Source organism: Halomonas sp. A29 (assembly GCF_046723295.1).
Taxonomy (GTDB): Bacteria; Pseudomonadota; Gammaproteobacteria; order Pseudomonadales; family Halomonadaceae; genus Halomonas.
Genome location: NZ_JAXQPR010000005.1, coordinates 57,672 through 285,470, shown reverse-complemented (window position 1 = coordinate 285,470; position 227,799 = coordinate 57,672). Strand labels below are relative to the sequence as shown.

General features: G+C 63.4%; 213 protein-coding genes, 5 tRNA genes and 1 other RNA gene (1 of these 219 cut by a window edge). 140 read left to right on the top strand and 79 right to left on the bottom strand.

The annotated features are described in order from the left end of the window. Positions 1-24 precede the first annotated feature (24 nt). The 6 genes from SPH52_RS11725 to SPH52_RS11700 all read left to right on the top strand — a co-directional run bounded on the left by SPH52_RS11725 (position 25) and on the right by SPH52_RS11700 (position 6,313). Positions 25-1,128, top strand: a complete 1,104-nt coding sequence (locus tag SPH52_RS11725; RefSeq protein WP_411795202.1) for a polyamine ABC transporter substrate-binding protein — start codon at positions 25-27, stop codon at positions 1,126-1,128. Positions 1,129-1,271: 143 nt separating this feature from the next. Continuing rightward, positions 1,272-2,387 (top strand): polyamine ABC transporter ATP-binding protein, encoded by a 1,116-nt coding sequence (potA, locus tag SPH52_RS11720; protein WP_411795341.1) that lies wholly within the window; start codon positions 1,272-1,274, stop codon positions 2,385-2,387. Positions 2,388-2,454: 67 nt separating this feature from the next. After that, entirely contained in the window at positions 2,455-3,363 is a 909-nt protein-coding gene (locus tag SPH52_RS11715; protein WP_411795201.1) for an ABC transporter permease subunit, read from the top strand. A gap of 2 nt (positions 3,364-3,365) precedes the next feature. Further along, positions 3,366-4,202 (top strand): ABC transporter permease subunit, encoded by an 837-nt coding sequence (locus tag SPH52_RS11710; RefSeq protein WP_411795200.1) that lies wholly within the window; start codon positions 3,366-3,368, stop codon positions 4,200-4,202. Between the two features lie 38 nt (positions 4,203-4,240). Next, positions 4,241-5,533: an NAD(P)/FAD-dependent oxidoreductase gene (locus SPH52_RS11705; protein WP_411795199.1), complete on the top strand. Its 1,293-nt coding sequence runs from the start codon at positions 4,241-4,243 to the stop codon at positions 5,531-5,533. Between the two features lie 198 nt (positions 5,534-5,731). After that, complete coding sequence (locus tag SPH52_RS11700) at positions 5,732-6,313, top strand: glycine zipper 2TM domain-containing protein (protein WP_411795198.1); 582 nt, start codon at positions 5,732-5,734, stop codon at positions 6,311-6,313. 126 nt (positions 6,314-6,439) lie between these two features. Here SPH52_RS11700 and SPH52_RS11695 read toward each other — a convergent pair whose 3' ends face one another. Beyond that, on the bottom strand, positions 6,440-7,816 hold the full coding sequence (locus tag SPH52_RS11695) for a glutamine synthetase family protein (RefSeq protein ID WP_411795197.1): 1,377 nt from the start codon (positions 7,814-7,816) through the stop codon (positions 6,440-6,442). 235 nt (positions 7,817-8,051) lie between these two features. On the opposite strand from SPH52_RS11695, the gene SPH52_RS11690 reads away from it, so the two are divergent. Continuing rightward, on the top strand, positions 8,052-8,813 hold the full coding sequence (locus SPH52_RS11690) for a gamma-glutamyl-gamma-aminobutyrate hydrolase family protein (RefSeq protein WP_411795196.1): 762 nt from the start codon (positions 8,052-8,054) through the stop codon (positions 8,811-8,813). A 52-nt stretch (positions 8,814-8,865) separates the two neighbouring features. Then, the gene (locus tag SPH52_RS11685; RefSeq protein WP_411795195.1) at positions 8,866-10,365 is read left to right on the top strand and encodes an aldehyde dehydrogenase; all 1,500 of its coding nucleotides are present in this window, start codon (positions 8,866-8,868) and stop codon (positions 10,363-10,365) included. A gap of 82 nt (positions 10,366-10,447) precedes the next feature. On the opposite strand, the gene SPH52_RS11680 is transcribed toward SPH52_RS11685, so the two are convergent. From SPH52_RS11680 to SPH52_RS11665, 4 genes are all read right to left on the bottom strand, one after another. After that, a complete protein-coding gene (locus SPH52_RS11680; protein WP_411795194.1) occupies positions 10,448-10,825 on the bottom strand; it encodes a hypothetical protein in 378 nt (125 codons plus the stop codon). Positions 10,826-10,905: 80 nt separating this feature from the next. Beyond that, positions 10,906-12,069, bottom strand: a complete 1,164-nt coding sequence (aguA, locus tag SPH52_RS11675; protein WP_411795193.1) for an agmatine deiminase — start codon at positions 12,067-12,069, stop codon at positions 10,906-10,908. A 9-nt stretch (positions 12,070-12,078) separates the two neighbouring features. Then, on the bottom strand, positions 12,079-13,548 hold the full coding sequence (locus SPH52_RS11670; protein WP_411795192.1) for a Na+/H+ antiporter NhaC family protein: 1,470 nt from the start codon (positions 13,546-13,548) through the stop codon (positions 12,079-12,081). 86 nt (positions 13,549-13,634) lie between these two features. Beyond that, entirely contained in the window at positions 13,635-15,059 is a 1,425-nt protein-coding gene (locus SPH52_RS11665) for an aminotransferase (protein WP_411795191.1), read from the bottom strand. Positions 15,060-15,206: 147 nt separating this feature from the next. On the opposite strand from SPH52_RS11665, the gene SPH52_RS11660 reads away from it, so the two are divergent. After that, positions 15,207-16,454 (top strand): Zn-dependent hydrolase, encoded by a 1,248-nt coding sequence (locus SPH52_RS11660; protein WP_411795190.1) that lies wholly within the window; start codon positions 15,207-15,209, stop codon positions 16,452-16,454. Then, positions 16,451-17,956: an aldehyde dehydrogenase gene (locus tag SPH52_RS11655; protein ID WP_411795189.1), complete on the top strand. Its 1,506-nt coding sequence runs from the start codon at positions 16,451-16,453 to the stop codon at positions 17,954-17,956. Before SPH52_RS11660 ends, SPH52_RS11655 begins: the two co-directional genes overlap by 4 nt. Before the next feature lie 94 nt (positions 17,957-18,050). Here SPH52_RS11655 and SPH52_RS11650 read toward each other — a convergent pair whose 3' ends face one another. Continuing rightward, on the bottom strand, positions 18,051-18,869 hold the full coding sequence (locus tag SPH52_RS11650; RefSeq protein ID WP_411795188.1) for a response regulator transcription factor: 819 nt from the start codon (positions 18,867-18,869) through the stop codon (positions 18,051-18,053). Positions 18,870-19,071: 202 nt separating this feature from the next. Between SPH52_RS11650 and SPH52_RS11645 the strand changes: the two genes are divergently transcribed. Then, complete coding sequence (locus SPH52_RS11645) at positions 19,072-20,436, top strand: DNA recombination protein RmuC (RefSeq protein ID WP_411795187.1); 1,365 nt, start codon at positions 19,072-19,074, stop codon at positions 20,434-20,436. Positions 20,437-20,479: 43 nt separating this feature from the next. Here the strand turns inward: SPH52_RS11645 and SPH52_RS11640 are convergent, their stop codons facing one another. From SPH52_RS11640 to gatC, 4 genes are all read right to left on the bottom strand, one after another. After that, the gene (locus tag SPH52_RS11640) at positions 20,480-21,031 is read right to left on the bottom strand and encodes a cupin domain-containing protein (protein WP_411795186.1); all 552 of its coding nucleotides are present in this window, start codon (positions 21,029-21,031) and stop codon (positions 20,480-20,482) included. Positions 21,032-21,089: 58 nt separating this feature from the next. Continuing rightward, complete coding sequence (gene gatB / locus SPH52_RS11635; protein ID WP_411795185.1) at positions 21,090-22,544, bottom strand: Asp-tRNA(Asn)/Glu-tRNA(Gln) amidotransferase subunit GatB; 1,455 nt, start codon at positions 22,542-22,544, stop codon at positions 21,090-21,092. After that, positions 22,544-24,004, bottom strand: coding sequence for an Asp-tRNA(Asn)/Glu-tRNA(Gln) amidotransferase subunit GatA (gene gatA / locus SPH52_RS11630; RefSeq protein WP_411795184.1), 1,461 nt, complete (start codon positions 24,002-24,004; stop codon positions 22,544-22,546). The genes gatB and gatA overlap by 1 nt, the downstream gene beginning before the upstream one ends. Positions 24,005-24,085: 81 nt before the next feature. Continuing rightward, positions 24,086-24,373 (bottom strand): Asp-tRNA(Asn)/Glu-tRNA(Gln) amidotransferase subunit GatC, encoded by a 288-nt coding sequence (gene gatC, locus SPH52_RS11625; protein ID WP_411795183.1) that lies wholly within the window; start codon positions 24,371-24,373, stop codon positions 24,086-24,088. A 179-nt stretch (positions 24,374-24,552) separates the two neighbouring features. Here gatC and SPH52_RS11620 point away from each other — a divergent pair, with 179 nt between their 5' ends. The 7 genes from SPH52_RS11620 (at position 24,553) to tldD (ending at position 34,502) form a co-directional block, all read left to right on the top strand. Next, positions 24,553-25,590, top strand: a complete 1,038-nt coding sequence (locus SPH52_RS11620; RefSeq protein WP_104201758.1) for a rod shape-determining protein — start codon at positions 24,553-24,555, stop codon at positions 25,588-25,590. A gap of 131 nt (positions 25,591-25,721) precedes the next feature. After that, positions 25,722-26,597 carry a rod shape-determining protein MreC gene (mreC, locus tag SPH52_RS11615; RefSeq protein WP_411795182.1) on the top strand — a complete coding sequence of 292 codons (876 nt, stop codon included), beginning with the start codon at positions 25,722-25,724 and terminating at the stop codon, positions 26,595-26,597. Further along, positions 26,597-27,088 carry a rod shape-determining protein MreD gene (gene mreD, locus SPH52_RS11610; protein ID WP_411795181.1) on the top strand — a complete coding sequence of 164 codons (492 nt, stop codon included), beginning with the start codon at positions 26,597-26,599 and terminating at the stop codon, positions 27,086-27,088. Before mreC ends, mreD begins: the two co-directional genes overlap by 1 nt. Positions 27,089-27,102: 14 nt before the next feature. After that, a complete protein-coding gene (locus SPH52_RS11605) occupies positions 27,103-27,699 on the top strand; it encodes a Maf family protein (RefSeq protein ID WP_411795180.1) in 597 nt (198 codons plus the stop codon). 53 nt (positions 27,700-27,752) lie between these two features. Beyond that, on the top strand, positions 27,753-29,216 hold the full coding sequence (rng, locus tag SPH52_RS11600; protein WP_411795179.1) for a ribonuclease G: 1,464 nt from the start codon (positions 27,753-27,755) through the stop codon (positions 29,214-29,216). 7 nt (positions 29,217-29,223) lie between these two features. Continuing rightward, positions 29,224-33,054 (top strand): YhdP family protein, encoded by a 3,831-nt coding sequence (locus tag SPH52_RS11595; protein WP_411795178.1) that lies wholly within the window; start codon positions 29,224-29,226, stop codon positions 33,052-33,054. Beyond that, entirely contained in the window at positions 33,051-34,502 is a 1,452-nt protein-coding gene (gene tldD / locus SPH52_RS11590; protein ID WP_411795177.1) for a metalloprotease TldD, read from the top strand. The genes SPH52_RS11595 and tldD overlap by 4 nt, the downstream gene beginning before the upstream one ends. Positions 34,503-34,692: 190 nt before the next feature. Here the strand turns inward: tldD and yjgA are convergent, their stop codons facing one another. Continuing rightward, a complete protein-coding gene (gene yjgA / locus SPH52_RS11585) occupies positions 34,693-35,199 on the bottom strand; it encodes a ribosome biogenesis factor YjgA (RefSeq protein ID WP_411795176.1) in 507 nt (168 codons plus the stop codon). Between the two features lie 148 nt (positions 35,200-35,347). On the opposite strand from yjgA, the gene pmbA reads away from it, so the two are divergent. After that, complete coding sequence (gene pmbA / locus SPH52_RS11580; protein ID WP_411795175.1) at positions 35,348-36,688, top strand: metalloprotease PmbA; 1,341 nt, start codon at positions 35,348-35,350, stop codon at positions 36,686-36,688. Between the two features lie 5 nt (positions 36,689-36,693). Here the strand turns inward: pmbA and SPH52_RS11575 are convergent, their stop codons facing one another. From SPH52_RS11575 to SPH52_RS11525, 11 genes are all read right to left on the bottom strand, one after another. After that, complete coding sequence (locus SPH52_RS11575; protein WP_411795174.1) at positions 36,694-36,963, bottom strand: HPr family phosphocarrier protein; 270 nt, start codon at positions 36,961-36,963, stop codon at positions 36,694-36,696. A 2-nt stretch (positions 36,964-36,965) separates the two neighbouring features. Continuing rightward, positions 36,966-37,886 (bottom strand): RNase adapter RapZ, encoded by a 921-nt coding sequence (gene rapZ, locus SPH52_RS11570; RefSeq protein WP_411795173.1) that lies wholly within the window; start codon positions 37,884-37,886, stop codon positions 36,966-36,968. A gap of 46 nt (positions 37,887-37,932) precedes the next feature. Further along, a complete protein-coding gene (gene ptsN / locus SPH52_RS11565; protein ID WP_411795172.1) occupies positions 37,933-38,403 on the bottom strand; it encodes a PTS IIA-like nitrogen regulatory protein PtsN in 471 nt (156 codons plus the stop codon). Positions 38,404-38,409: 6 nt separating this feature from the next. Then, on the bottom strand, positions 38,410-38,718 hold the full coding sequence (hpf, locus tag SPH52_RS11560; protein WP_411795171.1) for a ribosome hibernation-promoting factor, HPF/YfiA family: 309 nt from the start codon (positions 38,716-38,718) through the stop codon (positions 38,410-38,412). A gap of 108 nt (positions 38,719-38,826) precedes the next feature. After that, positions 38,827-40,248 carry an RNA polymerase factor sigma-54 gene (locus tag SPH52_RS11555; RefSeq protein WP_411795170.1) on the bottom strand — a complete coding sequence of 474 codons (1,422 nt, stop codon included), beginning with the start codon at positions 40,246-40,248 and terminating at the stop codon, positions 38,827-38,829. Between the two features lie 158 nt (positions 40,249-40,406). Continuing rightward, a complete protein-coding gene (lptB, locus tag SPH52_RS11550; RefSeq protein ID WP_411795169.1) occupies positions 40,407-41,138 on the bottom strand; it encodes an LPS export ABC transporter ATP-binding protein in 732 nt (243 codons plus the stop codon). A gap of 1 nt (position 41,139) precedes the next feature. Beyond that, positions 41,140-41,679: a lipopolysaccharide transport periplasmic protein LptA gene (gene lptA, locus SPH52_RS11545; RefSeq protein ID WP_411795168.1), complete on the bottom strand. Its 540-nt coding sequence runs from the start codon at positions 41,677-41,679 to the stop codon at positions 41,140-41,142. Next, a complete protein-coding gene (gene lptC, locus SPH52_RS11540) occupies positions 41,676-42,296 on the bottom strand; it encodes an LPS export ABC transporter periplasmic protein LptC (RefSeq protein WP_411795167.1) in 621 nt (206 codons plus the stop codon). The genes lptA and lptC overlap by 4 nt, the downstream gene beginning before the upstream one ends. A gap of 12 nt (positions 42,297-42,308) precedes the next feature. After that, positions 42,309-42,866 carry a KdsC family phosphatase gene (locus SPH52_RS11535; RefSeq protein ID WP_411795166.1) on the bottom strand — a complete coding sequence of 186 codons (558 nt, stop codon included), beginning with the start codon at positions 42,864-42,866 and terminating at the stop codon, positions 42,309-42,311. 24 nt (positions 42,867-42,890) lie between these two features. Continuing rightward, the gene (locus SPH52_RS11530; RefSeq protein WP_411795165.1) at positions 42,891-43,892 is read right to left on the bottom strand and encodes a KpsF/GutQ family sugar-phosphate isomerase; all 1,002 of its coding nucleotides are present in this window, start codon (positions 43,890-43,892) and stop codon (positions 42,891-42,893) included. Positions 43,893-43,924: 32 nt separating this feature from the next. After that, complete coding sequence (locus tag SPH52_RS11525) at positions 43,925-44,872, bottom strand: calcium/sodium antiporter (protein ID WP_411795164.1); 948 nt, start codon at positions 44,870-44,872, stop codon at positions 43,925-43,927. A 141-nt stretch (positions 44,873-45,013) separates the two neighbouring features. Here SPH52_RS11525 and SPH52_RS11520 point away from each other — a divergent pair, with 141 nt between their 5' ends. From SPH52_RS11520 to hisD, 9 genes are all read left to right on the top strand, one after another. Further along, positions 45,014-45,826, top strand: coding sequence for an ABC transporter ATP-binding protein (locus SPH52_RS11520; protein ID WP_411795163.1), 813 nt, complete (start codon positions 45,014-45,016; stop codon positions 45,824-45,826). Then, positions 45,823-46,605: a lipid asymmetry maintenance ABC transporter permease subunit MlaE gene (gene mlaE / locus SPH52_RS11515; protein WP_411795162.1), complete on the top strand. Its 783-nt coding sequence runs from the start codon at positions 45,823-45,825 to the stop codon at positions 46,603-46,605. The genes SPH52_RS11520 and mlaE overlap by 4 nt, the downstream gene beginning before the upstream one ends. Before the next feature lie 37 nt (positions 46,606-46,642). After that, positions 46,643-47,107 (top strand): outer membrane lipid asymmetry maintenance protein MlaD, encoded by a 465-nt coding sequence (gene mlaD / locus SPH52_RS11510; RefSeq protein WP_411795161.1) that lies wholly within the window; start codon positions 46,643-46,645, stop codon positions 47,105-47,107. A 51-nt stretch (positions 47,108-47,158) separates the two neighbouring features. Further along, a complete protein-coding gene (locus SPH52_RS11505) occupies positions 47,159-47,821 on the top strand; it encodes a phospholipid-binding protein MlaC (RefSeq protein WP_411795160.1) in 663 nt (220 codons plus the stop codon). Then, complete coding sequence (locus tag SPH52_RS11500; RefSeq protein ID WP_411795159.1) at positions 47,818-48,150, top strand: lipid asymmetry maintenance protein MlaB; 333 nt, start codon at positions 47,818-47,820, stop codon at positions 48,148-48,150. Before SPH52_RS11505 ends, SPH52_RS11500 begins: the two co-directional genes overlap by 4 nt. Positions 48,151-48,286: 136 nt before the next feature. Then, positions 48,287-48,556: a BolA family protein gene (locus SPH52_RS11495; RefSeq protein WP_197447799.1), complete on the top strand. Its 270-nt coding sequence runs from the start codon at positions 48,287-48,289 to the stop codon at positions 48,554-48,556. A gap of 13 nt (positions 48,557-48,569) precedes the next feature. Continuing rightward, the gene (gene murA / locus SPH52_RS11490; RefSeq protein WP_411795158.1) at positions 48,570-49,832 is read left to right on the top strand and encodes a UDP-N-acetylglucosamine 1-carboxyvinyltransferase; all 1,263 of its coding nucleotides are present in this window, start codon (positions 48,570-48,572) and stop codon (positions 49,830-49,832) included. Between the two features lie 43 nt (positions 49,833-49,875). Beyond that, the gene (gene hisG / locus SPH52_RS11485) at positions 49,876-50,538 is read left to right on the top strand and encodes an ATP phosphoribosyltransferase (RefSeq protein ID WP_411795157.1); all 663 of its coding nucleotides are present in this window, start codon (positions 49,876-49,878) and stop codon (positions 50,536-50,538) included. A 67-nt stretch (positions 50,539-50,605) separates the two neighbouring features. After that, the gene (gene hisD / locus SPH52_RS11480; RefSeq protein ID WP_411795156.1) at positions 50,606-51,925 is read left to right on the top strand and encodes a histidinol dehydrogenase; all 1,320 of its coding nucleotides are present in this window, start codon (positions 50,606-50,608) and stop codon (positions 51,923-51,925) included. Between the two features lie 29 nt (positions 51,926-51,954). On the opposite strand, the gene SPH52_RS11475 is transcribed toward hisD, so the two are convergent. After that, complete coding sequence (locus tag SPH52_RS11475) at positions 51,955-53,163, bottom strand: Do family serine endopeptidase (RefSeq protein WP_411795155.1); 1,209 nt, start codon at positions 53,161-53,163, stop codon at positions 51,955-51,957. A gap of 101 nt (positions 53,164-53,264) precedes the next feature. On the opposite strand from SPH52_RS11475, the gene SPH52_RS11470 reads away from it, so the two are divergent. After that, complete coding sequence (locus SPH52_RS11470; RefSeq protein ID WP_411795154.1) at positions 53,265-54,026, top strand: Nif3-like dinuclear metal center hexameric protein; 762 nt, start codon at positions 53,265-53,267, stop codon at positions 54,024-54,026. A 27-nt stretch (positions 54,027-54,053) separates the two neighbouring features. On the opposite strand, the gene SPH52_RS11465 is transcribed toward SPH52_RS11470, so the two are convergent. Beyond that, positions 54,054-54,539, bottom strand: a complete 486-nt coding sequence (locus SPH52_RS11465; RefSeq protein WP_411795153.1) for a YhcB family protein — start codon at positions 54,537-54,539, stop codon at positions 54,054-54,056. 210 nt (positions 54,540-54,749) lie between these two features. Here SPH52_RS11465 and zapE point away from each other — a divergent pair, with 210 nt between their 5' ends. From zapE to SPH52_RS11425, 8 genes are all read left to right on the top strand, one after another. Next, the gene (gene zapE / locus SPH52_RS11460) at positions 54,750-55,934 is read left to right on the top strand and encodes a cell division protein ZapE (protein ID WP_411795152.1); all 1,185 of its coding nucleotides are present in this window, start codon (positions 54,750-54,752) and stop codon (positions 55,932-55,934) included. Between the two features lie 170 nt (positions 55,935-56,104). Then, positions 56,105-56,533 carry a 50S ribosomal protein L13 gene (rplM, locus tag SPH52_RS11455; protein WP_167111123.1) on the top strand — a complete coding sequence of 143 codons (429 nt, stop codon included), beginning with the start codon at positions 56,105-56,107 and terminating at the stop codon, positions 56,531-56,533. A gap of 13 nt (positions 56,534-56,546) precedes the next feature. Beyond that, entirely contained in the window at positions 56,547-56,936 is a 390-nt protein-coding gene (gene rpsI, locus SPH52_RS11450) for a 30S ribosomal protein S9 (protein ID WP_411795151.1), read from the top strand. A gap of 213 nt (positions 56,937-57,149) precedes the next feature. Further along, positions 57,150-57,743, top strand: coding sequence for a ubiquinol-cytochrome c reductase iron-sulfur subunit (gene petA / locus SPH52_RS11445; protein WP_411795150.1), 594 nt, complete (start codon positions 57,150-57,152; stop codon positions 57,741-57,743). Then, positions 57,743-59,002: a cytochrome b gene (locus SPH52_RS11440; RefSeq protein ID WP_411795149.1), complete on the top strand. Its 1,260-nt coding sequence runs from the start codon at positions 57,743-57,745 to the stop codon at positions 59,000-59,002. The genes petA and SPH52_RS11440 overlap by 1 nt, the downstream gene beginning before the upstream one ends. Further along, on the top strand, positions 59,002-59,769 hold the full coding sequence (locus SPH52_RS11435) for a cytochrome c1 (RefSeq protein WP_411795148.1): 768 nt from the start codon (positions 59,002-59,004) through the stop codon (positions 59,767-59,769). Before SPH52_RS11440 ends, SPH52_RS11435 begins: the two co-directional genes overlap by 1 nt. A 151-nt stretch (positions 59,770-59,920) precedes the next feature. Next, positions 59,921-60,547 carry a stringent starvation protein SspA gene (gene sspA / locus SPH52_RS11430; protein ID WP_411795147.1) on the top strand — a complete coding sequence of 209 codons (627 nt, stop codon included), beginning with the start codon at positions 59,921-59,923 and terminating at the stop codon, positions 60,545-60,547. 49 nt (positions 60,548-60,596) lie between these two features. Beyond that, positions 60,597-61,079 carry a ClpXP protease specificity-enhancing factor gene (locus tag SPH52_RS11425; protein ID WP_411795146.1) on the top strand — a complete coding sequence of 161 codons (483 nt, stop codon included), beginning with the start codon at positions 60,597-60,599 and terminating at the stop codon, positions 61,077-61,079. A gap of 99 nt (positions 61,080-61,178) precedes the next feature. On the opposite strand, the gene SPH52_RS11420 is transcribed toward SPH52_RS11425, so the two are convergent. Genes SPH52_RS11420 through SPH52_RS11405 form a run of 4 tightly spaced genes read right to left on the bottom strand, consistent with a single transcriptional unit; the run spans position 61,179 to position 64,502 of the window. Then, the gene (locus SPH52_RS11420; RefSeq protein WP_411795145.1) at positions 61,179-61,757 is read right to left on the bottom strand and encodes a BON domain-containing protein; all 579 of its coding nucleotides are present in this window, start codon (positions 61,755-61,757) and stop codon (positions 61,179-61,181) included. Positions 61,758-61,763: 6 nt separating this feature from the next. After that, entirely contained in the window at positions 61,764-62,357 is a 594-nt protein-coding gene (locus SPH52_RS11415) for a phosphoheptose isomerase (protein WP_411795144.1), read from the bottom strand. Positions 62,358-62,395: 38 nt separating this feature from the next. Then, entirely contained in the window at positions 62,396-62,764 is a 369-nt protein-coding gene (locus SPH52_RS11410) for a YraN family protein (protein WP_411795143.1), read from the bottom strand. Beyond that, positions 62,748-64,502, bottom strand: coding sequence for a penicillin-binding protein activator (locus SPH52_RS11405; RefSeq protein WP_411795142.1), 1,755 nt, complete (start codon positions 64,500-64,502; stop codon positions 62,748-62,750). The genes SPH52_RS11410 and SPH52_RS11405 overlap by 17 nt, the downstream gene beginning before the upstream one ends. A 102-nt stretch (positions 64,503-64,604) precedes the next feature. Between SPH52_RS11405 and rsmI the strand changes: the two genes are divergently transcribed. From rsmI to lpxC, 17 genes are all read left to right on the top strand, one after another. Next, a complete protein-coding gene (gene rsmI, locus SPH52_RS11400) occupies positions 64,605-65,462 on the top strand; it encodes a 16S rRNA (cytidine(1402)-2'-O)-methyltransferase (protein WP_411795141.1) in 858 nt (285 codons plus the stop codon). Between the two features lie 53 nt (positions 65,463-65,515). Then, positions 65,516-65,879: RNase P RNA component class A (rnpB, locus tag SPH52_RS11395), an RNA gene on the top strand. A gap of 65 nt (positions 65,880-65,944) precedes the next feature. Then, positions 65,945-66,901 carry a 16S rRNA (cytosine(1402)-N(4))-methyltransferase RsmH gene (rsmH, locus tag SPH52_RS11390; RefSeq protein WP_411795140.1) on the top strand — a complete coding sequence of 319 codons (957 nt, stop codon included), beginning with the start codon at positions 65,945-65,947 and terminating at the stop codon, positions 66,899-66,901. 35 nt (positions 66,902-66,936) lie between these two features. Then, positions 66,937-67,239, top strand: a complete 303-nt coding sequence (ftsL, locus tag SPH52_RS11385) for a cell division protein FtsL (RefSeq protein WP_411795139.1) — start codon at positions 66,937-66,939, stop codon at positions 67,237-67,239. Further along, complete coding sequence (locus SPH52_RS11380; RefSeq protein ID WP_411795138.1) at positions 67,236-68,945, top strand: peptidoglycan D,D-transpeptidase FtsI family protein; 1,710 nt, start codon at positions 67,236-67,238, stop codon at positions 68,943-68,945. Before ftsL ends, SPH52_RS11380 begins: the two co-directional genes overlap by 4 nt. Before the next feature lie 31 nt (positions 68,946-68,976). Then, positions 68,977-70,485: a UDP-N-acetylmuramoyl-L-alanyl-D-glutamate--2,6-diaminopimelate ligase gene (locus SPH52_RS11375; protein WP_411795137.1), complete on the top strand. Its 1,509-nt coding sequence runs from the start codon at positions 68,977-68,979 to the stop codon at positions 70,483-70,485. Further along, complete coding sequence (locus SPH52_RS11370; RefSeq protein ID WP_411795136.1) at positions 70,482-71,849, top strand: UDP-N-acetylmuramoyl-tripeptide--D-alanyl-D-alanine ligase; 1,368 nt, start codon at positions 70,482-70,484, stop codon at positions 71,847-71,849. Before SPH52_RS11375 ends, SPH52_RS11370 begins: the two co-directional genes overlap by 4 nt. 9 nt (positions 71,850-71,858) lie before the next feature. Next, on the top strand, positions 71,859-72,941 hold the full coding sequence (gene mraY / locus SPH52_RS11365; protein WP_411795135.1) for a phospho-N-acetylmuramoyl-pentapeptide-transferase: 1,083 nt from the start codon (positions 71,859-71,861) through the stop codon (positions 72,939-72,941). A gap of 38 nt (positions 72,942-72,979) precedes the next feature. Beyond that, positions 72,980-74,359 (top strand): UDP-N-acetylmuramoyl-L-alanine--D-glutamate ligase, encoded by a 1,380-nt coding sequence (gene murD / locus SPH52_RS11360; protein WP_411795134.1) that lies wholly within the window; start codon positions 72,980-72,982, stop codon positions 74,357-74,359. Then, positions 74,352-75,608: a putative lipid II flippase FtsW gene (gene ftsW / locus SPH52_RS11355; protein WP_411795133.1), complete on the top strand. Its 1,257-nt coding sequence runs from the start codon at positions 74,352-74,354 to the stop codon at positions 75,606-75,608. Before murD ends, ftsW begins: the two co-directional genes overlap by 8 nt. Before the next feature lie 29 nt (positions 75,609-75,637). Then, the gene (gene murG, locus SPH52_RS11350; RefSeq protein WP_411795340.1) at positions 75,638-76,693 is read left to right on the top strand and encodes an undecaprenyldiphospho-muramoylpentapeptide beta-N-acetylglucosaminyltransferase; all 1,056 of its coding nucleotides are present in this window, start codon (positions 75,638-75,640) and stop codon (positions 76,691-76,693) included. Positions 76,694-76,751: 58 nt separating this feature from the next. Further along, positions 76,752-78,164, top strand: coding sequence for a UDP-N-acetylmuramate--L-alanine ligase (murC, locus tag SPH52_RS11345; RefSeq protein WP_411795339.1), 1,413 nt, complete (start codon positions 76,752-76,754; stop codon positions 78,162-78,164). Next, complete coding sequence (locus SPH52_RS11340; protein WP_411795132.1) at positions 78,161-79,090, top strand: D-alanine--D-alanine ligase; 930 nt, start codon at positions 78,161-78,163, stop codon at positions 79,088-79,090. Before murC ends, SPH52_RS11340 begins: the two co-directional genes overlap by 4 nt. Further along, a complete protein-coding gene (locus SPH52_RS11335) occupies positions 79,087-79,809 on the top strand; it encodes a cell division protein FtsQ/DivIB (protein WP_411795131.1) in 723 nt (240 codons plus the stop codon). Before SPH52_RS11340 ends, SPH52_RS11335 begins: the two co-directional genes overlap by 4 nt. 195 nt (positions 79,810-80,004) lie before the next feature. Further along, a complete protein-coding gene (ftsA, locus tag SPH52_RS11330) occupies positions 80,005-81,288 on the top strand; it encodes a cell division protein FtsA (RefSeq protein ID WP_411795130.1) in 1,284 nt (427 codons plus the stop codon). A gap of 33 nt (positions 81,289-81,321) precedes the next feature. Then, positions 81,322-82,500 carry a cell division protein FtsZ gene (ftsZ, locus tag SPH52_RS11325; protein ID WP_411795129.1) on the top strand — a complete coding sequence of 393 codons (1,179 nt, stop codon included), beginning with the start codon at positions 81,322-81,324 and terminating at the stop codon, positions 82,498-82,500. A 111-nt stretch (positions 82,501-82,611) separates the two neighbouring features. Further along, on the top strand, positions 82,612-83,523 hold the full coding sequence (gene lpxC, locus SPH52_RS11320; RefSeq protein WP_411795128.1) for a UDP-3-O-acyl-N-acetylglucosamine deacetylase: 912 nt from the start codon (positions 82,612-82,614) through the stop codon (positions 83,521-83,523). An 87-nt stretch (positions 83,524-83,610) separates the two neighbouring features. Here the strand turns inward: lpxC and bioA are convergent, their stop codons facing one another. From bioA to bioB, 7 genes are all read right to left on the bottom strand, one after another. Then, complete coding sequence (gene bioA / locus SPH52_RS11315) at positions 83,611-84,876, bottom strand: adenosylmethionine--8-amino-7-oxononanoate transaminase (RefSeq protein WP_411795127.1); 1,266 nt, start codon at positions 84,874-84,876, stop codon at positions 83,611-83,613. Between the two features lie 144 nt (positions 84,877-85,020). Next, positions 85,021-85,105 (bottom strand) — tRNA-Leu (locus tag SPH52_RS11310). A 44-nt stretch (positions 85,106-85,149) separates the two neighbouring features. Next, positions 85,150-85,851: a dethiobiotin synthase gene (gene bioD / locus SPH52_RS11305; protein ID WP_411795126.1), complete on the bottom strand. Its 702-nt coding sequence runs from the start codon at positions 85,849-85,851 to the stop codon at positions 85,150-85,152. After that, the gene (locus SPH52_RS11300; protein ID WP_411795125.1) at positions 85,848-86,660 is read right to left on the bottom strand and encodes a methyltransferase domain-containing protein; all 813 of its coding nucleotides are present in this window, start codon (positions 86,658-86,660) and stop codon (positions 85,848-85,850) included. The genes bioD and SPH52_RS11300 overlap by 4 nt, the downstream gene beginning before the upstream one ends. Next, positions 86,657-87,394, bottom strand: coding sequence for an alpha/beta fold hydrolase (locus SPH52_RS11295; RefSeq protein ID WP_411795124.1), 738 nt, complete (start codon positions 87,392-87,394; stop codon positions 86,657-86,659). The genes SPH52_RS11300 and SPH52_RS11295 overlap by 4 nt, the downstream gene beginning before the upstream one ends. Continuing rightward, positions 87,391-88,545, bottom strand: a complete 1,155-nt coding sequence (gene bioF, locus SPH52_RS11290) for an 8-amino-7-oxononanoate synthase (RefSeq protein ID WP_411795123.1) — start codon at positions 88,543-88,545, stop codon at positions 87,391-87,393. Before bioF ends, SPH52_RS11295 begins: the two co-directional genes overlap by 4 nt. A gap of 5 nt (positions 88,546-88,550) precedes the next feature. Continuing rightward, positions 88,551-89,660, bottom strand: coding sequence for a biotin synthase BioB (bioB, locus tag SPH52_RS11285; protein ID WP_411795122.1), 1,110 nt, complete (start codon positions 89,658-89,660; stop codon positions 88,551-88,553). 216 nt (positions 89,661-89,876) lie between these two features. On the opposite strand from bioB, the gene SPH52_RS11280 reads away from it, so the two are divergent. Both SPH52_RS11280 and SPH52_RS11275 read left to right on the top strand, forming a co-directional pair. Continuing rightward, positions 89,877-90,635 (top strand): ComF family protein, encoded by a 759-nt coding sequence (locus SPH52_RS11280; RefSeq protein ID WP_411795121.1) that lies wholly within the window; start codon positions 89,877-89,879, stop codon positions 90,633-90,635. Positions 90,636-90,690: 55 nt separating this feature from the next. Continuing rightward, positions 90,691-91,677, top strand: coding sequence for a serine/threonine protein kinase (locus tag SPH52_RS11275; protein ID WP_411795120.1), 987 nt, complete (start codon positions 90,691-90,693; stop codon positions 91,675-91,677). Positions 91,678-91,738: 61 nt separating this feature from the next. Here SPH52_RS11275 and SPH52_RS11270 read toward each other — a convergent pair whose 3' ends face one another. Next, on the bottom strand, positions 91,739-92,302 hold the full coding sequence (locus SPH52_RS11270; RefSeq protein WP_411795119.1) for a hypothetical protein: 564 nt from the start codon (positions 92,300-92,302) through the stop codon (positions 91,739-91,741). 269 nt (positions 92,303-92,571) lie between these two features. Here SPH52_RS11270 and folE point away from each other — a divergent pair, with 269 nt between their 5' ends. The 4 genes from folE (at position 92,572) to SPH52_RS11250 (ending at position 95,526) form a co-directional block, all read left to right on the top strand. Further along, on the top strand, positions 92,572-93,129 hold the full coding sequence (gene folE, locus SPH52_RS11265; protein ID WP_411795118.1) for a GTP cyclohydrolase I FolE: 558 nt from the start codon (positions 92,572-92,574) through the stop codon (positions 93,127-93,129). Between the two features lie 48 nt (positions 93,130-93,177). Further along, positions 93,178-93,588 carry a dihydroneopterin triphosphate 2'-epimerase gene (gene folX / locus SPH52_RS11260; RefSeq protein WP_411795117.1) on the top strand — a complete coding sequence of 137 codons (411 nt, stop codon included), beginning with the start codon at positions 93,178-93,180 and terminating at the stop codon, positions 93,586-93,588. Positions 93,589-93,681: 93 nt separating this feature from the next. Continuing rightward, positions 93,682-93,999: a DUF4190 domain-containing protein gene (locus tag SPH52_RS11255; protein ID WP_411795116.1), complete on the top strand. Its 318-nt coding sequence runs from the start codon at positions 93,682-93,684 to the stop codon at positions 93,997-93,999. A gap of 69 nt (positions 94,000-94,068) precedes the next feature. Then, positions 94,069-95,526 (top strand): NAD-dependent succinate-semialdehyde dehydrogenase, encoded by a 1,458-nt coding sequence (locus SPH52_RS11250; protein ID WP_411795115.1) that lies wholly within the window; start codon positions 94,069-94,071, stop codon positions 95,524-95,526. A gap of 233 nt (positions 95,527-95,759) precedes the next feature. Here the strand turns inward: SPH52_RS11250 and purH are convergent, their stop codons facing one another. From purH to ppa, 8 genes are all read right to left on the bottom strand, one after another. Continuing rightward, positions 95,760-97,340 (bottom strand): bifunctional phosphoribosylaminoimidazolecarboxamide formyltransferase/IMP cyclohydrolase, encoded by a 1,581-nt coding sequence (gene purH / locus SPH52_RS11245; RefSeq protein WP_411795114.1) that lies wholly within the window; start codon positions 97,338-97,340, stop codon positions 95,760-95,762. Between the two features lie 74 nt (positions 97,341-97,414). Further along, positions 97,415-97,756, bottom strand: a complete 342-nt coding sequence (gene fis, locus SPH52_RS11240; protein WP_411795113.1) for a DNA-binding transcriptional regulator Fis — start codon at positions 97,754-97,756, stop codon at positions 97,415-97,417. Next, entirely contained in the window at positions 97,753-98,796 is a 1,044-nt protein-coding gene (gene dusB, locus SPH52_RS11235; RefSeq protein WP_411795112.1) for a tRNA dihydrouridine synthase DusB, read from the bottom strand. The genes fis and dusB overlap by 4 nt, the downstream gene beginning before the upstream one ends. A gap of 78 nt (positions 98,797-98,874) precedes the next feature. Continuing rightward, positions 98,875-99,789, bottom strand: a complete 915-nt coding sequence (gene prmA, locus SPH52_RS11230; RefSeq protein WP_411795111.1) for a 50S ribosomal protein L11 methyltransferase — start codon at positions 99,787-99,789, stop codon at positions 98,875-98,877. 76 nt (positions 99,790-99,865) lie between these two features. Beyond that, entirely contained in the window at positions 99,866-101,206 is a 1,341-nt protein-coding gene (gene accC, locus SPH52_RS11225; RefSeq protein ID WP_411795110.1) for an acetyl-CoA carboxylase biotin carboxylase subunit, read from the bottom strand. A 27-nt stretch (positions 101,207-101,233) separates the two neighbouring features. Continuing rightward, on the bottom strand, positions 101,234-101,698 hold the full coding sequence (gene accB, locus SPH52_RS11220; protein WP_411795109.1) for an acetyl-CoA carboxylase biotin carboxyl carrier protein: 465 nt from the start codon (positions 101,696-101,698) through the stop codon (positions 101,234-101,236). A 209-nt stretch (positions 101,699-101,907) separates the two neighbouring features. Next, positions 101,908-103,740, bottom strand: a complete 1,833-nt coding sequence (gene dsbD, locus SPH52_RS11215; protein ID WP_411795338.1) for a protein-disulfide reductase DsbD — start codon at positions 103,738-103,740, stop codon at positions 101,908-101,910. Between the two features lie 248 nt (positions 103,741-103,988). Continuing rightward, complete coding sequence (gene ppa / locus SPH52_RS11210) at positions 103,989-104,519, bottom strand: inorganic diphosphatase (protein WP_411795108.1); 531 nt, start codon at positions 104,517-104,519, stop codon at positions 103,989-103,991. Positions 104,520-104,738: 219 nt separating this feature from the next. Between ppa and SPH52_RS11205 the strand changes: the two genes are divergently transcribed. Beyond that, positions 104,739-106,484: a protein kinase domain-containing protein gene (locus tag SPH52_RS11205; protein ID WP_411795337.1), complete on the top strand. Its 1,746-nt coding sequence runs from the start codon at positions 104,739-104,741 to the stop codon at positions 106,482-106,484. Between the two features lie 89 nt (positions 106,485-106,573). Here SPH52_RS11205 and SPH52_RS11200 read toward each other — a convergent pair whose 3' ends face one another. Then, positions 106,574-107,833 carry a 6-phosphofructokinase gene (locus tag SPH52_RS11200; RefSeq protein WP_411795107.1) on the bottom strand — a complete coding sequence of 420 codons (1,260 nt, stop codon included), beginning with the start codon at positions 107,831-107,833 and terminating at the stop codon, positions 106,574-106,576. Positions 107,834-108,169: 336 nt separating this feature from the next. Between SPH52_RS11200 and mpl the strand changes: the two genes are divergently transcribed. The 3 genes from mpl to SPH52_RS11185 all read left to right on the top strand — a co-directional run bounded on the left by mpl (position 108,170) and on the right by SPH52_RS11185 (position 110,863). Continuing rightward, positions 108,170-109,549: a UDP-N-acetylmuramate:L-alanyl-gamma-D-glutamyl-meso-diaminopimelate ligase gene (gene mpl / locus SPH52_RS11195; protein ID WP_411795106.1), complete on the top strand. Its 1,380-nt coding sequence runs from the start codon at positions 108,170-108,172 to the stop codon at positions 109,547-109,549. Continuing rightward, positions 109,542-110,162: a flavin prenyltransferase UbiX gene (locus SPH52_RS11190; protein WP_411795105.1), complete on the top strand. Its 621-nt coding sequence runs from the start codon at positions 109,542-109,544 to the stop codon at positions 110,160-110,162. Before mpl ends, SPH52_RS11190 begins: the two co-directional genes overlap by 8 nt. Positions 110,163-110,239: 77 nt before the next feature. Next, positions 110,240-110,863 (top strand): LysE family translocator, encoded by a 624-nt coding sequence (locus tag SPH52_RS11185; protein ID WP_411795104.1) that lies wholly within the window; start codon positions 110,240-110,242, stop codon positions 110,861-110,863. Between the two features lie 20 nt (positions 110,864-110,883). On the opposite strand, the gene SPH52_RS11180 is transcribed toward SPH52_RS11185, so the two are convergent. From SPH52_RS11180 to SPH52_RS11170, 3 genes are read right to left on the bottom strand one after another with little or no spacing between them, the layout of a single operon-like run. Beyond that, positions 110,884-112,284 carry a bifunctional DedA family/phosphatase PAP2 family protein gene (locus SPH52_RS11180; RefSeq protein ID WP_411795103.1) on the bottom strand — a complete coding sequence of 467 codons (1,401 nt, stop codon included), beginning with the start codon at positions 112,282-112,284 and terminating at the stop codon, positions 110,884-110,886. Positions 112,285-112,328: 44 nt separating this feature from the next. Further along, positions 112,329-113,261: a diguanylate cyclase domain-containing protein gene (locus tag SPH52_RS11175; protein WP_411795102.1), complete on the bottom strand. Its 933-nt coding sequence runs from the start codon at positions 113,259-113,261 to the stop codon at positions 112,329-112,331. Then, positions 113,254-114,123: a hypothetical protein gene (locus SPH52_RS11170; protein ID WP_411795101.1), complete on the bottom strand. Its 870-nt coding sequence runs from the start codon at positions 114,121-114,123 to the stop codon at positions 113,254-113,256. Before SPH52_RS11170 ends, SPH52_RS11175 begins: the two co-directional genes overlap by 8 nt. 90 nt (positions 114,124-114,213) lie before the next feature. On the opposite strand from SPH52_RS11170, the gene SPH52_RS11165 reads away from it, so the two are divergent. The 11 genes from SPH52_RS11165 (at position 114,214) to lipB (ending at position 124,682) form a co-directional block, all read left to right on the top strand. Further along, entirely contained in the window at positions 114,214-115,515 is a 1,302-nt protein-coding gene (locus tag SPH52_RS11165; RefSeq protein WP_411795100.1) for a glutamate-5-semialdehyde dehydrogenase, read from the top strand. A gap of 68 nt (positions 115,516-115,583) precedes the next feature. Next, on the top strand, positions 115,584-116,213 hold the full coding sequence (gene nadD / locus SPH52_RS11160) for a nicotinate-nucleotide adenylyltransferase (RefSeq protein ID WP_411795336.1): 630 nt from the start codon (positions 115,584-115,586) through the stop codon (positions 116,211-116,213). A 65-nt stretch (positions 116,214-116,278) separates the two neighbouring features. Continuing rightward, positions 116,279-116,641, top strand: a complete 363-nt coding sequence (rsfS, locus tag SPH52_RS11155; RefSeq protein ID WP_411795099.1) for a ribosome silencing factor — start codon at positions 116,279-116,281, stop codon at positions 116,639-116,641. Beyond that, positions 116,638-117,105: a 23S rRNA (pseudouridine(1915)-N(3))-methyltransferase RlmH gene (rlmH, locus tag SPH52_RS11150; RefSeq protein WP_411795098.1), complete on the top strand. Its 468-nt coding sequence runs from the start codon at positions 116,638-116,640 to the stop codon at positions 117,103-117,105. The genes rsfS and rlmH overlap by 4 nt, the downstream gene beginning before the upstream one ends. Before the next feature lie 42 nt (positions 117,106-117,147). After that, complete coding sequence (mrdA, locus tag SPH52_RS11145; protein ID WP_411795097.1) at positions 117,148-119,055, top strand: penicillin-binding protein 2; 1,908 nt, start codon at positions 117,148-117,150, stop codon at positions 119,053-119,055. A gap of 3 nt (positions 119,056-119,058) precedes the next feature. Next, the gene (rodA, locus tag SPH52_RS11140) at positions 119,059-120,219 is read left to right on the top strand and encodes a rod shape-determining protein RodA (RefSeq protein ID WP_411795096.1); all 1,161 of its coding nucleotides are present in this window, start codon (positions 119,059-119,061) and stop codon (positions 120,217-120,219) included. A gap of 50 nt (positions 120,220-120,269) precedes the next feature. Continuing rightward, entirely contained in the window at positions 120,270-121,334 is a 1,065-nt protein-coding gene (gene mltB, locus SPH52_RS11135; protein WP_411795095.1) for a lytic murein transglycosylase B, read from the top strand. Further along, positions 121,331-122,320 (top strand): septal ring lytic transglycosylase RlpA family protein, encoded by a 990-nt coding sequence (locus SPH52_RS11130; RefSeq protein WP_411795094.1) that lies wholly within the window; start codon positions 121,331-121,333, stop codon positions 122,318-122,320. Before mltB ends, SPH52_RS11130 begins: the two co-directional genes overlap by 4 nt. Before the next feature lie 53 nt (positions 122,321-122,373). After that, on the top strand, positions 122,374-123,588 hold the full coding sequence (locus SPH52_RS11125) for a D-alanyl-D-alanine carboxypeptidase family protein (RefSeq protein WP_411795335.1): 1,215 nt from the start codon (positions 122,374-122,376) through the stop codon (positions 123,586-123,588). A gap of 85 nt (positions 123,589-123,673) precedes the next feature. Next, a complete protein-coding gene (locus SPH52_RS11120; RefSeq protein WP_411795093.1) occupies positions 123,674-123,982 on the top strand; it encodes a YbeD family protein in 309 nt (102 codons plus the stop codon). Position 123,983: 1 nt separating this feature from the next. Continuing rightward, positions 123,984-124,682: a lipoyl(octanoyl) transferase LipB gene (lipB, locus tag SPH52_RS11115; protein ID WP_411795092.1), complete on the top strand. Its 699-nt coding sequence runs from the start codon at positions 123,984-123,986 to the stop codon at positions 124,680-124,682. Positions 124,683-124,780: 98 nt separating this feature from the next. Here the strand turns inward: lipB and lipA are convergent, their stop codons facing one another. Both lipA and SPH52_RS11105 read right to left on the bottom strand, forming a co-directional pair. Further along, positions 124,781-125,833, bottom strand: coding sequence for a lipoyl synthase (gene lipA, locus SPH52_RS11110; protein WP_411795091.1), 1,053 nt, complete (start codon positions 125,831-125,833; stop codon positions 124,781-124,783). Between the two features lie 198 nt (positions 125,834-126,031). After that, positions 126,032-127,021: a LysR family transcriptional regulator gene (locus SPH52_RS11105; protein WP_411795090.1), complete on the bottom strand. Its 990-nt coding sequence runs from the start codon at positions 127,019-127,021 to the stop codon at positions 126,032-126,034. A gap of 32 nt (positions 127,022-127,053) precedes the next feature. Here SPH52_RS11105 and SPH52_RS11100 point away from each other — a divergent pair, with 32 nt between their 5' ends. The 9 genes from SPH52_RS11100 to SPH52_RS11060 all read left to right on the top strand — a co-directional run bounded on the left by SPH52_RS11100 (position 127,054) and on the right by SPH52_RS11060 (position 138,006). Further along, entirely contained in the window at positions 127,054-128,091 is a 1,038-nt protein-coding gene (locus SPH52_RS11100) for a biotin carboxylase N-terminal domain-containing protein (protein WP_411795089.1), read from the top strand. Between the two features lie 141 nt (positions 128,092-128,232). Then, positions 128,233-130,704 (top strand): DUF3141 domain-containing protein, encoded by a 2,472-nt coding sequence (locus tag SPH52_RS11095; RefSeq protein ID WP_411795088.1) that lies wholly within the window; start codon positions 128,233-128,235, stop codon positions 130,702-130,704. A 282-nt stretch (positions 130,705-130,986) separates the two neighbouring features. Then, entirely contained in the window at positions 130,987-133,614 is a 2,628-nt protein-coding gene (gene topA, locus SPH52_RS11090; RefSeq protein ID WP_411795087.1) for a type I DNA topoisomerase, read from the top strand. After that, positions 133,611-134,075, top strand: coding sequence for a DUF6586 family protein (locus SPH52_RS11085; protein WP_411795086.1), 465 nt, complete (start codon positions 133,611-133,613; stop codon positions 134,073-134,075). The genes topA and SPH52_RS11085 overlap by 4 nt, the downstream gene beginning before the upstream one ends. Positions 134,076-134,276: 201 nt before the next feature. Next, on the top strand, positions 134,277-134,741 hold the full coding sequence (locus SPH52_RS11080; RefSeq protein WP_411795085.1) for a 2-hydroxyacyl-CoA dehydratase: 465 nt from the start codon (positions 134,277-134,279) through the stop codon (positions 134,739-134,741). Positions 134,742-134,750: 9 nt separating this feature from the next. After that, the gene (locus SPH52_RS11075; RefSeq protein WP_411795084.1) at positions 134,751-135,182 is read left to right on the top strand and encodes a hypothetical protein; all 432 of its coding nucleotides are present in this window, start codon (positions 134,751-134,753) and stop codon (positions 135,180-135,182) included. Between the two features lie 173 nt (positions 135,183-135,355). Then, positions 135,356-136,600, top strand: coding sequence for a GspE/PulE family protein (locus tag SPH52_RS11070; protein ID WP_411795083.1), 1,245 nt, complete (start codon positions 135,356-135,358; stop codon positions 136,598-136,600). 336 nt (positions 136,601-136,936) lie between these two features. Further along, complete coding sequence (locus SPH52_RS11065) at positions 136,937-137,551, top strand: L,D-transpeptidase family protein (protein WP_411795082.1); 615 nt, start codon at positions 136,937-136,939, stop codon at positions 137,549-137,551. Between the two features lie 191 nt (positions 137,552-137,742). Further along, positions 137,743-138,006, top strand: a complete 264-nt coding sequence (locus SPH52_RS11060; protein WP_167110963.1) for an Lpp/OprI family alanine-zipper lipoprotein — start codon at positions 137,743-137,745, stop codon at positions 138,004-138,006. A gap of 111 nt (positions 138,007-138,117) precedes the next feature. On the opposite strand, the gene SPH52_RS11055 is transcribed toward SPH52_RS11060, so the two are convergent. Then, positions 138,118-139,203: a L,D-transpeptidase family protein gene (locus SPH52_RS11055; RefSeq protein WP_411795081.1), complete on the bottom strand. Its 1,086-nt coding sequence runs from the start codon at positions 139,201-139,203 to the stop codon at positions 138,118-138,120. A gap of 195 nt (positions 139,204-139,398) precedes the next feature. Then, positions 139,399-142,848 (bottom strand): transcription-repair coupling factor, encoded by a 3,450-nt coding sequence (gene mfd, locus SPH52_RS11050; protein ID WP_411795080.1) that lies wholly within the window; start codon positions 142,846-142,848, stop codon positions 139,399-139,401. A gap of 227 nt (positions 142,849-143,075) precedes the next feature. Here mfd and SPH52_RS11045 point away from each other — a divergent pair, with 227 nt between their 5' ends. The 19 genes from SPH52_RS11045 (at position 143,076) to SPH52_RS10955 (ending at position 162,443) form a co-directional block, all read left to right on the top strand. Beyond that, positions 143,076-144,539, top strand: coding sequence for a glyceraldehyde-3-phosphate dehydrogenase (locus SPH52_RS11045; RefSeq protein ID WP_411795079.1), 1,464 nt, complete (start codon positions 143,076-143,078; stop codon positions 144,537-144,539). A gap of 362 nt (positions 144,540-144,901) precedes the next feature. Further along, entirely contained in the window at positions 144,902-146,251 is a 1,350-nt protein-coding gene (locus SPH52_RS11040; protein WP_411795078.1) for a Na(+)-translocating NADH-quinone reductase subunit A, read from the top strand. Then, entirely contained in the window at positions 146,251-147,477 is a 1,227-nt protein-coding gene (locus SPH52_RS11035) for an NADH:ubiquinone reductase (Na(+)-transporting) subunit B (protein WP_411795077.1), read from the top strand. The genes SPH52_RS11040 and SPH52_RS11035 overlap by 1 nt, the downstream gene beginning before the upstream one ends. Continuing rightward, a complete protein-coding gene (locus tag SPH52_RS11030; protein ID WP_411795076.1) occupies positions 147,477-148,289 on the top strand; it encodes a Na(+)-translocating NADH-quinone reductase subunit C in 813 nt (270 codons plus the stop codon). Before SPH52_RS11035 ends, SPH52_RS11030 begins: the two co-directional genes overlap by 1 nt. Positions 148,290-148,300: 11 nt before the next feature. Next, positions 148,301-148,969: an NADH:ubiquinone reductase (Na(+)-transporting) subunit D gene (locus SPH52_RS11025; RefSeq protein WP_411795075.1), complete on the top strand. Its 669-nt coding sequence runs from the start codon at positions 148,301-148,303 to the stop codon at positions 148,967-148,969. A gap of 1 nt (position 148,970) precedes the next feature. Then, a complete protein-coding gene (gene nqrE / locus SPH52_RS11020; protein ID WP_411795074.1) occupies positions 148,971-149,588 on the top strand; it encodes an NADH:ubiquinone reductase (Na(+)-transporting) subunit E in 618 nt (205 codons plus the stop codon). A gap of 68 nt (positions 149,589-149,656) precedes the next feature. Next, positions 149,657-150,889, top strand: coding sequence for an NADH:ubiquinone reductase (Na(+)-transporting) subunit F (gene nqrF / locus SPH52_RS11015; RefSeq protein WP_411795073.1), 1,233 nt, complete (start codon positions 149,657-149,659; stop codon positions 150,887-150,889). A 71-nt stretch (positions 150,890-150,960) separates the two neighbouring features. Beyond that, a complete protein-coding gene (locus SPH52_RS11010) occupies positions 150,961-151,662 on the top strand; it encodes a hypothetical protein (RefSeq protein WP_411795072.1) in 702 nt (233 codons plus the stop codon). A gap of 19 nt (positions 151,663-151,681) precedes the next feature. Then, positions 151,682-151,948: a (Na+)-NQR maturation NqrM gene (nqrM, locus tag SPH52_RS11005; protein ID WP_411795071.1), complete on the top strand. Its 267-nt coding sequence runs from the start codon at positions 151,682-151,684 to the stop codon at positions 151,946-151,948. 51 nt (positions 151,949-151,999) lie between these two features. Further along, on the top strand, positions 152,000-153,391 hold the full coding sequence (gene sthA / locus SPH52_RS11000) for a Si-specific NAD(P)(+) transhydrogenase (RefSeq protein WP_411795070.1): 1,392 nt from the start codon (positions 152,000-152,002) through the stop codon (positions 153,389-153,391). Positions 153,392-153,825: 434 nt separating this feature from the next. Then, the gene (locus tag SPH52_RS10995) at positions 153,826-154,776 is read left to right on the top strand and encodes a glycosyltransferase family 2 protein (protein ID WP_411795069.1); all 951 of its coding nucleotides are present in this window, start codon (positions 153,826-153,828) and stop codon (positions 154,774-154,776) included. A 13-nt stretch (positions 154,777-154,789) separates the two neighbouring features. Then, positions 154,790-155,983 (top strand): CDP-glycerol glycerophosphotransferase family protein, encoded by a 1,194-nt coding sequence (locus SPH52_RS10990; RefSeq protein ID WP_411795068.1) that lies wholly within the window; start codon positions 154,790-154,792, stop codon positions 155,981-155,983. Between the two features lie 27 nt (positions 155,984-156,010). Further along, positions 156,011-156,721: a hypothetical protein gene (locus SPH52_RS10985; protein WP_411795067.1), complete on the top strand. Its 711-nt coding sequence runs from the start codon at positions 156,011-156,013 to the stop codon at positions 156,719-156,721. Beyond that, on the top strand, positions 156,721-157,491 hold the full coding sequence (locus tag SPH52_RS10980) for a hypothetical protein (protein WP_411795066.1): 771 nt from the start codon (positions 156,721-156,723) through the stop codon (positions 157,489-157,491). The genes SPH52_RS10985 and SPH52_RS10980 overlap by 1 nt, the downstream gene beginning before the upstream one ends. A 57-nt stretch (positions 157,492-157,548) precedes the next feature. Next, complete coding sequence (locus SPH52_RS10975) at positions 157,549-158,511, top strand: D-2-hydroxyacid dehydrogenase (protein ID WP_411795065.1); 963 nt, start codon at positions 157,549-157,551, stop codon at positions 158,509-158,511. 2 nt (positions 158,512-158,513) lie between these two features. After that, positions 158,514-159,686 (top strand): glycosyltransferase family 4 protein, encoded by a 1,173-nt coding sequence (locus tag SPH52_RS10970; protein ID WP_411795064.1) that lies wholly within the window; start codon positions 158,514-158,516, stop codon positions 159,684-159,686. Further along, positions 159,683-160,864 carry a hypothetical protein gene (locus SPH52_RS10965; protein ID WP_411795063.1) on the top strand — a complete coding sequence of 394 codons (1,182 nt, stop codon included), beginning with the start codon at positions 159,683-159,685 and terminating at the stop codon, positions 160,862-160,864. The genes SPH52_RS10970 and SPH52_RS10965 overlap by 4 nt, the downstream gene beginning before the upstream one ends. 92 nt (positions 160,865-160,956) lie before the next feature. Then, positions 160,957-161,604 carry a sugar transferase gene (locus SPH52_RS10960; RefSeq protein ID WP_411795062.1) on the top strand — a complete coding sequence of 216 codons (648 nt, stop codon included), beginning with the start codon at positions 160,957-160,959 and terminating at the stop codon, positions 161,602-161,604. Continuing rightward, complete coding sequence (locus SPH52_RS10955; protein WP_411795061.1) at positions 161,601-162,443, top strand: aldolase/citrate lyase family protein; 843 nt, start codon at positions 161,601-161,603, stop codon at positions 162,441-162,443. Before SPH52_RS10960 ends, SPH52_RS10955 begins: the two co-directional genes overlap by 4 nt. Before the next feature lie 73 nt (positions 162,444-162,516). Here SPH52_RS10955 and SPH52_RS10950 read toward each other — a convergent pair whose 3' ends face one another. The 6 genes from SPH52_RS10950 to leuS form a co-directional block, all read right to left on the bottom strand. Further along, positions 162,517-162,942 (bottom strand): DUF488 domain-containing protein, encoded by a 426-nt coding sequence (locus SPH52_RS10950; RefSeq protein ID WP_411795060.1) that lies wholly within the window; start codon positions 162,940-162,942, stop codon positions 162,517-162,519. Between the two features lie 60 nt (positions 162,943-163,002). After that, on the bottom strand, positions 163,003-163,953 hold the full coding sequence (locus tag SPH52_RS10945) for a PA2778 family cysteine peptidase (RefSeq protein WP_411795059.1): 951 nt from the start codon (positions 163,951-163,953) through the stop codon (positions 163,003-163,005). Between the two features lie 11 nt (positions 163,954-163,964). Further along, complete coding sequence (locus tag SPH52_RS10940; RefSeq protein WP_411795058.1) at positions 163,965-164,357, bottom strand: PA2779 family protein; 393 nt, start codon at positions 164,355-164,357, stop codon at positions 163,965-163,967. Between the two features lie 181 nt (positions 164,358-164,538). Further along, a complete protein-coding gene (gene holA / locus SPH52_RS10935) occupies positions 164,539-165,597 on the bottom strand; it encodes a DNA polymerase III subunit delta (RefSeq protein WP_411795057.1) in 1,059 nt (352 codons plus the stop codon). A 31-nt stretch (positions 165,598-165,628) separates the two neighbouring features. After that, positions 165,629-166,126, bottom strand: a complete 498-nt coding sequence (gene lptE / locus SPH52_RS10930; RefSeq protein ID WP_411795056.1) for an LPS assembly lipoprotein LptE — start codon at positions 166,124-166,126, stop codon at positions 165,629-165,631. Positions 166,127-166,149: 23 nt separating this feature from the next. Beyond that, positions 166,150-168,732 carry a leucine--tRNA ligase gene (leuS, locus tag SPH52_RS10925; protein ID WP_411795055.1) on the bottom strand — a complete coding sequence of 861 codons (2,583 nt, stop codon included), beginning with the start codon at positions 168,730-168,732 and terminating at the stop codon, positions 166,150-166,152. A 205-nt stretch (positions 168,733-168,937) separates the two neighbouring features. On the opposite strand from leuS, the gene SPH52_RS10920 reads away from it, so the two are divergent. Next, positions 168,938-169,453, top strand: a complete 516-nt coding sequence (locus SPH52_RS10920; protein WP_411795054.1) for a zinc ribbon-containing protein — start codon at positions 168,938-168,940, stop codon at positions 169,451-169,453. A 17-nt stretch (positions 169,454-169,470) separates the two neighbouring features. Here SPH52_RS10920 and SPH52_RS10915 read toward each other — a convergent pair whose 3' ends face one another. Together SPH52_RS10915 and SPH52_RS10910 are read right to left on the bottom strand one after the other, a co-directional pair. Then, positions 169,471-170,799, bottom strand: a complete 1,329-nt coding sequence (locus SPH52_RS10915; protein WP_411795053.1) for a hypothetical protein — start codon at positions 170,797-170,799, stop codon at positions 169,471-169,473. 61 nt (positions 170,800-170,860) lie between these two features. Continuing rightward, the gene (locus SPH52_RS10910; RefSeq protein ID WP_411795052.1) at positions 170,861-171,748 is read right to left on the bottom strand and encodes a LysR family transcriptional regulator; all 888 of its coding nucleotides are present in this window, start codon (positions 171,746-171,748) and stop codon (positions 170,861-170,863) included. Between the two features lie 321 nt (positions 171,749-172,069). On the opposite strand from SPH52_RS10910, the gene leuC reads away from it, so the two are divergent. The 5 genes from leuC to SPH52_RS10885 all read left to right on the top strand — a co-directional run bounded on the left by leuC (position 172,070) and on the right by SPH52_RS10885 (position 176,457). Further along, a complete protein-coding gene (gene leuC, locus SPH52_RS10905; protein ID WP_411795051.1) occupies positions 172,070-173,515 on the top strand; it encodes a 3-isopropylmalate dehydratase large subunit in 1,446 nt (481 codons plus the stop codon). 3 nt (positions 173,516-173,518) lie between these two features. After that, a complete protein-coding gene (gene leuD / locus SPH52_RS10900; protein WP_411795050.1) occupies positions 173,519-174,172 on the top strand; it encodes a 3-isopropylmalate dehydratase small subunit in 654 nt (217 codons plus the stop codon). Between the two features lie 175 nt (positions 174,173-174,347). Then, positions 174,348-175,427, top strand: a complete 1,080-nt coding sequence (gene leuB / locus SPH52_RS10895) for a 3-isopropylmalate dehydrogenase (RefSeq protein WP_411795049.1) — start codon at positions 174,348-174,350, stop codon at positions 175,425-175,427. A 112-nt stretch (positions 175,428-175,539) separates the two neighbouring features. After that, positions 175,540-176,016: a lasso peptide biosynthesis B2 protein gene (locus tag SPH52_RS10890; protein WP_411795048.1), complete on the top strand. Its 477-nt coding sequence runs from the start codon at positions 175,540-175,542 to the stop codon at positions 176,014-176,016. Positions 176,017-176,184: 168 nt separating this feature from the next. Continuing rightward, complete coding sequence (locus SPH52_RS10885; protein ID WP_411795047.1) at positions 176,185-176,457, top strand: PqqD family peptide modification chaperone; 273 nt, start codon at positions 176,185-176,187, stop codon at positions 176,455-176,457. Between the two features lie 30 nt (positions 176,458-176,487). Here SPH52_RS10885 and SPH52_RS10880 read toward each other — a convergent pair whose 3' ends face one another. Continuing rightward, on the bottom strand, positions 176,488-178,308 hold the full coding sequence (locus SPH52_RS10880; RefSeq protein ID WP_411795046.1) for an ABC transporter ATP-binding protein: 1,821 nt from the start codon (positions 178,306-178,308) through the stop codon (positions 176,488-176,490). 22 nt (positions 178,309-178,330) lie between these two features. Continuing rightward, complete coding sequence (locus SPH52_RS10875; protein ID WP_411795045.1) at positions 178,331-179,569, bottom strand: nucleotidyltransferase family protein; 1,239 nt, start codon at positions 179,567-179,569, stop codon at positions 178,331-178,333. A 388-nt stretch (positions 179,570-179,957) separates the two neighbouring features. Between SPH52_RS10875 and asd the strand changes: the two genes are divergently transcribed. The 19 genes from asd (at position 179,958) to SPH52_RS10780 (ending at position 200,545) form a co-directional block, all read left to right on the top strand. Next, a complete protein-coding gene (asd, locus tag SPH52_RS10870) occupies positions 179,958-181,070 on the top strand; it encodes an aspartate-semialdehyde dehydrogenase (protein ID WP_411795044.1) in 1,113 nt (370 codons plus the stop codon). Positions 181,071-181,273: 203 nt separating this feature from the next. Further along, positions 181,274-183,817: a FimV family protein gene (locus tag SPH52_RS10865; RefSeq protein ID WP_411795043.1), complete on the top strand. Its 2,544-nt coding sequence runs from the start codon at positions 181,274-181,276 to the stop codon at positions 183,815-183,817. Between the two features lie 7 nt (positions 183,818-183,824). Continuing rightward, positions 183,825-184,751: a tRNA pseudouridine(38-40) synthase TruA gene (gene truA / locus SPH52_RS10860; protein WP_411795042.1), complete on the top strand. Its 927-nt coding sequence runs from the start codon at positions 183,825-183,827 to the stop codon at positions 184,749-184,751. 227 nt (positions 184,752-184,978) lie between these two features. Further along, positions 184,979-185,149 (top strand): lasso RiPP family leader peptide-containing protein, encoded by a 171-nt coding sequence (locus SPH52_RS10855; RefSeq protein ID WP_411795041.1) that lies wholly within the window; start codon positions 184,979-184,981, stop codon positions 185,147-185,149. A gap of 154 nt (positions 185,150-185,303) precedes the next feature. Beyond that, positions 185,304-187,250: an asparagine synthetase B family protein gene (locus SPH52_RS10850; RefSeq protein WP_411795040.1), complete on the top strand. Its 1,947-nt coding sequence runs from the start codon at positions 185,304-185,306 to the stop codon at positions 187,248-187,250. A gap of 253 nt (positions 187,251-187,503) precedes the next feature. Next, the gene (locus SPH52_RS10845) at positions 187,504-187,695 is read left to right on the top strand and encodes a lasso RiPP family leader peptide-containing protein (protein ID WP_411795039.1); all 192 of its coding nucleotides are present in this window, start codon (positions 187,504-187,506) and stop codon (positions 187,693-187,695) included. A 38-nt stretch (positions 187,696-187,733) separates the two neighbouring features. Then, positions 187,734-188,969 (top strand): PqqD family protein, encoded by a 1,236-nt coding sequence (locus tag SPH52_RS10840; protein WP_411795038.1) that lies wholly within the window; start codon positions 187,734-187,736, stop codon positions 188,967-188,969. Positions 188,970-188,989: 20 nt separating this feature from the next. After that, a complete protein-coding gene (locus SPH52_RS10835; protein ID WP_411795037.1) occupies positions 188,990-190,000 on the top strand; it encodes a hypothetical protein in 1,011 nt (336 codons plus the stop codon). Between the two features lie 27 nt (positions 190,001-190,027). Then, positions 190,028-190,681: a phosphoribosylanthranilate isomerase gene (locus SPH52_RS10830; RefSeq protein ID WP_411795036.1), complete on the top strand. Its 654-nt coding sequence runs from the start codon at positions 190,028-190,030 to the stop codon at positions 190,679-190,681. Positions 190,682-190,741: 60 nt separating this feature from the next. Next, positions 190,742-191,956 carry a tryptophan synthase subunit beta gene (trpB, locus tag SPH52_RS10825; protein ID WP_411795035.1) on the top strand — a complete coding sequence of 405 codons (1,215 nt, stop codon included), beginning with the start codon at positions 190,742-190,744 and terminating at the stop codon, positions 191,954-191,956. Positions 191,957-191,958: 2 nt separating this feature from the next. Next, positions 191,959-192,774, top strand: coding sequence for a tryptophan synthase subunit alpha (trpA, locus tag SPH52_RS10820; protein ID WP_411795034.1), 816 nt, complete (start codon positions 191,959-191,961; stop codon positions 192,772-192,774). Positions 192,775-192,849: 75 nt separating this feature from the next. Continuing rightward, positions 192,850-193,866 (top strand): acetyl-CoA carboxylase, carboxyltransferase subunit beta, encoded by a 1,017-nt coding sequence (gene accD, locus SPH52_RS10815; protein ID WP_411795033.1) that lies wholly within the window; start codon positions 192,850-192,852, stop codon positions 193,864-193,866. 9 nt (positions 193,867-193,875) lie between these two features. Beyond that, on the top strand, positions 193,876-195,162 hold the full coding sequence (gene folC / locus SPH52_RS10810; protein WP_411795032.1) for a bifunctional tetrahydrofolate synthase/dihydrofolate synthase: 1,287 nt from the start codon (positions 193,876-193,878) through the stop codon (positions 195,160-195,162). Between the two features lie 18 nt (positions 195,163-195,180). After that, entirely contained in the window at positions 195,181-195,867 is a 687-nt protein-coding gene (locus SPH52_RS10805) for an SPOR domain-containing protein (protein WP_411795031.1), read from the top strand. Between the two features lie 4 nt (positions 195,868-195,871). After that, on the top strand, positions 195,872-196,435 hold the full coding sequence (locus tag SPH52_RS10800; RefSeq protein ID WP_411795030.1) for a CvpA family protein: 564 nt from the start codon (positions 195,872-195,874) through the stop codon (positions 196,433-196,435). Positions 196,436-196,496: 61 nt separating this feature from the next. After that, positions 196,497-198,020: an amidophosphoribosyltransferase gene (purF, locus tag SPH52_RS10795; RefSeq protein ID WP_411795029.1), complete on the top strand. Its 1,524-nt coding sequence runs from the start codon at positions 196,497-196,499 to the stop codon at positions 198,018-198,020. Between the two features lie 11 nt (positions 198,021-198,031). Continuing rightward, the gene (locus tag SPH52_RS10790) at positions 198,032-199,228 is read left to right on the top strand and encodes an O-succinylhomoserine sulfhydrylase (protein ID WP_411795028.1); all 1,197 of its coding nucleotides are present in this window, start codon (positions 198,032-198,034) and stop codon (positions 199,226-199,228) included. Between the two features lie 138 nt (positions 199,229-199,366). Continuing rightward, positions 199,367-199,921, top strand: coding sequence for a cytochrome b (locus SPH52_RS10785; RefSeq protein WP_411795027.1), 555 nt, complete (start codon positions 199,367-199,369; stop codon positions 199,919-199,921). A 39-nt stretch (positions 199,922-199,960) separates the two neighbouring features. Further along, the gene (locus tag SPH52_RS10780) at positions 199,961-200,545 is read left to right on the top strand and encodes a YceI family protein (RefSeq protein WP_411795026.1); all 585 of its coding nucleotides are present in this window, start codon (positions 199,961-199,963) and stop codon (positions 200,543-200,545) included. 101 nt (positions 200,546-200,646) lie between these two features. Here SPH52_RS10780 and SPH52_RS10775 read toward each other — a convergent pair whose 3' ends face one another. Beyond that, positions 200,647-201,441, bottom strand: coding sequence for a 2OG-Fe dioxygenase family protein (locus SPH52_RS10775; RefSeq protein WP_411795025.1), 795 nt, complete (start codon positions 201,439-201,441; stop codon positions 200,647-200,649). A gap of 282 nt (positions 201,442-201,723) precedes the next feature. Here SPH52_RS10775 and SPH52_RS10770 point away from each other — a divergent pair, with 282 nt between their 5' ends. The 4 genes from SPH52_RS10770 to SPH52_RS10755 all read left to right on the top strand — a co-directional run bounded on the left by SPH52_RS10770 (position 201,724) and on the right by SPH52_RS10755 (position 206,533). Continuing rightward, positions 201,724-203,544, top strand: a complete 1,821-nt coding sequence (locus SPH52_RS10770; RefSeq protein WP_411795024.1) for a putative bifunctional diguanylate cyclase/phosphodiesterase — start codon at positions 201,724-201,726, stop codon at positions 203,542-203,544. Between the two features lie 58 nt (positions 203,545-203,602). Next, entirely contained in the window at positions 203,603-204,973 is a 1,371-nt protein-coding gene (locus SPH52_RS10765) for an MATE family efflux transporter (protein ID WP_411795023.1), read from the top strand. Between the two features lie 83 nt (positions 204,974-205,056). Further along, positions 205,057-205,524 carry a Spy/CpxP family protein refolding chaperone gene (locus SPH52_RS10760; protein WP_411795022.1) on the top strand — a complete coding sequence of 156 codons (468 nt, stop codon included), beginning with the start codon at positions 205,057-205,059 and terminating at the stop codon, positions 205,522-205,524. A gap of 382 nt (positions 205,525-205,906) precedes the next feature. Further along, a complete protein-coding gene (locus SPH52_RS10755) occupies positions 205,907-206,533 on the top strand; it encodes a hypothetical protein (RefSeq protein ID WP_411795021.1) in 627 nt (208 codons plus the stop codon). A gap of 79 nt (positions 206,534-206,612) precedes the next feature. Here SPH52_RS10755 and SPH52_RS10750 read toward each other — a convergent pair whose 3' ends face one another. Next, on the bottom strand, positions 206,613-208,151 hold the full coding sequence (locus tag SPH52_RS10750; protein ID WP_411795020.1) for an NCS2 family permease: 1,539 nt from the start codon (positions 208,149-208,151) through the stop codon (positions 206,613-206,615). Positions 208,152-208,306: 155 nt separating this feature from the next. On the opposite strand from SPH52_RS10750, the gene SPH52_RS10745 reads away from it, so the two are divergent. Next, entirely contained in the window at positions 208,307-209,053 is a 747-nt protein-coding gene (locus SPH52_RS10745) for a Crp/Fnr family transcriptional regulator (protein WP_411795019.1), read from the top strand. 83 nt (positions 209,054-209,136) lie between these two features. On the opposite strand, the gene SPH52_RS10740 is transcribed toward SPH52_RS10745, so the two are convergent. After that, complete coding sequence (locus tag SPH52_RS10740; protein WP_411795018.1) at positions 209,137-210,324, bottom strand: aromatic amino acid transaminase; 1,188 nt, start codon at positions 210,322-210,324, stop codon at positions 209,137-209,139. Beyond that, the gene (locus tag SPH52_RS10735) at positions 210,325-210,663 is read right to left on the bottom strand and encodes a 4a-hydroxytetrahydrobiopterin dehydratase (protein WP_411795017.1); all 339 of its coding nucleotides are present in this window, start codon (positions 210,661-210,663) and stop codon (positions 210,325-210,327) included. It lies immediately after the preceding gene. A gap of 110 nt (positions 210,664-210,773) precedes the next feature. Here SPH52_RS10735 and SPH52_RS10730 point away from each other — a divergent pair, with 110 nt between their 5' ends. Next, positions 210,774-211,388, top strand: coding sequence for a hypothetical protein (locus tag SPH52_RS10730; RefSeq protein ID WP_411795016.1), 615 nt, complete (start codon positions 210,774-210,776; stop codon positions 211,386-211,388). Here the strand turns inward: SPH52_RS10730 and SPH52_RS10725 are convergent. Further along, the gene (locus tag SPH52_RS10725) at positions 211,380-212,306 is read right to left on the bottom strand and encodes a GGDEF domain-containing protein (protein ID WP_411795015.1); all 927 of its coding nucleotides are present in this window, start codon (positions 212,304-212,306) and stop codon (positions 211,380-211,382) included. The genes SPH52_RS10730 and SPH52_RS10725 overlap by 9 nt on opposite strands. A gap of 231 nt (positions 212,307-212,537) precedes the next feature. After that, positions 212,538-213,689 carry a cyclopropane fatty acyl phospholipid synthase gene (gene cfa / locus SPH52_RS10720; RefSeq protein ID WP_411795014.1) on the bottom strand — a complete coding sequence of 384 codons (1,152 nt, stop codon included), beginning with the start codon at positions 213,687-213,689 and terminating at the stop codon, positions 212,538-212,540. 199 nt (positions 213,690-213,888) lie between these two features. Here cfa and pyrF point away from each other — a divergent pair, with 199 nt between their 5' ends. Beyond that, a complete protein-coding gene (pyrF, locus tag SPH52_RS10715; protein WP_411795013.1) occupies positions 213,889-214,590 on the top strand; it encodes an orotidine-5'-phosphate decarboxylase in 702 nt (233 codons plus the stop codon). A gap of 6 nt (positions 214,591-214,596) precedes the next feature. Here pyrF and lapB read toward each other — a convergent pair whose 3' ends face one another. Genes lapB through SPH52_RS10700 form a run of 3 tightly spaced genes read right to left on the bottom strand, consistent with a single transcriptional unit; the run spans position 214,597 to position 216,416 of the window. Next, on the bottom strand, positions 214,597-215,784 hold the full coding sequence (gene lapB / locus SPH52_RS10710; protein ID WP_411795012.1) for a lipopolysaccharide assembly protein LapB: 1,188 nt from the start codon (positions 215,782-215,784) through the stop codon (positions 214,597-214,599). Next, a complete protein-coding gene (locus SPH52_RS10705) occupies positions 215,785-216,090 on the bottom strand; it encodes a lipopolysaccharide assembly LapA domain-containing protein (RefSeq protein WP_411795011.1) in 306 nt (101 codons plus the stop codon). A gap of 29 nt (positions 216,091-216,119) precedes the next feature. Beyond that, entirely contained in the window at positions 216,120-216,416 is a 297-nt protein-coding gene (locus SPH52_RS10700) for an integration host factor subunit beta (RefSeq protein WP_086508802.1), read from the bottom strand. Between the two features lie 201 nt (positions 216,417-216,617). Here SPH52_RS10700 and SPH52_RS10695 point away from each other — a divergent pair, with 201 nt between their 5' ends. Next, positions 216,618-216,911: a succinate dehydrogenase assembly factor 2 gene (locus SPH52_RS10695; RefSeq protein ID WP_411795010.1), complete on the top strand. Its 294-nt coding sequence runs from the start codon at positions 216,618-216,620 to the stop codon at positions 216,909-216,911. Beyond that, positions 216,871-217,263: a hypothetical protein gene (locus SPH52_RS10690; protein WP_411795009.1), complete on the top strand. Its 393-nt coding sequence runs from the start codon at positions 216,871-216,873 to the stop codon at positions 217,261-217,263. Before SPH52_RS10695 ends, SPH52_RS10690 begins: the two co-directional genes overlap by 41 nt. 56 nt (positions 217,264-217,319) lie before the next feature. Here SPH52_RS10690 and nadB read toward each other — a convergent pair whose 3' ends face one another. The 7 genes from nadB to uvrY all read right to left on the bottom strand — a co-directional run bounded on the left by nadB (position 217,320) and on the right by uvrY (position 222,488). Then, on the bottom strand, positions 217,320-218,915 hold the full coding sequence (gene nadB, locus SPH52_RS10685; protein ID WP_411795008.1) for an L-aspartate oxidase: 1,596 nt from the start codon (positions 218,913-218,915) through the stop codon (positions 217,320-217,322). An 82-nt stretch (positions 218,916-218,997) separates the two neighbouring features. After that, positions 218,998-219,084: transfer RNA gene (locus tag SPH52_RS10680), tRNA-Leu, on the bottom strand. Positions 219,085-219,125: 41 nt separating this feature from the next. Next, a tRNA-Cys gene (locus SPH52_RS10675) sits at positions 219,126-219,199 on the bottom strand. Positions 219,200-219,212: 13 nt separating this feature from the next. Beyond that, positions 219,213-219,287, bottom strand: a tRNA-Gly gene (locus tag SPH52_RS10670). 71 nt (positions 219,288-219,358) lie between these two features. Beyond that, positions 219,359-219,907 (bottom strand): CDP-diacylglycerol--glycerol-3-phosphate 3-phosphatidyltransferase, encoded by a 549-nt coding sequence (gene pgsA / locus SPH52_RS10665; protein WP_411795007.1) that lies wholly within the window; start codon positions 219,905-219,907, stop codon positions 219,359-219,361. A gap of 69 nt (positions 219,908-219,976) precedes the next feature. Continuing rightward, a complete protein-coding gene (uvrC, locus tag SPH52_RS10660) occupies positions 219,977-221,791 on the bottom strand; it encodes an excinuclease ABC subunit UvrC (protein WP_411795006.1) in 1,815 nt (604 codons plus the stop codon). Between the two features lie 46 nt (positions 221,792-221,837). Continuing rightward, entirely contained in the window at positions 221,838-222,488 is a 651-nt protein-coding gene (gene uvrY / locus SPH52_RS10655; RefSeq protein WP_411795005.1) for a UvrY/SirA/GacA family response regulator transcription factor, read from the bottom strand. Between the two features lie 262 nt (positions 222,489-222,750). Here uvrY and SPH52_RS10650 point away from each other — a divergent pair. Both SPH52_RS10650 and SPH52_RS10645 read left to right on the top strand, forming a co-directional pair. Then, positions 222,751-222,826, top strand: a tRNA-Ala gene (locus SPH52_RS10650). 319 nt (positions 222,827-223,145) lie between these two features. Continuing rightward, positions 223,146-224,567, top strand: a complete 1,422-nt coding sequence (locus SPH52_RS10645; protein ID WP_411795004.1) for an amidase — start codon at positions 223,146-223,148, stop codon at positions 224,565-224,567. Between the two features lie 25 nt (positions 224,568-224,592). On the opposite strand, the gene SPH52_RS10640 is transcribed toward SPH52_RS10645, so the two are convergent. Continuing rightward, complete coding sequence (locus SPH52_RS10640; protein ID WP_411795003.1) at positions 224,593-226,338, bottom strand: putative bifunctional diguanylate cyclase/phosphodiesterase; 1,746 nt, start codon at positions 226,336-226,338, stop codon at positions 224,593-224,595. Positions 226,339-226,614: 276 nt separating this feature from the next. On the opposite strand from SPH52_RS10640, the gene SPH52_RS10635 reads away from it, so the two are divergent. Then, positions 226,615-227,799: the 5' portion of a diguanylate cyclase gene (locus SPH52_RS10635; RefSeq protein ID WP_411795002.1), read on the top strand. It continues 813 nt past the right edge of the window; the window shows 1,185 of its 1,998 coding nt (coding positions 1-1,185); it begins with the start codon at positions 226,615-226,617; the stop codon falls past the right edge of the window.

The window sequence follows — 227,799 nt, the reverse complement described above, 5'->3', positions numbered from 1 at the left end:
ACAATGCAAACACGAGGTGTCATCATGTCATGTCAACGCAAGCTGTCGCAGGCCATTGCGCTGGGCTCGCTGGCCGTGGCCGTCAGCGCTGCCCAGGCCAACGAGGTGCGGGTCTACAACTGGTCGGACTATATCGCGCCGGATACCCTGGAGAAGTTCACCGAAGCCACCGGCATTCGCGTGATCTACGACGTCTACGACAGTAACGAGGTGCTCGACGCCGCGATGCTTTCGGGCCGCTCCGGTTATGACGTGGTGATGCCCTCCAACCACTACCTGACCCGACAGATCAGCGCAGGTGTCTACCAGGAGCTCGACCACGACAAGCTCCCCAACATGGAGAATCTCAACCCCGAGTTGATGGACGACCTGGAATCCGTCGATCCGGGCAGCCGCTATTCCATTCCCTACATGTGGGGCACCAATGGCATCGGCTACAACGTCGAGCGGGTCACGGAGATCCTCGGCGAGGATGCGCCTCTCGATTCCTGGGCGCTGATCTTCGATCCCGATATCACCAGCGCCCTGCGCGCGGGCGGCTGCGGTATCGCTATGCTCGACACCGGCGATGACATGCTTTCCGCCGGTATGGCCTACCTGGGTCTCTCGCCGCTGTCGAGCGAATCCGCGGACATCGAGGCGGCCGGTGACTTGATTGCCGCGGTGCGCGACAACATTACCTACTTCCACTCCTCGCGCTATATCTCGGATCTCGCCAACGGCGACATCTGCGTGGCGGCAGGCTATTCAGGCGATGTCTTCCAGGCTGCCGACAGGGCCGAGGAGGCCGGGCGCGATTTCACCATCGACTATATCATTCCCAAGGAGGGCGCGGCGCTGTGGTTCGACATGATGGCGATCCCTGCTGACGCACCGAACCCCGACAATGCCCATGCTTTCATCAACTTCATCCTCGAGCCCGAGATAGCCGCCGGCATCACCGAATACGTGGTCTATGCCAACCCCAACATCGCCGCCAACGAGTTTCTCGATCCAGACATTCTCAACAATCCGGCCATCTATCCCGATCAGGAAGTGATGGATAACCTGTTCGTGCAGGAAGAAAAGCCCTTGGCCGTACAGCGCGTGCGCACCCGGGTATGGAACCGGGTGAAGTCCGGCATCTGATTCTCCGAGCCGGCCTTGCGGGGCCGGCAGTGAACGCTGATGAGCTCTTGTTTGCCACAGGAGAAATTGAGATGCCGCAATCCTGGACACAAGCTGCCGATGCGTCGCGAAGAACCGTCGAGCGCCCGCCAGCTACCGACGGCATGGTGGGCAAGCCGCGGCCTGCCCACGGTGAGGCGCTGATGGAAATCCGTCGCGTCAGCAAGCGCTTCGACGGCGTACTGGCGGTGGACGATGTCAGCCTGTCGATTCGCCGCGGCGAGATCTTCGCGCTGCTGGGTGGTTCCGGTTCGGGCAAGTCGACCTTATTGCGCATGCTGGCCGGCTTCGAGAAGCCCAGCGAAGGGCAGATCGTGCTCGATGGCGAGGACATCACCACCATGCCGCCCTATGAGCGGCCGATCAACATGATGTTCCAGTCCTATGCGCTGTTTCCCCATATGACGGTGGCGCAGAACATTGCCTTCGGACTCAAGCAGGACAAGCTGCCGCGCCGGGAGATCGAAGAGCGCGTGGCGGAGATGCTCAAGCTGGTGCACATGGAAGCATACGCCAGGCGCAAGCCGCACCAGCTCTCCGGCGGTCAGCGCCAGCGTGTGGCCCTGGCGCGTTCGCTGGCCAAGCGGCCGAAGCTGCTGCTGCTCGACGAGCCGATGGGGGCACTGGACAAGAAGCTGCGCACGGAGATGCAGCTCGAGGTAGTGCAGATCCTCGAGCGGGTCGGGGTGACCTGCATCATGGTCACCCACGACCAGGAGGAGGCCATGACCATGGCCGACCGGGTGGCGATCATGGCCGACGGCTGGATCGTCCAGGTGGGCACTCCCATCGATGTCTACGAGAGCCCGGCCAACCGCATGGTGGCGGAATTCGTCGGTACGGTGAACCTGTTCGAGGGCGAGATCGTGGTCGACGAGACCGACCACTGCATCATCGACAGCCCCTCGCTTGGCCGCGCTATCCGTATCGGCCATGGGGTCAGTACCCAGGCCGACGAGCGCCGGGTGTGGGTTGCCGTGCGTCCGGAGAAGACCTGTCTGACCCGCGAGCCACCTCCCGTCGAGTTCAACTGGTCGGCCGGCATCGTCGAAGACATCGCCTATCTCGGAGGCTTCTCGGTCTATTACGTGAGACTCGAGAGTGGCCAACTGGTCAAGGCCAGCATGGCCAATACCGAGCGACGCGGCGATCGACCGCGCTGGGACGAGGCGGTCTTCGTTCACTGGGACGACCAGAGCGCGGTCATCCTGCACGACTGAGCGAGCCTGCACGACTGACAGAGCGCGGGCCAGCCAGCACACCCGGACGGCTCGCCGGGAGATCGATATGTCCAATGTTTCCGTTCGTCTGCGGCGTTTGTTCAAGCCTGGCCGTGGCTGGGTCATCGCCGTACCGCTGCTGTGGCTGATCCTGTTCTTCCTGCTGCCGTTCGGCATCGTGCTCAAGATCAGTCTCTCCGAGGCCGCCATCTCGATACCGCCCTACGGCGCCATCTTCGACTACGCCAACGAGACGCTGAACGTGGTCGTGACGTTCAGCAACTACCTGTTCCTGACCACCGACACGCTCTATGTCTCGGCCTACTGGGGTTCGGTGAAGATCGCCCTGCTGGCCACCGTGCTGTGCCTGGCGCTCGGCTATCCCATGGCCTATGCCATGGCTCGGGCGCCTTCCCACTGGCAGTTGGTGTTGCTGCTGCTGGTGATGCTGCCGTCGTGGACTTCGTTCCTCATTCGCGTCTACGCCTGGATGGGCATCCTCAGCAACAACGGCCTGGTCAACAATCTGCTGATCTGGGTGGGGCTGATCGATTCGCCGATCCGTATGCTCAATACCAACTTCGCCGTGACCCTCGGCATCGTCTATGCCTACTTGCCGTTCATGGTGCTGCCGCTCTACGCCAACCTGACCCGGCTCGATACCTCGCTGCTGGAAGCGGCTTCGGATCTTGGCTCGCGCAAGTTCAACACCTTTCTCCGCGTGACCTTGCCTCTATCGAAGGGCGGCATCATTGCTGGCTCGATGCTGGTGTTCATCCCGGCGGTGGGGGAGTACGTGATTCCCGAGCTGCTTGGCGGCCCCAATACCGTGATGATCGGCAAGGTGCTATGGGAGGAGTTCTTCCACAATCGTGACTGGCCGGTGGCCTCGGCGCTGGCGATGGTGATGCTGGCGATCCTCATCGTGCCCATTGCCCTGTTTCACCGCTATCAATCCCGTGAGCTGGAGGAGTGACCATGCGCAAGCCATCCTTCACCACGCTGATGCTGATTGCCGGGTTGGTGTTTCTCTACCTGCCGATGATCATCCTGGTGATCTACTCGTTCAATTCATCGCGCCTGGTGACGGTATGGGCGGGGTTCTCTGCACGCTGGTACGTGGAGCTGTTTCGCGACCAGCAGATTCTCTCGGCGGTATGGACCAGCCTGCGGATCGCCTTCTTTTCCGCTTCCATGGCGGTGTGCCTGGGCACGCTGGCCGCCTTCGTGATGGTGCGTTTCACCCGCTTCCGCGGCAAGACTGCGCTCTCGAGCATGGTCACCGCGCCGCTGGTGATGCCCGAGGTGATCACGGGGCTGTCGCTGTTGCTGCTGTTCGTGCACATGGCGCAGACCATCGGCTGGCCGACGGACCGCGGCATGGTCACCATCTGGATCGCCCACACCACCTTCTGCAGTGCCTACGTGGCGGTAGTGGTGGCTTCGCGCCTGCGTGAGGTGGACCTCTCCATCGAGGAGGCGGCCATGGACCTGGGTGCCAGGCCGGTGCGCACTTTCTTTCAGATCACCCTGCCGGTGATCGCACCGGCGCTGGCGGCGGGCTGGCTGCTGGCCTTCACCCTGTCGCTGGACGACCTGGTGATCGCCAGCTTCGTTTCGGGGCCGGGTGCTACCACGCTACCGATGGTGGTGTTCTCTTCGGTGCGCCTGGGGGTCTCGCCCAAGATCAACGCCTTGGCCACGTTGATCATCCTGGCGGTGTCGTTGGCCACGTTCCTGGCCTGGTATTTGATGCGGCGTAGCGAGGCGAGGCGACGGCAGGCGATGTTGCAAGATATGACGGCGGGCCGTTAACCCCTATTTTTCGTTCTTTTTGCGTGCGAGGTATCGCTATGTCGACCAGTGCCGCCACCGAGCATGTGGCGTCCTACTATGCCGCCACGGCCAACCCGTCGCCCGAGCGTGCCGCTCTGGAAGCTGACATCGAATGCGACGTGTGTGTGGTCGGAGCGGGTTTTACGGGGATTTCGTCGGCACTGCACCTTGCCGAACAGGGGCATGAAGTCGTGGTGCTGGAGGCCGCCCGGGTGGGTTTCGGCGCCTCGGGGCGCAACGGCGGGCAGATCGTCAACAGCTACAGCCGCGACATGGACGTGATCGAGGCCCGATACGGCGCCGACACTGCCCGGTCGCTGGGCGACATGGCCTTCGAGGGCAACCGCATCATACGCAGCCGCATCGCCCAGTACGATATCGCCTGCGACCTCAAGGAGGGCAATCTCTTCGCCGCCTGCAATCACAAGCAGCTCGAGGGGCTGCGCGAGCACAAGGCGCTATGGGAACGCTACGGACATCACGACTTGGAGCTGCTGGAGGGCGATGCTTTCAAGCGCGAGGTCGCAAGCGATCGCTATGTCGGTGCGCTGGTGGATCACTCCGGCGGGCATCTGCATCCGCTCAACCTGGTGCTCGGCCAGGCGGCGGCCTGCGAGTCGCTGGGTGGCGTCATCTACGAACAGACGCCGGTCACCGGTGTGCAACATGGTGAGACGGTCACGCTGCGTACGCCGCGTGGCAGCGTACGCGCTCGGCGCGTGGTCATGGCCGGCAACGCCTATCTGCAAGGGGTGCTGCCGGAGCTGGAAAGCAAGTCGATGCCCTGCGGTACCCAGATCATCACCACCGAACCGCTGCCGGAGACGCAGCGCCGCGAGCTGATACCCAACGACATGGCGGTGGAGGACTGCAATTATCTGCTCGACTACTACCGCTTTACCGCCGATGGCCGTCTGCTCTATGGCGGTGGGGTCAACTACGGGGGCCAGGATCCGGCCGATATCGCTGCGGTGATTCGCCCCAAGATGCTCAAGACCTTTCCGCAGTTGAGCGACGTGCGCATCGATTTTGCCTGGAGCGGTAATTTCCTGATGACGCTCAACCGACTGCCTCAGTTCGGCAGGCTCAACGATAACGTTTATTACGCCCAGGGCTACTCGGGCCATGGAGTGACCTGCTCGCACCTCGCCGGAAAATTGATTGCCGAGGTGATGCGCGGGGAGAGCGGGCGCTTCGATGCCTTCGCCGGTCTGCCGCACCTGCCGTTTCCCGGTGGACGGCTGCTGCGCGTGCCGCTTTCGGCGCTTGGCGCCTGGTACTATGCAATGCGGGATCGGCTCGGCTGGTAAATGTCGCCAATGGCGGACACCGGGTCAGAAAATGTGGAAACCGCTGCGCTGCGCTTAATCCAAGCCAGCCGCAGCGTATACTGAGATCATCTACCGGGTGGCACGGAATCGCCGCTCTTCACGTCTCTTCTCTTGCACATCGTATCGAGCCGAGTCTTATAAGCCCGGGGCGGCATATCGCCCTGCAGGAGGAGTGTCATGAACAAGTCGATCGTGATCGGAACGACATTGAGCGTGCTGGGCCTGGGTGGCTTGGCTTTCGGCGCCTGGCAGGTGCAGCAAGGTGCAGAGCCGGTCGAGAGCGGCCCTCAGTTCGCCGAAGTCGTGGCGGTGCAGCCGGTGACGCGCAGCGTCGAGACGCCTCGCGAGGTGTGCGAGGACGTGGTGGTGCATCAGCAAGTCCAGGCGCCCAGCCGCGACCCGCACCGTATCGCCGGTACCGCCGCGGGTGCCGTGGTAGGTGGCCTGCTAGGCAATCAGGTAGGTGGCGGCAGCGGCAAGACGCTTGCCACCGTGGCAGGGGCGGTTGGTGGTGGGTTCGCTGGGCGTGAGATCCAGGGGCGCGTCGAGGCCAACCAGACCCAGACCTATGCCACCACGCAGCGCCAGTGCCATACGGTTATGGACAGTTCCGAGGAAACCGTCGGCTATGACGTGACCTGGCGTCATGGCGAGGTGAGCGATGTGGCGCGCCTCGATCATCGGCCCCAGGGCAACCGAGTGCTGCTCGAGGAAGGCCAGCCACGCTGGGACCTGCCGCTGGCCAGCACCGACGGCTGACGGAACCCCGGTATACCACACGCCCCGGCCCAGGTCGGGGCGATGTCGTTCCAGTGAAGTAGTGATCAAGTCGTCAAAGAAGATGAAGCGTAGCGATTCGCCCGGGAAAGCGTAGCGCGGAGTTTTCTAGACGTGGCGCAGGTACCAACTGTACTCCAGCTGACTCACCGTCTGCATGGCCTGTTCACGTTCGGCCCGCCGGTTGGCGACGAAGACGTGGACGAAGTCACTGCCCAAGGCGTCCCGCAGCGGTTCGCTTGCTTCGAACAGCTCGAGAGCCTGATGCCAACTGTTGGCCAGCGTGGGCTCGAACTGCTCGTAGGCATTGCCTTCGACGGGCACGGGCGGTATCAACTGCTGGCCGACACCATGCTCGATGCTGGCCAGCAGTACGGCCAGCAAGAGGTAAGGGTTGACGTCGGCACCGGCGACCCGGTGCTCGATGCGGCGTGCCTCGTTGCTGCCCGAAGGTATGCGCAGGGCCACGGAGCGGTTGTCGAAACCCCAGGTGGGCGTCATCGGGACGTAGAGGCCTGGTTGGAAGCGCCTGAAGGAGTTGAGGTTGGGGGCACAGATCGCCATTGCGGCCGGCATCAGGTCGAGCATCCCGGCGACGGCCCGGTGCAAGGTCTCGCTGCCGAGCGGGTCGCCGTTCTCTGCGGCGAAGACGTTGCGGCCCCTGTCATCAAGCATGCTGAGATGCACGTGAGTGCCGTTGCCGGCCTCGAGACCATAAGGCTTGGCCATGAAGGTGGCTTCGAAACCGTGGTTCAAGGCCACACCCTTGATCAGGCGCTTAAGCAACACGGCATTGTCGCAGGCCTTGAGGACATCATCGCCGTGGCCTAGGGTGATCTCGAACTGGCCTGGGGCACACTCCTTGAGCGTCGTGTCCAGCGGCAGGTTCTGGCAGTGTGCCGAGCGCTGTACGTCCTCGAGAAAGTCGGCATATTCATCGAGTTCGCCGATGGAGTAGAGCTGGCTCTGGGTCGCGCGTTCGCCGCTGCGGGGTGAACGGGGTGGCTGAATCAGCCCCTCTGGGGTGCGTTCGCGGTCCAGCAGATAGAACTCCATCTCCACGGCTACGACGGGCGTCAGGCCGCGGCGACGTAGTCGCTCCAACTGTCGCGACAGTACCTGGCGAGGGTCGGCGAAGAAGGGGGACTCGTCGGGTTCGACCATGGTCATCAGCAACTGCGCCTGGCGCCCGCCGCGCAGCCATGGCGTCTGCATCAGGGTATCTGCGATAGGCCGACACACCCGGTCGCTGTCGCCGATGGCCAGCCCCAGCCCGGTGGTCTCAATGGTATGGCCGTTGATGTCCAGGGCGAAGACCGACGCCGGCAGGTTGACGCCGAGCTGGCAGACCTTGTCCAGGTTGCCGCGGGGAATGCGCTTGCCACGCATGACGCCGTTGAGGTCGCTGATCAACAAGTCGATGCTGTCGATATCGGGATGGCGCTCGAGAAACACCCGGGCCTGGTCAGCGCTGAGCGACGGCATGGTGGCACCTGTAGATTGTCGTTGGGTTTGACGTTGCTTCTATCTTTCGATGACATAACTTTGTTGTCAAATCCTTTACGTGTTCCTTTGGTCAAAAGTGCGTCTTTTTTCGCTTTCTTGTAGTATTGATAAGGAAAAGAGGTGATTTTTAGGCCTCGGGCAGGATTCTTGATTTTTCATAGTGGAAAGTTTAATCAACACGCTTGATTGAAAAATTCTCTATTCTGGAGGTGTCATGCAGAGCCGACCCCTGGTGGGTGTCATTGCCTGTCGACGTGAGGTGGAAAGACACCTCGCCCACGTAGTGACCGACAAGTACCTGAGTGCGTTACGTGCATACGGCCTGGCGTCGGTAGTGCTGCCGGTGTGGCAGGACGCCATGGATGGTGACCTGCTCGCGCATCTGGATGGCCTGCTGCTGACCGGCAGCTATTCCAACGTCGAGCCCTCCCGCTACGGCGCCGAGCGTGCGCCGGAGAACACCCGCGATGACCTGCACCGCGATGCTGCTGCGTTGGCCTGGATCCCCGCCGCCATTGCACGTGACCTGCCGTTGCTGGGTATTTGCCGGGGTTTCCAGGAACTCAACGTGGCCTATGGGGGCACACTGCACCAGGCGGTTCAGAACGTGCCTGGCTTCGGTGATCATCGTGAACCGGAAGCCGACTATGCGACTCGCTATGCACCCGCGCACGACATCGAGTTGCAGCCCGATGGTCGCCTGGCGGCGCTTTATCCCCAACCGTATGCCAAGGTCAACTCACTGCATCAGCAGGGCATAGAGCGGTTGGGCAACGGGCTTGCCGTGGAGGCGTTGGCGCCGGATGGGCTGATCGAGGCGGTCTCGGTGGCCGAAGCGCCGGGGTTTGCGCTGGCCGTGCAGTGGCACCCCGAGTGGCGCCCACAGGAGCATCCGCTTTATCACGCGATCTTTCAGGGCTTTGCTGCTGCCTGTCGAGTACATTCCGTCCGCCGGGAACCCGTGCTGGCCAAGTAATTGCCACGTAATAACATAGGGGTTAGCGAAACCCTCGTACAGGAGTCCGATCGTGAGCCAAACGCAATCCCCCCGTTCACTGGCCGACTGGCAAGCCAAGGCCGCGGAGCTCGCTTTCGAGTCGCGCGCCTTCATCGCCGACACCTTCGTCGCTGCCGAGAGCGGCGACATCTTCGAATCGCGTAACCCCGCCACCGGCGAGCTTCTGGCCCAGGTGGCCAGCTGCGACGAACCTGATGCTGCGCGTGCCGTGTCGGCGGCGCGAGAGGCCTTCGCCGGCGGCGCGTGGTCGCGCCTGGCGCCGGGCAAGCGCAAGAAAGTGCTGCTGCGCCTGGCTGATCTGATGGAGGCCAACAAGCACGAGCTGGCGCTGATCGACACCCTCGACATGGGCAAGCCGGTGTCCAGTTCGCTGGGCGACATGGCGGGCGCCATCGCCTGCATTCGCTACCAGGCCGAGTGCATCGACAAGCTCTACGGGGAAGTGGCGCCCACCGGCGAGGACTCCCTGGCACTGGTGCTGCGCGAGCCCATCGGCGTGGTGGCGGCCATCGTGCCGTGGAACTTCCCACTGATGATGACCGCCTGGAAGATCGCCCCGGCGCTGGCCGCCGGCAACAGCGTGATATTGAAGCCCTCGGAGAAATCACCGCTCTCGGCGCTGCGCCTGGCCCAGCTGGCCCAGGAGGCGGGCATCCCGCGCGGGGTGTTCCAGGTACTGCCGGGCTACGGCCACACCGTGGGCAAGGCGCTGGCGCTCTCCATGGAGGTGGACTGTCTGGCCTTCACCGGCTCCACCCAGGTGGGCAAGCAGCTGATGCAGTACGCCGGCCAGTCCAACCTCAAGCGGGTCTACCTGGAGTGCGGCGGCAAGTCTCCCAACATCGTCTTCGCCGACTGCAAGGATCTCGACCGGGTAGCGAGTCACGCCGCCGCGGCGATCTTCCACAACCAGGGCGAGGTATGCATCGCCGGATCGCGGCTGCTGGTGGAGAACACGATTCGCGAGGAGTTCGTCGAGCGCGTGTTGCAGGTGGCGGAGAACATGCAGCCAGGCGATCCGCTGGATCCGCAGAGCTTCATGGGCGCCATCGTCGACGAGACTCAGCATCGGCGTATCCTCGACTACATTCGCCAGGGCGTGGAGGAGGGCGCACGACTGCGCAGCGGTGGCAAGGCCATCGACGGCCCGGGGCTGTTCATCCCGCCCACGGTATTCGACAACGTGACGCCAGGCATGACCATCGGTCGCGAGGAGATCTTCGGCCCGGTACTGGCGGTGTTCGGCTTCGACAGCGAGGAAGAGGCCATCGCGATGGCCAACGACACGCCCTACGGCCTGGCGGCGGGGCTGTGGAGTCAGGACATCGACCGCATCATGCGCGTCACCCGGAGGCTGCAGTCGGGCCAGGTGTTCGTCAACAACTGGGCCGGAGGCGACCAGACCATGCCCTTCGGCGGGGTCAAGCAGTCGGGCAATGGCCGCGACAAGTCGCATCACAGCCTGGAGGAGTACTCCGAGCTCAAGAGCGTGTGGATTTCGCTTGCCTGACAGGCGTGCCGATGGCGACGACATGACAAGGCCGGCCCATGGGGCCGGCCTTGTCATAGTAGAGCAAGCACGAGTGACAGGCTCAGTTGCGGCCGCCGGCACCACCACCACTGCCAGCGGCACCGGCGTTGCCCATACCGCCCCCGGTAACGCCAGCAGCGGTTTCACTGCCGTGACCCGAAGCCGCGCGCCCATCACTGGCAGTCTCGCTGACCGCCTGGCCGTCGCCTTCGGTCACCGCCTCGCGGGCGCTTTCTAGGCCGAAGACAGCGGCCTCGGGGTTCTGCTCTATGGCCGCGTCGAGGTCGTCCCGTGCCTGTTCGCGGGAAACCGGCTCGCTCTCTTCCACGACGACCTCACCCACCACCTGTTCGTCCGTGGTGCCATCCTCCTGGGCAAGAACGCTCAACGGCAGGATGCCAGCCACGAAGGTCATGCCGATCAAGACTCTTGCAAACATCGTATCTTCTCCTTGGGGTCACGTTACACGCTTACCCTTCGGATTCCTGCGCTTGGCCTCTTGTCTGGACGGACCTTCCCCTAGCATGCCCCATGGACCGACGGCCGACAAGCTGGCCCCCATAGCTGCGGGACAGCACGAGGCTGTTGCTGGGTGATGCAGTGGATGTTACCGCCGCCGAGCAGGATCTCTCGGGCTGGCACGCCGATCACTCGCCTGCCAGGAAACAGTCCCTGGAGAATATCGCGGGCGTGCCCGTCGCGGGTCGGATCCAGTAGCGGCATGACCACCACCGAGTTGCCGATGTAGAAGTTGACGTAGGAGCCTGCCATGCGATCCCCGGGGCGACGCGGATGGGAGCTGCTCAGCCGGTCGATGCCGCTGGCCTCGTCCTCCTCGATAGACAGCGGACCCGGCTGGGGCAGCCTGTGCACGCGTAGTCTGCGGCCCCTGGCATCGGTGGCGGACTCCAGCACGGCCAGCGCCTCCTGGCTGATGGCGTGCTGGGGGTCGTTCTCGTCATCGCACCAGGTCAGCACCACCTCGCCGGGGGCGACGAAGCAGCACAGGTTGTCGATGTGGCCGTCGGTCTCGTCCAAGTGGCAGCCCCGCGGCAGCCAGATGACCTTGTCGATGCCCAGGGTGTCGTCCAGCACCCGCTCCATCCCGGCGCGGCTCAGATCCGGGTTGCGGTTGGGGTTGAGCAGGCACTCCTCGGTGGTCAGCAGGGTACCCTCACCATCCACGTGAATGGCGCCGCCTTCGAGTACCACCGGGACGGCGAAACGTGAAATACCGAGCATCTCGGCGATCTTGGTGCGAATGCGCCGATCCTTGTCCCAAGGGAAGTAGAGCCCGCCGTCCAGGCCTCCCCAAGCATTGAACTCCCAGTCCACGATGGCCAGACGACCGTCAGGGTGAGTCAGGAAGGTGGGTCCCACGTCACGCATCCAAGCGTCGTTGCTGGAGAGTTCCACCACCCGAATGTGGGCGGGCAACAGATGGCGGGCATTCTCGTACTGATCGTCGTTGACCCCGACGTAGACTGTCTCGCTCTCGGCGATGGCAGCGGCCACTTCGACAAAGGCTTGCTGGGCCGGCTTGGCGCCATAGCGCCAGGTGTCGGGCCGCTGGGGCCACAGCATCCAGCAGGCGTCGTGGGGGGCGAACTCCGCCGGCATGGTGAATCCCTGGGCCCGGGGGGAAGACCCAACAGTGGGAGAATCAATGAGTGGTTGGTTCATGATGATTTCTCACAGGTGGCCTGCGATCAAGAAGATTGCGGCGGCGATAGCAGCGGCGATCAGCACATAGGGAAGCTGGGTCAGGGCGTGAGCCATGGGCGTGCAGCCGGCCCCTTGTGCGGAGAGCACCGTGGAGTCGCCGTAGAAGCAGGCGTGACTGCCGAAGGCGCTGGCCGAGATCAGGGCGCCGACCACCAGCGGCATGTGGGCATCGAGGCTGGCCGCCAGCGGCAGCACGATGGGCATGGCCACGGCGAACAGACCCCAGAAGGAGGCGGTGGCGAAGGCCAGGAAGGCCATGGTGACGAAGACCACCGTCGGTAGCATTCCCGGTGTCATCAATGGCTGCACCGTGGTGATCACATAATCGGTGAGTCCCAGGGCGTCGTTGACCTCCTTGAGGGCGAAACCGGCCACCAGGGTGCCCAGCGGCATGATCATCGACTTGAAGCCTTCGAGTGCGGTGTCGAAGGTGTCGTGGAAGCTCAGCAGCCGTTGGCTGGCGATCAGTACCAGGGTCACGGCGAGCGCCACGATCACGCCGCGCAGGATGTCGATATCGTAGTACCAGGTGAAGAAAATCAGCGTGACGATGGGCAGCAGGAAGTTGAGCAGGTGCGGCCGCTTGCGTCCGTCGTCCGCCACTTCCAGGGCGCTGTCGTCGACCCCGCTCGGAATCGGCTGGCCGGCGGCGGCGCGGGCCTCGGCGGCCTTCATGGGGCCGAGATTGGGGATCCAGCCGAGGGCCACCAGGGGGACCAAGGCGGCAGCCACCCAGGCGTAGAACATGAAGGGAATCGCCTCGATGTAGAGGTTCATGCCGTTGCCGGCGATGTCGTTCTCCTCCAACAGGCCGGCGAAGAACACCGCCCAGGTGGAGAAGGGCACCAGGATGCAGATCGGCGCGGCGGTGGAGTCCACCACGTAGGCGAGCTTCTCGCGCGAAATATTGAAGCGATCAGTGATCTTCTTCATCGACGCGCTGATCGCCAGGGCGTTGAGATAGTCGTCGACGAAGATCACCAGGCCCAGCAGCCAGGTGGCCAGCAGGCTCTGGCGGCGGCTATGGATATGCTTGGTGACGGCATCGCCGAAGGTCAGTACGCCGCCGGTCTTGACCAGCAGGGCGATCAGGCTGCCGAACAGGCCGCAGACCAGGATGATCCAGGTCACGGTATCGTTGCCCAGCACCCCTAGCAGGATGTCGGAGCCCTGGGAGACCACGCTGGTGGGGTCGACCATCAGCAGGCCGACCAGGGCGCCGGCGAGCAGCGACTCGATGGTGCGTCGCGTGAGGATGGCCATGCCCAGCACCACTGCGGTGGGCAGCAGGCTGTAGATGCCATAGTCGTCGCCATCGAACAGTGCGAAGCTGCCGAGGCTGGCAATCAGCACGACACCGAGAAACAGCAGGCCACCCTTGGTGGCGCTGCCGAAGTGTTGGGGGTGGGCCGTCGGGCCCGAAGGGGAGTGTGACATGGTCGTTCACCTTTATTGTTGTACATAGCACGATGGCTGGACCCGCCGGGAAATGCCGGGTCATGCATGCGGCGGCGGCTGGCGGGTTACAGGTAACCGTCCTTGCGTAGCGATGTCGTGGTCGCGGCGAAGGCTTCGCCGAGGATCGCCACTACACGATCCACCACGTCACGATCCCAGATCAGCGGCGGCGAGATGATGTTGAGGTGGCCCACCGGGCGAATGATCAGGCCGCGCTTCTGGGCCTCGGCGGCGACCCGGTCGCCGACCCGTGCCTCTACCGGCAGCAGCTCCTTGCTGGCCTTGTCGGCGACGTTCTCGATGGCCAGCATGAAGTGGCTGCCCCTCACGTCGCCGACGGTTTCATGATGCGAGAGCGTCTTGAGCTGCCGCTCCAGGTAGGGGCCCACCTCACGCACGTTGGCGCAGATGCCCTCGCGCTCCATGATCTCGATGTTCTTGAGCGCCGCCGCGCAGCTCACTGGATGGCCGGAATAGGTGAAGCCGGTGCTCAGTACGCCGCCCTTGCGCTGGGGCGTGCCCAGCACCTCGTAGATCGCGTCGGAAATCAGGGTGGCACCCAGCGGGGCATAGCCCGACGACAGCCCCTTGGCGCAGTTGATGATGTCCGGCTGGGTATCGAACACCGCCTCGGAGGCGAAGAAATGGCCCAGGCGGCCGAAGCCGGTGACCACCTCGTCGGCGATATAGAGGATCTCGTGGGCGCGGCACACCGCCTGCATGCGGGCGTGGTAGCCTCGAGGCGCCATCAGCACGCCGCCGGCGCCCATGATCGGCTCGGCGATAAAGGCGGCGATATTGTCGGCGCCGATCTCGGCGATGCTCTCCTCCAGCTCGTCCACCAGGTGATCGCAGTACTCCGCGTCGCTCATCCCCTTTGGCCGGCGATAGAGGTTGGCTTCGCTCAGGTGGGTGACCAGATGGTCCAGGGTGTCGAAGCCCCAGTTGTTGCTCTCGATGCCGGTCAGGCTCGCTGCCAGGTAGGTGGTGCCGTGGTAGGCGTTGTTGCGCGACAGGATGCGCTTCTTGCTCGGCTTGCCCAGGCGGTTGAAATAGTAGTGCACCAGGCGAATGGTGGCGTCGTTGGCCGCCGAGCCGCCACAGCTGTAAAAGACGTGGTTGAGATGGGCCGGAGCCAGCTCGGCGAGCTTGGCGGCGAGCTCCGCCGCTGGCGCGTTGGAGAGGTTGTTGAAGGTGGAGAAGTAGGCCATGCGGGTGGCTTGCTCGGCCATGGCCTGACCGATCTCGGCGCGCCCGTGGCCGACGTTGACGCACCACAGGCCGGCAATGCCGTCGATGAAACGGTTGCCGTGGATATCCTCCACGTAGATACCGTCGCTGTCGGTGATCAGGTCGCAGCCCTTGTCGTGGAATAGGCTGAAATCGGTGAAGGGGTGGATGAAGTGGTCCCTGTCCTTCTGCCACAGCGACTGGGGGTCATAGCGCCGCATCGATTGGGCGGGGCGCGCGGAGGTCGTTGTCGTTGTCATGAGCTGGCTCCTCTCTCGGTGTCTCGGGATGATCTACACGGCCAGCCTAATCAGGGCGAGGGTGCCGCCGGTATATCCTGATTAGGGTATATCGCTGCTGCGACCTTCCCGCCTAGGGTGGCAGGGACAATCACAAGGGAGGCACCCATGACGGTTTCCATCGACGGCCAGCGGCTCTGGTCGAGCCTGATGGCCATGGCCGAGATCGGCCCCAGCCCCAACGGCGGTAGTCACCGCTTGGCATTGACCGAGGAGGACGCCGCCGGGCGTCGCCTGTTGATTGAATGGTGTCAGGCGCTGGGCTGTACGCTGCGCGTGGATCGGGTCGGCAATATGTTCCTGCGCCGCGCCGGCAAGCGCGACGATCTCGATCCGATTGGCGTTGGCAGCCATCTGGATACCCAGCCCAAGGGTGGGCGTTTCGACGGTGTGCTCGGCGTGTTGGCCGGCCTCGAGGCGTTCCGCACCCTCGACGATCACGGCATCGTCACCGAGCGGCCGCTGGAACTGGTGGTATGGACCAATGAAGAGGGCAGCCGCTTTGCCCCGGCCATGGTCGCCTCCGGTACCTATGCCGGGGCGTTCAGCTTCGAGTCGACCCTGGCGCGCCGCGACCGTGATGGCGTGACCCTGGGCGAGGCGCTCGCGGCCACCGGTTTCGCTGGCGAGATGGCGGTGGGCGAGCCTCGTCTGGCGGGCTTCCTCGAGCTGCATATCGAGCAGGGACCGGTACTGGAGGAGAGCCACGAAGCGGTTGGTGTGGTGACCGGGGTGCAGGGCATGCGCTGGTTCGACGTCACTCTGCGCGGGCAGTCCTCGCATGCCGGGCCCACCCCGATGCGCTATCGCCGCGACGCTCTGGCCGCCGCGGCGCGCCTGATCGATCGCCTGCAGGACCACGCCCTGGCGGATCCCAGCGGCGACACCAAGGTCACCTTCGGTACCCTGGAAATCGACGCGGCATCGCGCAACGTGGTTCCCGGCGAAGTGACTCTCTCCGTCGATCTTCGCCATGTCGATGAGGCTGAGCTGGACGCCCTTGAAGCGCGCTTCGAGCGTGAGCTGGCCGCTGCCGGTGAGGCCTTTGGCATCACGGCGCACAGCGAACGCATCTGGGCCTCGCCGGTGGTGAGCTTCGATAGCGGCTGCATCGACGCCGTGGAGAGAGCCGCCAAGGCCCGCGGCGTTGCTTACCGGCGCATGATGAGCGGCGCCGGCCACGACGCCGTCTATGTGGCCCGGGTCGCGCCGACTGCGATGATCTTCATTCCCTGCCGCGACGGGATCAGCCATAACGAGGCGGAGTATGCCTCCCCGGAGCATTGCGCTCTGGGAGCCCAGGTGCTCTGTGACGCCATGTTGGAACGGGCCAATACTCTGGAGGCGAGCCAATGAACGTCACGATTCCCGCCACCAAGGCTGACTGGCAGGCCCTGGCCGATACTTTGATCCCGAACCTGGAGAGCCGCGCCTTTATCGACAATACCTTCGACGCTGCCGCCAGCGGCGAGACCTTCGCCACCGTCAACCCGGCCACCGGTGAGACCCTGGCCTATGTCGCCAGTTGTGACGCTGCCGATGCCGAGCTTGCCGTGTCTTGTGCCCGGGCTGCCCACGCCCGGGGCGAGTGGGCGCGGCTGGCACCGGGGCGGCGTAAGCAGACGCTGCTCCAGCTGGCCGAGCTGATGGAGGCGCATCAACACGAACTGGCGCTGCTCGACACCCTGGACATGGGCAAGCCGATCTCCAGTTCGCTGGGCGATATCGCCGGCGCCATCGGCTGCCTGCGCTATACCGCCGAGGGCATCGACAAGGTCTACGGTGAGGTCGCCCCCACCGGAAACGATAGCCTGGGCCTGGTTCTGCGTGAGCCCTTGGGCGTGGTGGCGGCCATCGTACCGTGGAACTTCCCACTGATGATGACCGCTTGGAAGATCGCCCCAGCACTGGCCGCGGGCAACTGCGTAATTCTGAAGCCCTCGGAGAAGTCGCCACTCTCGGCGCTACGCCTGGCGAGCCTGGCCCGCGAGGCGGGCATTCCCCGCGGCGTCTTCCAGGTGCTGCCTGGCTTCGGCCACACCGTCGGCAAGGCTTTGGCGCTCTCCATGCAGGTCGATTGCCTGGCCTTCACCGGCTCCACTGCGGTAGGCAAGCAGTTGATGCAGTACGCCGGCCAGTCCAACCTCAAGCGGGTCTACCTGGAGTGTGGCGGCAAGTCTCCCAACATCGTCTTCGCCGACTGCAAGAACCTGGACCAGGTGGCGAGCCACGCCGCCGCGGCGATCTTCCACAACCAGGGCGAGGTGTGCATCGCCGGCTCGCGGCTGCTGGTGGAGAACACGATTCGCGAAGCCTTCATCGACAAGGTGGTGGAGGCTGCCAAGGACATGCAACCCGGTGATCCGCTCGACCCGCAGAGCTTCATGGGCGCCATGGTGGACGAGGCCCAATATCGTCGGGTGCTCGATTATATCGAGCAGGGGCGCGAGGAGGGCGCGCGGCTGCGTAGCGGCGGCCAGGTGCTGGAAGGCCCGGGGCTGTTCATTCCGCCGACGATATTCGACGGCGTGACCCCGGCCATGGCCATCGGTCGCGAGGAGATCTTCGGCCCGGTACTGGCGGTGTTCGGCTTCGACTGCGAGGAAGAGGCCGTGGCCATGGCCAACGACAGCGACTACGGCCTGGCGGCGGGGCTGTGGAGCCAGGACATTGATCGCATCATGCGAGTGTCGCGCAAGCTCCATTCCGGCCAGGTATTCGTCAACAACTGGGCGGGCCCCGACATGACGGTGCCCTTCGGCGGCGTCAAGCAGTCCGGCAATGGCCGCGACAAATCCCTGCACGCCCTGACGGAGTACACTGAGCTGAAGACTGTGTGGATGGCGCTAGCGCCCTGACGACGCATCCGAGGTCAACGCTTACGCATGAATTCAATCGCGCTGTCTTGCCGACTCCTTCTCGTCTCTGGGGTCGGCCTTACTACCCTATTCCTTACCCAGCCCGCTGTCTCGATACCAAGGCCACATGGTCGAGGAACTGCCGGAACAGTTGCGACTGGCTGGAAACCTCGAGCCGCTGGTAGATGTGCTTGCGATGCACCTTGACCGTGCCGTCGCTGATATCGAGCTCTCGGGCGGCCGATTTCGTCGAGTGGCCGGCCAGCAGTAGCCGCACGATCTCCTGCTCGCGTGCGGTCAGCACGCCGGCGCCGAAGCTGGCAAAGGCCGCTTCCACCGGCTCCTGTTCGGCCAGGCGCTGCTGGAACTGGCTTCCCTGCCATTTCCAGTACTCGACGAGCAGGGCTTCCACTATCGGCGAGAGGTGGCGCAGGGCCTGCAGGGTGCGGCGGGTCAGTGGCGGCGACTTGACGACGAAGCCGAGCGATACGGCAATCACGACATCCTCCTCGACTCGGCAGAAGAGACCCACTTCGTCCTGCAGGCCCAAGGCACGATAGTAGTGGGCGTAGTAATCGCTGGCCTCGAAGCGGTCCGGGGCCAGCTCACGCAGGCGATGGGCACCGTGATCGAGGCCGTCGCTCACGGCGGCAAAGAACGGGTCGAGCAGATACGCCTCGCTCAGGTAACGCTCGATGCCCTGCTCGCGACGATGCGGGGGGTAATCGTCATGGATCAATAGCGGTCGACGGCGTCCACGGTAGGCATTGATCAGTACCGTTTCGTGACCGACAAGTTCACGCAGGCAATGGTCGAGCCTACCAGGGAAGTCGGCCGCTCCCGCAGCGCGCTGCAGGCGAGCCAACTGCTGATGCCAGGTGAGGCTTTCGGGACGGGCAAGGAAGTCGAGCATGTCGGCATCGGGTCGGGAAATAGGGATTCCAACATATCATGTCCCAGCGTTAGCGCCCGTGTGCCGTCTCATCGGAATGCAGAGGACAGCGGCGTGACGAGCTGGAATCACATCAGGAGGTTTATCCGTAAGCCGTGACAAGCCGGCCCATTTTGAGGAGACTCTGGCTCGATCCCTTCATGCAGCCGTTGGAGTCCTCCTCTTGACCGATCTTTTGACGCTGCTGGCAGCTCTTCCCTTGGGATACGCCATGGCGCTCGCTGCGCTCCTGGCGTTCCTGTTCGCCTTCGGCTTGGCCGGCCTGCTCGCCGCCCGCCGCCAGCGCGCCGATACGCAGCATCATGAAGCGGCACTGGCGGAGCTACGTGAGCGACTCGCCGAACGCGAACGACGCCTCGATGAACTGCAGCGCACGCTTGGCGAGGTGCAGGTGCGCGAGGCGCGCCTGGCCACGACCCTGGAGCAGAAGCAGCAGCACTTCGACGCTCAACTGGCTCTGCTGGGCGACAGTCGCGACCAGCTCAAGCAGGAGTTCGAGAACCTCGCCAACGAGATCCTCGAACGCAAGGGGCGCACCTTCTCCGAGCTCTCCCAGCAGCGCATCAGCGGCCTGCTGCAGCCTATCCAGGCCGAGATGAAGGGCTTTCGCGAGAAGGTCGAGACGATTCACCGCCACGACACCGAGCAGCGCGCCGGGTTGCGCGCCGAGCTCAGGCACCTGCAGGCGCTCAACCGCGAGATCACCGACCAGGCCGAACGCCTGACCCAGGCGCTGCAGGGCCAGAAGAAGGTCCAGGGCAACTGGGGTGAGCTGATGCTTGAGAACGTACTCGAGGGCTCAGGACTGCGCCCGGGCAAGGACTACCAGCGCGAGGTGAGCTTCAACACCGCCGAGGGACGCCGGCGCCCCGATGCGCTGGTCTACCTACCCCAGGGACGCCACCTGGTGATCGATGCCAAGACCTCGCTCGCCGCCTACGTACGCTACGTCAATGCCGAGGACGAACGTGAGCGCGAGCTGGCCCTGGCGGCCCACGCCACGGCGGTGAGCGATCGCATCAACGAGCTTGCCGACAAGCACTACTACGACCTGCCGGGGCTCAACTCGCCAGACGTGGTAATCATGTTCGTGCCGGTGGAGTCGGCCTACGTCGAGGCGCTAAAGTACGACGAGACGCTCTATCAGCGCGCCATCGAGCACAACGTGCTGGTGGCCACCCCCACCACGCTGCTGACCAGTCTCAACATCGTGCGCCAGCTTTGGCGCTTCGAGGACCAGAGCCGCCACAGCGCGGAGCTGGCCAACCGCGCAGAGAAGTTCTACAACAAGCTACGGCTGTTCCTGGAGAGCATGCAGGAAGTGCAGGCCCGGCTCGACGGCGCGCGCGACAGCTACGACCGCGCCATGGGGCAACTGGTCAATGGCCGCGGCAACCTGATCAAGCAGGCTGCCGAGTTCCAGGAGCTGGGCGTGGCGGTGAAGAAAGAGCTACCCGCAGAGCTGGTCGAGCGGGCCGGGCTGGAGCTGGAGGCCGAGCGCCCCGTGCCTGGTGCGGGGAACGCATAGCGCTATCGGCCATTAGGAGTGGCGATTCGACTTGGAAACTGGTCTAGAACGTTCGCGCCGGCGTACAGCAGCTCACCAGACGGCAGGGCGTCTTGCCGGGGTTGCGAAAGCGGTGGGGCACGTTGGTATCGAAGTAATAAGCTTCACCGGGGCCGAGTACGCGGGTTTCGGCGCCAATGGTGATTTCGATCTCGCCTTCGAGTACCACGCCGGCTTCCTCACCTTGGTGGGCGATCATCTCGCGACCGGTGTCGGCGCCAGCAGGGTAGGTCTCGATCATGAAGGCCAGCGCACGGCTGGTACGATTGGCGCCCACCAGCTTGTAGATGACCTCGCCGCTGCCCACGTCGGCAAGCTCGTCGGCCGAGTAGAAGACCTGGTCGCGGCTCTCCATGTCCAGGGTGAAGAAATCGCCAACGCTGATGGGGATAGCGTCGAGGATCTTCTTCAATGAGCTGACCGAGGGGCTGACCTTGCCCTGTTCGATCAGCGACAGACTGGAGTGGGTGACACCGCAGCGCTTGGCCAGCTCGCGCTGGGAGATGCCTCGCAGGGTGCGCAGGGCACGCAGGCGTATGCCTACATCGTCCGACATGCCGGTTTCCTCGTCGTGGGAAGCCGGCGCTGTCGCTGACGCGACAGCGCCTTGTGACCTAGCAGAGCGCGTCCAGTTTTTCCTTCAGCAACTGATTGACCTGCTGAGGATTGGCGGTGCCGCGTGAGGCTTTCATCACCTGGCCGACGAAGTAGCCGATCATCTTGCCGCGCTTGTCCGGCTCGGCATCGCGGTACTGTGCCACCTGGGCCGGGCTGTCGCTGATCACCTGATCGATCATTGCCTCAATGGCGCCGGTGTCGGTGACCTGCTTGAGGCCCTGGGCCTCGATGATGGCGTCGGCACTCGCGCCCTGACCGTTCCACAGCGCCTGGAACACCTGTTTGGCGGCCTTGCCGTTGATGGTGTCGTCGATCACTCGGGCCACCAGCTCGCCGAGCTGGCGTGCCGAGACAGGGCTGTTGTCGATCGACAGGTTCTCACGGTTCAAGGCGCCGGAAAGTTCGCCCTGCACCCAGTTGGCGGCCTGCTTGGCATCGCCGCAGACATCCTTGACCTCTTCGAAGTAGTCGGCCATCTCGCGGGTGGCGGAGAGCACGCTGGCATCATAGGCGGAGAGCCCCAGCTCGTTCTCGAAACGGGTGCGCTTGTCGGCAGGCAGCTCCGGCAGATTGTCGCGCAGGTGATCGATATAGGCCTTGTCGAGTACTACCGGCAGCAGGTCGGGGCAGGGGAAGTAACGATAGTCGTTGGCCTCCTCCTTGGTGCGCATGCTGCGGGTCTCGTCGCGCTCGGGGTCGAACAGCCGTGTCTCCTGCACCACCTTGCCGCCCTCCTCGAGCAGCTCGATCTGGCGCTCCACCTCATAGGCGATGGCACGCTCGACGAAGCGGAAGGAGTTGACGTTCTTGATCTCGGCGCGGGTGCCGAGAGTCTCCTGGCCCATGGGGCGTACCGAGACGTTGACGTCGCAGCGCATCGAGCCTTCGGCCATGTTGCCGTCGGAGATGCCGAGGTAGGTGACGATGGAGTGGATCGCCTTGAGGTAGGCGGCGGCCTCTTTCGCCGAGCGCATGTCGGGCTCGGAGACGATCTCCAGCAACGGCGTGCCGGCACGGTTGAGATCGACCCCGGTCATGCCGTGGAAATCCTCGTGCAGCGACTTGCCGGCGTCTTCTTCCAGATGGGCGTGATGTACCCGAATCGTCTTGGTGGAGCCATCCTCCAGCGTGATCTCGACCTCACCGGCGCCGACGATGGGCTGATACATCTGGCTGGTCTGGTAGCCCTTGGGCAGGTCGGGGTAAAAGTAGTTCTTGCGATCGAACACCGAGACCTCGGGGATCTCGGCATGGATCGCCAGGCCGAACTTCACCGCCATGGCTACGGCGGCCTCGTTGAGTACCGGCAGCACGCCGGGCAGGCCCAGGTCGACGGCACAGGCCTGGGTGTTGGGCTCGGCGCCGAAGGCGGTGGATGCGCCGGAGAAGATCTTCGAGCGAGTGGCGAGCTGGACGTGCACCTCCAGCCCGATCACGGTTTCCCATTGCATCAGGCGTTCTCCTCGGCGAAGACAGGACGTTGACGATGCCAGTCGGTGGCCTGCTGGAACTGGTGGGCGACGTTGAGCAGGCGTGCCTCGGTGAAATGGCTGCCCAGTATCTGCAACCCGATCGGGCGGCTGCCCGCGAAGCCGGCCGGTACGCTCATGCCGGGGATGCCTGCCAGGTTGACCGCGATGGTGTAGATGTCCTGCAGGTACATCGATACCGGGTCCTTGTTGGCGCCGAGATCGAAGGCCGGCGTGGGCGAGGCCGGCCCCATCAGTACGTCGACCTCTTCGAAGGCATCGAGGAAGTCCTGGCGAATCAGGCGGCGCACCTGCTGGGCCTTCTTGTAGTAGGCGTCGAAGAAGCCTTCGGAGAGCGTGTGGGTGCCGATCAGAATGCGGCGCTTGACCTCATCGCCGAAGCCCTCGGCGCGGCTACGCTTGTAGAGGTCGATCAGGTCGGTCGGGTTGTCGCAGCGGTGGCCGAAACGCACGCCGTCAAAGCGTGACAGGTTCGACGAGGCCTCTGCCGGGGCGATGACGTAGTAGGCCGGAATCGCGTAGTGGGTATGCGGCAGGCTCACCTCGCGCACGCTGGCGCCAAGCGACTCGAATACCTTGATGGCGTCACGCACGGCGGCCTCGACCTGCGGGTCCAGGCCGTCACCGAAATACTCGCTGGGCAGGCCGATCTTGAGCCCGGAGAGCGAAGTGTCCAGCTCCTCGGTGTAGTCGGGTACGCCGCGCTGCACGCAGGTGGAGTCACGCAGGTCGTGGCCGGCCATGGCATTGAGCAGCAGGGCACAATCGGTGGCCGAGCGGGCCATGGGACCGGCCTGGTCGAGGCTAGAGGCGTAGGCGATCATTCCGTAGCGCGACACCCGCCCGTAGGTCGGCTTGAGTCCGGTGATACCGCAGAAGGCGGCAGGCTGGCGAATCGAGCCGCCGGTGTCGGTGCCGATGGCGGCCGGGACCAAGCCGGCGGCGACCGCCGCGGCACTGCCGCCCGAGGAGCCGCCAGGCACGGCGGAGAGGTCCCAGGGGTTCTTGACCGGGCCGTAGTGGCTGTTCTCGTTGGAGGAGCCCATGGCGAACTCATCCATATTGGTCTTGCCCAGGCTCACGCTGCCGGCGGCCTTGAGCTTCTCGACCACGGTGGCATCGTAGGGCGCGATGAAATTGTCGAGCATCTTCGAACCGGCGGTGGTCTTCACGTCACGGGTGCAGAAGATGTCCTTCAGCGCCAGGGGCAGGCCGGTGAGGGCGCCGGCCTTGCCCGCGGCGCGGGCGGCGTCGGCGGCATCGGCGGCAGCCAGGGCCTGGTCGTAGGTGACGGTGACGAAGCTGTTCAGCTGGCCATCGAGGCGGTCGATGCGGCCCAGCAGATGCTGAGTCAATTCGCGGCTGGAAAACTCGCCGGTTTCGAGCGAACGGGTCAGTTCGGCAAGGGTCTTGTCATGCATGCGGCATGGCTCCATGAAAGCGTGCCGTTGTAGTAAAGCGGATCCTGCGGTGGCTGATGGCCCCAGGGCGCTGGCCAGGGCTCACTCGACGACGCGGGGAACCAGATAGAGGCCATCTTCCACGGCCGGGGCGCAGCGCTGGAAGCGGCTGCGCTGATCGCCCTCAGTGACTTCGTCGGCGCGCAGGCGCTGGGTGACATCGAGGGGGTGGGCCAGCGGCGCGACTCCCTCGGTGTCGAGCGCCTGGAGCATGTCGACCATCTCGAGGATGCGGCCGAGGTCGTCCACGTAGCGGGCGGCTTCGTCGTCGGTCAGGCCGAGGCGGGCCAGGTGGGCGGCCCGCTGCACGTCTGCGTGTTCAAGCGCCATTAGCTGAGTGTCCTCGCACGGAATGAAGTGTTATGCACAGCGGGAAAAGGTACCATATCCGACGCGTGGCGGGCACTCTTCTCGCACCCATGGCGGCGCCATGCCGCTTGCTGCATGGGGGCCGCGATGATACCGTTTGCCTCCGCACTGGTCCCGGTCTGCACTAGGTAACGACGTCCATGTTCAAACGCTTGAGGGGGCTGTTCTCCAGCGATCTTTCCATCGATCTGGGTACGGCCAATACACTGATTTACGTTCGCGGTCGCGGTATCGTGCTCGATGAACCGTCGGTAGTCGCCATTCGCCAATCCGGCAATATGCGCAGCGTGGCCGCGGTTGGCGCCGATGCCAAGCGCATGCTGGGTCGAACGCCGGGCAACATTACCGCCATCCGCCCGATGAAGGATGGCGTGATTGCCGACTTCACCGTTACCGAGCAGATGCTGCAGCACTTCATCCGCAAGGTTCACCAGAGCACCTTCCTGACGCCGAGTCCACGGGTGCTGGTCTGCGTGCCCTGCATGTCGACCCAGGTCGAGCGCCGGGCGATCAAGGAGTCCGCCGAGGGCGCCGGTGCCCGCGAGGTGTTCCTGATCGAGGAACCCATGGCTGCCGCCATCGGTGCCGGGCTGCCGGTAGATGACGCCCAGGGCTCGATGGTGGTGGATATCGGTGGTGGTACCACCGAGATCGCCATCATCTCGCTCAACGGGGTGGTCTACTCCGAATCGATCCGTGTGGGTGGTGACCGCTTCGACGAAGCCATCTCTGCCTACGTGCGCCGCCACTACGGCAGCCTGATCGGCGAAGCCACTGCCGAGCGCATCAAAGAAGAGATCGGCTGCGCCTATCCGGGTGGGGAGCTGCGCGAGATCGACGTGCGCGGGCGCAACCTGGCCGAGGGCATTCCGCGCAGTTTCACCCTGAATTCCCACGAGATACTCGATGCGCTTCAGGAGACGCTCTCCTCGATCGTAGCCGCGGTCAAGAGTGCGCTGGAACAATCGCCGCCGGAGCTGGCATCGGATATCGCCGAGCGCGGGCTGGTGCTGACCGGTGGCGGCGCCTTGCTGCGCGATCTCGACAAGCTGATTGCCGAGGAGACCGGGCTGCCGGTCATCGTCGCCGAGGATCCGCTGACCTGTGTGGCGCGCGGGGGCGGCAAGGCGCTCGAGATGATCGACCGCCACACCTTCGAGCTGCTCTCGAGCGACTGACGTTGGCACAAGGCCGCTTGCCAGTGCGAATCAAGGTATGAACAAGCGCGGCCAACTGGCTTGCTGCGCCCGGTGCGGGGGGAACGTCTATTAAACCGCTGTTCTCGCACGGTTCTGTGCCCGGCTACCGCATGCTGATATGTGCGGTGGCCGCTTCCGCTCTGATGTTCGTCGATCACCGCTTTACCCGCATGGAAGAGGTGCGTGCACAGCTCACCACTGTCGTTGCGCCGATACAGTGGCTGGTTGCCATGCCTAGCGACGTGCTGGCCTGGGGGTCGCTGGCGCTCTCCGACCAGCGTGCCCTGGTGGAGGAGAATCGCCGCCTGCGCGAGCAGATCCTGCACCTGTCGCATCGGGTACAGCACATGTCGAGCCTGACGGCGGAAAACGTACGGCTGCGCGAACTGCTCGGTGCCGCTGCACGTCTCGATGCCCCGTACATCACCGCCGAGCTGCTCTCCCTGGATGCCGACCCGTTCACTCATCAGATGGTGATCGACCGTGGGCGTCGCAATGGCGTCTTCGTGGGGCAGCCGGTGCTGGATGCTTCGGGCCTGGTGGGGCAGGTGACGGCCGTTTCGGCCTATTCCAGCCGGGTGCTGATGGTGGCGGACGCCAGCCATGCGTTGCCGGTTCAGATCAATCGCAACGGGCTTCGCTTCGTGCTTCAGGGCAGCGGCCAGTACGACTCCCTGCGCGTCGTGCACGTTCCCGATACGGCCGACATCCGCGAAGGAGACCTGCTGGTGACTTCCGGTCTGGCGGACCGCTTCCCGGCAGGCTACCCGGTGGCCAGGGTGACCGAGGTGGTGCACGACCCGGGGCAGCCCTTCGCCCGGGTATCGGCCGAGCCCGTGGCGCGCCTGCAGCGTTCGCGCCACTTCCTGCTGGTCTTCCCGCCCGATCCGGCGCCGGTCCCCGACGACGAGATGTGGGATCGCGAGCTGCCCGATGAGGCTGATGTCGATGCCGCGCTGGTATCCGCTGAAGAGGAGTCGGACTGATGCCGAGCGCACCGCGAACGCCGCTGCCTTGGGTGTGGCTCACGCTGCTGCTGGCATTGAGCCTGCAGGTGATGCCCCTGGCCGAAGGCTGGCAGATCTGGCGCCCCGACTGGTTGGGGCTGATGCTGATCTACTGGTGCATGGCTGCCCCCGAGCGAGTGGGGGTCTTCCATGGCTTCGTGCTCGGCATCCTGCTCGATCTCATCGAGGGGGCGCCGCTGGGCCAGAATGCGCTGACGCTATCGCTACTGGCCTTTCTTGCGGCGCTGGTTTATCCCCGTTTTCGCACCTATTCCCTCGTGCAACAGGCGCTGTTGATCCTGGTGCTGCTGGGGTTGGTGCAGCTCGTCGAGCAGTGGCTGCGCACGCTGTTCGGTCCCTTCTCGATGCACCTCGCCTTTTTGCTGCCTTCGCTGATCGGAGCGGTGCTGTGGCCTTGGCTGGTCACCATGTTCCAGGCTTTCGAGCGCCGCTTGGCAAGTCACGATTGAATGGAGCGGCGGCTATGATCGAGACATCAACCTCTGCCATGCTATGCCTGGCGTCGGCCTCGCCGCGGCGACGCGAACTGTTGGCCAGTATCGGCGTAGTCGTGGAGGTCCGGTCGGTCGATGTCGATGAGACGCCTCTCCATGGCGAGAGCCCGGAAGCCTATGTCGTGCGTCTGGCTCGGGAAAAAGCTGTCGCGGGGTCGCGCCATTGCGTGCTGCCGACGCTGGGGTCGGATACCGCCGTGGTGTGCGATGGCCGGATCCTTGGCAAACCTGCCGACAAGATCGAGGCCGCAGACATGCTGCGCCTGCTGTCGGGCCGCGACCACGAGGTGCTCACCGCCGTGGCCGTGACGGGCCCTGTCGGGCTGCTCGAAGTGTGCGTGGCCACGCGGGTCACCATGCGCCAGATCGGCGAGGAGGAGATGACGGCCTATTGGGCCACCGGCGAGCCGAGCGACAAGGCGGGCGGCTATGCCATACAGGGATTGGCGGCGATCTTCGTCGAGCGCATCGAGGGCAGTCACTCGGCGGTGGTCGGGCTGCCGCTGTTCGAGACGGCTCAGCTGCTCGCACGCCAGGGCGTGCCGATCTGGAATGGTGCTGTCTAGCCGCATCACTATGTCATAATGCGGCGAAGACTGAATTGGACAAGGACTTCCGCATGAGCGGCGAAGTACTGATCAACCTGACGCCCATGGAAACCCGCGTGGCGGTGGTGGAAAACGGCGTGCTGCAGGAAGCGCTGATCGAGCGTACGCGTCGGCGTGGCATCGTCGGCAACATCTACAAGGGTCGCGTGGTTCGGGTGCTTCCCGGTATGCAGGCGGCCTTCGTCGACATCGGTCTCGACCGCGCGGCCTTCATCCATGCCCATGAAGTCATGCCTCCCGGCACCCCGCCGGAGGAGCAGGCTTCCATCGGCCAACTGCTCCACGAGGGGCAAGCCCTGGTCGTGCAGGTCACCAAGGATCCTATCGGGTCCAAGGGCGCGCGCCTGACTACCCACCTGTCCGTGCCGTCACGCTACCTGGTCTACATGCCTGACTCCCCTCATCATGGCGTTTCCCAGCGCATCGAGGACGAGCGTGAGCGCGAGCGTCTGCGCGAGCTGCTCGAACTTTGCCAGGGCGAGCAGGAGATCGAGATCACCGGTGGCTTCATCGTGCGCACGGCGGCCGAGAACGTGGGCAAGGAGGAACTCTTTGCCGACATGCACTTCCTGCTGCGGCTGTGGCGCAAGGTCAGCGAGCGCAAGGTGACCGCTCCGGCACCCAGCGTGATCTACGACGACCTGCCGCTGTTCATCCGTACCCTGCGCGACCTGATGCGCGACGAGATCGAGAAGGTACGCATCGACTCGCGGGAGAACTACGTCAAGCTGCTGGAGTTCGCCGAGGAGTTCATGCCCGACTCGGCGGCGCGTATCGAGTACTACCCCGGGGAACGGCCGATCTTCGATCTCTACAGCGTTGAGGACGAGATCCAGAAGGCGCTTGGGCGCAAGGTGCAGTTGAAGTCCGGCGGCTATCTGGTCATCGACCCCACCGAGGCGATGACCACCATCGACGTCAATACCGGCGGCTATGTGGGGCATCGCAATCTCGAGGAAACCATCTTCAAGACCAACCTCGAGGCGGCCAATGCCATCGCCCGCCAACTGCGCCTGCGCAACCTGGGCGGCATCGTCATCATCGACTTCATCGACATGGAGGATCCGGAGCACCAGCGTCAGGTGCTGCGAGTCCTCGAAAAGGCGCTGGAGCGCGATCATGCCAAGACCAAGTGTACCGGTGTCACCGAGCTAGGGCTGGTGCAGTTGACCCGCAAGCGGACCCGCGAAAGCCTTGAGCAGACCCTGTGCGAGTCGTGCCCTACCTGCGGAGGTCGCGGCACACTGAAAACCGCCGAGACGGTGTGCTACGAGATCTTTCGGGAAATCCTGCGCGAGGAGCGCGCATACAGCGCCGAGACCTACATGGTGCTTGCCTCTCAGCCAGTGGTGGATCGGCTGCTCGATGAGGAGTCAGCGGCAGTCGCCGATCTGGAGGCGTTCATCGGCAAGACCATTCGCTTCCAGGTCGAGGGGCATTACTCCCAGGAGCAGTACGACATCGTGCTGATGTGAGCGGCCGATGCATCCTCTTCGTCAGGTAGGACGTTGGACCCTCACCCTGCTGGCTGTACTGCTGACGCTGGTGGCCGTGCTGCTGCTGGCCTTGCGTCTGGCCCTGTCCCAGGTCGATCAACTGGCGCCGCGCGTCGAGCGGTTGCTCGAAGCGCGCACCGGCGCTGCGGTGCAGCTGCGTGAATTCGATGCCCGGCTCGCCCGGCTCGATCCCGTCGTGGAGGGCGGTGGGCTCACGCTCAGTACTCATGAGGGGGAGGGCGGCCTACCGCTGCTCGAGGTTGGGCATGCCCGCTTGAGACTCGATACCGCTGCGAGCCTGCGTACCGGTGTGCCCGTTGTCGAGGACGCGCGTCTGACCGGGCTGACGCTTCACCTCTATCAGGATGAGCAAGGCGGCTGGCACTGGCCGGACCCGGCCAGGATCCCTCCGGAACTGCTGGAGGGTGAATTCGATCTCGATCGACTCGATTTCTGGGTCGGATTGCTGCTGCGCCAACGGGCCTGGGTGGAGAACGTGCGGCTGGTGCTGCACGGGCGCGAGCGTCGGGTCGACATGCTGGCGCCGCGCCTGCTGCTGACTGGCGACGAACGACGCGCACACCTCGAGGGCGAGGTGCATCTGGCGGGGCAGGAAGAGGCCTCGTTGCAGGCCGCCCTGGAAATCTTTCCCGGCCCCTCCGGTTTTCGCGACTTCAGTGCTGCCCTTCAGGCCGAGATGAAGCTTGGTACGTTGGTCGACCTGGTCGAGATATTCACGGCTGACGACCCCCTGCGGCTGGAAGATGCCAGTGGTGACGTCACCCTCTGGGGGCGCTGGCATCGTGGAGCCCTGGCAGACGCGAGACTGGATCTCGACATATCCAGGTTGGCCCTGCGTCGTGGCGACGATCTCATCCTGCTCGAGCCGCTCCGCGCGCGCGGGCAATGGCTGCGTAACGACGAAGGCTGGGAAGCCTGGCTGCAAGGCGATGCCTCGGCAGCCGACTGGGCGGAACCGCACGAACTCGAGCGGGAGCGGGAGCCGGCACTGCCGCATTTCTGGTATGTGCGCCATGACAGCGAGGGCTGGTGGTTGACCACCAGCCGTTTCGAGCTGGCATCGCTTGCCGCATGGCGCGAGCGCATCCTGCTACCCGAAGGTCTGGTGCGTACCATCGATGCCCTGGAGCCTCGCGGCCTGGTGTCGGGGCTCGGGGTCGGGCGGCGCAACGGACATTGGATAGCGCAGGCCGCCGTACACCAGGTTGAGGTGGAGCCCTGGGATGAAGTCCCGGGGGGTGGTCCGCTCGATGCCTGGGTCGAGGCACGGGATCTTTCGGGGCGAGTCGAATTCATCGGTGTGGGCGAGCCCGCGCTCAAGATACCGCAGCTCTACGAGGCTCCCATGGCACTCTCCCATGCCAGCGGTGAGGTGCGCTGGACCTACGAGGGGCCGCGGACTTTCGTCAGCGGACGCCATCTCATGGCGGGCTGGCAGGATGCCGAGGTGGAAGGCAGCTTTGGTCTGGCGATCGGTGGGGGCGTGCATGGTGGCCTGGGGCTGGACCTGCGCTTCCGCGACGTCGACGCCCTGGAGCGGCCGCTGGTGGATTGGCTTCCGGCCGATGTGCTGGGCGACGAGCTCGATGCCTGGCTGGCCGCGGGCGTAGCTGGTCGGGTGCCCAACGGAGAACTCAAGCTGCACCTGCCATTGAAGCGCGGGGGCAGTGGCGTCGAGCCACGCCTGCAGCTCGACCTGGAGATCGAAGAGGGCCGGCTACCCTTCGATCCGCAGTGGCCCGTGATCGAGTCAGTCGAAGGGCATCTCACGGCGGGTATCGGTACCTTGGATGCCGAGGTGCGTCATGCCGAGAGCCTGGGCGTCGTAGGCAGCAACGGGCGCGTCGTCATCGAGGATGACGTGTTGCGCGTCACGGGAGATCTGGCCGCGGATGGCGAGGCCTTGCGCCGTTACCTGCGTGCCATACCCGTAGACGGCATGGAGCAGGTCGACGACTGGCGCGGCGAGGGGCGAGCGCTTGGCCGGATCGAGATGGCCACCAGGCTTGGCGAAGAGGGGGGCTTCCAGCTCGATCTCGAAACCGAAGTGAGCCTGGAGCGGCTCGCCTATCTGCCGCTCGAGGTGCCGTTGGAGGACGTTACTGGGCCGCTTGCCTGGCGCCAGCGCGACGAAGATGGGGGGCTCGAGGGGCGTCTGGAGGGTCGCCTGTTCGGCGGCCCGGTCAATGCCGACATCGATACCCTGGCCGGTCATATCGAGCTCGATGGGGCCGCCGAAGTGGCGAGGATACTACAGCGGTTCGATGCCGGCGCCCTGGGCGCCAGGGTGTCGGGGCGCCTGCCTTGGCGGGGACGTTTCACGCTCGGCGAAGCGAACAACAGCTTCCGCTTCGACAGCAACCTGCAGGGTGTCGCCATCGATCTGCCGCCGCCGCTGGGCAAGGCTGCCGGTGAGGTGCGGCCGCTGTGGGTCCAGGCCGATATCGACCAGCAGCGAGTGGAGGCCGAGCTGGGAGGCGATGCACGGCTGCGCTGGCGGGGCTTGCCGTGGTCCGACATGGGGCAAGGGCAGTTCTGGCTGGGGCGGCTGCCGGAATCTCCCACCTGGCCCGAGCAGGAGGGTTGGTCGGGAGCGATCTACCAGTCCCGGCTCGACCTGATGGAGTGGGGCGAAGCGTTGGCACCGCTGCTGGGTAACGGTGCAACTGACGCCGGCGGCGGCCCTTCGCCGCTGCGCCACCTGCGGGTGGAAACCGCCTGCCTCGTTGGCCCGCAGGATTGCCTGGGAGTCATGACTGCCGAGGCGCGCCCACACACTGGTGGCGGCTGGCGTATCGGGTTGCAAGGCGGCCTGCTCGAAGGTTATCTCGATTATCGACCCTCCCTTTCCGACCCGTTGGACATCGCGCTCGAACGCCTGACCCTCGATGGCTTGCTGCCCGCCCAGACGGAAGGCACCGGCAACCTGTTTCAAGAACTCGACGTACCGCCCGATCCGACGTCGCTACCCGAGTGGGTTGCCGAGTTGCCCGACGGCCGCCTGCGCATCGCCGACATTCTCTACCAAGGTCGTGTCATAGGCCCGCTGACCGCTCGCTGGGAGGGAGGGGCCCAGCGGCTCAGGGTGGCGCCTCTGGGATTGACCTTGGGGCAGATCTCGGCGCGGGGTGAGATCGTGTGGGAGTCTGCCGGCCCCGGCGATAGCCTGACCCGCTCGCGGCTCGATCTCGACGGGCGCGACCTGGGAACGGCGCTGGAGCGGCTCGGCCAGCCGGTATCGATTCGCAGCAACGAGACCCGCGTGCGCAGCCAGTTGGCCTGGCCTGGTCCGCCTTGGCAATTTGCCCTGGCGCGTTCGCGAGGCAGCGTCGAAGTCGAGTTGCGCAATGGCCGCTTCGTCAATCTCGAGTCGCCCACGGCGCGGCTGGTGGGTCTGCTCAACGTCGATAACCTGGTACGCCGGCTGCGCATGGACTTTTCCGACGTGACCGGCCAGGGCACGGCCTTCGATCATGTAAGAGGTGCTGCTACCCTGTATGGGGGAGTACTGGAAACCAACGGCCCGGTAACGATCGATGGCCCAGCAACTTCCTTTACCCTGGACGGCACCGTCAATCTTGCCCGAGGAGAACTGGATCAGCGCCTGGGCGTCACAGTGCCGGTCAGCAGCAGCCTGCCGCTGGCGGCAGTGATCGCCGGTGCACCGGTGGTGGGTGGAGCGCTATTCATCGCCGACCGTCTCTTTGGCAGCGCCATCGACCGGGTTACCCGAATTCACTATCGCGTGCGGGGTCCCTGGACCTCGCCCGACATCACACTGGAAACCGCCGAATGACATCTTCACCTACCCTGCTCGATACCGTCGCCGAGATCCTGTTACACCCCGGTGGGCTGGACATCGACGCCCTCGATGTCGGCCTTGGCCATGTGCTGACGCCCGGCGTCGACTATGCCGATCTTTATTTCCAGAGGAGCTGGCAGGAGAGCTGGGTGCTGGAGGATGGCGAAGTCAAGGAGGCCGGCTACAACATCGACGGCGGTGTCGGCGTGCGTGCCATGGCAGGCGAGAAGACCGGCTTTGCCTATTCTAACCAGATCACCGTCGAGGCCCTGGCGGAGACGGGGCGTACGGCCTCCGGCATCGTGCGCAGCGGCACCAGCCTGCCGATCGGCTCGCGTGTCGTGAGCCAGAGTGTACTGCGCTACGCTTCGGTCGATCCGCTGTCCGGCCTCTCGGCCGAGGACAAGATTGCCATGCTCAAGCAGGCCGATCGCGTGGCTCGGGCCGCGGATCCGGCCATCGCCCAGGTGAGTGCGTCACTCTCCGGTGTGCATGAGGTCGTTCTGGTACGCGCCAGCGACGGTACGCTGGCGGCAGACATTCGCCCGCTGGTGCGTTTCAACGTCAGCGTCATTGCGGTGAAGAACGGCCGGCGTGAGCGTGGCAGTGCCGGCGGCGGCGGTCGCTATGCCATGTCGCGGCTGCGTGACGACAACGTTGCCGAGCGCTTTGCCAAGGAAGCCGTGCGCCAGGCGCTGGTCAACCTGGAGGCGGTCGATGCCCCGGCTGGTCAGATGCCGGTGGTGCTCGGCCCCGGCTGGCCTGGCATCCTGTTGCACGAAGCGGTGGGGCATGGCCTCGAGGGCGACTTCAACCGCAAGGGCAGCTCGGCTTTCGCCGGACGCATGGGGAAGCGCGTAGCTGCGTCCGGCGTCACGGTGGTGGACGATGCCACCCTGGCCGATCGGCGCGGCTCCATGAGCGTGGACGACGAAGGCACGCCGGGTCAGTACACCCCGCTGATCGAGGATGGCATTCTCACCGGCTACATGCAGGACAAGCTCAATGCTCGTCTGATGGGTATGCAGCCCACCGGCAACGCCCGGCGCGAGTCGTTCGCCCATATGCCGATGCCACGCATGACCAATACCTACATGCTGGCTGGCCAGGATGATCCGGCCGACATCCTTTCAAGCGTCAAACGAGGCATCTACGCAGTCAGCTTCGGCGGCGGCCAGGTCGACATCACCTCGGGCAAGTTCGTGTTCTCGGCCAGCGAGGCCTACCTGATCGAGGATGGCAAGATCACCGTGCCGGTCAAGGGCGCCACGCTGATCGGCAATGGCCCGGAGGCGATGGGCCGGGTGTCGATGATCGGCCACGACCTGGAGCTGGATACCGGTATCGGCGTATGCGGCAAGGAGGGGCAGGGCGTGCCGGTGGGCGTAGGCCAGCCGACGCTCAAGCTGGATGAGCTCACCGTTGGAGGAACGCAATCCTGAGGAGGGGGCTCTCTCATTGCATCCGCGACGAGAGCAAGGGGCTCAGGGGGCAGGCTGGAGAGGAGGTCCTACGCCATGGATGGCGTAGGTAGCGCCCACGGAAGGGCTTGCAGCGCCTCCTCGGAAGCCTGCCGCCGCGGCCCCGTGAAGCCAGGCGGTCGGTCGCAGGCTGTGTCCTGCGCCTGTGCTTTCACAAACCGGCGGTATCGCGGATCAGCTTGAACAGCTTGCGCGCATTGGCGGGGGGCTTGCCGCGTTCGCGCTCGCTCTTGGCGTTGCGGACCAGTTGGCGCAGTGCCTGGCGGTCGACATCGGGATGCTCCTCGATGAAGGCCTCGATGGCCGAGTCGTCCTGTTCGATCAGGCGATCGCGCCATTTCTCGAGGCGGTGGAAGGCGAGGTCGCGGCGTCGGCTCTCCTGCTCGATCTCGTCGAACACGGCCTGGATGGCTTCCAGGTCCTCGCGGCGCATCAACTTGCCGACATACTGCATATGGCGCCGGCGCCCTTCATGGGAGCGGATGCGAGAGGTCTCCTCGACGGCGGCGAGCATGTCTTCCGACAGCGGAAAGCGTGAACGCTCGGCAGGACTCATGGCTATGATCTGCTCACCCAGGGTCTGCAAGGCGTGCATTTCCCGCTTGAGCTGGGACTTGCTGGGTCTTTCGTCGGAGGGGGAGGGAATATCCTGGGTCATGCCGCATCCAAGTAGTGAAAGGGTCAGTGCTAGCCTGGCCATCGGGAGATGAATAGGTTCGAATGTCAGCAGTATATCAGTCCGTCGTGCTACGGCGGGAACAGACACGTACGGAAACCGGCACGGCCGGTGAACGAGGGAGAGACACATGAGCAAGGCTTTCGATGCCGCCGCCCAGCAGGTGCTGCTTGAGTCGCGCGCCGAGCAGGCGCTGACCCTGGCGAAACACCTGGGAGCCGACGCCTGCGAGGTGGGCGCCAGCGTCGATCAGGGGATCGGCATCAGCGTGCGCGAGGGCGAGGTTGAGTCCGTCGAGCTTTCCCGCGATCAGGGTATCGCCGTGACGGTCTACCTGCGTGGTCACAAGGGGAGTGCTTCCTCCACCGATGCCAGCGATGCTTCGATCCGTGAGGTCGTGGAGAAGGCCATGGCCATCGCGCTCTACACCGGCGAAGACCCCGCCGCCGGGCTGGCCGATCCCGAGCTGATGGCTACCCATCTGCCCGACCTCGATGTGCATCATCCTTGGCCGCTGTCCACCGAACAGGCCATCGAGCTGGCACTGGCCTGCGAAGCGGCCGGCCGTGCTGAACCCGGCATCCGCCAATCGGAAGGGGCCTCGCTCTCCAGCGGCGAGGGGGTGCGGATTTATGCCAACAGCCACGGTTTTGTCGGCAGTCAGCGCGGCAGCCGCCACTCGCTCTCCTGCATGCTCATCGCCGATGACGAGAACGGCATGCAGCGCGACTACGACTACACCAGCGCACGCAATCCGCAAGATCTGCTGGCCGCGGACGTGGTGGGCAGGAAGGCGGCCGAGCGCACCCTTCAGCGCCTCGGGGCCCGACGCCCGGCCACCGGTCGTCTACCGGTGTTGTTCGATGCCACCATCGCCAGCGGCCTCATTGGCCACCTGATGAGTGCCATCGCCGGCGGCTCGCTCTATCGTCAGGCCTCGTTCCTGTGTGATCGACTGGGAGAGCCGCTGTTTCCCGACTGGTTTACCCTCGGCGAGCGGCCCATGGAGCGCGGAGCCATGGCCAGTTCACCCTTCGACAACGATGGCGTACAGACCCGCGACAACGTTTTCATCGAGGATGGCCGCCTGGCCAGCTACATGCTGTCGGCCTACAGTGCCCGACGGCTTGGTATGCAGACCACCGGTAACGCTGGCGGTGCGCGAAACCTGCGCATCACGGCGCCGCTCACTTCGCGCGAAGAGCTGCTCGCGCGCCTGGGTCGCGGAATCGTGGTGACCGAGCTGATGGGGCAGGGGGTCAACGGTGTGACCGGTGATTACTCACGCGGCGCGGCAGGCTTCTGGGTGGAGAACGGCGAGATCCAGTACCCGATCGAGGAGTTCACCATCGCCAGCAACCTCGAGGCGATGTTCAAGGGGCTGCTGGCCGTAGGCAGCGACATCGACTCCCGCGGCAGCATTCACACCGGCAGCTGGCTGGTCGACGAGATGACCGTGGCTGGCGGTTAATAAGTTTACGTATCCTCATCGAAGCGGGCCTCGAATAGGACCTCGATGGCTTCGAGTACCGCTTCGGCATCCACCCCCTCGGCGCTGATCTCGAGTTCTGTGCCGCAGGGGGCGCCCAGCATTAGCAGTGCCATGATGTTGTTGGCGTTGGCCTGCTGTTGTCCCCGGTTGACGAAGACACGGGCACGAAAGGGCTGGCAGCACTGGACCAGCTTGGTGGCCGCTCGGGCGTGGAGACCGCGTTTGTTGGTCAGGGTCAGCTTGCGGCAGGGCACGCTCAGGGTTCCTTGCGTTCAGATGTCTCTGCGGTCTCTTCCTGTGCGGCGGTGACCGGTGTGTGGATGCCGAGCTCGCGATGGCGCAGGCGTACGTCGGGCTGCTGTTGGGCCAGGTGCTTGGCGAGGCGTTCGGCCAGGTAAACCGAGCGATGCTGGCCGCCGGTACAGCCGATGGCAACGGTAAGGTAGCTGCGGTGGGTGTCGCGGTAGGCCGGTAGCCAGCGTTCGACCCAGGCGATGATGTCGTCGAGCATTTCCTGGACGAGGGGATATTGCTCCAGGAACTCGACGATACTGGGTTCCCTGCCGGTGGCGGAGCGCAGGCGCGGATCCCAGTAGGGGTTGGGCAGGCAGCGGGCGTCGAAAACGATATCGGCGTCGAGCGGAACGCCGCCCTTGAAGCCGAACGACTCCACGGTCAGGGTCAACTGCTCTGCGCGATGGCAGGCCACTTGCTCGGTGATGCGTCCACGCAGGTCATGAACCGACAGGCGTGAAGTATCGATGATCAGGTCCGCCAGGTTGCGAATGTCGCTCAGCGTCACGTCTTCCGACTCGATGGCCTCGCCCAGGGTCATGTCCCTGCCGCGGGTCAACGGATGACGACGCCGGGTGGCAGAGTAGCGTTCGAGGAGAATGCGAGCATCGGTGGTCAGATAGATGATCTGGCAGTCGACCTGCTTGGCACGCAGTTCCTCCAGCAGCCGTGGGAAGCGCTCCAGGGCATGGGGCAGGTTGCGCGCATCGATGCTGACAGCAATCGAAGTCTGGATCGTGGGGGAATTGCGCAGTTCATCCACAAGCGATCCGAGCAGCATCGCCGGAAGGTTGTCGATGGCATAGTAGCCGATGTCCTCGAGCGCTTGCAGTGCGATCGACTTGCCGGAGCCGGAACGGCCGCTAATGATCACAAGCTGCATGACATTTCTCCTGATCAGGGGCTGGCCGAACGGCGAATAGGCAGAGTCAGGCCGAGGACTGTCGTCGGATCGCCTCGATGAGGCGCTCGTGGAGTTCGCGCTGGCTCGTGCACTTGCGCAGCCGCGCGCGCGTCTCGGTGTCGTTCATCACGCCTGCCACTTGGCTCAGCAACGACAGGTGAGTGTCGTCGGCCTCCTCGGGTACCAGCAGTACGAAGACGAGATCGACCGGCTCACCGTCGATGGCGTCGAAATCGATGGGCTCGGCCAGTTTGAGAAAGGCGGCCACGGGGCTGTGGCAGTGGGGGCTGCGGGCATGAGGAATCGCCACGCCATTGCCGATCCCGGTGCTGCCCAGCCTCTCGCGACCGACCAACCTGCCGAAGACCTCCTGACTGTCGAGGCTCGGAGTGTTCTGCGCAATGAAGGTGCTGAAGAACTCCAGCACCCTCTTCTTGCTACCCCCGGGAACGTCGAACAGCGCGCGTTCAGGGGGCAGTATGGTTTCCAGTGTCATGGCAGCTCAGCGAATGCCGGCGCCCTGAGCGCGCGCCTGGGCCTTTTCCTTGTGTTTGACCAGTTGACGGTCGAGCTTGTCAGTCAGCGCATCGATAGCGGCGTACATGTCAGAATCAGAGGCTTCGGCATGAAGGTCGGCGCCGGCGGCGTGCAGCGTGCAGGCAGCCTGTTGACGCTCCTTCTCGATGGAGAGCGTCACTTGCACGTTGGTGATGTTGTCGTAATGGCGCTGGACGCGGCTAAGCTTTTCGCTCACGTAGTCACGCAGTGGATCGGTCAGTTCAACATGATGGCCGGTGATGTTGACTTGCATGACAAGCTCCTTCGTCCTTCGGGTGGTGGCTCGATTGTAACCCTTTTTACTGCCCTGCAAACCCCCTCGGGAGTCGTGATTGCCCCGCGTCAACATTGTGTCGAGACATCAGCGAAAACGCTTGCGCTCGCTCGAGGAAGGAATTCCCAGCGCTTCACGATACTTCGCTACCGTGCGGCGTGCCACCTCGATGCCGCTCTCGGCCAGCAGATCCACCAGGCGGCTGTCGGAAAGCGGCTTGCGAGGCGGCTCGTCGGCGATCAGTTTGCGGATACGGGCGCGTATCGCCGTACTGGAGTGGGCGTCCCCCTCACCATTGCCACCGACGTGGCTGGAGAAGAAGTACTTCAGCTCGAATACGCCACGCGGCGTGTGGATGAATTTCTGTGTAGTCACCCGTGAAATGGTCGATTCGTGCATCTCGACGGTCTGGGCGATATCGGCCAGCACCAAGGGCTTCATGGCCTCTTCGCCCTGCTCGAGAAAGTCGATCTGGCGTGCCATGATCTCCCGTCCCACGCGCAGCAGGGTGTCGTTGCGGCTGGCGAGGCTCTTCATCAGCCAGCGCGCCTCCTGCAGGTGATCCTTGAGGAACTGGTTGTCCTGGCTCTTGTCGGCGCGTCGTACGAGTGCGACATAGTCGGGCTGGATACGTAGCCGGGGCAAGGCCTCGGCGTTGAGTTCCACGCGCCAGCCCGCTTCGTCGTGGTAGGCAACCAGGTCCGGAGTGACGTAGCTGCTGCTCACTTCGGCATAGGCGCTGCCAGGGCGGGGGTCCAGCGAGCGAACCAGGGCGATGACCTCATCCAGGGCATCGTCGTCCAGCCCCAGGCGACGCTTGAGGAGACGGCGATCATCGGAGGCCAATGCCTCGAGGAACTGGCGTACCAGGCGTCGGGTCTGGGGGAGCAGCGGTGTGTCGTCGGGCAGCGCGGCCAATTGCAGCATCAGGCACTCGCGCAGGTCGCGGGCGAACACGCCGGTAGGCTCGAACTGTTGCAGGCGTAGCAGGACCTGCTCGACCTCCCGGGTGGGCAGGCCTTCGAGGCCTTGCTGGCGCAGGCCGTCGCGGATCTCTTCCAGCGTTTGCGACAGATAACCGGCACCATCGACGGCGTCGATTAGACTCTCGGCGATAATGTGTTGGCGATCGCTCAGGTCGGTCATCGCCAATTGCCAGATCAGGTGGCCGGCCAGCGTCTGCCCCGAAGCCTGGCGCTCGAAGTCCGGTCCTTCACCGGTAGCGCCGCCGGAGCTCGTGCCATGATCGGGGTAGGTATCCGTCCAGTCGCTGTCGGTGGAGAGCTCGCTGGGGATTTCACTGGCCCAGTCATCGCTCTGGGTTTCGCTGACGGCCTGTTCACCGAAGTCGTCGTCAAGCTCCAGCATGGGGTTGGATTCCAGTGCCTGCTGGATCTCCTGACGTAGATCGAGGGTGGACAGCTGCAGAAGGGCAATGGCCTGCTGCAGTTGGGGGGTCATGGTCAGCTGGGTGCCGACACGCAGTTGCAAGGATGCTTTCATGGCCATGAGGATAACGGGCTCATCTGCCGGAAAACTCTACCCTAGACCGGTAGGCAGTGACATGCAAGAGAATTGATTGCAATATGCATGCCAGCGGCAATATTTATGCCTGATTAGAATGTTTTAAACAAAGATCAATTACTTGCTTAATGTGCAAGATTGCGTTATAGGCGGAAATCCTCGCCAAGGTAGACTTCCCGCACCCGCTTGTTGGCCAGGATGGCCTCGGCGTCGCCTTCAGCAATGATCTGGCCATCGCCGACGATATAGGCCGAGTCACAGATGTCGAGGGTTTCGCGGACATTGTGGTCGGTGATCAGCACGCCGATGTCGCGCGCCTTGAGCTGGCGGATGATGCCCTTGATCTCGCCCACCGAAATCGGATCGACCCCGGCGAAGGGTTCGTCGAGCAGGATGAAGGCCGGTTCGGTGGCCAGCGCCCGGGCGATCTCGACTCGACGCCGTTCACCGCCTGAGAGGCTCATGCCGAGGTTGTCGCGGATGTGGGTGACGTGGAAGTCTTCCAGCAGTTGTTGAAGCCTTGCCTGGCGCCCGCGTCGGTCGAGATCCTTGCGCGTCTCGAGGATGGCCATGATGTTGTCGGCTACCGATAGCTTGCGGAAGATCGACGCCTCCTGGGGCAGGTAGCCGATCCCGGCCTGGGCTCGCTGGTGCATGGCGCTGTGTGAGAGATCCATGTCGTCGATGTGCACTTCGCCGGCATCCGCCTTGACCAGCCCCACGATCATGTAGAACGAGGTGGTCTTGCCGGCCCCGTTGGGTCCGAGCAGACCGACCACGCAGCCCTGCTCGATGGAGAGACTGATGTCATGCACCACGCGGCGACGCTTGTAGCTCTTGGCCAGATGCCGGGCATGCAGGGTCTTCTTCAGCATTTCAGCGCTCCGGCTGCAGGGTCATGCGGATCCGCTGGCGTCCTTCGACGCCCTCGCTCTCGGCGCGGGCCTGTACCACCCGACGGTCGAGGAAGTACTCCAGGTAGCCGCCGTCGAAGGTGTCGCCGCCCTGGTGCAGCTCGGCGCGGTCGATCAGTTCCACTCGGCGCTCGGCCACGTGATAGATGATCGTGCGGCCCCAGCCTCGCACCACGGGTTGGTCGGGGTCGGGCTGTTGCTCGATGTAGGCGCGTTCGCCGCGGGCCGTGGCACGGGAGAGTTCGCCGGCCGCATTGCGCTGGAACTCGACTCGGTCACCGGTGAGTCGCATGGTGCCTTGGCGAATGTCGACCTCGCCGGTATAGACGGCAGTGCCGGCGACATCGTCCAGATCGAGCCGGTCGGCCTCGACCTCGATGGGTTGCTCGGCGTCGCGTTGCTGCGCCGTAGCCGAACCGATACCTGCAAGACCGAACAACGCCATGCCAACCAGCGCTGGGGTGAGCAGCTTGCGGACGGTCGGGAGCTTGCATCGCTTCATGGCGTGAAATCCTCTAGGTTGACGGCGTCGGCCTGCCCCGGCTGAGCGCCTTCCGAGGGGTGGTGGCCGCGCACATTGTCGGTCAAACGTGCCCGGTTGTCATGGATCCAGGCGTCGAAGCGCTCGCCGCGCATGTGCTGCGGTGGCTGCTGTAGCAGGGCGGGTGTATCGCTCCAGGCATGTCCCACATCGGCATCGAAGTGCAGAGTCTCTGTATCGAGCTGCCAGTGCTCCTCGGGGGCGAACAGGCGGGCGTCACCTGAGAGGGTCAGCGGGTTGCCGCCAGGGCCGAGACGACCTTCCATGCCGCTTGCCATCCAAAGCCGGCCTTCGCGGTCGATCAGGTGGGCCAGCGGTGTGACGGCGCGGGTGACGTCGTCGTGGGGTGTATGCACCAGCCTAGGACTCTCCAGGCGCTGGTGGGCCCGACCCTCCGCATCGAAACGGGTCAACTGCGCCTGTTCCAGGAAATAGTCGGGCTCGCCGGCCTCGTCGGTGGGTACCGGGCCGGGGGCTGGCGCCTGCCAGGGATCCAGCCAGGCGATCAGGGCGCCCAGGCCGAGCAGCAGCAGGAACAGCCAGACACGGAACGAGGGGCGTGGCAGCCTACGCAGCATATCCGAACGGCCTCAACGCTTGCCGTGGAGATAGGTGTCGACCAGCGCATCGCGATGCCCTTGCGCTTCGAGCAGCATGTCGCAGATCTCGCGCACCGCGCCATGTCCACCTTTGCGTTGGGTGACGTAGTCTGCCAGCGCGCGCATGTAGGTGGGGGAGTCGGGTACGGTGATGCCGATGCCGGCGCGCTGAATGACTGCCAGGTCGGGCAGGTCGTCGCCGCAGTAGGCGACCTGCTCGAGTTCGAGCCCCTTGCGTGAGCACAGTTCGCGCAGAGTGGTGAGCTTGTCCTCGCAGGCCTGGAAGACATGGTCGATGCCCAGTGCGGCGGCACGGTGGCTGACCATGGGTGATTCGCGTCCGGTCAGGAAAGCCACCTGCAGGCCGGCACGCCGCAGCAGCTTGAGACCCAGGCCGTCCTGCGTGTGAAACGCCTTGATCTCTACGCCATCGGCCTGGAAATAGAGTCGGCCGTCGGTGAGTACACCGTCCACGTCCAGTGCCAGTAGGCGAATCTTGCGCAGACGGTCGACAAGGCGCGGATCGATGGTGGAGGTGGCCAGAGCCATGGGCTCTCCTTGGTCAGGGTGAGGTCAGATGACGCCGCTTCGCAGCAGGTCATGCATGTGTAGGGCGCCGATCGGATGCCCCGTTTCGTCAACGACGGCAAGCGCCGTTATCAGGTTGTCTTCCATGATGCGCACCGCTTCGGCGGCCAGCATGTCGGGAAAGATTCGCTTGCCGGGGCGGGTCATGACGTCGTCCACCGTCAGCTGGCTGAGATCCTGATGCTGGTCGAGTGTGCGACGCAGGTCGCCGTCGGTATAGACACCGATAAGCTGATTCTGCTCATCGACGACACAGGTGAAGCCGAGCCCTTGGCGGGTGATTTCAAGCAGGGCGTCGCGCAGGGGACTGCCGAGCGGCACCCGGGGCAGCCGGTCGCCCTGATGCATCAGGTCGCTGACGCGCAGCAGCAGGCGCTTGCCCAGGCTGCCACCGGGGTGTGAGAGGGCGAAATCCTCGGCGGTGAAGCCGCGCGCCTCGAGCAGGGCCACGGCCAAGGCGTCGCCCAGCACCAGGGCGGCGGTGGTCGAGGCCGTCGGTGCCAGGTCCAGTGGGCAGGCCTCACGCTCGACGCCGGCATCGAGATGGGCGTCGGCGTGGCGTGCCAGCGTCGAGTCGGGGCGCCCGGTCATGCTGATCAGCGGCGTGCCGATGCGCTTGAGCAGCGGCAGCAGGGCAGTGACTTCGGCCGTTTCACCGGAGTTCGACAGTGCCACTACCACGTCGCCCGGTGTGATCATGCCCAGATCACCGTGGCTGGCTTCGCCGGGGTGGACGAAGAACGCTGGCGTGCCGGTGCTGGCAAGCGTCGCGGCGATCTTGCCTGCGACATGGCCCGACTTGCCCATGCCGGTCACTATCACACGCCCCCGGCAGGCGAGCATCAGCTCACAGGCGCGGTCGAAGTGGCTGTCGAGGCGTTCGGCCAGAGCAGCGATGGCTTGCTCTTCGATTTTCAGGGTGCGACGAGCGCTGTCTCGCAGTGGCGAGGAATCGGCGCTCTGAGCTGGGGAATCGTCTGTGTTCATGGCGATGATTGTTGCCCTTTGTGGGGAATCGCTCAAGTGGCACCGCTGGCCGCGGTGGCCAGCCAGGTCAGGTAGACGAGATAGGCGCCAAGGAACAGGGCGCCGGGAAGCCTTCCCAGTCGGTCATGGCGATGCCAAAGCAACAGCATGCCCATGCCCAGCGTCAGCAGCAGCATGATCGGGAAATCACGTTGCGCGGCTGCTGGATCGACCGGTCCCGGTGCCAGCAGGCCGGGAATCGGCAGTACCGCCAGAAGGTTGAAGAGGTTGGAGCCGATCACGTTGCCTATGGCCAGGTCGTGATGACGCTTGATGGCGCTGGCCACGCAGGCGGCCAGCTCGGGCAGGCTGGTGCCGATGGCGACTATCGTCAGTCCGATCAGCAGATCGCTGATGCCGAGGCCGCGTGCGATTTCGCTGGCACCCCAGACCAATGCTCGGGAGCTCACTACCAGGAGCAGCAGGGTTCCTGCTAGCCAGCACAGTGCCTTGGGCAGGGAAAGATCGGGGATCTCGCCGGCGAGGTGTGGGTCGGGGGTGTCTGCGCGCATCAGCCACCACAGGCTGAAAATCAGCAACAAGCCGAGGAAGAGCGCATCGAAGCGTCCCAATATGCCGTTGGCCAGTGCATAGCCGGCCAGGCCAGTGGCGCCGAGCAGCAGCGGCAGCTCGCGCCGTACCAGCGAGAAGCGGATGGGAATAGGCCTGACCAGGGCCGTGACGCCCAGCACCAGCCCGATGTTGGCGATATTGGAGCCCAAGGCATTGCCGGTGGCCAGGTCGGGTATGCCATCCAGAGCGGCAAATACGGCGACCACCATCTCGGGAGCCGAAGTACCCAGGGCCACGATGGTCATGCCGATCAGCATCGCGCTCAGCCCGGTGCGGCTGGCCGTGGCGGCGGCGGCATTGACGAAGCGGTCGGCGCTCCAGGTGAGCACGGCAAGACCCAGGGCGACCGTAATGAGGGGAAGCAGCATGGCACCGATCAGGACGACGATAGAGGTCGCACATTAGACGTCTTCAGTGGTCCGGGTGCAAGCGGCGCTGCCGGTCGGGCTGGCGTCGGGCAAAGGTGTTAGGATACGATGTTCGATAATTTTTTCTCTGGACCTTGCGGCATGATCGATTCCCCCTTCGTGGAGGTGAAGAATCTACATTTCTCGCGCGGTGAGAAGACTATTTTCAGCGGCGTCGAGCTGCAGATTCCCCGTGGCCGGATCACGGCCATCATGGGCCCCAGTGGCACAGGCAAGACGACCCTGCTCAAGCTGATCGGCGGGCAGTTGGCACCCGATGTCGGCCGGGTATTGATCGACGGGCAGGACGTGCATGCCTTGTCGCGCAAGGCGCTGTTCACCCTGCGTCGACGCATGGGCATGCTGTTCCAGAGCGGTGCGTTGTTCTCCGACCTCAGCGTGTTCGAGAACGTGGCGTTCCCGCTGCGCGTGCACACCGAGCTACCGCAGTCGATGATTCGCGACCTGGTGCTGATGAAGCTGCAGGCGGTGGGGCTGCGTGGGGCGCGGGAGCTGATGCCGGCGGAGCTTTCCGGGGGCATGGCGAGGCGTGTCGCACTGGCCCGGGCGATCGCGCTGGACCCCGATCTGGTGCTCTACGACGAGCCGTTCGTCGGCCAGGACCCGATCTCGAAGGGTGTGCTGGTGCAATTGATCAAGAAGCTCAATGAAGCGCTGGGTCTGACCGCCATCGTGGTCTCGCACGATATCCAGGAGACGCTGTCGATTGCCGACTATGTCTACGTCATCGCCGATGGCCAGGTCATGGCTCATGGCACGCCCGACAGCCTCGACATCGACGACGACCCTCGTGTCAGCCAGTTCGTGCATGGTGAACCGGATGGGCCGGTGCCTTTTCACTATCCGGCGCCGGACTATTTCCGCGACATGCTCAATCTGGAGGGGCGGCCATGATCGGGCGCATCCTGAGTCTCGGTCGGCGCGGCTGCGACTTGCTAGAGGCCCTGGGACGGTCGGGTCTGTTCCTCGCCCAGTCTGCCGTCGGCATTCCATCGCGCGAAGGCTGGTACCTGTGGCTGCGGCAGATGCACTTCGTCGGCGTACTGTCGCTGGCCATCGTGCTGGTGTCGGGCCTGTTCATCGGCATGGTATTGGCGCTGCAGGGCTACACCATCCTGGTCGATTTCGGCGCCGAGCAGGCGCTGGGACAGATGGTGGCGCTGTCGCTGCTGCGCGAGCTGTCGCCGGTGGTGGCGGCACTGCTGTTTGCCGGACGTGCCGGCTCGGCATTGACCGCCGAGATCGGCCTGATGAAGGCCACCGAGCAGCTCACCAGCATGGAGATGATCGGTGTCGACCCGCTGCGCCGGGTGGTGGCTCCGAGGCTGTGGGCCGGTTTCGTGGCGCTGCCGCTGCTGACCGTTGGTTTCAGCGTGGTCGGTGTCTATGGCGGCTACCTGGTCGGAGTCGAGTGGCTGGGGGTGTTCGAGGGCTCCTATTGGGGCAATATGCAGGCCAGTGTCGATTTCATCGCTGATGTCGGCAATGGCATGGTCAAGAGCCTGGTGTTCGCCCTGGTAGTGACCTGGATTGCCGTGTTCCAGGGCTACGACCTGGTGCCGACTTCGGAAGGCATATCCCGCGCCACCACGCGCACGGTGGTTTACTCCTCGCTGGCGGTACTGGGCCTCGATTTCGTTCTTACCGCGCTGATGTTCGGAGGGTTTTCCTGATGCTTGGTGGGTTCCTATCGCTTAACGGAGAGGCAGGATGAAGCGCAGCAAGACAATGGAGCTGGGTGTCGGCCTGTTCATGTTGGCCGGCATCCTGGGGTTGCTGTTTCTGGGGCTGCGGGTCAGCGGGTTGACCTTTACGGTGCCGGGCGACAGCTTCCAGCTCGAGGCCAATTTTGCCAACATCGGTGGCCTCAAGCCGCGTGCACGAGTCACCATGTCGGGCGTCACGGTGGGGCGGGTCGCCGCCATCGAATTGGATACCGAGTGGTACGATGCCCGGGTCATTCTGGAGCTCGATGCCGAGCTGGAGGACCGCCTGCCGCGCGACACCACGGCTGCCATCCTGACATCGGGCCTGCTGGGTGAACAGTATGTCGGGCTCACGGTCGGGGGTGATCCCGAGACGCTGGGCGATGGCGATACGATTCGCGACACACAATCCGCCCTCGTGCTGGAAGAACTCATCCAGCAATTCGTGTCCAATATGGTCAGTGACTGAGTATTTGCTTAAGCCACTCCCCTTATTTACCGCATCATTCGAGGTCGACCCATGAGCCAGATGACACTCTCCCTTGTCCTGTTTCGCCGTTTGCTGCTCGGGCTATGCCTGGCCCTGACCAGTCTGTCGGTGTCGGCTGCCCCGGAGCGCAGCCCCGAGCAGGTCATTCGTGACAGCATCGACGAGCTGATGGGCGAGATCGATGGGCGCAAGGACTACTACGCTGACAACATCAACGAGCTCAAGGCGCTGGTGGATGGCAGCCTCGACGATATCGCCGACTTTCGCTATATCGGTGCCAGTGTGATGGGGCGCTACTTCCAGAATGCCACTCCCCAGCAGCGTTCCCGGTTCGTCAACGTCTTTCGTCAGACCCTGATCGATACCTATACCAAGGGGTTGGTGACCTTCGATTACCGTGAGTTGCGCGTGCTCGAGAGCCGGCACGAACCTCGCCACGAGGACCAGGCTTCCGTGGCCATGGAGGTGGTGGCGATGGACGGCACCGTCTATCCGGTCAGCTACACGCTGCGCCAGAGCGATGACCAGTGGAAGGTGGTCAATGTCATCGTCAACGGCATCAACCTGGGGCTGACGTTCCGCAACCAGTTCGACCAGTCCATGCGCGACCATGGGCGCGATTACGATGCGGTGATCGCTAACTGGTCGCCGGAGATTGCCGCCGAGGAGCTGGAGGAGGGCGGCGACGCATGAGCCGACTGCTCGAGCGTGGCGGCGTAATGCTGGAATCCGGCCCACAAGGGTTGGCCGTCAGTGGCGATGTCGATTTCGAGATCGCCACGCCGCTGGTCGAGGCAGGTACCGCCTGGCTGGTCGAGCAGCCCGCCGGGACGCGCGTGGCGCTCGACCTGCGCGGCGTCGATCGGATTAGCAGCGCCGCTCTCAGCGTGCTGCTCGAATGGACGCGTCAGGCCCGTGCGGCTGGCGTCAAGATTCGTGAAGTCAGACTCTCGGAGCCGCTCGCTCGACTGACACGGGTGGCAGAGCTCGACGACCTGCTACCGCTTGCCGGCGAGGCCTGATCCGCGCCGGCAAAGCCCGGTTCCGGCATCGCCAAGCGCGATGCTTTTCTTTACCATGTAGGAATTCTTGTTCCTGGCAGCGGCCCTTGGTTGGGTCGCGTGCCGCTTTATTCGTCCCACAGGAGTTCCGTCTTTCATGCAACCCAGTGACGTCAAGGCGCTGCTCGAGGCACGCCTCGAGGATTGCGATTTCTACATCCAGGGCGAAGGCTGCAACTTCCAGGTCATCGCCGTGGGCGATGTCTTCGATGGCCTGTCGCCCGTCAAGCGGCAACAGCTGATCTACGGCGCCCTTGCCGAGGAGATCGCCTCCGGTGCCGTGCATGCCGTGAGCCTCAAGACCTACACGCCGGCGCAGTGGGCTAGTGCGCCGGAAAATGCGGCTTCACCTGGCCAGGGCGCCTGACGGTCGAGCATTCATGGACAAGTTGATCATTACCGGCAACGGACCCGTCGATGGCGAGGTCTGGGCCAGCGGTGCCAAGAACGCAGCGCTGCCTATCCTGTGCGCTACCCTGCTGGCCGACGAGCCGGTCACCATCGGCAACCTGCCGCACCTGCAGGACATCACCACCACGCTCGAGCTGCTGGGGCGCATGGGTGTCGAGCCGGTGATGGGCGAGAAGATGACCATCCAGCTCGACGGTTCCCAGGTGCGCGACTGCCACGCTCCCTACGAGCTGGTCAAGAAGATGCGCGCCTCCATCCTGGTGCTCGGCCCCTTGCTGGCGCATTTCGGCCATGCCGACGTCTCTCTGCCTGGCGGCTGCGCCATCGGTTCGCGACCGGTGGACCTGCACATTCGCGGGCTCGAGGCCATGGGGGCCGAGATTCACGTCGAGGGCGGCTATATTCGTGCGCGTGTCGACGGGCGGCTCAAGGGAGCCACCATCTTCTTCGATACCGTCACCGTCACCGGTACCGAGAACCTGTTGATGGCAGCGACCCTGGCGGAAGGCACCACGGTGCTGGAGAACGCCGCGCGCGAGCCTGAGGTGGTGGATCTGGCCGAGTGCCTGATCAAGATGGGCGCGAAGATCCGTGGCCACGGCAGCAACAACATCATCATCGAAGGCGTCGAGCGGCTGCACGCGGCCTATCATGACGTCATGCCGGACCGTATCGAGACCGGGACCTTCCTGGTCGCCGCTGCGCTCTCGCGCGGCCGAGTGAGAGTCCGCAATACCCGTGCCGATATCCTCGAGGCGGTGTTGGCCAAGCTCGAGGAGGCCGGTGCCAAGGTGACCATCGGCGATGGCTGGATCGAGCTGGACATGGAGGGGCGGCGTCCGCGGCCGGTCAATATCCGCACCACCCCATACCCGGGCTTTCCTACCGACATGCAGGCCCAGTTCGTGGCGCTCAACGCCGTGGCTGATGGCACCTCTCGCGTGGTCGAGACCATCTTCGAGAATCGCTTCATGCACGTTCAGGAGCTGAACCGCATGGGGGCGCAGATCGCGCTCGAGGGCAACACCGCGATGATTACCGGGGTCGAGCGCCTCTCCGGGGCTCCGGTCATGGCTACCGACCTGCGCGCCTCGGCGTCGCTGGTGATCGCGGCGATGATGGCCGACGGCGAGACCCTGGTCGATCGTATCTATCACATCGATCGCGGCTACGAGTGCATCGAAGAAAAACTGCAGCTGCTGGGGGCTCGGATTCGCCGCATTCCTGGTTGAACGGGCGGCGTGGGCGCACAGCTTCCGACCATTAGGCGAGAGCATGAGCAAGCAACTGATACTGGCCCTGTCGAAGGGCCGCATCCTCGACGAAACCTTGCCGCTGCTGGCGGACGCCGGCATCGTTCCGGCCGAGGATCTGGGCAAGAGCCGCAAGCTGCTCTTCGATACCAACCTCGACGACGTCAAGTTGGTGGTCATTCGTGCCACTGACGTACCCACCTATGTCCAGTTGGGGGCTGCCGACCTGGGTGTGGCGGGCAAGGACGTGCTGCTCGAGCACGGCGCCGAAGGCCTGTATGAGCCGCTGGACCTCGAGATCGCCAAGTGCAAGCTGATGACGGCGGGTATCGATGGCGCCAAACCGGCGCGCGCGCGACGCCGGGTGGCCACCAAGTTTGTCGATGTGGCGCGTCGTTACTACGCCGAGCAGGGTATTCAGGCCGAAGTGATCAAGCTCTACGGGGCCATGGAACTGGCGCCGCTGATGAATCTGGCCGACGAGATCGTCGACATCGTCGACACCGGCAACACGCTGCGTGCCAACGGCATGTCGCCACGCGAGCTGATCGCGCAGATCAGCACGCGCCTGGTGGTCAACAAGGCGGCCATGACCATGAAGCACGAGCGCCTCAAGCCGCTGATCGCGCGCCTTGCCGTAGCGGTGGAGCGGCGGCGGGCCAATGCCGGGTCGACGGTTCGATAGCCATCCTGCTTGATCTCGGCAACGAGACTATTTCCATTGACCCTTTCAACTGGAGGCGTAGGCGACCATGAGCGAAACCCTTGGGTCCGTCGATATTGCCCGGCTGTCGACCGAGGACACCGATTTCGAAGTGCGTCTGGATGCGCTGCTGTCATGGGAGGGCGTGTCGGACGCCGAGGTCCAGGGGCGCGTAGCGGAGATCATCGCAGCGGTTCGTGAACGGGGCGATGCAGCCCTGATCGAGTATACCCAGCGCTTCGACCGGCTGGCGGTCGCAAGCATGAGCGAGCTGACGCTGGGAGCGGCTCGGCTCGAGCAGGCCTTCAGGGGCCTGCCCGATGCTCAGCGTGATGCCCTGGCCCAGGCCGCAGAGCGCATTCGCATCTATCACGAGCGACAGAAACCGACTTCCTGGTCCTATACCGAGGAGGATGGCAACGTGCTCGGTCAGCAGGTCACGCCGCTGGACCGGGCCGGCATCTATGTGCCGGGCGGCAAGGCGGCCTACCCTTCCTCGGTATTGATGAATGCCATTCCTGCCCATGTGGCGGGAGTGCGCGAGATCGTCATGGTCGTGCCCACGCCGGACGGCGTGCTCAACGAGCTAGTGCTGGCAGCGGCCCACCTGGCCGGGGTGGATCACGTCTTCACCATCGGCGGTGCCCAGGCGGTGGCCGCCATGGCTTATGGCACCGAAACGGTGCCGCAGGTCGACAAGATCGTGGGGCCCGGCAACATCTACGTGGCGACCGCCAAGCGTGCGGTGTTCGGCCAGGTAGGCATCGACATGATCGCTGGCCCCTCAGAGATTCTGGTGGTCTCCGATGGCGGTACCGAGCCCGACTGGCTGGCCATGGATCTGTTCTCCCAGGCCGAGCACGACGAAGATGCCCAGGCGCTGCTGGTCAGCTGGGACGAACGGCATCTGGTCGACGTCGAGGCGGCCATCGCTCGCTTGCTGCCGACGCTGGAGCGTGAGGAGATCGTGCGCCAGTCGCTGGCGCGTCGCGGGGCCTTGATCCACTGCCGCGACCGCGACGAGGCCGTGCGCCTGATCAACCGTATCGCCCCGGAGCACCTCGAGCTCTCCATGGCCGACCCGGAGGCGCTGCTGCCCGAGGTACGCCACGCAGGAGCGATTTTCATGGGGCGTTACACCGCAGAAGCTCTCGGCGACTACTGCGCCGGACCCAACCATGTGCTGCCTACCTCCGGCACGGCGCGCTTTTCTTCACCGCTGGGTGTCTACGACTTCCAGAAACGCTCTTCGATCATCCACTGCTCCGAAGCGGGGGCGTCGTCGCTGGGCAAGGTGGCCTCGGTGCTGGCGCGCGGGGAGTCCCTGACCGCACATGCCCGCTCCGCCGAGTACCGTATCAAGGAGTAATACCCAGCGTTTCTTGTGCCAGCCTCCCTTCAGCGCTCGAACTGTCGTCCGGGCGGCAGCGGGCGCTCGCCGACTTCCAGGTCGACGGTGAATTTCTCGCCGCTGCGTACCAGTGTCAGGGGGAGCGTGGCGCCGGGCTCGATGGCCGCGATATCGCTCATGGCGGCGCGGGCATCGAGGATCGGCCGCCCATCGACTTCCAGTAGTACATCACCCGGGCGCAGGCCGGCCAGTGCGGCCGGTCCCTCGGGCACCACGCCGGAGATGACCACGCCTCGCGGCGCCTGCAGGCCGAAAGAGGCCGCCAGGTCCTGAGTCATCTCCTGGGCCTCGATGCCCAGCCAGCCACGAATGACACGCCCCTGGGTCACCAGAGCTTCCAGAATGGAACGTGCCAGGCGCGTAGGAATGGCGAAGCCGACCCCTTGGGAACCTCCCGAACGGGAAAAGATGGCGGTATTGATTCCTACCAGCGAGCCCTCGGCGTTGATCAAGGCGCCGCCGGAGTTGCCAGGGTTGATAGCGGCATCGGTCTGGATGAAATCCTCGTAGGCGCTCAGGCCCAGGTGGCTGCGCCCCGTGGCGCTGATGATTCCCATGGTGACGGTCTGGCCTACGCCGAAGGGGTTGCCGATGGCCATGGCAATATCGCCCACCGCGACGTCCTCGGTATCGGCGAGCTGAATCACGGGCAGCTGGTCCAGGCCGATGCGCAGCACGGCCAGGTCGCTCTCGGGATCGGTGCCGATCACCTCTGCGAGCGTTTCCCTGCCGTCACGCAGGGCTACCTGGATCTCGTCGGCGCCGTCGATGACGTGATGGTTGGTCAGCACGTAACCATCTTCGCTGACGATGACGCCGGAACCCAGGCTCGACAGCAGGCGCTGCTGGGTTGGCAGGTCGTCGGCGAAGAATTGGCGGAAGAACGGATCCGACATCAAAGGATGTTCCTCGCGCGCCACGACCCGTGACGAGTAGATGTTGACGACAGCCGGTGCCGCCTTTTCGACAGCGGTCGAATAGCTGGCCGGTCCCTGCTGGCGTGCCAGGGGCGGAGCCTGCTGGAGTTCGGGGGAGGGGCGCGATACCTGCTGCACCTCGGTCGTCAGCGTTGGCTGGGCGGGCGCCCCTGGCGGTGATGGGCCGCGGAGCAGCTGCGGAAAGGTATTGAGCAAGACAATGGCCAACAGCACGCCGATGAGGACGGGCAGGGCATAGGCAATGAGAGAACGTCGCATGCGGCGTTTCCTGGTCGGCGGGCGGTCGATGGCTTTCCGCTCAGTCGTTACAATGGAGGCAATTGTAACATCGACTGCGAAGCGCTGTCCGGGAGGCGGGAATGATTTTGCGAGACGAGTTGGTGCGGGCCTGCGATACCTTGCTCGGGGCACCTGCCTTCAAGGATTACACCGTCAACGGCTTGCAGGTGGCCGGGCGCGCCGAGGTACAGCGCGTGATGAGCGGAGTGACCGCCTGCCAGGCGTTGCTCGACGAGGCGGTGGCGTGGGGGGCGGACCTGCTGCTCGTCCACCATGGCTACTTCTGGAAGAACGAACCGGTACCCATCACCGGAATCAAGCAGCGGCGCATTCGTACTCTGCTGCTCAACGACATCAACTTGCTGGCTTACCATCTACCGCTGGATGCCCATGCGGAGCTCGGCAACAATGCCATGCTCGCTCGGCGTCTCGGCCTACGAGTCGAGGGTTGCGCCGACGGCGAACTGGGCCAAGGGCTGGTCTGGCTCGGCAGTCTGGCCGAGGATACTGCACCCACTGCACTGGCACGTCATGTCGGCGAGCGCCTGGGGCGAGAGCCGCTGCTCGTCGAGGCGCCTGGCGTTGGACAGATTCGTCGCGTCGCCTGGTGCACCGGCGGCGCCCAGGACATGATAACCCAGGCTTGGGAAGCCGGTGCCGAGGCGTTCATCTCGGGCGAGATCTCCGAGCGCACCACGCACCTGGCCCGTGAACTCGGTATCCACTACCTGGCTGCGGGGCACCATGCCACCGAACGATACGGCGTTCAGGCGCTGGGGGCTTTGCTCGAACAGGAGTTTGGTGTCGAACATCGCTTCGTCGACATCGACAACCCGGCATGACGGACAGAGCGGGCGGGTCATGGGCGATCAGTAGCGCGGGGGCTGCGGGGTCTCGCTCTTGTCATCGCTGGGCTTGAGGCCGAAATCCTCCGACAGGGTACCGCCGGAACCATCGGCGTAATCGCGCGGTGCCGGTATGTCGTCATCGTTGCCTGTCAGGGCCGGTCGGTCGGCTGCCGCGAGCTGCTTGGCCGACTTGAGTTGCTCGGCCGACTTGAGCTGGCGGCCAGCGGGGAGGTCGCAGTGCAGCGTACTGGCATCCTCGGTGAGACGGTGTTCGAGGGTGCGCATCTCGCGCTGGATATTGCTCACCATCATGCCGACCTGGCTGAAATGCTCGTTCATGCCCTCCCGCAGCACGTTCAGCTCACGCTCGCGTTCGGCCGCCTGGCGGCGCAGTTCCTGCGTGCGCGTTGCCGACGCACCGAACATGCGATAGCCGATGGCGCCGATGCCAAGGCCGGCCAGCAGGCTGACGATAGCGACGATCCAGTTCACATTGCCGTAATCCACGAAGTTCTCCCTGATACAGGTACACGCCGATGCCAGTGCCGCTTCCCGGTTCGAGTCATAGGCTGGCCGGCCCATTATAGAAGCGTTGGCAGCCAGCGGGTCAACGGTCGGTGGCAACTGGCGGCGCGGCCATTATTCTGCGCACGGCGCCGGGGATGCGTATAATGCGGGCCTGTAACGACACGAGCCAAGATCAGCAAGGAATCTTCCATGTGCGCTACCGTGACGTCCGCGGGGTCCCATTCGGCAGATGCCGGCACGCCGCTGGCGCGCTACCGGGCCGACCTCGAGCGCGACGACTTTCACTACGATCCCGCCCAGGAGCAGGCCGTTGAGCACCTGCAGCGCCTCTACGACCAGCTCGTGGCATCGCCTCGGACCGAGCCGCGGGCCGTAACGACGGGGCGTGGCCTCAAGTCCAAGGTGGCGGGTCTGTTCGGCAAGCGCGACAAGGGGATTGGAGGTCCGGTCCTGCCTGCGATTCAGGGGCTCTACTTCTGGGGTGGGGTGGGGCGAGGCAAGACCTATCTGGTCGATACCTTCCACGAATCCCTGCCTTTTCCCGACAAGATGCGCACCCATTTTCATCGCTTCATGCAGCGGGTGCATAACGAGCTGGAGCATTACAAGGGTCAAAAGAACCCGCTCACGCTGATTGCCGGCAAGTTCGCCGCCGAGGCGCGGGTCATCTGCTTCGACGAGTTCTTCGTCAAGGACATCACCGATGCGATGATCCTGGCCAATCTGCTCGAAGCGCTGTTCGAGCGCGGCGTGGTGCTGGTGGCGACCTCCAATATCGTGCCGGACGAACTGTACAAGGATGGCCTGCAGCGAGCCCGTTTCCTGCCGGCCATCGACCTGATCAAGCGCCACTGTTGCGTGGTCAACGTGGACTCGGGCGTCGACTATCGTCTGCGTGCCCTGAAGCGCGCCGAGATATTCCATGCTCCGCTGGACGATGCGGCGGAGCGAGAGCTGGCGCGCAGTTTCCGTGAGATTGCCAGGCACGCGGGAGAACTCGACGTGCCGATCGAGATCAATCACCGCGTGCTGCGAGCGCGACGCCTGCATGACGATGTGGTGTGGTTCGAGTTTCGCGAGCTGTGCGACGGGCCGCGGAGCCAGAACGACTACATCGAGCTGGCCCGGGAATTCCACACCGTGCTGGTTTCCAACGTGACCCGGATGGGCGCGGCGACCGACGATCAGGCGCGTCGCTTCATCAACATGGTCGACGAGTTCTACGATCGCGGCGTCAAGCTGCTGATGTCGGCCGAAGCGCCTGCCGAGGCGCTCTATGCCGACGGCCGCCTCGGGTTCGAGTTCCAGCGTACTCTGTCGCGCCTGCAGGAGATGCAGTCCCACGAGTACCTTGCTCTGCCACACAAGCCGTGATGACGGGCTCGATAAGGCTTTAACCTGGGTGCGCAAATCATGTAGAATGCGCGCTTCTCGACCGTTGTCGCTGCTTGTTGGTGCGACAACCAAGAAAAATAGGGATGATCCCGATTGTGCCACGGCGCACGGGGTCCAATACACTTGATTGATTTTGTGGTGATTTCTCCATGAAAACGTTCACAGCTAAGCCGCAGAGCGTGCAGCGCGACTGGTATGTCGTCGACGCGGCGGACAAGACGCTCGGTCGCCTGGCCACCGAAATTGCTCGTCGCCTGCGCGGCAAGCACAAGCCCGAGTTTACCCCTCACGTGGATACCGGCGACTACATCGTCGTGATCAACGCCGAGAAGGTGCAGGTTACCGGCAACAAGGCCAAGGCCAAGACCTACTATCGCCATACCGGTTATCCGGGCGGTCTTCGCTCCATGAATTTCGAGAAGATGATCGCGCACGCACCCGAGCGCGTAATCGAATCTGCCGTGAAGGGCATGCTGCCGAAAGGACCGTTGGGGCGCGCCATGTACTCCAAGCTCAAGGTCTACGCCGGCGCCGAGCATCCGCACGCCGCCCAGCAGCCGCAAGAACTGAACATCTGAGGGGATCATCACCATGGCACAGCAGTATTACGGTACCGGGCGCCGCAAGACTTCCACAGCCCGTGTATTCCTCAAGCCGGGCACCGGCAAGATCACTGTCAACAACCGTGAGCTGGACCAGTATTTCGGTCGTGTTACCGGCCGCATGGTGGTTCGCCAGCCGCTCGAACTGACCGAGACCACCGGCCAGTTCGACGTTTATGTCACCGTCAAGGGTGGTGGTGGTTCTGCCCAGGCAGGCGCCATTCGTCACGGTATTACCCGTGCCCTGATGGAGTACAACGAGGACTTCCGTCCGGCGCTGCGCGCTGCTGGCTACGTCACTCGTGACGCGCGTCAGGTGGAGCGCAAGAAGGTCGGTCTGCGCAAGGCGCGTCGTCGCCCGCAGTTCTCCAAGCGCTGATTTTTCGCTCAGTCGCTGGCAAAAACCCGGGCGTTTGCCCGGGTTTTTTGGTTTTTATTTCAAGAAATTGCAAAAATAATTCCACCTTGGTCAGGGCCGCCTCGGCTTGTGCGTTGCGGCCCGATTCCTTAAGATATGGCGGATTTGGTATCCGTGGCCGCGGAACTCATTCCGTGCGGGATCAACGGGTAAGCTGATGGGAGAAACCATAAAATGGCAGACAACGGCGTGAACAAAGGGCGGCGCCGTCTCCTCCTTGGTGCCACCACCGTCGTAGGAGCGGTGGGTGCCGTGGGAGTGGCGGTTCCCTTTGTGGCTTCCTGGCAGCCGAGTGCCAGGGCAAGGGCGGCGGGCGCGCCAGTGAGTGCAGATGTCTCGAAGCTCGAGCCAGGACAGCGCATGACCGTCGAGTGGCGTGGCAGGCCGGTCTGGGTCGTCAGGCGCACGCCCGACATGATCGAGCGGACCGAGAACTTCGATCCTGCCCGTCTGGCCGACCCCGATTCCAACGAACCGCAGCAGCCTGACTACGTGACCGGTCCACTGCGCTCCGTGCGGCCCGAGTACTCCGTGCTGATCGGTATCTGCACGCACCTGGGCTGCTCGCCGCTGTTTCGCCCCGAGCCAGACGACGTCGACATGACGGCCTGGCCCGGTGGTTACTTCTGTCCGTGTCACGGCTCCTATTTCGACCTGTCGGGCCGTGTCTTCCGCAATGTGCCGGCGCCGCTCAACCTCGAGGTGCCGCCGTACCGCTTTGATGGCGACGACGTGATCGTCGTTGGCGAAGATGAGGAGGCCGCCTGATGGGTAACCCGAATCGTGCCAAGGCTGAAAGCGGCATCATGCGCTGGGTGGATGATCGCTTTCCCGCCACGCAGATGTGGCAGGACCATCTCTCCAAGTATTACGCACCCAAAAACTTCAACTTCTGGTATTTCTTCGGCTCGCTGGCGCTGCTGGTGCTGGTCAACCAGATCCTCACCGGCGTCTGGCTCACCATGAGCTACAATCCCTCGGCCGAGGGCGCCTTTGCCTCCGTCGAGTACATCATGCGCGACGTGGAGTGGGGCTGGTTGATCCGCTACCTGCACTCCACCGGTGCTTCCGCCTTCTTTGTAGTGGTCTACCTGCACATGTTCCGTGCCCTGCTGTACGGATCCTACAAGGCGCCGCGCGAGCTGGTGTGGATCTTCGGCATGGCCATCTACCTGCTGCTGATGGCCGAAGCCTTCATGGGCTACCTGCTGCCCTGGGGCCAGATGTCCTACTGGGGTGCCCAGGTCATCATCTCGCTGTTCTCGGCGATTCCGTTCGTCGGCCCTGATCTTGCTCAGTGGGTACGTGGTGACTACCTGATTTCCGGTATCACCCTGAATCGCTTCTTCGCCTTGCATGTGGTGGCGCTGCCCATCGTGATCCTGGCGCTGGTGGTGCTTCACCTGATCGCCCTGCACGAAGTAGGCTCCAACAACCCTGACGGTATCGACATCAAGGCCAAGAAGGACGAGACCGGCAAGCCGCTGGACGGCATTCCGTTCCATCCCTACTACACCGTCAAGGACGTGTTCGGTGTGGCGGTCTTCCTGTTCGTGTTCGCCGCGGTAGTGTTCTATTTCCCCGAGGGTGGCGGTTATTTCCTGGAGCGGCCCAACTTCGAGCCGGCCAACCCGATGGTAACGCCGGATCACATCGCGCCTGTGTGGTACTTCACACCCTTCTACGCCATCCTGCGGGCGATAACCTTCGACCTGTTCGGGCTCGACGCCAAGTTCCTCGGCGTGGTGTTCATGGGCGGTGCCATTGCCGTGCTGTTCGTGCTGCCCTGGCTCGATCGTAGCCCGGTCAACTCCATGCGCTACAAGGGCTGGATGTCCAAGGTGATGCTGGCACTGTTCGCCATCAGCTTCGTGATCCTGGGTGTGCTTGGGGCGCTGCCGGCCACGCCGATGCGTACCGTGGTGGCGCAGCTCTGCACCGTGGTCTATTTCGCCTTCTTCCTGCTGATGCCGTTCTACACCAGGATGGAGAAGACCAAACCGCTACCGGAAAGGGTGACTGGCTAATGAAAAAGCAACTGTTCGCACTGCTCTTCGCGCTGGTGCCCTTCACGGTGATGGCTGCGCCGGCCGCAGACGTGCCCTATTCGATGACGCCGGACCTGCGCGACGAGGAGTCGTTGCAGCGTGGCATGCAGCTTTTCGTCAACTATTGCATGGGCTGTCACTCGCTGGAGCACCAGCGCTTCGCGCGGGCTGCCGAGGATTTCGGCATGCCGCAGGACCTGGTCGAGGAGAATCTGATCTTCTCGTCCAGCCTTGCCTTCAACGACCAGATGCGTATCGCCATGGATCATGGCGATGCCGCCAACTGGTTCGGTTCGGCGGCACCCGACCTGACCTTGCATGGACGCCTGCGTGGCCCTGACTGGATCTACTCCTACCTGCTGACCTTCTATCGTGACCCGAGCCGTCCGAACGGGGTCAACAACGAGGTCTTCGAGATGGTCGCCATGCCCAACGTGCTCGAGCCGTTGCAGGGCGTGCAGGAGAAGGTCTGTGCGGAAACGGACCGTCCCGTCGACGGCGCTGAGCTCGATCCGCTGACCGGCAAGTACCAGTCTTGCGACGTGCTGCAGGTGACCCGGCCGGGGAGCATGGAGCCTGACGAGTTCGAGGAAGCAGTCTACGACCTGACCAACTTCCTGACCTACGTGGGTGAGCCGTCCAAGCTGCAGGCCCAGGTGCTGGGGCCGAAGGTGCTGATCTTCATCTTCATCTTCGGTGTGCTGGCGTACCTGCTCAAGCGTGAGTATTGGCGCGATATCCACTGATTCGATCGAATCGGTCCGTTGTGCCGCAGGGGGCGTATGGCCATCATGCCATGCGCCCCCTGCGTGTTGTTCCAAGTCCGAGAGCAGATGCCACCCCGTGACTCGGGGTGCGTGCTATCATGCTGGTTCGAATTGATGCGAGGATTGTTACATGGGTGTAGTGGCCAAGAGGTCGTCGATGATCTTCTACTCGGGAAGCGATGACCACCTCAGTCATCGTGTGCGCATCGTACTCGCCGAGAAGGGCGTGGCGGTCGACATCGTCGAGGTAAATGGCGATCAGCGCCCCGAGGAACTTGCCGACCTGAACCCCTACAATAGCGTGCCGACTCTGGTCGATCGCGACTTGGCGCTGTATGAATCCAAGGTGATGATGGAGTATCTGGACGAACGCTTTCCTCATCCTCCGTTGCTGCCGGTGTATCCGGTGGCGCGTGCCCAAAGCCGGCTGTGGATGCACCGCATCGAACGTGAGTGGTGCCCCCTCGTCGAGCAGATCGAGAGCGGCGGCAAGAAGGAGGTGGAGAAGGCGCGCAAGGAGCTGCGTGAGAGCCTGGTTGGTATCTCACCGATCTTCGAAGACGTGCCCTTCTTCATGAGCGAGGAGTTTTCGCTGGTGGATTGTTGCATCGCGCCGATCCTCTGGCGTCTTCCGGTGCTGGGCATCGAGCTTCCGGAGAAGCAGGTCAAGCCGCTCATTGCCTACATGGAGCGCCTGTTCGAGCGTGAATCCTTCGTGTCGGCGTTGAGCGAGAACGAGCGCGAAATGCGCACCTGAACCTGGCGTCGGGCCCATCCGACGCCAATAGACTGGAGGGCAGAGCGCCATGTTGTCGAGCCGCCCCTATCTAGCCAGAGGCCTCTATGAGTGGCTTCTGGATAACGACCACACTCCCTACATCGTGGTCGATGCCGAGCAGCCCGGCGTTACTGTGCCGCGGCAGTTCGTGCAGAATGGTCAGATCGTACTGAACGTGGGACCAACCGCGGTGAGGGACCTGCTGATCGAGAACGACGCCATCAGGTTTCATGCCCGCTTTGGCGGGCAGCCCATGCGGGTCGTCGTGCCGATGCCGGCCCTGGTAGCCATCTACGCACGAGAGAACGGGGTGGGCATGGTGTTCGGCCATGAACCGACCATGCCGGCGTCTCAGTCGGAAGAGCGCGCTGCGACGGACAAGCCCGAGCTGACTGGCGTCGACAGTGACGAGAGACGGGGTGACGATAGCGCGAAGCAGGAGCGCGGCAAGGCATCACCTTCTGGCAAGGCGCCGTCCAAGAAACGGCCTTCTCTACGGGTGATCAAGTAGCCGCTGATCCGGGTACCGCGTCGCCATTGTCGGCCACAAAGAATAACGGCAGGTCATTGACCTGCCGTTATGCTTTTTTTTGCGCTGTGCGATACAGGCTCAGTCGATATAGTCGAAAACCTTGACGATACGCTGTATGCCGCCAACGTCGGCAACCGCATTGACGATGCGATCGGCCTCGGCACGTCTGACCATGCCCATGATATAGACCGTGGCATTCTCGGTGACGAAACGCAGTCGGCCGGTGTCGATGCTCTGGTCGGCGGCCAGAGTCGTGCGGATGCGAGTATTGATCCAGGTATCGGAGAGACGCTGGCTTGCTGGCAGGTTGGCGGCGACGGACAGCTCGTTGTGCACGTCACGCACGTTGCGAACCTCCAGTGCCACTTCGCTGGCTTTCTGCTTCAGCTCTTCACTGGGCACCTGTCCGGTAAGGAGCACGATGCCGTTGTAGCTGTCGACGTTGATGCGCGCATCGCCGAGCCGTGCATCACTACGGCGCAGGTTGTGGGCGATCTTGGTCTCGATGCTCTCGTCTTCCACTTGGGCGCCGAGCGTGCGCCGGCCATAGTTTTCGTCGATGGTACCAGGGTTGGCGACACCGGTGACCGTGGTACAGCCGCCGAGGGCCAGAACCAGGGAGGTCAGAAGACAAGCGAACAGTCTGGTTGAGGTCATGTGGGGTTACTCGCTGCTGCCGAAGAGTTGTTCATCGATGAGGTCGCACAGGCAATGAATCACCAGCAGGTGCACCTCCTGAATGCGCGCAGTGGAAGTGGCCGGGACGCGAATTTCGCAGTCGTCCTGTCCAAGCAGGGAGGCCATGTCACCACCGTCACGACCAGTCAGGGCGACGACGGCCATGTCGCGGTCGTGGGCTGCCTGGATGGCCTGGATCACGTTGCCCGAGTTGCCGCTGGTCGAGATCGCCAGCAGGATGTCGCCGGGCTGGCCCAAGGCCCTGATCTGCTTGGAGAAGACCTCGTTGTAGCTGTAGTCGTTGGCAATCGAGGTGAGCGTCGAGGTATCGGTAGTCAACGCCAGGGCCGGAAGGCTGGGGCGTTCCCGCTCGAAGCGGTTGAGCAGCTCGGAGGAGAAGTGCTGGCTGTCGCCTGCACTGCCGCCATTGCCGCAGGCCAGAATCTTGCCTTCGTTGACCAGGCATTGAACCATCATCTGGCTGGCGACCTCGATGAAGGGAGGCAATACCTCGCTGGCATAGGTCTTGGTGTCGATGCTGGCGTTGAAGTGTCCGAGTATGCGTTGCTGAAAATCCATTCTGTCGAGTCCTGTCGCGGAACGAACGATAAGCCCGGTCAGAACGCTTCGAAGGCGCCCTGTACCCATTCGTAGTCGAGCGCGGGCGGGATGCCGGTCACGGCCAGCACGTCGAAACGGCAGGGACATGATAGCCGGTTGCGCGCCAGATAAAAACGCGCCGCATGTACCAGCCGGCGCTGCTTGGAGCCAGTCACGGTCTCCAGTGGATGGCCGTGGCGCACGTTGGCGCGATGGCGAACCTCCACGAAGACCAGGGTTTCACCCTCGCTCATCACCAGGTCGAGCTCACCGCCCTTGAATTGCTGATTGCTGGCGATGAGCCTGAGGCCTCGCGCCGAGAGCCACTCGGCGGCGAGGCGCTCGATGCGGGCGCCGCGGGCACGAGCGTCAGCGGAGCTGGCCATTGTCGAGCAGATCGAATGTCAGGATGGGGCGCGGTACGCCGCGCTCGAAGCGTGCCCAGGGCAGGCGCCGTTCGATGCGGCCGTCACGCCCGGACACAAGCAAGCCGGTGGCGCCGGACATCTCGCTCTCTGGCAGCAGTTGGAACTGCGGCAGCCGGCGTGCCAGCTCGTAGGCGTCGACGCCCATTGCCATCAGCCGGAAGGTGGACGGATCGGCATCCTCGTGCAGCTCGCGAAAGCTGGCGAGGTAGGGTAGCGCTTCCACGCCACCCACGGCGGCATCCGGGATCTGCCAGGGGATGTCGACGAAGTTGACCTCGTCGAGATCATGATCGAGCAGCGGCTGTGGGCGTCCCTCATACAGATGCGATGTCGCATAGATGGGCAGGTTGGCGGCATCGTAGTAGTCGAGTGTCGGCGGCACCTGGCGTGCATAGCTGGGTAGGGCCAGCAGGAACAGCATGTCGGGGCGGCCGCCGCTGAGCACGCGACGGGTGCTCTCGGTAGCGGAGCCGCGGGGGTCGTAGGAGACGGCGTTGGTGATGATGCCGTCGCGGCTGCGCCACTCCTCCTCGAAGGCACGGCCGACCCGTGCGCCCCATTCGTTGTTCGGTACCAGCAGGGCGCTGCGGCGATGACCATCCTCGCGGGCGCGCCTGGCGACCTGGCGGGCTTCGTCCTCGGCCGACAGGCCGTACTGGAACAGCCCCTCGGCCTGGTTTGTCTGGCCGGCACCGTAATTCAGCGCCAGTGTCGGCAGGGGGACGCTGTCGCGGGCCTCGAGTTCGCTGACCTGGTCCTTGTCGAGCGGACCGATGACCACCTGGGCACCGATGTTGCGCGCTTCGCTATAGAGGGCCTCGAGGTTGCCATGGCTGGCGTCGAGGAACGTGAGCCTTACGCCGCCATTGCGCTCGGCGCTGTGGCGGTGATGGATGCGGATGCCGGCACGAATCGATTCGGCGACGCCTGCCAGGGGACCGCTATCGGGCAGGAAGACGGCGATATGGCGTACTTCCTTGCCGCGCAGCTCACGCAGAGCCAGCAGCTCGGCGGGTACGCTGCGCGCTGCGGGGTGCTGAGCGTTGCGTTCGCGCCAGGTTTCCAGGCGTGCAAACAGGCGCTCGATGTCACCGTCGCTTTCACGTACCAGGCTGGCAAGCCCCAGCCAGCCGAGGGTCAGTTCATCGGCTCCCTCGCGCAGGCTGGCCAGCTCGCTGCCCTCGAGTCGGGAAAGCGAGGTCCAGATGGCGTCGTTGAGTGCTTCGCGGTCGGTGCGTGCCTGAACGTACATCAGCAGCTCGGCTGCGGCACGATGCTCGTCGATCTGTATCAGGGCACGCCCCATGCGCTCGCGCAGGATCAGGCCGGCATCGCGTGGCATATCGATTTCGCCAAGCAACTGCCCAGCCTGGACCACGGCCCAGGGCTCCTCGAGCTCCTCGCCGAGTTCCGACAGCAGCATGGCCCAATGCAAGCGGTACTCGGCAGGCAGGCGGGCATCGTCGATCTCGCTGGCAATCTCCAGCGCCTGGGTACGCTGGCCGCGGCGTGCTAGGATGTCGGCCGCCTCGAGCCGGCTGAGTGCGGCCTGCTCGGGGTCTTGCTGCTCGGCGCGCTCGAGAAGCTGGCCGGGATCGTCGTCGGGTACGCGCTCGACGATGCCGGGAGGGGCGCAGCCGGCCATGAGGAGAGCGAGGAGCACGGTGGCCAACAGGCCGCGGGGCATTTTCAGCATGTATCCTTCCTTGTCTGCAGGCTCAGAGAGGCGCAGGACTGTCTCTGGGCCCGACAATCAACCACATTCGGCCAAGCCCGACAGTCTCCCTGAGGAACCGCCATGTCTGACACTGATCTGGGTACATTGTACGTGGTCGCCACACCGATTGGGAATCTGGAGGACATGAGCCCCAGGGCGGCCAGGCTATTGGGCGAAGTGGCGCTGGTTGCCGCAGAAGATACCCGGCATACCTCTCGGCTGTTGCGTCATCTCGGTCTCTCGGTGCCCATGCTTTCGCTGCACGAGCACAACGAGGCGGCCAGGGTCGAGCAGCTCGACGAGCGGCTGCAGCGTGGTGAGAGCATCGCCCTGGTCAGCGACGCTGGCACGCCCTTGATCAGTGATCCGGGCTTCGTGCTGGTGCGGGAGTTACGCGCGCGCGGGCGCCACATCGTGCCCGTGCCGGGCCCTTGTGCCCTGGTAGCGGCCCTTTGCGCCGCGGGCCTGCCGACCGACCGCTTCCTGTTCCAGGGCTTTCTGCCGGCCAGGACGGGAGCGCGGCGCCAGCGGCTCGAGGGGCTCGTGACTCACCAGGAGACACTGGTTTTCTATGAATCTCCACACCGCATCCGCGACACCTTGGTGGACATCGGGGCGGTATTCGGTGAGCGGCGCCTGGTGCTGGCCAGGGAGCTGACCAAGTCCTTCGAGACATTTCTCGACGGCAGCGCCCCGGCGCTGCTGGTGCGCATGGAGGCCGATCCCGATCAGGCGCGCGGTGAGTTCGTGGTCATGGTGGCTGGCGCCGAGGCGCGGGAAAGCTCCGATTCCGCCAGCCTGGAGGCCGATGCCGTGATCGAGGCGCTGCTCGCCGAGGGCGTTGGGGTGAAGCAGGCTGCGGCGGTGGCGGCGCGACTTCTGGGCGGTGCCAAGAAAGTGTGGTACGGCCGGGCCCAGGCGCTGAAGGAGACGCGCTGATACGCTGCGGAAAGACATTGAGAGGCCTCGGGCACGCTGGTATTCTTGCGCTCGGAGTCGGCCAGACAGTCGCCGCCGAGCCGGCCTTGTGTCGGTGAGGGGGAGGAAAGTCCGGGCTCCATAGGGCAGGGTGCCAGGTAACGCCTGGGCGGCGCGAGCCGACGGAAAGTGCAGCAGAGAGCAGACCGCCTACGTCTCCTACGGGAGGCCGGTAAGGGTGAAAGGGTGCGGTAAGAGCGCACCGCGCGCCTGGTAACAGTGCGTGGCATGGTAAACCCCACCCGGAGCAAGACCAAATAGGAACCCAATGGCGTGGCCCGCGTCGGGTTCGGGTAGGTTGCTGGAGGGCCGCGGTGACGCGGCTCCTAGATGAATGGCTGTCCTCGACAGAACCCGGCTTATCGGCCGACTCCCCCAATCGATTCCCTCGCTACCGGCCGCGGCCGGTGCATTCATTCAGCATCGAGACATCAGGAAAGCGCATGCCGCCACCCGCAGCAGAACCGAGCCGACATGGCTTTCGTCATGCCAGCGTGCTGCTGGACGGAGCCGTGGATGCGCTCGTTCACGACGCTGACGGAGTCTACCTGGACGGCACCTTCGGTCGTGGCGGCCACTCGCGTGCCATCCTGGAGCGCTTGAGCCCCGCTGGACGCCTGCTGGCCATCGACCGCGATCCCCAGGCGATTGCCGAGGCGCGCAGCCTGGTCGACCCCCGCTTTACCATCGAGCAGAGCGACTTCGCCCAGTTGGGCGAGATTGCACGTCGGCATGGGTTGCATGGCCGCCTGGCCGGGGTGTTGCTGGACGTCGGAGTCTCCTCGCCGCAGCTGGACGATCCCGAACGGGGCTTCAGTTTCATGCGCGACGGTCCGCTCGACATGCGTATGGACCCCAGTCAGGGTGAGAGTGCCGCCGATTGGCTGGCCCGTGCCCGCGAGGCCGATATCGCCCATGTCTTCAAGGCCTATGGCGAGGAACGCTTCGCCAAGCGCCTGGCGCGAGCCATCGTGACCCGGCGCGCCGAGCGGCCCTTCCTGCGTACCGGCGACCTTGCCGAAGTGCTCAAGGTGGCCCATCCCGCCTGGGAGAAGGGCAAGCACCCGGCGACACGCGCCTTCCAGGCCCTGCGCATTCATGTCAACGCTGAGCTGGAGCAACTGGACCAGGCGCTGTCGGCGGCGTTGGAGGCACTGGCACCGGGTGGCCACCTGGTGGTGATAAGCTTTCATTCGCTGGAGGATCGCCGGGTCAAGCGCTTCATTCGTGAGCATGTGCGCGGCGACACCGACCTGCCGCGCGGCGTGCCGCTTCGAGATGAGCAGCTCGCCAAGCGCCTGGAGATGCTGGGCAAGGCTCAGCGGCCTACCCCGGCCGAGGTCGAGACCAATCCACGCGCGCGTAGCGCGGTGATGCGCGCAGCTCGCAAGTTGACTTGAGGAATGGCATGGCGCAAGGACGGTTGTCTCCCCAAATGCTGCGTGCAGCCTGGCGTCCTGCCCGGCTGCCGAGCTGGCGTCTGCTGCTGGTGCTCGGGCTGATGCTGGCTTGCCTGGCCAGTGCCACGGCGGTCATCAACGCCAGCCACCAGACCCGCACGCAGTACGTTCGCCTACAGCAGCTCGAGCGTGAGCGCGATCAGTTGCAGACGGAGTGGGGGCAACTGCTGCTCGAGGAGAGCGCCTGGTCGTCGCCGGCGCGCATCGAGCGCCTCGCCGTCGAGCGGCTCGACATGCGCCTGCCCCACGTCAATGAAGTCGAGGTCATCCGGCCATGAGTACGGACGTGCGTGGTGGTGTGACGCCGCGTCGACGGCCGCCCATGGCGCCAATGGGTGGGCTACGTTACGTGGTGGTGCTGAGCCTGGTGCTGGTGGCGATGCTGTTACTGGCTGGCCGCATCGTGACCTTGCATGTCTTCGACCGTACCTTCCTCCAGGGGCAGGGCGATGCGCGTACCCTGCGTACAGAATCGCTCACCGCCCATCGTGGCATGATCACCGACCGCAACGGCGAGCCGCTGGCCATTTCTACTCCCGTCGTGACACTGTGGGCCAATCCACAGGAACTACCGGAGGATCGTATCCAGCGGCTGATGTTGGCCCAGGCGCTGGGAGTGGGCCTGGACGATCTCGATGCCCGGCTGGAGCGTTTCGCCGAACGCGAGTTCATGTTCCTGCGCCGCCAATTGACGCCCGTTGCCGCCCAGCGTGTGCTCGACTTGCGTGTACCGGGTGTCTACGCCCAACACGAGTACAAGCGCTACTATCCGGCCGGCGAGGTAGTGGCCCAACTGCTGGGTGTGACGAACGTGGACGACACGGGGCAGGAAGGGGTGGAGCTCGCCTACCAGCCCTATCTGGCCGGCACGCCGGGCCAGCGTCGGGTGATCAAGGACCGCCGCGGGCGGCTGGTGCGCGACCTGGCGATCCTGCGCGAGGCGCAGCCGGGTGGTGAGCTTACCTTGTCGATCGACCAGCGGCTGCAGTACATGGCGTACCGTGAGTTGAAGGCGGCGGTCGCCGAGCACGATGCCGACGGCGGCGTGGTGGTGATGATGGACGCCCGTACCGGTGAGGTGTTGGCCATGGCCAACCAACCTTCCTACAACCCCAACAATCGCGCCGGCCTGGATCCGCGAGGCTTGCGCAACCAGGCGGTCGTCGATGTCTTCGAACCGGGGTCGGTCATGAAACCGCTGGCCATGGCGGCAATCATGGAGAGCGGCCGTTTCGACAGTGACGTGGTGGTCGACACGTCGCCGGGCTGGATGCGCATCGACCGCTTCACCATCCGCGACATACGCAACTACGGCAGGCTGGACCTGGCCGGGATCCTGGAAAAGTCGTCGAATATCGGCATGTCCAAGCTGGTGCTGGAGCTCGACGACCCGCTGGTCCCCGAACTCTACCGTCGGCTCGGCTTCGGCCAGAGCACCGAGACCGGCTTCCCTGGTGAAGCGGTAGGCCACATGCCGGCTCCGGTGCGTTGGTCGCGCAGCCAGTGGGCGGCGCTCTCGTATGGCTACGGTCTGTCGGTCTCGGCCCTGCAGCTGGCCAGTGCCTATACCGCGCTGGCCAATGGTGGGGTGCGCATGCCGCCTTCGCTGCTCAAACTGGATGAGGCGCCGCAGGGAACCCCGACCATCGATCCACAGGTGGCCCACGAGCTGCTGCGCATCATGGAGCAATCCGTGCAACCTACCACCGGTGGGCGACGTGCAGGGGTGCCGGGCTATCGAGTGGCCGGCAAGACCGGTACAGTACGCAAGACTTCGGCGCAAGGTTACGAGGAGAATGCCTATCGCAGCCTGTTTGCCGGCATCGCCCCCGTTTCCGACCCGCGCATCGTCACCATTGTCATGATCGATCACCCGAGGGCAGGCGACTACTTCGGCGGTGCCGTGGCGGCGCCGGTATTCTCGCGTGTCACGGGCAGCGCCCTTCGTTTGCTCGATGTGCCACCGGACCAGCGTGCAAGATGAATTCTGCCTTTCCCACGACAGGGGGGTGCCGATGCAGGTAAGTGCTTCTCGTCTCCAGGCGGCCCTGCGCCGCTGCTGGCCCGGTCTGACGGAGCCGGGTCTTGCCGGCGATGTGCCGGTCCGCCTGGTGCTCGACAGCCGGCGGATCGAACCGGGCGACGTCTTCGTGGCCGTGCCGGGGGTGGCCGGTGACGGCCGCTCCTATCTGGCCGAGGCCCTCCAGGCCGGGGCCATCCAGGTACTCTTCCATCTCGAACCGGACGAGGCGTTGCCCGACTCGGCGCAGGGCCGGCCGGTACTCGGCCTGCCGTTCCTGCGCCAGCGCCTGGGCGAACTGGGCCGCCTGCTGTTCGACGTGCCCGATTCGATGCAACTGATCGGTGTCACCGGGACCAACGGCAAGAGTTCCGTGACTCACTATATTGCCGAGCTGAGCACGGCCCTGGGGCGTGATGCCGGCCTCATCGGCACACTGGGTGTCGGACGTCCCGGGCAGCTCGAGGATGTCGGACTGACGACGCCGGGGCCATTGGCGCTGCAGGAGGCTCTTGGCGCGCTGGCAATGAACGGGATCGATCGAGTGGCCATGGAGGTTTCCTCCCATGCGCTGGAGCAGGGGCGCCTCGATGGTTGCCATGTCACTGCGGCAGCGTTCACCAACCTGAGCCGTGACCACCTGGACTATCACGGCAGCATGGCGGCCTATGCTGCCGCCAAGGCGCGTCTGTTCCGTCGTTCCGAGCTGGCCCTGGCAGTGGTCAACGCCGACGACCCCTTGGCCCGCCTGATGCTGGCGGGCCTGTCGGATGACGCGCGTGTGCTGGCGGTCGGAGACGACCCGGCGGCGACGCTGCGAGTGATCGATTGGCAGCCCGGCCGCAACGGTCAGTTGGCCCTGGTGGCGACCCCGCAGGGAGAGCGTTCGCTCGAGCTCTCGCTGATGGGTCGTTTCAATCTCGACAATGTCCTGCTGGCCATTGCCACACTGCATGGCCTGGGCGAATCGTTCGATGCCCTGTTCGATGCGGCAGCGCAGCTGACGCCGGTGCCGGGACGCATGCAGCGGGTGGGGCATGCGGGTGGTCCGGCAGTCATCGTCGACTATGCGCATACACCCGGAGCGCTGGAAAATGCCCTTGTCGCACTGCGTGACCATCTGCCCGGCGACGGTCGGTTGTGGTGTGTGTTTGGCTGTGGTGGAGACCGCGACAGCGGCAAGCGTCCGCTGATGGGGACGGCTGCCGCGCGCTATGCCGATCTCTTGGTGATCACCGACGACAACCCCCGGAGCGAGGATCCTGGCGAGATTCGTCAGCAGACCCTTGTCGGCGTGCCGGTCGAGTCCGCTCAGCGCTGCGAGGTTGTCGCCGGACGCAGCGAGGCCATTGCCCGTACCATCGCACAAGCCAATGATGAGGACGTGATACTGATCGCTGGCAAGGGCCATGAACCGTATCAGGAAATTGCCGGCGTGCGCCATGCCTTCAGCGATGTCGCCGAGGCTGAGGTCGCCCTGGCGCGACGCAAGGAGGGGCAATGAGCGGACCCGGCCTGCAGTCCCTGGCCGCCGTGGCCGAGGCGCTCGGCGTGGCGGTGCCCGATCGCGACCTCGCACTTGGCGACATTGTCACCGATACGCGTCGACTGACACCCGGCAGCCTGTTCGTGGCGCTGCGTGGAAAGCGCTTCGATGCCCATGACTTCATCGCCCAGGCCCGCGAGGCGGGTGCCACCGCGGCGCTGGTCGAACGGTCGGTCGACGACCCGTTGCCGCAGCTGGTGGTGCAGGACACCCGCCTGGCGCTGGGGCTGCTCGGTCGCGCGCGCCGCCGTGCCTGGGGCGGTCCGCTGGTGGCAGTGACGGGCAACAGTGGCAAGACCAGCGTCAAGGAGCTGCTGGCGCGGCTGCTGGGTCAGCGCGGCAAGACCCTGGCCACGCTGGGCAATCTCAACAACGATATCGGTGCGCCGCTGACGCTGCTTGGCCTCGACGGCGGGCATCGCCAGGCAGTAGTCGAGCTGGGGGCCAACCATCTCGGCGAGATCGCCTGGACCACGGCGCTGGCCGAGCCGCAGGTCGCCATCATCACCAATGTCACCGGTGCCCATGTCGGCGAGTTCGGCGGCATGGGCCAGATCGCCCAGGCCAAGGCCGAGATCCTCGCCGGTCTTGGTCCCGATGGGGTAGCGGTACTCAATCGCGACGACGTCTATTTTCCGTTCTGGGCGCGGCTGGCCGCACCGCGGGAGGTGCTGGACTTCGGCTTTGCCGAAGAGTGCCGTGTGCGGGCTATCGAGCTGGCCTGCGACGCCCTGGGGCGCTATGCTTTCACGCTTGTCGTGGATGGCCGTCGGGTCGGTCGGGTGCAGTTGGCCCTGCTGGGGCGGCACAGCGTCGCCAATGCCTTGGCGGCCGCGTCGGGAGCGTGGGCGTTAGGGCTGGGCGACGAGCAGGTGCTGGCTGGACTGGCAGCGGCAACGCCGATGCCGGGGCGGCTGAGTCCGCTGCAGGGCATCAGGGGATGCCGCCTGCTGGACGACAGCTACAATGCCAACCCGGGAGCGGTCAGGGCGGCGCTTGCACTGTTGACCGAGTTGCCCGGCCCCAGATGGTGCCTGCTGGGCGCCATGGGAGAACTGGGGGCGGACTCGGACCGGCTGCACGCGGAAGCCGGCCACTACGCACGGGAATTGGGAATCGACGCGCTGATGACCTGTGGCGATCCGGCGCTGGCCGCAAGCCAGGCCTTCGGCGACGGCGGGCATCATTTCAACGATCACGAGGCGCTGACGCGCCATGTCCTGAACCATCTACCCACCGGTGCCAGCGTGTTGATCAAGGGTTCGCGCAGCGCTGGCATGGAACGGGTTGTGGCGGCGCTACGAGCTGACGCATCAAGGTGAACGCAACACATGCTGCTTTTTCTGGCTAATTTCCTGGCGCAGTACCAGAGCGCCTTCAATGTCTTCAACTATCTGACCCTGCGCATGATCCTGGGCACCATGACGGCCCTGCTGCTGTGCCTGTGGCTGGGCCCGTGGATGATCCGTCGCCTGGTCGAGCGACAGATCGGCCAGGCGGTACGCGACGACGGCCCGCAGTCGCACCTGTCCAAGGCCGGTACGCCGACCATGGGCGGTGCCATGATCCTGATGGCGATCGCCGTCAGTACGCTGCTGTGGGCCGACCTGGCCAACCGCTTCGTGTGGGTCGTGCTGGTGGTCACGCTGGGTTTCGGCGCGATCGGTTGGGTCGACGATTATCGCAAGGTAGTGGAAAAGAATCCCCGCGGCCTGCCGGCGCGCTGGAAGTATTTCTGGCAGTCGGTGATCGGCCTGGGTACTGCCGTGATGCTCTACCTGACGGCAACGAGTGCGGTGGAAACCAGTCTGATCGTCCCGCTGTTCAAGGATATCGTGATCCCGCTGGGCGTGTTCTACGTGGTGCTCACTTATCTGGTGATCGTAGGCAGTTCCAACGCCGTGAACCTCACCGACGGTCTCGACGGCTTGGCCATCATGCCCACCGTCATGGTTGCGATGGGGCTGGCGATCTTCGCCTATGCCAGTGGCAATGCGGTATTCGCCAATTATCTGCAGATTCCCAACATCGTCGGTGCCGGCGAGTTGGCGGTGTTCTGCGCCACCATCGCCGGGGCCGGGCTCGGCTTCCTGTGGTTCAATACCTATCCGGCCCAGGTCTTCATGGGCGATGTGGGAGCCTTGGCGCTGGGGGCGGCGCTAGGCGTGGTGGCCGTCATCGTGCGTCAGGAGATCGTGCTCTTCATCATGGGCGGCATCTTCGTGCTGGAGACCATCTCGGTGATCCTCCAGGTCGGCTCCTACAAGCTGACCGGGCGCCGCATCTTCCGTATGGCGCCGCTGCATCACCATTATGAACTCAAGGGCTGGCCGGAGCCGCGTGTCATCGTGCGCTTCTGGATCATCACCGTGGTACTGGTGCTGGTCGGCCTGGCTACGCTGAAGGTTCGCTGAGCCAGGTGGCACCGATCCCACTGCGCGAGGAGGCTGCAATGCCCAAGGTGGCGAAGGGGGAGACACTGGTGATCGGGCTCGGCGTATCGGGCTGGGCCATCTGCCGCCATCTGGCTCGGCAAGGAGTGGCCTTCATGGTGGCTGATACCCGTGAGGTGCCGCCGAGGCTCGACGAATTTCGTGCCGCCCACCCAGGCGTGGCCTTGCATTGCGGGGCGCTCACGATGCTCGATATGAGCGAGGCGGCTGAGATCGTGGTGAGCCCAGGCGTCGACCCGCATACGCCGGGTCTGGCAGAGATGTGGGGGTGTCGTCGCGATAGCGGTGAGCCGCTGGTAGTGGGGGAGATGGCCCTGTTCGTGCGCGCAGCTCGTGCGCCGATCGCCGCCATCACCGGGTCCAATGCCAAGTCCACCGTGACCACCTTGCTCGGCGAGATGGCCGAAACGGCCGGTAGACGCGTGGCAGTCGGCGGCAATCTGGGCACACCGGCCCTGGACCTGCTGGTCGATGTGCCGGAAGCGGAACTCTACGTGCTAGAACTGTCGAGCTTCCAGCTCGAGACTACCCCCTGCCTGGGTGCCGAAACCGCCGCCTTTCTCAACCTTTCCGAGGATCACCTCGACCGGCACGGCGACCTGGCGGGGTATCGTGCCGCCAAGCTGGGCATCTTTCGCGGTGCCAGGCATGCCGTGGTCAACGCCGAGGATGCCATGACCTGGCCGCTCGAGCCGCTCCCGGCCATGGATCGCTTCACGACCTTGCCTCCCCAGGCGGGTGAATGGGGCATTGCCAGACAGGCCGACCGCGATTGGCTGATGCACGGCGACACTGCGCTGATGGCAACCGACGAGCTGGGGCTGGCGGGTCGGCACAACCAGGCCAATGCGCTGGCGGCGCTGGCCATGGGCCGCCAGCTCGGCTTTCCGCTCGATGCCATGTGCGAGGTACTGCGGCGTTTCAAGGGCCTCGTCCATCGCAGTGAGTTGATCGCCGAGCGCGACGGCATCCGCTGGATCAATGACTCGAAGGGGACCAACGTCGGTGCGACGCTGGCCGCGATCGCCGGGCTTGGCCCCACGCTGTCGGGGCGGGTCGTGCTGCTGGCGGGTGGGCTGGGCAAAGGGGCCGACTTCACGCCGCTGGCCGAACCGCTGGCCCGCTACGGGCGCGAGGCGATCCTGTTCGGTGCCGATGCCGCCCAGCTCGCCGCTGCTTTGCAGGACAGCGTTGCCGTGACCCGGGTCGCCGACCTTGGGGCCGCCATGCAGCGCGCGCGCGCAATTGCCGAGCCGGGCGACTGCGTGCTGCTCTCGCCGGCCTGCGCCAGTCTCGATCAGTTTCCCAATTACATGGCCCGTGGCGAGGCGTTTCGGCAGTGGGTCCAGCGACACGTCGAGGAGTGTGGACATGGCTAAGACCAAGGCGCCCTCCACGCGCCGATTCGCCCGTTTTCGTCGGCTGCGAGAGAGTCTCTCGACCCGCGGCCAACCGTTCGATGGCTGGCTGCTGTTTGCCGCGCTGGCCTTGATCCTGATCGGCTGGGTCATGGTCACCTCGGCTTCCACCGAGGTGGCTGCCAGTCTGACCGGCAACCCATGGTACTTCAGCCAGCGACATGCCCTGTTCGTGGCCATGGCGTTGCTAGCGGCGGTGGCGACGCTGCGCTCCCCCCTGGCTTGGTGGCGCGCCAATGGACCATTGCTGCTGCTGATCAGCATTGCGCTGCTGCTGTTGGTGCTGCTGGTCGGACGCGAGGTCAATGGTAGCCGGCGCTGGTTGTCGGTTCCGCTCTTGCCCTTCAACCTGCAGGTATCGGAAGTCGCCAAGCTGTGCCTGATCGTTTATCTCGCCGGTTATCTGGAACGCTTCCTGCCCGATGTGCGTCGCAGTTGGGGGGCTTTCTTGCGTCCGCTGCTGGTCATGGGCCTCATCGCCGTACTGCTGATTCTCGAGCCCGACTATGGTGCCGTAGTGGTCATGACCGGCTGTGTGATGGGCGTGCTGCTGATGGCGGGAGCGCCGTGGGGACGGTTCGTCTTCATCCTGGCCGCGGTGGGTCTGCTCGGTTTCTACGTGGCCATCGCGGAGCCCTACCGCTTGGCACGCCTGACCAGTTTTTCCGATCCCTGGGCCGACCAGTTCGCCAGCGGTTATCAGTTGACCCAGGCCCTGATCGCCTTCGGGCGCGGGCACTGGTTGGGCATGGGACTTGGCAACAGCGTGCAGAAACTCTTCTACCTGCCGGAGGCCCACACCGATTTCGTCTTCGCCGTTTTGGCGGAAGAGCTTGGCCTGTTCGGTGCCATCGGCGTGGTGGGCCTGTTCGCATTGTTGATCTGGCGGGCGATGGCGGTTGGGCGGCGTGCCGAACTGGCGGGACTGGCCTTTGCCGCCTATGTCAGCTACGGCATCGCCATGGTGATCGGCGCCCAGGCCTTCATCAACATCGCCGTAAGTACCGGTATGCTGCCGACCAAGGGGTTGACCTTGCCGCTGCTCAGCTATGGGGGGTCCAGCCTGCTGGTGAGTGCGGCGATGGTAGCGCTGCTGCTGCGCGCCGACATCGATACTCGCCAGGCTCTGCGACGTGCCAGCGCGACTGCGCCACGCGAGGCGCCAGGGCGGCGCGAACCCAGGATCAACGGGCAAGGAGTCATGAAGTGACGCAGGCCAGGACGCGGCGGGTGCTGATCATGGCGGGGGGCACAGGCGGGCACGTGATCCCGGCGCTGTCGCTGGCCCGTGGACTGCAGGCCGAGGCGCTCGAGGTGCACTGGTTGGGTAGTCCGCACGGCATCGAGAACCACCTGGTGCCGGCGGCCGAGCTGCCGCTTCATCGTATCTCGGTAGCCGGCCTGCGTGGCAACGGCCTGGCCGGCTGGCTCAAGGCACCGTTCAACCTCACGCGTGCCGTATGGCAGGCGGCGTGCATCATTCGCCAGTTGGATCCGGTGCTGGTGGTGGGGCTCGGCGGCTTTGCCAGTGGCCCCGGTGGACTGGCGGCCTGGCTCCTGCGTCGGCCGCTGGTGATTCATGAGCAGAACGCCGTGGCGGGCTTGACCAATCGTGCCCTGGCGCGGCTGGCCCGACGCGTCTATGCCGCCTTCCCGCAGGCGTTCGGCAACCGGGGCGAGGTAGTCGGCAACCCGGTGCGTGGCGAGATCGCCGCCTTGGGTGAATCGCCGCGGGAGGCGTTGTCGATGCGAGGGCGGCGGCTGAGGCTGCTGGTGGTGGGCGGCTCGCTGGGTGCACTGCCGCTCAATCAGCGCCTGCCCGAGGCGCTGGCGGCGCTGCCCGAGGCGAGCCGTCCCGAAGTGCGTCACCAGGCCGGCCGCGACAAGGACACGGCCACCCGTGAGGCCTATGCGGCACAGGGCGTCGCAGCCGAGGTGAGTGCCTTTATCGACGACATGGCGGCGGCCTACGACTGGGCCGACCTGGTAGTGTGCCGGGCCGGGGCTTTGACCGTTTCAGAAGTGGCCGCAGCGGGCAAGCCGGCGCTGTTCGTACCCTTGCCCCATGCGGTCGACGACCACCAGACCGCCAATGCCCGAGCCTTGGTGGCGGCGAACGCGGCCCAACTGATGCCGCAACACGACATGACCGCGGCGTCGCTGGCCGAGAGCCTGGCGATGCTGCTCGATCCCGACACTCTTGCCACCATGGCCAGGCAGGCGCGCCACTGTGCGCACCTCGATGCCGTCGAACGCCTGGTGGCCGGTTGCATGGAGACAGCGCTTGAGCGATAGCACCTTGAGGCCGGTTCCCGGTCAGGCAACGCTGCCCCGTCACGGACGGGGCCTGGGCATGCGCCGTATTCGGCACATTCATTTCGTAGGTATCGGCGGCGCCGGCATGTGCGGCATCGCCGAGGTCCTCGCCAACCAGGGGTATCAGGTCAGCGGCAGTGACCTGAAGGCCTCGACGGTAGTGACCCGGCTGCGCGAACACGGTATTCGCGTGATCATCGGTCATGCCGAGGAGAACGTGGCGGGTGCCGATGTCGTTGTGGTCTCCACCGCCGTGGACCCCTCGAACCCCGAGATTCGCTGGGCTCATGATCACCGTGTGCCGGTGGTTCGCCGCGCCGAAATGCTTGCCGAGCTGATGCGCTTTCGTCATGGCATCGCGGTGGCCGGTACCCACGGCAAGACGACCACCACCAGCCTCACGGCGACGCTGCTCGCCGAAGGTGGGCTCGACCCGACCTTCGTCATCGGTGGCAAGCTGACCAGCGCCGGAACCAATGCGCGATTGGGCGAGGGCGATTACCTGGTGGCCGAGGCCGACGAGTCCGATGCCTCGTTCCTTCACCTGCAGCCGATGGTGTCGATCGTCACCAATATCGATGCCGATCACATGAGCACCTACGGCGGTGATTTCGAGCGGCTCAAGGGAACCTTCATCGAGTTCCTGCACAATCTGCCTTTCTACGGCTTGGCCATCCTGTGCATCGACGACGAGCACGTGCGTGGTCTGCTCGACCGTGTCCATCGACAGTTCGTCACCTACGGCTTCAGCGAGGATGCCGACTACCGGGTCGTCGACTTCACCCAGCAGGCCGGCGAGGTTCACTTCACCGCCCTGCGCCCTGACGGCCTGGCGCCGCTGGAGGTACGCCTGGGCATGCCGGGGCGGCACAATGCGCTCAACGCCCTGGCGGCGATCGCCGTGGCAACCGACGCCGGCGTCGCCGATGCCGCCATCCTGCGTGGCCTGGCGGGCTTCGCCGGCGTGGGGCGCCGCTTCCAGGTGCATGGTCACTTCGCGCCGCCCGGCGGCAGCGGCGAGGTCATGCTGGTGGACGACTACGGTCACCATCCGCGCGAAGTGGAAATGGTGATCAAGGCAGTGCGGGCCGGCTGGCCCAGCAGGCGACTGGTGATGATCTATCAGCCGCACCGCTACACCCGTACACGCGATCTTTACGAAGACTTCGTGCGCGTGCTTGCCGGGGTCGATGTGCTGCTGTTGCTCGATGTGTACAGTGCGGGAGAGACGCCGATTCCAGGCGCCGATGGCAAGACCCTGGCGGGCTCTATCCGCCAGCGCGGTACTCTCGATCCGATTTTCGTACAGCACAAGTCCGAGTTGCCGGCATTGCTGGCCAAAGTGTTGCGTGCCGACGACATCCTGATCACCCAAGGAGCGGGGGACGTGGGCGGCATCGCCCTTGGGCTGGCCGAGAGCCGTTTGATTCTCGACGAGGTGGAGTTATGACACAGGCGAGCGAATTTGGGCGGGTCGTGGTGCTGTATGGCGGCAATTCCGCCGAGCGCGAGGTTTCCCTCAGAAGCGGGGCAGCGGTACTGGCGGCGCTGGAGCGCAGTGGCATCGACGTGATCGGCTACGATCCGGCAGATGGTGGACTGGTCGGGCTCGAGGCGCTCGCTCCCGATCGCGTCTTCATCGCCCTGCATGGTCGCGGAGGCGAGGATGGCACCCTACAGGGGGCCCTCGAGCTGCTGGGCATTCCGTATACAGGCAGTGGAGTGCTGGCTTCTGCGCTGGGCATGGACAAGCAGCGTACCAAGCTTGTCTGGCAAGCGCTGGGGCTGCCGACCCCGGAATCGCTGATGCTGACGGAAGATGCCGACTGGGATGGTATCGTCGCCCAGCTAGGGCTGCCGCTGATCGTCAAGCCGGTGCACGAGGGCTCGACCCTGGGCATCAGCATTGTCGAGAGCAAGGAAGCCTTGAGGTCGGCCTATCGGGAGGCGGCTCGCTTTGATGCGCGCGTCATGGCCGAGCGCTTCATCCACGGCGAGGAGTACACCGTGTCGCTGCTGGGCGCGTGCGTGCTGCCGGCCATTCGTGTCGAGGTGCCCAGCGGTTTCTACGACTACGAAGCCAAGTACAACTCCAACGACACGCGCTACCACCTGCCGTGTGGCCTGGATGCGGGGCAAGAGGCAACGCTGGGCGAGCTGTGCCGTCGAGCCTTCGAGGCTGTGGGCGGCGAAGGCTGGGGGCGCGTCGATGTGATGCGCGACGGCGAGGGGCGCTTCTGGCTGATCGAGGTCAATACCTCCCCGGGAATGACCGACCACAGCCTGGTGCCTCAGGCGGCCGCTCATGCCGGCATCGATTTCGATGAGCTGGTGCTGCGCATCCTCGGCACCACGCTGGAGCCGTGCCAGGCATGAGTACCCGCGGCTCGACGTTGGGCATATTGCTGCTGCTGATCCTGCTGGGGGCCGGCGGTCGTGCCCTGTGGACTTGGCTCGATCGGCCCATCGAGCGCGTTTCGATCCGCGGCGAGTTGCATCATGTCAGCGCCGACTATCTGCGCTCGCAGCTGGCGCCTCTGTTGCAGGGCCAGACCTGGCTATCGGCCGATCTCCCTGCGCTGCGTCGTCGCGCGCGCAACATCGACTGGCTCGATGAGGTTCGAGTGGCTCGCGAGTGGCCCTATACCCTGGCCTTCGAGCTGGTCGAGCAGGTACCGGTGGCGCGTTGGAACGACGACTACCTGCTCAACCCCGACGGCGAGCCGTTTGCCTTTGCCCCGGTGGAGCCGCCCGATGGCCTGCCGGACCTGGCCGGCCCGGTCGGCAGCGGCGCCGAAGTTCTGGCTTACCATAACCGGCTGGCCCCACGTTTCGAAGCGCTGGGGCTGACCATCACCCAACTGCGACTGGAGCCCCGTGGTGCCTGGCGCTTTCAGCTCGACGACGGCGTGTGGGTGATGCTGGGGCGCAGCGATCGTGAGGCGCGGCTGGCCAGGCTGACTGCCGCGTGGCAGCGACAGCTGGGCCCGCAAGCGACGCACATTCGCTACATCGACCTGCGTTATCCCAACGGCGTGGCCGTGGCCTGGCACGGTGAAACCGACATCGAGGAGGAGGATGACGGTACGGGTTGAAACCTTTTGTCACGTGCAGGTCTCATCTTGCAGTCATTGCGCTATTTTCTTTGTCCTCAATAACCCGTATCGTGAACCAGGTTTTTCGTAATGGACTGGTGGTTTAACGCCAGTTGTTTCTATAATGGGCGCAATGACCATTTATCAGAATAATGGGATTCCCAGCGGGTCAAGTTTCAGGAGACACTCCGGCACATGGCAGTCACTTCCAACTCATCCAATATGGTAGTCGGACTGGATATCGGAACGTCCAAGGTAGTGGCCATTGTCGGACAGCCTACCGATGACGGTGGCATCGAGATTGCCGGGATCGGATCGCACCCCTCTCGCGGTATGAAGAAAGGCGTGGTGATCAATATCGAGTCGACGGTCCAGTCGATCCAGCGTGCCGTGGAAGAGGCCGAGTTGATGGCCGGCTGCGATATCCATTCGGTGTATGTCGGCGTGGCGGGCAGCCATATCAGTTCGATGAATTCGGACGGCGTGGTTGCGATAAAAGAGCGTGAAGTGATGTCCACCGATATCGATCGTGTGATCGATTCGGCTCGAGCGCGTGCCATCTCCGAGGGGCAGCGCGTGTTGCACGTTTTGCCTCAGGAATTCGCCATTGACACCCAGGGTGGTATTCGTGAGCCACTCGGTATGTCCGGCGTACGTCTCGAAGCGCGTGTCCATCTGGTTACGGCCGCGCTCAATGCGGTGCAAAACATCGATAAATGCGTGCGGCGCTGTGGTCTGGAGGTCGATGCCATCATTCTCGAGCAGCTCGCTTCCAGCATGGCAGTGCTGACCGAGGACGAGCGCGAGCTCGGGGTCTGCATGGTCGACATCGGTGGCGGTACCACCGACATTGCCGTCTTCACCGAGGGGGCCATTCGCCACACCGCGGTGATCCCCATTGCCGGCGATCAGGTCACCAACGACATCGCCATGGCGCTGCGCACCCCGACTCAGTATGCCGAAGAGATCAAGGTCAAGTACGCCTGCGCCCTGACCCAACTGGCCGCCAGTGACGAAATGATCAAGGTGCCCAGCGTCGGTGATCGTCCCGCGCGCGATCTTTCGCGCCAAGCCTTGGCCGAAGTGGTAGAGCCGCGCTACGAGGAGCTGTTCACCTTGATTCGCGACGAACTTCGGCGCAGCGGCTACGAGGACCTGGTGGCAGCCGGCGTGGTACTCACCGGTGGCACCTCGCGCATGGAGGGGGTCGTTGAGCTGGCTGAGGAGATCTTCCACATGCCGGTGCGCATCGCCTGCCCCCATAACGTGCGCGGGCTGTCCGACGTGGTGCGCAACCCGATTTATTCAACGGGTGTAGGTTTGCTACATTACGCCATTCAGGAGGCTCGGCAAGGGCATGGCCGTGAGGGTAGGGTAGTGGCAGCGCCACCCAGGCGCGACGACGTCTCCCAGCGTGGTGGATGGGAAGGGATTCCGGCGCTGGCAAAACTCAAGGGCTGGTTGAAAGGAAATTTCTAATAGGGCCGCGGCGCGGTCCAGGAGACGGGGCTTATGTTCGAACTGGTAGATAGCGCACCCTCGAGCAGTGCGGTCATCAAGGTCGTCGGCGTAGGTGGCGGTGGTGGTAACGCCGTCAACCACATGGTCGAGAGCAATATCGAAGGCGTCGAGTTCATCTGCGCCAACACGGACGCCCAAGCGCTCAAACGGGTGGCCGCCAAGACCGTGCTCCAGCTCGGCAACGAGATCACCAAGGGGCTGGGTGCGGGCGCCAACCCCGAGGTGGGTCGCCAGGCCGCCATGGAGGACCGCGAGCGTATCGCGGAGCTGATCAGCGGTGCCGACATGGTCTTCATCACTGCCGGCATGGGTGGTGGCACCGGCACCGGCGGTGCGCCGGTCGTCGCCCAGGTGGCCAAGGAACTCGGCATCCTCACCGTGGCCGTGGTGACTCGACCGTTCCCCTTCGAAGGGCCGAAGCGCATGCGTGTGGCCGAGGAAGGCATGAGGGAACTGTCGGAACACGTCGACTCCCTGATCACCATTCCCAACGAGAAACTGCTCTCGGTGCTGGGCAAGAATGCCAGCCTGCTGACTGCCTTCAGTGCCGCCAATGATGTGCTGTTGGGTGCCGTGCAGGGGATCGCTGAACTGATCACCAGCCCAGGCATCATCAACGTCGACTTCGCCGACGTACGCACGGTGATGTCCGAGATGGGCATGGCGATGATGGGGACCGGCGGCGCCACCGGCGAGAACCGCGCCCGCGAAGCCGCCGAAAAGGCCATTCGCAGCCCGCTGCTGGAGGATATCGACCTGCACGGAGCACGCGGCATTCTGGTCAACATCACCGCTGGGCCGGACCTGTCGATCGGCGAATTCAACGATGTTGGTGCCACGGTCCAGGAGTTCGCTTCGCAGGATGCGACCATCGTCGTGGGCACTTCCATCGACATGGACATGACCGACGAGTTGCGGGTTACGGTAGTGGCTGCGGGCCTCGAAGGGCGTCAGGTCAAGGCCGCCGCCGCTGCGGGTCGTGAGACCGCCAAGCGCAACGAGGGCAGCGAGTATCGCCAGCGTGCGCAGCCGTCCATGCGGCAGCAGAGTGCCGTGGCCAAGGCCGAGCCCCAGGAAACGGTCAAGCCGCAGGTCGAGAAGCGTCGTACACCTCAGGAGCTGGACGACTATCTCGACATTCCGGCCTTCCTGCGTCGACAGGCTGATTGAAAAAAGCTATTGAATGCATAGGCAGGGCCAGGAGATGTTTTTTTGTTGAAACATCCGTTCGGTGTTATAGTGAACGGTGTTTGATAACCTACAACGGCCTGGCTACTGCCCATGATCAGACAACGCACCCTGCAAAACACCATCCGCGCCACCGGCGTTGGCCTCCATTCCGGCAAGAAGGTGTACTTGACCTTGCGTCCGGCTCCGGTGAACACGGGCATCGTGTTCGTGCGTACGGACTTGGATCCTGAGGTACAGGTGCCGGCCAGTGCTGCCTTGGTCACCGACACAACTCTGTGTACCGCGCTCTCTCGGGGCGACGTCAAGGTCGCGACCGTGGAACACCTCATGTCCGCCCTGGCGGGTCTGGGCATCGACAATGCCTATATCGATATCAGCGCGCCCGAAGTGCCGATCATGGATGGCAGTGCCGGCCCGTTCGTCTTCCTGATCCAGTCGGCAGGCATCGCCGAGCAGGAAGCGCCGAAGAAATTCATCCGCATCAAGCGTGAAGTGGTGGTGCAGGACGAAGGCAAGGAAGCACGCTTCCTGCCGCACCAGGGTTTCAAGGTCTCGTTTGCCATCGAATTCGACCACCCGGTATTCGAGGACCAGAAACAGACCGCGGTGGTGGACTTTTCCACGACCTCCTTCGTCAAGGAAGTCTCCCGCGCGAGAACCTTCGGTTTCATGCGTGACCTCGAGCACCTGCGCGCCAACAATCTGGCCTTGGGCGGCAGCCTCGACAATGCCATCGTGGTAGACGACTATCGCATCGTTAACGAAGGTGGGCTGCGCTACGAAGACGAGTTCGTCAAGCACAAGGTGCTCGACGCCATCGGCGATCTCTACCTGCTGGGCTACAGCCTGATCGGCGAGTTCCGCGGCGTGAAGTCGGGGCATGCGTTGAACAACCAGCTATGCCGGGCGCTGCTGGCCCAGCCCGACGCATATGAAATCGTCACCTTCGAGAACGAGCGCGAGCTGGCTCCGATCTCCTACGCCCAGCCTGCCATGGCCTGAGGCTTGGGCTGGCTGCCAGGGCTGCCCGTAGTGACGCGATGACGATGTGAAATGCGCCGCCCTCCATGAGGGCGGCGTTTTTTTACCTCAGGCGAACCATGCTTTCATCGTCCGGGTGATGCTGCGCATGTCTTCGGTGGAGGTGATATAGGCGGGCATGGTGTAGAGCCAGCGACCGAAGGGGCGCAGCCAGACACCGCGAGCACGTGCAAATGCTGCGGCTCCTTCGAGATCGGCTGCGTCGTCGGCTTCGATGACGGCGGTGGCGCCCAGTACCCTGACGTCACGCACCCGAGGGTGGCGGCGAAGCGCCGGGTCAGCGAGCAGCTCTTCGCGCAGCACTCGGTTGAGGATCGCAATCTTCTCCAGGTAGTTTTCCTCCTCGAACACGGCGAGACTCTCTAGCGCCACGCGGCAGGCCAAAGGGTTGCCCATGAAGGTGGGGCCGTGCATGAAGGCGTGTAGCGGTGTGTCGCCGATGAAGGCATCGTGCACCCGGTCGGTGGCTAGGGTCGCCGCATGGCCCAGGTAGCCACCGGTCAGCCCCTTGGAGAGCACCATGATGTCCGGGGTGATAGCGGCGTGGTCGGCAGCGAACAGCTTGCCGGTACGGCCAAAGCCGGTGGCCACCTCGTCGAACACCAGCAGCACGTCGAATTCGTCGCATAGCTCGCGCGCGCCCTTGAGATAGAGCGGCGAGGTCATGTTGAGGCCGCCGGCGGCCTGCAGCAGCGGCTCCATCAGTAGTGCGGCAATTTCATGGTGATGCGGCTCGAGTACCGCACGCAGGGCGGCGAGATCTTGCGCCACCGCTTCGGGCGCGGCGTCATACGGTGCCGTGGGGGCTGGGGCGAAGTGGTGGTTGGGCAGGTAGCCGGAGAACAGGCTGTGCATGCCCTCTTCAGGATCGCACACCGCCATGCAGCCGCTGGTATCGCCGTGGTAGGCCTTCATCAGCGACAGCATGCGATGCTTGCCGGGTTTGCCGCGCAGGTGGTGGTACTGCACCGCCATCTTCATGGCCACTTCCATGCCCACCGAACCGCTGTCGGAGAAGAACACGTGCTCGAGCCCGGGCGGCGTGATCCGTACCAGCTCGCGTGCCAGGCGATCGGCGGGCTCATGGGTAAGGCCGCCCAGCATCACGTGGCACAGAGCGTCGGCCTGATCCTTGATGGCACTCACCAGGCGAGGATGGGCATAGCCATGGATCATGCACCACCAGGAGCAGGTGGCATCGAGCAGTGTCTCGCCGCCCTCGAGGGTAAAGCGAGGGCCTTCACCGCCCACGACCTTGGGTGTGGCAGGTTGGGTGAGCAGGTGGGCATAGGGGTGCCAGACGGGGGATGCCATCATGCCTCCGTAAGTGGGAAGAGTGGGGTGTCGAACCTATGTTGCAGGCGCGCGCAGGCGCAGCGAAGAAAAGACGCAGTCGTAAGGAGAAGCGAAGACAAGCTTAATGGAAATTTCGTGCAGCTCGGTGGAATCGAGCTGTGATGGTGCGGATGGGGAGACTTGAACTCCCACGCCCGAAGGCACCAGAACCTAAATCTGGCGTGTCTACCAATTCCACCACATCCGCAGGGTTGGGCAGGCGTCCACATTGTACGGACCCGCGGACGCAAGTCAATCGCCTTCGGGTAGCTGGAGGTGTGCCACGGCTGCTTCTGGGCGCCTGGCTGGGGCAACCCGGCGCAGGCGTGGCACTACGCCGAGACAGGGGGCTGCGAGGGTGCGCTGCAGCGTGGCCAGGTTGTCGGCATAGAGAGAAGCGTCACGCGCAAAGTCGGCATCGAGCAGGTTGCCCACCCAGCCAGCCAGTTGGGCACCATCCGCGCGTATGGCTTCGGCAGTCAGTCGCGCGTGGTTGAGGCAGCCGAGCTTGAGGCCCACCACCAGGATCACCGGCAGGCGCAGGCGCAGGGCCAGGCCGGCAAGGTCTTCGCTGTCATTGAGGGGCACGCGCCAGCCCCCGGCGCCCTCGACGAGGATGAGATCACGGGGTTCTGCCAACAAAGGCGCGACATGCTCGCAGAGCTGGGCAAGGTCGACCTTCACATCGGCCTGGCCGGCGGCCAGGTGCGGCGCGATGGCGGGTTCGAAGGCGAAGGGATTGATCTGGTCGTAGGCCGCGGCCGGCACGCTGCGTGCCAGCAGAGCGAGGGCATCGTCATTGCGCAGTCCGGCCTCGGTGCGGCGGCACCCCGAAGCGATGGGCTTCAGGCCCAGGGTGGTCAGCCCTTGTGAGCGGGCCAATGCCAGCATAGCGGCAGTGACGAGGGTCTTGCCGGCATCGGTATCGGTGCCGGTCACGAAATAACGGGTCATGCTTCCGACTCCTTGTCGAGCACCAGGGTCAGTCGTTGATAGCTGACCGGCAGTCCCGCAGGCTCGCGCAGCGATTCGTAGCGGCGCTTGGCACCGGCCAGGTCGGAGCGGGTGAGGCGGGCGTCGGGGCGCGGGATCTGGGCGCCGACTCCCTTGATCGAGGCCATTACCGCCGCCAGATCGGGATAGAAGAAGCGCTCCGTAGTGGCATTGCACTGAACGTGCCGGAAGCCGGCCAGGCGTGCGCTGGCCACGTGACGCTCCCGTGAGCGGAAGTCGAGCAGGGCACCAGGCGACGACCAGGCATGGCTGACCTCGTGCAGGGTGCCGGGCCCCAGGGTATTGATCACTGCTCGGCCACCGGGGCGAAGCACCCGGTAGAGCTCCGCCATCACGGCGTCCAGATCCGGGCACCACTGGATGGCCAGATTGGAGAACACCAGTTCTACATGCTGGTTCGCCAGAGGCAGGGCGGCGGCATCTGCGCACAGCCAGTCGATGCCTCTCGGGGCTTCCCGACGAGCTTCGTCGAGCATCCCCGGGGCGAGGTCGAGCCCAAGCACCCGGCAATCTGGACCGAAACGCGCCGCCAGGCGGCGGCACCAGTGTCCCGGCCCACAGCCCAGGTCGAGCACATGAGCTGCCTGGTCGGGCAGGAGTGTCCAGAGCGCTTCGCCCATCTGCAGCTGAGCCTGGGCCAGGTAGGTGTACTGTGCCGACGCACGGGAAAAGGCCCGGGCGACGTGTCGACGCCAAGCGCTTGGCGCACTTGCCTCATGGCAGGTGGTGGGCAGCGGAGACGAGCTCACGAGACGGCCTCGCTTTGGGCGATGTGCTCGTGATCGATCTTGTGCGCCAACTCGACGAGATGCTTCGCCAGTGCATCCGGGCGTGACAGCATCGGGCAATGGCCGCTGTCGGCGAGAGTCAGATCGGCCGTTTGCCGTGCTGTCTTGCCCATCAGCTTGTCCTGTTGGCCGGTGAGACGATGGATCGGGCAGGGGGGTGCGGCCAGTACGTCGCTGAGGTCGATATGCGCCAACTGGTCCAGGCCCGTGGCCAGGGTCTGACTGGAAGCGCTGGGTTGCTTGCCGAGGAGGTCGAGCAGGCGGCGATGTGCCGCGCGCGGGGCGGGTTCCCCCTGCAGTTGCCAACGCAAGAAATGTTGCCAGGTCGCACGTGGGTCACGATCGAAGGCACGGCGGAAGGTGGCCAGCTCGGCAGGCCTGACGCCATCCTCACTGCAAAAGCGAGACCCAGTACCCATCAGCACCAGGGCCCGGGGAGGCGGCAGGTGGGCCAGCAGCGCGCCGGCCAGCAGTCCGCCGAGCGACCAGCCGACCCAGATGGCCTCTGTGGTCAGGTCGTCCACCATCTTGCCAGCCAGGGCCGAGAGACTCGTTGGGAGATTATCGTCGAGGCGTTCACCGTAGCCCGGCCAGTCGGGAGTGCTGACCTCGGTACCATCTGGCCAGTAAGAAGCGAGCGGCTGCCAGATGCGCGCATCGATACCCCAGCCTGAAAGTAGAACCAGCGTCGTCAACTCTCTTCCTCCCGGTGCAGGCGTGTCAGGTTCTCGAGCAGACGGTCCAGGGCATCGCGGCTGTGGGTGGCGCACAAAGTAATGCGCAACCGGGCCTCACCCTGCGGCACGGTCGGTGGGCGAATGGCGCCGACCAGCAAACCCGCCTCGCGTAGCCGAGCGGCCCAGTGCATCACGCTCCCGCTCTCTCCCAGAACCAGCGGTTGGATGGGCGTGAAGGAGTTGGTCAGCGGCAGGTTGAGCAGCGCGGCCTCGTGGCGGAAGTAGGCGATGGTTTCTCGCAGGCGTTCGCGGCGCTCGGGTTCGGCGGCCAGAATGTCGAGTGCCGCAAGGGTGGCTGCGGCCACACCGGGCGGCTGGGCGGTGGTATAGACGTAGGGGCGGGCAAACTGGATCAGGTGCTCGATCAGTGCTTCGCTGCCAGCGACGAAGGCGCCAGCGGTTCCCAGCGCCTTGCCCAGGGTACCGACCAGTATCGGCACGCGCTCGACCCCGTGGGCACGACCGACACAGCCGTCGCCATGGGCTCCGAGAACGCCCAGCCCATGAGCATCGTCGATCATCAGCCAGGCGCCATGCCGAGCGCTGATTTCCGCCAGGCCGGCGATATTGGCCACGTCGCCATCCATGCTGAACACGCCGTCGCTGACCACCAGCCTGGTCGAGTCCGCCGGTGCTCGGGCGAGCAGGCGATCGAGGTCATCGAGGTCACGATGGTGGAAGCGCCGCGAGCGCGCCCCGGCAAGGGCGGCCCCATCGAGCAGCGAAGCGTGGTTGAGGCGGTCCTGAAAGACATGAGTGTCGCTGTCGCACAGCGCCTGAAGCGTTCCCAGGTTGGCCATGTAGCCGGTGGAGAAGAGCAGCGCCCGGGGGCGTCCGACGAGTTCGGCCAGGCGTCTCTCGAGGGCTTCATGAACCTCCAGATGGCCACTGACCAAGTGCGAGGAGCCGGCGCCGGCACCGAACTGGCGTGCTCCCGCGGCCTGGGCTTCGGCCAGCCGTGAATCGCCGGCAAGACCAAGGTAATCGTTGCCGGCGAAGTCGATCAGTCCGGCCTGGAGCGTATGACGCTCGCGCCAAAGCCCCTGGGCGCGGCGCCAGGCCGCGGCTTCACTGAGGCGCTCAGGCCAGGCATGAGGGGCGGGCGACATCGCGTTCAGGCCTGGGTGGCATCATAGGCCAGGGCGGCGCTATGGGTCTGGCTCGTCTGGCGTGCCAGGGCGTCTGCGAGTTCAGCCTTCTGCCGCTCGTCGTCGTGGCAGGTATCGCGCCGTTCGGGGTGGAGCCCGAGCTTGTCGAACAGGGCTCGGTCGCGGGTGGCCTGAGGATTGCCGGTAGTCAGCAGCTTGTCGCCATAGAAGATGGAGTTGGCCCCGGCGAGGAAGGCCAGCGCCTGGGTCGACTCATCCATCTGTTCGCGACCGGCCGAGAGCCGCACATGGCTCGCCGGCATCAGGATGCGGGCCACGGCGATGGCACGCACGAACTCGATGGGATCGAGGTCCTCGACGTCTTCCAGCGGCGTACCGGGTACCTTGACCAGCATGTTGATCGGTACCGATTCGGGGTGCGGTTCGAGCCGGGCCAGTTGCTGCAGCAGGGCAGCGCGGTCGCGAGGGGCCTCGCCCATGCCGAGGATGCCGCCGGCGCAGACCTTCATTCCCGCCTCGCGTACGTTGGCCAGGGTCTCCAGGCGATCGGCGTAGGTGCGGGTGGTGATGATCTCGCCATAGTATTCCGGCGAGGTGTCGAGGTTGTGGTTGTAATAGTCGAGACCGGCCTCGGCCAGGCGGCTGGCCTGATCGCCATCGACCATGCCCAGCGTCATGCAGGTCTCGAGCCCCAGAGCCTTGACCTGGCGCACCATCTCAAGCACCACGGTGAGATCCTTCTCGCGTGGGCTGCGCCAGGCCGCGCCCATGCAGAAGCGGCTGGCGCCGGCCTCCTGGGCGGCCTTGGCCTGGGCTACCACCTTCTCGATCTCCAGCAGCTTCTCCTTGTCCAGCCCAGTGGCGTAGTGGCCCGACTGGGGGCAGTACTTGCAGTCCTCCGGGCAGGCACCGGTCTTGATCGACAGCAGGGTGGAGACCTGCACGGCATTGGCGTCGAAGTTGGCGCGATGTACCTGCTGGGCGCGGAACAGCAGGTCATTGAAGGGCAGGGAGAAGAGCGCCTCGATCTCGGCCAGTGACCAGTCATGGCGAATCTCGACGTCTACTGCTGGTTGGGCTGGGCCGTTCAGGCTGGCGTGCTGGACATTGGACATAGAGGGGGCTCGTCTTGGTCAACTTTGCGGTACTTCAAGATTGACTGTGAGCGTACGTGAATTTGACTTTCTGTCAACCAGACGAGTAGGCAAGGTTGACGGGGCGTGGTGCCGAGCTAGGAACACGTCGCATGGGAAATGATAAGCTTCTTCGCATGGAAGGGCGTGACAGGTACACCTCGAATGGCACCAGACCCGGAACGGAAGCGCGTTGCAATGGCAGGCGAGCTGCCACAGTTCACACGGCTGCGCGGCTGGCTGCGGCCGCTGTGGCATGGTATCGACCGCGGCCTGCGCCAGGCCCTGCCGGGGCGCTGCGGCTTCTGCCTGGCGCCGGCCGTGCAGGAGCGCCCATGGTGCCAGGCCTGCTTCGAGGCGCTGCCGTGGAACCTGCCAGCCTGTCCGAGCTGTGCCGAACCGCAGCCATCGGGCTCGCTGGCGGGCAGGCGCTGTGGCCACTGCCTGACCCGGCCGCCGGCTTTCATTCGTGCGCGGGTGCCGCTGCGCTACGAGGACGAGGTAGTAAGGCTGGTGCAGCGCTTCAAGTTCCATGCCTCGCCGCGTGCCGGCAACGTGCTGCTCGAGCTGCTCGAACTCGGGCTGCCACCGGAGGCCCTGACCTGGCCCGAGGCGCTGATCCCGGTACCATTGCACCCCAGGCGGGCGCGGGAGCGCGGCTTCGACCAGGCCGATTGGCTGGCCCGGCGCCTGGCGGCGCGCCATGGCCTGCGCTTGGCGTACGCGGTGCGACGCCAGCACACTCGCTCGCAGCGCGGCCTCGATCGCGCCGAGCGCTACCGCAATCTGCGCGACGGTTTCGAGGTGAGGGGCTCGCTGCCACCGCGCGTGGCGCTGCTAGATGACGTCATGACCACCGGCGCCACGCTGGACGCGCTGGCCCAAGCCTGTCTGGCGGCCGGTGCGAGTGAGGTGGAAGCCTGGGCGGTGGCCCGCACGCCGCTGCTGATCGAGTGATTCGCTGGCGCACCGAGGCTGTTACCATGGGGGCTTCCTTCAGCCGGTGAAACACATGCACAGCACGCCACATCCTTTTGCAGCACTTTCGCCGGCACGTGTCGTGGCGGCCATCGAGTCGCTAGGCTTCTGGTTGCCGGGCGAGCCGTTCGCCTTGAACAGCTACGAGAACCGCGTGTACCTGCTGCATGACGACGAGGGTCGGCGCTGGGTGGCTAAGTTCTATCGCCCCGCTCGCTGGAGCGATGCGCAGATCCAGGAGGAACACGATTTCCTCGATGAGCTGGCTGCGGAAGGCGTTGCCGTGGCGCCACCCTGGCGCGATGAGGCCGGTCGTAGCCTGCATCATGCCGAGGGTTTTCGGCTGGCGCTGTTTCCCCAGCTATCCGGACAGGCCCCGGAACTGGAGAACCCTTCCCACCTGTTTGCCCTTGGCGAGCTGATCGGCGCCGTGCATGCGGTTGGCGAGCGTGGCGAGTTCCAGCATCGGGTAAGACTCGATCTGGATGGTATGGTGCGTGAGGCCCGGCAGCGTGTGCTGGCAGCGCCTTGGCTGGACCGTCGCCAGCGCCAGGCCTATGAACGTATCTCCGAGGCGCTGCACAAAGAGCTGCAGGCTCATGCGTGGACACCGCAGCAGACGATCCGGGTGCAGGGTGATTGCCACATCGGCAACCTGCTCGGCCGTGACGATCTCTTTTCCCTGGTCGATTTCGACGATGCCATGATGGCACCTGCGGTGCAGGATCTATGGATGTTTCTCACCGCCGAGCACGAAGCGGAGTGGCACATGCAGCTTTCGGAGGTGCTGGAGGGCTACGAACAGCACCGTGAGTTCGACCGCCGCGAGCTGGCGCTGATCGAACCCTTGCGTACGCTGCGCCTGATGCGACACAGCGCCTGGCTGGTAGCGCGTTGGGATGACCCGGCCTTTCCCCCGGCCTTTCCCTGGGTCGCCGATGCTGGCTATTGGGACGCCCACATTCGCCAGTTGGAGCAGCAGCGCCTGGCGCTTGGCCGGTCGCCGCGCTGGCTGACCTGAACTCGGGAGGACGCGCACCCTCTACGGGTGCGCAAATACAAGGAGCTCCAAAACAGCAAGCTCAGTCGCTGTCGGGGTCAGGACGCTCGGCGGGGATGGGGTTGGCCACGCCGGCACCATCGGCCTGGCGGCGCTGCTCGTTGATACGGGCAGAGGGGTTGTCCTGCTCTTCGATCTCCAGGCGGCTGGCCAGCTTGAGATGAAAGACATGATCGCTCGGCAATTCGCAGCGGCCGGCATCGCACACTGCCAGACCGTAGCTGCCGTCCAATTCGTAGGCAGCTGCGGAGATATCGCCGCTGTAGATATCGCTGTCGCCGCCATCGGTCTCGATGCAGGTCAGTGCCTTGGCGGCGATGCGTAGCCGGTCGCCATCCTGGCGGGCATCGCCCACCACGACGCAGTATTCGGGCAGCTCATGGGTGGCATCGTCAAGGCCACTGACGGGGCGCAGCAGGATGTCGTCGCGGCGCCCGCTCTCCCCTTCGAGAACGAGGTCGTCGATGACCTGAGCCGCAATGACGGCATCCTTGGGCACATCAAGGGTGCCTGCCGAGGCGTGCAGGGGCATGAGGAGAAGGGCCAGTCCGCTGGCGGTCAGTATCGCGTCTGAAATCTTGCTCATATCGGGCTCTCGGGGGACCAGGCTGCGCGTATCGGCAGTTTTCAAGGCCGTTATTTTACCATAGCCATCCGGGCGTAGCAGTGGCGCGAATGTCGCAGGAGGTCGTTTTCAGGCATACCGCCTGCGGTGAATCTCGGGTTACGGTAGAATGTCGTCCAGAGGCGTAAAAAGCTGTACAAAGAAAATATTGCGCATAATATTTGTATGAAACCATGACGATGGCCAGGCCATCTCGATACGAACGGTACACGGAGTCGCAGAGCCTGACCATGAACGAAGAGCTTGCCAACTTCTACCGCCAGATCATTCTCGAACTGGGTGAGGATCCGGAGCGAGAGGGCCTGCGCGACACACCGAAACGGGCCGCCAAGGCGATGCAGTTTCTGACTCGTGGCTACTCGCAGACCCTCGAGGAGATCATCAACGGCGCCGTTTTCAAGAGCGAGACGGACGAGATGGTGCTGGTCAAGGACATCGAGCTCTATTCGATGTGCGAGCATCACCTGCTGCCCTTCATCGGCAAGTGCCATATTGCCTACCTGCCCAGTGGCAAGGTGCTGGGCCTCTCGAAGTTTGCGCGTATCGTCGATATGTATGCCCGCCGCATGCAGATCCAGGAAAACCTGACACGGCAGATCGCCGAGGCTGTGCTACGGGTCACCGGCGCACGCGGCGTGGCGGTGGTGGTCGAGGCGCGACACCTGTGCATGATGATGCGTGGCGTGGAAAAGCAGAACTCCAGTATGACGTCTTCGGTGATGCTGGGAGCCTTTCGCGAAAACCAGTCTACACGTCAGGAGTTCCTTACACTGGTCAATGGCCGCTGACCTGGGCATAGCCCATGGCAACGGCAGTTTCCGCCTGGAGCCAACGCCATGACGCTGCATGCCCTGGACGATCAGCATCTCGATCACGACCTGGCCACGATTCGCATCAAGAACCTGCGCCTGCGCACCTACATCGGCATCAAGGATGAAGAGATCCACAACCGCCAGGATGTGGTGATCAACGCCGTGATTCGCTATCGGGCCGACAAGGCGGTGGAGTTCAACCATATCGATCAGGCACTCAACTATCGCACGATCAGCAAGGAGGTGATCGTGCTGGTGGAAGAGCGTCCCTTCCTGCTGCTGGAGCGCATGACACGGGAGGTGCTCGACCTGATCATGAGCCACGAACAAGTGCTCACGGCGCAGGTCGAGATCGATAAGCCCAACGCTCTGCGTTTCGCCGACTCAGTTTCCATTACCCTCTCGGCAAGCCGGGAGCCGCGTCGAAACCTCTGAAAAACCTCGCTTCTTTCCGCCTGGGGTTGGTGGTGGCGGGCCTTTCCGCTTAGCATGGTCCATACTGCTGAGCCGATAGAGAGAGACGATTCGTTGGAACGCGACAGCACCTCCCCCGATTCGCCACGGCGCCGATATGCCCCCTGGGCCATGACGGCCATGGTCACGGCGCTCATTGCCTTGCTGTTCCAGGGCAGCCTTCCGCCTTTGAATATTGCCGCTGCCATTTTCGCTATCATGGGGCTGCGCCAGATCCGTCGCCATCCCGACCGCTACCTTGGCCGAGCTTTTTGCTGGCTGGCCATCGCACTGGTGCTGATACTTGCCATACTGACGGCGATGCTTCCGCCCCCGGAGCTGAACGATGCTCCCGCCAATGCTCCCGAGCCGCGCGCCATCGAGGCTGAATGACGAGACGGGGCGCGCACGAATTCATACACGATAAGTGAAGCAAGGCCCGTAGAGGCCAGGAGAGATGACATGGAAGCCCTGAAGGAAACGCAGCTCTACTGTCCATTCGCCTATATCGACGGCAGTTGGGTCGCTGCCGACAGCGGTGAGCAGATTGAAGTGATCAACCCGGCAACAGGAGAGATCTTCGGCACCGTGCCGAGGCTGGGTCGGGATGAGACCGAACGCGCCATTGCCGCCGCCGATGCGGCGCTCGTCGGCTGGCGAGCGCTCACCGCCCAGGAGCGTGCCGATATCCTGATGAAGTGGCACGACCTGATGTTCGAACACCAGGACGACCTGGCGAGAATCATGACCCACGAGCAGGGCAAACCGCTCAAGGAGGCCGCTGGCGAGATCGCCTATGCGGCGAGCTTCCTGCGCTGGTTTGCCGAGGAGGCCCGGCGGATCTATGGTGAGACCATTCCCGCAGCCAAGCCCAACCAGCGCATCGTGATCACCAAGCAGCCGGTTGGCGTGGTTGGCGCCATTACACCCTGGAACTTCCCTGCGGCCATGATCACACGCAAGGCCGGTGCGGCGCTGGCGGCGGGCTGCACCATAGTCATCAAACCGGCCAGCCAGACGCCGTTCTCGGCCACCGCCATGGCGCTGCTGGCCGAGCGTGCCGGTGTGCCACGTGGCGTGTTCAACGTGGTCCCCGGGCGTGCCAGCGAGATCGCGGCGGCGATGACCGAGTCACCCTTGGTGCGCAAGATCACCTTTACCGGTTCCACCGAAGTGGGGCGCGAGCTGATGTCGCGGGCCTCCCAGCATATCCAGAAGATCTCGCTGGAGCTGGGCGGCAACGCGCCGTTCATCGTCTTCGAGGATGCCGACCTGGATGCAGCGGTGGAGGGCGCCATGGCAGCCAAGTTCCGCAATGCCGGCCAGACCTGCATCTGTACCAATCGCTTCCTGGTGCAGTCGAGCGTCATCAACGCCTTCTGCGAGAAGCTGGCGGTAGCGATGAACAGCGAGTTGAAAGTGGGCAATGGTACCGAGCCGGACATCAACATCGGGCCGCTGATCGACGAGAACGCGGTGACCAAGGTCAGCGAGCACGTGCACGATGCCGTCGACAAGGGAGCCGAGCTGCTGCTCGGCGGCCACCCCCATCCGCTGGGCGGCAACTTCTTCTCGCCGACGCTGATCAGCTTCGCCACTGGTGACATGAAGGTCGCCCATGAGGAAACCTTTGGCCCGTTGGCGGCTGTGTTCCCCTTTGAGGACGAGGAGGATGCCGTGCAGATGGCCAACGACACCCAGTACGGCCTAGCCTCCTATTTCTACTCGCGTGATCTGGGACGTGTATGGCGCGTCGCCGATGCCTTGGAGTACGGCATGGTTGGCATCAACACCGGGCTGATCTCCAACACTGCGGCGCCGTTCGGTGGCGTCAAGGCCTCGGGTCTCGGCCGCGAAGGCGGCCACCAAGGCATCGAGGAGTTTCTCGAAACCAAGTACCTCTGCATCGATCTTGGTTAATAAACGGGCTGCGCTCGGTCATACGGCGTTGAAAACTGGCTTAGAATGCTCACTTACAACAGTAAGCTCCGCTTCGTTCGCCAGTTTTCGCCTTGTCTGACCGTCGCTCGCACCGTTTCTCGAGGTAGAGAAGCATAACGCGAAAACCCCACGCGGGCGTCTAGCCCAGGTGGGGTTTTGCGTGTGACTTGCTCCTTGCTCCTTGCTCCTTGCTCCTTGCGGCTCGGCGAGCGTCAGTGCCTGAAGTGGCGCATGCCGGTGAACACCATGGCGATTCCCGCTTCGTTGGCGGCGTCGATCACTTCCTGGTCGCGCATGGAGCCGCCGGGCTGGATCACCGCGGTGATACCGGCCGCGGCCGCGGCGTCGATGCCGTCACGGAAGGGGAAGAAGGCGTCGGAGGCCATCACCGAGCCGGGTACCGAGAGGCTTTCATCGGCGGCCTTGATGCCGGCGATCTTGGCCGAGTAAACGCGGCTCATCTGGCCGGCGCCGACACCGATGGTCTGGCCTTCCTTGGCGTAGACGATGGCGTTGGACTTGACGTACTTGGCCACCTTCCAGGCGAAGGCCAGGTCGCGCATCTCCTGCTCGCTGGGAACGCGATCGGTGACCACCGTGAGTTCGTCGCGGCCGACCATGCCCAGGTCGCGATCCTGCACCAGCAGCCCCCCAGTGACGCGCTTGAAGTCGTGGGCATGCTCGCGTTGGCCGGGCCAGTTGTCGCCCACGTCGAGCAGGCGCACGTTCTGCTTCTCGGCGACGATGGCGGCAGCCGCCTCATCGATCCCCGGGGCGATGATCACCTCGACGAACTGGCGGTCGATGATGGCACGGGCGGTATCGGCGTCCAGCGGCTGGTTGAAGGCAATGATACCGCCGAAGGCGCTGGTGGGGTCGGTGGCGAATGCCTTGTCGTAGGCCTCGCGAAGAGTGGCGCCGACCGCCACGCCGCAGGGGTTGGCATGCTTGACGATCACGCAGGCGGTGTCGGTGAAGCTCTTGACGCACTCGAAGGCGGCGTCGGTGTCGGCCACGTTGTTGAACGACAGTTCCTTGCCCTGCAGCTGGCGGGCGGTGGCCACGCTGGCTTCGCTGGCATCTGCCTCGACGTAGAATGCCGCGCTCTGGTGCGGGTTCTCGCCGTAGCGCATGGCCTGCTTCTTGACGAACTGTACGTTGTAGGTGCGCGGGAACCCGTCCTCGCCGCCCGGCACCCGCTGGCCCAGGTAGTCGGCAATGGCGGCATCGTAGCCGGCGGTATGCTCGAAGGCCTTCACCGCCAGGTCGAAGCGCGTGGCGTCGCCTACGGCCCCGCCGTTGGAGGCAATCTCGGTCAGTACCCGGTCATAGTCGCCGGCGTCCACCACGATGGTGGTGTGGGCATGGTTCTTGGCGCAGGCACGCACCATGGTCGGGCCGCCGATGTCGATGTTCTCGATCGCATCTTCGAGAGAGCAGTCCGGCTTGGCCACGGTCTGAGCAAAGGGATATAGGTTGACCACCACCATGTCGATGGGTGCGATGCTGTGCTCGGCCATCACGCTGTCGTCCTGGCCGCGACGTCCCAGGATACCGCCGTGGATCTTGGGATGCAGAGTCTTGACGCGGCCGTCCATGATCTCGGGGAAGCCGGTGTGCTCGGACACCTCGGTCACGGCAATGCCGTTCTCCTGCAGCAGGCGGAAGGTACCGCCTGTGGAGAGCAATTCGACACCGTGACCGGACAGGCTGCGGGCGAAATCGACGATGCCGGTCTTGTCGGAGACGCTGATCAGCGCGCGGCGTACCGGGATGGGGGAGGCTTGAGCCATGATGAGGAGCAACTCTATGTCGGAAAGTGTAGGTAAGCCGGCCGGGAGGCAGGGGAGCGCCAAGCCGGCCGGGATCAGATCAGGTCGTGCTGCTTGAGTTTCTTGCGTAGCGTGCCGCGATTGAGGCCAAGCATCTCGGCGGCGCGAGTCTGGTTGCCCTGGGTATATTCGAGCACGCTTGCCAGCAGCGGTGCCTCGACCTCCGCCATCACCATGGTGTAGAGGTCGGTCACGGTACCGCCATCGAGATGATCGAAATAGCGTCGCATGGCCGCATCTACGGCTTCGCGCAGCGGCTGTTCCGCCAGCGTGACCGATGGCAGCAGGGCGGGGCTGTCGAATTCCGGCAGGCCGGCACAGGAGCTGGCTTCCAGGCCTGACAGATCGGCGTTGCGATTGAAGGCTTCACGATTCATGCGGCACTGATTCCATTCGTTGCCCAGGAGTAGTCGGCTTCACTCTCTGGGCGGAAGAGGTCGTCGATGAATTCATACTGTTCGTCAGGCTGTTCCAGGGCATTGAAGGCTGCCCTCAATTCGCGCTGTCGACCGGCGTCGAAGCGACGGTCGCTGGCGAGATACCAACCGAGGTGCTTGCGCGCGATTCGCACACCCATGTAATCGCCATAGAACCCATGCAAGGCGTGCAGATGCCCCTGCAATACGCCGGCTCTCTCTTCTGGCTCGGGTGGCGGGCAACTGCGCCCATGGCGCAAGTAGTGGTCGATCTCACGAAATATCCAGGGGTTGCCCTGGGCGCCGCGACCGACCATCACCGCATCCGCACCAGTATAGTCCAGAACCTGGGCGGCCTTGCGTGGAGAGTCGATGTCACCGTTGGCGAATACCGGGATACGCACGGCCTGCTTGATGGCGGCGATGGTGTCGTACTCGGCCTCTCCCAGGTAGCGCTGCTGGCGATGGCGGCCATGTACCGCCAGCGCCTGGATGCCGGCGGCTTCGGCCAGTTGCGCCACGCGCACGCCGTTGTTGCTCTCGGCGCACCAGCCGGTGCGGATTTTCAACGTTACCGGGACCTCGACAGCCGCTACCACGGCTTCGAGGATCTCAGCCACGAGTGCCTCGTCGCGCAGCAGGGCCGAGCCAGCGGCCTTGTTGCAGACCTTCTTGGCCGGGCAGCCCATGTTGATGTCGATGATCTCGGCACCCTGGTCGGCATTCAGGCGGGCTGCCTCGGCCAGCATGGCGGCATCGCCGCCGGCGATCTGCACGGCCCGAGGGCCGGGTTCGCCGCTATGGTCCATGCGCTGGCGCGACTTGCGCGTATGCCACAGTGCCGGGTCCGAAGTGACCATCTCGCCTACCACCAGTCCCGCTCCCAGGCGGCGGCAGAGCTGGCGAAACGGGCGATCGGTCACTCCAGCCATGGGGGCCAGGATGACTCGGTTGGGCAGGCGGTGCCGGCCGATCTGTGGCAGCGGGCGACTATCGGGCATGAGGCGAATCAGTGAACTCGGGGTTGCATATCATACGCCCCCGAAGGGGCGGGGTGAAGGTGGCAAAGACGCCCAGGCTCAGGCTGGCCGGCGCCCGCTGAGCCGGACCCAGCCCTCACGTACCTGCGGCTCGTCCATGATCAATCCCTGGTCGCGGTAGGCATCCAGGACCTCGTCGGCCTGATTCTCGAGTATGCCCGACAGGGCCAGTCGACCGCCCGGGGCCACGTGGCCGGCAATCATCGGTGCCAGTTCCACCAGTGGGCCTGCCAGGATGTTGGCCACGACAAGGGGGAAGCGTCGTCCGGTATTCAACTGCTCGGGGTAGAGCAGCGTCAGTTCGTGCTCCGCGACATCGTTACGCTCGGCGTTGTCGCGGCTGGCCTGCAGCGCCTGGGGATCGATGTCCGTGCCGGTGGCGAGCGCGGCGCCGAGCTTGAGCGCGGCGATGGCCAGGATGCCGGAGCCGCAGCCCACGTCGAGCATCTCGACGCCGTCCAGGTCGTCCGTCAAGGCCAGCATATCGAGCCACTCGAGGCACAGCGCCGTGGTGGGGTGGGTGCCGGTACCGAAGGCCAGGCCCGGGTCCAGGTGCAGGTTGACGGCGTTGGGGTCCGGAGGCTGATGCCAACTGGGCACGATCCACAGCCGCTGGCCCATGCGCAGCGGCTGGAAGTCTTCCATCCACTCGCGCTCCCAGTCGCGATCGGCAAGCAGCTCGTGCTCGATGACCGGGCAGGCATCGTCAGGCAGGGTCTCGGCCCAGGCCGCCGCCAGGCGTTCGAGCATGGCCTCGAGTCCCTCGAGATCGTCATACAGGCCGGTCAGTACCGTCTCGTTCCAGAGCGGCGTAGTACCGCGCTCGGGTTCGAATACCGGATCGTCATGGGCATCCTGCAAGGTAATGGCAGTGGCACCTTCGGCCAGCAGCAGTTCCTCGAGCAGTTCGGCCTGCTCCGGGGCGATGCGAGCCTTGAGTTGCAGCCATGGCATGGCAATCTCCTGTGCATGACGCATGCGGGGTGGCCGTGGCCACCCCGCCGGGAGCGATTCTCGGTTCCGCAGCTTGCTAGGAGCCGAGTTTCTTCTCCAGATAGTGAATGTTGACGCCGCCCTGCTGGAAGTGGCCGTCGCGGACCAGATCCTTGTGCAGGTCGGTATTGGTCTTGATGCCCTCGACCAGCAGTTCGTCCAGGCCGTTGCGCATGCGTGTCAGTGCGATCTCGCGGCTGTCACCCCAGGTGATCAGCTTGCCGATCAGCGAGTCGTAGTGGGACGGCACCGTATAGCCGGTGTAGAGGTGCGAATCCATGCGTACGCCGAGCCCGCCTGGGGGATGGTAGAGGGTAACCTTGCCGGGCGAGGGCATGAAGGTTCGCGGGTCCTCGGCGTTGATGCGGCACTCGAAGGCATGGCCGTGAACCTTGACGTCTTCCTGGCGGATCGACAGCGGCAGCCCCGAAGCGATGCGCAGCTGTTCGCGCACGATGTCCACGCCGGTCACCATTTCGGTGACGGGGTGCTCGACCTGCACGCGAGTGTTCATCTCGATGAAGAAGAACTGGCCGTCCTCGTAGAGGAACTCGAAGGTGCCGGCGCCGCGATAGTCGATCTCGATGCAGGCCTCGCGACACGCCTCGAGCACCTTGGCGCGAGCCTCGGGGTCGATGCCGGGAGCAGGGGCTTCTTCGAGAACCTTCTGGTGACGCCGCTGCAGCGAACAGTCGCGGTCATAGAGATGGATGGCATTGCCCCGGCCATCGGCCAGTACCTGCACCTCGACGTGACGGGGCCGCTCGAGGAACTTCTCCATGTACACCGTGCCGTCGCCGAAGGCGGAGTGCGCCTCGGTGCGAGTCACGTTGATCGCCGACAGCAGGTGTCCTTCGGCGTGCACCACGCGCATGCCGCGCCCGCCACCGCCAGCGGCGGCCTTGATGATCACCGGATAGCCGATGCGCCGGGCGGTGGCGATGTTGTCGCCTTCGTCGTCGCCCAGCGGGCCGTCCGAGCCGGGAACCGTGGGCACGCCGGCTTTCTTCATGGCCTCGATGGCACTGACCTTGTCACCCATCAGACGAATGGTCTCTGCGCGCGGGCCGATAAACACGAACCCGGAGCGCTCCACCTGCTCGGCAAAATTGGCATTCTCGGAAAGAAAGCCATAGCCAGGATGAATGGCGCTGGAATCGGTGACTTCGGCCGCGCTGATCAGCGCCGGAATGTTGAGATAGGATTGTGCCGAGGGAGCCGGCCCGATGCACACGGCCTCGTCGGCCAGGCGCACGTGCATCAGTTCACGGTCGGCCTTGGAGTGCACCGCGACCGTCTTGATGCCCAGCTCCTTGCAGGCGCGCAGGATTCGCAGGGCGATCTCGCCGCGGTTGGCGATGAGTACCTTGTCCAGCATAGGGAGTCCGCCAGTGTCGGTGAAAGATCAGGAAATGATGAGCATCGGCTGGTCGAATTCGACCGGCTCGCCGTCCTCGACCAGGATCGCCTCGACCACGCCGTCACGATCGGCTTCGATCTGGTTCATCATCTTCATGGCTTCGACGATACACACGGTCTCGCCTTTCTTGACGCTCTGTCCCACTTCCACGAACGCCTTCGATCCCGGAGCCGGGCTACGATAGAAGGTGCCGACCATCGGTGAGGTCAGGGCATGGCCCTGGTAGGCAGTTGCCGGGGCTTCCTCGGCAGCCCCGGCGGCGGGAGCCGGCGCGGCCTGACTGGGTGCCGCCTGCGGGGCCGCGTACTGGGGCATGGGGGGCTGGGGCCAACTGACACCGTTGGGGTGGCGGCTGATACGCACCGATTCTTCGCCTTCCTGAATCTCGATTTCGCTGATGTTGGATTCTTCCAGCAGCTCGATCAGTTTCTTGACCTTACGGATATCCATATTGAGTCTCGACCGGTGGTGGATGGCGGTCGGCAAGGGCGCTGTCAACCCTAGCCAACTTACGATAGATCGCGACAAGATGACGAACATTGCCGACGCTATCGGCCTTGATAAGCGTTGTTGGCGGAGTGTGCCTAAAATCGCCGGGGATGTCCAGCCGGTAGGGAACGGTGTTCGACTGCCAGATTGCTGCTGGCAGCAGTGACGAATCAGCTGCGCTGCCTCTCCAGCCAGTCGAGCAGATCCTGCAGGTGGCCGGCGAGTTCCCCAGCCCTGACTTCGCCTTGGATACGGGCTTCGCGGATCTCGTCTTCCCCGCTGAAGAATAGCAGGCTCGGCGGGCCGAACAGGCCGAAGTAGTCGAGCAGTTCGCGGGTGGCGGCGTCACTGCGCGTCACGTCGACATTGATGCGGGCGAACTGCGACAGCGGTTCGGCGACCTGGGGGGCGGGATACACCTGGCGTTCCATCTGCTTGCACGAGATGCACCAGTCGGCGGTGAAGTGCACGAAGGCGGGCTGACCCTGATCTGAGCGATTGCGCAGTGCATTGCGCAGCGCCTCGAGATCCTCCACGGTGGTGATCTCGACGCTTTCGATGCTGCCCTGCCCGGTGGTAAACGATGCCAGGGGGCGCAGCGGGTCACTACCCCCCATGGCGGCGCCGAACACCAGGGCGATACCCCAGGCCAGCAGCAGCAGGCCAATGGCTTGGCGTGCCCGAGCCCAGCCCTGGGCCAGATTGAGCGACAGGGCGCCCAATGCCAGCGCGCTGCCGATTGCCAGCGCGGCCCACAGCAACAGACTGACGGCGGGTGGGAGCAGGCGCTCCACCAGCCATATCGCCACGCCGAGCAGCAGGATGCCGAAGGCGATCTTGACGCCGTTCATCCAGGCACCGCTGCGCGGCAGGGCGGTGGCGCCGAAAGTGCCGACCAGCAGCAGCGGCACCCCCATGCCCAGGCCCAGGGCCAGCAGGGCGGCGCCACCCATCAGGGCATCGCCGGTAGAAGAGATGAAGACCAGGGCGCCGGCCAGCGGTGCCGATACACAGGGTGAAACCACCAAGACCGACAGGGCACCGGCGCCGGCAAGACCCAGCGGCCCGCTGCGCTGGGCACGGGCCTGCCAGGCATCGACGCGCCCTGCCAGGCGCGGCGTCAGGCGCAGATTGAAGGCACCGAACATCGCCAGAGCGAAGAGTACGAAGAGCAGCGCAAAGGTGGCCAGCACGGGCGCGGATTGCAAGTGCGCCTGCAGATTGAGCCCGGCGCCGAACAGCCCCATCAGCACGCCGACCAGGGCGTAGGTAAGCGACATGCCGCCGACATAGCTGGCGGAGAGGGCGAAGGCTCGCAGCCGGGTTGGATTCTGGCCGACGATGATGGAGGAGAGGATCGGCACCATTGGCAGTACGCAAGGGGTAAAGGTCAGCCCCAGTCCTGCGAGGAAGAACAGGCCCAGGGCCAGCGGCAGGCTGGCTTCACCGATCAGGCTGCTGAAGCGGCCGTCCTGGCTCTGCAGGCCGGGTGGTGCCGCTTCGGCACTGCCTGCGCGAATGCCATTGCTGTCGCCGCCGTCCCGCCAGCTGGCGAAGGCTGCCGGCATGGCGCTGGCGGGAGCCTGCAGCTCGACCCGTTCGGGAGGGTAGCAGAGCCCGGCATCGGCACAGCCCTGGAAGCTGACCGTGATGTCCAGCGGCCCTTCCGCGGCACCCTGAAGCGGCGCCTCGAAAACCACTCGGTCGTAGAAGACGTAGACGTCGCCGAGAAACTCGTCACTCTTGAACTCGCCGGCCGGAATGGTGGGTTCGCCGACCTGGAGCGCATCGTCACGGCTCTCGACGCCGAGCTGGTGACGATAGAGATAGTAGCCTTCGGCATTTTCGAAGCCGATGTAGAGGGTCTCGCCGTCGTGCCAGGCGCTGGGCTGGAACGCCTCCATGACCGGCAGGAAATTACCCTGGCCGCTGGAAGAGGAGGAGAACCACTGGGCCTGGACGGCCAGTGGCAACCACAGCAGCAGGCAGCAGATCAGGCGCATGGCGAGATGACGGCTAGTCAACGCGGGGATCCCTCTGGCAAACGTAAGCGGTCGATGGTCGACGCTCATGAACGGTCGCGGTGCTCGTTCGGGTTGACCCGAAGCGCAGCTGCCGAGTTCCAGAATAACTCAGTCGATGGCAGCGTTATAACCTTACAAGTGCGCCTTGGTGTCGCAGGGGCTTGGTGTCACAGAAACGTGAACGGGCCGCCCCGAGGGGCGACCCGTCTCGACAGGTCTTGCCAGGCTCACGCCTTTTCGTAGGCGGCCAGGGATTTCTCGATGGCCTTGCGGGCAGCGTCGGCGCCTTCCCAGGACTCCACCTTCACCCATTTGCCCTTCTCGAGATCCTTGTAGTTCTCGAAGAAGTGGGCGATCTGCTGGCGCAGCAGCTCGGGCAGGTCGGTGACTTCCTGGACGTCGTCATAAAGCGTGGTCAGCTTGGCGTGGGGCACGCAGACCAGCTTGGCGTCCTCGCCGGCTTCGTCGGTCATGTTGAGGATGCCGACCGGGCGAGCGCGGATGATGCTGCCTGCCTGGACCGGGTAGGGCGTGACCACCAGGGCATCGAGCGGGTCGCCGTCGTCGGCCAGGGTGTGGGGGATGAAGCCGTAGTTTGCCGGATAGAACATCGGCGTGGCCATGAAGCGGTCAACCAGAAGAGCGCCCATCTCCTTGTCGATCTCGTACTTGATCGGAGCGTGGTTGGCAGGAATCTCGATCGCGACGTAGACGTCGTTGGGAAGATCCTTGCCGGCAGGGATGTGGTCGAAGTTCATCGTCGCTTCCTTCGTTGGCGAAAAGTGGAGATACCACAAAATGGGCAGAATTATACGGACCAGGCCTGGGGATTACCAATGCGACATAGGTGAGGGTAGGGCCACCGCTGCCGACTTGGGCTTTGGTTGACAGGTTGAGTCGGCTACAACCGTGTATGATGGCCGACGTCGGGCGGTTCGGCCAGCCATGCGGAGCGAGCGGTGATCAGTGGCGATATCATGAAGGAGCGCGTCTTGCCGGCCAATCGGCTCGCGTTGAGCGTCGGTCAGGCCTTCGTGGCGCCGGACCGGCGGCACCATCGCAGCTCCATGTCGGTACGCATTCCCAGCCAGGCCGCCCAGTCTGCTGCCAAGGGCGCCTGCGCGGTAATCAGCGATACCAGCTCGCGCAATGCCATCGCCAAGCAGGCCGGCGACCTCAGCGTGCGGGGATTTCTGGCCGATTATTTCTCCACGCCGGACCACTGGGACGTCAAGACCTCGGCCACCCGTGTACTGCGGGCGCTCAACGGCTGGTGCTACAGCCAGAGCACCTTCGTCGAAGGTGGCAGTTACGTCGCTTCACTGTCTGCCATGGTCTATCGCGGGCGTGACGCCCACCTGTTCCACATGGGCGATACTCTGGTCTTCCGCTTGCGCGGTGCCGAGTTCGAGCAGCTCACCCGCGACCACATAACCGATCTGGGCGGCTATCGCTACCCATCTCGCGCCTTGGGTCTGGATGGCAGCATCGACATCGATTACATACAGCTGCCCCTGAAGCAGGGCGATATTTTCCTGTTCACCACTCAGGCGGTGCGCGGCACCTTGATGCCATCCGATTACGTACGCTCGATCCGCGAGGGTGCCAGCGATCTCGATGCGGCCTGCGAGCGGCTGGCAGCCGCGGCGCGGGAGCGGGCCCAGGAGCGCGGCTACGGCGCCGACCAGTTCTGCTTCCAACTGGTGCGTATCGACCAGTTGCCCGAAGAGGAGCAGGATCACCCCAGTCGCATCTACGGCGACCTGCCGATTCCTCCCGAACTCTCGCCGGGAGAGCGGATCGACGGCCTGGAGGTACAGGAGGTGCTGTCGCGCACCGCCCAGTCACGTCTCTACCGGGTTCGTGACAGTCGCACCGAGCGTGAAATGGTAATGAAGGCGCCGAGCCCCGAGCTCTCCAATCGCAATGCCTACCTGGAACATTTCCTGCTCCAGCAGTGGGTGGTGGAGCGAGTCAAGTCGCCGTTCGTGGCCCGGGTCATGGAGTCCTCGCGGCCCCGGCGCTATCTGTATTACCTGATGGCCTACGTGGAGGGCACGACGCTGACCGAGTGGGCGCTGCGTCATCCCCAGGCCAGCCTGGCCCAGCGCCTGGATATCGCGGTGCAGCTGGGCAAGGCGGTCCAGGCGCTGCATCATCGCGAGGTGCTGCACCAGCGTATCCATCCCGACAATATCTTGATCGACCACCATGGCCAGGTGGTCTTGACCGACTTCAGTGCCTGCCACATGCGCGACCTGGACGGCCACCGGCGCTCACGCGAGCTTGCCCGCCAGACCGGCTTGTCCGAGCACAGTGCGCCGGAGTATGCGTTGGACGACAGCGTTGGGCGGCGCAGCGACCAGTTTTCGCTGGCCTCGACGATCTACTGGCTGCTGACCGGGGAGCTGCCCTATGAGCTGAGTCCGGATCGGTTGCGCAGCCATACCGACCTCGAGCAACTGAGCTACCGCAGCGCCAGGCTGTTCAATCCCGAGATCACTCCCCAGCTCGACGATACCTTGCGCCGTGCCCTGGATCCCCAGCGTTCCCTGCGCTTCCGCCGCATGTCCGAGTTGCTCTATGCGCTGCGGCATCAGGATGGTCGGAGCAGGCCGACACGTCGCGACCCGCGCCGCTTCCTGCGTGAGCCGGCCAACTTCTGGCAGGGGGTGGCAGGGCTGCTGCTGCTGCTGCTGGTGCTCTCGTGGTTGCTGCGGTGAGCGGTGGCGACCAGCGATCGCGATGAGTGGTGCCCGAAACGACGAAGCCCTCGCCATGGCGAGGGCTCCGTTGCAAGTTTGGCTACGGCTCAGAGCTTGAATTCGGGCAGCTTGCGCTCGACCTTGGCCAGCTTGAGATTCGCCACCTTGGGCAGCCCGTTCTCGAACGGCGGGTAATCTTCACCCTGGATCAGCGGAGACAGATAGCGGCGACAGGCCTGGGTGATGCCGAAACCGTCATCGCGGATGTATTCGCGCGGCATGAACTTCTCGCGATTGGCCACCTCGGCCAGGGGGGCGGGCTCGATGCGCCACTCGTAGGGATCGTCGCTGACCCGCTTGATCGCCGGCATCATGGCATTCTTGCCGGCGATGGCCAGTTCCACCGCCTGCTGGCCCACGGCATAGGCCTGTTCCACGTCGGTGCGTGAGGCCAGGTGGCGTGCTGCCCGCTGCAGGTAGTCAGCCACTGCCCAGTGGTACTTGTAGCCGAGATCCTGCTTGACCATGCCGGCCAGCGTCGGTGCCACGCCGCCCAACTGGCGGTGGCCGAAGGCGTCGGTATTGCCCGAGTCGGCCAGAAAGGTACCGTCTTCGTAGCGGGCTCCCTCTGACACCACGATCACGCAGTAACCGTACTTCACCACGCACTCCTCGACGCGGGCCATGACCTTGCTGCGCTCGAAGGGTACCTCGGGGAATATCACCAGGTGGGGCGGCTGACCCTCGCCCTCGCCGGCCAGTGCGCCGGCCGCGGCGATCCAGCCGGCGTGGCGGCCCATCACCTCGAGCACGAAGACCTTGGTCGAGGTGGCGCACATGGAGGCGATGTCCAGCGACGCTTCCAGGGTGGAGGTGGCGATGTACTTGGCCACGCTGCCGAAGCCCGGCGAGTTGTCGGTGATCGGAAGATCGTTGTCCACGGTCTTGGGTACGTGGATCGCGGTCAGCGGATAGCCCATCTTCTCGGAGAGCTGCGAGACCTTGAGGCAGGTGTCGGCACTGTCGCCACCGCCGTTATAGAAGAAGTAGCGGATGTCGTGGGCCTTGAAGACCTCGATCAAGCGCTCGTACTGGGCGCGATGGCTCTCGATATCCTTGAGCTTGTAGCGACAGGAGCCAAAGGCGCCACCGGGCGTGTGGCGCAGGGCGGCGATCGCCTCGTCCGACTCCTGGCTCACATCGATGAGGTCCTCGGTCAGGGCACCGATGATACCGTTGTGTCCGGCATAGACCTTGCCGATGCGATCGGAGTGTTGGCGGCAGGCTTCGATCACACCGCAGGCGCTGGCGTTGATCACGGCGGTGACACCGCCAGATTGGGCATAAAAGGCGTTATGCTGGGCCATGGGGCTTGCGTGCTCCTGGTCTTTGGAAACACTGCCCAAATGCCTGCGCGAGGGAATCGCTGCGTTGCGCGGTGCTCGAAATCCTCACATATACCCCATATGCTCCGGTTTCTGTGCTCCGTGCGCCTTGCGCTTCGTCTCGCTCGTCGACTTGTGCAGCGTTTCCCTATCGGGGAAGTGTCCGTTTCGTGCTTCACGACAAGGCGAGACATTTTAGACGAAAGGCGCCGAACCTGCACGCCGCTGGAGGGGTGCTGCCAGGCCGTGCTAGTCTGCCGGTTCCTTTCAGGCGGGCACTGCCCGCCAGCTCTACCTGGTGATAAAGGTCGGAACTCCATGCACCTCCATATTCTCGGTATCTGCGGCACCTTCATGGGGAGCCTGGCCCTGCTGGCGCGCGATCTGGGGCATACCGTCACTGGTTCGGATTCGGGTGTCTACCCGCCGATGAGTACCCAGCTCGAAGAGGCCGGCATCGGCCTGTATGAAGGCTATGGCGAGGCCAACCTGTCGCCGCGTCCGGACCTCGTGGTGGTCGGCAATGCGCTGTCGCGCGGCAATCCAGAAGTGGAAGCGCTGCTCGATCTGGGCATTCCTTATACTTCCGGCCCGCAGTGGCTGGCCGGCCACGTGTTGCCGGGCCGGCAAGTCATTGCCGTCGCCGGCACCCATGGCAAGACAACCACGGCGAGCCTCGCAGCCTGGCTGCTGGAGTCGGCCGGGCTCGAGCCGGGCTTCCTGATCGGCGGCGTTCCGCGCAACTTCGGCGTGTCGGCGCGGCTTGGTGCTTCCGACGCCCCCTTCGTGGTCGAGGCCGACGAATACGACACCGCCTTCTTCGACAAGCGCTCGAAGTTCGTACATTACCGTCCCGATATCGCGATCCTTGGCAATCTCGAGTTCGATCATGCCGATATCTTTGCCGATCTGGCCGCTATCGAACGGCAGTTCCACCATCTTGTGCGTACCGTGCCGGGGCGCGGCCTGCTGCTGGTGGCCGACGGCGAACCGGCTCTCGACCGGGTGCTGGAAATGGGCTGCTGGACGCCGGTCGAGCGCTTTGGCACCGATGCCTCGAGCCCATGGCAACTGGTGCTGGAGCGTGACGATGCTTCGCGCTTTCGGGTGATACACCAGCAGGGCGAAGTGAACGAGGACGCTGTCGTCGACTGGTCGCTGACCGGTACTCACAATGCGCACAATGCCTTGGCGGCATTGGCGGCAGCGCATGCCTGCGGTGTCGATCTTGCGCGAGGCTGTGCGGCACTCTCGCGCTTCGAGACGCCACGCCGTCGCCAGGAGGTGCGTGGTGAGGTGGCGGGCATTCAGGTCATCGACGATTTTGCGCACCACCCCACGGCTTTCGCTGCCACCCTCGAGGGGCTGCGTGCCGCCACGCCGCGCGGACGTCTGCTGGCGGTGATCGAGCCGCGCTCCAATACCATGCGTCTGGGCACCCTGCGCGAGCGCCTGGCGACCAGCGTCGCTGCGGCCGACATTGCCTTCTGGTATCAGCCGCCGGGCCTCGATTGGACGCTTGGCCCGGTGCTGGCTGCCAGCCCGGTGCCGTCACGACTCGAGGAAGACATCGACACCCTGGTCGCGGCGCTGGTGGCCGAGGCGCGCCCGCTCGATCGTATCGTGGTGATGTCCAACGGCGGCTTCGGCGGTATCCACGAGAAGCTGCTGGCGGCGCTCGAGGTGGCTCATGGCTGAGCAGACCCCTTTGCACCCCCCTGTCACGGTGGCCATCACCGGGGCTTCCGGTGCCCAGTACGGCCTGCGTCTGATCGAGGCGCTGATAGCGGCGCAACACGAGGTGTGGGTGATGGTTTCCAAGGCCGCTCACCTCGTCATCGAAACCGAAACCGATGCCAGCTTGCCGGCGCGCCCCGAGCGGCTGGCCCAGGCGTTCACCGAACGCTACGGGGCGGCGACGGGGCAGGTCCGCTGCTTCGGGCGAGAGGACTGGATGGCGCCGGTGGCGTCTGGCTCGGGTGCGCCCTCCGCCATGGTGATCTGCCCTTGCTCCACCGGCACCCTGTCGGCAGTGGCGACGGGAGCCAGCAATAACTTGATCGAGCGCGCCGCCGACGTGGCGCTCAAGGAGCGGCGTACGCTGATTCTGGTGCCGCGTGAGACGCCGTTGTCGACGGTTCATCTCGAACACATGTTGAGCCTGAGCCGCATGGGGGTTGTGATCCTGCCGGCGGCTCCGGGCTTCTACCATCGGCCCGCGACGGTGGATGACCTCGTCGACTTTATCGTGGCGCGCATCCTCAACCAGCTCGGCATCGAGCACCGGCTGATACCGCGCTGGGGAGAGTGAAGGCGCATGCATCCGCCAGCGTCATCAATGCGTCACCCACATCTGCCAGCCTGAGTGCACAAGGACGCAACGCCTCAATGATCAAGCTATCGCTGCTGTCGGTCTTCGTGCCGACCTTTCTGTTCGTCTCGCTGACGCCGGGCATGTGCATGACCCTGTCGATGGTGCTGGGCATGACCCAGGGGGTGAAGCGCACCCTGTGGATGATGGCGGGCGAGCTCGTCGGTGTCGGTCTGGTGGCGACTGCCGCAGGTGCCGGCGTGGCCGCGTTGATGCTGCGCCAGCCCGAGCTCTTCGCATTGTTCAAGTGGGTCGGTGGCGCCTATCTCGGCTACCTGGGGGTCATGATGTGGCGCTCCCGCGGGCGCATGGCCATTCCGCTCGAGAACATCGAGCTGGCGCCGGCCTCGCGTGGCCAATTGGTGCTGCAGGGTTTTGTCACGGCAGTCGCCAACCCCAAGGGCTGGGCTTTCTTCGTTGCCCTGTTGCCGCCTTTCCTCGATGCCGCGCGCCCGCTGGCGGGGCAGTTGAGCGTGCTGATCGCGGTGATCCTGACCATCGAGTTCCTGAGCCTGCTGCTGTATGCCGCCGGTGGGCGCGGCTTGCGCCGCGTACTCGGCGAGAGCGGCAACGTGAGGCTGCTCAACCGCATTGCCGGCACGCTGATGGTCGGTGTCGGGTTATGGCTGGCGTTTGGTTGAACCGAACCAAGCCGCTGCCGCTACACCGGGGGAAGTAAAGTCACCCGTGTGGCGAGCAGGATCAGCGAGGCGACGGTCAGGGCCAGCCAGGGACAGGGCGCGAGTGAAGCGCGTGGCTTGCGTTGCCAGGCCAGGCGCACCAGCGCGCAGACCACCAGCCCCAGCAGTCCACCACCAAGCAGATCGGTAAACCAGTGCACGCCAATGACCAGGCGCGACAGCGCCATGGGCAGGGTCAGGGCAATGGCCAGCCAGTAGGCCCAGAAGCGTCGCTGATGAGGAAGTTCCTGGGCGACGAAGGCCGCGGCCAGGCCATACAACACGACGGCGGAGGAGGCATGGGCGCTGGGATAGGCCAGCGAACCGGTGAGGTAGTCCGGCGTGTCCGGGCGTGGCCGGCCGATCAGCGCCTTGCCCAGGGTATTGAGCAGGGCGATACCGCCCAATCCAGCGGCAATATGGGCAAAGGCGCTCATGTGTCGCCTGGCCAGCAGCCACAGTCCCCACGGAATTACCAGCGCCAGGATGCCATACATGTCCCCGATGCGGGCCAGGAGCAGGCTCGCCTCGGGCAGGGCCGGCACGACCAGGTTGTCGAACAGGGCCTGGATCTGCAAGTCGATGGGGAAAGGGCCGCGCTGGCGAATGATGGCGATGGTCAGCCCCGAAAGCCCGCCCAGTGAAAAAATCAACAGCAGCCAGCTGGCCAGCGGCACTTCTCCGCGGCGCCAGCTTCGCTTCAGCCACGCGCGGCGCATCAGCGGATAGCGTCTCGCGGTTTGCGCCAACAGGCGATACACGCGACCGGATCGGCTTACCTGATAGCGCAGCCACGAAAAGGCCACCACCAGGACCACCAGCGCAATGCTCACTGCGATCAGCAACTGCTCAAGCCCGGCGGGAAACGTCAGCAGCTGCTGCCAGGTCTGCCCCAGCAAGTATCCCGGCAAGACGTAGGCCGGGGCCCAGAGTGCCGCCGACGCAAGGTTGGCCCAGAGGAAGGCCCGCGGCGACATGTGCAGCATGCCGGCGATAAGCGGAATCACGGGGCGCACCGGACCGACAAAGCGACCGAAAAACACCGACAGGCTGCCGTAGCGCTGGAAGAAGCGGGCGCCGCGTGCCAACCACTCCGGATGACGCGACAAGGGCCACAGCCGCGTGACCCGCTCACGCTGGGTGTAGCCCAGGGCAAAGCTGATGCCGTCGCCCAGGACTGCACCGATGAATGCCGCCATCAGCAAGGAGGTCACGGCCATGTCCTGATGGCCCGCCAACGAGGCCACCGCCGTGATCAGGACCACGCCGGGTAGCAGCAGACCCACCAGGGCCAGCGACTCGAGCAGGGCGATAGCGCCCACGATCAGGAGCAGCATCTCGGGGGGTGGAGCAAGTTGCAGCAGGGTCTCGGTCAGGCTCAAACATCAACTCCTTGTTTCCCAACTCCGGTTCTCAGCGGCCTTTTTCAGCTGTCGCTGAGGTGTCGCGCCATGGTCAGCAGACGCTGTTCGAAGCGCGGCCAGCTCTCGCCTGGGAGGCGCTGGCAATGGGCGATGGTCGCTCGCAGTGGGCCGGTATCCACCAAAACCGTGGTTTCCAGCGCCTGCTCGATGCGCTGCTGCACCATCTGTGCACCGCTCTGACTGGTGTCGGGCAACACCAGCCAGAAGGTGGAGGCGCTCTGCCGGCCGAGAAAATCATGGCGTCGTGAGCAGCGGTTGACGGCCAGGCATAGCGCGTCGAGCAGGGATTGGCGTGCGCGGTTGCCGAACTGCTCGCTGGCCATTTCCAACTGGGGCAGATGGAGCGTCAGCACGGCAAAGGGTTGGCCGAGAAACTGGGTGCGCTGATACTCGCTAGCCAACAGCTCGTGCAAGGATTCGCGCGCCAAGGCGTTACACTGGGGATCGCGCGGGTTGGTGGCGTCCAGCAGTGCCTGCTGGCGGCGTTGCTCCCACGGCACCAGGGCGGCCACCAGTGCCATTGCGACATAGCTCAATGCCAGATGCGCGTCCAACTGAGAGTCGTGGAGCAGGAGCCAGACAGGGGCCAGCAGCAGATTGAGCAGCATTGCGGAGGCGAGCGGCAGCAGCAATACCGTGAGCAGGGGGGCGAATCCGAGCCACATGATGCCCGACTCGTCGAGCCAGGGCAGCTCCAGGACCAACATCGTGTAGCCGACGATCAGCGCCAGGTAGGCCGACAGCCGCGCCTGGCTGGCGCGCGCGATGCACATGAGGCAGGCCACCAGCATGACCAGGGCGAGAGATGCCGGCAGCAGGATACGATTGTAGTCGCCCATCAGATAGCGCCAGATCGCATAGCCGCCTAGCAAGAAAATGGAGATGGCGTAGGCAACGATGATACGCGTCGTGTGGTTGCGATTGTCGTCAGCCATTGGCGCTCTCCGGCTCGACCAGCAAATCCTCGCGCTGACGTTCGAAACGTTGGACCGCCTCCTCGAGCGTACCGAGATCGTTCAGCGAGGCGAAGCGAACCTTGGCGTTGGGCCGCAGTCCTTTGAGTAGCGTATGGCGCCGTTCACTGGCTTGCTTGCTGTTTCGGCTGAGCAGCAGCGTGGCCAGGGTGCGGTGATCGAGGCGATAGCAGTTCTCGAACTCGTGGGTCAGGCGGCACAGATCCTGGGCCAGTGGCCAGAGCTGACGCCGCGACGTGCGCAGCAGCATCAGCTCGGCGTGCACGCCTTCGCGGCGGCAGCGGGCGCGCTCCCGGCGCAGGTCGGTGGCAAGCTGCTCCCCGCTCCACAGCGGAAGCCCCGGTACCAGACGCATGCGCTGGCGCGCGGCAGCGCGCGTCGGCAGCAGATGGCGATTGCGTGCCAGGCCGAGCAACATCAGTGGCAGCAGCACCAGCCCGGAGAACAGCGTCTGCTCGATCCCCAGCAGGTCCGCCAGCATCCACCAGGTCAGCGTCGCCAGGCCACAGGTGAGGGTCAGTACCCAGCCGGGCTGAGGCAGCATCAGCAGGGCGGGCCAGACCCACAGCCACAGCGCGTGGCGCTCCGGATCGGCGATGAGCAGGCCGGCCAGCAGCAGGCTGGGCAGCAACTGCCAGGGCACGGTGGCGGGGCGGCGATGGCTCATCTCGAGCAGGCTGGCCGTTACCATCAGCCAGACGCTGGCCAGGACCAGCAACAGGGCGCTGGAAAGCCGCTCCGAGAGGTAAGCCAGCAGGATCAGCAGTAGCGCTGCGGCCCACAGGTTCAGGCGCATCAGCCCGACTTTGTACTTGCTCTGCATGGTGCCTTACTATGGAGTTCGAAAAGGTATCGCGCCAGTATAACGCCCGTAGCGCCATGTGGCGCTCTGCCCAGGAGAACTTCATTCAGCATGTCCGCTCACGCCTCTCAAACCGAACGCACCGATGCTGCGGTGGGTGATGTGGTTGCCTACATGAACCGCCTCGGCCAGGCGGCACGAGCCGCTGCCACTCATATGCGGCGTGCCGTCACCGGCGACAAGAACCGCGCCCTGCTGGCAATGGCCGAAGAGCTCCAGCGCCGCCGCAGTGAAGTGTTGGCAGCCAACGCCGCCGATCTGGCACGCGGTCGTGACAATGGCCTGGAATCAGCTCTGCTGGATCGTCTGGCACTGGACGACAGCCGGCTCGACGCCATGGTTGAGGGCCTGCAGCAGGTGGCGGCACTGCCAGATCCCGTCGGTGAGATCGAAGGGCTGCGGTTCCGTCCCAGCGGTATTCAGGTGGGCCAGATGCGAGTGCCGCTCGGTGTGATCGGCATCATCTACGAGTCGCGGCCCAATGTGACCATGGAGGCTGCCAGCCTGTGCCTGAAGTCGGGCAATGCGAGCATTCTGCGTGGAGGCTCCGAGGCGCGCGACTCCAACGCCGCAATTGCCGCCTGCATCCGCGAGGGGCTGCGTGTGGCCGGGCTGCCGGAGAATGCCGTGCAGGTGGTGGCTACCACTGACCGTGCCGCAGTGGGGCAGCTGATCGCCATGCCGGAGTACGTTGATGTGATCATTCCCCGCGGTGGCAAGTCCCTGATCGAGCGTGTCTCGCGCGAAGCACGAGTACCGGTGATCAAGCACCTGGATGGAGTATGCCATGTCTATATCGATGCCACGGCGGACCCCGAGAAGGCATTGGCAATAGCCGTCAATGCCAAGACGCAGCGCTACGGTACCTGCAACACCATGGAAACGTTGCTCATCGATGCGCCCGTTGCCGCAGGGCTGCTGCCGCAACTGGCCGAGGCCTATGCCGAGCACGGCGTCGAGCTGCGCGGCTGCGAACGTGCCCGGGCCATTCTCGCCGACATCGCCATCGCGAACGAGGACGATTGGCATGCCGAATATCTGGCCCCGATACTGGCGGTGCGGGTGGTCGATGGCATCGACGATGCCATCGAGCACATCGAGCGCTACGGCTCCCACCACACCGATGCCATCGTCACCGACGACTACGGGCTGGCACGTCGCTTCATGGCCGAGGTCGATTCCAGCTCGGTGATCGTCAATGCCTCGACCCGCTTCGCCGATGGCTTCGAGTACGGCCTGGGCGCCGAAATCGGCATCTCCACCGACAAGCTGCACGCCCGGGGGCCGGTGGGGCTCGAGGGCCTGACGACTCGCAAGTACGTGGTGTTGGGCGACGGCCAGGTTCGCCGGTGACCTCGCATCAGACCAGTGCGCTGCCGGAGCGGCATGCCGTCGCACCGTTGCTGCCGCCGCGGGTGGCCATGCTGGGCGGCACCTTCGACCCCGTTCATCTGGGGCACCTGCGCAGCGCCGTGGAATTGCTCGAGGTCCTGGAGCTGGACCGGATTCACATGGTGCCGGCCAAGGTACCGCCTCTGCGCGGCACGCCTCAGGTCACGCCCGAAGAGCGTCTGGCGCTGTTGCGGCTGGGCATTGGCGACACGCCCGGGCTCATCGCCGACCCGCGCGAACTCGAGCGCGATGGACCCTCGTACAGTGCCGACACTCTTGCCAGCCTGCGCAGCGAATACGGCAGTCAGGCCAGGCTGGTCATGGCGCTGGGCCATGATGCCTTCCTGCGCCTGGCCGACTGGCACTTGCCGCAGCGCCTGTTCGAGTTGGCTCACCTGGTGGTGATCGATCGCCCCGACTTTGAAGCCCCATTGCCTGCAGCCCTGGCTGAACTGATCGAGGGGCGTGAGGTCGATAACCCTCGTGCCTTGATGCAGCGCCCGGCGGGCAGCCTGCTGCGCCTTGCGCTACCCACGCGGATGGCGATATCGGCAACCGAGATTCGCCAGCGCCTGGCGGCGGATCGCAGTGTCCGCTTTCTACTACCTGAAGCCGTTGAGGCGAGGATTCTCGCCAACTTGCTTTATCACTGTCGTTGAGCGCTGCCAGCGGCTGCCCAAGGCGGTACAATGGCGCGACCAAGACTTCCCGTTGATGAGGGGCTATGCAGAACGATTCGCTCAAGACTCTGGTAGTAGAGGCATTGGATGATCTCAAGGCCAAAGATGTCGCACTACTGGACGTATCCCGGCTGACCAGCGTGACCGACCTGATGGTCGTGGCCAGCGGCACCTCCACGCGTCACGTTGCCGCGCTTGCCGATCACGTGGTCCAGCAGGCCAAGGCCAAGGGCCTTCAGCCGCTGGGCGTGGAAGGGCAGGCCGGGTCCGATTGGGTCTTGGTGGACCTGGGCGATATCGTCGTCCATGTCATGCTCCCCGAGACCCGCCAGCTTTACGACCTGGAACGGCTGTGGGCCGATCTGCCGAGCGATTCGGAGCAACAGCAGGAGCACGGCGGCGCATGAGGATCCGCCTGCTGGCGGTTGGAACGCGCATGCCGGGCTGGGTCAATGAAGGTGTCGAGGAGTACCGCAAGCGTCTACCCCGCGACTTCGCGCTGGAGATCGAGGAGATCGTTCCCGGCCAGCGTGGCAAGAATGCCGATACGGCCAAGGCCGTGGCGCTCGAGGCCAAGCGTATTCGCGAGCGGCTGCGGGGCGATGAATTCACCGTCGCACTCGAGGTCGATGGCAAGGCCTGGAGTACCGAACGCCTGGCCCGTGAGGCCGAAGCCTGGCGCCTCGAGGGGCGCGACGTGGTGCTGCTGGTCGGTGGGCCGGAGGGGTTGGCCCCAGAGCTCTCGGCCGCGGCCGATCGGCGCTGGTCGCTGTCACCGCTGACCCTGCCACACCCGCTGGTCAGAGTGTTACTGGCCGAACAGCTCTATCGCGCCTGGACCCTGATGGTAGGGCACCCTTATCACCGCTGAATGGCGGCTTTACGACAACCTTGAGTCGAGACCCTTTCCGGCATGCGAGATCGCCGCGACACCTTGAAGAACCCCGAGCAGGAACTGCGCATCTTTCGTGTGCGTGTGTTTCTGGCGGTGCTGACGATCCTGCTCTTGACCGGGCTGCTGGCGGGGAGGCTGGTGTATCTGCAGGTGGTTCAACATGAGGTCTACAGCACTCGCTCCGAGAAGAATCGCGTGCGGGTGGAACCGCTGCCGCCCACCCGTGGGTTGATATACGATCGTAATGGCGTGCTGCTGGCCGAGAATCGGCCCACCTACAACCTGACCCTGACCCGTGAACGAGTCGATAACCTCGATGCTACCCTGGACCGGCTCGAGGAACTGCTCGAGCTGACTCCGGAAGAGGCCGAAGGTTTTCGTGTTCGCGCGCGCCAGCCCCAGCGGCCGTTCCAGCCGGCGCTGCTGATGAGCGATCTCGACGAGGTGCAGATCGCGCGGCTGGCGGTCAACCGTCATCGCCTGCCCGGGGTCGAGGTCGAGGCCCAGTTACTGCGCTATTACCCCGATGCTCGGATCATGGCTCATGCGCTGGGTTATGTGGGGCGCATCAACGCCGAGGAGGTCAAGACACTCGATCCGGGCCGCTACGCCGGCACCCATTTCATCGGCAAGACCGGCGTCGAGCGTTTCTATGAAGACGTGCTGCACGGCGAGGCCGGCCTGCGCCAGGTCGAGACCAACGCACGGGGGCGGGTGCTGCGCGAGCTTGGACGCACCGATCCGGTACCCGGCCAGAACCTGACCTTGACCATCGACAGGGAACTGCAGCACCTGGCCTATGAATTGCTCGACGGAAGGCGCGGTTCCATCGTCGCTATCGCGCCCAAGACCGGTGAAATCCTGGCCATGGTGTCGGCGCCCGGATTCGACAGCAATCAGTTCGTGACCGGCATCGACTTCGCTTCCTATCGTGCGCTGCAAGAGGATATCGACCTGCCGCTGTTCAATCGAGCGATTCGCGGCCAGTATCCGCCGGGTTCCACGATCAAGCCATTTCTCGCCCTGGCCGGCCTGGTCGAAGGGGTGATCACCCCTGACCGAACGATCAACGATCCTGGCTTCTATCAGCTGCCCAACGACAGCCGGCGTTATCGCAACTGGCTGCGCTGGGGACATGGTCGGGTCGACATGGAGCGTTCCATCGCCGTCTCCAATAACACCTACTACTATTCCCTCGCCCACGAGATGGGGATCGACCGTCTGCACGGACAGATGAGTGCCTTCGGTTTCGGTCAGCGTGTCGGCCATGACGTGTTCGGCGAGAGCGGGGCATTGATGCCCTCGCGGGACTGGAAGCGGGCTCGCTTCAATCAGCCCTGGTATCCCGGTGAAACGCTTTCGGTGGGTATCGGTCAGGGCTATTGGCAGGTCACCCCGCTGCAACTGGCAACGGCTACGGCCGTGCTTGCCAATCGAGGAAAATGGGTCAGGCCACGCCTGGCGAGCCGAATCGGTGACGACCCGGTGCCAACGCGGCTGCCGGACACGCCCGACGATATCGTCATCAGCAATGAGGGTTGGTGGGACCGGGTCTTCTCCGGCATGGAGAAGGTTCTCACCGGCAACGAAGGTACGGCCAGGCGTACTGGCGTGGGGCTCGAATATCGCATGGGCGGAAAGTCCGGTACCGCCCAGGTCTTCTCGCTGGGACAGGACCAGAAATACAACGCCGAAGAGCTGGCCGAGAGGCTGCGCGACCATGCGCTGTTCATGGCCTTCGCTCCGTTGGAGGATCCTCAGATCGCGGTTGCCGTGATTGTGGAGAATGCCGGCGGCGGGAGTACCCATGCGGCGCATCTGGCACGGGCCATGACCGATGCCTGGCTGCTGGAAGAGGATGCGCCCGATGCGGACGAAATACTCGAGGCGATGGAGAGCGACAACAGTACCGTGGCAGGGAACTGAGCGATGGCATTGATAGGGCTGACCAAAGGGCTGCGGGCCCGGCCAGTACGGGCGCCGGAAAGCGGCATTTCACGCCGCAAGAGCCTCTGGGAGCGAACGCATCTCGATCCCTGGTTGCTGCTGTTGCTGCTGGTGCTGCTGGTGGCGGGGCTCGGAGTGCTCTACAGCGCCAGCGGGCAGCGGCTCGAGGTCGTTCTGGCGCAGGGCACGAGATTCCTGGTGGCAGCCGTGGTGATGGTGGTGCTGGCCCAGCTTCCTCCCGCTACTCTGCTGCGCTGGGCGCCGCTGGTCTATGGGGTTGGCCTGCTGATGCTGGTGGCGGTGGAGCTCGTCGGCGACGTTGGCATGGGGGCACAACGTTGGCTGGTCATCCCCGGCGTGGTTCGATTCCAGCCTTCCGAGCTGATGAAGCTGGCCATGCCGCTGATGCTGGCTGCGTGGCTAAGCCGGCGCCAGTTACCACCGCGCTGGAGGGACCTGCTGGTATGCGCTGCGCTGCTCGGTTTGCCCGTCATGCTGATCGCCAAGCAGCCGGACCTGGGCACCTCGCTGCTGGTAGGGTGTGCCGGGGTCTTCGTCGTGCTGTTGGCAGGTCTTTCCTGGCGCTTCATCGTCTTTCTTTCGGTCGTTGCCGCTTCGGCACTGCCACTGCTGTGGATGAATCTGCACAACTATCAGCGCCAGCGTGTGCTCACCTTTCTCAACCCTGAAAGCGACCCGCTGGGTGCCGGCTGGAACATCATCCAGTCGACCACGGCCATCGGCAGTGGCGGCCTGTGGGGCAAGGGCTGGCTGGAGGGAACCCAGTCGCAGCTCGAATTCCTGCCCGAGCGGCACACCGACTTCATCGTGGCGGTACTCGGTGAAGAGTTCGGCCTGGTGGGCATGCTGCTCGTATTGCTGCTCTATCTCTTGATCGTGGTGCGCGGGCTGTGGCTTGCCGCCGCATCGCACGATACCTTTGGGCGGCTGCTGGGGGGCAGCATCATCCTCACCTTCTTCATTTACGTCTTCGTCAACGTGGGCATGGTCAGCGGGATTCTCCCGGTGGTCGGTGTGCCCCTCCCGCTGGTCAGCTACGGTGGGACCTCCAGCGTGACCTTGTTGGCGGGATTCGGTATTCTCATGTCCATTCATGGGCACCGTCGATTGCTGCCGCGCTAGTCGGCTGGCGGGCGGGGCCGAGCGATGTTGGCCGCAGTCAGGGAGTGAGCATGACGCCGTTGAAAACGTGGGGAAGGATCGGCGGGGCTGCGGCGGCAGCGGCCCTTTGGTTGCTGACGCCGACGCTGCATGCTGCGGATTTTTCGCCTGCTGAGCGCGAAGAAGTCAGGCAACTGGTCGATGAGCTTGCCGAGCGAGGCATCGAGCGCGATTGGCTGGAAACAGCCCTGCATGATGCCGCTTTCCAGCAGAGTGTGCTCGATGCCATGGAGGGAGCGGTAGAGCGCCGGCTGCGCTGGGACGAATACCGCGAGATATTCCTTCAGCCGGAGCGTATTGCCAGCGGTGTCGCCTTCATCGAGGCTCACGAGGACGCCTTCGCCCGTGCTCAGGCCGAGTACGGCGTGCCGCCGGAAATCATTGCCGCCATCATCGGGGTCGAAACCAGCTACGGTCGCTTTACTGGACGTCATCGCGTCATCGATTCCCTTGCCACCCTGGCTTTCCACCATCCGGTGCGCGGTAATTTCTTTCGCGGTGAATTGGCTGCCTTTCTCGAGATCACCCATGAACAGGAGGTAGAGCCCGGCAGTCTCAAGGGGTCCTATGCCGGAGCCATGGGCTATCCCCAGTTCATTCCCACCAGCTACCGTGCCTATGCGGTGGACTTCGACGGCGATGGGCAGCGTGACCTGTGGACCAACCCGGTCGATGCCATTGGCAGCGTGGGCAACTATTTCACCGAACATGGCTGGCGCCGCGGTGAACCCATCTATACCGAGGCCGATGGTCCTGACACCCCGCCCGGAGCGATCGACTTCAACCGTACCCAGCGGCCCTATCTCGAACTGACAGAGCTGGGGCAGGCCGGGATCGTGCCCCAGGAAGAACTCGATGCGTCGACCAAGGTCATCCCGCTGGCCCTGGAGATGGACGATACGGCCTGGCGCTATCGTCTGGGGTACGAGAATTTCTACGTCATTACCCGCTACAACCATAGCCATCTCTATGCCATGGCCGTGACCGAGCTGGCCGAAGCGATAGCGGACTCGCGCGAGCTGGAGCCTTTCCCGCTATCTGCCTCCGTGGCTGCCGAGCAGGAGGATTCTCTGTGAAAGTGCTGTGGATGGTTCTGGCCATATCGACGCTGATGGCAGGCTGTGCCGGTAACGGATCGAGTGCGCCGGCACAGCGGGACGGCGCTTCGAAGGCTCCGGCCGCGGCGTCGACGAGCGGTGGGCGCTACGCCATGAGCGGTGATGCCTACCCCGAGAACCCGCCCGACGTCAGTCAGATTCCCGATGCCGTGCCCCGCGTGGAGTCACCCTCGCGGGGCGGCAACCGCCCCGTTTATGAGGTATGGGGGAAGACCTACCAGGTGCTGCCGGATGCCCGCGGCTACGCGCGCCAGGGCACCGCCTCCTGGTACGGCGAGAAATTCCACGGATATGCCACATCCAATGGCGAGATCTACGACATGTACAAGATGAGCGCGGCACATCGTTCCTTGCCGCTGCCCACCTATGCTCGTGTCACCAGCCTGGACAATGGTCGCTCGGTGATCGTGCGCGTCAATGATCGCGGCCCCTTTCACAATGATCGTGAGATCGATCTCTCCTATGCGGCCGCCGCACGGCTCGACATTCTTGACCGCGGCACGGGTAGGGTGAAGGTCGAAGCGATCGATCCTGTGGTATGGCTGGCAGAAAATGGCGGCAACGGAGCGAACCGGACGACTTCGGCCGCTGTCCAACCGGGGGCGGGTTCCTCGGCGCAAGCCGCTGCGGCGCGTCAGGCCGATAGCTCACCGGCGCGCTCCGCAGCACCTGCTACCGGTGCTGCGCAAAGCAATGGCCAGCGTGAAAGCGACGGGACGCCGATCTATCTGCAGATCGCCGCGCTGGGGTCGGCCGACAACGCTCGGGCGCTCAAGGTTCGCCTCGAGCGCGAGCTTTCCCACCCCGTGCGCGTCTCGGATGCCACCGGCATGTACCGGGTCCAGGTTGGCCCCCTGGCGCATGCCGGACAAGTCGAGCCTGCCCGTGCTGAACTGAGACGTGCCGGTTTCGACCAAGCCTTTATCGTCAACGGCGCCGATTAATCGGTGCGCTTATTCCCTTGACCCTTCTCGACGTAGCGATGAGATCCATGCCCATGCGAGTGCTGTTTTCCCGTTTCCGCTCACGGCTTCTACCGTTGACGCTATTTGGCCTGCTGTTGGTCGTTTCCCATGCCCTGGCCCAGGTGCCGTCCCCCCAGCCTCAACCTCAACCCCAGACCATGATACCGGCGCCGCCACAGATCGCAGCGAAGTCCTGGATCCTCATGGATGCCGATAGCGGCAGGGTACTGGTGGAGCATAACGCCGACGAGCGCCTGCCGCCGGCGAGCCTGACCAAACTGATGACCGCCTATCTGGTCGAACGGGAACTGGACCGCGGCAACATCGGCCTGGACGACAGGGTGCGCATCAGCGAGAACGCCTGGCGTACAGGTGGTTCCAAGATGTTCATCGAGGTCAACACCGAGGTCGCCATCCGCGACCTGCTCTACGGCATCATCATCGCCTCGGGCAACGACGCCAGCGTGGCCGTGGCCGAGCACCTGGCCGGTGGCGAAGCCCCCTTCGCAGATCTGATGAATCAACATGCCACGCGGTTGGGGCTGCACAACACCAACTTCGCCAATGCCACCGGTCTGCCACATCCCGAGCAGTACTCCTCGGCGCGTGACATGGCGCTGCTTTCCCAGTACATCATCAACGATTATCCCGAGCACTACGCCGTTTACGCCGAGAAGTACTTCACCTACAACGATATTCGTCAGCCGAACCGTAACCGCTTGCTGTGGCGTGACCCCACCGTCGACGGGCTCAAGACCGGCTGGACCACGGAGGCCGGCTATGGCCTGGTGGCATCGGCCAAGCGCGACGACATGCGCCTGATCTCGGTGGTGATGGGTACCAGCTCGGAGGAGTCTCGTGCCCAGGAGACGCAGAAGCTGCTGAGCTATGGCTTCCGCTATTACGAGACACTGGCCCTCTACGAACAGGGGGCGGTACTGAATACGCCACGCATCTGGGGCGGCGAGAAGAACGAGCTGCGGGTCGGCGTCGACCGTAACGTTGCGATGACGTTGCCACGCGCGCGCAATCAGGAGCTCAGCGCACGCTTGGATATTCGCCAGGACCTGACCGCGCCGATCAGTCTCGGCGACCGTGTGGGTACGCTGGAGGTACGCCTGGGTGACGAGATCGTAGGCGAGCAACCACTGGTGGCCCTCGAGGCGATCGAGGAGGGGGGGCTGTTCAAGCGTCTCTTCGACCAGGTGCGGCGCTTCTTTGCCAACCTGCTCGGCGGCTGGTTCTAGAGACGGCTTGTCGCTGCGGGCTTGGTCGATGAGAAATAGTTGAGTAAAATGCTCGGGAATTGTCTTCGAGACCGTGTAGAGAGCCATGTCAGACAACGAACTGCGTGACCTGCGTCAGCCAACGGCGGCGAGTACGTCGCCGCCAACGATCACCTTCCCTTGCGATTACCCGATCAAGGTGGTGGGTGACGCTGCCGAGGACTTTACCGCCACCGTCTGTCAGGTGGTGCTGCGTCATGATGCCAGCTTCGATGCATCCAACATCGAGGTGGTGGAGAGCCGCAATGCCCGCTTTCAGTCGGTACGGCTGACCCTGCGCGCTACCGGAGAAGCCCAGCTCAAGGCGCTGTTCGCCGAGCTCAAGGCCACCGGGCGCGTGCATATGGTGGTGTAGGTTGGCCGGGCAGGGCGCCGGTGCGCCAATCGCGCTGCTGCGACTGGGACGGCGCCCCTACCTGCCTGTATGGCAAGCCATGCGCGAGCTGACCGACAGCCGTGGCGAGGAGACGCCGGATCAGTTCTGGCTGGTGGAGCACGACCCGGTTTTTACCCAGGGGCAGGCGGGCAAGCCCGAGCATCTGCTGATGCCGGGCGACATCCCGGTGGTGCAGACGGATCGCGGTGGGCAAGTGACCTATCACGGGCCCGGGCAAGTGGTGCTCTATCCGTTGCTCGACGTGCGCCGGGCCCGGCTGGGCGTTCGAGATCTGGTTTCGGCGCTGGAGAACGCCGTCGTTGCCGTACTGGCAGAGCATGGCGTCGAGGCGCATGCGCGTCCGAACGCGCCGGGTGTCTATGTCGGCGAAGCCAAGATCGCCTCGCTGGGCCTGCGCATCCGTCGTGGCGCCAGCTATCACGGCGTGGCCCTCAACGTCGACGCTGACCTGGCTCCGTTCCAGCGTATCAACCCCTGTGGCTATGCCGGCATGGCCATGACGCGCCTGGCCGACCTCATCTCCGGGCCGCCTTCCACCGAACAGGTCGGCATACGGCTTGCCGAATGCCTGGCGCAGCAGTTGGGGCTGGGCGTGGAGACTGCTGCAGAGGCGGAACTGTCGAAGCGGTTAGCCGTCATCGAGGTGGAAAACGATTGACCCGCTGCCCATCGTTCTCTGCGGTGAGCAGGCGACAACGAAGAAGGCGACCCTGGAGGTCGCCTTCTGCGTTCTTGGGCTCTTCGGCCGCATCCGTTTCAGCCGACGTTGAGCGCCTGGATACGATTGGGGTCGGGCGCCTGCCCCGGTACCTCGGCCGGCGCGGCCAGCCCCAGGTTGTTCTTCTCGAATACCCGGTCGGCACGGTAGCTGGAACGCACCAAGGGGCCGGACGCCACCTCCATGAAGCCCTTCTCCAGGCCCAACTGGCGATAGCGCTCGAATTCGTCCGGCGTCACCCAGCGCTCCACCGGCAGGTGGTTGCGGGTGGGGCGCAGGTACTGGCCGAGGGTGACGATATCCACGTCGATGGCGCGCAGGTCGTCGAAGGTGGCGAGTATTTCCTCATCCGTCTCGCCGAGCCCCAGCATCAGGCTGGTCTTGGTCAGCACGTCGGGGCGGTGGCGCTTGGCATGGGCCAGCACGTCGAGGGTCTTGCGGTAACCGGCACGTGGGTCACGTACGTAGTGAGTCAATCGCTCCACCGTTTCGACATTCTGGGCGAACACTTCGAGACCGGAGTCGACCACCTGCTCGATGGCGGACGGCTCACCGTCGAAGTCGGGTGTCAGTGCCTCGACCACTACCGCCGGGGTGTTGGTCTTGATCGCCCGGATGCACTCGGCATAGTGGGCAGCACCACCGTCGGGCAGATCGTCGCGGTCGACGGAGGTCAGCACCACGTAGCGCAGCCCCATCAGTTCTACCGACTTGGCGGTGTTGGCCGGCTCTTCGCTGTCCAGCCAGCCACCCGGATTGCCGGTATCGACGGCGCAGAATCGGCAGGCGCGGGTACATACCGAGCCCATCAGCATGATGGTAGCCGTACCGTTGCTCCAGCACTCACCCATGTTGGGGCAGTGGGACTCGGCGCATACGGTGCTCAGGCGGTGCTCGTTGACGTTACGCTTTACCGCCTCGAAGCGGCCGCCTCCGGGAATCTGGGCGCGCAGCCATTGCGGCTTGCGTCCCGGCTCCGGGCGCTCCTCGGCCTGGCTGCGCTGCTTGATGCCATCCTTGATGGCGGCAAAGCCATGCTCGGTGCGGAACTTCGCGCCGCTCGGCACGCGTTTTGAGGTGTTGTCGCTCATAGGGTGTGAGCCCCTCCACTCGGCGGCTGCCACAGCCATGCCATGGTGCTGTGGGACGTCGAGTTCCGGAGAGCACCAGCCCGCATGGACAGCAATTGATACGATGGTCGCAGGCCCGTAATCTATCATACCCATGCCTGCCTGGCACAGCGGAGGGAGCCGACACTGCGTGCGTTATGAATCCCGCTGTGGCCAGCCTCAGCCGGGAGGTATCGGCAGGCAGACTACGCCGTGATCGGGCATCGCCCGTGGTGGCGCCTTGAAATGCGCCTCTATCTCGCCCAGCCGCTCGCGTACGAAACGCAGGAACAGCTCGGTCACCGGGGTGGGAAAGCGGTCCCGGGGGTAGACCGTGCACCAGGAGCGACGCAGAGGGAAGCCCGGCAGAGCTAGCTCGGCCAGCAGCCCCGCGCTGATCTCCAGCCGCACGGCCAGCCTTGGCAGTACCGTTACGCCCAGGTGCGCCATTACGCCTTGTTTGATCGCCTCGTTGGTCCCCAGCTCCATGGTATGCTGAAGCGCAACGTCCTGTTCGGCGGCAAGCTGCTCGAAGGCGGTGCGTACCCCCGAGCCCGACTCACGCATCAGCAGATAATGCCGGGCCAGATCCTCCAGGGTAGGAGCATGGGCTGCGAGCAGGGGGTGACCGGGCCAGACGATGGGGATCAGCTCGTTTTCCAGAAACGGCATGAACACCAGGTTGTCGTCGTCCTCGGGAACCATCGCCATGATGACCAGATCGTCGCGGCGAGCCGCCAATCGCTCCAGTGCCTGGCTGCGGTTGCATACCTGCAGCCGCACCTGAACGTTGGGGTAGTGGGCTCGGAAGCGGGCGATCAGGTGCGGCACCACGTACTGGGCCGTCGAGACGGCCGCCAGGTTGAGTTCCCCGGAAATCGTGCCGTCCATCTCGGAGAGTACCATCTGCAGGCGTGAAACCTGGCTGAAGATGGCCTGGGTCGACGCCGCCAATGCATCGGCCGCAGGCAGCACGTGCAGGATCTTGCCGGTGTATTTGAACAGCGGTTGCCCCAGGGCCTGCTCGAGCTGACGAATCTGCGCGCTGACCGCCGGTTGGGTCAGGCCCAGCCGCTCGGCAGCCCGGGAATAGGACTGCTGGCCATGCACGGCCTGAAACACCTGCAACTGGCGAAAGGTCAGGCGGTTCAGCAAGCTAGGCGTCGTCATCGATCAATCCGCTAGAGGGGTCGGGAGGCCCATTGAAGAAGCCCTTTCATGCTATCACTGCCGACGGGCAGGGTCATGCCGACGGCCTCGCCAGGCAGCGTCAACCATCGCCCGCTCCCTTTCTCGATGCCCTGCGTCAGGGAGGTTGGCGTGGCGTCATGCTGGCCGGTAGCGGGCTGGCTGCACTGCGTGCAGGCCAGGCCTGCGCCGAGCTCGAGCTGGCCTGGTGCGCCAGCGCCGGCACGTCCGGCGATGCCTTGGTGGAGCGTGCCCTGCGGCTGGGCTGCGATGCCGTGCATCCAGGGGAAACGGCAGCCAAGGAACAGTGGCTCCTCGCCCGTGGCTGTGCGCGGGCCGGGCTGGCCTTCATCGGCCCCCGGGAGTCGCTCATCGCCGCCATGTGCGACGACGATGCCACTCGTCAGTTGATGCGCGAGGCGGGGCTGCCGTTGGGCGAGATGTCGGCACAGGCGCCGCGGGTGCACCTTCCGGTATTGGCCGACTGCCGTGGCCAGGCGTTGGCGCTGGTCGAGCACGAGCTCCTCGGCGATGACTTCGCCATGGCGCCAAGCGAGCGGTTGACCCCGGAGCAACGCGCCTACCTTGGCCAGCTTGCCGTGCGGGGAGCTCTCTCGCTCGGACTGGTTGGCCTGGCAACGCTGAGCTTCTCGCTGGCTGACAACCGGCTGGGTTTCGTCGGCATGCGCCCAGGCCTGACGGGCTACGAGGGCCTGCCCGAGGTCTTGACCGGCCTCGACCTGGCAGTGGAACAGATTCGCCTGGTGGCGGGTGAGCGGCTCAGGCGCCCCCGGGTCGGGCACATGGGGCATGGTCCGGGGCGGCCAGGCCAGGCGCGTTTGCATCTGCTCTCTTCGTTAGCCGGCCAGTTGGGTGGTGGGCCCGGAGTCAGGCTCGACCGGCCTTGCCAACCCACTGCCGAGACCAATGTGCGGCTGTTGATCTGGGGGCGGGATGGGGCAGAGGCTGGACGGCGTGAGCGTCGTGCGCTGGCCGAGTGGGAAGGCGGTGGTGGGGGCGCGGGTGGCGATGCTGGCGCAAAGAATGACTGAGCAAATCGACGATCCAGTCACAAAAAATCGACAAAACGGCTGCGTCGAGGCGCCGCAGGGCGTACTATGCTTGTTGCATTGCAGCATTTTTACTCCTCCCGATGTCGATGTATGTATCATCGGAGCAGACTGGAGCCGAACATGAACACACTCTTGCCGACACCCTCCAAAGAAGCCCTCGACTTCCTGGACCCATTCGGTTTCGGCCGTGCCGCCTTCGATTACTGGCGGGATGCCATCGAACGCAGCGTGCTGTACATGGACGTGATGCGCGAGCGAGGCAACCAGTACCTCGAGCACATCGAGAAGACCAAGCCCAACGTGCTTGGCTTCGACGCCGAGGTGGTAATGGACGGCCGTAGCCTGCCGCGGCCGGTCAACTATGAGCTGATGCGCATCCTGCCTCCGCCTGGCATCGAGGTGGATCTCAAGTCGCGCCCCTTCGTGGTCGTCGATCCAAGGGCTGGACATGGCCCCGGCATCGGCGGCTTCAAGCCCGACAGCGAAATCGGCGTCGCCCTGCGCGCCGGCCATCCCTGCTACTTCATCGGTTTTCTGCCTTATCCCGAGCCAGGCCAGACTGTCGAGGACGTGGTAGAGGCCGAGATCGCCTTCCTGCGCAGGGTGATCGAGAATCATCCCGAATCGTGCGAGAAGCCCATGGTGGTGGGGAACTGTCAGGCGGGCTGGCAGATCATGATGGCGGCCTCGCTCGAGCCAGACTGCTTCGGACCGATCCTGATTGCCGGAGCACCACTCTCCTACTGGGCCGGTGAGCGGGGCAAGGCCCCCATGCGCTATACCGGCGGCATGACCGGCGGTAGCTGGATGACGACCCTGGCCAGCGACCTGGGCGATGGCCTGTTCGACGGTGCCCTGCTGGTACAGAACTTCGAACGTCTCAATCCTGCCAACACCTGGTGGGGCAAGCAGTATCGCCTCTACGCCAATGTCGATACCGAAGCCGAGCGCTATCTCAATTTCGAACGCTGGTGGGGCGGCCATGTGGTACTGGGCGGCGAGGAGATCCAGTACATCGTCGATAATCTGTTCGTCGGCAACCGGCTCTCCACCGCGCAACTGGTGACTTCGGACGGTCGTCGCATCGACCTGCGCAACGTGCGCTCGCCGGTGGTGGTGTTCTGCTCCCAGGGCGACGACATCACGCCACCGCCGCAAGCGCTGGGCTGGGTGCGCGATCTGTATGGCGACACCGACGATATCATCGCCAGCGAGCAGACCATCGTCTATTGCGTGCATGACAGTACCGGGCACCTGGGCATCTTCGTGTCGAGCAGTGTGTCGCGCAAGGAGCACGCCGAGTTCACCGCCAACATCGACTATATCGATGTGCTGCCACCGGGGCTCTACGAGACCACGGTAACCAGTGCCAAGGAACGTGACGATGCCGAACTGCTCGAGCGCGACTACCTGCTCGAGTTCAAGCCGCGCTCCATCGAGGGGCTCAACCGGGACGTGCTGCACCATCGCGAGGACGACGACACGCGTTTTGCCACCGTGGCGCGCATCTCGGAAATCAACCTGGGGCTCTATCGCCAGTTCGTGCAGCCATGGATTCGTGCCACGATAACCCCCGAGGCAGCACGCCTGATGCGCCGCATGCACCCGATCCGCCTGGGCTACAAGCTGCTGTCGGATCGCAACCCCCTGTCGGTGCCGTTACCGGTTCTGGCCGAATGGATCCGCGAGGATCGCCACCCCGTCTCCGAAGACAATATCCTGCGTACCATGGAGAGGACTGTTTCCGAACAGATCTCCCGTGGCCTGGATACCTGGCGCGAGATACGCGACCAGAACACCGAGCAACTCTTCCTGGCGGTATATGGACAGCCACTCCTTCAGGCCCTGGTTGGCCTGGGCGGCGATGCCCACGTGCACCGTCGCCAGCCCGGCAGCGAGCCGGAGCATCGTCGCTTCCTCGAGCGGCGCCAGGACGAGCTGCGCCAGCGCGTAGCCGAAGGTGGCATACATGAAGCGGTGATGCGCTCGGTGATCCATGTGCTGGGCGGCTCCCCCACGACGGATGAGCGCAACTTCAAGCGCCTGAGAGCCTCGCGGGCCGAACTGGAGCCGGGCAGCAGTCTGTCGGACTTCAAGCATCTGGTGCGCGAGCAGTTCTTCATTCTCAAGCTGGATCGCGACGCGGCGCTGGCGGCAATACCCCAACTGCTGGCGCGTGAGCGGGCTGAAACGATCCACGCCTCTCTGGAGCATATCGACCATGTGCTGGCAGCCAGCGGAGAGCTTTCCGAGCACGCCCGCAAGCGCTACGAGCACATTCAGGAGCTTTTCGGCGAGGCGTTGGAGCGGGTCGATCCGGCGGAGCGCCGCCTGGCCCTGGCCGAGCTTCACGACGAGGTGGCGACCGGTGCCAAGGCGGAGGCCGTTGCGCGCAGTGAGGTAGCGAGCTTGTTCAAGACCGAAGCCGAGGCACCCAAGCCTGATCGGCCCAAGCGTTCTCCCGGACCAAAGGCGACAGCCGCGAAGGCGCGGAAGCCGGCGTCCAAGCCTCGGGCCGATAGCCAATCCGATGCTGCAGAGAGCGAGGCGAACAGCAAGCCGACCGCTTCGCGCAAGCCACGCAAGCGTTGAACTAGAGGTAGAGGTTTTGCAACCAAGCTCCAGCGCCCTTGCCGCTCCCGGCAGGGGCGCTGGTCGTTTGGCAGTGGCGATGTCGTAACGACGGTCTTGCCGACTTGATGCTACTTTCACATTGCTGCTTTACTGCCGCCATGGCGGAAGCGACTAGCGCGAAATGGGTTGCTGGGGTAGGGTAAGCGGATTTTTCACCCCGCGAGGAGCGCTCGCCGAGAAAAGCGAGCAGGAACCGTCAGGTGGGGCTAAAGAACCTCGCCGTGCAGAATATGGAGCACTATGGGCAAGTCATTGGTCATCGTCGAGTCGCCGGCCAAGGCCAAGACGATCAACAAGTATCTCGGCAACGACTTCATCGTGAAGTCGAGCGTGGGTCATATACGTGACCTGCCGACCAGCGGCTCAGGCAAGGCGGCCTCCGATCCCAAGGAGCGCGCACGCCAGGCGGCGGCAACGCGCAAGATGTCGCCCGCAGAGAAGGCCGAGTACCAGAAGCACAAGGCCAAGGACCAGCTCATCCGGCGCATGGGTATCGACCCGGAGCACGGCTGGAAGGCCCACTACGAGATTCTGCCCGGCAAGGAAAAGGTCGTGTCCGAGCTGCAGAAGCTTGCAGAGAAGGCCGATACCGTCTATCTCGCGACCGATCTCGATCGCGAGGGTGAGGCGATCGCATGGCACCTCAAGGAGACCATCGGCGGCGACGATGCACGCTATCGCCGCGTGGTGTTCAACGAGATCACCAAGAACGCCATCAAGGAGGCGTTCAAGGAGCCAGGCAGTCTCAACATTCCCCGCGTCGAGGCGCAGCAGGCACGACGCTTCCTCGATCGGGTAGTGGGGTTCATGCTCTCGCCGCTGCTGTGGGCCAAGATCGCCCGCGGGCTGTCGGCCGGCCGGGTGCAGTCGGTGGCGGTGCGCCTGATCGTCGAGCGCGAACGCGAGATCCGGGCCTTCGTACCGGAGGAGTTCTGGGACGTACACGCCGATCTGGTGTCGAGCGAGGGCGAGCCGGTACGCTTCGAGTTGGCGCGCCAGGACGGTAAGACGTTCCGCCCGACCTCCGAGGCAGAGACACTCGAACGTATCGAGCGTTTGCGCAAGGCATCTCTTGCCATCACCGCCAGGGAAGACAAGCCCACGCGCTCGAAACCGGGCGCTCCTTTTATCACCTCGACCCTGCAGCAGGCCGCCAGCGGCCGTCTCGGCTTCTCGGTGAAGAAGACCATGACCCTGGCCCAGCGCCTCTACGAGGCGGGCTACATCACCTACATGCGTACCGACTCCACCAATCTTTCCCAAGATGCGGTGGCCATGGCCCGCGAGCACATCGAGCAGGAGTACGGCAAGCGCTACCTGCCCGAGTCGCCCAACCGCTACTCGAGCAAGGAGGGCGCCCAGGAGGCTCACGAGGCGATCCGCCCATCCGACGTGAATCGCCGTGCCGTCGACCTGGCCGGCATGGAGCGCGATGCCGAACGCCTCTATGACTTGATCTGGCGCCAGTTCGTGGCCTGCCAGATGACGCCGGCCGAGTATCTGTCCAGTACCCTGACGGTGGAAGCCGACGGCTACGAACTCCGGGCCAAGGGGCGGGTGCTGAAGTTCGACGGTTATACCCGAGTGCTGAAGCCGGCCGGCAAGAACGAAGACCAGGTACTGCCGGATCTCGCCGAGGGCACGCCGATGCAGCTCGAGGCGCTCGACCCCCAGCAGCACTTCACCAAGCCGCCGGCCCGTTACACCGAGGCGAGCCTGGTCAAGGAGCTCGAGAAGCGCGGGATCGGTCGTCCGTCAACCTATGCCTCCATTATCTCCACCATCCAGGACCGCGGCTACGTCAAGCTGGAGAACCGGCGCTTCTACGCCGAGAAGCTGGGGGATATCGTCACCGAGCGGCTCAAGGAGTCCTTCCCCGATTTGATGGATTACTCGTTCACCGCACGCATGGAGGACAGCCTCGACGAAGTGGCTGAGGGCGAGCGCAACTGGCGCGAGCTGCTCGATGCCTTTTATGGCGAGTTCCGCGAGGAGCTGGAGGCCGCCGAGAGCGAAGAGGGCATGCGCCCCAACCAGCCGGTACCCACCGATATCGACTGTCCCACCTGTGGACGCAAGATGCAGATCCGCACTGCCTCCACCGGGGTGTTCCTGGGCTGTTCCGGCTATAACCTGCCGCCCAAGGAGCGTTGCAAGACCACCATCGACCTACTGCCCGGTGACGAGGCCGTGCCTGCCGACGCCGGCGAAGAAGCCGAGGCCCAGGCATTGCGTGCCAAGCACCGTTGCCACAAGTGCGGCACGGCGATGGACAGCTACCTGATCGATGAGCACCGCAAGCTGCATATCTGCGGCAACAGCCCCGACTGCGACGGCTATGAGGTCGAGCAGGGCAAGTTTCGTATCAAGGGCTACGAAGGTCCCACCATCGAGTGCGACAAGTGTGGCAGCGAGATGCAGCTCAAGTCCGGCCGTTTCGGCAAGTACTTCGGTTGTACCAACGAAGCGTGCAAGAATACACGCAAACTGCTGCGCAGCGGTGAGGTGGCACCGCCCAAGATGGACCCCATTCCCATGCCGGAGTTGGCATGCCAGAAGGTCGAGGACCATTACGTACTGCGTGACGGCGCCAGCGGCCTGTTCCTGGCTGCGAGCAAGTTCCCGCGCAACCGCGAGACGCGCCCGCCGTTGGTGCGCGAGTTGAAGGCCCACGCCGGCGAACTGCCCGACAAGTACCGCTACCTGCTCGATGCCCCCAGCGAAGACTCGGAAGGACGACCGGCTCAGATCCGCTACTCGCGCAAGAGCAAGGAGCAGTTCGTCATGACCGAGGAGGAGGGCAAGGCGACCGGCTGGCGGGCAACCTACGATAACGGTAGGTGGCAGGTAGAGGACAAGCAGAAGTGAGCCCACGAGCCCGTACCAATCAACTGCTCTACCAGGCCGAATTGATCCTGGATATCCCTCCGGGAGAGGACGAGCACGCCGAAGCACGGCGAATGGCCGCCGAGGAGTCCGCTCTGGCGCTAGCCGAGCTGGCGTTGGAGTCGCTGCTGCGTGAAGTAACCGAGCATGCCCGGCTCGAGCGCCACGACTGGCGCGAGCTGCTGGGCCCGGAGGGCGCCGGCGTTGCCGAACTCCATCGCCTGCGCGAGTTGGCAGTGCGTCCCGAGAGCTGGCTTGGCTGGCTGTTGCAGCGCCTCGAAGCGCTGCATGACAGTGGCGGCGTGGCGCGTCGCCGCAACCCTTCCCAGCCCGGGCTCATTGCGGTAGGCAGCGGTGCTGCTCTCGGCGATGAGTTGCGGGCCTGCCTGCATGAGGCCAAGCGGGAGATCGCCTCGCTGCGCGAGACCAGCGAGGAGTGGTAGCTCAGCGGCTCGGCCACCATAGCGCTGACGGCTGACGGCTGACGGCTGACGGCTGACGGCTGACGGCTGACGCCCCAGCCCGTTACTGTCTGGCCTATCGCCTTTGGGTGATATAGGTCAAGCGGTGACGGCTGGCTTTGGCTAGGATGAAAGTAAGGGCCGGTCATCAAGGCTGGCGGGGTCTGAGCAGGGGGGGCTCACATGCGCTTTCATCAAGTCAAGGAGCTGGTGAGTTGGGCGGCGGATTATCATGCCCGCCTGGCCGAACAGTATGCCCGAATGGCATCGGCGGGAAGTAATGAGCGGGTGCGAATGGCGCTGGAATACCTGGCGCAGCGTGAGCGCAAGCTGAAGGCCGACTTGCTGGGCTATCTCGACGATGGCAGCAGCCATCGCAATGTACTCGATACCTGGTTCGACGACCCCAACGACTTTCCTCATGCTCCAGTACTTGAACGATTACCAGGAGGCGTCGATGGTGAGAGTGTGCAGAGCGTGCTGGCCACGGCGCTGACAGCGCACAGGACCCTTCAGGACCTCTATGCGCATCGGGCCGACCTGGCCGGGGGCAGTGACGAGAGGGCCTTCTTCGAGGCTTTGTCGGCAGGCCATGAAGCCGAGGTGAGGCACATCGCTCGCGATATGCAACGACTGGAAGATTATTGAGGAGGTCCTATGTCGGAACAGCTACTCTCCCCCAAGATGCTGGGCTATTGGACATACGAGCAGTTGCACGACACTCCAGACGAGTCGGGTATTTTCTGTGTCTTCCGTGCTGCCCGCGATCCGGAAACCGAGCAGATGGAGGTCCAGGAGCTACTCTACGTCGGCGAGCATCGTAGTGCACGCTACGGCCTCGAGCATCACGCGGATCAGGACAAGTGGCAGGCTTTCCTGCAGTTAGGCGAGGAACTCTGGTATGCGGTTGGCCTGGCCGGACATGCCAACCGCGAACGCCTCGCCGCGGCCATGATCAACGCTCACAAGCCGCGTTTCAACAACAGCAGCCAATACCGCGATCACTTCCCCTACGACGAGACCACGGTGCATATCTACGGCAAGAAGGACAAGCTGCAGAGCATCTTCACCGTGGAGCGCACCGCCTAGTGCACTAGGGTCAAGCCCCGAAGCCCAAGGGCGACAAGCACCCCCGCAGGCCAGCCTGTCGGGGGTGCTATGCGTTAGGTGGCGTGACACTGAGCTGCGGTGAGCCGCCAATGGGCTAGACTGCCCCCATCGGCCGACATCAGCATCGAGGATCCATCAGGGAGGAGGAGACCGTGTCCGAGGAGTTCCTCAAGCGCCACTTGTTGTCTTCACTGCTGCCGCTATTGGCAGCGGAACAGTCGCCTGGCGGCACCGCACTCGAGGCTTTCGCGCTTCTCGGCGATGCCCAGCGGTCCAGGGCCACCGACGTGCACCTGGACCCCGAGCAGGATGGCTATCGAATCCGCCTGCGCATCGATGGACGTATCGTCGATGCGCTACGCATCGACGCGGCCCAGGGCGCACGCCTGGTGAACCAATTCAAGGTATTGTCCAAGCTCAATCCGGTGCCATCCCTCGCCACCGCCGAGGGTGGTTTCAACTGGTCGCCTGAGGAGAGCGGCATCCGGGAAATCTCCCTGCGCGTCACGGCGGTGCACTGCATGGCGGGAGAGAAGCTCGCGATTCGCTTCCTGGCGCCGCCACAGACCTTCGATGACGTGGTGGCGCTGGGTATCGGCGAGGAGGGGGCGCTGGGCATAAGGCGCTGGATGGATGCCACGGGCAGCATGCTGCTGGTGGCCGGGCCAACCGGTGCAGGCAAGACCACGACCCTCTACACGTTGCTTGGCCAACTGCAGTTGACCGACAGCCATGTGGTCACCCTGGAAAACCCCGTCGAGTACAGTATCCCGGGGATCAACCAGATCCAGGTGGACCTCGACCATGGACTGGACTTTGCCAATGGGACCCGCTCACTCCTGCGACTCGATCCCGACTATGTGCTCATCGGTGAAATTCGTGACCGCGAGTCTGCCCTTGCTGCACTGAGCGTGACCAGCAGCGGCCGTTCACTGCTGGGCACGCTGCACAGTCGCGATGCCGTAGGGGTCGTGACCTCGATGCGTCAGCTCGGTCTTGCCGACAGTGAGATCAGTGCCAACCTGGGGCTGATCATCGCCCAGCGGCTGGTACGCCGGCTGTGTCAGCATTGCCGCGAGCAGGTGCCGCCCGGTCGGCGTGACCGTGAATGGCTGGAGGCGATCGGCCAGGCTCCGCCTGAATCTACCTGGAGCGCCAAAGGTTGTGCGCAATGCGATGGCCTGGGTTTTCACGGCCGCATCGGGGTGTTCGAAATCTGGCAGCTCACCCCTGAGGACCACTCCCGGATCCTGCGCCATGCCGATGAATCCGAGCTGCGTCGCAGCCTGCTCGAGCGTGGTGCCAGGCTGATGCTGGTCGACGGGCTGGCCAAGGCCGAGGCGGGCATCACCAGCCTGCGGGAAGTATTCCGCATGGGCGCCATCCTCTCAGCCTGATGTTCGCGCTGCGCCGAACGACTCAGTGTCGCGCCTGCGTGGCAGTCCCTTGTGCTATCATGCCCATCGTCTTGGCCCCGGAGGCGAAGTCGGGGGCGCGTGCGACGGTCGCGTGCTGAGCGTGGCGCGGAGGGAACTTCCGGGCTGGGACACGTGTAAGCTTCTCGATCGACCCATGGTCGTAGCGGAAGGGTCGACTGTGGGGCTATGGCAAGCTTGTACAAAGGCCATTGACCGGCGTCATGAATGCAATGTTTGGTTACGTTAAGTGGACTGACAGTCGTGGCGGGATACGTTATAAAATGCTAACGAACCGACCTGGCCCGTGAGGTGTCGATGAAGCCCGTTTCCCGCCGTCGCTTTGGCCAGATGGCCTTGCTGGCTCCCTTCGCCCTGCTGACTGGCCGCGAAGCCCACTCGAGCCTGATCGAGACCATGCTGTCACGCGCTCATCTGCCACGTCACGACAGTGAGGTATGGATACTGGTCGACGATCGTGAGTCTTCACTGAGCCTCTATCGTGGCAATATGCTGCTCGAGCGCTTCGCTCCCGTCTCACTGGGACGGGGCGGTGCCGATACGATGCGCGTCTATGGTGGCAACGTCACGCCAAAGGGCGAGTTTCGCGTCAATCGCTTCAATTGGGAGAGTGACTGGCATATTTTCGTCGGTCTGGACTATCCTACGCCATCACATGCGCGCATGGCGTTGGAATCAGGGCTTTACACGGAGCAGGATTACGCAGATTATTTCGCCTACTACCGGCACCACGGTTACCCGCCCCAGCGAACCGTGCTGGGGGGCTTCATCGGTATTCATGGAGTCGGTAGAGGGGACCCTGAGGTTCATGCGAGCTATCACTGGACCCAAGGGTGCGTAGCGGTAACTGATGAGCAGATCGAAAGGCTTTCCGAGCTAATCGACATTGGCACTCGCGTCGTCATCCGCTAGGCTCAAGATACGCAAGGGACGTTTCGAGCTATGGACAAGCGCCGTCTGTTATTATAAAACAGCGTTTGACTCCTGTGCTTGGCAGCAGTCGCTGCAAGAATCCTGCACTGAGCAGGGGAGCCTGGATCACAGGCAACATTAACGCCGCTGTACTAACTGTGCAGTACCAAGGAAGACTCAAGGAGAACATCATGACTCTGAAGACCACCCTGAAGCTGACCGCCGCTGCTGCTTCTATGGCCATCCTGGCTGGTTGTGCCAGCAACGCTGCTCTGGACGAAGTTCGCCAGACTGCTGAAGCTGCTCAGGCCGACGCTGCAGAAGCTCGCAGCATCGCCACTCAGGCGCAAAACACTGCTAACCAGGCTCAGCGTGACGCCCAGGCGGCTCTGCAGATGTCCGAGCAGAACCGCGAAGAAATGAACCGTATGTTCCAGCGCTCCATGCAGAAGTAATTCTGCCGAGTGCCTCATCGCCCTCGGGCGATGGCGGTTCTGCAACGAGAAAACCCCGCTTCGGCGGGGTTTTCTTGTTATGGGCGATGCCCACTGTGTCGGTTGAAAGCGCTAGCGCTGGTAGGCTTCGAGTTCCAGGAACAGGCCGGAAACCTGGCTGATCTCGATTTCGGAGAACAACCCGTTGTTGAGCTCTTCGTCATGGGAGTCGGTCGCGGGGGCCGGCTCCTCTTCGGCGACCTGCAACAGCGAGACCAGGCGACCATCGGGGTTTTCCACCACGCGGCGCAGTTGGGCGTAGTCGATCGGCGGACGCTCTTCACCGAAGGCATTGGCGACTACTTCCATGGCGTTGAGGATCGGCTCGAAGGTGCCCACGTTCTCTTCCAGCAAGGGGAAGGATTGCGCATAGAGAATGCCGTCTACCGACCAGGCGACCTTGAACGGCTGGTCGATGATGTTGACCTGGGTGCCGCTGGGCACGCGCTCGTAGAGCGATTCGATGTCCTCGGGATACATGCGAATACAGCCGCGGCTGGCACGCATGCCGACGCCATCGGGTCTGTTGGTGCCATGGATCAGATAGCTGGGCAGGCCGAGCAGGATGGCGTGACGGCCCAGGGGGTTGTCGGGGCCCGGCGGTACTATGGCGGGAGCCGGCTCGCCACGGGCAGCTGCCTCTTCGCGCATGGAGCGCGGCGGCGACCAGTGGGGATCTTTCACCTTGACGGTGGTGCGGGTCACGCCCACGGGTGTGGCAAAGCCATCGCGACCGATGCTGATGGGGTAGGTTTCGACGATGCCGGGGCGCGAATAGTAGTACAGGCGCAGCTCCGAGAGGTTGACCACGATGCCTTCCCGTGGCGCATCCGGCAGGATGTGCTGTGCCGGGATCACCACTTCGGTGCCGGGGCGGGGTGCCCAGAGGCTCACCTCGGGGTTCGCCATGCGCATCTCTTCATAGCCGGCGTTGTGACGGCGACCGATGTCAATCAGAGTGTCGCCTTCCTCGACGACGACCGTATAGGCCTCGCCGATCACGTTACCCGCATCGGGAAGGTGAAAATGGCCTCGAGGCAGCTCCTGTGGTGGGCTGGAGCCGTTTTCCTCGGCAAGTGCCGCTGTCGCCAACAGGGCGGCAAGGCTTAGCAGGGCAGCGCCCAGGCCGATACGCCTGGCCAGTGTCGGGTTGTTCATTTTACGTCATGATCTCGTCATAAGGTCGCTTGGCGAGCGGATGTTGCTTGGCATCAGCCCTCGCTGGGCGACGGTCATACGCCCCGATTGATCTGGGGCGCCGGGTTCGTGTCGAGGCTGCGATAAGACACTTGTGTATAGTATAGCGTTCCCCGTCATTGCGGGAGCCCTGGCACTCTGTGGACCCCATTTTGCTCAGGCGGCCTGGGTCTTGCGGTTGAGCACATCGAGCAGTTGCTCCACGGCCTGGAAACGGGACTCTTCCTGGCCCATCTCCGCTTCGAAGCGCAGGGTGTCGGCGCCGTCGAGGCGATAGCACTGTGGCTGCGTCTGGATCAGCTTGACCAGGACCAGCGGATCGACCTGGGTCTGGCCGCCAAAGATCACCCGGCCGCGCGCCGCGCCGGCTTCCAGGCGCACGATACCGAGACGCTCAGCACGCTGGCGCAGGCGGGTCTGGCGCATCAGCGTCTTGACCGCCGCCGGCAGCAGGCCGAAGCGATCGATCATCTCCACCTGCAGCTCCTTGAGTTCGGCTTCGTCGGCGGCACTGGCGATGCGCTTGTACATCACCAGGCGCTGCTGCACGTCGGGCAGATAGTCGTCGGGAATCAAGGCCGGAAGGTTGAGGCTGACTTCGACGCCATCGCTCAGCGGGGCTTCGATATTGGGTGTCTTGCCGGCGCGGATGGCGGCCACCGCACGGTCGAGCATTTCCATGTAGAGGGTGTAGCCGATGGCTTCCATCTGGCCGCTCTGCTCTTCGCCGAGCAGTTCTCCAGCGCCGCGAATCTCCATGTCATGGCTGGCCAGGGTGAAACCGGCGCCGAGGTCCTCGGCGCCGGCAATGGCTTCCAGGCGCTTGACGGCATCCTTGGTGATGACCCGGGGCGGAGGGGCAAGCAGATAGGCGTAGGCCTGGTGGTGACTTCTGCCCACGCGACCGCGCAACTGGTGAAGCTGGGCCAGGCCGAACTTGTCGGCGCGTTCGATGACGATGGTGTTGGCGCTGGGCACGTCGATGCCGGTCTCGATGATGGTGGAGCAGACCAGCACGTTGTAGCGCTTGTGGTAGAAGTCCGACATGACCCGCTCCAGTGCTCGCTCGGGTAGCTGGCCGTGGGCCACCGCGACGCGTGCATCGGGCACCAGGGCGCGAATCGTCTCGGCGGCGGTCTCTATGGTCTTGACCTCGTTGTGCAGGTAGTAGACCTGGCCGCCACGCAGGATCTCGCGCAGAACCGCCTCCTTGATGATCGATTCGTCGCGCTGCTGGACGAAGGTCTTCACCGACAGCCGGCGCGCCGGCGGCGTGGCGATGATCGACAGGTCGCGAATGCCGCTCATGGCCATGTTGAGCGTGCGTGGGATCGGCGTGGCGGTGAGGGTGAGAATGTCGACCTCGGCACGCAGCTCCTTGAGGCGCTCCTTCTGGCCGACACCGAAGCGGTGCTCCTCGTCGATGATGAGAAGTCCCATGTTGGGTAGCTTCATCGACTTCGACAACAGCTTGTGCGTGCCGATGACGATGTCCGCCTGGCCGCTTTCGATGCGCTTGAGTGAAGCTGCCTGGCCCTTGCCGGCGGTGAAACGCGAGATCAGTTCGATCTGCACCGCGGTGTCGGCGAAGCGATCGCGGAAATTCTCATAGTGCTGGCGTGCGAGCAGGGTGGTGGGCACCAGGACTACCACCTGGCGCTCCGAGTGCACGGCGAGAAACGCCGCGCGCATGGCGACTTCGGTCTTGCCGAAGCCGACATCGCCGCATACCACGCGATCCATGGGGCGCGGAGCGGTCATGTCGCCGATCACCGCGGCAATGGCGGCGCGCTGATCGGGGGTCTCCTCGAACGGGAAGCTGGCGGCGAAGCGGGCGTATTCCGCGTCGGGCGGCGCGCAGGCAAAGCCTTCCCGGGCCTCGCGGCGGGCGTAGACGTCGAGCAGCTCGGCGGCGGTATCGCGGATCTTCTCCGCTGCCTTGCGCCGCGCCTTGTCCCACTGCTCGGAGCCGAGCCGATGCAGTGGGGCGAGCTCGTCATCGACACCGGCGTAACGCGAGATCAGATGCAGGTTGTCAACCGGCACGTAGAGCTTGGCGGCATCGGCATACTCCAGGGCAACGAACTCCGCCGCCTGGCCGCCAGCCTCGAGCCGCTCCAGGCCGCGGTAGCGCCCCACGCCGTGGGTCTGGTGCACTACCGGGGCGCCAGGGCGCAGCTCGGCGAGGTGCCGAATGGCCAGCTCATTGGTATCCGTGGCCTTCTCGCGCCGGCGGCTCTGGCGAACCACGTCGCCGAACAGCTCCGTTTCGCTGATCACGGCAAGGCTGGGTTGCTCCAGCCACAGTCCGGCGCTGATCTCACCCTCGGTAAGCGCCAAGCGAGAGCTGCCCTGGCGAAAGGCATTGAATCCTTCGGCATGGGGAAGCTCGAGGTGCAACGGGGCCAGCATTTCCTCCAGCGCCTCACGGCGACCACGCGATTCGGCGACGAACAGCACCCGGGTGTCGTCATGCTGCTCCAGGAAGCGCTCGAGCGCTGCCAGCGGCTGCTTGGCGCGGGCATTGATCGCTACTTCGGGCAGCTCCAGCGCGGCGACCTGGTGGGCATGCTGGTGTGCCGGGTCGGCGGTCAACTCCACTCGGGGGTGACGCTTGATGGCTCCAAACACCTCGGCGGGTGGAACGAAGGCGCGGTGGGGCGGCAACAGCGGTCGGGTAGGGTCGACGCCGAGGTTCTCGTAGCGGCTTTCGATGGCTTCCCAGTGGTGTTCGGCGGCTGCGTAGGCATTGGGTAGCAGCGCCACTCGGGTGCCTTCGGCCAGATGCTCGAACAGGGTAGCCGTCTCTTCGAAGAACAGCGGCAGATACTGCTCCAGTCCGGGGGAGGGGATGCCCTTGAGTGCATCGACATACAGCGGGCACTGGCGTGGGTCGACGTCGAACAGGGTCTCGAAGCCTTCGCGGAAGCAGGCGATGGCCGAGCGCGACAGCGAATACTCGTGCGCTGGCAGCAATTCCACACGCTCGACCTTGTCTTCGCTGCGCTGGGTGTCGGGGTTGAAGCGACGCAGGGTGTCGACCTCATCGTCGAACAGGTCGATGCGCAGTGGGCTTTCGCTGCCCATGGGGTAGAGATCGATCAGTGCCCCGCGCAGGGCGTACTCGCCCGGTTCGTAGACCGTTTCCACGGCGCGATAGCCGGCGCGAGACAGACTTTCGCGAAAGCCCTCGCGATCCAGTCGCATGCCTGTCTCGAGGGTGAGCACCCGTCCGGCGATGTACTCGACCGGAGGCAGTCGCTGCATCAAGGTGTTGATCGGCACCAATACGATACCGTGTTCGCCGTCCTGGAGCCGTCGCAGGGTGCGCAGCCGCTCCGAGACGATATCCTGATGCGGTGAGAAGCTGTCGTAGGGCAGCGTTTCCCAGTCGGGAAAAGGCAGTACCGGTACGCTGGCGAAGAAGCCCAGGTCGTTCTCCAACTGCTGTGAGCTGGCGGTATCCGGTGTGATCACCAGCAAAGGCGCGTCGCTGGCCAGGTGGGCCAGCGCCAGGGCAGCCGAACTACCCGGCGGCGTCTGCCAGTAGAGGGTGTCGCGAGTCCCCGTCGGGCGGGGCGGATCGAGCGGCGAGAATTTGGGCATGTTGTCGTCGAGCGTTTCTTCGGTCGTGAGTGCTGCCGTCAAGGCCGTTCGCAAAGCCTGGATAGAGGCGGCGGTAGGTGAGGGATCATACCAGCCCGATGCGACGCTTGTAGTCAACCCGCGTTTTCTGTAATCCCCCTACACCGCCTGCGACCATCCTGCGATTGCCCCGGCGAAGCGCGAACGGGATAATGACGACGAATTTACGACTACCAGAGAGGCTTCACGTGAGTCAGCAACCCCTCGAGACCGTCTTTCAGGAATGGCACGACAATCAGGCGCTTGCCGAGCAGATGATTCCGCTGATCGGCAGCCTTTATCGTCACAACAACGTGGTCACTACCCTCTATGGGCGCTCGCTGTTCAACCGCTCGGTGATCCGTATCTTGAAGGACCACCGTTTCGTCAGGAAGGTTGAGGGCACCGAACTCTCGGTGCGGGATACTCTGCCCCTGGTCCAGGCCATGATCGAGCTCAACCTGGGTCCGGCCCACGTCGACGTGGGCAAGCTGGGGGTGGCCTTCAAGAAGCGCGGCGGCGGCGACGCCAAGGCTTTCCTTCGCGATGAACTCGCCGAAATCGTCGATGCCCATGATCCGAATGGCAACAATGGCCACTCCAAGGACGTGGTGCTCTACGGCTTCGGCCGCATCGGCCGCCTGCTGGCGCGGGTGCTGGTGGAAAAGGCCGGCGGCGGTAACCTGCTGCGTCTGCGCGCCATCGTCGTGCGTGGCCGGGGCGATATCGCCAAGGACCTGGAGAAGCGGGCGAGCCTGTTGCGTCGCGACTCGGTCCACGGTCCGTTCGATGGCACCATCAGCGTCGACTACGAAGCGCGTACCATTTCCGCCAACGGTAACGTGATCCAGGTGATCTACGCCGACAAGCCGAGCGATATCGACTACACCGCCTACGGCATCGACAACGCCGTGGTGGTCGACAATACCGGCATCTGGCGCGACGAAGAGGGCCTTGGTCAGCACCTCGAGTGCAAGGGTGTATCCAAGGCGCTGCTCACCGCACCGGGCAAGGGCAGTATCAAGAACATCGTATTCGGCATCAACCACGGCGACATTGCCGAGGACGACTCCATCCTGTCGGCGGCATCCTGTACCACCAATGCCATCGTGCCGGTGCTCAAGGTGCTCAACGACGAATACGGCATCGAGTGCGGCCACGTCGAGACGGTGCATGCTTACACCAATGACCAGAACCTGATCGACAACTACCACAAGGGCGATCGCCGCGGGCGCAGTGCGCCGCTCAACATGGTATTGACCGAGACCGGTGCCGCCAAGGCGGTGGCCAAGGCGTTGCCGGAACTTTCCGGAAAGCTCACCGGCAATGCCATTCGCGTGCCGATCCCCAACGTCTCCATGGCGATCCTCAACCTGACCCTGGGGCGCGAGACCGACGCCGAGGCGCTCAACGACTACCTGCGCCGCATGTCGATCGACTCTTCCTACCAGAAGCAGATCGACTACGTCGATTCACCCGAGGTGGTGTCGTCAGACTTCGTCGGCAACCGGCATGCCGGCATCGTCGATGCCAAGGCGACTATCGCCAGCGGCAAGCAGGCGGTGCTCTACGTCTGGTATGACAATGAGTTCGGCTACAGCTGCCAGGTGGTGCGTATCCTGCAGCACATCTCAAACGTGCACTTCCTCAAGCTGCCGCGCGCCCAGGCCTGAGCCTTGGCCATATTCCCGACCTTCAGGGTCGGGAACCCCTGACCTGCATCACTTTCGTGTCACTCGGGCCGGTATCGCCATGATGCCGGCTCGATCCGTCCGGACTACCGGAAAGGCCTGCAGCGAGCGCCTTTCAACGCCAATTGGACCCAGTTGAAGCCAGGCGCAGAGCGGTTTTGTGCCCGCTTTTGCGACCTTAGGCCGTGTGGCCTTTGTTCGCGCTTGTCTTTATAATACTGGGGATTTTTTCGGGGTGGTCCGAAGTGCTTCGGGCCTGACTGGTAACGTACTGACCCAACAAGAATTCGAATCCATTCGAACCCCTTTCCTTCGCATTTCCGATCCATCAACTGGGCGAGACTATGATCGAAGTCAAGAAAGGCCTGGATCTCCCCATCATGGGGACGCCCGAGCCGCGCATCGAGAATGCGCGGCCCGTGCGTCACGTGGCTGTCCTGGGCACCGACTACGTTGGCATGAAGCCGACCATGGAGGTCCGGGAAGGGGACAAGGTGAAACTGGGCCAACTCCTCTTTACCGACAAGAAGAACGAGGGCGTACGCTTCACGGCACCGGCCGCCGGCGAAGTCGTCGCCATCAACCGTGGCGAGAAGCGCAAGCTGCTCTCCGTCGTCATCCAGGTTGACGAAAACGAAGAGGCCATCGAGTTCACGGCCCATGGGCGTGACAAGCTCGAATCCCTCGAGCGCCAGGTCGTCGTCGACCAACTGGTCGAGTCGGGGCTGTGGACGGCACTGCGTACGCGTCCCTTCTCGCGCAGCCCGGCCATCGACAGCGAACCGGCCGACATCTTCGTCACCGCCATCGACACGCACCCGCTGTGTGCCGATCCCGCCGAGATCATCAACGAGCAGGCCGAAGCCTTCGTGGATGGACTCAAGGTGCTGGCGAGTCTAACCCAGGGCAAGGTCTTCCTGTGTACTGCGCCCGACGCGCGGATTCCCGGCGGCGACGTGGCCGGCGTGCAGGTAGAGACCTTCGGCGGTCCTCATCCGGCCGGCCTCGTCGGCACTCACATCCACTACCTGTCGCCTGTCGCGTTGCACCGCAAGGTGTGGCACATCGGCTATCAGGACGTGATCGCCTTCGGCAAGCTGTTCGCCGAGGGCCGGATCGACGTCAGCCGGGTCGTGGCGGTAGGCGGGCCGCGTGCCGAGAAGCCGCGTCTGCTGCGCACGCGGATCGGAGCCAGCACCGAGGAACTGTTGGCCGGGGAAATCCTCCAACCCGAAGATACGCGCGTGATCTCCGGTTCGGTGTTCTCCGGGTTCACGGCAGAGGGCGGTCTGCGCTACCTGGGCCGTTTCCACAACCAGATCAGCCTGCTCGAGGAAGGCAACAAGCGCGCCTTCATGGGCTGGATGTCGCCGGGCAGCAATCGCCACTCCGTGCTGGGGATCTACCTGTCGAAGTTCAAGGGCCTCTCCAACTATGCGCCCAACACTTCCACCAACGGCTCCGAGCGGGCCATGGTGCCCGTGGGTGTCTACGAGGAGGTCATGCCATTGGATATCCTGCCGACCCAGCTGCTGCGCACGCTGATCGTCGGTGACATCGAGGTAGCCATGCAGCTTGGGTGCCTGGAGCTGGATGAAGAGGACCTGGCACTGTGCACCTACGTGTGCCCTGGCAAGTACGAGTACGGTCCCATCCTGCGTGACAACCTCACCATGATCGAGAAAGAGGCCTGATGATGGGTATCCGACAGACACTCGACAATCTCGAACCGCATTTCCACAAGGGTGGCAAGTACGAGAAGTGGTATCCGCTGTACGAGGCGGTGGACACCATTTTCTATTCACCCCCCAGCGTGACCAAGACCACGGCCCATGTGCGTGACGGTATCGACCTCAAGCGCATCATGATCACTGTTTGGCTGTGCACCTTCCCGGCGATGTTCTTCGGCATGTGGAACGCCGGCTGGATGGCGAACACAGCGATTGCCGACGGCTATGCTTCCCTGGGCGGCTGGCGCGAAGCCATCCTCATGACCCTGGCTTCCGGCCACAACCCGGACAGCCTGTGGGCCAACTTCGTGCTCGGTGCCACCTACTTCCTGCCCATCTACCTGGTGACCTTCGTCGTCGGCGGGTTCTGGGAAGTGGTCTTCGCCGTCAAGCGCGGCCATGAGGTCAACGAGGGCTTCTTCGTCACCTCGGTGCTCTACGCCTTGATTCTGCCGGCCACCATCCCGCTGTGGCAGGTGGCGCTGGGCATTACCTTCGGCGTGGTGATCGGCAAGGAGATCTTCGGCGGTACCGGCAAGAACTTCCTCAACCCGGCGCTGACAGGTCGTGCCTTCCTCTACTTCGCTTACCCGGCGCAGATCTCGGGTGATGCGGTGTGGGTGGCGGCCGATGGGTACACCGGTGCGACCCCGTTGTCCATCGCATTCCAGGAGAACATGGCCGAGCTCACCTCCCAGTACAGCTGGTGGGATGCCTTCATCGGCTTCGTTCCTGGCTCCGTCGGCGAGGTCTCGACACTGGCGATCTTCCTGGGGGCTGCGGTGTTGCTGTGGACCAAGATCGCATCGTGGCGAATCATGCTCGGTGTATTCCTTGGCATGGTGGCCACCAGTGCGCTGTTCAACCTGATCGGCTCCGAGACCAATCCGATGTTCGCCATGCCGTGGTACTGGCATTTGGTAATCGGCGGCTTCGCCTTCGGCATGGTGTTCATGGCCACCGACCCGGTGTCCGCCTCCATGACCAACCAAGGGCGGCTGATCTTCGGCGCCTTGATCGGTGTGATGACTGTGCTGATCCGTGTGGTGAACCCGGCGTTCCCTGAGGGCATCATGCTGGCGATCCTGTTCGCCAACCTGTTTGCGCCGCTGATCGATCACTTCTTTGTTCAGGCCAACATCAAGCGCCGCCTCAAGCGGACTGGTGTGCCGGCCGAGGAGACTGCCTGATGGCACAGAGCAATAACTCCATCAAGAAGATCCTCACGGTGGCGTTCGCACTTTGCATCGTGTGTTCGGTCATCGTGTCCACCGCCGCGGTGGCATTGCGGCCTATGCAGCAGCTCAACGAGGAGCTCGACCGCAAGACCAATATCCTGCGGGTAGCCAATCTCTACCAGCCAGGCATGGACATCGAAGCTGCCTTTGGCGAAATCACGCCGCGGGTAGTGGACATGCGCAGCGGTGAATATACCGACGAGTTCGATCCGGAGACCTTCGATCACTTCCAGGCGGCACGCGACCCGGCAACCGGGCGCACGCTGTCGGGAGATCGTGACATCGCCGGCCTGACTCGCGTCGAGAACTATGCCACCGTCTATCTGGTGGGCGATCCCGACGACCCCGAGCAGATCATCCTGCCGATCCGTGGCCAGGGCCTGTGGGGGCTGATGCGCGGCTACATGTCCATCGAAGGCAACGGTAATACCATCGTCGGTATCACCTACTACGAGCATAGCGAAACGCCGGGGCTCGGTGCGGAGGTCAACAATCCGCGCTGGCAAGCCCAGTGGGAAGGCAAGCAGATCTTCGCGGATGAGGAGAGCGTGACTCCCGCGATTCGCGTTGCTCGTGGTGCCGGCAGCGGTGAGCATCAGGTGGATGGCCTTTCCGGTGCTACCCTGACCTCCAACGGCGTCACCAACATGCTGCAGTTCTGGTTGAGCCCGGAAGGCTTCGGTGAGTACCTGGCGAGATTCCGTGCGGGCGTCGACCCGGAGGAAGTTCAGGAAGCCGACGTCGAACTCGAAGCTGAAGCTTAAGGAGCCTGACTATGTCCGCTGTGACTCCCAAGGGCGTCCTGACGACCCCGATCTTCAACAACAACCCCATCGCCCTGCAGGTGCTCGGCATCTGCTCGGCGCTGGCGGTGACGACCAGCATGAGCGTGTCGCTGGTCATGAGCCTGGCCGTAATTTTCGTGACGGCCTTCTCCAACCTGTTCGTATCGCTGATTCGGCATCACATTCCTTCGTCGATCCGCATCATCGTGCAGATGACCATCATCGCCTCACTGGTGATCGTGGTGGATCAGGTACTCAAGGCGTTCGCCTACGAGATGTCCAAGCAGCTCTCGGTGTTCGTCGGCCTGATCATCACCAACTGCATCGTGATGGGGCGTGCCGAAGGTTTTGCCATGCAGAACAGCCCCGGGCTCTCCTTCCTGGATGGTATCGGCAACGGCCTGGGCTACGGCTTCATCCTGATGGTCGTAGGGTTCTTCCGTGAGCTGTTCGGCTCGGGCAGCGTGTTCGGCTTCACCGTGCTGCATCCAGTGCAGGATGGTGGCTGGTACGTGCCCAACGGCTTGATGCTGCTGCCGCCGTCGGCATTCTTCATCATCGGCCTGATCATCTGGGCGCTGCGTTCGACGCACCCGGAGCAGGTCGAGGCGAACGAGTTCAAGATGAAGGAAAACACCAAGCCGAAGGAGGCCGTGTAACATGGAGCACTATATCAGCCTGTTCGTCGCCTCGGTTTTCGTCGAGAACCTGGCGCTGGCGTTCTTCCTGGGTATGTGTACCTTCCTGGCCGTATCCAAGAAGGTTTCGGCGGCCTTCGGCCTCGGTATCGCGGTCATCGTGGTGTTGACCATTTCGGTGCCGGTTAACAACGTGATCTTCAACGCGCTGCTGGCCGAGGGTGCGCTGACCTGGACCGGTATTGCCGGCGCCGAGAACATCGACCTGTCGTTCCTGGGGCTGCTCTCCTACATCGGCGTCATCGCGGCGCTGGTGCAGATCCTCGAGATGTTCCTCGACAAGTACGTGCCGGTTCTCTACAACGCGCTGGGCGTGTTCCTGCCGCTGATCACCGTGAACTGCGCCATCCTGGGTGGCGTGCTGTTCATGGTCGAGCGTAACTATGGCTTCGGCGAATCCGTGGTTTACGGCCTGGGTTCCGGCGTGGGCTGGGCGCTTGCGATCACCGCTCTGGCGGGCATCCGTGAGCGACTCAAGTACAGCGACGTGCCGGGTGGCCTGCAGGGCCTGGGCATCACCTTCATCACCGTGGGTCTGATGTCGCTGGGCTTCATGTCCTTCTCGGGCATCCAGCTCTGAGCCAAGGCGAGTTTCCGGCGGTGCCCGCACCGCCGGACAACAGGTTACACAGCAAATAGGAAACCGACATGGTTGGAACATCTGTCATCTTGCTCGGTGTGTTCATGTTCACCGTGGTCGTCATCGGCCTCGTGCTGGTGATCCTGGCCGCCCGCAGCAAGCTCGTCAGCACCGGCGACGTGACCATCGAGGTCAACGGCGACCCGGAGCACACCATCACCACCCAGGCCGGCGGCAAACTGCTCAATACCCTGGCGGCCAACGGTATCTTCCTCTCCTCCGCCTGCGGTGGCGGTGGTTCCTGCGCCCAGTGCAAGTGCCGGGTGGAAGAGGGCGGCGGGGCTATCCTGCCCACCGAGGAATCACACTTCACCATGCGCGAGAAAAAAGACGGCTGGCGTCTCTCTTGCCAGGTGCCGGTGAAGCAGGACATGAAGGTCGAGGTGCCCGAAGAGGTCTTCGGCGTCAAGAAGTGGGAGTGCGAGGTCATCGCCAACCCCAACGTGGCGACCTTCATCAAGGAACTCAACCTCAAGCTGCCTGAAGGCGAGAACGTCGATTTCCGCGCTGGCGGTTACGTGCAGCTGGTGGCGCCTCCCTACGATATCAAGTTCTCCGACTTCGACATCGAAGAGGACTACCGTGGCGACTGGGATAAGTTCGACCTGTTCAAGATCTCCCACAAGAACACCGAGGAAGTGATTCGCGCTTATTCCATGGCGAACTACCCGGAAGAAGTGGGTATCCTCAAGTTCAACATCCGTATCGCCACACCGCCTCCCGGCACCAACCATCCGCCTGGCTTGATGTCGACCTATGTCTTCAACCTGAAGCCGGGCGACAAGGTAACGGTGATGGGGCCCTTCGGCGAATTCTTCGCCAAGGAAACCGATGCCGAGATGGTCTTCGTTGGTGGCGGTGCCGGTATGGCGCCGATGCGCAGCCATATCTTCGACCAGCTCAAGCGCCTGCACTCCAAGCGCAAGATTTCGTTCTGGTACGGTGCGCGCTCCTGGCGCGAGACCTTCTACAACGATGAGTACGATCAGCTGGCCGAGGAGTTCCCCAACTTCAAATGGCACCTGGCACTGTCGGACCCGTTGCCAGAGGACAACTGGACCGGGCCGACCGGATTCATCCACAACGTGCTGTACGAAAACTACCTCAAGGACCATCCGGCCCCCGAGGACTGCGAGTACTACATGTGCGGGCCGCCCATGATGAACGCATCCGTCATCAAGATGCTGCTCGATATGGGTGTCGAACCCGAAAACATCCTGCTGGATGACTTTGGCGGATGATCCCCTTCGCCCTCGGGCGATTCTCCGGGCTGGCCCTCCATGGGCCGGCCCGGCTCCTTCTCCTGATATTAATGGCACTGGTGCTCAGCGCTTGCCGTGACCGAACCGATGAGCATCTCTACCAGGGCACCGCTCTGGGAACGGGCTACCACATCACCCTGTATGCCGATCTCGACCACAAGCAAGTCTCTGAGTTCGAAGCCGGCATACAAGGTGAACTGGCAAGTCTCGACCGACAGCGAAGCGGCTTCAATGCCGCGCTCGATGCGGCTCTTGGCTGGTTCTGGCTGTCCACGTCGGCGCTGCGGCATGAAGTGGACCGTGCATCGCATGCGCTTGCCGTCGATCGGCTGACGCTGTGGCTCGACGGCCAGCATGTCGCTCCTTCAGCCATGATGGTCGAAGTGGGTGGAGTCGTGCGCGCTCATGGCATGCCACCAGCGGGGGGCTGGCGCCTATCACTGGAACGGGCTGGGCTGCCCGGTCCGGAAGGTGCCCGGTACATACGCTTGCAGGATGCAGCTCTGGTGCATCGCTTTGCGCAGCAGGACGGAGTGCCACTGGTCACATTGACGACCCCATTGGCCGTTAGTGTCGTAGCATCGAGTGCCAACGAGGCCATGCGGCAGGCAAGTCGGCTGATGCATGTTACTCCTGAGGAAGCGTTGCGCCTGGCCGAAGCCATGGATAGTGCGGCCAGGGTTGTTGTCAAGACACCACAAGGTATCGAAATTCATCATACCGCGGCCCTCGAGTCCCGAATCGAACCGTAGCCGCAAGGAGTGTGACCACATGACTACTTTTCTCGTCGTTCTCGGCTTCATGCTGTTGATCATGGCTGCCATGGCTATTGGCGTAATCGCAGGTCGTAAGCCCATCGCCGGCTCCTGTGGCGGGCTCAACAAGCTTGGCCTCAAGGAAGGGTGCGACATTTGTGGTGGCAAGGACGAGGTCTGCGAGGAGGAGAACCGCAAGCGCAAGGACACACAAGTCAGTGCACGTCGCTCGAGCGACGAGAGTCGCGGTGCCGACCTGGGTTACGACGCTACCAGGCGCTGAGCACGGGAGCCGGACGACGTTAACGACAAGGGAAAGGAGACGCGAGAGCCCATGGCAGTACATAACTATGACGTGGTGGTAATTGGCACAGGCCCCGCGGGCGAGAGTGCTGCCATCAACGCCGCCAAGCATGGCAAGCGGGTTGCGGTAGTGGAGAAGCAGCCTGTCCTCGGAGGCAACTGCACCCACTGGGGCACCATTCCTTCCAAGGCGCTGCGTCATCAGGTCAAGCAGATCATGCAGTTCAATACCAACCGCATGTTCCGTGACATAGGTGAGCCGCGCTGGTTCTCCTTCCCCCGGGTGATGGAGCGTTCGCGTATCACCATCGACCAGCAGGTCGAGATGCGCACCAAGTTCTATGCCCGTAATCGCATCGATCTGTACAGCGGTGTAGCACGCTTCAAGGACGAGCATACTCTGCTGGTACGTGATCGTCAGGAAGCGCTGGAAGAGCTGGTCGCACAGAAGATCGTCATCGCCACTGGCTCGCGTCCTTACCGTCCTGCCGACATCAACTTCCGCCACCCGCGCATCTACGATTCCGATACCATTCTCAGCCTGTCGCATACGCCGCGTACGCTGGTTATCTTCGGTGCGGGTGTGATCGGCTGCGAGTATGCCTCGATTTTTTCTGGTCTCGGGGTCAAGGTCGATCTGATCAACAATCGGGATAGCTTGCTCTCCTTTCTCGACGACGAGATCTCCGACGCGCTCTCGTATCACTTGCGCAAGCACGGCGTGCTGATTCGCCACAACGAGGATTACGAGCGCGTTGAAGGTGATGAATCGGGTATTGTGGTCTATCTCAAGTCGGGCAAGAAACTGCGTGCCGATGCCTTCCTGTGGGCTAATGGCCGTACCGGCAATACCGACGAGCTGGGGCTGGAGAACATCGGGCTCGAAGCCAACAGCCGCGGCCAGCTGCAGGTCGACGATCATTATCGTACTGCCTTGCCCCACATCTATGCCGCTGGCGATGTGATCGGTTGGCCTAGCCTGGCAAGTGCTGCCTACGACCAAGGTCTGAATGCCTGTGATGAGTTGCTCGAGCGGGACTACCGCTTCGTCAATGAGGTACCGACGGGCATCTACACCATCCCCGAGATCAGCTCTTTCGGCCGGACCGAGCGCGAACTCACCGAAGCCAAGGTACCTTACGAGGTTGCCCAAGCCTTCTTCAAGGATACTGCCCGTGCCCAGATCACTGGCGATACGGTAGGCATGCTCAAGATCCTGTTCCATCAGGACACCTTGGAGATCTACGGCATTCACTGCTTCGGCGACCAAGCCTCGGAGATCGTTCATATCGGCCAGGCCATCATGCAGCAGAAGGGCGAGGCCAATACCCTCAAGTATTTCGTCAACACCACGTTCAATTATCCCACCATGGCCGAGGCCTACCGAGTCGCTGCCCAGAATGGGCTGAATCGGGTCTTCTGACTTAGCCTTATTTTTCTACTGTTCCAAACATTAGTTTTTTCATGCAGCGCCGGTCGAAAGACCGGCGTTTTCGTTAGGTTCGCCTGATTTGAATCTGCTCTTTCTTTCGCTTCTTCGTGCTCCCGCCATCTCATCCTGCTGCTGACTATCTCACTCCCCGATGTGGTTTTTCGGTAATCCTTTAATGTTGCAAGAAGATGACAAAAAGATATCAGAAAAATGATATACGCAGCCGTGGCCGTTATATGTGATCTTATGTAACTGTGATGACGGCTTTATTGCCGAAGCGGAATCCGGGATCGCAACATCGCGTAGTGTGAAGTAAAGACGGCAAAGGGTGCGGAGAAAGTCCCGAACTCCCGGGCGGTAGCGTGGTAGGGTTTGTATGTGTATCCTTTTGTATACATGGATATTCTGCCTTGGGAGTCAACCCCATGGAGTATGAAAGAACTCCCTTCTTCTCGGTTGTGGTACCCGTCTACAACAAGGCCGCGTATCTGGAAGAAGCGTTAGAGTCTCTCTATGCCCAACATTTCACGAATTTCGAGATCATTGCCGTTGATGATGGCTCGGTCGATGGCTCATGGGAACTGCTTGAGCTCCATCACAGACAGGGCAGGATCCGCCTGTATCGCCGGGATCGCCCAGGTCCCGGTGGATATGCGGCGAGGAATCATGGCGCGAGTTTGGCGCGAGGGCAATGGTTGGTCTTCCAAGATGCCGATGACTGGTGTTCGAAAGATCACCTGGCCGAGTTCAATGCCAATATTCGACGCAGCAAGGACAGTAGTATCAAGCTTTATGTCAATGCCTATGCAAAGCGGAGGGGCGATACCGTAAATTCGGCAATTGCTTTACCTCACAGTGGGAAATTGACGCGACAGCAAGGTCTTGAGCTTTTCTCTCGTTCTGACTACATACACATGAACGGAGCCTGTATAGAAAGAAAGTTCTTTCAAGAAAGCGGAGGATTTCCCGAGGGTGTCTATCGGCGAGGAGGTGACGTCTATTACTGGCTTCGAACATTGGCTTCCCTTCACAGTACTCATTATAGTCGTAAAATTACCAGTCATTGGAATATAGATAATTGTGGGATCAGTAATAACCTGAGCAATTTGGTTAATACGCACCCCGCAAGAGATTCCTTGGACAAAATGCCTCACGACTTGACTTGGAAAGAGGCTTATTACGCCAAGAAAGCCATCAACCGCAAGCTGATCTCCTGGGCGGTGGAAAAGAAGCGCCATGGCATGTCAATTGCCGAGGACATCAAGTCCCTGCATCCCGGAGCGCTATCGCTCAGGCAGGTGCTCCATTGTCTGACGCTTGTGCTGCCCGACAACCTGTTCGTTCACTGTCGGACTCTGGTGGGAAAGACTTTGTGAAAAGGCCGTGATAATGCTTGCCCAAGTACGACGTGGATTGATTACAGCGCTTTTCCTGCCCTTGGTGATGCTCTCTTTCCTGGTGAGAAAGAACGGTGCGATATGGGTCTTTGGAGCATGGAATGGTATTCAGTATTCCGATAATCCACGCTATCTCTTCGAATTGATGAATACCACTGAAACGACCATACGCCCTATATGGGTATCAAAATCCCATGTGGTGGTAGAAAGGGTAAGAGCGGCAGGTTATCGGGCTTACTATTGGATGTCATTGGAGGGTATTTTTTATTCACTCCGCGCCGGGGTGGCAGTGGTCAGTCACTCCGCGGATGACGTCAATCCTTATGCGTCCTACCGTGCCAAGATATTTAAGATCACGCATGGTACGCCAATGAAGAGAATGGGAAAGGATAATAGATTTCTCTACCCTGAACGCAGGTCGAGACGCTTGTATGAGTATGTAAGGTCGATTAGTCCGCAAAGAAAAACCCCCGTTGTAGCTTTCGTTTCTTCCGAACTTTCAAGATTTCGCTTCGAGAGTGCCTATCGGGGGAGCTCTATTTCAGTGGTTAATTCTGGGTATCCGCGTTGGATGGGGATAACCGAAAGCCGGGGAGTCCTGTGGAGATTCATACAGGAAAAGGTTGGCGCTCTTCGTGTCAGTGAGTTTGACAAGATTGTCATGTATGCCCCAACGCGGCGTGCCAATAGGTCATTTAAACTCGAGCTAGGAAAGGATCTCGTTGATTTCGTGATCGAGGCTAATGAGAAAAAATATTTCGTTGTGCTTAGACCTCATCCATCTCTGCAGATCAATATAAGTGACAAGGCAAGTCTGGAGCTTGTTGATCGTGGTTTTTTGGAAGTGACTTGTCATCAGATCGAGGATGTCAATTCCACCTTGCAAGATGTGGATGTTCTGTTGACCGATTATTCGAGCATCATTTACGACTATTGTATCCTGGGGCGTCCCTCTTTTCTCTATGCCCCCGATCTCGATGATTATATTGTCAGTGATACCGGGCTCTACGACGATTATGGGAAGGCAGAACCTGCCTTGAAGATAAACTCATTGTTAGAGGCACTGGATCCCACGCTGCTGAAGGAAGCCTCATCCAAGGCAGAGGCGTTCAAGGCGCTTCATTGTGGTGCTGATGCTGTAAAGGCGTGTGACACGATAGTCAAGACCATCAAGGAAAGAATCTAGACTTTGTCTGAGAAGGTCGAGGGCCAAATGAACACTGGAGTACTGCAGGATACCATGCCCCAGACGGGGAGAATTCTGGTTATTTCCGGCGTGGACGGTGCTGGCAAGTCGACGGTGGTGGAAAATCTTGCAGCTCGACTCGCTGCTGCGGAGCAGGTCGCGCGTGTCAGCGGTGGCAAACCACAAGCGGCTTGGATGGAAGCACTGCGTCTTCGATTGCGTAACGGCAAGGGCAATAACGAGGAAGGACGCTGCGCTGGAGGGCAGTCGAGGCGCAAGACGCGGATCTTCCGAGATGCGCTCCCCAGCCTCGTACTCGCCATTCTACGTTGGCGTTTGTCTCGCCATGCCCGCCGGCTTGCTCGCGCCGGCGTGACGGTCGTCGCGGACCGCTGGCCGACGCTTGAGCATGGCAAGATGGATGGTCCGAAAATCGACAGGGACCTGCCGGGATTCAAAGGCGCCGTGCTACGGCTCCTGGCCGGCTGGGAGAGTGCCATCTACCGGCATGTCGAGCCGGCGGACATTGCGTTTTATCTTGTCGTGGACGAGCAGACGGCCATTCGACGTAATACTCAACGCGTGAAGGTCGGCAAGGAGAGCACCCAGGACATCATTCGTCGCTATCGTGACAATCTCGACTTCCAGCCCATTGCCCACAGGGTCGAGCGTATCGACAATGCGGGCACGCTCCCGGAAGTCATCGCCGTCCTGGAGCGGCACCTGGAGCGACCCTGATGGTCGCACCCTACATCGAGGCATTCGGTTGCCCAGCAGTTGGCAAGACCTTCGTGACGGAGCAGCTGCTAAGGCTGCCGGAAACCCGTGATGCCGACATTCAGACCGAACTCTTCCCGACCGCGCGCGGGCAACGGCTATGGCGAGTGCCAAGGAAGCTATGGCTCGTTCTCAGCTTCCTGCCAACCTTGCGAGGCGAATGGCGCCAGGTTGTCTCGCTCGTAGGACGTACCCCCTGGACGGGAGTCCCGGCCGCTGGGCGGGCATTGCTGAATTGGGTACAGCTGCTCTCGATGCTGCAGCAGCTTCATCATCGGCAGGAAAGCCCCATCCTGCTTTGCCAGGGGGCCTTTCAGGCCATATGGTCGCTGCGCTTCCGCACGCGCTCGGCAGAGGGAGAGACCTTTCCGCTGCAGGAATGGATCGCACTTACGCTTTCCCTGCTACCACCGCGTCCGATCGTCGTGTTGCACGTCGTTGCCGAGAAGAATGTCATCCACGAAAGGCAGCGAGACAGGGCAGGTGGGCAGAGCGTAGTCGATAGACAGCCTGGGGGTACGTACGACTCCGCTCGCATCGTCCAGGAAATTCTCGAGGCGATCAACTTGCTGGAAGCACAGGGCAAGCTGCGAGTGGTCACATTCAACAACACTACCGCCAGCCTGTCTCAAGAGGCGCTCTCCGCGCTTGCCCAGACCTTGGGGCTTGGCTATCCGCCGCTTGCGACAGGATCCCCGCGACGCGCCGCCAGCCTCAGTGGCGCTCCATGAGCATGTCATCGTCGTAAAGTCGCTATTTCACCCGATACGACAATATCGAGGTATGCCATGAAAGTGGGCCTCTGCTTCCCTCCCGAGAGCCGAGTCTATTGGGAACAGAAAGTCAGCTCGGCTTTGGTTGAACTGGTTCCCGACCTGACCCTTCTCGACTGCAGTGAGCCGAACTCCCTCAATTGCCGGGTGCCCGAGGTCGTGGTCGGGCATGAGAGCGAAGCGCTGATCGACGGCTTGGCAGCTCCTCCTGCGTCCCTTCGCTGGGTGCAGATCATGAGTGCAGGAGCAGACCGACTCCTCGAAGCCATCGGTAGTGCTCCCGTGGCGTTTCGCATTACCAACGTTCGCGGCATTCATGCCCGTGCCATGGCGGAATACCTTTTGGCGGTGCTGCTGCACTTCGAAAAGCAGTTGGGACGCTTTGCCGAGAACATGGAGCACCGGCAATGGGAGAGACCGATCCTCGGTCAACTGACCGGTAAGCGCCTGCTGATCTGCGGAGCGGGGGGTATCGGGCAACCGGTGGGAGCCGTGCTTGATGGCCTTGGGGTCAGGGTCGAAGCCATTGCTCGCGATGCCCGCCCACGAGCCCCTTTCCAGCGTGTCCATCTTTTGGCAGAGCTGCCCGAAGTGGTCGGTGCTTTCGACTACGTCTTTTGTGCCTTGCCACTGACCAGGGAAACCCGCGATGTCTTCAATCGAGACGTTATCGATGCGATGAAGCCCGGGGCGATCTTCGTCAACGTGGCGAGGGGAGAACTCGTTGATGAAAGCGCCCTGATCGCCTCTCTCTGCACCGGGCGACTGGCTGGAGCGGCACTGGATGCGTTTCGTGAGGAGCCCCTGCCAAGCGATTCGCCGCTATGGTCCACGCCGAACCTGATGATCACTCCCCATGTGGCCGGCCGCTTTGCATCGGGACACGAGCTGGGGCTGGCAGTGTTCAGGGAAAACATGGCCGCCTATCTCACTGGGGCGCCGTTACTCACGGAAGTCTTCCCACAGCGAGGCTACTGAACATGCCCAAAGGCACCGACTTAGATCACAAGGACGTGCTGTTCATTGCCGCCAATACACGATCGCTGGCGGTAAACCGTGGGGCGCTCATCCGGGCATTGCAGGAGCGAGGGCTCAGCGTTGGTGCCTTGGTGCCGGATCAAGAGTTCCTGCAGGAAGTGCATGCACTGGGAGTGACGACCTGGCACTACCACCTCGAACGCCACAGCATGGGCGTGCGAGGAGAGGTGGCGCGCTTCCTGGAGCTACGCCGGATGATCCGGAAAATCGCCCCCAGGGCCGTTTTCGCCTACTCCGTCAAGCCTATCATTCTGGGAATTCCAGCAGCGAGGCTGGCTGGCGTGGGCGAGACATACTGCCTGGCGACCGGCCTCGGCTACCTGTATGGCCGTCATGACCGTCGCACGCGCTGTATTCGTGCCTTGGTCAGCTTCTGTTATGCCCTGTCTGGCAGCCTGAGCCAGGCGTTCTTCTTCCAGAACCCGGACGACTGCAACGAACTCCAGCAGAACTTCCTGTTTCGTCGCTTTACGCGCAGCGTGGTGGTCAATGGCTCTGGTGTGGATCCCGAGGAGTATCCATTCAGTGAACCTGCGGCCGTGCCGCTTCGCTTCCTGTTCATGGGGCGCTTTCTCGAAGAGAAAGGCATTCGCGAATTCGTCGATGCGGCGCGGCGGCTCGCGCCAGAGAACCCGGGGGTGGAGTTCGTCGCCCTGGGAGAAGTCGATGACTCGACGGTCAATGCCATCGGCGCTGCCGAGGTGGCGGCGTGGCGCGAGGAAGGCATCGTAACGCTACCCGGCAGGGTGCGCGATGTTCGTGGCCATCTCCAGGCTGCCTCGGTAATGGTCCTTCCCTCCTACTATCGCGAGGGAATTCCTCGCAGCCTGCTCGAAGCCATGAGCACGGGCAGGCCGCTGATTACCTGCGATTCACCGGGTTGTCGTGAGACCGTCCTCGAAGGTGTCAACGGCTGGTTGGTGCCCCCTGGCGATGCCGCAGCGCTTGCTGGCCGAATGCAGACCTTCATCCAGGATCCGGTTCTGGTCGGGCGGATGGGAAAAGCGGGGCGGGAGTTGGCCAAGGCGCGCTTCAGTACCGAGCTCGTCAATCAACAGATGCTCAAGGAAATGCCCATCGCCCATATCGAGCGTCCGCTGGAGGGAATGGCATGAACAGGTTCACGAATGTACCACGGTGTGGGCCAGCCGAAGGAAGTGGAGCGGCCAAGCTCTCCCTGCTCGAATATCTGCGAAATGCGGTACCCGATGGAGTTCGCTGGGCCTTGCGCGGTGGCAAAAGCGGTCTAGCCGCCTGGCTTGCTGCTGATGGGGTCAAGGATCTCGACCTTTGGGTCCACAGCGAGGATGTCTCTGCATTGGTAAACGCGTTGACCCCTGTCGCTGTCGGCACGGTTTCTCTGGAGTCCGATCCCCGTTGGCTGCGACACCTGGTGCTGGTGATGCCAAGGCGGTTCGATGGTCAACTCATCGATATCACCTACGGTGACCTCAAAGTCGGCGCAGCGCTGGCCTGTCGCGAGGAGCTGGTCTCCGTGCGTATGGGGCTTCACGGCCCGATGCTGACCGGGGTCGCAGCCGTGTCCGATCTGCTGATGCGCAAGCTGCTGCGAGGCAAGACGCTGGCCTCGAGCCGACTGGCCGAGGCCTCGCTGCAGTGGTATCTGGCTCCCGCCGAGCAGCGTGGGGCATGGCTTGCCGATTTAGCCGCCACCTTCAGCCCTGCCTTGGTGGACCATGTCCAGGCGATCATGTCCGGACGGCGAATCGCTGGCCGGGAGCGTGCCTTTTTCCTGCTGTCGGCGGTACGAGCTTCCCTGCGCCATGGCGGAGTGTCGCTTGCACTACGTCGCCGGCGTCGACTCGTACTCGGCCGCCGGCAGCGAGTGCCATTGAAGCGCCCGGTGGCCCCCGTACTTTTCCTGCTGAACGGTGAAGGCAGTGCAACGGTAGCTGCACGCATCGAAGAGGTGCTGAGCGGTGCAGGAGTGACCACGCAGCGCATTACTCCTGCGGCCGGCAGTGGCCCTGCAGCCTGGGCGAGAATGTTACGGCTCGCCGAGGCGGGGCTCTACGGCCATGCCGCCATTCTGCGCGGCGGCGATACTGCTACTCCCAGATTACCGCTGATCGCGAGACTGTGTGGTGAACCCATCCTCCTCGGTTCGAACGCCAGTCGCGACGAGATCCTGCAGCGTTACTACCAGGCCGCCCACCGCTGGTATATCGATGACCCCTTGCTGGCCGAGCAAATCGCCATCGGCGGGAACGTAGTAGCACAACGTCGGCTGGCTTCGATACCACCTTTGGTAAAGCCACAGCCACAGCCCTGAAGGTCGGCGTTGCGTCCTGATATCTCCCACTGACTACCCGCACCAGCTTCGCCCATACGGGCGAAGTCGTCTCTTCCTGCAGGTACCTATCCATGGCCGCCATGAAGCGCAGTATCGATATCGCCGTATCCGCGGTGGCATTGCTCGTATTGTCGCCGCTGCTGGTGTTGATTGCTCTACTGATTCGCTGCGAGACACCTGGGCCGGCGCTTTTCGTCCAACGCCGGGTAGGTCGCAACCTCGTGCCGTTTCGAATCTACAAGTTCCGAACCATGCAAGATCGCGATGCCACGGTGATCGATCCGCTGGCCGAAGGCGTGATCCGCTCGGGCGATGACCCGCGTATTACCCGAATCGGGCGCTTTCTACGAGCGACAAGCCTGGATGAGCTTCCCCAACTGCTCAACATCCTCAAGGGCGACATGAGCCTGGTTGGCCCCCGCCCCGTACTGATCGAACAGATCGAAGCCGTTCCCGACGAGTACATGCGGCGATTCACCGTGCGTCCTGGGCTGACGGGGCTGGCCCAGGTGCAGGGCCGCCGCAGCCTCGGCTGGCTTGAACAGCTGGCGCTGGATGTTCGCTATACCGAGCGTGCCGGTATCGGGTTCGATCTCTGGCTCATGCTGACCACGGTCTACGTCGTGCTGACCCTTAAGGACATCTATGGCAGCACTGAACAGAACTGGCGCCAATACCGGAAGAATCGGTGCCAGCATGACGTGAGGGAATCCAAGTGAAACGCTTGCATACCATGTTGATTACCGTGGTGCCGGAAATTGCCCAACATGCTCAGGACAGCGGAGTGGATACGCTGTTCATTGACATGGAGACTCGCGGCAAGGCAGAGCGGCAGGGGCATCTGGACACCCACAAGAGCGCGCATACCTATGTCGACGTTGCCCGCATTGCCGCCGTCCTCACCCGAGCCGAGTTGCTGGTCAGGATAAATCCCCCCTGGGAGGGCACGTCAGCGGAAGTCGATGCCGCCATTGACGCAGGTGCCCAGCGGTTGATGCTGCCGATGTTCCGCAGTGTGGCCGAAGTGATCGAGTTCAAACGCGCCGTGGCAGGCCGGATTCCGGTGACTCTGCTGGTGGAAACGGCAGCGAGCCTGGCACGCCTACCGCTGATCGTGCCTCTGCTCGAAACCGACGATCGCATCCATTTCGGCCTGAATGACCTCTGTATCGACATGCGGCTCGATTTCCTCTTCGAGGTCTTGGGCGGCCGCTTGCTCGACGGTCCGGCCGCCTTCTGCCGCGAAGCCGGCGTTCCATTTGGCATTGGCGGTGTCGGTTGCCTCGGCAATGGCATGGTGCCTGCAGAGTGGATCCTCAGTGAGCATGTCCGGCTCGGCTCGGAGTGGGTGATTCTGTCGCGGGCCTTCCACGGCGGGGCGGACACCTTGGCCGCACTCAAGGCTCGTCTGGACCTGGCCGTTGAGCTGGCGTCGTTACAGCGCTGCTACCAGGAGCTCGCCTTGACTGGCCCGAGCACTCTCGAGGCGAATCAGGCAAGCCTTGCCTTACGCGCCGCAGCGATCAACGTGCAGCATCAGCCGCAGAAAGTGGCATGAGTCATTCAGCATAGAATAAAGGACCGCCATTCAAGAACGCCTGGCAGACAAGCGCTGCCAGGCGTTTTTTTATTCACTCTTCGCGAAGTTGATGCCGATAGCACGGCGGCGAAGCGAGCTCGAGGTCTTCGATGTCCTCATGCTGCAGCGCCTCCAGCAGGGCCTGCTGAAGCAGAGGCAGATAGGAGTCTTCCAGGTTGCGCGCAGCGGAGAGAAGCGTCAATTTGCCCTGACGGGCGTGGCGCATCAGAGGTATCAAACTTTCCGGGTGGTCGCGCAGCTCGCCGCGATAGCGCACGGCAAAGACCGCGGGACTGATTTCTCCCTCATGGAGCTGGCGTCGTAGCAATGGAGACGGCGAGGCATCGCGGTACCATTCCGTCAGATCGAGACTTTCGCGGCGCTTGCCGCGAGGCCATAGGCGATCGACCAGAACCCGTGCGCCGTCCGATGGTTCGCTCGGGCTATAGATTCGCTTGAGTACGATTTCGTAGCTCACGCCTTCTCCCTTCAATGCTGTCGGCTCTCATTTACTTGGCCAGGCCACAACTAAACCAGGCTACAACCGCTGCAGTGCTTCCCTGGCGCGAGGCTGCCACTGGCCGGGCAGGTCGGCGGCACGACCCAAGGCCTGGCGGGCTTCGTCTGTTTCGCCCTGCGCACCTAGCAGCAGGCCCAGGTTCAACCATGCTACGCCCAAGTCGTCCCGCTGTGCTACCGATGCGCGAAATGCCGCGATGGCACCCGATGCATCTCCTGCGGCATGACGACTGTTGCCTAACGCAAAGTAGCCCATGGCGGACTCTGGAAAGCGCGTGACGAAAGCCTCCCAGGCAGGTAGCGTGGCATCGCTCCCCTGTACCTGTTCGAAGTCAGCAATCGCCTGCAAGGCGCTCTGTTCGCCTATCGCGCCAGGCAGCTCTCCCGGAGGCAAGGCTGCGAAAGCCCAGCGCCCGCTGCGTGCCCAAGTGGCATCGAAGCGACGAAAGGACTCGATGCGCTCTGCTTCCTCGCCGCTGTGCAGGATCATTTCCTTGGCATCCAGATCGTAGCCGATGGCCACGGCGTAATGCCACATCGGCCACGCCGGTAGCGAAAGGTTCTGCATGACGACCACAGGATGGCCGGCAGCGATTTCCGTCAGGAGTGCATCGAAGCTGTCATTCAGTACGAAGGGGATGTGGCCGTTGCGCCTCACCGTGGCAAGCATCTCGGGCTGAACGCTGCCTTCGCGACCGGGTATGAACACCTGCGGAATCAGGCTCTCCATGGCCACATTCACGCCGCCGTGGTTGAGTACCATGGCCAGCGAGGCGGGGCCGCACTGGTAATCACGCTGGGCATGGAAGGGCACGCCTTCGATCCATGCCTGGCGCGGCAGTGCCTGCTCGGTGCTCTCGGCCAGGCGCGGCGTGGTGGCACAGCCCGTCAGCATCAGCAGCCACAGGCCCAACAGCAGAACGCCCGCTAAGCGGGCGTTCTTGCATGCTGTCTTGATACGACCTTGCATGCCGTGTCTCATCAGCGCGTGAAGGGGAAGACGTTGGTCAGACCCAGGATGTCGGTGACCAGCAGCACGAGGAATACGAGCAGCAGGGCGCCGACGACACTGGCACCGGCAGGAAGTTGGTCGAGCTGCTCGGCCATCTGACGAGCTTCCTCGTCGGAGAGTGCGGCCACGCGGGCATCGACTTCGGCCAAGTCGACGCCTTGAGCAAGGAGTTGTTCCTGGACGTCCGCCCGGGACAGGATTTCGTTGATGCGTTCGCGGTCTGCATCGGCACGTTCAGCCGAGAGAGCGGCCTGGGTGGAGATCAGCTCGGTGGTGGGTAGTGGGGCGGCCGAAACCGAGACGCTACCGAGCACCAGGGCAAGGATCAGTAGAGGACTGAGAAAGCGGCGGAGGGTTTTCATGATCAGTGTTCCTTCTTCTTGGGGAAAGGCTTCCGGCTCTTGAATGATCCAGCGCTCTTGGTTCGGTGAGCGCAGTCGTCCTTTGTGCTCCAGCGATGCTTTATAAGTATAAGCAGAAAGCGCGTGAAATTTCATGCCCTTGCGTCTACGGATAGCGACGTTGGACGAAAGTGCTGTGAAATCACCCCACCCGGTAGGAAGAAGGTAGCTCCGCCAACAGGCCTCGGCCGCCGGCCAGCGTCAGGGCCAGGTCGTGGAGTCCTTCCCACAGCGGCAGATGAGCAGCGCCCTTGATCGAGAGATCCAGACGCTGGGCGAACAGCAGCAGCTTGTGCAGGCGCTTCCTGGGCAAGCGTGCAATCGCCTGTTGATAGGCGGGGCGGCGCTTGTCGAAGATGGCCGGTTTCTGCGCCTTGCAGGCGTGCTCGAAGCTCTGCCCCTGGTCGAGATGCTGATGCAGCGAGAGCAGGGTGCGCAACTCGCGGTTGAGCGCCCACAACACGATGGGAGCTTCGACGCCTTCGCCACGCAAACCGCGAATGATGCGTGAGACCCGTTCGCGTTCGCCCTTGAGGCAGGCATCGGCCAGGGTGAAGACGTCGTAGCGGGTGCTGTCCTCCACACCGCCGGCGATCTGGGCAGGACCGATGCGAGTGCCGGGAGGCAGCAGCAGGGCGAGCTTCTGCAGCTCCTGGTCAGCCGCCAGCAGATTGCCCTCGGTACGCTCGCCCAGCAGGCGGGCGGCATCGAGGTCGAGCGTGAGGCCGTGGCGCTCGGCACGATCGCGCAACCAGAAGCCCAGTCGCGAGACATCGACCGGCCACACGGGCACGAACAGACCGAGTTTATCGAGCGCCTGGAACCAGGCGCTCTTCTGCTGGCGAAAGTCGAGCTTGCCCATGCTGACGAGCAGGATATTGTCGCGATTGCCCGGTGCGTCGGCGTATTCCTTCAGCGCCTTTGCCCCCTCCTGGCCCAGGTTCTGGCTGCCCAAGCGCAATTCGATCAGCTTGCTCGAGGCAAACAGCGACAGACTGGCTGCGGCCTCGCGTAGCCGGCCCCAGGCGAAGTTGGCTTCCACATGAAGGATCTCGCGCTCCTCGATGCCTTGCTCGCGAGCCGCCATGCGCACGGCGTCGCAGGCTTCCATGTGCTGCAGCGGCTCTTCGCCGGCCACGAGCACGACGGGTGGCAGCTTCTTGGCCAGCGTTTCGGGCAACTTGTCGGCAAAGACCTTCACAGCAGTACCTTGGAGTGTACCTTCAACACCCTCATGACTGAACGTCATCCAGCGTGCGCAGGCTATCCAACAGACGGCGCAGGGCTTCCTCGCGCAACTCCTGGCGTGCTTCCTCGCGCAGCTCGTCCTGAGCCAGCAGGTTGTCGTCGCTGACGGTGAAGCGGGTCGATACTTCTAGGCGCCGTTCGGGCAGGCGGTAGGCCCCATCGCTGCGCCGCTGAACCGAGAAGGGTACCGAGAGCGTCATTTCAAGCTCCTGCGGGCCGCTGTCGAGCACGCTCAATTGACGCTCGCCGAACGCCTCGGAGCCGAGATTGAGGATTTGTGAGGCACCGTCGTGTACCCGGGTGCCGACCGAGGTCAGGCGCTCGGCCACCAGGCGGGCCAGTTCGCTGTCGGCTCCCGCCAGGGCGAGCTCGTCGACGGCCAGTCCCGGGGTATCGAAGCCGCGCAGGCGAAAGCCGCAGCCAGACAGTGCCATGACGGCAGCGGCCGTCATGGCGAGATTAAGAAATCCGCGTCGCTGCATGGGTGCTCCCCGTTCGATATGCGTCAGCTCACCACGATATTGACCAGCTTGCCCGGCACCACGATCACCTTGCGCACCGTCTTGTTCTCGGTATGGCGCTGGACGTTCTCGGCGGCGAAGGCCTCGGCTTCGATGGCCTCCTTGGCAGCGTCAGCGGCCACTTCGATGCGGGCTCGCAGCTTGCCATTGACCTGTACCACCAGTTCCAGGGTGTCACGCGTCAGAGCCGATTCGTCCACCTGCGGCCAGGGCGCATCGATGGCGGGCTCCGCATGGCCCAGCTCGCGCCACAGTGAATGGCAGGCGTGGGGTGTGATCGGTGCCAGCAGCAGTATGCAGGCTTCGACGGCCTCACGGGCCACGGCCAGGCCCAGCGGCGAGGTGTCGTTGAACTTACCAAGCGCGTTGGAAAGTTCCATCACCGCGGCGATGGCGGTATTGAAAGTCGTGCGTCGGCCGATGTCGTCGCTGGCTTTCTTGATCGTCTCATGAGTCTTGCGACGCAGTTCGCGCTGGGGCTCATCGAGCGCCGCGGTGTCGAGAGAGCCCGGTTCGCCGGCCTCGAGGTGTTCGGCGACCAGGCGCCACAGGCGCTTGAGGAAACGGCTGGCGCCCTCGACCCCGGAGTCGGACCACTCCAGCGACTGCTCGGGCGGGGCGGCGAACATCATGAACAGGCGCACGGTGTCGGCGCCGAAGCGGTCGATCATCGACTGCGGGTCGACGCCGTTGTTCTTCGACTTCGACATCTTCTCGATGCCGCCCATCTCCACCGGCAGGCCGTCCTTGATCAGCACCGCGCTGACCGGGCGGCCCTTGTCGTCGCGCTTGACCTCAACATCGGCGGGGTTGAACCACTCCTTGCCGCCGTTTGGCGTCGTGCGGTAGAAGGTCTCGGCGATCACCATGCCCTGTGTGAGCAGGCGCTGGAACGGTTCGTCGACCTTGACCAGGCCCAGGTCGCGCATCAGCTTGGTGAAGAAGCGCGCGTAGAGCAGGTGCAGGATGGCGTGCTCGATGCCGCCTATGTAGAGATCCACCGGCAGCCAGTAGTCGGCACGCTCGTCGAGCATCGCCTCCTGGTTGTCGGCACAGCAGAAGCGGGCGAAGTACCAGGACGACTCCATGAAGGTGTCGAAGGTATCGGTCTCGCGCACCCAGCCGTCGCCCAGCTCATAGAACTCGGGCATGCGCTTGAGCGGCGAGCCCGATGCGTCGACGGTGACCTCCATGGGCAGGGCGACGGGCAGCTCCTCGTCGGAGAGCGGCACGGTCTGGCCTTCGGGGCCGTACTTGACCGGGATCGGCGCGCCCCAGTAGCGCTGGCGGGCCACGCCCCAGTCGCGCAGACGATAGTTGGTCTTCACCTCGCCGCGACCCAGCTCGGCGAGCCTGCCGGCGATGGTCTCGAAGGCGGCATTGAAATCGAGGCCATCGAACTCGCCGGAGTTGATCAGCCGGCCATACTCCACGTAGGCGCCTTGCGAGAGATCCGGCGCCTGGCCGCTCTCGTCGGCAATGACCGCCTCGATGGGCAGGTCGTACTTGGTGGCGAACTCCCAGTCGCGCTGGTCGTGGCCGGGTACCGCCATGACCGCGCCGGTACCGAACTCCATCAGCACGAAGTTGGCCACATAGACGGGCACCTGGCGGCCGTTCAGCGGGTGCACGGCGAGGTGCCCGGTGGGCATGCCGCGCTTCTCCTTGGTGGCCAGCTCCGCTTCGGAGGTGCCGCCTTGGGCGCACTCCTCGCAGAAGGCGGCAAGCTCGGCGTTACCTTCTGCCGCAGCCTTGGCCAGCGGGTGGGCGGCCGCTACCGCGACGTAAGTCACGCCCAACAGGGTGTCGGGGCGAGTGGTATAGACAGACAGCGGTTCGGCCGCGCTGCCGTCGGCTGCCTTGATGTCGAAGCTGAGTTCCACGCCGCGTGACTTGCCGATCCAGTTGCGCTGCATGGTCTTGACCTGCTCCGGCCACTCGATCTTGTCGAGGTCGGCGAGCAGCTCATCGGCATAGTCGGTGATCTTGAGGAACCACAGCGGGATCTCCTTGCGCTCCACCAGCGCGCCGGAGCGCCAGCCACGCCCCTCGATGACCTGTTCGTTGGCCAGTACCGTCTGGTCGACCGGGTCCCAGTTGACGGTGGACATCTTCTTGTAGACCAGGCCCTTCTCGACAAGCTTGGCGAAGAACCACTGTTCCCAGCGGTAGTAGCTGGTGTCGCAGGTGGCGAATTCGCGGCTCCAGTCGTAGGCGAATCCCAGTGCCTTGAGCTGGTTGCGCATGTAGTCGATGTTGTCGTAGGTCCACTTGGCCGGCGGCACCCGGTTCTGGATCGCTGCGTTCTCGGCCGGCATGCCGAAGGCGTCCCAGCCCATGGGCTGCATCACGTTCTTGCCCTGCATGCGCTGGAAGCGCGAGACCACGTCGCCGATGGTGTAATTGCGCACGTGCCCCATGTGCAGCTTGCCGCTGGGGTAGGGGAACATCGACAGGCAGTAGAACTTCTCGCGGTTGGCATCCTCCACCGCCTTGAAGCACTGGTTCTGGTCCCAGAACTGCTGGGCGTCGCGTTCGATTTCAAAGGGCTTGTACTGTGCGTCCATCGGCTTTCGAAATGACCTTAGAGTGTTCGGGCGCAAGGCGCCGGGTAGTTGCGCAGGAAGTTGTCCGACGTCAGTCCTGACCTGCAGCGGTACGATAAAACGTTGAACTGACGGCAGGATGGCGTCTAAATGGTAACCAAGGATACCCCAGTAGGGCATGCCCGGCCATGCCCGGCCCATGCCGAACCGCTTCGAGGAGATGATCATGAGCGAACGCCCCGACCCCCATCGCGAACATCGACTGCGCGAAGGCTATGAGCGCATGCTGACCCGGCTGCGTGAGGGTGCGGATGACCTGACCTGGGAAAACCTGCAGCGGGAGCTGGACGAGGCGGTCGAATTCGAGGCCGATCTCGAAGAGTTCACCAAGGACGAGCTGGCTCTGCTGCGCGCTTGGGTCGAGCGCGACCTGATCGACATGCGCCGCTACCTGCGGGCGGGCGGCCGTGGCGTGGCTGCCTGGTTGGGGATCGACCTCGACCAGCTCTCACGCAAGGTGGTGGATTCTCTGTTCTCCATTGCAGACCGCAGCATCGTCGATAACGAACGCCTGAAGGAGGATCTGGAAGCGGCGCGTGCCGATTACTGCGAGGGAGAGATCGCCGCGCCAGGTCGCATGGCCTGCGTGCATTGCGATGCGGTGGTCGACCTCGAAGGCGTGACCCGTATCGAGCCGTGCCATCAGTGCGGCCACCGCTATTTCTATCGCGCCTCGCAATGAGGCTGTATCGAGGATCGCTATAGCCAGGCGTCGAGCCCCAAAAGAGCTCCTATCACGAGGCCGCTTAGTGCCAGGGCATAGCCCAGGTTGTAACGCATCATGCGGTAGCCGCTGACACCGTAGCGGCCCTGCAGCGACAGGTTGATGCCCGACAGCGGTCCTACCGAGGTGCCTACCGCCCAGGAAGCGAGGGCGGTGAAGGCGAACAGGGTCTGCTCGTTGCCGCTCAGGTCGAGTGTCGAAGCGAGTACCGAGACGCCGATGATCGGGTGCAGGCCCACCACGGCACTGGCCACGATCGCGAGAAAGCTGATGACGGCCTGAGCGGGGCCGAAGCGCGCGAACAGCGTCCATTCACTCCCCGTCGCTGCGGCAACCAGGGTCGATAATCCCAAGGTCAGTAGACCGGCGGAGAGAAACAGGGCGATTTCACCGCGCATGGCCGGCAGGCGTATCAGCACATGCTGGTGCAGGCGTCGCAGTGTCCAGCGCGGTCCAGCCGGCAAGTTGCTGGCCAGTGCTACCGCCGGCAGCAGAAAGGTGATGATACTGACGATGCCGAGCTCGGGAGTGAGCTGGTAATGGAACAACATGACCAGGGCAGCCATTGACACGGGCATCAGCAGGCTGCGCGGCGAAAGCGAAAAGCCCGCGACTTCGGCCAGGTCGAATCTGCGTGAAAGTTCCAGCGTGGTGATAACGCCGCTGACGATCGCCAGCGGCAGCCCCACGGCGAGAATGCGCGAGTACTCCATGTCCGGTGCCAGCGTCATTACCACACCCATGGAAGCGAAGAAGGGTGACCACAGCGCAGCGCTGGAAAGCCCGCGATTCAGTGCCAGCAGCTGAGGTGTCGTCAATGGGCCGCGCCTGGCCAGACGGTCGCCGATCATGAATACCGTCGATAGGTTGAGGATGGTGCCGAGCATGTGCACGCCGAGCCAGGTGCCCAAGGTGCCGCGACGACCGGTGATCGGGTGGCCGAGAGGGCGCGACGAACCGCTACGGTTGCCGATCAGTCCGACGAAGCTGACGCCAACCAGCATCGCTACCACATAGGTGTTGCCGCTGGTCGCTGCGGGCCAGGCGAACTGAGCTCCGTACTGCCAGCGTGCGATCATCAGCAGCACCAGGCCAATGACTGCCAGCGCCCCGGACTGCCAGCGGGTTCGCTGGGGAATGTCGCGCCACAGCAGCAGCGTGGCCAGCCACAGCGCATAACCGACGCCGTTTGGCAGCGGTGTCAGCCCGGCGAAACCGAGGATCTGCTGCACCAGCCCAAGCAGAATAAGCACGCCCGCCAAGGCATGGCGTGTCGATGTGGCGGGGGAGTTGGAAGAAGACACGGTGGCGTAGGGTCCAGGTGGCGTCGAATATTATTGTGAGCAGTCTAACAATTTCTTTCTATCACCCGCGACTTGCCGCGTCACGTGCCTCTTCCAGCAGCGCCAGCATGGCTCGTGCGGCGTTGGAAAGCGTGCGGCTGCGGTGCACCAAGTAGCCCAAGGAGCGATGGATGGAAGGATGATCCACCTCGAGCTCGTGCAGTTCGCCAGCTACCAGCCGCTCCGGCAGCAGGCTCCAGCCCAGGCCGATGGCAGTCATCATCTTGAGTGTTTCGAGATAGTTGGTGACAAGTGCCACGGGTAGCGTAAGGCCGGCAGCGGCGAAGCGTGACTCGATCAAGGTGCGAGTGAAGGTCATGGAGCCGGGCAGTACCGCATCGAAGGTACACAGCTCGTGCAACGATAGCCGCCCTCGCTCGGCCAGAGGGTGGTCGTGGGCGCACACGAAGCACATGCGGTCATCCCACACCGGTACCACCTCGAGCTGGGGGTCCGGGTGTGGCGCCAGCGTGACGACGGCGATTTCCAACTCGCCGTCAAGCACGCCTTGATAGGCCTGCTCCGAGTCGAGGAAGCGCAGGTCCATGCGCACCTCGGGATGGGTTCGGGTGTAAGCCTTGAGCAGCGGCGGCAGGCGATGCAAGCCGATATGGTGGCTGGTGGCGAGGGTCAGGCTGCCGCCAACATCACCCGTCAGGTTGACCAGCGCGCGGCGACTGTCATCCACCATGACCAGAATCTGCCGCGCCCGGGGCAGCAGTACCTGGCCGGCCTCGGTCAACGTGACGCGGCGACCGATGCGGTCGAACAAGCGGGCGCCGATCTGATCCTCGAGCGTGGCGATGCGCTTGGAGACCGCTGGCTGGGTCAGGTGCAGCTGCTCCGCGGCACGCGAGAAGCTGGCGCTGTCGGCCACGGCGAGGAAGGCTTGCAGGCTTTGGGTGTCCATCTCTCGTTTGTATTCCCTTATGGAATCCAATGAATAAATAACATGAATTGCTTTTATGGGCGAGTCGCGCAAGACTGCAATCACTTGGCCATGGCGATGCACTAAAGGCGCAGCCTTGGCAGATCGAGGCTTTGCCGGCGACAAGGTCTTCGAGGAGGCGCTGTGAATCCATCCCTGGACGCTACATTTGCCATCCATGGCAAATGACCTCCTCTCCGACCTGTCCCCGGCGCCCCTCGGCAAGCCCTGCTGCAATGGCCCTTTGAGGCAAAACGTACTAGACCGCATGAAGAAAAGGGCCATAGAGCCCGGGAGAACGATATGGCAGGCCAGACGCTTTACGACAAGCTGTGGTCGCAGCACTTGGTGAAGGAGCGCGACGACGGCACCGCACTGATCTACATCGACCGGCAACTGTTGCACGAAGTGACTTCGCCGCAGGCCTTCGAGGGGCTGCGCCTGGCCGGTCGCAAGCCCTGGCGGCTCGACGCCAACCTGGCCACGCCGGATCACAACGTGCCGACCACCGTGAAGGAACGTGCCGAGGGCAACGCCGGCATCAAGGACCCGGTGTCGCTGATCCAGGTGCAGACGCTCGACGACAACTGCGTCGAGTTCGGCATCGAGGAGTTCAAGATCAACGACCCGCGCCAGGGCATCGTCCACGTGGTGGGGCCGGAGCAGGGCGCCACCCTGCCGGGCATGACCGTGGTCTGCGGCGACTCCCACACCGCCACCCATGGCGCCTTCGCCGCCCTGGCCCACGGCATCGGTACCTCCGAGGTGGAGCACGTGCTCGCCACCCAGTGCCTGCTGGCGCAAAAGATGAAGAACATGCAGGTGCGCGTCGAAGGCAAGCTCGGTGTCGGTGTCACCGCCAAGGACGTGGTGCTGGCCATCATCGGCAAGATCGGCACTGCCGGCGGCACCGGCTACGCCATCGAGTTCGCCGGCAGCGCCATTCGCGACCTCTCCATGGAAGGCCGCATGACGGTCTGCAACATGGCCATCGAGGCCGGTGCACGGGTTGGCCTGATCGCCGTTGACGACACCACCATCGAGTATCTCGCCGAGCGCCCCTTCGCTCCCCGGGGCGAGCAGTGGCAGGCCGCCGTGACCGACTGGCGCAATCTGGTCTCCGATTCGGACGCCCAGTTCGACAAGGTGGTGACACTGGATGCCGCCGAGATCGAACCGCAGGTGAGCTGGGGCACCAGCCCCGAGATGGTCACCGGTATTACCGGCGAAGTACCCGACCCGGCCGAGCAAGGCGACGAAACGGTCAAGCGAGGCTACACCCGGGCGCTGGAGTACATGGGTCTGGCGCCGAAGCAGAAGATCACCGACATTCGCCTCGACAAGGTGTTCATCGGCTCTTGCACCAATTCACGCATCGAGGACCTGCGCGAGGCGGCCAAGGTGGCACGCGGCAAGAAGGTGGCCAATTCCATCAAGCTCGCCATGGTGGTGCCGGGCTCCGGCTTGGTGAAGCGTCAGGCCGAGGCCGAGGGGCTCGACAAGATCTTCATCGAAGCGGGCTTCGAGTGGCGCGAGCCGGGCTGCTCCATGTGTCTGGCGATGAACGCCGACAAGCTCGGTGCCGGCGAGCACTGTGCTTCCACTTCGAATCGCAACTTCGAAGGCCGTCAGGGTTACGGCGGGCGCACTCATCTGGTCAGCCCGGCGATGGCCGCCGCCGCTGCCATCGCCGGTCATTTCGTCGACGTACGTCGTTTCGACGCCCAGCCTGTCGCAGAGGAGGCCTGAGCCATGAGAAAGTTCGAACGCACCGAGGGTCTCGTCGCGCCGCTCGATCGGGCCAACGTCGACACCGACCTGATCATTCCCAAGCAGTTCTTGAAGTCGATCAAGCGTACCGGCTTCGGCGTCAACCTGTTCGACGAGCTGCGCTACCTCGACGAAGGGCAGCCGGGGCAGGACTGTTCGAAGCGTCCGCTCAATCCCGATTTCGTGCTCAACCAGCCACGCTACCAGGGCGCCAGTGTCCTGCTCGCACGGCGCAACTTCGGCTGCGGCAGCTCCCGCGAGCATGCGCCCTGGGCACTGGAAGATTTCGGCTTCCGCGTGGTGATTGCGCCGAGCTTTGCCGACATCTTCTACAACAACGCCTTCAAGAACGGCCTGCTGCTGATCACCCTGCCCGAGGAGGAGGTCGACCGGCTGTTCCGCGAGGTGGAAGCCAGCGAAGGCTACCGCCTGGACGTGGATCTGGAGAACCAGCGAGTGATCACCCCCGCAGGTGAGATCCTCGAGTTCGAGGTCGACGCTTTCCGCAAGCACTGTTTGCTCGAGGGGCTCGATGACATCGGCATCACGCTGCAGGACGAGGACGCCATTCGCGCCTTCGAGGTGAAGCATCGCCAGGCCCGGCCGTGGCTGTTCCGCGATACCGCTCAGGCCTGAACGCTCTTAACTTTGCATCCGTCGGTGGTGCGGGGCTGATCCGGCGGCAGGCCTGCGAGGAGGCGCTGTGAACCCATCCCTGGGCGCTACTTTTGCCATCCATGGCAAAAGGCCTCTTCTTCGGTCTGCCCCCGGCGCCCCGCTTGCGACGGCGTAGTCAACCAAGGAAGCAACGATGACACGCAAGATTCTGGTACTGCCGGGCGACGGCATCGGCCCCGAGATCACCGCTCAGGCGAGCCGCATCCTGGCTGCCTGCCAGGCCCGCGGCCTCGATATCGACATCGAGGAAGGGCTGGTCGGTGGCAGCGCCTATGACGAGCACGGCGAGCCGCTGCCCGGGGTGACCCTGGAGAAGGCCAAGGCCGCCGATGCCATCCTGCTCGGCGCCGTGGGCGGCCCCAAGTGGGATAAGCTCGAAGACCTCACCATGCGCCCTGAGAAGGGCCTGCTCGGCCTGCGCAAGAACCTCGGCCTGTTCGCCAACCTGCGCCCGGCCATCACTTACCCGCAACTGGCCAGCGCCTCCAGCCTCAAGCCCGAGCTGGTTGCGGGGCTCGACATCATGATCGTGCGCGAGCTCACCGGTGGCATCTACTTCGGCCAGCCGCGCGGTATCGAGGTGCGAGACGGCCAGCGGGTCGGCTTCAACACCTACGTATACTCCGAGAGCGAGATCGAGCGCATCGGCCGGGTCGCCTTCGAGCTGGCGCAGAAGCGCGGCAAGCGCCTGTGCAGCGTCGACAAGGCCAACGTGCTCGAGGTCACCATCCTGTGGCGCGAGGTGATGGAGCGGCTGGCGCCGGAGTATCCCGACGTCGAGCTCTCGCACATGTACGTCGACAACGCCGCCATGCAGCTGGTGCGAGCGCCCAAGCAGTTCGATGTGATGGTCACCGGCAACATGTTCGGCGACATCCTCTCCGATGCCGCCGCCATGCTTACCGGCTCCATCGGCATGCTGCCCTCGGCCTCGCTCAACGAGAGCGGCCAGGGCATGTACGAGCCGTGCCACGGCAGCGCGCCGGACATCGCCGGCAAGGGGGTCGCCAACCCGCTGGCCACCATTCTCTCGGTAGCCATGATGCTGCGCTACTCACTGGGTGAGTTCGAACTCGCCCAGCGCATCGAAGATGCCGTAGGTACGGTGTTGGACGATGGGCTGCGCACGGCTGATATTGCATCGGAAGGAACGCGCACCGTCTCCACCATCGAGATGGGCGACGCGGTGCTGGCGGCCTTCGAAGCTTCTTGAGGGCAGACATCAGGTTCAGGTAATGCTGTTTCCACGGCGGAGGGTTTTCGCTGGGCAGGGTTTCTCGACTACGCTTGTGGAAGGCTCGTCGATCTCCATGGAACCTGGCCTTGTGAAGACCCTCCGTCGTCTCGTTCGCCTGCCTTGGCAGCGCAAGGCCCTGTTGCTCGAGGGGTCGCTCTGGTTGGCCTTGGCCTGGGTGCTGGTTCGTGGCCTGCCGTTCCGTTGGTGGGCACGCTGGCTGGGCCAGCAGGCGGCGGGTGACGTCGAGCTGGATGCTGCCGGTCGCGACCCTCGGGCGCTCGAAATCTGCTGGTCGATAAGGGCCATCCATGCCCGGCTAGGAGAAAGGCTGACTTGCCTCATGCTGGCCATGGCGGCTCAGTGGATGATGCATCGGCGACGAATCTCCTCCTGCCTGGTGCTTGGTACCCTGACCGAGCTGGATGCGGAGCGGCGCCCTACCTTCAAGGCCCATGCCTGGGTGAGGGATGCCAATGGTGTGATCCTGGGCTACCAGGACGTGCCCTATGTAGCGCTCTCGAGCTTCGTGCGTTGCTACCCCGCTCGAGAGGGCTTGACCGAGTAATGGCGTGACCGAACTGCCTGTGTCATAGGTCAAGCCTCAACCTGACGATATGAGAGCTTCCACCTTTTCAGCCTAGTGCCAAAAGGTGGTGCATCCTGTCTTGATGCATCCTCGCGAAGATACAATTCTACACATATCGTCCGGCGCCATCAGGGGAGTAAGCGAAGAATGGATATGACCACGGTAGTGAAACGGCACCCGTCGTTGCTTGGTTCACAGATCAATGATGATCTGGTCCTGTTCAGTGCAGAACGGGGCATGTATTACGGTACCCAGGCAGTGGGGGGGCGTATCTGGAGCTTGATTCAGGCCGAGGCAAGCGTCTCGGGTATCTGCGACCAACTCCTGGCCGAGTTCTCGGTCGAACGTGAAACCTGCGAGCGCGACGTTCTGGAGTTTCTGGAGCATCTCGAGACGGAAGGCCTGGTGATGAGCCGCTGATCGGGCTCTGTCATTTACGGATTTCCATTTTCAGGCTCCCACTTCCCGATAGTGGTGAGCCTGCTGGTTGAACAGCCGGCAGTAGATACCCCCGCGCTTGATCAGGTCGTCATGGGTTCCGCTCTCGCTTATCACACCTTGATCCATGACGTAGATATGGTCGGCCATTCTCACGGTTGAAAGCCTGTGGCTGATTATGAGGGCGGCTCGGTGATCGATCCGTTCTCGAAAATTCTCGAACAATTGGAATTCTGCGCCCGGATCCAGCGCGCTGGTGGGTTCGTCGAGAATGATCACGCTGGACTTCTGCATGAAGGCCCGTGCCAGGGCAATTTTCTGCCATTGCCCGATGCTGATTTCCTGGCCCTCGTCGAACATGCGAGTCAAGGGCGTGTCGTAGCCAGCGGGCAGTTGCTGTATGAAGCCATCGGCACCGGCCTTGAGGGCTGCCGTTCGCACGACAGGGGTGTCGCAAGGCGCCTGAATATCGCCAAAACGGATGTTCTCCCCCGCCGATTCGGCGTAGTGCGAGTAATCCTGGAAGATCACGCTGAACAGGCGGCGATAGTCTTCCAGCCCGTAGTCGCGGATGTCCACACCATCCAGAGTGATCTTGCCCGCCGAGGGGTCGTAGAGGCGGCAGAGCAGCTTGATCAGTGACGTCTTGCCGGACCCGTTGGTGCCCACCAGCGCTACGATCTGGCCTGGGGCGATGCTGAGGTCGATATGGTTCAGGACGGGCGTGGTACAGCCGGGATAGTGAAAGCTGACGTCGTGAAAACGGATTCCCTCACTTATCGGGTCGGGCATCGGTGCGGGGGCGGCAGGGTCGGCGATGATCGGGCGAATGGCCAGGAACTCGAGCAGCAACCCCATGAAGAGATGGTCTTCGTAGAGATTGGAGAGCCCATGGACCAGTTCCTGCCCCATGGACTGGGCGCGTTGGAAGATCAGCAGGAACAGGACCAGGTCACCGACACTGTTGTGGCCCTCCGCCGTTTGCCATGCAAGGTAGGCCAGGGCGCCGAAGAAGGCGATAGTGGCAATGGCTCCCACGGCTACTTCGATCCGGGTACGCCGCTGGGTGATGTGCACGCGTTCGTGCCGTATCTGGCTTCGCAGTCTGCCATAGCTGCGTCTCAGATGATCGCCCAACTGGTAGAGGCGTAGCTCCTTGGCGTGGTGATCCGAGGTCATCAGCCAGTCGAGATAGCTAGCGCGCCGCTCCATTTGCGTACGCCGATGCTGCCAGTCGTAAAGATGCCTGGTGAAGTGCAGCCTTACCAGCAGCGCTGGAATGATGGCGATCGCCAATACCGGCAGTAGCAGCCAATTGAGCGACAGGATCAGCGCTGCTATGGCCGTGAGCATGATGGCGTTGCGGACCAGCATCATGAGATTGCTCACCACCTGGACGGGCCGATGGGTGCCCGCCTCCCGGGCGCGTTCGAGGGTGTCGAAGTAGCGCGGGCTTTCATAGAAAGCGAGATCAGCTGCCACCGCCCTGGCATGGATCTCCTGGTCGATGTGGTCTGCCACCAGCAGTGACTGTATCTCCTTGGCGAGGTTCGACAGGGCGCGTGCCACTATGAAGGCGAGCGTCGCTACGCCGGTCAGCGCGACGTACCACAGCACGGGCGTGAAGTTACCTGCCGAGGCGCCGTCGCCGAGCAGTTGAGTGACCACGTCGACCAACTGCTTCAGCAGGTAGAGTGTGGCGAGCCCCAGGCACGCCTCCATGGCCATGAACAGCGTGCTCAGCAGCGTCCATTTCCGGCTGCTCACCCACAGCAGGGGGAGGATGGCTCTCAGCGTATCTACGGGAGCCAACAGCTTGCGCAGGTTCAGCATCAGTGTCTGGCCACGGCGTGAGTCATGGGTGCGACCTCTTCGATGTGATCAGGCTGCGCAGTTTCCGGCAGGGGTGCGTGACGTAATAGAGCCATTGCCAGCTTGGCGGGAGAGGGCGGCTGGCATAGTCGAAGTAGCTGGGCCGAAAAGGCTGTGCCCAGCGCCGTAAACGACTCGTGATCCGATAGCCCAGGGTGGTTTGCCAGTCGAAGGCAAACTCCGGTGCGGGCCGCTTGCGTCGTAGTGCCAACTCGGCCTCGAGCCCGCCCTGGAGCGTGGCCAGGCAGGCCTGATACAGAGCGCGACCCCGTGGACTGAGCTCGCCAGCAGCGCCATCCAGGTCGGGGGTGGCCAACAGCCTGCTCAGTTCCAGGCTCGCGTCGACGGTAGCGGTCAGGCCGCGCTGCCTTGCGCACGCGTAGGCAGCCGCCAAATCAAAGTCGGGGTGGCGTTGCAGCGCATCCAGATCGACCAGCCAGTGCAGATGTGACCAATAGTGGCGTGTGTTATGCAGGCAGAGATAGACGAACAGTTCGTGGATTGGCATCACCCATAGGGTCGTATCGCCCACCTGCAATGGCTCTCGAGTGGCCAGCAGCGCCTCGGTATCGTAGAGCCCTGCCTGCTTGTCGAGCTGGCAATGTACTTCGACTTCGATATCCGCCGGAGTGAGGATGTTGATGACCGGCTGTCGACCGATGGCAAAATCCAGCGCGGTCCTGTCCGGGGTCAGCCATGGCGGATCGCTGGGCTGGTAACTGCTCTCGAGAGCTTTGGCCAGCAGGTCGCAAATTCGACTGCGGGGAATCAACAGGTCGATGTCGGCGCAGTATCGCAAACCAGGGTCATCGTAGTAGCGGGCGGCGAGTGCGGGACCCTTGAAGAAGAGGTAAGGAATTTTCAGGGGGTCGAGAAGGTCGTGCACGAGCCGTTTCTGCTCGGCAGCGACCCTCAGGTTGTGCGCCACGGTCAGCAGGCATTGGTCACGCAACTGGGTCATGTGCTTCGGGGACAGGGACGCTGGTGCGAGCCGGCTCAGGTGGCGATAAACGAGAGGCAGCACATAAGTTTCTCGGGCCAGGCGCATCAGTTCGGACCAGTCGTCGATGGACGAGCTGAGGACGAGTATCTGCCGCTCTTGAGCCTCCGAGAGCTCAAGCCTGGCGAGGAGAAACAGTAGGCGTAGCATCGGCGATGGAGAGCTGGGCCCGACCGCCATGTCATGCCCGGTGCTGCTGGAGCAGGAACTGTCGTGAAGCATCGCTGCGATCCTCCGGATAGTGGACCTTGGCTATGCAAGACGGTACGGACCAAGGGTATTGCGATGCCGGCCGCCTAGGAGATGTCTTGTTACTTAATATTACACTTTCGAGAACTTCGCCAGGTGCCTGCGTAGGTAGCGCCGAATTGGTGATCGAGGTCGCACCCCGGCTTGGCGCTCGAGTAGCCCTGGTGCCTTTCAAAATGCTGGACGGGTGGCCGTGGACCGCGGATATTGCCTTCGAGGGGGTGCATACCGCTTTCGCCCATGAAATGAAGCGATCAGGTGTTGACGCTACATTTGCTGTGACTCTTGCGCCCGGGCCCGCCTGTGAGGTGGGCCCGGGTCATGTATACTATTGGCCTCATTCTCTTCAGGAGGACTTCACATGTTGAAAGTCGGTTTCGTCGGTTGGCGCGGCATGGTGGGCTCGGTACTCATGCAGCGCATGCAGGAGGATGGAGATTTCGACGGCATCGAGCCGATCTTCTTCACCACCTCCCAGGTCGGCAAACCCGGCCCCGACATCGGCGTGGACGTACCTCCGCTCAAGGATGCCACCGACATCGACGAGCTCAAGGCGCTGGATGTCGTGATCACCTGTCAGGGCGGTGACTACACCAAGCAGGTTTACGGCGACCTGCGCGGCAGCGGCTGGAAGGGTTACTGGATCGATGCCGCCAGCACCCTGCGCATGGAAGACGAGGCGACCATCATCCTCGACCCGGTCAACCGCAAGGTGATCGACGAGCAGCTCGCTCGCGGGGCCAAGACCTTCGTCGGCGGCAACTGCACCGTCAGCCTGATGCTGATGGGCCTGGGCGGCCTGTTCGAGGCCGACCTGATCGAGTGGATGACCTCCATGACCTATCAGGCGGCTTCCGGTTCCGGTGCCAAGCACATGCGCGAGCTGCTGCTGCAGATGGGCGCGCTGCGCGATAGCGTCGCCGATGAGCTGAGCGACCCGGCCAGCGCCATCCTCGACATTGATCGCAAGGTCACCCAGGCCATGCGCAGCGGTGACTTCCCGACCGAGAATTTCACCGCGCCGCTGGCCGGCAGCCTGCTGCCCTGGATCGATACCAAGCTCGACAATGGTCAGAGTCGCGAGGAGTGGAAGGGCAGCGTAGAGACCAACAAGATCCTGGGGATCCAGAACAACCCGGTTCCCATCGATGGTCTCTGCGTGCGTATCGGCGCCATGCGCTCACACAGCCAAGCCTTCACCATCAAGTTGAAGAAAGATGTGCCGATAGATGAGATCGAGGAGCGCATCGCCAAGCACAACGAGTGGGTCAAGGTGATTCCCAACGACAAGGAGGCCACCGTTGCCGGCCTGACGCCTTCGGTCGTGACGGGCACCTTGAGCATCCCGGTGGGTCGTCTGCGCAAGTTGAACATGGGCGGTGAATATCTTTCTGCCTTTACTGCGGGCGACCAGTTGCTGTGGGGCGCGGCCGAACCGCTCAAGCGTATGTTGAAGATCCTGCGCGAGCAGTGATCGTCTCGCAGTGCCGATAACGGGGCATCTCCTGCGGGAGATGCCCCGTTTTGCATGAGAGTTCGTTGATTTGATGAAGTCCCGCCGCGCGTTGACAAGGGAGCAGGCAGTACGGGTATATGCTACATATTCCTGCATGATCTGAATTTTAGCATCATAAGAACCGAACGCTTTATGGCAAGCGAGCAGAACAAGGGAGCTCAATGAGACGCAAGTTGACATCAGCCATGCTGCTGGCACTGTCGGCCGCGAGCCCGCAAGCGCTGGCTCTGGGGGTAGGAGAGGTCGATGTGCGCTCTTCTCTCAATGCACCGTTGCGTGCCGTCATCCCGCTTACCGATACCACTGGGCTCGACCCTGAGCTGCTGCGTGTCAGTGTGGCCGAATCCCGTGAATTCGATTCGGCGGGGCTGGTACGTACGCCGCTGGCGGCCAGTGTCAGAGCCGATGTAGAGGTGCTGCAGGGCCGGTGGGTGGTGACGCTTGCCAGCGAGCGGCCAGTGCGTGAACCCTGGATGGACCTGCTGTTGCGATTCGACTGGCCATCCGGCCGTCAACTGCGGGAAGTGACATTGCTGCTCGACCCGCCCGACTACGACAGCATGCCGGTGCTGGTCAGCGGCTCGAGTCGCCAAACCGAGTCCACTGCACGGTCCTCGGCAGCGTCTGGCGCACCTGCATCCCAGGCCGCCTCCCGGCCAGCCGTCACGCGCTTGAGCGAGGCGTCAGCGGATGACCGCGCCTGGGTAGGCAACGGCGATACCCTGTGGTCGGTAGCCGGACGGCTCCGGCCCGACAGCAGTATCAGCATGAACCAGATGATGGTCGCGCTGGTAGAAGCCAACCCGGACGTTTTCCCCTCGGGCAACATCAATGCCATGCGTGCCGGGCATGCCTTGGCCGTGCCATCGCGAGCGGCCATCGGTGCCCGTTCGGGGGCCGAGGCCGACCGCATCGTCCAGGAGATGAACCAGGCCTGGGCCAGTCGTGGCAGAGGCGCTCCCGCCCGCGTTCCGCTGGGACCTTCCACCTCTGTCGGCGAGACTATCGAGGTGGCTGCGCTATCCGTCGCTGGCGAGGCGATCCAGCCAGCACCGTCCGGGGCAGAGCCGGCTGATCAAGCTGAGCCCCGGCCTGAGGTGCCGTCGGCCGATGATGTCGATGCGATACCAAGGCTCACGCTGCTCAGCGACGACGAACTCGCCGCCGAAGCCGCATTGGACGTTGCCGAGGCGAGTAGCCGGGCGGTCGCCTCGGCTGGGGACGAAACCGGCCCCGCTGGCGCAGCGCTCGATGCCGATGTGCTGGCAGCGCTTGGTGGCGGTGAGCTGGCACTGGGGGAGAGCGATCCGCGTTTTGCCTTGCTTGAGCGGCGCTGGCTGGAGAGTCAGGCAGCGCTGGGAGAGGTGCGGGCCGAGCGCGATGTGCTGCAACAGGAGCTTGGTGGCCTGCGCGATGAGGTCGACGCGATGCGTGAGCAACTGGCCGTATTGCTGGCAGGGGGAGGCGAAGAAGGTGTCGGGCCAGGCCGGGCGGTGGTGCAGACCGAGGCTGATACCCAGGAAGATGCGCCCTGGTGGGGTGCTGCCTACCCTGCGTCCATCGATCGCAATCTGATTCTGGGTGGTGCCGGCCTGGCGGCCTTACTGGGTCTCTGGTTGTGGATTCGCCGCCGGCAGCACCGCGATACGGCGGTCCCAGGACGCGGCATGCCCGGCATGGTCCATGGCAGGCCGCCCTCAAGTGATGTGGCGAAGCCCTCGAACCCGCCGGCTGCTCCGGCACCGCTCATGGTGGCGGGCATGAGTGTCGCTGAGGGAAGTCCTCGCGACAAGGAGATGCCCCGCGCCGTCATGCCGCAGGCCGAGGCCATCAGTGAGGCGGATATCTTCATCGCCTATGGGCGCTATGATCAGGCCAGGGAGCTGCTGGAGGCGGGGCTGGCCCGCGATCCGGGGCGGCATGACCTGCGTCTCAAGCTGCTCGGCATCTACGTGGAACAGGGCAACCGACAGGCTGCCGAGCAGGAGGCACAGCGATTGGCCGAGACTGGCGATTCCGCGCTGGTGGCAGAGGCGGGGCAGCTTCTGGCCAAGCATCGCCCCACGTCGCCCGGTATGGACTCCTTCCCGAGCGACGATGAGCCGACCCTGGCAGGTGTCGAGCCTGAGGAAAGCGAGGCAGTCGAGCCGGAAGAAAACGCGGCAGAACAGGATGAGTCGCCGCTTACGGAGGAGCCCCTGCACAAGGAGTCGTTACGTGCCGAGGAGCCGGATGCAGCTCATGTCGAGATGGACGAGGAGAAGCCAGCAGCCAACACGTCGGAGCAGGCGTCATCTGAGCGCAACGAGACAGTGGAGTGGGGAGTGATCGACTACCAGCCTCCGGTACTCGACCCCGAGCCGCCGTCTCGAGAGGAAACCCCCATGCAGCCCAGCGTCGAGTTTCCGGTGACGAACGACGGCCACGATGCGGAGAAGCGCGATGTGCCGTTGGAGCGCTCGACTCTTCCCCATGCGGAAGACGTCGAATGGGAGGTGGAGGAAGTAGCCTTCCCGCCGCTTGACCGCGATAATGCCGTTACCTTGGGTGATTCCGATCAGCGCGACGACCTGGAAGAAGCCCGCCGTCTGCTTGAAGACGGCGAGGTGGAGCGGGCGCGTCCGCTATTGCAGCGCCTGCTCGGTTCGGACGATCCGCAGCTGCGCGACAAGACCCGGGACTTGATCACTCACTACCGACTCTGATGGCTGCATGACCCTGTTTCGACTTCTCGATGATCGTCGCCCCCTGAGTGGCCGCCTGGCCCTGGGGGTGGAATATGACGGCAGCGCCTACTGCGGCTGGCAGCGGCTCAAGCACTCGCCTTCGGTTCAGGCTGAGCTGGAGCGGGCGCTCGCCAAAGTGGCGAGCCAGCCGATAACGGTGCACGCCAGCGGCCGAACCGATTCTGGTGTGCACGCCACGCGCCAGATCGTGCACTTCGACGCGCCTGTGCCCCGCTCGAACAAGGCCTGGGTGTTTGGCGTCAACGCCAACCTGGCGCGCGATGTCGCGGTGCGCTGGGTGCGTGAAGTGCCTGATGAATTCCATGCACGCTTCAAGGCTCTGGCGCGCCGCTATCGCTATATCATTCTCAACCAGTCGAGCCGCCCGGTGCTGGAGCGTGCAAATGTGACCTGGTGTCGCGATCCGCTGGATGCCGATGCCATGCATCGCGCTGCCCAGGCGCTGGTGGGCGAGCACGACTTTTCCAGCTTCCGGGCGGCGGGCTGTCAATCGAAGACCCCTTGGCGCCATCTGCATTTCATCGAAGTGCATCGGCACGGGCCGCTGGTGGTGGTCGACGTGCAGGGCAATGCCTTCCTACACCATATGATCCGCAACATTGTCGGTGCGTTGGTCAGCGTGGGGCGCGGCGAGCAGGGTGACGGCTACCTGGCCGAGCTGCTGGAGTTCAAGGATCGCAAACTCTCCGACGTCACCGCGCCGGCTTGTGGCCTGCACTTCGTTGATTCGCTCTATGATGATGCCTGGGGGCTACCCAAGGAGCCGCTGGGCCCGAATCTGCTTGCCTTCCTGGGCGAATGGACCGGCGAACGCGAACTGCCTGACTGCCCGATGGTCGAGTTTCGGCGAGGCCGCTCCCTGGGCGCTGTCGGTGACGATTCCGTGTCGTAAGGAAGAGGCACCAAGCCCTGCGTTCCGACCCGAGAGCGGTGGCGTGACCGAACCGCTCACGAGTGAAGAAAGTCACCCATTAGTTCCTTGTAAACCAGTCTTTTTTCGCATGGTTGGCCCGTCAGGGCTCGCCTAGCTTGTCTGTGTAAGAAAATGTTGGAGTTAGATGGAAGCTGATAGCTGAGTGGCATTCGCCCTTCAGCAATGAATGATCGGAGAATCAAATTATGGAAAATACACAGGAAGTGAAGGGTGATGTCCGGCGTGAATATAACAGCCCCCAACTGATAAAGTGGGGAACTGTCGCCGATCTCACGCTGATGGGAAGGGGACGGGGGCGTGATGGTGGTAGTGTCAGCAAGCCTGGTTTCCGCAAACCATGGTCTCGCAGGCGCTAGTGAGGTAGTCGGCATCGGATCGCCAAGCTATGAAGAAAGGTGATCGATGCCGTCCTGCTGCTCGACGGCCATTGGCTCGTCGGGCAGCTTCTTTTACCCGGCACGCCCATCAACCACGGTGCCTTGGCACTCAAGGCTTGGGGGATCCAGTCCGGTGAGCGGCATTTGCGGGATCATCAATCTCGATGGTGTTTTGGTCAGGCGTGCCGAGCTGGAGCTCATGGCCAACAAGGCCGCCTGCCGAGGCCTCGATGGTATCGCCTATCACTGCGACGGGCCGGTTGGAATTGCTTGCCTGTCGCTGGACACCACTCCTGACGGAACCGGGGCCTGTCGCCCGGTGGTCGAGCCGCGGTATGGCTTGGTGTTCGCCGCCGATGCTCGTCTCGATAATCGTGACGCCTGCGCCTGCGCCGGCGTAAGCCCGCACTTGCATGCCGCAACAGCGACGGATGCCGAGCTTATGCTGGGCATGTTGCTCCATGCTGGTGAAGAGGGACCTGGGCGACTGCTCGGGGACTTCTCCTATGTACTTTGGGATGCCAGCCGTTCAAAGCTGCACTTGGCCAGGGACGCCATGGGGATGCGTACCCTGTACTACCGCCTCGAGCCAGGTCGGCTGCTGTTCGCCAGCGAGGCACGGCAGATCCTGGCGCTGAAAGACGTCCCGCGTCGCTTGAACAGCGAGGCCGTCGGCTGGCACCTTTGTGGCATGCAGACGCCGCCGGGGCAGGTTTTCTATGAGGGAATCGAAGAGCTCAAGCCCGCCGAGGAGGTAGTAATAGACCTGGCGGGGCGAAAGCGCAGTCGATGCTTCTGGACTCCCGATCCCGAGCGCCGCCTGCGTTATCCCGACGAGAGGGACTACGCCGATCAGTTGCGTGAGCTGTTGACGGAGGCGGTGCGCTGTCGCTTGCGCGCCCGTGATCCGGTGGGCGTGAGCCTGAGTGGAGGCGTCGATTCCACCAGCGTGGCGTCGGTGGCGGGCTGGCTTCGCCAGCAAGGGGAGGCTGTTCCCTCGATGCGAGCCTACAGCTGGGTTTTCTCTGAGCTGACTGAATGCGACGAACGCGAGAACATCTACCGCATCGCGGACCATTTCGGCATGCCGGTTCACGAGGTGCCAGCGGAGGAGACCTATCCCCTGGTCGAGGATTCCCTCAACCAGCCCCACGAGGACGATCCCTTCTTCTCGATGTTCCTGCCATTCTTGGATAAGTCCCTGTCAGCGGCTGCAGCTGACCGAGTCAGCGTCATGTTCTATGGCTTTCGCGGCGACGTGATGTGCGGTGGCAACGTCAACGATGTGCCCGGCATGCTGCTTGCTGGCCATCTTCGCGAAGGATGCCGCGAGCTGTCGGCACTGTCGGAGGTGTTCTCCTTGTCCTGGCCCTCGACCCTGTCGCGCTACCTGATGCGCCCCATACTGGCAGATGCCCTGGGAAACGGAGCCCTTGCCCAAGGCTGGCGCACCGCGCGACGCGGCTACCGATCGGGCAGGGGGAAGGGAGGGGCGGTCGCGTACCCGTTGCCACGCGGGCCAGTGAGGCGAGCGGCCGAGCATATCTCACCGGCATTCCTGCAGCAGGTCGGCCTGCCGCCGATCGAACCCGTGCGTGCGGCGGCAGCAACGTGGCAGCGCAGCGCACCACGGGACCGCTACATCCATATTTTTTCGCCGCTGGTCACTCGGGGGATAACCTATGCAGAGCGCGTCGCGGCCATGCATGGCGTGGGGTTGGCTGACCCCTGGAGCGACAGGCGCATCGCCGAGTTCATTCTTGCCTGTCCCCAGTACTGCGTCGATACCGCCATCGAGGGAAAGCGGCTGGCGAGGCGGGCCATGGAGGGTGTCATGCCGGCAGATGCCATCCGGTCAATTGGCAAGGTTTCCCCTGAACCTCTGTATCTCGGTGCGCTACGCAACAAGGCCTACCACAAGGTCATCGACCTGATGACCCATAGCCGCTGTGCCGAGCTGGGATTCGTCGATGAAGCGATGCTGCGCGAGCGCTTCGAGCGTTTCGTGCGTGGGGAGGCACCTAGCTTCGACCTCTGGCCGACCCTGTCGCTTGAAATCTGGCTGAGGCGATTTTGGTAGTGGTGCCAGCCGTTTGGCAAGACGGTGCATGACGAAGCCACTACTTACCGAGCGATGAAAGCCAGACATTAACAGTTTGTAAACCACGCTTTTTTTGCATGGTTGTTCAATATGGACTGGCCTAGCCTTACTGAGCAAAAGTAGTTTGTCAGCGTAAGGAAAAGTTAGAAAATGTTAGCAAGTCATGGATCTGGGTGGCGGGGTGCATTCGCTACCCGGCACCCAACAATGGAACTGATCGGAGGATCAGGTAATGAACAACAGTCAAGAAGTGAAGCGCAATGTTCGACGTGAGTACAGCCGCCCCCAGCTGACAAGATGGGGAACGGTTGCCGACCTCACGCTGGTGGGGCAGACCAGGCCTGGCGGTGACGTGCTGCCCGGTCAGGCCCAGGGCCGTCAGGGTGGAAGCGTCAATCGGCCCAGAAGGCGTAGGTGGTGGTGAGCGGCCGGGTATCGGACCGGCTTGGCGCTGGCTAGCCTATGAGTACCGGAGTCGATGCCGTCCTGTTGTTCGACGGCCGTCGGCTCGTCGAGCAGCTTCTTGCCTTTACCCGGCAGACCGACCGGGAGGCTGCCCTCAAAGCGCTTGCCGAGGGCATCCAGGCCAACCCCCTGTGGTACCAGCTGCATGGGGCCAGGCTCGTGACACGAGCCTGGCCCGATCCTCTCGTCGTCGTTTTCGGCCAATTCTCCCCGGAGCAGCATGCTCGCCTTGCCGATCTGGCGGCACAGCTCAATGAGGTACTCGCGCATCACCGCTATGTCGATTATCCTGCTGCCGAGCAGGCGGCGGAGCGGCTGGCGACAGCTCTCAGGCTGCGTTTCGGCCAGGAGGCCCTGGCGCGCTTTCGCTATACCGCGATCCCCCGGGGTGGGTGGATCGTACTCGGCATGCTTTCCTATCTGCTGAATCTGCGCCCTGACCAGATCGGTATACCAGGTGAATCGGGGCTCGAAGGTTCCGCGTCATGGGTGGTGGTGGACGACTGTGCCCTTTCCGGGGTGCGTTTCCAGCAGTTCCTGCAGTACTGGGATGTACCTGCCGTCATCTTCTGTCCGCTGTTCGCCCCCCGGGAGCTGTGTCGAGCCATCGAGCGAATCGAGCCGAGGGTTGAGGCCTGTATCAACGCCGAGGATCTCAAGGACGTCGCCCCGCAGCGATTCGGTGAGGCCTACCCCCAATGGCTAGACGAGAGAGAGCGGCAAATGGGTGGCGATGGCTACTGGAGCGGAATAGCCGAGTACATTGCCTTCGCTTGGTGCGAGCCCGAGACGAAGTACTGGAATGCCGAGGCGGGGCGCTTTGAAGCCGGCTGGAATATCCTGCCGCCAGCGCTGTGCCTGAAGCGTCGCATGTTGGCCTTGTCGCAGCGTCGCAGGCGGAACGGGCGGGCGAGAGGGAAGGCGTCGGAAGTGATCGAGCGGCAGGCGATGGGGCTTGGTTCCCTCAAGATCGATGACCGTGTGCTGTGGACATCGTATGACGCCTCGCTTGCGGTGGCGCGCTTCCCGACAGAAGGCGCCGAGCGAGCAACCTGCTTCCAGCTGGATCCAACGGCGGCCGACATGTGGCGTGCCCTGTTGACTACCGGCAGCCTGAAAGGAGCCTTGTCGATGCTGCTGGATAGCTACGCCGTCGCTCCGGATATATTGCGTCGTGACCTGGCCTTGCTGGTGGCGGATCTCGAGGAGAACGGCATCATGACCCACCACTGAAAGCCGTACAGGGGGCATTTGTGGCAAATCGATACTGGGTTTACGGCCTCTGCCTGGAAACCACTTTTCGCTTCCGCGCTCCCTTGACCGTGGCGCCCGCCACGGCGGCGTGCGACCTCTATTTCCTTTGTGTGCAGGCTGGTGACGACACTGTTCCGTCGGCTGATGATGTTCTCTACCTGAGCCGGGAAAAAAACTGGTGTGGGGAGCATGTCCTGGAGATCTACGTCACGGCCGAAGGCAGCCTGATGCGCTTTCCCGGCGTGGCGGATTTCCTGGTGAGCCCAGGGCGTATCGTCTGTCGGCTGCATGACGCCGAGCTGGGCTTCATGGTCGATCTCTGTCTGCTGGGACACGTGCTGTCCTATTACCTCGAGATGACCGGCGTGAGTGCCCTGCATGCCGGGGTCGTGGCGCACGATGGACAGGCAGTGCTGTTCGCCGCAGATCGCCAAGGTGGCAAGAGTACTCTGGTGGCCTCCCTGGTCGCGGCGGGCTTCCCCCTCCTCGCCGATGACATTGCAGCACTCGAGCCTTGTGAGGCGGGGGTGCTTTGTCGGCACGCCTTCCCCCAGCTCAAGCTGACGCCGCAGCAGGCCCGGCGCTTCGTCGGTGCCGACGAGGGCTTCGATCTGGTGCATCCCGACTTCCCCAAGCTCAGCGTGCCGGCGGACAGGGTCGGGAGTATCGCCAGGGAGTCGCTGCAGGTGGCGAGGATCTACCTGCTGGAGCGCCGTGCGCCTGAAGACTCCGATGTCACTATCCGCATGGAACCGCTCGGAGCGGGAGAGTCGCTGATTCAGCTCGTGCGGCATTCATTCCTTGCCGAGGTGCTGGGGGAGTGCAAGGCGGCGGCTGGAGGAAATGGCGGCGAGCAGGAGGAGGTGATTCGGATGCGCTTCAATCGCCTCGCGGCCATCGCACGTGCCGTCGTGGTCAAGCGCCTGTGTTATCCTAGCGGCTACCAATATCTTCCCGAGGTGCACCGTGCGGTGCTCGCCGATCTTGGTGGTGCGACGGTCGCTGACTGACAGCAGGCAGGTTAGGCAAGAATGGGCATGACTGATGTACAAGCGGTGAGAAGACGTACCCGGATCAAGTTCTGTGGCCTTGCGCGTGAACAGGACGTGGCCGTTGCCGTGGCCGCCGGGGCCGACGCGCTCGGCTTCGTGCTCTGGCCCGGCAGCAAGCGGGCCATTGACGAGGAGCGCTTGGTGGAACTCGCCGCTCGGGTGCCGGCCTTCGTTACCCGGGTAGGACTCTTCGTCGATCAGGTGCCTGACCTGATTGCGCGCTGCGCCGAGCATCTCGATCTGTTGCAGTTCCATGGCGATGAGACGCCGACCTTCTGCGCACAGTTCGACCGTCCATGGATCAAGGCGCTGCGCATGCGTGACGACCTCGACCTGCACGCTGCGGCAGAGGTCTACGCCGGCGCCCAGGCGCTGCTGCTGGATGCCTATCGCCCGGGTGTACCAGGCGGTACCGGCGAGACTTTCGACTGGTCGCGAATCCCCGCAAGCCTGGAAAAACCTGTTATTCTCGCGGGTGGGCTGAGCGCGGACAACGTGGCCGATGCCATCGAGCGTGTGCGCCCCTTTGCGGTGGACGTCTCCGGTGGCGTGGAAGCCGAGCCCGGTTGCAAGGATCCCCGCCTGCTGTCGGCTTTCGCCGCGGCGGTGGCCCAGGCCGATCGCAAGCGCCTTGGCTGATTGCTTCTGCACAAGCCCCTATTCAATTCTCCCTTATGGCGACCCTATGAGGTGTCTTTAGTGAGCAAGTTCAGTGACCTGACCCGACTGCCGGACGCCCGTGGCCACTTCGGCCCCTATGGCGGTCGGTTCGTCTCGGAGACCCTGAGCTTCGCCCTGGACGATCTGGAGAAGACGTACATGCGTCTTCGCGATGATCCGGACTTTCAGGCCGAATTCGACTATGACCTGGCCCATTACGTGGGTCGTCCTTCTCCGCTCTACCATGCGGAACGATGGTCGAACAAGCTCGGCGGGGCACGGATCTGGCTCAAGCGCGAAGATCTCAACCATACCGGCGCGCACAAGGTGAACAACACCATCGGCCAGGCGCTGCTGGCCAAGATGAGCGGCAAGCCGCGGGTGATCGCCGAGACCGGCGCGGGTCAGCACGGCGTGGCCACGGCCACCGTGGCGGCGCGTCTGGGCCTCAAGTGCGAGGTCTACATGGGTGCCGAGGACGTCCAGCGCCAGAAGCTCAACGTCTATCGTATGCGTCTGCTCGGGGCCAACGTCATTCCGGTGGAGTCGGGGACGCGTACCCTCAAGGACGCCATGAACGAGGCACTGCGCGACTGGGTGACCAACGTCGACGATACCTTCTACATCATCGGTACCGTGGCCGGTCCGCATCCGTACCCCATGCTGGTGCGCGACTTCAACGCCGTGGTCGGCCGCGAGGCGCGACGCCAGTCGCTGGAAGAGTTCGGCAAGCTGCCCGATGCGCTGATTGCCTGTGTCGGTGGCGGCTCCAATGCCATGGGGCTGTTTTATCCCTTCGTCGAGGACGACGAGGTTGCCATGTACGGCGTCGAGGCCGGTGGCGACGGTGTAGATACCGGACGTCATGCGGCACCGCTGACGTCCAACGCGCCCCGCGGCGTATTGCATGGCAACCGCACCTACCTGATGTCCGATGAGGGTGGCCAGGTTTCGGATACCCATTCGATCTCTGCGGGTCTCGATTACCCTGGCGTGGGTCCCGAGCATGCGCTGTGGAAGGACGTGGGGCGGGTGCAGTACGTCGCCGCCAACGACCATGAGGTACTCGAAGCATTCCGCGAGCTGACGCGTATCGAAGGCATCATGCCTGCGCTTGAATCTGCCCATGCCCTGGCCCACGCCAAGGTGCTGGCGCCGACCATGCGGCCCGACCAGAACATCGTGGTCAACCTTTCCGGCCGCGGCGACAAGGACATCATGACGGTCGCCAAGATCGACGGCCTGGAGTTCTGACGATGAACCGAATCGACCAACGCTTCGCAGACCTGAAGGCTCAGGGCCGTCGGGCGCTGATTCCCTTCATCACCGCTGGCGATCCGGACCCGCGCTATACCGTCGGGTTCATGCATGCCCTGGTGGAAGCGGGCGCCGACGTGATCGAGCTGGGAGTGCCGTTCTCCGACCCCATGGCCGACGGGCCGGTCATCCAGAAAGCCTGCGAGCGCGCGCTCAAGCACAACGTTCGACTGGCCCACCTGTTCGAGATGGTGCGCGAGTTTCGTCAGGCGGACAACGACACTCCGGTGGTGCTGATGGGCTACCTCAATCCCGTCGAGCGCATCGGTCTTGTCGCGTTCGCCGAGCAGGCCGCGGCGGCCGGAGTCGATGGCGTCTTGACCGTCGACATGCCTCCCGAGGAAGCCGATGAGTTCGGCCCGTTGCTCAAGCAGCATGGCCTGGCCTCGATCTTTCTCGTCGCCCCTACCACTTCGCGGGAGCGGGCCGCTACAATATGCGCCCATGGCGAGGGCTATCTCTACTATGTCGCGCTCAAGGGCGTGACCGGGGCTGCCACGCTCAATGCCGACGACGTGGCCGAACATCTGGCACCGCTGCGCGGCCTGACCGATCTGCCGCTATGCGTTGGCTTCGGCATCCGTGACGGCGCCTCGGCAGCCGAGGTCGGCAAGGTCGCCGATGGTGTCATCGTCGGTAGTGCGCTGGTCAGTCGTATCGCCGACAACGCCGAGCGGCCCGAAGTGATTGCCGGTGAGCTCAAGACGGTTCTCGGGGAGATGCGCCAGGCTCTGGATGCACTGCCCGCACGCTGAGCTCGCCCTTGCTCAAGATTCGACTCATGACGCCCGGTACAGCCGGGCGCAACAGCATACGGAAGCCTTTCTGACATGAGCTGGCTCGACAAGATTGTTCCCTCCATGGGGCGGATTCAGCGCAAGGATCGGCGGGCCAGCGTGCCCGACGGCCTGTGGCGCAAGTGCCCGAAGTGCGAGGCGGTACTCTATCTGCCCGAACTGGAAAAGCATCACAACGTTTGCCCCAAGTGCGACCATCATCTGCGCCTGACCGCACGCAAGCGGCTCGACTGGTTCCTCGACAAGGAGGGTCGGGAGGAGATCTCGGCCGACCTCGAGCCGCAGGACCGCCTCAAGTTCCGCGACTCCAAGAAGTACAAGGACCGCCTCAACGCGGCCCAGAAGGAGACCGGCGAGAAAGATGCCCTGGTGGCCATGCGTGGTACCCTTGAGGGTCTGCCTGTGGTCGTGGTTGCCTTCGAGTTCACCTTCATGGGTGGCTCCATGGGCGCCGTGGTAGGTGAGAAGTTCGTGCGCGCGGCCAGCCTTGCTCTCGAAGAGCGTATCCCCTTCATCTGCTTCTCCGCTTCGGGTGGGGCACGCATGCAGGAGGCACTGTTCTCGTTGATGCAGATGGCCAAGACCTCAGCTGCGCTGGAGCGTCTGCGCGTAGCCGGTGTGCCCTACATCTCGGTGCTCACCGATCCTGTGTTCGGTGGCGTGTCGGCGTCGCTGGCCATGCTGGGCGATCTCAACGTGGCCGAGCCCAATGCACTGATTGGCTTCGCCGGCCCGCGGGTCATCGAGCAGACCGTACGCGAGAAATTGCCGGAAGGATTCCAGCGTAGCGAGTTCCTGCTCGAGCATGGCACGGTTGACATGATCCTGCCCCGTGGCGAAATGCGTGACCGCCTGGGTGCCGTGCTGCGCAAGCTGACCCATCAGCCGCCTATCGGCCTCGGTGAGGGCATGATCCACGAGCCGGACCTGGTCGACGAGGCCGAGCGTGCGGCAGCGGAGGAGGGCGAGTTCATCGATGCCGCCGAGTCTGAGGCAGTGGAAGACTCGGTGCCGCCCGAGGACACCGACCGCTTTGACCCGACGCGCTGATCTCTCGTGATGCCTTCGACGTCATCACGAACGCTGGACGGCTGGCTCAGCTACCTGGAGCAGGTCCACCCGGTGGGCATCGACCTCGGCCTCGAGCGAGTGGCCGAGGTCGCTCGCCGCATGGGGTTAATGGAGCATCAGCTGGCACCGTGTGTCATCACAGTGGCTGGCACCAACGGCAAGGGCTCGACGGTGGCCATGATCGACGCGCTGGCACGCGCGCATGGTCTCGCCACCGCGGCCTACACCTCGCCCCATCTGCTGCGCTACAACGAAAGACTGCGTTTCGACGGCAACGAAGCGGATGATGCCACGCTCATCGCCGGCTTCGAAGCCGTGGAAGCAGCGCGACTGGCCGACGAGCCCGTGAGTCTGACCTACTTCGAGGCCGGTACTCTGGCGGCACTTTGGGCCATCGCCCGTCGCCGGCCGGACCTCGCCGTGCTCGAGGTCGGGTTGGGAGGAAGGCTCGATGCCGTCAACGTCATCGATGCCGATGTCGCCGTCATCACCACCATCGCGCTTGATCATGCCGCCTTCCTCGGCACCGACCTCGCGGGAATCGGTCGTGAGAAGGCCGGTATCATGCGTGACGGCCGTCCCGCCATACTGGGCAGCAGCGAGTTACCCGCGAGCGTGCGTCAGTGCGCCGATGAACGGGGGGCTCCGGCCCTGACCCTGGGGCAGGAGTTTCGTTGGCAACCCAGTGCTGCCGGTCGCTTCAACTGGCAGGGAACCGACACCGACGGGACTTTTCCAAGCCTCGAAGACTTGCCCGATCCGGGGCTGCCGCTGGACAATGCCGCTACGGCGCTGCAAGCCCTGACGGCGGCCGGTATCGTGCTCGATGGAGTGAGTTGCCGGCTGGCCCTGCGCGGGCTGCAGGTGCCTGGGCGCATGCAGTGGCTGGGGCAATGGTGTCTGGATGTGGGCCACAACCCACATGCCGCGACTTACCTGGCGGGTAGACTGTCGGTACAGCCATGCCGTGGGCGTACCTGGGTGCTGCTCGGTATGCTGGGCGACAAGGATGCCGATGGTGTCATCGACGCCTTGTCTGCCGCAGCGGATGGCTGGGTGAGCGTGACCCTGGACGGTGAGCGGGCACGCACAGCCGCGGATCTGGCAGGGCGCATCGAGGCCCGCGGGGGACATGTCGCTTACCAGGCCCAGTCGCCCGAGGCGGGTGCGGAATGGCTTTCCGGGCGCTTGGCGCCCGACGATCGCGTGCTGGTATGTGGCTCCTTCTTCACGGTGGCGGCCATACTGGCATGGAAGCAGGCGCAGGCAGCCTAGCGGGGGCAGGAGGGCATGATGAAGTACGGAATGCGCGAACGAATCAGCGGAGCGGTCATTTTGATCGCCTTGGCGGTGATTTTTGTGCCGATGCTGTTCGATGAACCGGCACCTCGCGACGAGCGCCCCCAGCCGATGCTGACCATCGAGCAGCCGGTGCCCGTCGAGCGCCGCAGCGTGCCCGATCCGCAGCCACCCGAAAGCCTGGGCCAGATTCGCTCGCCCGAGACGAGCCCCGCGCTGGTGGAACCGCAGCCGCCGTTGGAAGATGTCGAGCCCTCACCCGATGAGACGGCCCGAGTGGAAGCCGCGCCAGCCGTGGCAGTGCAACAGGGCGAGACAGGTAGCGCCGCGCCCCGGCAGGACCCCATTGCGGATCTGGCCCAGGCGGCTTCCGAGCGGACCGAGAGCAGCCCGCCCACGACGCCGAGCCCCGAGCCCGAGCGCCCGGCCGCTTCGGTGAACGCTTCGCCGGGGGGCGAGTGGGCCGTACAAGTGGGCAGCTTTGGCGAGCCGGGCAATGCCGAACGGCTCCAGGCACAGCTCCGGGAGCATGGTTTTCCCGTCTATAGCCGGAGGCGCGACAACAACATGACGACGGTCTACGTTGGGCCCTTCGATTCCTCGGAGGCCGGCGAGCGCGCCATGAGTACCGTAAAAGAGCGGGCCAACCTGCAGGGCCTGCTGGTTCGGGTGAGAGAATGACGGTATGACATTGACCTGGCTTGACTGGGGCTTTCTCGCCGTGCTGGCCATCTCGACCCTGGCGGGGTTCATGCGTGGACTGGTCCGCGAAGGGCTGGGATTGGCGGCCTGGATCATCGCGCTGCTGGCGGCGCGGCTCCTCGCCGAACCGGTAGCCGATCTGCTTTCCGGGCTGATCGACAGTCCCGACGGCCGGCTGGTGCTGGCCTTCGTGCTGGTGATCCTAGGTGTCGTACTGCTCTGCGGCATCATCATTCGCATGGTGCATGCCGCCGTGGAGTGGGTCGGCATGGGTTTTTTCAACCGCGTGGCCGGTGCCTGCTTCGGCGTCGCGCGCGGTGCAGTGGTGCTGGTGGTGGCGACTATCCTGATCAGCCTGACGCCGCTGGCCCAGCTGCAGGCGTGGCAGGATGCGGAGCTCAGGCCCACCTTCGAGCATCTACGCGACTGGGCCGTGAATCAACTCGAAGCCTGGGAGGGCCGAGTGCCCGAGGCACCCGAGGCATGGCGGAATCTCCCATTGCCCGAGCGTCGTGACGGTGGTTCTCCGGAGCCCGGTGCGTTGTAGTCCCTAATTGCCATTATCAAGCCGACCGCGGTCGGCACCCCTGCAAGCGAGGTAAGGTGGAATGTGCGGTATCGTCGGCCTTGTGGCCAAGCAGACCGTGAACCAGGCGATCTATGACGCCCTGACAGTGCTTCAGCATCGCGGCCAGGATGCCGCTGGCATGATGACATGGAGCGAAGGGCGCTTTCTGCTGCGCAAGAGCAACGGCCTGGTACGCGATGTGTTCCACACTCGCCACATGGCGCGCCTGCAGGGCAATTTGGGTATCGGCCATGTGCGCTACCCGACCGCGGGCTCGTCCAGCGAAGCGGAGTCGCAACCGTTCTACGTCAACTCCCCCTATGGTATTGCGCTGGCGCACAACGGCAACCTGACCAACTCGGACCAGCTCAAGCAGGAGCTGTTCTCTTCTGATCTGCGCCATATCAATACCAGTTCGGATTCCGAAGTGCTGCTCAACGTGTTTGCCCATGAACTGGGCAAGCAGGGGCTGCACCTCTCTCCTGGCGACATCTTCGATGCGGTGCGGCGGGTGCACCGTCGTTGCCGCGGCGGCTATGCTGCGGTCGCGATCATCAACGGCGTCGGCCTGGTCGCGTTCCGCGATCCCAACGGCATCCGCCCGGTGGTGTTCGGCACCCGCGACGAGGGCAATGGGCAGGAGGTGATGATCGCCTCGGAGTCCGTGGCACTTGACGTGGGTGGTTTCGAGTTGCATCGCGACCTGGCGCCGGGCGAGGCGATCTTCATCGACATGGAGGGGGAGTTCCATACCCAGCAGTGTGCCGACATGCCGACTCTGTCGCCCTGCATCTTCGAGCACGTCTACCTGGCGCGGCCCGATTCCATTCTCGATGGCGCCTATGTCTACGGCACGCGCATGCAGATGGGACGCAAGCTCGGCGACCGTATCCGCAGCGAGTGGCCGGAACACGATATCGACGTGGTGATTCCGATCCCCGATACCTCGCGTACTTCGGCGCTGGAACTCGCCCAGCATCTGGGCGTGACCTATCGCGAAGGCTTCATGAAGAATCGCTATATCGGGCGGACCTTCATCATGCCGGGCCAGACCCAGCGCAAGAAGTCGGTACGCCAGAAACTCAATGCCATCGGTGTCGAGTTCAAGGGCAAGAACGTGCTGCTGGTGGACGACTCCATCGTGCGTGGCACCACCTGCAAGCAGATCATCCAGATGGCTCGCGAGGCTGGCGCCAACAAGGTCTACTTTGCCTCGGCTGCGCCGCCGGTGCGCTATCCTAACGTCTATGGTATCGACATGCCGGCGGCAGCGGAGTTGATCGCTCATGGCCGCAGCGAAGCCGAAGTAGGCGAGCTGATCGGCGCCGACCGCATCTTCTACCAGGATCTGGACGATCTGAAGGACGCTTGTCGCGAAGTCAATCCCGGGCTCGAGCAGTTCGATTGTTCGGTGTTCGACGGTCGCTACGTGACCGGCGACATCGATGCCGGCTACCTGTCAGCGTTGGAAGCTTCACGCAACGATGCCGCCAAGCAGCAGCTGAGTTCCGGAGCCCACGCCCTGGTGGGTATGCATAATCAGGAAGACGACATCGACGACTGAGGTGGCCAAGCATGCATGACGAAATGACTCCCGACGACAGTTGGGCATTGGAAACCCTGGCGATTCGCTGTGGCCACCAGCGTACCCATGAACAGGAGCATGGCGAGCCGATCTTTCCCACCTCGAGCTTCGTCTATGGCAGCGCCGCCGAAGCGGCGCGCAAGTTCGGCGGCGAAGAGGCCGGCAACGTCTACTCGCGCTTCACCAATCCTACAGTGCATACGTTCGAGCGTCGCTTGGCGGCGCTCGAAGGCGGGGAGCGTTGCGTGGCGACGAGTTCCGGAATGGCAGCCATCCTCTCGACGGTGCTCGCCCTGCTACAGGCCGGTGACGAGATCGTCGCTTCTCGCTCGCTGTTCGGCTCGACCGTCAGCCTGTTCGACAAGTACTTCGGCAAGCTGGGAATCACCACGCGCTATGTGGAACTCTCTGATCTGGTGGCCTGGGAGGCGGCAATCACGCCCCGTACGCGCCTATTGTTCGCCGAGACCCCCTCCAACCCGCTTTCCGAAGTGGTCGATATCGCGGCGCTTGCCGAAATTGCCCAGCGCCATGGCGCGCTGCTCGCCATCGACAACTGTTTCCTGACCCCGGCGCTGCAGAAGCCTCTCGCTCTGGGGGCGGATCTGGTCATCCATTCCGCCACCAAGTACCTGGATGGGCAGGGGCGTGCGGTCGGCGGCGCTGTGGTCGGTCGCAGCCGGGAGCTCGAGGAGGTGTTCGGTGTTGTCCGCACTTGTGGGCCGTGTCTGAGCCCGTTCAACGCCTGGATCTTCACCAAGGGGTTGGAAACACTCAGCCTGCGCATGCGCGCGCACTGCGAGAATGCCCAGGCCTTGGCCGAATGGCTGCAGGTGCACCCGGCGGTGGCGCGGGTCCACTATAGTGGCCTGTCGGATCATCCGCAGCATGAACTGGCCAGCCGTCAGCAGGGCGGTTTCGGCGCGGTATTAGGCTTCGAGGTGAAAGGGGGGCGCGAGGCTGCCTGGTCGGTCATCGATGCCACTCGTATGCTGTCGATCACCGGCAACCTGGGGGACGTCAAGACCACCATCACTCACCCTGCCACCACCACTCACGGGCGGCTCTCGCAGCCGCAGAAGGAAGCGGCGGGTATCGGTGAGGGGCTGGTCCGTGTAGCGGTAGGGCTCGAGGCGCTCGATGACATTCGTGCCGACCTGGCGCGCGGGCTCGATGCGCTGAGCTGATTTCAACCCGGGTGGCGCGCCTCCCGGGTTGAACAGGGAATTTTTACGAATGTAACGTTCGGTTTTTTCAGCGCATCCTGATAATGCGTTGCGGTATGCTGCCCTCCATCGACGACGAAGCTCAACGGGAGCGACGAGATGTGGCGCAACACCCGATCAGGCTGGGGCCTGGTCAGCATCACCTTCCATTGGGTCAGTGCCCTGGCGATCGTGGGGCTATTCCTGCTTGGCTGGTGGATGACGGACTTGGGATATTTCGATCCTTGGTACAACCGTGCCCCATGGTGGCACCGTTCCATTGGCATGCTGCTGCTCTTCGCCACGCTGCTGCGTATCCTCTGGCGATTTTTCCAGCCCACCCCGGTGGCTCAGGGGAGCCGCATCGAACGTGTTGCGGCCCACCTCGGCCACATCGCCCTCTACGTCCTCATGCTGACGGTAATGATCAGCGGCTACCTGATTTCCACCGCTCGCGGGCGTGGCATCAGCGTTTTCAACTGGTTCGAAGTACCGGCATTGGTCAGCCATTTGCCCAACCAGGCGAGCATAGCCGGTGAGATCCACTGGTACAGCGCCCTGGCTTTGCTGCTGCTGGCGGCAGGGCACGCCCTGGCGGCTCTCAAGCATCATTTCTTCGATCGTCACGATACCTTCACTCGCATGTTGAACCCGGCACGTACGCGTCGCCGTTGAACGCCAGCGCCTCCGTGCGCTTCAATCAAGGAGAGACTCATGTTCAAGAAAGCCGCACTCGCTACTGCCCTTGGCGCCGTTTCCCTGGCCACTGTCGGTCAGGCCCTGGCCGACGACTACGTGGTGGATACCGAGGGGCAGCACGCCTTCATTCAGTTCAAGATCAATCATCTCGGCTACTCTTATATTCTGGGTAACTTCGAGGAGTTCGAGGGTCGCTTCCACTATGATCCGGACGATCTCGAAGCCTCCAGTGTCGAGATGGAAGTCCAGGTGGGCAGCCTCAACTCCAACCACGCGGAGCGCGACCGTCACTTCCTGAGCGACGACTTCCTCAGCGCCGACGACTACCCCACCGCGACCTTCGTTTCCACCGGCTTCGAGCCGACCGGAGACGATGAAGGCGTGCTCACCGGTGATTTCACCCTTAAGGGCGAGACTCGCGAGATCGAGATGCCGGTGACCCTGATGGGTGAAGGGGAAGATCCCTGGGGCAACTACCGCGCCGGGTTCGAGGGTTCGACGACGCTGACGCTTGCCGACTTCGGCATCGACATGAGCGATTTCCCCGAAGTGATGCACGAGCTCGAGCTCTACGTCACCTTCGAGGGTATCCGCCAGTAGGACCAACTGGCGAACGACTCGCCCAGGCGGCACGTACGGCACCCCCGGCCATGGGCCGGGGGTGTTCGTTTATTGGGACGCAGGCGGGAGGCGGGACGGTCTCAGCGGGTTTCGTTGAGCACGGCATCGGGGAAATGCCGCCTGAGAATACGGTTCTGGAACTCATCCACGAACCGGCTGTTGATGATGATGATGAAGCGTTCGAAAGCGGCATCCGGTACCTGCTGGGCGATACCGTCGATACTGTGATACAGGCGGTCGTCGTGCAGGTGGAGGATGTCTCCTTCCTGTAGCGTGGCTTCCATCAGCGGCTGCGTACCGGCCTGATCGGCGTACAGGTGGTTGTTGCCACCGCTGACGTTCTCACGCTGGAGTACCATGATGCTCAAGGCCTTGCAGCCGTCGGCATGGATGCCCTGACCCTGCAAGGGGTCGACATGGCCTTTGCCGCGCACACCGGTAATCTGCATCAGGATCGGTTCGTTGGGCCCCAGGTCCCACAGCATCGCCCAGGCGCGTACGAAAGCCTTGACGTCGGCGCGGGCCAGGAACTCGGGTGTGAGGGGCTCATAGTACCGCAGCCGATCTGCCATGCTTTCCGCGGCATTGAAGGCTCCGCCCTGGGCCATGGGGCAGTGTCCCATGTCCCTGACCTCGCCGGTTTCGTCCAGTGCCAGCCAGGACATGCGTTTCCAGCGTCTGTTGACGTAGGGATCGCGGGGCAGGTCGGCGGTGAAGGATTGCCAGGCCGAGAGATCCACGCGTGAGCGAATGTCGGTCAAGGCCCAATGACGGCTGGCCAGGTCACGGCTGACACTTGGTGACCAATAGTGCACCAGCGGATCGATTGGCATGCCGGTGTAATCGTAGCCATGCTTGAGTGTGTCGAGTTTCATGTCGCTATCTCCAGGTGGGGCGGGCGGGATTGCCCGCTGTTGTCGGGGATGCCCCGCTCAACAATGAAAAATGAAAAGAAATGCAATCATATGTCAAATATTGTATCTGGAAATGTTAGACCGTTCGGCTGAAGGCGGAAGGTCGGGAGAAGGAAAAAAAGAGGATGCAAGACAAAGGACGTAGGAGAATTCTTACAATGCTGTGTAGGATGTAACGAAAAACGGTGAAACTGTTCCATTATGCGAACATGAACGCCGTCATACCCCTTGCGAGGATGTCGTATGTTCCGCGAACAGCGCTTCAGGCGGTGGTTGCGCCGATGGCTGACAAGACTATCGGCCGCGGTGGCTGCAGGTCCCGTGGAAAGCGACGATGCCGTCGAGCGCGTACGCCGCCAGTACCTTGAGAGCGAGCAACGCTTCCGCGCCTTGCTCGAGAGCCTGCCCAAGGTGGCGGTGCAGGGTTATGACCGCGATCGCCGTGTCATCTACTGGAACGAGGCCAGTACGCGGCTCTATGGTTACCAACCGGAAGAAGCCTATGGTGGCCTGCTCGAGGATCTGATCATTCCCGATTTCATGCGGGAGGGGGTGATACAGGCGCACCGGGCCTGGATTCGGCAGGGGATCGAGATTCCGGCGGAGGAGCTGGAGCTAAGGCACAAGAGCGGCGAACTGGTACCGGTCTTCTCGCATCACGTGATGCTCAAGGAGCATACCGACGATCCGCTCATGTTCTGTGTCGATGTCGATTTGTCCGACCAGAAGCAGGCTCATCGCGACCTCGAATTCGCCACACGCTATGACAGCTTGACCAAGCTACCCAACCGGCAGACCTTCGAGACCGATCTCGACCATGTTCTCAATGGGATTCGCCACCGCGGTATCGGCCTGGCCTTGGTCTATCTCGATATCGATCGCTTCGTCGAGATCAATGACGCCCTGGGTTATGAACAGGGTGATCAGTTGCTGGTGGAGTTGACGCGCCGCCTGCGCGATGAGCTGCGCTCTACCGATCTGTTGTCCCGTGTATCGAGCGATGAGTTCGTGTTGGCCTTTCCCGGCCTGCGTTGCGAGGAGGATGTGCTGCAGGTCGTGAACAAGATCCAGGGGCTGTTCAAGCATCCTTTCGGTCTGGAGGGGCGTGAGCGTCGCATCACGGCCAGCATCGGTGTCTGCCTCTTTCCCGATAATGGCAGTGGAGCACGTGAGTTGATTCGCAATGCCGACGTGGCCAAGAACCGTGCCAAGCTGGAGGGTCGCGGAAGCGTGCGCTTCTTCCACCAGCACCTGCACGACGAGCTGGTACGCGAGCACCGCATGGCCGAGAACCTGGAGCGTGCTCTCGACGCCCATGAACTCACGCTACATTACCAGCCTCAAGTAGCGGCGATCAGCGGGCGAATCGAGAACCTGGAGGCTCTGCTGCGCTGGGAGCCACGCGAGGGGCCAGCGATATCCCCACATGAGTTCATTAGCGTGGCCGAGCGCTCTGGACTGATCCATCGCCTGGGCGATTGGGTCATGGAAGAGGCCTGCCGGCAGCGGGCGCAGTGGCGTGACGCCGGTGTGTCGCTGGAGCGAATCGACATCAATGTCTCGGGGCGGCAACTGTCGAGCCCGGATGTGTTCGAGCGCCTGTACCAGTGTCTGGCCCGTCACGGGCTCGGTCCGCGGGAAATCGGTATCGAATTGACCGAGAACGTGCTGATCGAAGCCGATGGCCGGATCCTGGAGGGTCTTTGGGAGCTCTACCATCGCGGCTTTCGTATCGCCATCGACGATTTCGGTACCGGCTACTCCTCGCTGAGCTACCTGAAGCGATTCCCGGTAACGGCATTGAAGATCGATCGCAGCTTCGTACGTGATGCCCCGGGGGAGCCCAAGGACCGAGCCATCATGGAGGCGGCGGTGTTCATCGGCCACCGCCTCGGGCTCGAGGTCGTGGCCGAGGGAGTCGAAGATCAGCAGCAGTTGGAGCTGATCCGCGAAATGAAGTGCGATCTCGTACAAGGTTATTACTTCTACCGTCCGATGCCTGCAGCGGCTATCGAGCGCATCCTTCTGGGGCTGGTGAGCAGCCCCGAAGATTTGCGGGGCTGAACCTGGGGGCGTACTTTCGCGTAGAATGCGCCTCCCCCGCATGTCGATGGAGTTCCCCATGCCGCCTCTCTCAACCGATGCCTCCCTGGGTTCGACGCTCTGGCGGCAGACCTGGCCGATGGCCATCGGGGTATTGGCACTGCTCGGCTTCCAACTGGTAGACAGTGCCTTCGTCGCTCGTCTGGGCACTGCGCCGCTAGCGGCCCAGTCGTTCACCTTTCCGTTGACCTTCCTCATCATCGGTATGCAGGTGGGGCTCGGCATCGCGATCGCGGCGCTGATCTCGCGCGCACTGGGTGCCGGCGAGACCGCCAGGGCAAGGCGGCTCGGTTCGCTGGTGCTGATGGTGGGCAGCGTGACCATCGCTCTGCTCGCGTTCGTGTTGTGGTGGGTCCAGGCACCTATTTTCTCGCGCCTGGGGGCCGACGCAGCAACGCGAGTACTGATCCGTGACTACTGGGCACCGCAGCTGTTCGCGGCCTGGCTAGGAGCGGTTCTCTACTTCATCTATAGCCTGTTCCGCGCCCACGGCGATACGCGGTTGCCCGGCAAGATGATGGTGATGACCAGCCTCGTCAACCTGGTCCTCGATCCTCTATTGATTTTCGGTTTGGGCCCCTGGTCGGGGCTGGGGCTCCCCGGGGCAGCCTGGGCCACGGCGATTGCCTTTGCCAGCGGCCTGTTTCTGGTAGTCAAGCGGCTGCGGCAGAACGACTGGCTGGCACGTCGCGGCCTCAGGCGAGAGCTGGTTGGCTCGGCAGGACCCTTTGCCAGCATTGCCGGGCCGGCGATGGTCAGTCAGCTGATGCCGCCATTGGCGGCGATGCTTGCCGTTTCCGTAGTCGCGAGCCTGGGCGAGTCGTCGGTGGCCGCATGGGGCCTTGCGAGTCGGCTCGAGACACTGGCGCTGGTCGTGGTGCTGGCCATGACCATGTCGCTCCCCCCCTGGCTGGGTCGCTGCTACGGCGCTGGCGACTGGGTACAGGTCAGGCAACTGGTGCGTCTGGCGCTGAAGATTGTGGTGGCATGGCAACTCGCTTTGGGAGTTGGGTTGGCTCTACTCGCACCGTGGGCCGCCCAGTTGTTGGCGGGCAGTCCTGACGTGCGTGACGATCTGACGCTACTGATCCGTTTTCTACTGCCGAGTTATGCCGCCCTTGGTGCTTGTATGCTGGTGGTTTCCGCTGGCAACGCGCTGGGTTGGCCGCTGCGTGCCATGTTGATGTCCACTGCGCGGCTGTTCGTGTGCTATCTCCCTTTCCTCTGGCTGGGGACTGCGCTTGGTGGCCTGCAGGGGCTTGCCATGGGAGCGGCGTTCGGCAACGTGCTGGCGGGGGCGGCAGCCTGGCAACTGATGCGCGTCATGTTGGCACGAAGAGAGGCCAGTGACCGCTACGCGTCGAAACTTTTTCCTCGCGGGCGAACCTGAGGCTTATTCTGCTGTCAGGGTTAGGACGTAGTGGCTCGACCGGCTCGGGTCATGAAAGCAACTCTGATGGAATGGAGTAAGTAATGAAGCTCACCAAGTTTCTGGCAACGATCGCGCTCACCCTGGGTATTGCCGGCGTAGCGGCAGCACAGCAGATGGAGGCCCCGTCTCAGGGGGATCAGGTGGATCAGCTCAATCAGTTGCTCGACCTGGACGAGAACCAGCAGCAGGAGATTCGTGGCCTGCTGGAAGAGGCCGAGAGTCAGCTGGCGCCCAAGGAGCAGGAAGCCCAGGCTCTCCAAGCACGCCTCGGCGATTATGTCGGGCCCGATTTCGATGAAAACCTCATTCGTGAGGATGCCGCACGGCTTGGCGACCTGACTGGTGAGATCACCGCCGAGTCGGTATTGCTGCAGTCTCGTATCGAGGCGGTGTTCACGGAAGAGCAACGTCAGCAGTTGGATGAGGCGATTGCCCAGCAGCAGCAGCAGATGCAAGACATGCAGAACCAGATGCAGCAGGAGGGCCAGCCGGCCCAGCCCGTACAGTAAGTTCGGTCCCGTCAGCGGCTTCCTTTCGGGAAGCCGCTGTATTTCTCTCTCCCTCGCTGTCTTCGAACGTCGAGAACTCAACCTGATGATCTTCTGCGGTGCTCCTGTAGCGAAATGAGGACAGTAGTTAACACCTCGCCAGGCCAGCATTCTTTCCGCTTTCCCTTCCTCCACTGTTGCTTCGCTGCGACAGATCATGGTGCTTTGATGCGCTATGTGGGCTTTTAATAGAACGGTGTTCTACTATAATTTATTGTTTTTTAAACCTATTTTTGCATCATGGCATGCCTCTCGCTAGGTGTGGTATGAGCGGCTGAAACAATGAGCCGCTCGCGAGGACTCTCACAGAAATAGCCCCAAGGAAACGGGGCGAGGAGGCACTATGAAGCTCAAGACATTGACTGCCAGTATGGCCTTGATTCTTGCCGGTCTGGCCGGAACAACCGTACATGCCGAGACGGAAGAGTGGCAGAACGGCAATCTTGCCACCATGTCGACGATGACCAGTGGGTCTACCGTACTGTTGGCACAGGCCGGCGATGCCGAGGGCGGCGCCGAAGGCGGAGTTGATGGTGGCGTTGATGGCGGAGTCGGTGGCGATGCCGAGGGCGGCGTCGAAGGCGGAGTTGATGGAGGCCTTGATGGCGGAGTCGATGGCGATGCCAACGCTGAAGGTGGCCTCGACGGAGATGCCGACGCTGAAGGTGGCCTCGATGGGGATGCCGAAGGCGGCCTCGACGCCGATGCCGAAGGCGATGTCGATGGGAATGTCGATGTCGAGAGCGATGTGGAAGCGGAGTCCACGGAGGACATCGGCGTGGAATCAGAGGCCGACGCCGAGGCGGAGACCGAGGTCGACGCCGACGATCGTACGAAAGCCCCGGGGCTGGATCGCGCAATGGAACGGGCCGCCGAGCCTGCCCAGGATCGGATCGAAGCGAATCGCGATCGTATCAGGGGAACTGCCGAGAGTGAGGCTGAGGCCGAAAGCGCCATCGACGCCAACTGAGCCACCAGCAATCCGTATCATGCTGGAGAGATCAAGGGAACCCGGGGGGCGCCGCTGCGCCCCCCGGTGCTTGTTCGCATCAGTCGACAGTGGGCGGTGGTGTAGCCGTAGTGGCTCTCGATGACGGTACGTGCGGTGCCGCCAGCTTCTCCTGCTGCCAGGCAAAATAGAGAAACAGGGCGCCCATCACCAGGTAGCCGAGGGTGAAGTCCCAGGCGGCGTTCAAGGCCAGTTCTGGGGCGTGCATCAGGCCGACGAATGAGAAGGCGGCCGCTACCGCGGCAAAGATGGCTGCTCGGCGGAACTGGTGATCGATGACCGAGACGGTCATGGCACCGATGAAGATGGCCATGAACATGGCGCCCTGACCCATGGCGACGATGCCGCTCGAGATGTCGGCCACCACCTCGCCGGCGCCCCGATTGAAACGGGTCATCACGTAGTTGGCGAAGTAGGGCAGCATGGCCAGCGCCACGGCGGGGTAGTAGCGCGTGTCGTTGCTCTGGAAGGCAGTGGCAATCATCGACATGCCGACGAAGACCAGTATGGGGGCAACCACCGAGACCGGGATGATGGCTGCCAGGGCGGCGATCAGGCCAAACATGGTGGCCAAGGCATAGACCGCACCGTTGAGGATGCTGTAACCACGGCCCGCGCCCATCCATTTCGCGCCCACGGTGGCGATGTATACGGTGGTGGGGAAGACGCCGCCGAACAAGGCGCCGATCATGGTGCCGGCGCCATCCACGGCCTGGCATTCGCGCACGTCGTACTTGTCTCCAGCAGCTTCCATTGCTTCGACGTTGTTCATGGTTTCGATGGCGTTGTACAGCGTAATGGGCAGCACCACGGTGAGCACTGCCAGCATGCCGGTGAACAGCAGTCCCAGGCCTTCGAACCAGGCGAGGTTGGGCAACAGCGGGTAGAAGCCGAGGTGGGTGAAGGCATCGCTGAAACGCTCGCCACTGGCATCGCCGATCAGATATGCCATGGCCGTGCCGATGACGATGGCGAACAGCGAGGTGGGCAGGCGGAAAGGCATGCTGACCCGTGCCACCAGACCGACGATGATGATCGCTAGCACCAGCAGGCCGATGACCGGCATCTCAAGGGTCTTGAACAGCATCTCGCCGGCAATGAAGGTCAGTGCGACTCCGGCTACGGCACCGAGCATGGCGGCACGTGGCAGATGATACTGGACCCAGCGGCCGATGAGGCTGACGGCGGCCTCGATGGCGCCGCTGATGAAACAGGCGGCAACGGCCACCTTCCAGGCCAGCTCGGCATCCCCGGTAAGTTGCTTCGCGGGTAGCAAAACGCCGAACAGGAAGACGAACATGACCGGGGTGGAAATGCCGTAAGAAAGGGCGGTGACGTCGGCGCGGTTCTCCTTGCGTGCCAGGCGGGCTGCCGTCCATGCGTAATAGAAGTTGCCCACCATGACCGCCACCGCTGCCCCCGGCAGTACCTGGCCGAATACGATGGAAGCGGGGAAGCCCATGCCCAGCATGCTGATGGCAATGATGACGAAGTTCGCGATATTGTTTTGAAAGAGAGCGAAGAAGGCATCGGTGTCCTCCTTCTTGTACCAGGGATAGTGCACAGGGGAAGCCGCCATGATGAGCCTCTTGTGTGTTGGGGTTGTAGTCAAGGCAGGCTCAGTGTGGCCATCTCCTGACTGATTGGTCAAGTCTGCCTTTGTCGTATACTGGCACTGTCAATTTAAGTGTCGCCGTGTACATGGGGATTGCATTCCGCGAGAGGAGAGCATCGATGAGCTCAGAGGAGAGCTGTATTGTCCGTCACTTCAACTATTTTCATTCGGTATCGAATGAGGACAAGGAGCTGTTGGCGCGACTGGAGGACAGCGCCACGCGGGCACGGGCGGGCACCATCCTGTGGGAAGAGCAGGATGAAGCTGATGAGTTCTGTACCCTCAGGCACGGCTGGGCATTTTCGTATCGCGAACTGGAAAACGGCACTCGCCAGATTCTGGAAATCTATCTGCCTGGCGACATCATTGGCCTGCGGGAGTTCGCCTTCTCGCAGCGCCTGGCCGGGGTGCAGATGGTCGAGGATGGTGAGATCTGCTTCTTTCCCCATCGCAATCTCGTCGATATCTTCCGGCGTTCGTTCACCCTTACCTCGATCCTGTTCGCCGTCGCCAGCCGACAGCAGGTACTGTTGACCGAGCGTCTGGTCAACCTGGCGCGACGCAACGCGCGCCAGAAACTGGCCCATTTTCTGCTAGAGATGTGTCAGCGTATCAAGCAGACCAACAGCGATGGCTGCGAACGCTTCCGCCTTCCGCTATCCCAGGAGATACTCGCAGACCTGCTCGGGCTCAGCACGGTGCATATCAGCCGAACCTTCACTGCTCTGAGCGATGACGGGTTGGTCTTCCGTGATCGCTACAACGTGACGATACCGGACCTGGAAGCCCTGAAGCAGGAGGCTGGATTCGATGATCGCTATCTCATCGAGAACATGCGTCCGCTTTTCAATGGCGCGAAAGCTTGAGACGAACGAAGAGCCGGCGAGCTGGCCATATATGCAATGCCCCGGCCATGGCCGGGGCATTGTACTGTTGACGACCAGCGAGATCAGTTGACCGCGGCAATGGCCTTGGCCAGGTAGGGCAGGTTCTCATGGGAGAAGCCGGCCACATTGGCCCGGCCAGAACGCACCATGTAGATACCGAACTCGTCGCGCAGGCGATCGACCTGCTCCGGCTGCAGGCCGGTATAGGAGAACATGCCGCGCTGCTCGGCCACGCAGGCATACTTCTGATCGAGGCCGTAGGGTTTCAAGGCCTCTACGAAATCACGACGCAGGGTGTTGATGCGGTCGCGCATTTCGGTGAGTTCCTCGCGCCAGAGGGCGGCCAGCTCGGCGGAGCGGAGGATCTCGCTGACGATGGCACCGCCATGCGCCGGCGGATTGGAGTAATTCTCACGCGCCACGATGGCTACCTGTGAGCGAATGTTCTCCATCTGCTCCTTGTTCTTAGCCACCATGATCAGACAGCCGGTACGCTCGCAATAAATGCCAAAGTTCTTCGAGCAGGAACTGGTGATGATCACTTCGTCGAGGTTCTCGGCCAGCAGGCGTACGCCATAGGCGTCCTCGTCGAGACCTTCGCCGAAGCCCTGGTAGGCAAAGTCGATCAGGGGCAGTAGGCCGCGCTCACGGACCACTTCCAGAATCTGTTGCCATTGCTCGCGGGAGAGATCGAAGCCGGTAGGGTTGTGGCAGCATGCATGCAGGACGATGACGTCGCCGGCGGGGATCTGTTTGACCGCTGCCAGCATGCCGTCGAAGTCGAGGCGATTTTCGGCGTCGACATAGGGATACTTGTGCAGCTCGATGCCGGCGGCAGTGAAGATGCCGTGGTGGTTCGGCCAGGTGGGGTTACTGACCCAGATGCCCTTGCCGGGGAGCTGGCTACTGATGAAGTCGGCAGCCAGACGCAGTGCGCCGGTGCCACCCGGTGACTGGGTCGCGCTGGCGCGGCCGGCTTCGAGCACCGGGGAACCTTCGCCCAGTACCATCGGCAGGACCACCTGGCCGTACTCGGGCGCCCCATGGGAGCCAATGTAGGTCTTGGTGGTTTCGTTCTTGAGCAGCAGGGCCTCGGCTTCCTTGACGGCGCGCATCACCGGGGTGTTGCCATGGGCGTCCTTGTAAACGCCAACGCCGAGATCGACCTTCTCGGGATTGGTATCCTTTTTGAAGGCCTCGATCAGGCCGAGGATGGCATCCCCGGGAACCCGCTCAATATGTTCGAACATTTATTTCGCTACCTCGTCGGTTCTAGCGGCAAGAATGAAGTCGTTGCGATGCAGGCCCTTGATCTTGTGTGTCCACCAGTTCACGGTGACCCTGCCCCATTCGGTCAGTAGCGCCGGGTGGTGGCCAGCGGCCTCGGCGATTTCACCTACGCGATTGGTAAAGGCCAGGGCCTGCCGAAAATCAGGAAAGGTAAAGACCCGCTCAAGCTGCATGATGCCATCGCGCTCGACAATCTGCCACTCGGGGACTTCGGGCTTGAACAGCCTGATCTCGGCTTCCGTGACGGTGGGAGACTCCCGCTGACAGGCTTCGCAGGGCTGGCGTGAGAGTGGTGACATAGGGCTTCCTGGTACGTGTGGCACGAATATGGCTACGCTGACGACAGATGTCTTTCGAATCCCGAACCGCGCTGGCGCTTCAAGATGCGTGCTATGCATGGGGGAGTCCGATGCTTCATCAGGATAGCGCCTTGCCACTCTGGCTCAAGTTGCTGTTCACAGGATGGATCCTGTTCTGGGCACCCTCCTTTGCCTTGATGCTTGGGACGCAGAACTATTTCTGGCTATGCAACGTGGCGAGTTTTCTGATCCTGGCCGGCCTGTGGCTTGAGAGTCGTGTGCTGCTCTCGATGCAGTGGCTGTCCGTGGCAGTGGTAGGTATCTTCTGGACCCTGGATGTCGGTACGGCCTGGGTGAGCGGAGTGCATCCCATCGGCGGCACGGAATACATGTTCGACCCGGAGCACCCCTGGTTGGCACGGGTTTTGTCGTTCTATCACCTCGTTCTGCCCCTGGTGGCGGGCTTTGCCATGGTGAGACTGGGTTACGACCGGCGTGCCCTGTGGTGGCAAGCAGGCCTGACCTGGTTGCTGCTGCCGCTGACGTATCTGTTCACCGAGCCCGAGCGCAACATCAACTGGGTGCATGGCCCCTTCGGGAGCGAACAGACGCTGCTAGACCCGCTGACTTACCTGGCCATGTTGACTGTGGCCTGGCCGTTCGTACTTTACCTGCCAGTGCATGGGGCGATGTGCTGGCTTCAGGGGCGCCGTCTACTACGCTGAGCCCTTGCTGCAGGTAACGACCCGGTTGCGTCCCCGGCGCTTTGCCGCATACAGGCTGCGGTCGGCTCTGTCGATCAGGGTGTCTCGCGGTTCACCCAGGCGGTATTCGGCCAGGCCGATGCTGGCCGTGACCTGGCCGGGCTCGATACCGAAATCATGTTCGGCGATGGCGCGGCGCAGCCGTTCGGCCAGGGGAAGGCTGGCGACCAGGGGAGTCAAGGGCAGCACTACGGCGAACTCTTCGCCTCCGAGTCGGCCCACGACATCCTCCTCACGCAGCAATTGATGGCATTGATTGGCGAATTCGGCAAGCACCTGATCGCCTTGCAGGTGCCCCCAGGTATCGTTGATGCGCTTGAAGTGGTCCAGGTCGATCAACATCAGGGAGAGCGGGCTCCCGTGTCGATTGCTCTTGGCGATTTCCTCGTCCAGCCGGGCCATCAGCCTGCGGCGATTGGCCAGTCCGGTCAGGTCGTCCGTGTCCGATAACCGGCGCAACCTGGCTTCCTCAGCCATCTGCTCGGTAATGTCGATCATCAGGCCATGCCAGAGCACGCCGTTCGTCGAGTCCTCGGGTTGGGCGCGAAGTGCGACCCAGCGGCAGCGCAGGCTCGACAGGCGCAAGCGGAACTTGGTGGCGATGGGTATGCGCCAGCGAGCCGAACGCTCGATGGCGGCCATCACACGTGGGTAGTCTTCCTCATCCAGGCGGTCGAGCATATGGCGAGCGTCCTGGTTCAAGGCGTCGCGGTCTATCCCCGGCAGGCTGGTGCCGCTTCCGGCCAGGTAGGGGAAATGCATGTGGCCATGATGGTCACGATGAAACTGAAAGACGACGCCGGGCAGGCGTTCCGTGAAGTCACGCATGCTGATCGGCTCATTCAGCCCCCCTCCCGTCATGGCATTCTTTTCAGGCATGCGGGTGTCCCTTGTGGCCTGCTGCGTACAGGCATATATCCTGATGTTGTTATGTTAACGGCCCAGCGCCTGATGGCGAAGGCGCAGCTTCCGCGAGAAGCCACCTGCCTTCAGGAGGGAGCCGTTGAGAGAATGCCTAATATACGATGTAACAGTGAGTAAATCATCTGGTAGAGGTTGTAAGAGATTGGCTACATCGCTTGTAAGAATAAGCCTCATCCGGGAGAGGGCTCAACGCGCTGCGTCGTATCGTGCTCTTCTGCCCCGGGTGAAAACGACCTGCCAGAGCTGGAGGTCACGGGCGCGGAAGGCGCCGGCGCACACCGACAGGTAATAGCGGAACATGCGCTCGATGCGCTGACTGTAGCGGTCGGCGATCTCGTCCCAATGGGCATCGAAATTGTCGCGCCAAGCCATCAGCGTCCTGTCGTAGTCGGGGCCGAAGTTGTGCCAGTCCTCCAATAGCAGCAGGCCCTCGCTGGCGTCGGCGATGTGGCATGCCGACGGCAGGACCCCATTGGGAAAGATGTAGCGGTCGATCCAAGGGTCGACGCTGATCTCTGAATTGTTCGAGCCAATGGTATGGAGCAGGAACAGGCCGTTCTCGGCCAACAGGCGCTCGACGGTCTGGAAGTAGACAAGGTAGTTGCGATGTCCTACGTGCTCGAACATACCGATGGAGACGATGCGATCGTAGCAACCGGTCAGTTCGCGATAGTCCTTGAGTTCGATCGTAACGGGCAGTCCGGCACAGCGTTCGCTGGCCAGTGCCGCCTGCTCGCGGGAGATGGTGATTCCAGTGACCGAGACGCCGTGATGACGGCTGGCATACTCGGCAAAGCTGCCCCAGCCACAGCCGATGTCCAGCACGTGCATGCCGGGGCGCAACTCGAGCTTGCGACAGGCCAGTTCGAGTTTGGCGAGCTGGGCTTCGTGAAGGGTTTCCGCTTCTTTCCAGTAGCCGCAGGAGTAGCACATGGTAGGGTCGAGCATGCGCTCGAACAGATCGTTGCCCAGGTCGTAGTGCGCTTCGCCGACGATATAGGCGCGGGCCTTGCTCTGCAGGTTGAGGAGTCCCGCCTGGAGGCGATACATGATGCGATCCGAAGGGGGGCGGGCACGCTCTCCTAGGCCGTGCTGGAGTAGGCGGCAGGCCATCTCGTCGATCTGCTCGCACTCCCACCAGCCGTCCATGTAGGATTCACCCAGCCCCAGGGAGCCCTGGCGCAGGATCCGCGAACAGAAGTCGGGATGATAGATCTGCGGGTCCCATGGGGCCTCGCCGTTGAGGGTGATACCGGAGCCCTCCAGCAAGGAGTTCAGCACTCGCTGGGCTCGACTGTCAGTCAGGGCGATGGGGCCAATGCGTTGTTCGCTTGTCATGGAGTCCTCCCGGTCCATCGGTTCAAGGCTTGGCGGTAGCCGTTGTCATTGTCTTTGTCGCCTTGGAAACCGTGTAACGTCGTTCGGGCGCAATGGCTTGCTCATATTAGGTAAGAGCATAGTTCAGGCTGCGGAGAACGGTTAATGGTCCGTGACTGGTATAATCGAGCTATCTATCACGCAGCCGGAGCCCTTCAACGTGTCTAGTGATTCACCACTGATCATCGCCCTTGACCACCCCTCGCTCGATGCTGCCCTGTGCCTGGCCGACCGCCTCGACCCTATGCGCTGCCGGGTCAAGGTGGGCAAGGAGTTGTTCACCCGCAGCGGTCCGGAGGTGATCGATGCGTTGCATGGGCGCGGCTTCGAGATCTTCCTCGACCTCAAGTTCCACGACATTCCCAATACCGTGGCGGGGGCTGTGCAGGCAGCCGCCGAGCAGGGTGTGTGGATGGTCAACGTGCATGCCAGCGGTGGCAGACGCATGATGGAAGCGGCACGTGAGCGACTCGATCGTCACGGACTGGCCACTCATCTCATCGCCGTGACGGTGCTGACCAGCATGACGGAGAGCGATCTTGCCGACGTGGGTATCGATGCCTCCCCGGCAATGCATGTCGAGCGACTTGCCGTGCTGGCGCGTCAATGCGGTATGGACGGGGTGGTGTGTTCGGCGCAGGAGGCGGCGCGGCTAGGTGAGCTATGTGGCGACGGCTTCCTGAAGGTGACGCCGGGGATCAGGCCGCGTAGCACCGAGCACGGTGACCAGCGCCGCGTAATGACGCCGGCCGAGGCGATGGCGGCGGGGAGTACGCATCTGGTGATCGGCCGGCCGGTGAGCCAGGCGGACGATCCCATGGCGGCCCTGACCGCCATCGAGCAGGAACTGGTTTCAGGTTGAGCCTGCTTATTCCCCTTCAATGCCTGTGATGGGACGGGTGGTGCCCCAACTGCGACAGCTGGGGCACTGCCAGTGGAGGGGTTGTCCGGCGAAGCCACAGCGCTGGCAACGATGCTTGGGACGTACCGTCAGCAGGGTATGGGTATGCTGCTTGAGCAGTTGCAACCGGTTGTCAGGGGCGCCTTGCTCCTGCTGCTGGTGCTGGTAAAGATCCAGCAGGTAGTCGAGTGCCCCCAGGCTCGGCGCACGGTTGAGCTGCTCGCTGACCAGTTCGATGGCCATCCGTAACCCATGGCGCTTGCGTTGGGTTTCCGCCAGCAGGATGATCAGGCTAGTGACATGGGCACGCTCGAGCAACTGCTCCAGACAATTCACCAGCCCCGCTTCGTCATCCAGCATCACATAGGCATGATGTAGCGGCTCCAGCACGATTGGCATCATGTCCAGGTCCTGGTCAGGGATGCGCATGAGAATCCGGATGGCCTCGCGATAATGTCCGGTATCCTGGGACAATGCCGCCAACAGCAGGTTGGCGCGCACGCAGCGAGGGTCGATGGACAGCGCCTGGCGCAAGTGCTTGCGGGCGAGGCCGGGGCTGGCCGAACGACGCTCCTGGTCGGCCTGTTCGCAAAGCCAGTGGGCCGCCGAGCGGCGGATGTCCTCGTGCTGTCGAATCAGGCTGGGATAGGCCACGTCGAAGGCAGCCTGCCATTCACCTTCGCGATCGAACAGGTCTGCCAGTAGGCGCTTGGCAGCATGGCGAATGTCGTCGTGGCTGGAGTCGTGTATCAGTTGTTGGAGCAGTCGCTCGCTGCGATCGAACAGCCCCAGGTGGAGGAAGTCTCGCGCCAGCTCGAGCTGTACCCGCTCGCTCTGCAAGGCCGTCAGGGTAGGGCGAGCCAGCAGGTTCTGGTGGATCTTGACGGCGCGGTCGGCCTCGCCGCGGGTGCGGAACAGGTTGCCCAGGGTAATATGGGTGTCTATGGTCTCGCTGTTTACTTCCAGCGCATTGACGAAGGTTTCAATGGCGCGATCGGGCTGTTCGTTGAGCAGGTAGTTCAGGCCGACGAAGTAATCACGTGACAGCGTGTTCGGTGGCGCGGGATCGTGGCTACCCTGACGCTCACGGCGGCCTAGCCACCAGCCAATGGCAACGGCGGCCACCAGCATGACAAGCAGCAGGGCATCAGGCATTTAGGGGAGTTCCTTGAGCTCCTGGACGCGAAGGCGGTCGAGTTCCTTACGCTGCTGTCGGTTCAAGCGCTGGGCTCGGGAGAGCGCAGTGCGCAGCCTCAACCAGACCCCTGTCATCGCCAGCATGCCCAGCACCACGCCGCATACCAGCGCGGCCAATAGCCAGACCGAGAGCGATACGGCCGGTAGCTCCGCCCAGATCAGGTTGAGCGGTACCGTCTGCTGGTTGTTGACGGCGAAGAGAATGCCGACAAGCAGCACCGCCAGCAGGATGATGGCCAGGATCAGGCCTTTGAGCCAACGCATGAGTCTATCCCTTGTGAATGACGAAAGTGTTAATAGCCGAGGGCGCGGCTGGCATTGACCTGCTCGCGAAGTTCCTTGCCAGGCTTGAAGTGTGGCACGAACTTGCCCTCCAGCGCGACCGGTTCGCCGGTCTTGGGATTGCGGCCTACCCGAGGTTCACGGTAATGCAAGGAAAAGCTGCCGAATCCCCGAATCTCGACCCGGCCTCCTTCGGCCAGCGTATCGGTGATGTCGTCGAGAATCAGGCGAACTGCAGATTCGACTTCCTTGATCGAAAGCTCAGGCTGGCGCATGGCGATCTGCTCGATCAATTCGGATTTGGTCATCGGGTCATCTCCAGGCGTTTCCCGGTCCGGTGGGACCTGGGTGGCATTCTTATTCTTTCGTCAGCATACTGCCCAAACCGAGATAAAACAACGCACTACGACCATGGTCAAGGAAGAATGGCAAAGTGTGCTGAAGCACTGCCCCATTTTCCTGGCTCCGGTATACTGATTGGCTCATTTCTCTTACCTCCGAGGCTGACGTTGAGCGAAGCGAATACCCCCGATGCCATTGCCTTGCGCAAGCGGCTCTACTGGCACTCCCGGCGCGGGATGTGGGAACTCGACCTGCTGCTGATCCCTTTCCTTGAGCACTGCTACGACCAGCTTGGGGCCGATGACCAGGCGGCTTATCGTGCCTTCATCGAAGGCGAGGACCAGGATCTTTTCGCCTGGCTGATGCAGCGCGAGGAGCCCGCTCCGGAGTTTCGTCGCATCGTGACGCTGATCCAGGAATATGCCGAGAACGCCGATAACGATCCGCGTCGTCCCGTCTAGGCTGGCCTGGATCTGTCAGGGGCTGCTGGCGCTGGTGGTCGCCGGTACCGTGCTGGTCCAGGCGCCTGGCTGGCTGGGGCTACTGGCCTTGATGTGGCTATTGCCCCTGAGTTGGGGGCTCTGGCGTGGACAGGTCCAAGGCGAACTGGAGATGCTGTCGGAGGTTGGGGGCGGCTGGCGCTGGTCATGGCGGCCGGCGGCGGCCGCCGAAGCATTTCCCGTCGAGCTGCGCTGCGCCTACCTTGGCCCTTGGCTGATCGGACTGGACATCGACGGTCGACGGACATGGTTATGGCCTGATAGTACTTCGCCTGCAGCGCTTCGTGAGCTGCGGCGCGCCTTGGCTCGCTGAGACAGGCTGGGAGTGGCGTTCAGGCGGGGCGCGCCAGGTCGTTCAGCTCAGGTCGTTCAGATCAGGTCGTTCAGATAAAGCCTGGAAGGGCGGGGGGCCAGGTCGGTCACGGCGTGATGCGAGCAATCGGGGTTGAAGTGCAGGCCACGCGACTCACGGCGGTGGCGGGCTGCCAGCACGGTCAGACGAGCCAGCCGAATGGCATGCCACAGACTCGCCAATGCCGCATTGGGTGCGGCGTGCTCGAGCGCGGCTTCTATCTCACGACTCAGCTCGGCCAGTTCGCTCGCCGCGGCATCGAGTCCCGCATCGCGGCGAACGATTGCTACGTGGCGGCTCATGATGTTGCGCATGGCCGTGCGCCAGTGCCGAATACGCTGGGCTTCCACCTGGCTGCCGCCTGAGCCGTACGACGTCAGCGGAGGCGTGGCGGGCGCTTTGCTGGAGGCCAGCTTGGCGGCGCAGCTGCGTGCGTAGACCAGACACTCCAGCAGTGAGTTGCTGGCCATGCGGTTGGCGCCGTGCAGCCCTGTGCAGGCGACTTCGCCGATGGCGTGCAGGTGCGGCACGTTGGAGCTGCCTTCGAGGTCGGTGGCAATGCCTCCGCAGCTGTAATGAGCGGCGGGCACGACCGGAATCGGCTGGCGGGTGATATCCAATCCGCGGGTAAGGCAGTGGGCATGGATGGTGGGGAAGTGGTGGCGAATGGCCGCTTCACCGAGGTGGGTCACGTCGAGCCACACATGAGGTGAGCCGGTGCGTTGCATCTCGGCATCGATGGCGCGGGCGACGATATCCCGCGGAGCCAGCTCGGCCCGCTCATCGAGTTCGAGCATGAAGCGGTGGCCGTCGGTGCTGTAAAGTCGACCACCTTCACCGCGGACTGCCTCGCTGATCAGGAAGGGGGGGCCGTCCGGGTCATGGAGGCAGGTGGGGTGGAACTGCTGGAACTCCAGGTTCATCAGCTCGGCGCCCAGCTCGGCGGCCATCATCATGCCCTCGCCGCTGGCTGGGTGTGGGCTCGTGGTGTGCCGATAGAGTCCGCTGGCACCGCCTGTGGCAAGTACCGTATCGCCGGCCAGCAGCTCCAGCGGCAAGCCTCGCTCGTCCAGACAGAGGGCGCCGCGACACTGCCCCTTTGCATCGGCCAGCAGGCCGATGGCAACGAGGTCGTCGCGGATGGCGATTGCTGGATGTGCCTGAGCGTGGGCCTTCAGGGTGTCGAGTACGGCACGCCCGGTGGCATCCTCGGCATGAATGATGCGACGGGCGCCGTGTCCGCCTTCGCGGGTCAGGTGATAGGGGTAGCTGGCTGTCGGGCTGTCGTCGCGAGTGAACGGGACGCCGAGCGAGAGCAACCACTCTATGGCGCTGGGACCCTGCTCGACGGTGAAACGGACAGCACGTTCGTCACACAGGCCATCGCCAGCTACTAATGTGTCGGCCACGTGGGCATCGAAGTCGTCCTGGGGGGAGAGTACCGCAGCGATGCCGCCCTGAGCCCAGCGGCTGGCACCCTGATCGTCGCTGGCCGGGCGTACCAAGGTGACATGGCGCGTCTCGGCGGCATGCAGGGCCAGGGTCAAGCCGGCAACGCCTCCGCCGATGACCAGAACGTCGTGTTCGCTACGAGTCGGGGTGCTAGGGGCCATGCGCATTCTCGCTGAAGCCTGTTGCATCAGCCAGCATGCCGCAAAGGTGTCCAACTGGATAGGAGCGAGATAGCGAAGAGCTTGGTGCCCGGAGCCGGGCTCGAACCGGCACGGTGTTACCACCGAGAGATTTTAAGTCTCTTGCGTCTACCAATTTCGCCATCCGGGCGGCACGGTTTCGAGCAGGCAGAGCTGAAAGGGGCCAAGAAATGGAGGCTGGAGTCGGAATCGAACCGGCGTACACGGAGTTGCAGTCCGCTGCATGACCACTCTGCCATCCAGCCTCAAAGAGTCGTTTGGAGCGGGAAAGGAGATTCGAACTCCCGACCCTCGCCTTGGCAAGGCGATGCTCTACCACTGAGCTATTCCCGCTCGACTCGAGTGCAAATTATACGGATAAGCTCGTTACTGTCAATCACTTGTTGGCGTTGGATGATGCCCGTCTACATCGCGCGAGACAGGTGGGGCCAGGCCGCGCGAAGGTACATCAACATGGACCAGAGCGTCATGATGGCGGCGATGTGCAAGGTGGCGACCCCGAGCAGGGAGAGTTGGGTGCCGGGTGCAAAGGCCAGTAGCAGCAGCAGGGCGATCATCTGCAGGGTGGTCTTGACTTTGCCCAACCAGGAAACGGCCACGCTGCCGCGTTTGCCCATCTCTGCCATCCATTCGCGCAGCGCCGAGATCACTATTTCACGCCCGATGATCACCAGCGCCGGCAGAGTCAGCCAGATGCTGTCGAAGCGCTCGATGAGCAGGGCCAGGGCTACGGCCACCATCAACTTGTCCGCCACAGGGTCGAGGAAGGCACCGAAGGGTGTGGACTGATCCCAGCGTCGTGCCAGGTAGCCATCAAGCCAGTCGGTGACTGAGGCCAGAGCGAACAGGCCTGCCGCAACCGGCATGCTCCAGGAATAAGGGAGATAGAAGAACACCACCAGCAGCGGGATGAAGGCGATTCGTGCCAGCGTCAGGATGTTGGGGATGTTCATGTGACGGGGAGTCCTTGCCTTGGGATCAGGAAAGCCGAAGTGGGCCCATTCTATCTGCACCGGGCGCCATCATCCATGCAGGGAGCGATGAATCGTCTCCGCCAGAGTGGCGCTGATGCCGGGGACGCGGGCCAGTTCCTCACGGCTGGCCTGCTTGACGCCCTGAAGCCCGCCGAAGAAACGCAGCAGTTCCCGGCGGCGCTTGGGACCGATGCCTTCGATGTCTTCGAGGGCGGAGCTACGGCGGGCCTTGTCGCGCCGGTTACGGTGCCCGGTGATGGCAAAGCGATGGGCCTCGTCGCGCACGTGCTGGATCAGGTGCAGGGCCGGTGATGCTGCGGGCAGGTCGAGGGTGCAATCGATGGTTTCGAGGAACAGCGTCTCGAGACCGGCCTTGCGCGTGGTGCCCTTGGCCACACCGAGCAGTCGTATCGTATCGAGCCCCAGTTCACCGAGAACCTCGCGCGCAAGGTTGAGTTGGCCCTTGCCGCCATCCAGCAGCAGGATGTCCGGGGCGACTCCTTCGCCCTCTGAGAGGCGACGAAAGCGTCGGCTCAGCGCCTGGCGCATGGCGGCGTAATCGTCACCGGCAGTGACCCCTTCGATATTGAAGCGACGATAATCTGATTTGCGCGGGCCGTTGCGGTCGAATACCACGCAGGACGCCACGGTCGCCTCGCCGTGACTGTGACTGATGTCGAAGCACTCGAGCCGCGCCGGGGAGGTCTCCAGTGCCAGGGCCTTCTGCAGGGAGTCGAAGCGCCGGTCGAGCTCGCTCTGGCTGGCCAGGCGGCTGGTCAGCTGCTGCTCGGCGTTGGTGCGCGCCAGCTCGAGCCATTGGCTGCGGTGGCCGCGAACGCTGTGGGTCACGCGTACGCGCCGCTCGGCACGGCTGCTCAGTGCGCTTTCAAGGATGTCGCTGTCGGGGAGTGACAGGCTGGTGATCACCTCACGAGGGATCTCGCGTTCCTGGCCAAGATAATACTGGCTGACGAATTCGCCCAGCAGCTCCGAGGGTTCGAGTCCCAGGCCATTGTCCGGTGAGTGGTGACGGGCGCCCAGTAACCGCCCCTGACGCACCGCCAGAACCGAAATGCACAGTGCGCCCTCGCGCTCGGCCAGGGCAAAGGCATCCGCATCGCCGCCTTCTGTGTCGACGAACTGGCGCTGTTGCAACTGGCGCAGATGCTGTATCTGGTCGCGCAGCCGGGCGGCATCCTCGAATGCCAGGTTGCGGCTGGCTGCCTCCATGGCCTCGGTCAGCTCTTGGGTGACTTGCTCACTGCGGCCTTGAAGGCACATCACCGCATGCTCCAGGTCGCGTCGATAGTCGGCTTCGCCGATATAGCCGACACAGGGTGCACTGCAGCGCTGGATCTGATACTGCAGGCACGGGCGCGTGCGGTGCGAGAAGACGCTGTCCTCACAGTTGCGTATGCGAAAGATCTTCTGCATCAGCGAGAGGCTTTCCCGTACCGCGCCACTGCTCGGATAGGGGCCCAGATAGCGCCCATCGTCGTGGCGCCTGCGGGCACGCTTGTATTCGAGCGCGGGGTAGGGGTGGCGATCACTGACGAACACGAAGGGGTACGACTTGTCGTCGCGCAGCAGAATGTTGTAGGGCGGCCGCAGCTCCTTGATCAGGGTCTGCTCGAGCAACAGAGCCTCGATCTCGCTGCGCGTCACCGTGACCTGGACATCCGTGATCCTGGATACCATGGCCTGGGTCTTGGTGTTGAGCGCACCGCGAAAATAGCTGGCCAGGCGGGCCTTCAAGCGTTTGGCCTTGCCCACGTAGAGCGTGTCGCCGCGCTCGTCCAGCATGCGGTAGATGCCCGGAGACTGGGTGAGATTGGCGAGGAACTGGCGTGAATCGAAGCTCATGGCGTCCTGCGAAATGACGTGCTGCCATAGCTTACCAGAAGCCGGTTCAGTTGGGGGTGGTGTCGAACCCTTCGACCAGTCCGTGCTTCAGTCCCAGGTGTGTCAGCTCCACGTCCGTCTCGACACCGAGCTTCTCGAAGATCCGGTAGCGATAGGTGTTCACGGTCTTGGGGCTGAGGAACAACCGGTCGGAAATTTCCGAAACCCGTTGGCAGTTGACGATCATCATGGCGACCTGCAACTCGCGCTGCGAGAGCTTGTCGAACGGATTCTCTTCCGAGTCGAAGCGGGAAAGCACCAGGCGCTGGGCGATGTCAGGACTGATGTAGCGGTGGCCGGCGAATACGCTGCGGATAGCGTCGACCATGTCTGGTACCTGGGTATCCTTGCTGATGAAGCCGCCAGCGCCGGCATCGAGCATGCGCTGGGCAAAGTTGTCTTCCATGAAACCGGTCAGTGCCAGGATGCGCACGTCGGTGTTGTTGCGCATGATCTTGCGCGTTGCTTCAAGGCCGCCGATGCCCGGCATGCGCAGGTCCATCAGTATTACATCCGGTTCGAGCTGCCGGCATAGGGTAATAGCTTCCTCACCGCTGGCGGCTTCGCCCACGACATCCAAGTCCTCTTCGTTCTCGAGCAGGCGAGCAAGACTGGTGCGAACCAGATGATGGTCATCGACAATGAGCACCTTGATCAAGGCTGACATTCCTCGTCATTACGGATAGCTGGCGACGACGAACAAGCAGTCGCAGCGGAGCTTGAACTCGGGTCCGGCTCTTGATGGCATAGAACCCTTAGCTTTCAGGAGCAAGCTTGCCACAGTCATCGAGCCAGGGAAATTGAACGAGCATCTCAATTTCCGCTTCTCATCAACGCAGGGAGAGATCTTGCGTGGTGCTATTGACGGGCCTTGGTGCGGTAGGTACGATATGCCTCGTTCTCGCAGGGCGGGAACACTTGGGGCCTTAGCTCAGCTGGGAGAGCGCAACACTGGCAGTGTTGAGGTCAGCGGTTCGATCCCGCTAGGCTCCACCAACAAGCTTTGAAGAATCAGCCGCTTGGTGCATCGCGCCAAGCGGCTTTTTCGTGTGCATCGTCGATGCCGCGGTAGCTTTTCCTACCGCATTCTTTCCGTACCCTCCTTCCCATAGCCCTCACCCCATACCCCATCGATGGGGGCTGATCATCATGGTCACTTGGGTGGTAACGGGGCATCGGCGGATGCTTTCGCTCGCTGCGCATGTGGTTGGGTTGACGATTTGACCTGGGCCTTGCAGGCGTTCGGCCCATTTGCCCTTCCTGGCGGGTTTTACCCACAATCGTAAGAGGTCTCACTGGAAAAACGGAGGTTCTTGTGAGCGATACCGATCTGGGCACCATGGATGCGGGCCAGCTGCGCCGGCTTTTCGAAAGCGGTGCGGCCTCGCCCGTGGAAGCAACGAGAGCCGCACTCGAGCGTATCGATCGCTTCAACGATAGCGTCAATGCTTACGTGGTCGTCGACGGGGAGGGCGCGGAAGCTGCCGCCGAGGCTTCGGCTGAGCGCTGGCGTCAAGGGTATCCGCTGAGCCGCATCGATGGTATTCCCGTCTCGTTGAAGGATTTGACTGAATCTGTCGGACTGCCGGCTCGTAAGGGATCGCTGACGGAATCGAATGCCCCCTGTGAATGGGACTCTCCGCCAGCACGCCTGCTGCGCGAGGCTGGTGCTGTGATCCTGGGCAAGACCAATACGCCGGAATTCGGCTGGAAGGCCATTACCGACAATCGTATCTTCGGTGCCACGGCCAACCCATGGGATACAGGGTTGACGCCGGGGGGATCGTCGGGAGGCGCGGCGGTGGCAGCGGCCCTCAACATGGGCGTGCTGCATCAGGGCGGAGATTCCGGCGGCTCGATCCGCATACCCGCTGCATTCTGCGGCGTGTTCGGTTTCAAGCCCACCTTCGGTTGGGTGCCGGAGTGGCCGCGATCCAAGGAAGCTTCGCTCTCCCACTTGGGGCCGCTGACGCGAACCGTTTCCGATGCGGCGCGCATGCTCAATGTAATCGGCCGCTACGACTATCGTGATCCCTATGCCTTGCGTGGGCAGCCCGTCGATTGGGGAGAGGGGATCGGGCATGGGATAGCGGGCATGCGGATCGCCTTCTCGCCCACGTTGGGCTATGCCCGGGTAGAGCCCGCGGTTGCCGAGTGCGTACGTCAAGCCGCGCATCGCCTGGAGGAACTCGGCGCCGTTGTGGAAGAAGTGGATCCGGGCTTCGAGTCGCCGATTCGCACCTTCAACACACTCTGGTTTACTGCCTCGCTTGCGGTGTATCGGGAGCATAACGAGCGCCAGCGGCGGCTGCTCGACCCTGGCATGGTGGCGGATGCGAAGCGGGCGGAGCAGTTGAGCGCCCTGGACATGTTCTATGCCCTCCAGGAAAGAGCGCGTTTGACTGAGAGGCTCGAACACTTCAACCAGCGCTACCACCTGATAATGACGCCTTCGGTGGCAGTACGTCCCTTTCCCCTCTATCAGGATGTCCCTCCGGGGAGTGGCATGCGTGACTGGGAGGAGTGGGCGCCGTTCTCTTATCCCTTCAATCTCAGCCAGCAACCGGCCGCCTCCGTTCCCTGCGGTTTCACGCCGGATGGTCTGCCCGTGGGGTTCCAGTTGGCGGGAGGCAAGCACGACGATGCACGGGTATTGCGGGCCAGCCATGCGTATCTATCAGCCTTTCCACCAGTGTTCCCCGATGAGCTAGATCTGGCTCGCGACAGCTCGGCGTAACGTCGTGGCCGAAGCGGTGTCTGCATCATTTGTCGGCGGGCCCATGCTCCTCTAGCCATTGCGCCAACACCTCTGCGGCCATGGGTGAACAATACAGGCGGCCCTGCACGAGACGTGCAGAGACGGTCTCCACGCCGGACGCCAGATTTTCATCGTCAATGCCGACCAGCACGGGTTCGATGTCGAGGGCGTTCAGCATGCGGCACGACGCCTCCACCAGGCGTCGCCCTTCATGGTGGATACCGGCCAGTCGGGCATCGATGGTGGCCTTGTGGAAGGGCAGGCGAGACAGCCAGACGAGATCGATAGGACCATTGCCGAGTCCTTCCACCGCGAGACGGATGCCGAGCTGTTCGAGCCGTTTGAGCAGATGGGTTGCCTTGTCCAGGTCGTTGCCAAGTCCCTGGACGGGGACCTTCAGCGTCAGCCACTCGAAGGAGTTCACTTTCTGATGACGCAGGAAGTGGTCCAGCGGTCGGCGGTCGAACGTATCGTGTGCCAGGTGCGCTTCGCACAGGTGAATGGAAACCGATAGCTTGCCCAGGGGGGAGCCGGTGTCATGCCATTGACGATGATCGGCGACCGCCGTCTGAATCATCCAGCGGTTGAGCCGCACCCCGAGCCCCAGGCGAGCGATCATGTCGAGATAACGCCCGGGAGAATGCTGCCAGCGCTTGGGATGTTTCCAGCGCAGCACGACTTCTATACCCGTGCAGCGCAGCTCACTGCGATCGAACTCCGGTTGGTAGTGCAGGATGAAGTGCTGATCCGGTAGATGAATGGCTTCGCTGAGCAGGCTCTCGAGCTGGTACTTCTCCTTGAGCTGAGCCGTCAGCCGACGGTCGACGAAAGCCAGGTGACCGGGTCCCTTCTTGCGTGCGATGAACATGGCGCTGCGTGCTGCCGATATCAATGTCTCGACATCCTGCGCATCGGTGGGATAAAGCGCTATACCGATCGATGTCGTCATCAGCAGGTAGCGATCCCCCGAGGTGAAAGGCGGTTCCAGCGCTTCCTGCAAGCGTTCCGCTACCAACTGTGCCGACTCGGCGGCTCCATCCTTTTCCAGTAGCACCACGAACTGGTCACTGCCGAGCCTTGCCAGGGTATCCTTGCTGCGCACCTCACGCTGCAGGCGTTGGGCCAGTTCGCCCAGTATGCGATCGCCTTCGATATGGCCTACCGCATCGTTGATGGCTTTGAACCGATCGATATCGATGAACAGCAGCGCAAGCGTGGTATCGGCGCGCTCGGCCTGGGCCAGGGCATGATTCAGGCGATCCCGCAACAACAGCCAGTTGGGCAGCCCGGTCATGGGGTCGATGTGTATCCAGTGACGATCGTCGAGTACTTCACCGTTGGAGGTGGTGAGCTGGATGAAGGTATGGAGAAGGTGGCGTGGCTGCTGCTCCTCGTCGAGTAGGGAATCGACCGTCATCAGTACCGGTACCGACTCGCCATCGGCTCGACGGCAGAGCACCTCCTGCTGCCAGGAGCGCGCCAGGTCCGGTGTGGCATCCACAGTAATCGGCAGATGCGAAGGAGAGCGTACAGAAACGTAAAAGTGCTCGATCGGCCAGCCGGTCGTTTCGCTTCTATCGCTGCCGGCGATGCGGCAGAAGGCGTCATTGACCCGCAGGATAAGCCCATCACCATCGGTGATGGCCATGCCGGTCTGGCTCTGCTCGAAGGCATGCTGAATCAGCCGGGCCGGATGCTGGGCAAGGAGGTGCACGTGCTTGCCCGGGGGGCGGTTACCTTTATGGGTCATCTGGATGGCTTCGGTAGATTCAAATTTACGTCAATTCGCTCTTTATCGGCCCTTTTGATCGGGACTTGAGCTCGGCGCCTTCTTGCGTTGAGGGGCGCACTTGCCATGTTGGTTAACATGCTTTGATGCGTTTCCAGGTCTCAAGTTCGCTTCGGGCATGCCGATAACGAAGTAACTTTCCTGCTTCCTTGCGGGCCTGCCAGGGGAAGGCGGCGCACACTGTAAGCTGAACTGACAGGCCGTTTACCTCGACCAAGGGGAATCTTCTTGCACGTGATGGCATCTATCGCGTCCCTGGCTCGCTCGCTCTGCTCGTTGCAAGGACGCCTGCTTGCCGGGCTGGCCATGACCTGGCTTGTGATTGTCGGCATCGTACTGGCGCTGGCCTGGCTGTTCGGCAAAGGGCTCGTCGATGACGTCAATCTCGCCCATCTGCGCTACGAATCCCAACTGATCGCCGATGACCTGACCGAGCAGGTCGAGGGTAGGCTGAGCGTGTTGAAACGGCTTGAGCAGAGCATGCGAGGTGCGGAGGCGGAGGAGCTGCCGTCCCGGTTGGCGAACAGCCAGGTGCTGCTGGAGTGGTTCGAGGGCCTCATGATAACCGACGCCGATGGTCGTGTCGTTGCGGACTGGCCCATCGTACCCGGGCGGGTAGGGCTCGAAACCGGCGACACGGAATATTTTCGCCTGATTCGTCATTCGCCATGGCCGTATGTGAGCCAGCCCTTCATCGGCAGGGCGAGTGGCGATTCTCTGGTGCTCATGCTGGTGCCTCGCTTCGATGAGCAAGGGGACTTTGCCGGTGTGGTGGGAGGCATGATCAATCTCACTCACGGTGGCCTGTTCCGCCGGTTGGAGAGAATCCGCTTGGGTGAGGATGGCTACGTGTCGGTGCTTACCGCAAGCGGCGAACAGCTCTTCCACCCGCGGCGCCAGCTGTTGGCCACTCAAGAGGAAACTTTCACTGATGCTGCGATGCTGCAGCTCGCCCTGGACGGCTGGCAAGGTGAGACGATCGCCCAAGGAAGTGGCGGTACCCCAACCCTCATGGCGTATCGCCAGATCTGGCCGGCGAGCTGGATCGTCAAGGTGGCGGTGCCCCAGGCTCAAGTCCGGGTGCCGCTAGCTGATTTCCTTGCTCGGCTGTGGTGGGCCTGGGCGGTTCTGGCCGTAATGTTGCTGATCACCATGCGTTTGCTGGTCAGGCGCTTGCTGCGCCCCTTGCATCGGCTCGAGCGGCAGATCGCCCAGGTGGGAGCGGGTGAGAGGCGCTACCTCGAACTCTCAACCAGCATGCATGAGTTGAGTCAGGTGGCCAGCAGCTTCAATAGGCTCGAGCACGAGCGACTGGCAGCGCTTGAACATATGCGCGATCGCCAGGCATTCCTCGATGCGGTATTGGGTTCGACGCCCATCGGCATGTTCGTGGCGGACCTGAAGGGTCGCCTCAACTACTTG

Bases quoted from the DNA above. Each gene is read 5' to 3' on its own strand.
- murA (WP_411795158.1), top strand. From the start codon at position 48,570: ATGGACAAGTTGATCATTACCGGCAACGGACCCGTCGATGGCGAGGTC.
- zapE (WP_411795152.1), top strand. From the start codon at position 54,750: ATGTGCGCTACCGTGACGTCCGCGGGGTCCCATTCGGCAGATGCCGGC.
- pmbA (WP_411795175.1), top strand. From the start codon at position 35,348: ATGAGCAAGGCTTTCGATGCCGCCGCCCAGCAGGTGCTGCTTGAGTCG.
- ftsA (WP_411795130.1), top strand. From the start codon at position 80,005: ATGGCAGTCACTTCCAACTCATCCAATATGGTAGTCGGACTGGATATC.
- mltB (WP_411795095.1), top strand. From the start codon at position 120,270: ATGACGCCGTTGAAAACGTGGGGAAGGATCGGCGGGGCTGCGGCGGCA.
- sthA (WP_411795070.1), top strand. From the start codon at position 152,000: ATGGCAGTACATAACTATGACGTGGTGGTAATTGGCACAGGCCCCGCG.
- SPH52_RS11435 (WP_411795148.1), top strand. From the start codon at position 59,002: ATGAAAAAGCAACTGTTCGCACTGCTCTTCGCGCTGGTGCCCTTCACG.
- mraY (WP_411795135.1), top strand. From the start codon at position 71,859: ATGCTGCTTTTTCTGGCTAATTTCCTGGCGCAGTACCAGAGCGCCTTC.
- SPH52_RS11370 (WP_411795136.1), top strand. From the start codon at position 70,482: ATGAGCGGACCCGGCCTGCAGTCCCTGGCCGCCGTGGCCGAGGCGCTC.
- gatC (WP_411795183.1), bottom strand. From the start codon at position 24,373: ATGGCGCTTGAACACGCAGACGTGCAGCGGGCCGCCCACCTGGCCCGC.
- SPH52_RS11380 (WP_411795138.1), top strand. From the start codon at position 67,236: ATGAGTACGGACGTGCGTGGTGGTGTGACGCCGCGTCGACGGCCGCCC.
- SPH52_RS11035 (WP_411795077.1), top strand. From the start codon at position 146,251: ATGATGGGTATCCGACAGACACTCGACAATCTCGAACCGCATTTCCAC.
- rng (WP_411795179.1), top strand. From the start codon at position 27,753: ATGAGCGGCGAAGTACTGATCAACCTGACGCCCATGGAAACCCGCGTG.
- accB (WP_411795109.1), bottom strand. From the start codon at position 101,698: ATGGATATCCGTAAGGTCAAGAAACTGATCGAGCTGCTGGAAGAATCC.
- mreD (WP_411795181.1), top strand. From the start codon at position 26,597: ATGCCGAGCGCACCGCGAACGCCGCTGCCTTGGGTGTGGCTCACGCTG.
- SPH52_RS10965 (WP_411795063.1), top strand. From the start codon at position 159,683: ATGAACAGGTTCACGAATGTACCACGGTGTGGGCCAGCCGAAGGAAGT.
- SPH52_RS11190 (WP_411795105.1), top strand. From the start codon at position 109,542: ATGGCTGAGCAGACCCCTTTGCACCCCCCTGTCACGGTGGCCATCACC.
- SPH52_RS10845 (WP_411795039.1), top strand. From the start codon at position 187,504: ATGAACAACAGTCAAGAAGTGAAGCGCAATGTTCGACGTGAGTACAGC.
- SPH52_RS11040 (WP_411795078.1), top strand. From the start codon at position 144,902: ATGATCGAAGTCAAGAAAGGCCTGGATCTCCCCATCATGGGGACGCCC.
- SPH52_RS11250 (WP_411795115.1), top strand. From the start codon at position 94,069: ATGGAAGCCCTGAAGGAAACGCAGCTCTACTGTCCATTCGCCTATATC.
- SPH52_RS10885 (WP_411795047.1), top strand. From the start codon at position 176,185: ATGGATATGACCACGGTAGTGAAACGGCACCCGTCGTTGCTTGGTTCA.
- rodA (WP_411795096.1), top strand. From the start codon at position 119,059: ATGGCATTGATAGGGCTGACCAAAGGGCTGCGGGCCCGGCCAGTACGG.
- SPH52_RS11030 (WP_411795076.1), top strand. From the start codon at position 147,477: ATGGCACAGAGCAATAACTCCATCAAGAAGATCCTCACGGTGGCGTTC.
- rsmI (WP_411795141.1), top strand. From the start codon at position 64,605: ATGTCTGACACTGATCTGGGTACATTGTACGTGGTCGCCACACCGATT.
- leuB (WP_411795049.1), top strand. From the start codon at position 174,348: ATGACACGCAAGATTCTGGTACTGCCGGGCGACGGCATCGGCCCCGAG.
- SPH52_RS11185 (WP_411795104.1), top strand. From the start codon at position 110,240: ATGATCAAGCTATCGCTGCTGTCGGTCTTCGTGCCGACCTTTCTGTTC.
- SPH52_RS10975 (WP_411795065.1), top strand. From the start codon at position 157,549: ATGAAAGTGGGCCTCTGCTTCCCTCCCGAGAGCCGAGTCTATTGGGAA.
- SPH52_RS11165 (WP_411795100.1), top strand. From the start codon at position 114,214: ATGTCCGCTCACGCCTCTCAAACCGAACGCACCGATGCTGCGGTGGGT.
- SPH52_RS11275 (WP_411795120.1), top strand. From the start codon at position 90,691: ATGCACAGCACGCCACATCCTTTTGCAGCACTTTCGCCGGCACGTGTC.
- gatA (WP_411795184.1), bottom strand. From the start codon at position 24,004: ATGCATGACAAGACCCTTGCCGAACTGACCCGTTCGCTCGAAACCGGC.
- SPH52_RS11425 (WP_411795146.1), top strand. From the start codon at position 60,597: ATGTTGTCGAGCCGCCCCTATCTAGCCAGAGGCCTCTATGAGTGGCTT.
- SPH52_RS11095 (WP_411795088.1), top strand. From the start codon at position 128,233: ATGAACACACTCTTGCCGACACCCTCCAAAGAAGCCCTCGACTTCCTG.
- lpxC (WP_411795128.1), top strand. From the start codon at position 82,612: ATGATCAGACAACGCACCCTGCAAAACACCATCCGCGCCACCGGCGTT.
- rlmH (WP_411795098.1), top strand. From the start codon at position 116,638: ATGAGGATCCGCCTGCTGGCGGTTGGAACGCGCATGCCGGGCTGGGTC.
- SPH52_RS11420 (WP_411795145.1), bottom strand. From the start codon at position 61,757: ATGACCTCAACCAGACTGTTCGCTTGTCTTCTGACCTCCCTGGTTCTG.
- tldD (WP_411795177.1), top strand. From the start codon at position 33,051: ATGACATCTTCACCTACCCTGCTCGATACCGTCGCCGAGATCCTGTTA.
- SPH52_RS11080 (WP_411795085.1), top strand. From the start codon at position 134,277: ATGCGCTTTCATCAAGTCAAGGAGCTGGTGAGTTGGGCGGCGGATTAT.
- rapZ (WP_411795173.1), bottom strand. From the start codon at position 37,886: ATGCAGCTTGTGATCATTAGCGGCCGTTCCGGCTCCGGCAAGTCGATC.
- bioD (WP_411795126.1), bottom strand. From the start codon at position 85,851: ATGACCCGTTATTTCGTGACCGGCACCGATACCGATGCCGGCAAGACC.
- asd (WP_411795044.1), top strand. From the start codon at position 179,958: ATGTTGAAAGTCGGTTTCGTCGGTTGGCGCGGCATGGTGGGCTCGGTA.
- SPH52_RS11405 (WP_411795142.1), bottom strand. From the start codon at position 64,502: ATGCTGAAAATGCCCCGCGGCCTGTTGGCCACCGTGCTCCTCGCTCTC.
- SPH52_RS10755 (WP_411795021.1), top strand. From the start codon at position 205,907: ATGAAGCTCAAGACATTGACTGCCAGTATGGCCTTGATTCTTGCCGGT.
- SPH52_RS10730 (WP_411795016.1), top strand. From the start codon at position 210,774: ATGCTTCATCAGGATAGCGCCTTGCCACTCTGGCTCAAGTTGCTGTTC.
- hisD (WP_411795156.1), top strand. From the start codon at position 50,606: ATGAGCGAAACCCTTGGGTCCGTCGATATTGCCCGGCTGTCGACCGAG.
- nadB (WP_411795008.1), bottom strand. From the start codon at position 218,915: ATGGCCCCTAGCACCCCGACTCGTAGCGAACACGACGTTCTGGTCATC.
- lapB (WP_411795012.1), bottom strand. From the start codon at position 215,784: ATGCCTGATGCCCTGCTGCTTGTCATGCTGGTGGCCGCCGTTGCCATT.
- murG (WP_411795340.1), top strand. From the start codon at position 75,638: ATGGCGGGGGGCACAGGCGGGCACGTGATCCCGGCGCTGTCGCTGGCC.
- pgsA (WP_411795007.1), bottom strand. From the start codon at position 219,907: ATGAACATCCCCAACATCCTGACGCTGGCACGAATCGCCTTCATCCCG.
- SPH52_RS11725 (WP_411795202.1), top strand. From the start codon at position 25: ATGTCATGTCAACGCAAGCTGTCGCAGGCCATTGCGCTGGGCTCGCTG.
- lptB (WP_411795169.1), bottom strand. From the start codon at position 41,138: ATGCTGAAGAAGACCCTGCATGCCCGGCATCTGGCCAAGAGCTACAAG.
- SPH52_RS11105 (WP_411795090.1), bottom strand. From the start codon at position 127,021: ATGACGACGCCTAGCTTGCTGAACCGCCTGACCTTTCGCCAGTTGCAG.
- SPH52_RS10760 (WP_411795022.1), top strand. From the start codon at position 205,057: ATGAAGCTCACCAAGTTTCTGGCAACGATCGCGCTCACCCTGGGTATT.
- bioB (WP_411795122.1), bottom strand. From the start codon at position 89,660: ATGTCCAATGTCCAGCACGCCAGCCTGAACGGCCCAGCCCAACCAGCA.
- nqrE (WP_411795074.1), top strand. From the start codon at position 148,971: ATGGAGCACTATATCAGCCTGTTCGTCGCCTCGGTTTTCGTCGAGAAC.
- SPH52_RS11060 (WP_167110963.1), top strand. From the start codon at position 137,743: ATGACTCTGAAGACCACCCTGAAGCTGACCGCCGCTGCTGCTTCTATG.
- sspA (WP_411795147.1), top strand. From the start codon at position 59,921: ATGGGTGTAGTGGCCAAGAGGTCGTCGATGATCTTCTACTCGGGAAGC.
- SPH52_RS10700 (WP_086508802.1), bottom strand. From the start codon at position 216,416: ATGACCAAATCCGAATTGATCGAGCAGATCGCCATGCGCCAGCCTGAG.
- hpf (WP_411795171.1), bottom strand. From the start codon at position 38,718: ATGCAAGTCAACATCACCGGCCATCATGTTGAACTGACCGATCCACTG.
- hisG (WP_411795157.1), top strand. From the start codon at position 49,876: ATGAGCAAGCAACTGATACTGGCCCTGTCGAAGGGCCGCATCCTCGAC.
- trpA (WP_411795034.1), top strand. From the start codon at position 191,959: ATGAACCGAATCGACCAACGCTTCGCAGACCTGAAGGCTCAGGGCCGT.
- SPH52_RS11120 (WP_411795093.1), top strand. From the start codon at position 123,674: ATGTCAGACAACGAACTGCGTGACCTGCGTCAGCCAACGGCGGCGAGT.
- ftsL (WP_411795139.1), top strand. From the start codon at position 66,937: ATGCTGCGTGCAGCCTGGCGTCCTGCCCGGCTGCCGAGCTGGCGTCTG.
- SPH52_RS11270 (WP_411795119.1), bottom strand. From the start codon at position 92,302: ATGAGCAAGATTTCAGACGCGATACTGACCGCCAGCGGACTGGCCCTT.
- SPH52_RS10865 (WP_411795043.1), top strand. From the start codon at position 181,274: ATGAGACGCAAGTTGACATCAGCCATGCTGCTGGCACTGTCGGCCGCG.
- lipA (WP_411795091.1), bottom strand. From the start codon at position 125,833: ATGAGCGACAACACCTCAAAACGCGTGCCGAGCGGCGCGAAGTTCCGC.
- SPH52_RS10745 (WP_411795019.1), top strand. From the start codon at position 208,307: ATGAGCTCAGAGGAGAGCTGTATTGTCCGTCACTTCAACTATTTTCAT.
- leuD (WP_411795050.1), top strand. From the start codon at position 173,519: ATGAGAAAGTTCGAACGCACCGAGGGTCTCGTCGCGCCGCTCGATCGG.
- SPH52_RS11025 (WP_411795075.1), top strand. From the start codon at position 148,301: ATGTCCGCTGTGACTCCCAAGGGCGTCCTGACGACCCCGATCTTCAAC.
- SPH52_RS10990 (WP_411795068.1), top strand. From the start codon at position 154,790: ATGCTTGCCCAAGTACGACGTGGATTGATTACAGCGCTTTTCCTGCCC.
- mpl (WP_411795106.1), top strand. From the start codon at position 108,170: ATGCACCTCCATATTCTCGGTATCTGCGGCACCTTCATGGGGAGCCTG.
- SPH52_RS11705 (WP_411795199.1), top strand. From the start codon at position 4,241: ATGTCGACCAGTGCCGCCACCGAGCATGTGGCGTCCTACTATGCCGCC.
- SPH52_RS10960 (WP_411795062.1), top strand. From the start codon at position 160,957: ATGGCCGCCATGAAGCGCAGTATCGATATCGCCGTATCCGCGGTGGCA.
- rplM (WP_167111123.1), top strand. From the start codon at position 56,105: ATGAAAACGTTCACAGCTAAGCCGCAGAGCGTGCAGCGCGACTGGTAT.
- SPH52_RS11170 (WP_411795101.1), bottom strand. From the start codon at position 114,123: ATGCAGAGCAAGTACAAAGTCGGGCTGATGCGCCTGAACCTGTGGGCC.
- SPH52_RS11505 (WP_411795160.1), top strand. From the start codon at position 47,159: ATGAGCCAGATGACACTCTCCCTTGTCCTGTTTCGCCGTTTGCTGCTC.
- SPH52_RS11660 (WP_411795190.1), top strand. From the start codon at position 15,207: ATGACGGTTTCCATCGACGGCCAGCGGCTCTGGTCGAGCCTGATGGCC.
- SPH52_RS11410 (WP_411795143.1), bottom strand. From the start codon at position 62,764: ATGGCCAGCTCCGCTGACGCTCGTGCCCGCGGCGCCCGCATCGAGCGC.
- ppa (WP_411795108.1), bottom strand. From the start codon at position 104,519: ATGAACTTCGACCACATCCCTGCCGGCAAGGATCTTCCCAACGACGTC.
- SPH52_RS11280 (WP_411795121.1), top strand. From the start codon at position 89,877: ATGGCAGGCGAGCTGCCACAGTTCACACGGCTGCGCGGCTGGCTGCGG.
- SPH52_RS11665 (WP_411795191.1), bottom strand. From the start codon at position 15,059: ATGACAACGACAACGACCTCCGCGCGCCCCGCCCAATCGATGCGGCGC.
- SPH52_RS11125 (WP_411795335.1), top strand. From the start codon at position 122,374: ATGCGAGTGCTGTTTTCCCGTTTCCGCTCACGGCTTCTACCGTTGACG.
- SPH52_RS11695 (WP_411795197.1), bottom strand. From the start codon at position 7,816: ATGCCGTCGCTCAGCGCTGACCAGGCCCGGGTGTTTCTCGAGCGCCAT.
- prmA (WP_411795111.1), bottom strand. From the start codon at position 99,789: ATGCCATGGCTGCAACTCAAGGCTCGCATCGCCCCGGAGCAGGCCGAA.
- lptC (WP_411795167.1), bottom strand. From the start codon at position 42,296: ATGCTGCGTAGGCTGCCACGCCCCTCGTTCCGTGTCTGGCTGTTCCTG.
- SPH52_RS11470 (WP_411795154.1), top strand. From the start codon at position 53,265: ATGATTTTGCGAGACGAGTTGGTGCGGGCCTGCGATACCTTGCTCGGG.
- SPH52_RS11650 (WP_411795188.1), bottom strand. From the start codon at position 18,869: ATGCTCGACTTCCTTGCCCGTCCCGAAAGCCTCACCTGGCATCAGCAG.
- murC (WP_411795339.1), top strand. From the start codon at position 76,752: ATGCGCCGTATTCGGCACATTCATTTCGTAGGTATCGGCGGCGCCGGC.
- SPH52_RS11055 (WP_411795081.1), bottom strand. From the start codon at position 139,203: ATGAACAACCCGACACTGGCCAGGCGTATCGGCCTGGGCGCTGCCCTG.
- bioA (WP_411795127.1), bottom strand. From the start codon at position 84,876: ATGGCATCCCCCGTCTGGCACCCCTATGCCCACCTGCTCACCCAACCT.
- SPH52_RS10640 (WP_411795003.1), bottom strand. From the start codon at position 226,338: ATGACCCATAAAGGTAACCGCCCCCCGGGCAAGCACGTGCACCTCCTT.
- SPH52_RS10980 (WP_411795066.1), top strand. From the start codon at position 156,721: ATGGTCGCACCCTACATCGAGGCATTCGGTTGCCCAGCAGTTGGCAAG.
- folX (WP_411795117.1), top strand. From the start codon at position 93,178: ATGACGCTGCATGCCCTGGACGATCAGCATCTCGATCACGACCTGGCC.
- ptsN (WP_411795172.1), bottom strand. From the start codon at position 38,403: ATGACACTGGAAACCATACTGCCCCCTGAACGCGCGCTGTTCGACGTT.
- SPH52_RS11375 (WP_411795137.1), top strand. From the start codon at position 68,977: ATGCAGGTAAGTGCTTCTCGTCTCCAGGCGGCCCTGCGCCGCTGCTGG.
- gatB (WP_411795185.1), bottom strand. From the start codon at position 22,544: ATGCAATGGGAAACCGTGATCGGGCTGGAGGTGCACGTCCAGCTCGCC.
- SPH52_RS10705 (WP_411795011.1), bottom strand. From the start codon at position 216,090: ATGCGTTGGCTCAAAGGCCTGATCCTGGCCATCATCCTGCTGGCGGTG.
- SPH52_RS11620 (WP_104201758.1), top strand. From the start codon at position 24,553: ATGTTCAAACGCTTGAGGGGGCTGTTCTCCAGCGATCTTTCCATCGAT.
- SPH52_RS10995 (WP_411795069.1), top strand. From the start codon at position 153,826: ATGGAGTATGAAAGAACTCCCTTCTTCTCGGTTGTGGTACCCGTCTAC.
- rpsI (WP_411795151.1), top strand. From the start codon at position 56,547: ATGGCACAGCAGTATTACGGTACCGGGCGCCGCAAGACTTCCACAGCC.
- SPH52_RS11335 (WP_411795131.1), top strand. From the start codon at position 79,087: ATGAGTACCCGCGGCTCGACGTTGGGCATATTGCTGCTGCTGATCCTG.
- leuC (WP_411795051.1), top strand. From the start codon at position 172,070: ATGGCAGGCCAGACGCTTTACGACAAGCTGTGGTCGCAGCACTTGGTG.
- mreC (WP_411795182.1), top strand. From the start codon at position 25,722: ATGCTGATATGTGCGGTGGCCGCTTCCGCTCTGATGTTCGTCGATCAC.
- SPH52_RS11710 (WP_411795200.1), top strand. From the start codon at position 3,366: ATGCGCAAGCCATCCTTCACCACGCTGATGCTGATTGCCGGGTTGGTG.
- SPH52_RS10765 (WP_411795023.1), top strand. From the start codon at position 203,603: ATGCCGCCTCTCTCAACCGATGCCTCCCTGGGTTCGACGCTCTGGCGG.
- SPH52_RS10945 (WP_411795059.1), bottom strand. From the start codon at position 163,953: ATGCAAGGTCGTATCAAGACAGCATGCAAGAACGCCCGCTTAGCGGGC.
- nadD (WP_411795336.1), top strand. From the start codon at position 115,584: ATGCTGGGCGGCACCTTCGACCCCGTTCATCTGGGGCACCTGCGCAGC.
- SPH52_RS11640 (WP_411795186.1), bottom strand. From the start codon at position 21,031: ATGTCGGACGATGTAGGCATACGCCTGCGTGCCCTGCGCACCCTGCGA.
- SPH52_RS10840 (WP_411795038.1), top strand. From the start codon at position 187,734: ATGAGTACCGGAGTCGATGCCGTCCTGTTGTTCGACGGCCGTCGGCTC.
- aguA (WP_411795193.1), bottom strand. From the start codon at position 12,069: ATGAACCAACCACTCATTGATTCTCCCACTGTTGGGTCTTCCCCCCGG.
- SPH52_RS10690 (WP_411795009.1), top strand. From the start codon at position 216,871: ATGCCGAGAACGCCGATAACGATCCGCGTCGTCCCGTCTAGGCTGGCC.
- SPH52_RS10920 (WP_411795054.1), top strand. From the start codon at position 168,938: ATGAGCGAACGCCCCGACCCCCATCGCGAACATCGACTGCGCGAAGGC.
- SPH52_RS11605 (WP_411795180.1), top strand. From the start codon at position 27,103: ATGATCGAGACATCAACCTCTGCCATGCTATGCCTGGCGTCGGCCTCG.
- SPH52_RS10775 (WP_411795025.1), bottom strand. From the start codon at position 201,441: ATGAAACTCGACACACTCAAGCATGGCTACGATTACACCGGCATGCCA.
- dusB (WP_411795112.1), bottom strand. From the start codon at position 98,796: ATGCCCGATAGTCGCCCGCTGCCACAGATCGGCCGGCACCGCCTGCCC.
- SPH52_RS11690 (WP_411795196.1), top strand. From the start codon at position 8,052: ATGCAGAGCCGACCCCTGGTGGGTGTCATTGCCTGTCGACGTGAGGTG.
- SPH52_RS10785 (WP_411795027.1), top strand. From the start codon at position 199,367: ATGTGGCGCAACACCCGATCAGGCTGGGGCCTGGTCAGCATCACCTTC.
- uvrC (WP_411795006.1), bottom strand. From the start codon at position 221,791: ATGAGCTTCGATTCACGCCAGTTCCTCGCCAATCTCACCCAGTCTCCG.
- SPH52_RS10855 (WP_411795041.1), top strand. From the start codon at position 184,979: ATGGAAAATACACAGGAAGTGAAGGGTGATGTCCGGCGTGAATATAAC.
- lptA (WP_411795168.1), bottom strand. From the start codon at position 41,679: ATGAAGCGATGCAAGCTCCCGACCGTCCGCAAGCTGCTCACCCCAGCG.
- ftsW (WP_411795133.1), top strand. From the start codon at position 74,352: ATGGCTAAGACCAAGGCGCCCTCCACGCGCCGATTCGCCCGTTTTCGT.
- SPH52_RS11340 (WP_411795132.1), top strand. From the start codon at position 78,161: ATGACACAGGCGAGCGAATTTGGGCGGGTCGTGGTGCTGTATGGCGGC.
- yjgA (WP_411795176.1), bottom strand. From the start codon at position 35,199: ATGACCCAGGATATTCCCTCCCCCTCCGACGAAAGACCCAGCAAGTCC.
- SPH52_RS11500 (WP_411795159.1), top strand. From the start codon at position 47,818: ATGAGCCGACTGCTCGAGCGTGGCGGCGTAATGCTGGAATCCGGCCCA.
- SPH52_RS11475 (WP_411795155.1), bottom strand. From the start codon at position 53,163: ATGCGACGTTCTCTCATTGCCTATGCCCTGCCCGTCCTCATCGGCGTG.
- SPH52_RS11075 (WP_411795084.1), top strand. From the start codon at position 134,751: ATGTCGGAACAGCTACTCTCCCCCAAGATGCTGGGCTATTGGACATAC.
- SPH52_RS10970 (WP_411795064.1), top strand. From the start codon at position 158,514: ATGCCCAAAGGCACCGACTTAGATCACAAGGACGTGCTGTTCATTGCC.
- purF (WP_411795029.1), top strand. From the start codon at position 196,497: ATGTGCGGTATCGTCGGCCTTGTGGCCAAGCAGACCGTGAACCAGGCG.
- SPH52_RS10830 (WP_411795036.1), top strand. From the start codon at position 190,028: ATGACTGATGTACAAGCGGTGAGAAGACGTACCCGGATCAAGTTCTGT.
- purH (WP_411795114.1), bottom strand. From the start codon at position 97,340: ATGGCTCAAGCCTCCCCCATCCCGGTACGCCGCGCGCTGATCAGCGTC.
- accC (WP_411795110.1), bottom strand. From the start codon at position 101,206: ATGCTGGACAAGGTACTCATCGCCAACCGCGGCGAGATCGCCCTGCGA.
- SPH52_RS10770 (WP_411795024.1), top strand. From the start codon at position 201,724: ATGTTCCGCGAACAGCGCTTCAGGCGGTGGTTGCGCCGATGGCTGACA.
- truA (WP_411795042.1), top strand. From the start codon at position 183,825: ATGACCCTGTTTCGACTTCTCGATGATCGTCGCCCCCTGAGTGGCCGC.
- SPH52_RS11520 (WP_411795163.1), top strand. From the start codon at position 45,014: ATGATCGATTCCCCCTTCGTGGAGGTGAAGAATCTACATTTCTCGCGC.
- SPH52_RS10875 (WP_411795045.1), bottom strand. From the start codon at position 179,569: ATGCTTCACGACAGTTCCTGCTCCAGCAGCACCGGGCATGACATGGCG.
- SPH52_RS11535 (WP_411795166.1), bottom strand. From the start codon at position 42,866: ATGGCTCTGGCCACCTCCACCATCGATCCGCGCCTTGTCGACCGTCTG.
- SPH52_RS11525 (WP_411795164.1), bottom strand. From the start codon at position 44,872: ATGCTGCTTCCCCTCATTACGGTCGCCCTGGGTCTTGCCGTGCTCACC.
- petA (WP_411795150.1), top strand. From the start codon at position 57,150: ATGGCAGACAACGGCGTGAACAAAGGGCGGCGCCGTCTCCTCCTTGGT.
- potA (WP_411795341.1), top strand. From the start codon at position 1,272: ATGGTGGGCAAGCCGCGGCCTGCCCACGGTGAGGCGCTGATGGAAATC.
- SPH52_RS11495 (WP_197447799.1), top strand. From the start codon at position 48,287: ATGCAACCCAGTGACGTCAAGGCGCTGCTCGAGGCACGCCTCGAGGAT.
- mlaD (WP_411795161.1), top strand. From the start codon at position 46,643: ATGAAGCGCAGCAAGACAATGGAGCTGGGTGTCGGCCTGTTCATGTTG.
- SPH52_RS11700 (WP_411795198.1), top strand. From the start codon at position 5,732: ATGAACAAGTCGATCGTGATCGGAACGACATTGAGCGTGCTGGGCCTG.
- SPH52_RS10880 (WP_411795046.1), bottom strand. From the start codon at position 178,308: ATGCTGAACCTGCGCAAGCTGTTGGCTCCCGTAGATACGCTGAGAGCC.
- SPH52_RS11715 (WP_411795201.1), top strand. From the start codon at position 2,455: ATGTCCAATGTTTCCGTTCGTCTGCGGCGTTTGTTCAAGCCTGGCCGT.
- accD (WP_411795033.1), top strand. From the start codon at position 192,850: ATGAGCTGGCTCGACAAGATTGTTCCCTCCATGGGGCGGATTCAGCGC.
- SPH52_RS11680 (WP_411795194.1), bottom strand. From the start codon at position 10,825: ATGTTTGCAAGAGTCTTGATCGGCATGACCTTCGTGGCTGGCATCCTG.
- fis (WP_411795113.1), bottom strand. From the start codon at position 97,756: ATGAATCGTGAAGCCTTCAATCGCAACGCCGATCTGTCAGGCCTGGAA.
- SPH52_RS10940 (WP_411795058.1), bottom strand. From the start codon at position 164,357: ATGAAAACCCTCCGCCGCTTTCTCAGTCCTCTACTGATCCTTGCCCTG.
- SPH52_RS11555 (WP_411795170.1), bottom strand. From the start codon at position 40,248: ATGGCCATGAAAGCATCCTTGCAACTGCGTGTCGGCACCCAGCTGACC.
- SPH52_RS10780 (WP_411795026.1), top strand. From the start codon at position 199,961: ATGTTCAAGAAAGCCGCACTCGCTACTGCCCTTGGCGCCGTTTCCCTG.
- mfd (WP_411795080.1), bottom strand. From the start codon at position 142,848: ATGCCCAAATTCTCGCCGCTCGATCCGCCCCGCCCGACGGGGACTCGC.
- SPH52_RS11440 (WP_411795149.1), top strand. From the start codon at position 57,743: ATGGGTAACCCGAATCGTGCCAAGGCTGAAAGCGGCATCATGCGCTGG.
- topA (WP_411795087.1), top strand. From the start codon at position 130,987: ATGGGCAAGTCATTGGTCATCGTCGAGTCGCCGGCCAAGGCCAAGACG.
- mrdA (WP_411795097.1), top strand. From the start codon at position 117,148: ATGCGAGATCGCCGCGACACCTTGAAGAACCCCGAGCAGGAACTGCGC.
- SPH52_RS10800 (WP_411795030.1), top strand. From the start codon at position 195,872: ATGACATTGACCTGGCTTGACTGGGGCTTTCTCGCCGTGCTGGCCATC.
- dsbD (WP_411795338.1), bottom strand. From the start codon at position 103,740: ATGCGCCTGATCTGCTGCCTGCTGCTGTGGTTGCCACTGGCCGTCCAG.
- murD (WP_411795134.1), top strand. From the start codon at position 72,980: ATGCCCAAGGTGGCGAAGGGGGAGACACTGGTGATCGGGCTCGGCGTA.
- SPH52_RS10750 (WP_411795020.1), bottom strand. From the start codon at position 208,151: ATGGCGGCTTCCCCTGTGCACTATCCCTGGTACAAGAAGGAGGACACC.
- SPH52_RS11670 (WP_411795192.1), bottom strand. From the start codon at position 13,548: ATGTCACACTCCCCTTCGGGCCCGACGGCCCACCCCCAACACTTCGGC.
- SPH52_RS10790 (WP_411795028.1), top strand. From the start codon at position 198,032: ATGCATGACGAAATGACTCCCGACGACAGTTGGGCATTGGAAACCCTG.
- SPH52_RS10805 (WP_411795031.1), top strand. From the start codon at position 195,181: ATGAAGTACGGAATGCGCGAACGAATCAGCGGAGCGGTCATTTTGATC.
- SPH52_RS10910 (WP_411795052.1), bottom strand. From the start codon at position 171,748: ATGGACACCCAAAGCCTGCAAGCCTTCCTCGCCGTGGCCGACAGCGCC.
- SPH52_RS11655 (WP_411795189.1), top strand. From the start codon at position 16,451: ATGAACGTCACGATTCCCGCCACCAAGGCTGACTGGCAGGCCCTGGCC.
- SPH52_RS11205 (WP_411795337.1), top strand. From the start codon at position 104,739: ATGAAGGAGCGCGTCTTGCCGGCCAATCGGCTCGCGTTGAGCGTCGGT.
- lptE (WP_411795056.1), bottom strand. From the start codon at position 166,126: ATGCAGCGACGCGGATTTCTTAATCTCGCCATGACGGCCGCTGCCGTC.
- folE (WP_411795118.1), top strand. From the start codon at position 92,572: ATGAACGAAGAGCTTGCCAACTTCTACCGCCAGATCATTCTCGAACTG.
- SPH52_RS11595 (WP_411795178.1), top strand. From the start codon at position 29,224: ATGCATCCTCTTCGTCAGGTAGGACGTTGGACCCTCACCCTGCTGGCT.
- mlaE (WP_411795162.1), top strand. From the start codon at position 45,823: ATGATCGGGCGCATCCTGAGTCTCGGTCGGCGCGGCTGCGACTTGCTA.
- folC (WP_411795032.1), top strand. From the start codon at position 193,876: ATGCCTTCGACGTCATCACGAACGCTGGACGGCTGGCTCAGCTACCTG.
- SPH52_RS10735 (WP_411795017.1), bottom strand. From the start codon at position 210,663: ATGTCACCACTCTCACGCCAGCCCTGCGAAGCCTGTCAGCGGGAGTCT.
- SPH52_RS11200 (WP_411795107.1), bottom strand. From the start codon at position 107,833: ATGGCCCAGCATAACGCCTTTTATGCCCAATCTGGCGGTGTCACCGCC.
- SPH52_RS11415 (WP_411795144.1), bottom strand. From the start codon at position 62,357: ATGGATTTTCAGCAACGCATACTCGGACACTTCAACGCCAGCATCGAC.
- SPH52_RS10725 (WP_411795015.1), bottom strand. From the start codon at position 212,306: ATGCCTGAAAAGAATGCCATGACGGGAGGGGGGCTGAATGAGCCGATC.
- SPH52_RS10985 (WP_411795067.1), top strand. From the start codon at position 156,011: ATGAACACTGGAGTACTGCAGGATACCATGCCCCAGACGGGGAGAATT.
- nqrM (WP_411795071.1), top strand. From the start codon at position 151,682: ATGACTACTTTTCTCGTCGTTCTCGGCTTCATGCTGTTGATCATGGCT.
- SPH52_RS11530 (WP_411795165.1), bottom strand. From the start codon at position 43,892: ATGAACACAGACGATTCCCCAGCTCAGAGCGCCGATTCCTCGCCACTG.
- leuS (WP_411795055.1), bottom strand. From the start codon at position 168,732: ATGGACGCACAGTACAAGCCCTTTGAAATCGAACGCGACGCCCAGCAG.
- SPH52_RS11175 (WP_411795102.1), bottom strand. From the start codon at position 113,261: ATGGCTGACGACAATCGCAACCACACGACGCGTATCATCGTTGCCTAC.
- bioF (WP_411795123.1), bottom strand. From the start codon at position 88,545: ATGTCGCCCGCCCCTCATGCCTGGCCTGAGCGCCTCAGTGAAGCCGCG.
- ftsZ (WP_411795129.1), top strand. From the start codon at position 81,322: ATGTTCGAACTGGTAGATAGCGCACCCTCGAGCAGTGCGGTCATCAAG.
- rsmH (WP_411795140.1), top strand. From the start codon at position 65,945: ATGCCGCCACCCGCAGCAGAACCGAGCCGACATGGCTTTCGTCATGCC.
- SPH52_RS10740 (WP_411795018.1), bottom strand. From the start codon at position 210,324: ATGTTCGAACATATTGAGCGGGTTCCCGGGGATGCCATCCTCGGCCTG.
- nqrF (WP_411795073.1), top strand. From the start codon at position 149,657: ATGGTTGGAACATCTGTCATCTTGCTCGGTGTGTTCATGTTCACCGTG.
- SPH52_RS11010 (WP_411795072.1), top strand. From the start codon at position 150,961: ATGGCACTGGTGCTCAGCGCTTGCCGTGACCGAACCGATGAGCATCTC.
- SPH52_RS11065 (WP_411795082.1), top strand. From the start codon at position 136,937: ATGAAGCCCGTTTCCCGCCGTCGCTTTGGCCAGATGGCCTTGCTGGCT.
- rsfS (WP_411795099.1), top strand. From the start codon at position 116,279: ATGCAGAACGATTCGCTCAAGACTCTGGTAGTAGAGGCATTGGATGAT.
- cfa (WP_411795014.1), bottom strand. From the start codon at position 213,689: ATGACAAGCGAACAACGCATTGGCCCCATCGCCCTGACTGACAGTCGA.